The organism is Ruegeria sp. YTSC002 (assembly GCF_059609845.1).
The window spans coordinates 1-175536 of record NZ_JBXWML010000008.1 but is presented as its reverse complement, the minus strand read 5'-3'; the positions used below and the strand labels follow the sequence as shown (position 1 = coordinate 175536).

The following is a 175536-nucleotide window of genomic DNA, read 5'->3' as shown; positions in this document are numbered from 1 at the left end:
ATTGAGAGCACAAACCACAATTGATTTTGCAGGACAATTTCAAGCAAGATTCTGATTAATTAGGGTACAGTGACACCTGGATTGCTCTGTTCAATCAGTATAGCCGGAAGATTTTCTGAGCTTTGGAGCTTCAATCAGTCAACGAATTGCTTAAAGCGCCTTTAACCGACAATGGACTGATAACTTATGAGCAGAGCCACAGATCGTTGAAATACGATTTGGTTCTTGAGTGGCTCCTACTCCATTTCTCTTAGTTCATAGAATTTCCTACAGTCGTTGAAACGGCGAACAATCACATCATTGGTGAATAGCTGCCGCATCAACAGACTCAGTTTTTCATGATCGCGCCGATCGCATACATACCATCATCGCTTTTGACCAACATCAGTGTGACTTCGTCACCTGCGCTGATCTCACCCATCATCTGGGCATTCTCAAGAAGCTGCAAATCCATCGTCATCGCGGGCCACCCGATCTCGGGGATCGGATCATGGCTGACGTTAGCGGTTTCGTCGCCAATTGAGTTCACCAAAGCCTTTGCGTGGACCGCACCTTCCATCTGTTCGGAAGACATGGGCATGTTGGAATGGTCCATGCCGTGGTTCGTTTGCGCGATGCCGGATGTTGTAGACACGGCCAATAGGGCCAAAATTGCAGTCAAAGTTTTCATCAGATGCTCCTGTTTCAAGGTTGTGGGTATTATTCTGCCGGAAGCGCAGGGGGCACTTCCTGGATCGTGTGGGAGATCTCTCGGTTCACGCGATTGAGCGCGAGCCGTTTCCAAATCACGAATATTGCGGGAATGACAAAAAGCGTAAGAAGGGTCGCTGTCACCATGCCCCCAATCATCGGCGCAGCGATCCGCTGCATGATTTCAGAGCCTGTACCGGTGCCGTACATGATGGGTATCAGTGCTGCAAAGATCGTGGCTACAGTCATTACCTTCGGCCGAACCCGAAGAACGGCTCCTTCGAACACCGCGTCTTCGATATCGTCACGTGTCAGCTTTCGCTGTTCCGATTGCGCCAGCCCTCGACGTTTCTCCCAAGCAAGATTGAGGTACAACAACATGACAATCGCTGTTTCCACGGCAACTCCCGCCAGCGCGATGAAGCCCACGAGCACAGCAATTGAGATATCGAAGTTAAGATACCATAAGAACCAAACCCCACCTGCCAATGCGACCGGGAGCGCCGCAAGAATTATCCCGACCTCAATCACCCGATTGAACGCCAAGAAAAGCATGAGCGTGATAATTAGCAGGGTTGCAGGAGCAACGATCGTCAACCTGTCCTGCATTCTCTCTATGTACTCATACTGCCCTGACCAAGTCAGCGAGTAACCTGGAGGCAGGTCGACCTTTTCTGTAACCACCTCTTGTGCTTCGGCCACATAGCCGCCCAGGTCGCGCCCCGCGATGTCGATGAACACGAACCCAGTTCGTCGAGCGTTCTCTGATCGTATCATTCCCGGCCCGTCAACTATTCGAATATCGGCGAGAGCGGACAGTGGCACATGAGCACCCGACGGCGTGACGACAGGAAGATTTTCGAGCCGTTCCGGGCTGTCTCGCCATGCCTGAGGGTACCGAAGGTTTATAGGAAACCTCTCCAGCCCCTCCACAGATTCCGACACTTGCATACCGCCAATTGCGGTCTGCACTACGTCCTGAACTTCTCGAACACTCATCATGTATCGGGAGGCGGCATCTCGTTTGACGTCGATTTCGATGAAACGCCCGCCAACAGGTCGCTCTGCGTAGGCGGAAGCCGTTCCATCAATATCAGCGACCGCACGCTCTACTTCGATCCCTATATCTGTAATGACCTCCAAGTCGGTGCCGGATATTTTGACACCGACAGGAGTACGGATACCTGTCGCAAGCATATCGATGCGGTTCTTGATAGGTTGGATCCAAACATTTGTAACGCCCGGAACCTGAACGATACGATCGAGCTCATTCCGGATTTTCTCCATTGTCATGCCGGGGCGCCATTCTTCTTCCGGCTTGAGTTGGATTGTGGTCTCCACCATCGTTAGAGGTGCTGGATCGGTTGCAGTCTCCGCACGCCCAACTTTACCGTGAACAGTTTCGACTTCAGGCACGGTCGCGATCAGGCGGTTGGTCTGCTGCAGTACCTCACGGGCTTTTCCCGTCGAGATCCCGGGGTAGAAGCTCGGCATGTAGAGAAAATCACCTTCGTTCAACTCGGGCATGAATTCAGAGCCAATTCTCTGGTACGGGTACCACATGGACGTCACCAGAACGCCGGCCAACAGTGTTGTTGCCCATGGCCAGGCAATTGCCGCGTCCAGAAATGGGCGGTACACGAACACAACCAAGCGATTTAGCGGATTTTTTCGCTCCGGTAGAATACGCCCCCTTACAAAGTAACCCATCAAGACCGGAACCAGCGTTATCGAAAGGATGGCGGCTGCAGCCATGGCGTAGGTTTTGGTATAAGCGAGTGGCGAGAAGAGCCTACCTTCCTGATTTTCCAGAACGAAAACAGGCAAAAAACTAACCGTGATAATCGCCAGAGAATAAAAAAGGGCTGGTCCCACCTCAGAAGCGCACTCTTGCACAATCCGCCATCGGTTCTCTGCTGTGAGCTTTTCTTTTTCCAACCGCCTGTGCATCGCCTCGATCATCACAATCGATGCGTCGACCATCGCACCAATAGCGATGGCTATGCCGCCGAGCGACATGATGTTTGCGTTTACTCCTTGCGCCTTCATCAGAATAAATGCGGCAAAGATTCCCAGAGGGAGCGACAGAAGAATTACGAGGGATGACCGCAGATGAAGTAGAAAAGCCGCGCACACAAGAACAACGACAATGAATTCCTGCGTCAGTTTCTTCTGGAGGTTATCGATAGCACGCTCGATCACACCAGATCGGTCGTAGGTCGTTATGATTTCGACCCCCTCCGGCAGGTTTGAGCGCAACTCTTCGATGCGCGCCTCCACCGCTTTGATCGTTGCCAACGCATTCCCACCCCATCGCAGAATGACTACTCCACCAACCGCGTCTCCTTGCCCGTCGAGTTCTCCGACACCGCGCCGCATTTCCGGCCCCAGACGGATTTCAGCGACGTCTCCAAGCGTCAGAGCGGCGCCACGGTCGTTGACCATCAACGGCGCGCTTGCAAGGTCTGACAATTCGTCAATGTAGCCCGAGGACCTGACCATGAATTCGGCTTCCCCCATCTCAATGACGCTGCCGCCCGTCTCGCGGTTGGCCGCCTGAATAGCCGTCCTCAATTGTGCAAGTGTTATGTCATAGGCACGTAGTTTGTTTGGGTCGACGACGACCTGGTACTGTTTGACCATTCCGCCGATGGTGGCGACTTCTGAGACGCCTTCCACGGCTTGTAATTCGTATTTCAGAAACCAATCCTGCAGAGTCCTGAGCTGAGCCAGATCATGATTTCCGGTTCTGTCAACCAGCGCATACTGATAAATCCACCCGACCCCAGTCGCATCAGGGCCAAGTTGTGGTGACACGCCCTCAGGTAAGCTGCCGGTAATCTGGCCCAAGTATTCGAGCACACGCGACCGAGCCCAGTAGAGGTCCGTCCCGTCCTCAAAGACAACATATACAAAGCTGTCTCCAAAGAACGAGAACCCGCGAACGTCTTTTGCACCGGGTACGGCCAATAGGGCTGTCGCAAGTGGATATGTGATTTGGTTTTCGACAACTTGAGGCGCTTGCCCGGGATATGGCGTGCGAACAATTACCTGGACATCCGACAGATCCGGGATTGCATCAACCGGCGTCTCACGAATGGCCCAAATACCCGCAACTCCTATCATGAATGCGAGGGCCAAGATGACGAACCTGTTGGCGAGCGAAGAACGAATGATGGCCGTGATCACTGCGTAACACTCCCATCAAGCGCGACCTCTAACAGCGTCATCGAAAAGTCGGGATTGCGGCGAAGGATCAAAGAAACATCAATCCCTACAGGCAAGTTAGAAACCTCAATCCCCTCCGCAACCGGGAAATCCATGGTCATGCCCGGCATGCCGATCTCAGTCATCGGACCGTGTGTTACGTTCGCGGTACGCGCGTTCGGGTCGATACTGTTAATCCGGCCAGAAACCTGAAGTGGCGGTGCAATAGGCGTTGCCGCAGCCAACACCATTGTCATGCCATCTGCACGCGCGAAAGTCAGAGTCATTTCAGAACCGACTTCGAGCATGCTTGTGTCCAATGTAGGTTCTAATGGGAAATCCATGGTCATTCCGGGCATGCCAATCTCAGTCATCGGCCCGTGAGTGATGGTTGCCGTTCCCGCCTCAGCATTAACGAGGTTGATCGTGCCGGTGACTACAATCGGTGGAGCAGAAGGCGTGTCGGTTTCTTCGGGTTCAACGGAATCCGTCGGCGGCGAGCCCTCTTCGCGAATTGCCACAATCGAGAACATCCCCCCTTCTCCCTCAGCCAGATCAAACTCAATTGGCATGTCGATTGGCACGGTAGTGAGATCTACTCCTACAACAGGCAAATCCATTGTCATGGCGGCCCAACCGAGCTCGGGGATCGGTCCGTGCTCAAGCGTCAATTTGCCGTCTGAAGTGACGGCGCGCGCGATTCCGGCACCAGTTCCGGCAATACCATCGTCTGGTGCAAGCTCCATCAGGCTCAGAAGCCCATCCGCACCCCGTGCGATCACGAAAGCGACTGCGTCGCCTGCACTCAAGCTGTCGAGCGAAACACCAGACCTCACCGGAAACTGCGAAGTCATTGCGGGCCAATCGAGGCTTTCGAGAACATCGTGACGAACAGTTGCCATACGATTTTGGGCATCGAGTGAAACCAGGGTGCCTGCCCCGCGTGCTGGTTCGGTATCCGTTGGTGCCATTCGGGTGAAACCGGCGCTCAAAGCACTTTCACTGTCGATTAGAAACTGTGCGGATGCGACAACTTCCTCACCAGGTTCAAGCCCTTGCAGAACTTCTGTTCGACCCCCCTCGCCGAAACTGTCTCGAAGACCTGTAGTCACCAGTCTCGGGCGAAAAGTACCATCGCCTGTTTTTAAGATGACGCGTTCCGCCGAACCGGTACGAATTAACGCCTCTGATGGAACAGTGAGAACATTTCGGCTTTCATCCGGTATAAGGCTAACACTGCCAAACATGCCCGGCCGCAGCACGCCGTCGGTGTTATCGAAACTAAGCCTTACGGGAAGAGTTCGGGTTTGCGGATCAAGCTCAGGGTAAACATAGTCGATGTCGCCTTCGAAGGTGCGACCGGGTAGGTGCTCGAACCTTGCTATTGCGCGCATGTCCTCCGACAAACGTGCAATATCTCGTTCGAAAACATCGACGATCAACCATACTTCAGAAAGATCGGTGACCGAAAACGCAAGCGTGCCTGGCTGCAGGTACATTCCATCAGCGGCATTCAGCGCTATGACAACACCGTTTTGAGGCGCCTCAATTTGCACATTTCGAACCAACTCACCGCCCGCCTCGATCTCTGCAACCTGACGTGCGGACATACCGTGGCTGATCAACTTATTGCGCGCCGCGTCCAAAATCCGCGGGTCACCGGCTTCAACTGCGCGTACAAGATCGCCGGTCGCAGCTGCGATCAATGGTGAAAAGAGTTCAAATAAAACTTGCCCCTTCTCAACCCGATCACCGACCGCGCGAACTTTCAGTTGCTCAATCCAACCTTCAACACGCGTATGAACGTGATTGGTCAGGTGTTCGTCAAAGCCGACGAAACCCACCGTCTCGATGCGAGGTTCGATATCAGTCATGCGTGCAACCGCAGTCCGCACACCAATTGCGTTGATTTCCGCAGCGCTTAGGGTGACTTCTTCAGGGTCGCCGGTAGGTTCCTGCCCAGAATAAACCGGGATCAAATCCATACCCATCGGCGATTTTCCAGGTCCAGGCTGCCGAAAATTCGGATCCATCGGTGCTACCCAATAAAGGACCTCTGGTTCGTTCGACTGGCCCTGATCAATTGGATTCAGGTACAGTCTTTCAAGAATGACACCTCCACCCAGGCCAAACGCCAAGGCAAGTACTGATAGTGCCGCATATCTTCCACGCATAATAATCTCCCGACGGTCGCATTGAATGCTGGAACCGAAACAACATGAATGCCCGCGCTTGCGGGCCTGAGGATGTCAGGAGATTTGAGGAGGACGATCGGGAGTCAGAGGTCCCTGAGACAGATGGGTTTCCGAATCCATGTTTCGGTTTTGCTGCCCGAAAGCTGTAGCCAACACAGCAACACTCACTTGGGTAGGATATTCACCAACGCAGCAGATGCCGGAATGACATTCTCCGCTGTGATTTACGTGGCTATCAGTGTGGATTTGGCCAGTCGTCGGATGCAAACCGCTATGGTCGTGTTTGAAGTCTGATGACTTTGCAGCCATTGAAACGCCGTGAGGCTCAGAGGTGCTACTGTTTTTGACGTCACTGCTCGCGACCACAACAGTGCCGACGAAGGTCATCGCCAAGCAGACGCATGTCAGAAACGTCATTCGCAACACTGAGAAAAACTTCCACTTCATCCCGTGCAGTTAGGACGAACGTAACGAGTGTTCAAGCCAGTCGGAGGAAAAAACAGGTGAGTTGGTGCGCTGTATCGAAATGAAGCGGATTCCCGCGAATACACGTAACAAACTGCCAAAATAGGAGGCAGTTCATACGATGAGCGCATCTAAGTTTGGCCGAGGTTCTTCAGGATCGGGCAGTCGGGACGGTGGTCTCCGGCACATTCATCGATTAAATGAGACAGTGTAGCATGCATGGCCTTCAGGTCCGCGATCTTGGCATCTATTTCTTTTAGGTTCTGTTTGGCGATATCCTTCACGTCCGCGCTTGCGCGTTCTTTGTCCTCGTACAACGCCAGTAGTGAACGGCAATCCTCAATGGTAAAGCCCAATGAGCGGGCCCGCCCGATGAAGGCCAGTTTGTGCAGTTCCTTTTCGTCGAAATGTCGATACCCGTTCAGACTGCGCCTGGGTTTGATGAATCCGATATCCTCGTAATAACGGATGGTTTTGGCAGGCAGACCCGAACGTTCTGCTACATCTCCGATATTCACAGCGGTTCTCCTATTCTATTCAGCAGGCGCTGATCGCAGCGCCTGCTCTTCATTCTGCGAGATCTGTTCTCGCCCAACTTTGATCGGCTTAACCCAGCGCAACCGCAGCGCGTTGGTCAGGACAAATACACTGGACAGCGCCATGGCACCTGCAGCCAAAACCGGCGACAGCAACGGGCCGCCAAACGGATAGAGCACCCCCGCTGCAACCGGTATGAGCAGCGTGTTGTAGCTGAAAGCCCAGAACAGGTTTTGGCGGATGTTACGCATGGTGCGCTGACTAATATCGAAGGCGTTGACCACGCCTGTCAGGTCGCCTGACATCAGAACGACGTCAGCCGCCTCGATGGCGATGTCAGTGCCTGTCCCGATCGCAATTCCTACGTCAGCCGCCGCCAGAGCGGGGGCATCATTGATGCCATCACCCACAAAGGCCAGTTTTCCGCCATTTGAGCGCAGATCTTGCAACGCGGATACTTTACCCTCTGGCAGAACCTCGGCCACGACATGATCGATGCCAAGCTGCGCCGCGATGGATTTGGCTGTAGCGGTATTGTCGCCGGTAATCATCGCTACTTTCAGCCCCAGTCCGTGCAAAGCTTCAATTGCGTCTGGCGTGGTGGTCTTGATTGGGTCCGCCACGGCGATGACGGCTGCGATAACTCCGTCTACGGAGGCATAAAGTGGAGTCTTTCCGTTGATTGCGAGTTCAGCGCCCCGATCAGACAACGCGCCCATTTCAACCCCTTCGCGACTCATCAGGCGGTCGGCCCCGATCAGGATTGTATGGCCTTCGACTGAGGCGCTTACCCCGTAACCGGTGATCGACGTGAAGTCTTCTGGCTTCGAAAGCTCCAGACCACGGGTTTCAGCCGCGCGCACGATGGCCGTGGCGATCGGATGTTCGGATGTGACCTCAACGGCAGCAACAAGGCGCAGAACCTCATCCTCGGCCAATCCTTCGGCCACAATCAGGTCGGTCAGCTCCGGACGCCCTTCGGTCAAGGTCCCCGTCTTGTCCACCGCAACAACGGTGGTTTCCTGCAGCATTTGCAAGGCGTCGCCCTTTCGAAACAGGACACCCATCTCGGCCGCGCGGCCGGTGCCGACCATGATTGAGGTGGGTGTGGCCAACCCCATGGCGCAGGGGCAAGCAATGATCAGTACCGCAACCCCGGCTACCAACGCCAAGCTGAGCGCAGGATCGGGTCCGAACAACATCCAAACCAGCACAGTCATTACGGCCACAGCGATCACTACCGGCACGAACCACAGCGTGATGCGGTCAACCAAGCCTTGAATCGGAAGCTTGGCACCCTGTGCTTGTTCGACCATTTGAATGATCTGGGCCAACATAGTGTCTGCGCCGATCTTTTCAGCCCGGTACGTCAATGCGCCCGCGCCATTAACTGTTCCGCCGACCACAGTTGCGCCCTCGGTCTTTTCGGCAGGAACCGGCTCGCCGGTGATCATGCTTTCATCGACATATGACGCGCCGGTCACTACGGCACCATCCACCGCGATTTTTTCGCCCGGTCGAACGTGCACAATATCCCCTACAACGATCTGCTCGATCGGTAGCTCGACAACCGATCCGTCGCGCTCAACGCGCGCTGTTTTTGCCTGCAGACCGACCAGTTTTCGGATCGCTTCACCAGTTCGCCCCTTGGCGCGCGCCTCGAGGAACCTCCCCAGCAATATGAGAACCACGATCACCGCTGCGGCCTCGTAGTAGACGTTTGCGGTTCCGGCGGGAAGAACACCCGGCGCAAAGGTGGAAACAAGCGAGAACCCATAAGCCGCCGAAGTGCCCAGAGCCACCAGAGAATTCATGTCCGGCGCGCCTTTGAACAAGGAAGGGAATCCCTTAGTATAGAACTGCAAACCTGGCCCAAAAAGAACGATCGTGGTTAGAAGGAATTGCAGGTAATAGCTGTTCTGGATGCCGATCGTGCTCGCTATCAGGTGGTGCATGCCCGGAATAACATGCGAGCCCATTTCAAGGATAAAGACCGGCAAAGCGAGCAAGGCGGCAAAGCTTGTTCGCCGGGCCAATTGGCGAATCTCTTTGGCTTTGCGGTCTTGTGGTTCGGTCTGCGTCGCGGATCGCAGGCTCGCCGGATAGCCAGCAGATGCCGCAAGCGCCGCGATGGCTTCGGGTGTTGTGACTCCCTCAGCATAACGTACAGTTGCACTTTCGGTGGCCAGATTGACCGACGCGGACAAGACGCCATCATCTGCTTGCAATGCCCGTTCAACGCGCCCCACGCACGATGCGCAGGACATGTTCTGAATATCCAGCGTTACCTCTTCCGTCCGTGCCAGATATCCGGCGCTGTTTAACGCATCAGCAATGGCCGCTTTATCGGCTGGATCGCGGAAATCGACCTGAACGCTTTCGCTGGCGAGATTAACCGAAGCGGCATCTACCCCTGGCACATCTTTCAACGCGCGCTCAACCCGCCCTACGCAGGACGCACAGCTCATACCCTGAACTTGAAACCTTGCATGTGAAATTTCAGTCATATTGTCACCACCAATGTTCTGCTGACGGGAAACATAAGGGTTCCAGCAAGTGGAAGGTCAAGGGATGGGGCTGACTTTCTTTGCCACTAATTTTGACGATCCAATAATCACGACTTGACCTTCCTGTGCTGGAATACTTTAGCCGGGACGACGGAACACAGGAGCAAACATCCATGACGACCCTAAATATCCCGGATATGAGCTGCGGGCACTGCAAGTCAGCTATCGAAAAAGCCGTTGCCACGGTGGATTCCTCCGCACAGTTGGACTTTGACATGGAAAACCGCAGGGTACGTGTCTTAAGCACCAATTCACTTGATCATATCCTTGCAGCGCTGAAGTCCGAGGGATACGAAGCCACGATCGCATGATAAACTTAGGAGCGCACATGCTGTCGCCCCCTTGGTTCTATCTTGCGTCTCTGACTGCCACGATTAACCGGGTCATTTCATCTTCGGTGATCAGACCCGGGGCAAGCGCATCTCCAATCACAAACGAAGGAGTGCCACTGAAGCCAAGCTGTCGGGCCAATTCCATGGAAATCTGAATATGCGCGTCGACTTCCGGCGCTTCCATATCTGCGCGCAATTGATCCTCGTCCAGGCCAAGTTCCCGAACAACTTTCAGTACACTGGCCTCAGTGGCACGACCGTTCAGAGCCATAAGCGCCCAATGAAATTCTTCGTATTTTCCCTGGTTTCGTGAGGCCAGCGCAGCGCGTGCCGCGAAGTCGGAACCTTCTCCAAGTATGGGCCATTCTCGATAAACAATTCGCACATCGGAATCGCCCGCGATTACGTTCTTCACGACCGGGGCAGCGCGTTTGCAATATGGGCAGTTATAGTCGAAAAACTCGACCACGGTTACATCGCCTTCCGGGTTTCCGATTACAGGCGCATTCGGATCCTGTTCCAGCAATTCACGCTGATTTTCCAAGACGCTTCCAATTGCTTCGGCTTTTGCCTGATCCTCGCGCTGTTGAAGCAATTGAATCGCCTGCATGATGATCTCAGGGTTTTCCAAAATGGCTTCGAGAGCCAGCCGTTTTACATCGGAGTCAGACAGCTCGTCGGCGCGTGCCATAGGAATGCCAATCGACATGGCGATAGCGACTAAGCCTGCAAGTATTCGTTTCACATCAGTTTCCTTCCGTTTGTTCTGCTTCGGTGCGTTGCTCTTGCAGCTTGCGTTCCCGATCCGGCCAACTCTCCTTGATGAAGGCGAGGATGTCCCAGATATCCTGATCCGACAGAGTGTCCCCGAAGCCTGGCATGCCGCTTTTGACGTCAGCGACACCCATCTGTTTCAAAGTTTGGTCCCCGCCAAACTTTGTATAGTCGAACAACAGCTTGTCGCCGTGATGCCAGGTATGCCCGGTTCGGTCATGCGGGGGCGCCCGCAAGACGCCATCCGGATCAGGTGTTTGCCAATCCTGCTGACCCTCCAAATTTGCCCCGTGGCATGACGCGCAGTTTTCGGCGTACAAAACTGCACCACGTGCCGAATCCGCTGATGCACTGTTCTGCGCACGCCCACTCAGGCCCCAGCCAGCGACCGCGACAATGATCACTACAGCAGCCAGTGACACCCATTTCGCCGAACTCTTGTTCATCATGCCACGCTCAGCCAGGTCTTCATACCAGCGGCCTGATGCGACAGCATATGGCAATGAAACAGCCAATCCCCCGGGTTATCCGCAACGAACGCAATCTCCCGCTTTTCTATCCGGTCAACCAGGATTGTGTCCCGCAGCGGCCCTAGGTTGCCGTTTGGCAGAACTTCCTGAAAGTGCGTCCCGTGCAAGTGCATAGCGTGCGGAAAGACGGTGTCGTTCTGCATCTGAATCCGGACTATGTCGCCACGCGAAACGGCAGCAAGGGGGTTTTCAGGTAACCCGGCGACACCGTTGAATGTCCAGATCTGCCCTTCCTGAACCAATTCATTGGTGCTCATGACCTGGCCGTTAAAAGTGCCTTGACGCAGTCCGCCCATCGCCCCGCCTTCCATCACTAATGGGATTGTCAAAGCGTCAGAAACATCTTCGAGAAAGGAAACAGGGTTGGGTGGCAGGGCTTCTATTGCACCGCGGTTTGCGGATGCACCGCTTCCCGAAACCGGGATTTCAGCAATGACAAACGATTCATCGCGTTCGTGAAGAGTTATTTGAACGGCTTCGTTCGATTCCGCTGTGACATCAACAATTAAGTCTGCTCGCTGTGCAGGCCCAAAAACAAGGGTTTCAAAATCCTCTGGCTGCCTTACAGGCATGCCATCATAAGCGACCAGTTTCCCGTTTGCGCCACCTACTGAGACATACATGATCCGATCAGTTGCCACGTTGACCATTCGAAGTCGCAAACGCTGGTTTGTCAGAACTTCTGTCATGGGCGATATGTGTGCGTGAACGTAGTTTCCCATTCGGCCTGCATGCGTCCAGTCATGCATCGCGCCGAAATCATCGACGATTTGGGCGTCCTGACCCAACCTCCAGTCATCCAGCAGGATCGTAATGTCATGATCCGTGTCCGGCGGGTCCATTTCGTCGACGATGAACGCGCCGTAAAGGCCCCTGGCCACTTGTTCCGTTGACTGGTTATGAGAGTGGTACCAGAAGGTTCCTGCATCCTTCAGAGGCAAGTCATACTGAAACTCGCCGCTTGTTGGTACAGCCTCCTGTGTAAGACCCGGCACCCCATCCATGTTGTTTGGAACCCGCAGTCCATGCCAATGGATTGCCGTAGGCTGAGGCAGTGAGTTCAGGAGTGTCCGGCGAACCGTTTCGCCCTGCCGGGCACGAATTTCGGGGCCCGGAACACCGCCATCATATCCCCATATCTCGGTTTCAGGATAGCTGTCGGGGGCAACACGTGCCAATCCTGAACGCGCCTCGATTATTCGGGGGGCGGTAGCCGCCCTCCCGATAGTCGGCACTGCGATTAGTGCCGACGTGCCTGCAACGAATTGCCTGCGATTGAGCTTCATGAGGACTTCCCTCCAAAGAAAATTTGATCTCTCACTCGATTACCCCCCGTCGTGCACATCCAGCAGATAGGTCGCCATTGCCTTCCGGTCTTCGTCTGTCAGAAAGCTGGTGCCATAGTTTACGACCTCTCCCATGGCGCCGCCGAAGACATCGCCATCAGGCATGACGCCGGTGCGCAACGCGTAGGCCAAATCATCTACCGTCCAACCACGCTTTTGCAGGGTCTCAAAGTCGATGGCCGGTGCCTTGTCACCGCCCGGCAGAGAGTCACTTCCCTTGAAGTGTTCCGTGTCCGAATTTCTTGCGCCAGCCAGGTTCCTCCCGGTGTGGCAGGCCGCACAATGTGTGGCACCTTCGACCAGTAGCCGGCCCCGGTTCCACACTTCGTCATTGCCCGGCACGGGATCAGTGCGGGGTGGTTCCAGAAAAGCCGCGCGCCACAGCTTCAGGCCCCATCTCTGATTGAAGGGGAACGCCATTTCCTGTTCTTTTGACGGTTCCGCTACCGGTGGAACTGTTTGCCATGCGGCCCAGAGATCGGCGATGTCCTGATCCGTGAAATTGGCATAGAATGGATAAGGAAAGGCCGGGTAATAGGGTTGTCCGCCGGGTGATACGCCTTGACGCACCGCGCGGGCGAACTCCTCGATTGTCCAATCACCGATCCCGTGATCGGGATCTGTGGTCAGGTTCGGCGAAAAGAGCGTGCCGAACGGGGTATCCAACTCCACCCCACCGGCCAAGGCCGCGCCCCCTTTGGCAAAATCTGTGTGGCAAGCGATACAACCACTTGCCCTTGCCAGATACGCCCCGCGGTTAACGTCACCCTGAATGTCGAGAGCTTGTAAGGGCTGGCCAATCGGCCAAGCCATCACAGCAACAAGTCCCGCTGACGCCGCTACGGCGGCAGCAAGGCCCAATCGGAATATCGGTCTCATGACGCATTCCTATTCCGACCGAAATTGCGTGTGACACGCCGAGCATGTCTGGCTCAGCATCATGAACACACCATCTGCCGGCATTTCAGAAAGTTGTGCCTGGTTTGGACTGCCGCCCATCATTCCGGCACCCATCATAGAACCGCCACCCATCATGGATGCGCCGCCCATCATGCCCGAACCATGGCCCGACCCGGACATCATCAACCCGTTGTCCGCCGCAAGCACAAGGCCTTCAGAGTAGGATTCCAACTGCCTGGCTAACTCTGCAAATGAACCCCAATCCTGCCAGATCTCCGATTTGGCCTCCGAGGGTTTGCCATCAGATCCCTCTGGAAACAGCTTTGTCATGCTCTCACCAGCGTGACGCCCGATTTTCTTGGCCTCGCTTCGTACCGTTTGCGCATTGTAGGGCGTTTTCCCCTGCATCATCGGCGTAAGGATCTTCATGCTGTCCTTCATCGCGGACATACCATCCATGCGTTCTTTGACGATGCCGGTTGCGCCACCATGCGCCAGGGCGGCGGCTGCAAACAGAGAAACCAGGGCAACGCCTGTGGTCATTTTCAGAATGTTCATTGTTTTGTCCTTGTCGTCTGCTTCGACGCGCCCAGGTTGAGCGCAATTCGACTGGTCAGATCAGGACACGCGGCGGTGGTGGGTCAAACGCCGCGATACCGAGAACCCGGTATTGGGCTCGAGGGATCGAGTATCTTTGTTCAGTATCTTGGGGGCCAGGCGGTGGTGGACCCATCGAAAATAGACCAACAGCGTTGCAAATCGTTCCGCCATGACAATGTCCGGGATGACCCTGCTTGACATGCTCAACGTCCGCGGAGTCCGTTTGGTCAATCACGTGCTGAGAACCACTGCCATGTGCATGAGCAGAATCGGCCGTCACAAGCAGCCCGCCAATGGTCAGCACCATTGACAGTATGATGTAACGAATTGCACTGCCCATTCGGCTCGTCACCTTCAGAAAATCCCGTTTTCCTGCTGCAGCTCTCTGATATACGCCACGATGCCCTTCACATCCGCACGGGTCAAGCCATCGACCGGCGGCATATTGCCGAACTTCCAATGGTGTGCCCGAACTCCATTCTGGACTGCCACATAAAATGACTCGTCCGAATGGTGGCTTGGTTCATAGATTTTATGCACCAAAGGTGGTGCAAGGCCTTCCAGACCTGTTGCATTCGCGCCATGGCACGCCGAGCATTTGGCGTCGAATGCCACTTTGCCGACGGCCGCAAATTCGCTTAGCTGGTCCGGCAGAGTGACGTTTTCGATTGGGTCTCCTTGCTCCAGTGCTGACGTATCGGGCGGCGTCATCGAGTGACCTGTTGGTTGCTGATTTAAGTTGTAGACGAACGCGGCGGCGCCTGCGATCACTACTCCGCCGATCAAGAGTGTAAGTTTATCCATCTCTGTTCTTCACATGATTGTCAGTTCTTAGGTTCAACGCGCGCAAAAAAAATCGGCCTGACCAAGGTCAGATCAGTTTTACCTGAGTGCCCACAGTGGCCAGTTCGAACAATTCCGCAATCTGCTCGTTGTACAAGCCAATGCAGCCGTTGGAGGATCTTCTCCCGATCTTGCGCGTGTCGTTGGTGCCGTGGATCCGGTAGTATTGCCAGCTCAAATAAAGTGCATGTGTCCCCAGAGGATTCTCCGGACCCGGGCCCACATAATCGGGCCAAGCGGGGTTGCGCTTTTTCATTGCTGGTGTCGGTCGCCAAGACGGCCCTTCGACCTTGCGAGTAACTGTGGTGTAGCCCAGCCTTGTAAGGTCTTCCGTCAGCGGTACGCTGGTTGGATACATTCGGTAGACGCTTTCGTCTTCCGACCAATATTGCAGGACCTTGGACTGTGTATCGGACAGGATCACACCATTCTTAAGCGTATCAAAGTGGTCCTGCCATTTAGCAACGCGGAATGAGGAAACATTGCGGCGCGTCCCCTCAGTTGCCGTTGATTGGGCCCAAACGGCCGGTGCTGGAAAAAGCGTCGTCGCAGCAAACGCGGCAATCACTCCACGTCGCGTAACAACCTTTCCTTCTTTGCTCCGTTTCATGCCTGCCATCCCAAAGTTTATTCTTTTTTTCCGACTCAAATAACTCGTATGCCCGGTTCCTGCGCTGGAAGGTCAACACGCAAATGACATTTCATATGGGATGTCTCGTCTGAATTGTCGTTGCCGTTGGCGCAGGGATATTTCCTTAGAAGGCGGACCCAAATCATCAAGTCATTGTGGAAAAGCAATTTTTCTTGGACGTAACTCCAGGCTGCTTTAAGCAAAACCTGACTTTCTTGAATCAACCGAACACAAAAAAGCAACGCTAACAATTGCTTAGTTCTTGGTGAATTGATGTGATCACCCGTCGATGCGAGGGTAGCAGGCACTACAAATGACAATCACAGTGGACTAAACACCATGTCCTTCAGGAAAGCTTTCCAAGCACTGGCCGCACTTTTGTTCATCGGCGCTTGTACCGAAACAACGTCAATATCTGCAGATAGCGAGCCCGGAACGCTTTCCCAAGTTCCTGACGCCGTAGCCCAGATTGCTGCTCCGGGCCAGGACCTGAACGCAGTGAAAATCATGCCTGAGGACGGTTGCTATTGGTATCGCTATGTTGGGCCAGTTGAAACAACCTACCTACCACTTAGGACTATTGAAGGGCGCCCAATCTGTACGCGCGCCTGACAAGCGCCTGTCAGCTGGTCGCGGTCAGAAGCCGCTCGGGAGGGTAGAGATGAGCCGTGGACCCTGGCCTGACACGATCATAAAGCCCGATGATATGTGGCATCGCCATCCTTACGCAGCCAGAACTTGCGCGACCTCCGATAGATCTTGGATAAGGCGTTCCGTGAATTCGCAGGTATGTGTCGCGACCACCTTCGAACAGATAAAACGCCCTTGATCCCAATGGGTTTGTCGGCCCACCGGGCACACCATCTGCGAATTGCGCATATTCATCAGGGTCGCGCTCAATCATTTCGGCTGTAGGAGTCCAACGCGGCCATTTGGCCTTTCGCTTGATCGTGTAGACTCCGGGCTCGTAAAGATTGCCTCGGGCAATGGCTACGCCGTAACGCATTGCTGTGCCACCGTCTTCGATGAAATACAGATATCGTGCCACCGCGTCGACATGAATGTCACCCGGAGTAAGTGGTCGATTGGTTTGCACACGCTGAGGCAGGAAACGTGGGTGTAAACCCCAGGGATTGGATGTTGCGGGATCAAAATTGGCTGGAGTTACTTGCGCATCCCACTCCGACCATTGCGAGGCCGCCGCCGACGTCACTCCAAAAACCGGCTGAGAGAAAATGGCGAGCGAGGCTGCAACAAAATGTCGTCTGGTCAGCATTGATAGCGCTCCTATTGGCTGGTTGGTGTCTGGAGTTAGTACCCAGGGGATTAGACAATCCGCGACGGGGGAAGATTTGTCCATTCAATTATTCGTTCGATATCGCTTCGACCCACCCGCGAGTTTTCAAGGCTTAAAGTGACCTAGGCAGCTTCGTGTTTAACCTGAAACTTCACCAGGCGTCGGGACGACAATGCCTGCTGTTCATACCCCTAAAAACTTCCCTGTTCCGGCCGTGTCTATGCACCAAGTAAGGCCCAAGCAAATGCTGGACTGGTTTGACAGCGTCAAATTCGCTTCGCGCCAAAACAGCTTGACCTTCCATCGTGGGAAGGCGTTAGCAGAGGTCTCCAATCCAAATTTTGGAGTTGAATGTGAAAGAAAAACAGACTGCAAACGCGCCGCAGGCGTCAGTACCGGTTAGCGGCGGCAAGATAATGAAATGGGGCATGATGGTATGTTGCATTGCCATGATAACGCCGATCGCTCTCTACTTGATCGCCGGCGGGACGGTTGGTGGGCTTTCTGACTCCTTGGGTCTTTTCGCACCGTTGATCCTGTGCCTCGGAGCCCATTTCTTTATGCACAAGGCGATGGAAAAATCCTGTCATTCGAACAAATCTGAATCGGAAAGACCAAAGGCAACAGACGCCGCGGTCGGACCGAACCCAGTACACCGGCAATAATCTTCAATCATGAAGCTTTGGTGCTCAAGGTTGGCCGCCATGTCGCTGGCCGCTCTTTCGCTGGCGGCTTGCGCACCACGCCCTAAACTATGCCCGCTGCAACCGCCGCAGCCTGAATACGCCCTGCCCCAAGGTTGCCGGGTTCAATGGGAGGGCGCGGATGGCGGGGCCTATTTCATCTGCGAAGACGGGCGCGAAGGTTTCGTGAGCTGATCGTGGGGATGTGACATTCCGGCTCGTTGACCCTCCAGCGCTGGAATCTGGCAGAGACGGGTGCAAAACAACCGATGGCAACGCGCAATGGCAAGAACACTCCTAAATTTATGTATTATGATCTTGGGGTTAATCTTTGGCCAGACTTCCGCCGGGACAAGCCTTGCAGCTACATCCCAAGCGTATGAATCAGAGCCCCTGGTCGCACACATAATTACCGCGCAGGACGGGATCGCGCCTGACGTCAAGACGATCACTGCAGGACTGCATCTGAAACTGGGCGAAGATTGGAAAACCTACTGGAAGTCGCCTGGTGAGGTGGGAATTCCGCCCAAGATCACTTGGAACGGCTCGCAAAACGTCAGCGACGTACAGTTTCACTGGCCCGCGCCGATCCGTTTTCGCGCCTTCGGGATCGAGAATTTCGGGTACAAGGACGAAGTGGTCTTTCCGCTGACCGTCACACTCGAGAACCCCGGAGCGCCAGTTGACTTGAAGGCCGCTGTGACAACGCTGATCTGTTCCGATATCTGTGTGCCGGTCGAGTTTTCGCTGGACTTGTCGCTGACTCAGGGAACGGGTCGGGATCAGGACTCGGCCCGGCTTATAAATGCCTTTCTGTCGCGGGTGCCAACCACGGGAAACACAAGCGGAATGAAGTCCGACGCCGCGACCCTGGATACCGAGTCCGAGATGCTGACGCTGAATTTCACCAGCGACCTGCCCTTTGATGCGCCTGATGTCTTTCCCGACATGGGACGTGACACCGCGTTTGGTGCACCCGACATCCGGCTCGCTGGCGACAGGCGTCAGCTATGGGTGCAGTTCCCGGTCCTCGCTCTGGCACAGGACCCCCCCGCCTTGTCCGTCACGGTTACCGACACCAACCGCGTGGCCGAGTTTTCGCCCCGTACCGACGCTCCCCCTACCCCGCCACCATATGAGATCGCGGCCGCCGAAACTTCAGCCAGCGCGCTGGTCTGGATCATTTTGCTGGCGGTGGGCGGCGGGTTGATTCTGAATGTCATGCCCTGCGTACTGCCAGTGCTTTCGATCAAGCTTTCCTCGGCGGTAAAGGCTCGCGACCGCTCTGCGGCTCAGATTCGCGCCGGGTTCCTGGCTTCGGCAGCCGGAATCCTGACATTCATGTGGCTGTTGGCGGCTATCACCATTGCGGCGCGGTCGCTGGGCTATTCCGTCGGCTGGGGCATCCAGTTCCAGAATCCGCTTTTCCTTGCGGTGATGATCGTGGTGCTGGCGGTTTTTGCAACCAGCCTCGCGGGCTTGTTCGAGATCACGCTGCCGCAGTCGCTGAACACCCGGCTTGCCCATGTCGAAAAGGGCCGCGTGTCGCTGGTCGGGGATTTCCTGACCGGAGCCTTCTCAGCAGTTCTGGCGACGCCCTGCTCGGCCCCCTTCCTCGGCACGGCGGTGGCCTTTGCCCTGACCGGCCGACCGGTGGATATCGTGGCGATCTTCACCGCAATAGGGGTCGGGCTGGCCATTCCTTACCTGCTGGTTGCAGTGCACCCGAAACTTACCGCCGCTCTGCCTAAACCGGGGCGTTGGATGGTGGGATTAAAATGGGCCCTGTCGGCGGCACTGCTGACCACGATCGGCTGGTTGGTCTGGGTGATGGTCGGGGTGGCCGGAGACACTGCTGCAACTGCTACCGTGCTGGCTGCAACTGTTCTGGTCCTGTTGATCTGGAAAAGTACGATGATGCCACCCGTTTTGCGCTGGACAGCCCTGTTGCTGACGCTGACCGCAGCGTTTGCCGCACCGGTTGCGATTGCCGGCAAAGACCGGTCCAGGCTGCTTGAACCAGCCGGAGAGATCCCTTGGATTACCTTCAGCCGCCCCGAAATCGCCCGCCTTGTGTCGCGCGGCGAGGTGGTTTTCGTCGATGTCACAGCCGACTGGTGTCTGACCTGCAAGGCCAACAAAGCGCTGGTGCTGGAACGCGGCGAGGTTCTGGCAACACTGCAATCGGACAAAGCAATTCCGATGCAGGCCGACTGGACCCGCCCCGACGATGTGATCGCCCGTTTCCTTGAGGACAATGGACGGTTCGGGATCCCCTTCAACATCGTCTACGGCCCGTCGGCCCCCGAAGGCATCGCCCTGCCAGAGATCTTGACCACGAACGCCATTCTCGACGCGATGGAACAGGCCGCGCCGATTGCGGGCGGAGCCGTGGAAAGCGGATCCTGACCCCGGAGTTCACATATCCCGGACGCGGTTGCTCTGCTGCGCTAAACGCATGGTCTCGTGCTCTTCCATATCCAGTATCGCCTGAAAGAGTTCGCGTGCCTCGGGTATCTCGGCACGCCCGTGCAAATACCGATATAAGTCGATCACCTGATTGTGAAGATCGAAGACCGCTTCGCAGATCTCATCGACGCTCATCTGTGCGAACGGCCTGTCGCAGGCGCGATGTGGGTCGATCGGCTCATTGCCCAAATAGTCATATACCCAGGTGTTGAGCGCTTTGGGATCGGCTCGTTTCACGAAACCATCGACGATTTTCTCCAGAGCAGCCTCATGATCGGCGAGGTAGGTAAGCAACATCCTGGCCAGCTCCTGCTCTGACTGTGTCGAACAGTGGGCCAAACATTCGGCGAGCCAATGATGCATTTCCCGCGTCCAGACAATTAGATCAGAAAACGTTTCAACTTTCATGGTCTCAACCTCCTAAAGATCGGCATGCGATAGCCTAAACCGGAATTTTCCAGATGGCTCACTGGGCATCAGCGCGAAGTCGGCGCCGGCCCGATCCACGCCGGGCTGCGGGAATCAACCCCCCAGTTCCAGCAATGCCCGGTCGATTGCCACCTTGCGCGGATCCCCCTGCGGCAGGTCATCCGCCAGATCCCTTGCCCTGCCATAGGCGTTCCGGGCGCCGTCGGTCTCGCCCAGCACCGAATAGGCGTTGCCCAGCCGCATCCAGCCGTCCAGATCGCCTGGGTTTTCCTGCATCCGGCTCGCAAGCCGTTCGACCATCGAGCGGATGAAGGCCTGCCGGTCTTCGTCTGACATCTCCTCGGCCGCCGCCACCTGATCGGCAGTTGGGCCGGGCATGGAAGGCGCAAAAGCCGCCAGATTCACCGGAGCCCGTCCGATCGACGGGGCGATGCGGTTAAGCTGGGCCACAAAACTCTCCATCCATGGCCGGAACTCCTCTTCGGCGTCCATCCGCGTCTTCAGTAGGTCATAGGCCTTATCAGGCGATCCAGCCTGCTCCAGACCAATGGCTTTGTAGAATGTCGCTGCTGGGTTCGATGGGTCCAGTTCCAAGGCTCGTTCAAACGCCCGATCGGCCTTGGGCGTAACGACACCGTCATCGGCATAGACCAACGCCTCGCCATATTGCGACACCAGCGCTGAATTCGCATTGGGTCGGTCCAGCAACCCCTCGAACGCGTCTGCGGCATCTCCAAAGCGTCCCATACGCATATAGGTCTGAGCCAACAACACCCATCCCTCGGTTGGCCCGCCGGTTTCATCCGCCTCAAGCCGCGACTTCAGGCGCACGGCAAGGTCGGCGATTTCACGGGCTTCGGCCTGCTCCCCCTCGCGTTGGGCAAATGGCTGGCTGGGGATGTAGGGACTACCCAGTTGCCAATAAAGACCGGCTCCGAGCGCTGGAACTACCAGCGCGGCAAGTAAAATCAGCGCACGCCCGGAATGGCCCATTATCGCTTTGTCGTCCGATTGCCGGTCAATCGCCTTCAGGCGACGTTCTATCTCGGCTCTGGCGGCCTTGGCCTCTTCGGCTGAGATAATTCCTCGTTCCAGGTCCTTCTCCACTTCGCCGATCTGGTCGGAAAAGATGGCAGAGGCGCTTTCGCGTCTCGACAAGTCCGAGGTCTTGCGCCCCAGGCCGGAGAGGGCGAGCGTCAGAAACACCGCCACGGCCATGAATGAAAAGATAATCCAGATCATGCGTGCGGCTCCGTGAGTGAATGGTTTTCGGGATTCCGTTCTTCGCTCGCGCCGCGTTCCGTCTCTTGTTTTCGCGACTTCCGATATCGGCGCGCATTTTGGGTCAATACCGCTGCAGTCGCGATACCACCCAGCCCCAGGATGACGATAGGCGCAACCCACAGAATGTAAGTTGATGGCTTCCATGGCGGGTTGAACAGAACATAGTCGCCATAACGCGCAACCAGAAAGTCCATAACCTGCTGGTCCGTGTCGCCTGCCACCAGCCGTTCGCGCACAAGCAGACGAAGGTCGCGCGCCACGCCAGCGTTAGAACTGTCGATGTCTTGGTTCTGGCACACCACGCATCGCACCTGTTTCGAAATCGCCCGGGCCCGCTCTTCCAATACCGGATCTGCAAGTATCTCGTCGGGCTCAACCGCGAATGCCGGCTGCGACACCAGCATCGCCAGAGTGACCGCGGTAATTACAATGCGACGTATCATGACGCCTCTCCTCCGGCCGCCCGCGCCTGATCCAGCGCGGTGCGCATCTTTGAAATTGCCTCGTCGCCCAGCACCGGGCCGACAAAACGGAATACGACCTTGCCCGCGCCATCAATCACAAAGGTCTCCGGCACGCCGGAAATCCCCCATTCGATCCCGGCTCGGCCGTCCAGGTCGGAACCGATGCGCTCATAAGGGTTGCCCAGATCGTCGAGCCATTTCCGCGCGTCCTGCGGCTTGTCTTTGTAGTTAATGCCCATCAGGCGAATGCCCTCATCGCGTACCATACGCGTCAGCACCGCATGTTCGGCCCGGCAGGGCACGCACCAGGACGCAAACACGTTGACCACGATCGGAGCTGACCCGTCATTTTCCACCAGATCGGTACTGGACAGCCCGTGGGTATCCAGCCCTTCGACCGGCGGCAAGTCGAACTCAGGCACCGGCTGCGAGATCAAAACAGACGGGATTTCGTTTGGATCGCGATCGGGATTCAGTCCCCATAGCAGGAAGGCACCCAGGATGCCGGCAATCGTAATTGGGAACAGTGCAAATAGACGTTTCATTGCCCTACTCCGCCGCCACCGCAACGGAGCTCTGCCCAGTCCGTTTTCGTGGTGCACCGACGCGTAGACGCCGATCGGAGAGTGACAAGACACCACCAAATGCTAACAATCCTGAACCTATCCAGATCCAGACCACCAATGGCTCATACAAGATACGCAGGGTCCATTTGCTCTGTTCTGATTCCGCCGCCGGTTCCGATATTGAGGCGTAAAGGTCCCCTGCCAACGTCGTTCGAATTGCTGACTCGGTCGTACTGGTACCCGCCACGAGATAGGCCCTGCGCTCGGGTTGAAGCGTGGTGACATAAGCGCCATCGCGAAATACCGTCAGTGTGGCCGCGCGAGACAGATAGTTCGGACCGAGAAGCTGTTCCACACCGTCAAAACGCACGTCGAACCCTGCTATCTCAATCTGTGTTCCGGGCTCGGCAAAAGTCACGACCTCGGATTTCCAAGCGCTGGACCCGATAAAGCCGATCATACAGACAGCCAACCCCGCATGGGCCACGACCATGCCGTAATGAGAACGCGGTAGGCTGCGGGCCCGACGCAGGGACTCGGCCAACGGTGCCTCACCCAGCTTAATTCGGCTGGCCCACTCTGTCAGCACAGCGCCCAGCAACCAAACCGCAAGGCCGATCGACACTACCGCCAAGGCTGGGCCGCCGGTATCCAGATACCACACAAGCAACGCTACGAGCAGGCTAACCCCGGCCACCCATTTGAGCCGGGACAGAACACCGCGCAAATCCGCCCGCTTCCATGACAACAGCGGCCCAATCCCCATTACAACGACTAGAACCAGCATGATCGGCACGAAACTGGCGTTGTAATAAGGTGGTCCAACCGAAATCTTTTCACCTGTCACAGCCTCAAGCAAAAGCGGATAAAGCGTACCGAATAGAACCGTCGCCGTTGCGGTGGCCAGCAGCAGGTTGTTAATAAGCAAACCGGCCTCGCGGCTGATCGGGGCAAAAAGACCGCCGCCCTCCATCTCCGGTGCGCGTATGGCAAACAGCGTCAATGAACCACCGATCGCGACAGCCAACAGCGCCAAGATGTAAATGCCGCGTTCGGGATCGACCGAAAACGCATGGACCGATGTAAGCAAGCCTGAGCGGACAATGAATGTCCCCAACAAGGACAACGAGAAGGTCAAAACGGCCAGTAGGATCGTCCAACTTTTGAAGCTGCCGCGCTTTTCGGTCACAATGGCCGAATGGAACAGCGCTGTGCCAGCAAGCCAGGGCATAAACGAGACATTCTCGACCGGATCCCAGAACCACCAGCCGCCCCAACCCAGTTCGTAATAGGCCCACCAGCTGCCCAGAACGATACCAAGTGTCAGAAACACCCAGGCCGCCAATGTCCAGGGTCGGACCCACCGCGCCCATGCCGGATCGACCCGCCCCTCAATCAGGGCAGCCACGGCGAAAGAAAATACGATAGAGAAGCCGACGTAACCCAGGTATAGGAACGGCGGGTGCATAGCCAGGCCGACATCCTGCAACAGCGGATTTAAATCCTGACCATCCAGCGGTGCCGGAAACACCCGGTCAAACGGGTTCGAGGTGAACAGCATGAATGACAGGAACCCCGCGCTGATCCAGGCCTGCACTGCCAGAGTGCGCGCCTTGAGTTTCAGTGGGATGTTCCGAGCCAACAGAGACACACCCAGCCCGAAAATCACCAATATCAGAATCCACAACAGCAGCGACCCTTCGTGGCTACCCCAGGTCGCAGCCACCTTGAAAAGCATCGGTTTCAGCGAATGAGAATTGCTGGCCACATTTAGCACAGTGAAATCGCTGACCACGAAGGACCACATCAGAGCGGCGAAGGCGATAGCAACCAGCGCTGTCAGTAGGACCGAGGTCGCAGATGCCGATCGCATCCACATGACATTGTTCCGTGCTGCTCCAATCAAGGGAAATACGCTTTGCACCAAGGACACGGCCAGGGCAAGCGCCAGGGCGAACTGCCCGATTTCCGGTATCATTCCAATCCCTCCGGATTTCCGGTTTTGCGGCCTTGTCCGACAATCCAGCGCTGGAGGGTCAAGCGCATTATTGCCGCACCCCCTTCGGCTGATGCATGCTTGACGAGCGCAAATCTGGCCGGCGGCCTTGACCTTCCAGCGCTGGAGACCCCCACCATTTCGACTTCACCGATGGACGTACCGAACACTTTGTTTTCAGGGCAGGGACTCAGGAAACAAACGAACACGAGGGCATCATGACACGGAGCAACAGCAAGATTACGTGCGTCTGGCAACGCCTCCAGGCTGTAATACTGGCTGGGGGGCTGAGCCTTGGGTCAACTGCCATGGCCCAACCGGAAACCCGTCCGGCTGACAACGTGGCGATGAACCCGCAAGCCTCCAGCAACATGTCAGGTATGGGAAGCATGTCCAGGATGATGCGCCCCGACGCGGTGCCGCCAACGGGTGTCGTTGGCGGTATGCATCCACCCGAGGGTGTTTTGATGCCTGTGTTCTCTTACATGAACATGGAGATGGACGGAAATCGTACCGGAACGCAGTCGCTGTCTACCTCGAACGTTCTGTCGCAGTATCCGATCGCGCCGCTCAGCATGAGCATGAACATGGCGATGGTCGGCCTGATGTACGGTGTGACCGACGAGATCTCGGTGATGGCGATGCTGCCCTATACCCGCAAGACGATGAAGCACCAGACCCGCATGGGCCAGACCTTTAAGACCAGGGCACAGGGGTTTGGCGATCTGAAGATCATCGGCGGATATGATATCTACAAATCCGACGGGCAGGTGCTGGAACTATCTCTTGGCCTCAGTCTGCCGACTGGCTCGATAGACGAGACCGACACCACGCCAGCTGGGCCGGACCAGCTGCTGCCCTACCCCATGCAACTGGGTTCAGGCACCTACGACCTGCTGCCGGGCGTCACCTATACGGGCCAGAACGCGGATTGGTCTTGGGGCGCCCAGCTGGCCGCCGTGATCCGGATGGGTGAGAATGATGCCGGTTACACCTTGGGTGACGTCTATTCAGCAACAGTTTGGGGTGCACGGCGCTGGAATGACCAGTTCAGCTCCTCGTTGCGGGTGGTCGGCGACATCGTGGAAAACATTGACGGGTCGGATGCGCGCCTGAACCCAGGCATGGTGCCCACCGCTGATCCGACCCTGCGCGGCGGCCAGTTTCTGAGTATCGGAATCGGAGTGAATTACCTTGTGCCGGGGTCGGGCGTTTTGGCGGGCACGCGCCTGGGTATCGAGGGCGTGATCCCTGTGTATCAAGATCTGGATGGGCCCCAGCTTGAACGCGATTACGCAGTCTCCTTCGCGATACGCAGGGCGTTCTGACCCTTCAGCCCCAAACCGACTGTAAACGGACAATCAGCGCCGCCGCGGTGGTCAGAACGACCACTGACACCGCCATCAGTAGCAGGGCCAATGTCACAGGTCCGCCGCGCCCAGGTACGCGACGTGCCAGTTGGGCTGCAAATCCAGTACCGTGGGCGATCTGGCTCTGAACGACGGATAGGTATAGCGGCAGCGCTCCGACCAGCGTGGCGTACAGGTAAACGCCTGAGATGTTCTCGAAGTAGGCGGAGCGTACCAGCGTCGGACCGACTACCCGCAACGCCACTACGGGATCACCGCCGAAAGACCCGAACCAGTCTGCCGAAAGCGCGTAGATCAGCGCGTGCAGCGCGATGAACAGGACGGCCCGTAGCAGCAGGTCAATTAGCAGATACCGGGCCGGGATGGCCCCCCTGCCCCGCGCCCTTACCCCAACGGCGAAAAGAAAAAAGCTGAGATAATTTAAAAGGAAAACGACCGGCAACCCATTCGTCACCACCTGACGCAAAAACCGAACAAACGCGGGACCACTGTTCAGGAGGTGCGTCGCAAAGCCCGGCGTGCGCAAAACGAAGATGGCCAACAGCGGAAACAACGCAAGGCAACTGACGATCAGCGTGTTTCTGGCAAACTTCCAGAAAGGCAATTCAGTGGCAAAATATCTGTTCATTTCATTTAGTTTGCCAACGGTTCCAGCGCAATGTCGATGCCAATTGGTTTACAGACCTGCGACAGAACCTCCGATTTTATTATTCCGCAAGCCCTCTACCTACTTTACGCGCAAAATCTGTTACTTTTGCTCGTTACTTTTGTTGCGCTATCAGTTTCAAGTTACACTCGATAAGTATCCCTTATCACGTTTGATTGATTTTGCCGGGAAATGGGCGCAGAATGGGTACATTGTCGGTTTTCCTTAACCACTGGACTCGTGATGGCTTTGGTCCGTAACCCATAGACCCCTGCCCTGCTCCGGCAGCAAACCTTATTAGATGCAGCACAGTAACCTGCAATTTTGTAAACAAGTACCCGCACAAATTTAGTCCGCGTCTACACTTAAAGGACCAACTCAGCATGAGGCCAACCATGAAAACCGATAAAAACAAGCAAGAGCAGTCTACAGGTTAGGGAAAATCGACACTCATGAAGCCACCAGCCGCATATCTCCCCGCAGCCTCCCCTGCCCTCTCTGTCGCAGATCAGGACGCGCTGACGGATCTCTATATCCGCGGCACGCCCGCCAATACGCTCAGGGCCTATGAGCGCGACCTGCTCTACATCACCGCCTGGAAGGCTGCGCGGTTTGGTGTGGCGCTGGACTGGCCCAGGCGCAAAAATATTACGACGATGTGGACATCGCGGATAACCCGGCGACTGATCTATTGGGGTGAGCACATACTGACTACTTAAAGAATTCCCAGCTTGAGGGAAACTCCGGCTGCTGTGCCTATGTCTTGTTTCCTGTCGCATCCGTTAACGTGGCCAGCGCGGAAACATGTCGCGGCAGGTCGCAGCGGGAATGCAGGATATCAACAATGATCACCGCGTCCGGCTGATCCAGGTAAACTAGGAAGTGCTCTCCCGCCCGTACATATCTGAGATCAGCTGCCTCCTCTACCAATATAGAACAGCTGCGGCTGGCCGCCCTGCCCTCCGTGATGGCCAGACAGCGCGCTATCAGTTCTTGTTCATAAAGATCGGCTTGATGCCGTCCAAACTTGTCGATGGTCCATCGGGCAATTTCCACCAGGCTGGCTTCAGCACGGCGTGTCAGTCGAAAGGGTTTGGTCACGCTTTGGTTCGTGCCCTTACAAAGGCACGACGGATCGCATCCGTACCGCCGCCTTCTGCCAGATCTCCTGCCTGAGCCTGGGCTACGCCCTCCTGCAGGCCTTGCCTGAGAGACACAAGTCCCGCCTCTTCCCGCTCCAGAAGACGAAGACCAGCGCGCAACGCTTCACTGGCGTTCTGATAGCGACCGGACGCAACCAGGTCCTGCACCAGTTGATCCTGCGTTTCTGTAAGTACGACATTGCGGGTTACCATGGCTTAAGCCTCCTGATTGGCAATATATGCCAACGAAGGTACTTGTTCAACAATTGAAGTTTCCACACCCGGTAGTTTAATCAAGCCGTTCTTATTGCCGGCCTGACAGAGCAAATAAGTGCTCACCGCCGTGGCAAGGTTAACCATCGCCCCTACGCTTTCGCAAATTCCAAACACAGGGCCGACCTCCTTGCCCCGAACACCGCCCATCCGATTACCGGTGATATTCTCGAACAGCAGATGGTCACCACTCAAGGTTCGTGCCGGGACAGCCGTGACCGGATCATCCTGTTACTGGGCTGACCTCGGGTAGATGGCAGCGTTCGGTGATCGGCGGGATCTTTTTGGGGGATGTGTCGCTGAAGGAATTCAACGAGAATTACATGATTTAATTGTCGCTGCTGGTAGTTGAGACCACCCAAAAAGACAAGACTCCACGGTTGGTGCGCAAGGGCCGCGCAGCGAAGCCGTTGGTGCATTGGAGCAAAGTGGGTCAGATCGAGGACAACCCCCTGTTTCACTCGGTCTCGAAATCTGGCTGGATGCGGAAACGCCCCCTTAACCTGGACGCCATCGCCCAGATCGTCAAACACCGATTGAAGGTGACAGGACTACGAAGGATTATGCCTCATCGCATTGGCTGCGCTCGGGCTTCCTGACCCAAGCCGCGCAGGACGGCGCACCGCTCAAGACCGGTTTGCACCTATCGCACTGGCTCAGAAATGCTATGACGGCGTCGATATCGCCCAGAACCCGGCTGCGGATTTGTTGGGGTGTGATTCAACCAATCAGCTCAACTAACCCCCTAACCTTCCCTGATACCCTTCTTACAACGCACCTCGCTCATTCATGACACAGCCTTCGGCAGGACATGCTCCACTCAAAGCGGAGCATTTAGAGAAGTTTCACGCGCATGCCTGCTTGATCTGCGGAAGATCCACCTCTGATTTGAGAGCCCACAATTCTCTTCTACCGGGTTTACAACTGTAAACCACCCTGCTCTGATACAAAGCGCATGTAGTCTGCCGGTCAGCGCAGCCCACAATATAGGCGAAAATTCTTGACTTAGGGCAGTGAATCACGGCTGTTTGTCTCAAGTGGCGCGAAAATGACCACATTCTTTAATTTGAGGCAACTACATGATTCCCGTGACACCACTTACGGCAGATCGACCATCGGCACTCGCCACGGAAATTTCCGAGAGATTGAACTCGGCTATCCGAGAGCATCTTCTTGCTGCCTTTGCACCTGACAACACAAAATCACTACGCACATTCGCAGCACCAGAAGCGGCCGAACTTTTGGGCGTCTCGGGTCAATTCATGCGCAAGGTCCACTCAGAAGGTACAATTCCTGAACCAAAAGACGTGCGAAGCGGTCGACGCTACTATACTGCGCAAGAGCTTTGGGAAGCACGTGAAACGCTTGAGAAGACCTCGCGCAAACAAGGACGCTACATCCCTCGCCGGACGGAAGGAGAGAAACTTCAAGTCTGGCAGTTGATGAACTTCAAAGGCGGTAGCAGCAAAAGCACTACAACAATTCATCTGGCTCATTTTTTCGCGCTTCGCGGATACCGTGTGCTGGCCGTTGACCTAGACCCCCAAGGCTCGCTTACATCCATGTGCGGCATCAGCCCTGAAATCGAGTTCGATGGGCTAACGATATACGATGCCATTCGCTATGAAGACCCGGTTAATATGGCAGATGTCGTGCTTCCGACATATTTCCCCGGACTGTCTGTGGCACCGTCACGGCTTGTTCTTTCTGAATTTGAGACGGAATCCGCCGTCCACTCTAACCCTGACCATCCGTTTTTTACGAGAATACGGAATGCTCTGGCCCAAGTGGAAGACGATTTTGACCTTGTTCTTATTGATAGTCCACCACAACTCGGGTTCCTAACCATCGCGGGGATGGCTGCCGCCAGTTCTTTGCTCGTGCCCTTAACACCTTCTATGTTGGACGTGTCTTCGACAGCTCAATTTCTCGAACTTGCTGGTGCTTATATGGCTGTCATTGAAGACGCCGGCGCCACTCTCGAATACGACAGCTTCAAGTTCCTTATAACACGTGACGAGCCAACAGACGTTCCATCTCAACAGCTGGCTTCGTTCATGCGAGCACTGTTTCAGGACCGCGTTATGTCAGCAACGGCTCTGAAGAGCACTGCGATCAGTGACGCAACAATGCTCAAGCAGTCGATCTACGAGGTTGTGCGTTCGGAAATGACACGCGCAACCTATGACCGGGCAAAGAACTCAATGGATGCGATCGGCTCTGAGGTAGAGCAAATGATCCACCAAGCATGGGGACGTAGCTAATGGCTAGAAAATCTCTTCAAGAAATGTCGGGTATAGCGAGCACGATTGCACGTTCCGGATCTAAGACCGCAGACAGACCGGTAAGAGCCAACGCCCCTGCTCTCGGTGCGCTTCAAGGATCCCTTGCCGCAATTAGGGAAATTGACCCATCTCTCATAGACGATTGGGGACCGATTGATCGGCTTGGTGAGTTTACAGCTGTAAACCCTGATGAAGATGACGATAGCTTTGAGAGTTTGAAATCGAGCATCCAAGACGGCGGTCAACAAGTGCCCATCCTCGTTCGGAAGTCGAAAACCGAAGGTCGTTACGAGGCGATTTATGGGAGGAGAAGGCTCAAAGCATGTCGTGAGCTCAAAATCAAAGTTCGCGCCAATGTTCAAGATATCGACGATGCGTCGGCGCTCCTTGCCAAAGGCCTTGAAAACGCAGCGAGGCGCAACCTGTCCTTCTACGAAAAAGCTCGCTTTGCGGAAGCAATTCAGACCGCTGGGCATGATACAGCCACGGTGAAACGAGTTCTGAACCTGTCAGCATCAGGATTGTCCCACCTTACTAAGGTCACGCAAAACGTTCCTTTTGAGGTCGGAGAAATGATCGGCGCAGCTCCAAAGTCAGGCCGCCCGAAGTGGACTGCACTTGCTGAGCACTTCTTGGCAGGCAAGCTGACAATTGAAGACGCAACGGACTTGCTTCAAGCCGTCGAGCCATCGGTTTCCTCAGATGACCGGCTGGAAACCCTACTTAAAACGGCCGCAAAACGTGGTGCCCGACAAAAAGACGGCGTTGGTGAAACCAGCCCCATTGATGGCGTGACTATCAAGTCCGGCAGCGGGTCTCTTACATTGTCAGTTAGAAAGACAGGTTCGAACGCGGATTTTGCTGAGTGGTTGGACATAAATCTGACGAAAATCATCAAGAGATCACACGCCGAGTTTACAGCTGTAAACAACAAGCAAAATAACTGAGGACGAGCAGAAAGGAGGAAGGCAAGCAAAGAAAAACCCCCGAAACCGGAGCTTCGAGGGCTGCTGCGCTAAGCGCAATTCTTAGATTAGACACCTAGAATCTAGCAGTCCCCGAATCGCCATACAAGAAAAAACGCTCCTGAGCGAACGGGTATTTTTTGTCTGCTGACATAAACTCATGAAAACAGTGACAGCAATGGCTCCGTCAGGAGCAACCTTGTCGAGCGCGACAGGGCAGGGGATTTATACGCCCAAGAAATGGATTCTTCTTCGAGCCGTTGAAGAGGCGAGAGAGCCGCTTGGGCTGAAGTCCACTTCTCTCAACGTCCTAAGAGCAATGATTTCTTTTTTGCAAGGAGATCAGATTTCAGTCGATCAGGATGATGAGCATATCTGCTTCGCATCCAACGCCGCGATTGCCAAACGAGCCCATGTCAGCGTTCCAACTGTTGAACGTCATATCTCGACTCTGGCCAAGCTTGGGATTGTCCGACGCGTAATGAGCTCAAATGGTAAACGTTGGGCACGCCGAGACCGACAGGGCAGGGTGGTCACAGCGACCGGTCTTTCCCTGATGCCATTGTCTGAAAGGCATGCTGAGTTCCTCCAGGAAGCCCAGAAGCATGCTGACCGCGTTCTCGAATTCACGTTACTCCGCGACAAGGTATCGGCCGCTCTGGCTCGTCTGAAAGAGCTTGTAGCAGACGGTGGCTCTATCACAGATTTGATGACCTCCGTGCGCAATGCGCTGCGCCGTAAGCCGGATGCGCGTGTCCTCCGGAAACTTCTGGCTGAAATCTCTGTGGAAATCTCAGAGATAACACCGGCTCATACCGAAAAAATGAGGGCCTATGACCATAAAATTGAGGGGCACAAAGAGGACTCTTTGAATCCGATAGTTAAAAAAGAAAAACATTCTCAGGTTCAAGTTTCTCCAGATCAAATGGAGCGCAGCTTTCCACGTTTGTGCTCGGAACTTCGCTTTGCCCGGGATCAGTCGCATTGTGACCGGCTTATGGACGATATCGCCGAGTACTTACGATTTGGTCAGACCTGGTATGCTATGAAATCGACATATGGCCCAGCTCTCCGTTTCATGGTGCTCGGATATATTTTTCAACGAGCTGAGAATATAAAATCTCACCAAGCTTATTTGATCTCACTGATCTCGAAAATCGATCGGGGAGATATGCAACCAACCGCATTGTTGGCGCATAGTTCAAAAGTCCGCGGAAGTGCAGGCCATACCCATGATATCTCCTCACGCTCATGAGTTCAGAACAATAGGTGCAGTACATGCCATCGGTCTATTGTGAATTGAATGCCAATGTATTACATTGTAATACTGTACGGAAACAGGTGATTGCGATGAGTACCAGCCCATATTCAATCCGTCTCGATGAAGACCTGAGAAAGACCCTGGAACGGGAAGCTGCAATCGAAGATCGACCGCCTGCACAACTCGCCGTACGGGCAATTAGAATGATGTTAGAATCCAAAGCCGCTAAACGTGCAGCTATTGATGCTGCTGTTGAAAAAGCAGACCAAGGCAAGTTCATCACGGCAGACGAAATGAATGCCTGGATAGACAGCTGGGATACCGAGAATGAACTTTCGGCTCCGGTAGCAAGCGGGCAATCCAATAGCCAATGAAGATAGTATTTCTCGAAGATACGGCCCGGGACATTCAGTGGTTCCGTTACTACTTCACGTCAGTTTTTCCTGAAGGCAGCGAAAGGGCACGAGCTCAGCTCAAAGCCATTCAGCTTACTCTTGCAGCCAACCCTTATGCAGGTCACCCGAGTGACACACGCCGAGACATACGGGAGCTTTCAGTACCGCGAACCCCTTTCACGCTAATCTATCGCGTAATGCCCGCTCAGATAGAAATTCTGCGTCTATGGGATACCCGGCAGGGCGCGGATTACTGAAACCAGAAGCTTAAAATTGGTGGCATCAAGCGGGCAGGGTAGGGGCGGGCAAGCAACCGAACCTACTCTGCTGTTAGATCGCTAGATTCTGAACAGACGGGCGGAAACCGGAAGTTCGCTGCGGGGTCAACAAATCTCACGGAATTCTGCAAAGCGGACATTGATTGCGCATTCGTTACATCGGAGAAAAACGAAACTTGCTTAACTCCCGGCAATTAATTTCTGCGAACAAATTTTCCCACATCTGGTGTGATTTCCAACCGCATTCGCTATATAATGGAGGTCGTCGAGACAAGGTCGAAAGATTCTTCTAGATGTCCATTGTTGGAAACGATCCCAAAGGATCGATACCCATTACTACAGCAGGCAGGCTCCGAACGCTGCTTCGCTCAAAACCAGAGCCAATCATATTGATCGGTGCTGGTGCCTCTGTGACGTCCGGTGTTCCAGCGGCGGGTACTGCAGTTGAGCTAATGGTCAAATTTAAATGGTGTCTTGAAAATGATCGGTCGATAGATGACCCAACGGTGACACGGGCAAGTTACTGGCCATGGTTGCTTAAGCAACACTGGTTCGATCAGGACAAGAACCTAGCGGACCTTTACCCATCTGCGGTCAAGCACCTGCTGAACGTCTCAGAAGATCGCCGTCAGTTCTTCAGGGCGTTGATTAATCCAGCTGTTGACCCTCGTGAAGGCTATCTAAGCCTAGCCGAAATACTCCATCAACGATGGGTAACGACGGTCCTTACGACCAACTTTGATGAGTGCCTACAAAAGGCAAAGAACATGGTCGGCCGACCACACCAGATTACGTCCATTAAGACGGCTTCAGATCTGGTTATGTTCTCGTCTTCGCCGAGGGACCCTCAACTAATATACCTTCACGGGTCGGTTGATCACTATACTGACAAGAACCTCGACGAAGAAGTTCGAACGCTCGACCGTCAGATTGTCGATCGTATTCAGCCGATGCTAATGGATCATCCGATCATTGTGGTTGGATATCGTGGCAATGAACAGTCTGTAATGGATAACCTGTTTCTGAGCCAAATTTCCTCGGCGCACTCTTTTCCGCATGGGATCTACTGGTGTACTCGCTCAGCGGACGGTGCTGATGCTTTGGCTTCGAAAGTCAAAGAGTTGGCCAGCAGCCTCGGAGGCAACTTCACCACCGTTCCAATTCAAGGTTTTGATCAGCTCTTCTCGAAAGAGCTTTGGGGCCATTTGAGGGAGGAAGGTGTTCGTCCTGCAGTTCCTACATCCTCCTCTAGTACGCTCGTACCCCTAAATGACATGTCTCCATGTAACGGTGCGACCTTGGATGATTTGGACATGGTCTTCATGTTCACGAGACTAAAGGCATACAGTGAGTTCCTGAAGCAGTGGACGCCCGATTCCTATGAAGAGGGGTGGACTTTGGAAACTGCCGAAGCCTTCAATCTCATTAGATCCACACCGGATGGCGGAGAACCGACTTTGGCCGGTGTTCTGCTTTTTGGTAAGTCGGTTGAACGGCACGTTCCTTCTGCCACCATTGAATTTGTAGCCAGCGGGCCGCGAGAATGGCTAATAGATTGCTTTGGTGATGACGTCGACTTTACTAGCGACGGTGAGGACACGGCAACAATGACGTCTTCCGTTTCAGGGTCGCTTTGGGCGCAGCTGGACGCTCTATTGGACGTTTTGTCTAGGGTGAACAGTGAGTTTCGATTGAAGGAAGAGACCTCGAGGCAGGTCCGATCATACTCGCCATTGGCGATCAAAGAGATGGTGGTAAATTCGCTTGCTCACCGAGACTACAGCAAACCTGAGACAGTAAAAGTCTCTGTCACGCCAAACAGAATTGTCGCAACAAGCCCTGGGGGGTTGGTCCCAGAAGTAGCAACAAAACTTGGTGAACAATCGATCGACAGCTTCATTAAGAACGGCGGACGCAACCTAAAGGGTTACCGTAACCCAGTCATTGCCGACCTTTTCTATGGTGGTGGCGCGATGGATCATACGGGCTCAGGTCTCTCTGATCTTTGGCGCGAAACTGTTGCCAACAACGGTACTGCAAGCTTTGATACGATTTCTGACAACGAGGCTTTCCAGGTCGTCATTGAAGCGCGCCCTGAAGCAATAGACCACATTACAAAGACAGCGGTTCCAGCATCGAATGATGTTGTTAGATTTGCTTCAAACTTAGTTCCGTTTTCACATTTGCCAGAGATGATCTGGCACGCGGGCTGTACTCAGTCTGCCGCCTGGCGGGTCATCGAAAGCGCTAAAAAGGCCGATATGCCGTGCCCACCCGGGCACGTCTTTGATGGCCGCTTCTATACACTTTACGATTTGGCATCCCTCTCTGACAAAAATCTTACCCCCTTTGATCCAGGCGACATTGAGGCGATCTCGCTAGATGAACTCGTTGCCGATGAGGGCGGTCGAAACGTCTTTGTGAAACTTCTTAACAACTTCGTGGTCGGTCACATTTGCAATATTGGACTCTATTACGACCATCGACATAAGCGCGCTTACTACACTCGCACGGACGACGAAGAAGAACGAAAAATCACTTACCGTGCACGGCTTAAAAAGGCGACGCGAACCGTAGTTCGTCCGAGGCGAAAGAGCGAAGATCAGAGCATCCTTTGGTACGAGCATAAAGCGCTGGAATTCAGGCTCATGGACTTTGGCACCGATTGGGCATTGGCTCTAACATCCGGTTATGCCTTCACAAGGAACGGCTACGGACAATTCATAAATCGCGAGAAGACAAACGTTCTTTCGACCAAGCGAGCTGCGAAAGACTTCAATGCCAACGCTCACAATGATGCAACGTTTTGGATGTCTATGATTGCTGAAGGCAATAGCGAGCTGTTTGCACTAAGGCCTTCAGGTGGTGCAACGGTAGAAGACTTTGCGCCGACGATCAGCATGCATGCGCGGCTTCCTACGGCTTCTTACCAGGAGAGTGCGTTCGCATTCGGTGAAGACGATGTTGGTGAGTTTGACGATTTCCAAGAGCTGGCAGAGGAACTTGATCAATTATCATCGCTGATAGATGACGAACTGGCAGACCAAACCGAATCTGCGGAGGGTAATGCAGATGACGATTGATTTGTCTGTATCAGAGTTACCTTCCCCCATATTGGAATTTGGCGGTGCAGCTAGCGGGTCTGATCTTAAGGAAGGACTGCTCTCAGCTGGGCCTTTCGATATGCGTTTTGGAAGCGCAAGACCGGACAAAATATCGGTTGGGTTGGTCGGACCTGGCGAGCTAATTGATAGTGCCGTTGCATGGCTGGACCGGTGCGAAGATGGCATCGGTGCCCTGCGCGAAGGCAGTAAGCTTCGCCGCTCATTCGACGGGTTCTCCTCAGTCTTTCGGAAGAAAATCGTTACTTCTGATTTGATGACCATAAGGATCGGTAGCGAAGGCCGGGATCTAATAGCTGACGCGATAAGATCGGACGAGCCGCTGGTACGGTTCACTAAGGTCTTGGGGCTATATGATGATGCCCTGAAACAGCTTGCATCGCGCGAAATCAATCGCCCCGATATAGTTTTGGTCTGCATTCCTCCCGAAGTGCGAGAAAGGGCAGGAAACGTGACTAAGGAGCTCTCTGACGAAGCCAAAGCCGTCGCAAAGAGTTTTGCAAAGAGGCAAAAGTCTCGCCAACTCGACTTATTGGATTTACTCGAAACTGTTGAAGAAGGGCCTGACGATCTCATCAAAAGGGATCTACACAACGCACTTAAAGCCAAAGCTCTTAAGTATCGCTTACCGATTCAAATCGTTACACGAAAACTACTTCACGAAACGAACGAGAGCGAAGATCCTGCGACACGGGCTTGGAACTTCAGCGTGGGCTTGTACTACAAGTCTGGGGGGGTGCCATGGCGGCTCAGGCCAGAAGGTCCGCAAACGTGTTTTGTGGGGGTTACATTCCATCACGTTGAAAGGGCAAAATCTCACATCGTGCGCTCAAGTCTCGCGCATGCCTTCTCAAGCGACGGCGAAGGTTTCGCGATTAGGGGAGGCGGAGTTCCGGTCGAACCTGGACAAGCGCTGAATGTACACTTGTCCTATGAACAAGCTTTCGACTTAGGAGAACGGATTATTTCCGAGTATCGTCTTCGAACGGGTGCGGCGCCACTAAGGGTTGTCGTCCACAAGACAAGCGATTTCGACGACGACGAGCGTGAAGGCTTCCAACAAGCTCTTGCAGACATACCAATCGTTAGCCTGATTACGCTGACACCCAGTCCCTTGCGTCTATTCAGATTTGGAACTTATCCGCCGAAAGTTGGGACTGTTTTTTCAGTCAATGACACTCGCACGTTTCTGTACACAACGGGGCTGATTCCGGAGGTTGGGACCTATCCCGGACCGCATATTCCGCAGCCGGTTGAGATACGCGGTGTGACAACGGAGAACCTAGAAATTGCTGCACGAGACGCGTTGAACCTCACGCGTATGAATTGGAACACGGCAGATTTGAAAGGTAGGCATCCCATAACGATGTCATTTGCCAGACGGGTTGGAGGAATTTTGACGGAGTTTGGTGACGAGGATCCAGAGGAGACATCTTTCCGCTACTTTGTTTAGTGTGCGGAACCTTACATTGCTGAGACGCGTTTCACCTTTCGCCATGAAACATTGGTCAACAATCACTCACAGCCTTCTTTCGATCATTTTCCCACTCCTCAAATTTCGCTGCCAACTCGTCCGGAATCGGGCCTTCAGGCTCGGGAAGATCGACGAGGAATCTCCAACGTCGATCTAGACCTGCGAGAGATACCTCGTCAGTGGAACCTCTCTTCGTGAAGGCATTGAACATTTGTGCAAGTTCTGGAGAAACCGGCTTACCGTCTTCTTTGCGCTTAGCGACCCAGAGGACTACGTCGACCAATTCAAGGCCTGCGCTTTCATCGCCAGGAGAGAACGTTGGCGGGATGTCCGGCATGTTGGTCATGTCCATTTCCGGCATGCCAGGCCCCATGCTTTGCTTGTGACCTCTCAACTTTCGATAGATATCTGAAAGCTCTGCCTGCGCTTTGTTAAACTGCGTCTGACGATCAACCACGATGCTTCGGACGGTCCTCGATTGCTTGCGCGCCTGGATCGCGATGTATTGCAAGACTTGTTGGAAGCCGACCAAATTCGGCGAAATTTGCAGAGCGCTGTCCTTGTTGCCTGAGCCGTAGCTGATCTCAAACGGGTTAGCGCTCGCCCACTTCAGAGCTCCTGAGACCAGCTCTTGAGAACGGGTGTCTGGCAAACTGGGAACACGTTCAAGTAGCGTAGAACAGATTTTTTGAAGGGCTTCTGCCGCCCTTGCGGGATTGGTCTCTTGCCTAGCAGCCCACGCAGCTTTCGCGGTCTCTTCATCGAAGAGATGGGCCACCTTAAATGTGAGGACGTATCGTAAGGGAGTCCAATAGTGAGGCCATGGAACAGCTTCATTCATTCCAGCATCGAAAACCTGGTCAAAAAATGTGATGACTGCATGGTCAGGCTTTGCAACCTTATATAGTGAGAAGCGGATGTCACGCTTCAAGGCGAAACGCGCAAGATCGGTCGCTATTTCGGACAATCGAGCAACGCCCAGTTCGTTTGCATGTAATCGGTCAACGCCCAATTTTGCACGCAGTGCCTTGAGAAGCGGCTCAGCAGTAACGTCGAGGTTTGTTTTCGACGTGAGCAGCCCATAGTAGAGTACCGGTTGGGCCGCATCGAACAGGTTGTTGCCAGTATTTCCACTTTCGTCGACATAGCAGTACAATTTATTGGCGTCCTTCTGTCTTAGCCCACCTAAGCGTTATCGGTGGGTTTTTGACCACCGTAGGCATCAAGCACCATTTTGAAGTAGTCTTTGGTCTTGTAGACGTGTTCGCCAAGGCCAGGCCAGGCGAAAGGGAATGTTCCGGATGTCGACGACCACTCGATTTCTAACCATAGCATTTTTCCAATGGCTTCAGCTTCGGGTGAGTCCTTGCCCTCCGGCCAAAGGTCCATATCAAGGGATATCCAGGCTTCACCATCATCGTCGACACTGATTTCAGCGCTGAGAGCAGCAAGTCGCTCAGCAACGTTACTTGCATCATCTAATAGAGCTGCACGAAGTAAGAGCTCGGCCTTTGCCGAGTCCATATTCATTGTTAAGGCCATTCATTCCTCCAATAGTCTCAATTTGAGATAGGCATGCCAGCGACATGAAGAAAGGGGCAGCGGTGGATGTCTGCTTCGAGTGTGCGGCAACGCAGCAAAACTGGTAGGGCCGAAAGACCGGATTGGGCCGCCCACGTCGCCAGGAATACAGGTTTCTGGCTAATGTCGCGTTGGCTCCGATTTCTGCTTTTAGCCCAAACTATTTGATACCGCATTTTCATGAAGGTCGACTATAGGTGTTGCGCAGTCATATGGCTCTTTCCGCTATTTTCCTGTCGATCTTCTCGCTCCTAATGGATGCGATGCGACCATTTTCGATCCCCTATGCCCCAATCAACTGCAGATGCGCTTGACGGTAAGGGTATCTCGCCTTAAATAGTTAGTGAGTAGTTACTAACATTTTGGTACGCAATGCCTACACGTAAGCCCGCAGATGAACGCAAGACCGAGATCGTACAAGCCATGCTGCGCCTCGCGGACGAGTTGGGCCCTGATCGCCTGACCACACAGTCGGTTGCTGATGCAGTCGGGCTGACGCAGCCCGCAATCTTCCGGCACTTCGCGACCAAACAGGATTTATGGTTGGCGGTAGCTAACGAGATTTCTGAACGCCTCCGAACCGCGTGGGGTGACGCGCTTAGGACATCTGCCGATCCGGCAGAGCGGATCAAAGCGCTGATTTCGGCTCAATTGCACCAGATCGAGACTATGCCGGCCATCCCGTCTATTCTTTTCTCGCGCGAGCTACAGGTAGAAAACGACGATCTCCGGCAAGCTGTTCTTACGCTGATGACTGAATTGGTCGCATTGCTGTCCATCGAGCTGACCAACGGACAGAAAGCGGGCCTGTTCGACACAAACCTGCCGCCTGAAGACGGAGCGCTACTGTTGATCTCGCTGGTACAAGGGTTGGCGATCCGCTGGACTCTGGGGAAACGCGGTTTCGCATTGGAATCCGAAGGGCACCGATTGCTCGACGCTCAGATGCGGCTATTCCGAATAGCAAGTACAGAGGTTTCGCCATGAACCGCCGTATCATCTTCGGTGTTACCCTTGCTGTCGGCCTCGCCGTCTTTGGCTGGCTTGTCCTTACAGAGCGCCCGGTTAGTGTTTCCACAACCGCAATTGAAAAGAATGTCCCTGTTCGTGTTTATGGGCTGGGGACGGTCGAGGCCCGGATCGTCTCAGATGTCGGATTTGAAGTTGGTGCCACGCTGACAGAACTTTCGGTCGACAGTGGTGATACGATCAAAGCGGGGCAAGTCCTTGCCCGGCTTCATCCGACGGAACAACAAGCAAAAGTCGCGCGCGCCAAAGCCGGGATTGCCGCCGCAGAGGCCACTTTGGGCAAGGCTGAGGCAAATGTGATCCGCGCGCGTGCCATTCTTGCGCAACGGCAGTCGACAAATGCGCGCCAGCAGGAACTTGCCGGGCGCAATGCCGTCTCGACTCAGGCTGCAGAAGAGGCGCAGCGGGATGTCGATGTTGCAGCCGCTGATCTGGCCGTAGCAGAAAGTGATGTTGAGGTTGCCAAATCCATGCACAGTGACGCCAAGGCAGCCCTGCAATACGAGCGTGTGCTGCTTGATCATCATGTGTTGCGGGCTCCATTTGACGCGGTCGTTGTTGAGCGCCACGTGGAAGCAGGTACAGTTGTTGTCGCTGGTGAACCTATCTTTACCCTTTTGGACCCGAACACTGTTTGGGCTTTGGCCTACATTGATGAAGAGAGGGCCGGGCCCCTGCAACTCGGACAAGTTGCCGAAGTGAGGTTGCGGTCTTTGCCGCATAAGGTCTTCACAGGCAAGATCGCGCGGATCGGTATAGAAAGTGACCGGGTGAACGAAGAACGCCGGGTCTGGATTGCATGCAATCGGTGCCCGGAACAGGTTTTTCTTGGCGAACAGGCCGAAGTTTGGATCACAGTGACAGAGCTGGTCGATGCGATGTTGGTTCCCGAGATCGCAATAACCGGTTTTGACGGGCATGAAGGTCTTATATGGGTCGCGCGGGATGGGCGTGCGCATCAGGTGTCGGCAGTCTTCGGTCACCGGACCGAGGATGCGCGGGTCGAACTGGTCGGTAGTATTCCCGACGGCTCGCAGGTCATCTTGGCACCCGTTAAGGGGCTGTCTGAGGGGCGCATGGTTCGGGTCGTCGAGAGGGATGCGCCATGAACCTCGCCTACCGCGATGTGCGTCACAATCTGTTCCGCTTCATGCTGACTTGCCTCGGCCTCAGCCTTCTGATGGCGGTCGTGCTGGCAATGATTGGTATTTACAATGGGCTGGTTGCGGACGCGCTGAACATCGTCAAAGCACCGCGAGCAGATCTTTGGATTGTTGAATCTGGTACACGCGGACCGTTTGCAGAAGCCTCGAAAATTCCCGACGGCACCCGTGATGCCGTGGTGCGATTGCATGGTGTGGCCGAAGCGGGTAGCATCAGCTACCAGACCGTCGAGGCGCCCTTTCGCGGTGAAACGCTACGCCTTTACGTGATCGGATACGAGCCAGGTCATCCCGGTGGACCCGAAGTAATCTCGGCTGGGCGCGGGATCAGCCAGTCCCATTTCGAGATCGTGGCCGATGCCAAATCCGGATTGTCCGTAGGCGAAGTGATCCGACTGGGCCGCGATCCTTTCACTGTGGTCGGGTTGGTCGAGGATACGATGAATTCCGCCGGTGATCCGGCAGCGTTCATCACCCTGCGCGATGCGCAGGTGCTGCAGACGCAACTGGCCCCGCCGGCGCAACGCGTTCAGGAGGCGCGTGGCGCAGGGTTGCTCGAAAGTCAGGACAGTGTTGCAGCTGTGATCGCAAGGCTTGAGCCGAATGTTGATCCACATGCAGTGGCGCAGTCCGTGCGGCAGTGGAAACATCTTGGGGCCCTGACACAAGCCGATCAGGAGTCTATCTTGCTGATGTCTGTGGTGGACCGGGCAAAGCGGCAGATAGGTTTGTTTCTGGGCATCCTATTGTCCGTTTCAGCCGTTGTGATCGCGCTGATTATCTACACAATGACCATGGAGAAGCTAAAGCAGATCGCCACACTCAAACTGATCGGCGCCCCCGACCGCACGATCATCGGGCTGATCGTGCAGCAATCCATTGCACTTGGTGCGGTCGGCTGGAGTTTCGGTCTGATCCTTATCCTGCTTGTCAAAGACTACTTCCCCCGCCGGGTTGTGTTGGAGCCGATCAACGCCATCGCGCTGGCAGGGATCATCCTCATTGTCTGCATCGTCGCCAGCGGCCTTGGCGTTCGTGCAGCACTCAAGGTCGATCCGGCCAAGGCAATCGGAGGGTGACGTCATGCTCAGTGATCCGCGCCGCGTGATTGTAGATGTTACCAATGTCTCAAAGCACTTTGGCGAGGGCGGTGCACGTGTCGACGCACTGAAGGGTGTTGATCTGTCAGTCGAGGCGGGCGAAGTGGTGGCACTACTCGGCCCGTCTGGATCGGGTAAAACGACGCTTCTGAATGTCATTGGCTGCATCATTGCTCCGAGTACGGGGAAGGTTACGCTGGACAATGAGGTGGTTTACGACAAGCAATGGCTGCGAAACGATTTGCGTAGGCTACGGCTCGACAAGATCGGGTTTATCTTTCAGTTCCATAATCTTCTGCCATTTCTCGATGCCAAAGATAACGTTGCTCTGGTGCTGAAACTGGCTGGAAAATCGACGGTCGAGGCGCAAAGGCGCGCTGTCGAACTGCTGGACTATCTGGAGGTCGGTCACCGCAGGGATGCGATGCCCGCGCTTCTGTCCGGAGGTGAGGCGCAGCGTGTGGCCATCGCACGCGCCCTTGCCAACAGCCCGCGCATCATTCTGGCAGATGAACCAACTGCGGCGCTTGACAGCCAGAGGGCCGGGATCGTGATGGACCTGATGCGCAAGCTCGCAGCTGAGCAAGACGCCTGCATCATCGCGGTGACGCATGATGAAAAGATTTACGACCGGTTCGACAAGCTGTTCCACTTACGCGACGGTCGACTTGATGGAACGGAAGGGGCGTGACATGAAAAATGCAACTCCTGGCAACCGCGCCCTGAACATAGCGGCGAGCGTGGCAATAGTGTTCGGCGCGTTGACTGTTTTCTCAGGCGGACGGGCCTTGTTTGGTGGCGATGAAGCACGCGCCGCCGTTGGTAATGCAGTGCCCTTCGTGCTGTGGTTCAACTTTCTGGCAGGATTCGCCTATGTCGTGGCCGGCTTTGGACTGTTTCTACGGCACCGGTCAGCGGCCTGGATATCAACAGGCATTCTGGTTGCCACCGTTCTGGTTTTTCTGGCCTTCGGCGCTCATGTGCTGCAAGGCAATGCCTATGAGATGCGCACCCTCGGCGCGATGACCTTGCGCACGGGTGTCTGGTTAGCCATTTCCGTTGTGGCTTGGGTGCATATCTGGCGGGCGCCCCGATCCTGATAGGACAGCCTGCGAAATGGCGCTTCAACCTTAGGCAACGCCAAAACCGTCTGAAGCTCTTCCTTACGACATGCCACTGGGGAGTTCACCGCTTAGGACAAACGGGCATTAGCAGTGTCCCGCGTGTGTGAGTTTGGCCAGCCACAGTTTTTGCGCCTGCAGCGAACGATCGGTTTGACAGGCCGCTCCGCGGCAACCTGAAGCCACGGTCAATGTCGGCAATGGGCCGTCCTCATCGTCGTGATCTAGGCCTTCCAATGAGATGCTGCGGTTGTTCCGATGACGGCAACGAGCCCAGAGTGTCGAATTGCTGCGTGACGGCGAATGTCGGCTTCAAGGAACAATCGTTGACGATCAGTTAACTCAGAGTGTTCACTACATCCAAGGTTTGTAGGAGAGTGGGATGCAAGAAACTGAACAATCCGACAGCTTCGCTGCATTAGAGAAGCGCGAGTGGGCTAAAACAAATGTGGCGAAGTCCTATGCGCAAGTATTTGCAAAAGCGGCAGATATGGTGGTGCCAACCTTGGTAAAAGCGGTTGAAGCCCGTTCGGGTACCGAAGCGCTCGATCTGTGCTGCGGTCACGGGAATGTAACCGAAGGTCTCGTCAAAGCTGGTGCGAGTGTAACGGGACTGGATTTCTCGCCTACTATGCTGGAGATGGCCCGGTCGGCAGTTCCAGAGGCCAAGTTCGTTGAAGGAGACGCGATGGCGTTGGACTTCGAAGATGCCACTTTCGACACGGTGACAATTGGGTTTGGGATACCGCATGTCCCTGATCCGCCGAGAGTATTTGCTGAAGCTCGTCGCGTGCTTCGTCCGGGAGGGCGCCTCGCGTTTTCGGTTTGGTGTGGTCCGGAAGTGGATACGGCACTTGGATATGTCTTTGGTGCAATCGGCAAATACGGGGCCCCGGACATTGTTTTGCCGCCAGGACCCGGAGCTAATGATTATGCTGATCCGGAACACGCCTTCCCAGCGCTTCTGAAAGCAGGATTCGCCAATTTTCACCAATCTACAGTAGCTTCGGAGTGGGTGGTTGATGACGCCGGTGCACCGTATGATTTCTTCTTGGAGGGCACGGCACGCGGCGGCGCATTATTGCGCCCTCAGCCGCCAGACAAAGCGGCAGCGATTAGGAAGGCGGTTGTATCCCAAGTTTTAGAAGGCCATGGTTCAGGACCCGAATGGAAGGTGCCAATACCTGCCGTGGTGACCTCGGCGGAAACGGTTTAGAAACCGCGGGTCGATGTAGCGACCTTGTTCAAAGCTGACGTTAATTTTCTTGCAACGAGCGGCAGGAATGTCCGCGTCTCGACGGTCCGTCCTAGCCGCAGAGAAAGCGTAGTTTCGGTTCACGATAAATCGACTCGCGCGAACGGCCGGATTGGCGATTTGCGCCGCGCTGCAACATCGAGCGTACCGCAGGCGGGAGGGAATGCTGCGCCAGCGAAGCGCGAAAATCGAATGACGGTTCTGTCCCGCTGTTTATCTGTTCATGCGCGGTGCAGCGAAAGGCGGTTCATCCTAGATCTGCCGTTCGTAGATCATGCGGCGAAGGCGTCGGAAGAGCCCGAAGCGGGCCTGTCAGAATGCGTCAAGGCATCAACAAATGAATGTAGGTTGGACTATCCGAAGAGGATCTAAGAACAACATAAAGATTGCCGAATTCGCTTTGGTCGATCGTGACGTCTTCAAGCACGCCCATGTATTCCAGAATTTGTGGAATGGTTTCAGCATGGGTGACAATTAGAACTGTCTCTTTTTCATGGTCGAATTCCAATGAATCGACCAACCCTGCGACATCGCCTTTTGGCAAGGCATTGATTTCAAGGCCAAGGGCGTTGGCAATTATGCCGCCGGTTTCTTGAGTTCGCAGCGCATCCGACGTGATGATGGCATCAAGGCCAACATTCCTAAGCATCTCAGCCCAATCTGCTGCGCGCTGTCTGCCCTCCGGGGTGAGGACAGGGTCAGTTCCAGACAGCTCTTTTTCACCATGTCGGATCAGATAAACTGCTTCCTGAGCTGCGGCAGAAAAACCAGTCGCCAAATTCAGAATCAGAACGGCACAAAGAAAACGCACAAAATTGCACTCCCGACTTGTGAACAGGGTGCCATCTTTTCAGGAAGAAACTGGCAAATCAAGTTGGCGGCAGCTCTATCCCAACCTGCGGATGTTGATCCACCTTAGCAGCCACAAAACATGGCGGTACATTCAGCTGACCTTTGTGAGCCAAGTTTTCAATCGGCAGCCCGCCCATCGTCTCTCAGAACTTTGAACAAGGCCATAACATGTTCATCGCCGTAGCCGGCTTTGACTGCTTTCTCAAAAAGACCTCCAACGTGGCTTGGAAACCCAGCATCCATGCCAGCGTCAATGGCTTGCTGCTTCAACAGTTCCAAAGATGCCTGCCAAACGGACAACGTGGCCGTTCTTTGATCGTAAGTTCCATCTCGGATTGTTCCGACATGATGCTGAATGCGTGCACTATCAGGAAACATCGAAATGAACTTTTGCAGTTCAACCCCCTCTGCCTCGCAAATGTTGGAAGCGTGCAGCATTCCCATGAATTCACCGAAACGGGTCGACAACCACGCCAAGTCAAGCACGGATACCGCTGCGATGTCGTCGCCGAGATACTCTATCTTCCCGCCTTGATGGCCTAGGAGGCCTTCAACCGGGTTGTAGATAGAAGAGGGGCCCGAGATCAGGATATTACCGTCCTTCGTTCCCAAATCCTGGGGGCCACAGTGAATGGCTCCGTACAGAAAGTCAGCGTTTCTTTCAGCCAACCATTCTTGGTCTTCTCTTACCTGCTTTGGCAGGCTGGTGCTGAGTTGAATTATTGTTCGACCATCGAGTATCGGCTCGACCTGACTGTGCCCCAAAAGTGTAAGAACCGAATTGGGATCCTCTACACAGATTATTGAAACCGGACTCGCAGCAATTGCCTCTGAAATCGTTTGAGCGATGACGACATTCTTCGGTTCCAACGCCTCTGCCTTTTTGATTGTGCGGTTCCAAACCGTTATAGGAACGCCTCCTTTTTGGTAGGCTTTGGCGATAGCCATTCCCATCAGCCCAAGTCCAAGGATAGAAACTTCACTCATTGCTTGTACTCCAGGTAAGGGCGTGCCGAATGCATTGACCCTATGCACAAACCGCAAGTCTGCCAATGGCGGCAGTGTCCCGCTCCGTGCCAGTTCAAGCCCGACCAGGCGAACGGCCTCTGTAATCGGAGATCAGTCATTCACACCCGGCGCGGCGAACATGCGGCCTGAGCCCATCTTGCAGTTTTCCGCGCTGCAGCGTCAGATGTTCATGCATTTAATGAACGCAGAGTGGGCAACAAACATTGCGTCGAAGATTTTTTCTTATAACGGGCTGTTCGGGTGGCGGGAAATCAACTCTTTTGAGAGCATTGGGTGAACGTGCATTTTCAACGGTTCAAGAGCCTGGCCGTCGCATTGTCGCTGAGGAACTGGCGGGAAGCGGCAAGGCTCTGCCGTGGGTGGATATGAAGGCGTTCGCGCTCCGGGCAATCGCGGTAGCCAAGTCCGACTTAGAAGCGGTGAAGTCTATTGATAATACAGTGTTCTTTGATCGCGGCCTAATCGACGCGGCTGTTGCCCTTGCTTACTCCGGCGGCCCAACGATACAGGAAACACACGGTCCAACGCTTGTTTACGAAGAGCGGGTCTTTGTTGTCCCACCATGGCAGGAACTCTTCGCTGAAGACGCTGAACGAAGACACAGTTTCGAAGCGGCAGTTGAAGAACACCATCGAATAGAGCACGCGTTGGATGCTCTCGGCTACATGCGAACTGAGTTACCTCAGGTGTCAGTTCAAGAACGGGTAGAAATCATTCTGAAAGCATGCGGAGCACCCTAACACAGAGGTCCGCAAAGTCCCGCACAGCAGACGTTCAAGCAAGTTGTAGCGAACGACCGCATTGAGAGAAGTAGCGGCCGCAATTCGAATTCAAACTCCTAACTTGGTGGCTTCCAATTGGCTTGTCTCATTGCGTCGCCGAGGTCTTCCCCGTATTTCGGATCCGCAAATAGCTTCTCAAACAGCGCATCCACGCGACTGTCAGGCCACTCGCGTGACAGTTGTTCAGATAGAGTCTGAGCTTCAGCCTTATTCCCCAACATCTGATGTGACGCCATTAGGTAAGCAACGGTTACAGGTCCGACAGGGCCGCCTTTTTCCGTTACTCGTTCAAAGGCTGACACGGCGCCTTCATAGTCCTTCAGATGGAACTTTGCTGACCCCATCGCATTCTGAAACACATAACCCCGCTCTAGCTCGGTATTTGAGAGTGCGTCCTCGCCAATTGCTACGACTTGTTCAAATAAACCGGAATAGAGCAGGACCAGCGACACAAACTCCAACACATGTACGTCGTGCGGCGCCAAACGCTGTGCTCTTTGTGCAAATTCTATGGCCTCAGGCCAGTTTCCCTTGGCAAACTTGACCCAGGCCATTGCGGCCTGGCTCCAACCCGTTTCCGGGGCCAACTCGATGGCCCTGTTGGCCTGAGCGTCGGCGTAGTTCAACATGTCCTGAGCCAGGTCGGCGTCGGATGTTAGCACAGCAATAGTGGTAGCGACCTGTGCAGCTCCTGCATGGCCGCCGAAATAGCTGTCGTCGTTTTCAATGGCCCCCTTGAATATGGTTAGATGCCTTTGATGCGGAGACCAAAGACTTGCTGCTGGGTATCCTCAAGGCTTACGAGACCGATGGTGAAAGCGAGTTGGCCACGAAGAAGTTGGGTCAGTTTCTGGTGGCGCGGTACGGAAGCATTGGTGAGGGCAAAGAGAAACTCGGAGGCCTAGCAGCTGTCTCTCAGGCATTCCGCGATATGCAACGCGGGCTATACTCAGACTGACTCTGTAGCACCCACTGTATTTCTCAGCAAAAATCTCTGCGCCTTTTACGGGTCGTGGCCTTAGTCTGCTCCCCCTCCCGGGGTGACCACCTAGCCAATTCTAAGGTAAACACAGAGGGGGTGCTGAGAGACCTTTAGAGACTCGCACAGCGGCCTACCGGCAGTCGATGTGGGTACGCCCCCGGCACCACTAGTATTCATTATCTGTATGATTTTTATAAAAAATCCATATAGAAGGTTGATTTTGTCCACCTAAGTATCCACCCATTCGGCCACGGGTGCGCACAATTCCTCGTTCGGTTCAACAGTCGATCCCCTGCTGAGGGGGGCTTACGGCAGATGGCTACAGTGAAGCCCACAAACACACCAGTCTAGCTGACGCTGCCGTCGAAGCGCGGACCACCACAGGAAAAATTCTACGTCAGGAGCGGAAATTCGTCTCCTCAATTGCCGCTCAGTGACAATCAACACTAACGAAGAAAGAGGCCATTCGATCAAGATCTCGCACCGCAAGGTTTGGTTCAGCGAATTACGTGAACCGAGCACTTGGCGTGATGCACGACTCTGTTCGCAGTGGAACCTAGAAATATGTCCTCAAAACCAGGCTTGTGCGAGGCCAAGACGATGCAATCCGCGTCGCTCTCATTTGCGAAGTCGACAATAGCCCTGCCCGCATGCCCAGAGATAAGCCGAGTTTCCGCGCCTGGAATTTCAGAAGCTGTTTGATGCAGGTTTTCCAGGATTTCATGCCGCGTATTGGCAAGTACTTCGCTGGGAATCTGAGACCCTACATACGCCGGAATTGGCTCTTGGACGTGTATCACAGTGAATACAGCGTCCGCATCAGCCAGTTGGCGCGCGGCTTCAAACGACGCTTGTGTGTCGTATTCTTGGTCCAGAGCAACCGGGATCAGGATGTTCTTGTACATTTGACCTCCTATCTACTTCTCTGATGATTTCAATCTGGTTTAGTCGGCAGCAGGAAATCTAAACCGGCTCAGACTTTGAAGATTTCCCTGCGCTCTTTGTAGCGGCTGCAACATCATCAACTGTTTGCTCAACAGCTTCAGCCTCGGTTTCAGCGACATATGCTGCACAACGGGCCACGGTTTCGAACCATTCCTGCGCGTCAGCAACCAACCGCTCCGTCGAGTGGCGCTGCCATTCCGCCATACTCTGAAGGGCTTTAGAAGGATCGGACGGGTTCGCGGAAGACACATTGCGTGCAGCTTTTAGAGCCGTCCGGACCGCCTCATGACGCCGTTCGAACCAATGCTGTGCAAAGGCTTCGGTTTCTTCGAGCAATTTCTCTTGCGCGTCCCAAAATTGTTCGATCTGGGCACCGAAGGCCGGATTGCCAGAAATGGGCGGCTGCATTTGCTTGAAAACATCCAAAAGTGAGGTCGGGCTATTTGTGTTGGATTTCTTTGTCGGCATCGAAAATTCCTCCGCATTTTCTGAATGAGCTCTTTTGCCACCTGCGGCGCGCTTTCGCCTTAATACAGATCAATATCCCTTATTTTTAGGACCTTCGGCTAAAGATGCGACGGGACAGTCGCAATCTCTCCGACATCGGTTCCTAGCAGGCCGGGTTGGAGTTAGAGTAGTCTAGACAAGAACTTAACGCTTGGTTTTCTATGCACATTGCCGGCTTTCTGATTACCCTTGGTGTCCTTTTCCTTGCCGGATTGGCGGCCGATCAACTTGGCCGGGCCACGCATCTTCCTCGTGTTACAACCTTACTGTTCCTCGGCCTGATTGCCGGGAACGCAGGATTCGGGGTGATCCCGGTCGACGTTGCCAAGTGGTTCGATGAGATCTCCATTGTTGCCTTGACGATGGTCGCGTTTCTTCTTGGAGGATCTTTGACCCGCAAAAACCTGGTTCGGCATGGCCGAGCCATTCTGACGATTTCGATTTCAATCGTGGTTGCAACCCTTGTTATTGTGTCGGTTGGACTGACCTCAATTGGCGTACCGTTCGGGTTGGCGTTGGTGCTGGCGGCAATTGGCACGGCTACAGCTCCGGCCGCCATTGCAGACGTGATCAAACAATCTGGGGTGTCCAACAGCTTTACCGAAACATTAAAGGGCGTAGTCGCAATTGATGACGCTTGGGGTCTGATCGTTTTCAGCATCGCCTTGGTTCTGGCCGGTCATTCGGATGGTTGGGCCACCGTCACGACCACAGCGATGTGGGATTTCGGAGGGGCGATACTATTGGGTACCGCACTGGGCGTGCCATCCGCTTACCTGACAGGCCGCTTGAAACCCGGAGAACCCATGCAGGCAGAAGCAGTGGGCATAGTCTTTCTGACAGCGGGCCTCGCGCTTTGGCTGGAGGTTTCATTCTTGGTAGCAGGCATGGTTGCGGGCGCGGTTATCGGAAATCTTGCGCGCCATCACGACCGTGCTTTTCATGAGATCGAGCACATTCAGTGGCCGTTCATGATTCTGTTCTTTCTGCTGGCTGGCGCCACGTTGGACATTGAAGCCTTCGGCTTGATGGGCTGGGCTGGTGCACTTTTTCTGTTTTTGCGCGCCGTGGCCCGCCTGGTCGGAGGTTACTGCGGAGCAAGACTTGGCGGCCTGCCTCGCCGTGAGACCCGCTGGTACGGTCCCGCTTTGTTGCCACAGGCCGGTGTTGCGGTCGGAATGGCCCTTGTAGCTGGAGAGCAATTTCCGCATTGGGCCGCGTCGATCATGGCCATTACTCTGGCCAGTACTGTGGCCTTCGAGGTGCTGGGGCCGCCGTTGACTCTCATGTCGATCAGACGCACGGCGGATACCGACTAGCGGATTGGTCAGCGCCTATTCAGACTGGATCGATTCAAGAAAAGCGAGCAAATTCGCCAACGGCAGGCCAACCAACATAGGTTGCCCATTGGGCAAAGCCACCGCGATTTGCTGGTCTGTCTCGAACACCGCGCCAAAGATTGGCATTTCGCCCCCATGAGCGAGCAATTGTGAACGACCATCAATCTGTTCAGCTATGCGAACTATCGGAAACACACCGTCGTTTTCGCCCGCCAATTTGGTAAGGTCGGGTGTTCGAATAGCCAACATTTCGGCCATTGGCCCGTCTCCGGTCGCTTCGAAACCGTGACATTGCCAGCAATACGTCCGGTACAAATCACTTCCCTCACTGAGGCGGACCTCCTGCGCTAGTGCAGGCCCCGTGACTAACAGTGCCAGTAAAATCCCTCGATAAACCTGCATATTCTCCTCCTGTCCGTCGTCAGGGATTTTGGGACAGATGGCCGGCTGAGCTAAGAGAGGATCTGGCGCATCTGTTTGGTTTGATTATGCGGCGGATTTGCGGTGAAGCAAGCGCTGGGTTTCGATTGTCTTCCGTTTGATCCTTTCTCGTTGTTTCAGAATGGTGTGGCCGCGCTCGAAGTAGACATCGGCCGGGGTGAGGTTTTGCAGGCTCTCATGATTGCGCCGGTGGTTGTAGTGATCGACGAAAGCATCGATCTGCTGCCTGAGATCACCGGGCAGGTAGTAGTTTTCCAGCAAGATACGGTTCTCTCGACATGCCGACGTGCGGGAATGAGTTATTGTGGGCCAATGGTACTCGCGGAAATGGCACGACTTGAGCGCGATCGCGATGTCCAGCTGAAGTTATTGCAGGAAGGTGAGCATTTGTTAGAGCTTGGCTCGATGAGCCAGAAACCCTCTCTTATCAAATCGACTTAAACTGTCCCATTGGCGCTGACGTCAGACAGCTCCTATAGTTGACCGGGTGGACCTACGAGTTCCGTTCCCCCAGGCGATGGATGCGCAGGCGCTTCCACAACATACGCACCCAACCACTCAGGCACTGTCGCGCTCTGATCCTGCAAACTGGGCTTGGAACAACATTCCTGCTGCTGTTTCAGCTTACAGTTCAGGTCCAAAGCGGACCTTCCAGTCACATTGTACAACTACTATGCAAACCAGTTTCGAACAGAAAGCAAACCCTCACAAGGCCTTCGGGCGCCGCAGTGCAGCTAATGGCGGCTTCGTCCCGCACAGCGGCCGCCCGATCCAGGAAATTGCTGCGCTCAAGCGCCAACGGCCGCTCTGGGGAAGCTGCACTGCGGCGTCGGACCTAGATCCCAAGGTCTCCTATGGGCCGACTTCATCGAGAGGTAGCGGTACAAGGGTTTATATGCTGAACAGGCTCCGATGGCCTCAAGGAGCCCAAAGCGCCGAATGCGGCATCCAGCACCAACGTCGGCGATCGCGGAAAGCTGACTTTGCAAATTTTCAAGAAAGGCGCAAAGAAATAGCTTTCACCATTCGACGAGCATGTCGCGTTATGGCCGGGCAAACGCTTGGTGGTGCCGAAAACACAGCTTATGAAGTTGTCCCGAGAATTTTCTTCTTCGAAATCAGTGAGCTTCTAATAGAACCGTCGCCCGCGTGGGGCGCATTGAAGGGTTCGTTCGGCCGATTGTCACCAAGTGACATCAAAACCTTCCCGGATACAGATTCATCATGTTCTGCACATCCAGTTCACTCGAAAACGCATCGGGATTACTCCAGATCACGTCATTAATATAGTCGCGTTCCGTGTGAAGATCGTTGGCTGTAAGCCGCGGTGTCCGGGTTTCGGGGAAGGCTCTTTTGGTCCAACCGAACAGTCCACCAAATACGGTCCAGATGCTGGGTGACATTGTATGGGAAGCCATCTCGTGGTCCTTTCCGAGTTACTTGTGCTGTCGCAACAACAGTAACTGTTCACCCGATCTTCTGGTATCCGGCACAAAATTGTGCTGTTCTACAAAAATGAAGAACGAGTTCCGAAATTGGTCGGATATTCGTGTGTTCCTCTCTGTCTTCAGAGAAGGGTCGACGCTTGCGGCCTCTAGAAAGCTAAAGGTCTCCCAACCAACGGTCGCCCGACGCATGGATGTTCTCGAAAGAGAAACAGGCTTGACGCTTTTTGAGCGCGGTACGCACGGGTTCAAACCGACCCCAGAAGCCCATCGCCTCGTTCCCCTCGCAGAAGCAATTGAGGCTTCGGTCCTCAAATTTGTCGATTGCGCGAAAGAACTGACGTCGACACAACCCATCCGTATCACCGCTTATTCGGCAAACTTCTCTGCACGCATGATTGAAATCGTAAACGAGTTTTCCGCCGACAATCAGGATGTCGCATTCGAGTTTTTATCCAGCGTTCGGGCACTGAACCTGATGGCTGGGGAGGCCGACATTGCTTTGCGCCTTGCAAGAACCGATCCTGATCCTAACCTGATTTGCCGGAAGATCAGCACGGCCCGCTGGTCTTTGTTCGGAAGCAGAAATTACGCGGACAAATTTGGCTTACCGGGGTCAATCGATGATCTGGCCGGGCATCAGTTTGTTACCTTTCAGCGGGACGATGTACCGAATGTATTCCACGAATGGCTGACCGATCACGTGGCACCGGACCAGATTGTCATGTCTTTCACTGAACTGGAGCTCATGCATGCGGCGATCAGATCAGGGCAAGGCCTTGGAATCAGCAACGTCAAGCTGGTTGAAACAGACATGTCTTTTATCCAATGTTTCGACGAAATCCCCGAACTCGCGGTGCCGCACCTAATGCTCATTTCGCCGGAAGCCTATCGTCGGCCAGAGGTTAGAGCCTTCGTTAAGTTCTTCGCACCTCGCTATGCGGCAATTTACAGGTAATGGTTAAGTGAAATGAACAGAGGGTACGCGGACATTCCCACTCAACCACTGCATTTCCCGAGATCGCAACGGGGCAGACATTTTCCCAAGACTAAACCCGATACCAGTTTTCTACGTATCGGGCGGCTTCCTCGACTGAAAAAGCAGCCTCTACCTCTGCGACAGCACACTGTACTTCGTCCGGGCTTGCACTGAGTTCTAAGATGTTCGCATCAAGGTCATGGGCTGAACCGGCATCGGAATAAATCGTATCGACCCCAATCCCGATGGAATTTCGGTGTTGCAGCAGGTGCTCAAAAAACCGGACATAGATCGTCTCCTCGTACGGAGAATGGATGTCCACCTCAGAGATCAAACCCAATTCCGCAGCCTTTGCGCATGTCAGGCGCCAGGCCAGTTCCATTGTCGATGGAGGCGCATCTCTGGCCTCATCAGGATGTTTTGGGTTCGCAAATGTAGACCGTCGGATGGCTTCGAGATTGGCACGCAAGCTTTTTGTGGGAACAGGATAGATGAATGTTGTTTCCTCGGATGCTATGGCTGGTTCAACCTGATCCGGCTGCGCCTGGATGAACTCAGAATATCTGTTTCCAATGATGGGGACTTCACCGACAATCATGTCTGTGGGGTCGGTTTTCTCTGCTAGCCATCGCGCCAGGGCTCTCCGGCCCCACAGTCCGGCGGCCCTTCGGATCAACGGATGAGTTCCATCCGAAACATCTGGATACCTCGCGAGTATGTCTTCGGTCTGAAACGCCGCGAGCCCCGTATCCCAACGCATGATATGCACGCGACGTCTCAAGGCGACCGAAATGGATATCTGCTGACGCAACAGGAATGACTTTCCGGATGCTGGTAGTCCGGTAAAGAAAACCATGCGGCAACGACGAGCAGCGTCGGCCAAGTGTCTTCCAATCTCAGTTTCCGCAAAACTGTCGATAGAAATTGCGAATCTCCTAATTTGGTGTCGGCCACAGGCCGAAACGGCAATTGGGCTTTGCTGCCTAAAAATCGTTTCCAGTACGCGACCTTTAAAGCCAACCAGGCAATATCAGGTGCAATGCGGGTGACACGCGCACCAATGCTGCCTGATCAGTCGGTTGCGAAGCAATAAAATAGACCCGCCCCGCCAGAACGTGGCAGGTGTTCCTCCCCGCAACCGCGCGAGCCGTGCGATGAGTTCCAGGACAACATGTTTCGGGCATCGTTGAGACCTACACGGTCATGGTGCCCAACAATCGCAGACCCGTCCTCACTATTCGAAGTCCAGTTGCTGCATGTCGTGTCACCACCTGCCGTCGAGAAGTGTCCAGCGGAATCGGAGCCGGTCAGAATGTCATGTTTGTTCGGCTGACTGCCGCGCCCGTTGACAGGGTTGCCGTTTTCGTCGAGCGCGGTCTGTAGATTGATATTCACACCGTCACTGTGTAGGTCATCAACATTGTTGGCGATAAGCTCTCCATTGGCATTATACCAAGGACCCGACCCGATCCGGTCGCGCGCAGAAATGCCAGTGGTGATTGTCATCGGGTCAGTACTGCGATCAATGGACATTGAGGTGCTCAGATAGGCCGCAAAAGATTTGGAAGAACCGGCCGCAGAAGCAAGCGCATTGCAATGAGCATCGGCACCTTCGAGGCCGCCTAGATTGGCACCGTCGCCCTTGCCCACACTAGTGATGAAAAACGACATCTCGTCGCCTGCCGATTGCGCCTGCGCGGCCGTTGCGAAACAGCAGACTACGAGTGCAACTACCCCATGAGCAGTTGTTCTATTGGTGAACTTCGACATGTGTGTCTCCCTTCGTGCTGTGTAATCACAGATGCTAACCGTACGCTCTGATTGGGTCCATGGAATAGCGCTCTCGAGTTTGGGAACGAGGCAATGAAGCACGCGATACATGTGCTGATGGAATAACGGTTGGCTCAGAGGCGTAGCCGACTTTCGTCCCTACAGCGGTAGGCGACAGTGTCTGGGCATGCATTGTTCCTCGCAGATGACGGGTTTTCCGACCTTTTCAAAGCGATACCCGATTGCTTGGAAGCAAATGCGACCGCCGCGGCGGTCATTCAGCTCGATGGTCCAGGCAAACTCGGAATAATCCATTCCGTGGACCCGCACTGGCTCTCTGGACCGGGTAATCCGGTCGATTGGCAGCGGTGTTATGGACGATTTCGGAAACGAAAAGGAAACGGACAGATCAGAAACACCCTCGAAACACAGATTGACGTGGCAAAGGGAAAAACTGAAGTGCCCGTTTCCTCGCCTGATCCACTCCTCAATGTGATCGATATCGAGTTTTAGTTCACTCACCCAATCACCGTTGTCTGGGTCAGGCGAAATCAATTTTAGGGCATAAATGGAATTGTCATGGAATTCATGACTGATGTCCTGAAAGAGCCTGTGTCTTTTTTCCATCGCAATCACTCGAATTCGAATTGTTGCTGATACACTCGATTTCCGGGTTTCAGCCAGTTTAATATGTCACCATGCCAAAGGTAACGACAACAACGGAAGCTCTTGCAACCCAGATCATGGCTGTATTTGACGGCCTTGGTCCACCTGCTGATGATGAACTTCTCCACCCCGAATGTATGGATGACGTGGATATTCTTGAATTCTACGGTAGGGTCAAATGGCATGAGATGACCGATCAAATGATCGTACACGGCTACGCTGCCCCCACTGCCTTCAGCGCCAAGGCATTTCAGTATTATTTGCCTGCGTATCTGCTTTGGGCTCTGCGAAATTCGGACAGCCCGGAATATGCCAGTGAAAGCATCCTACTTGCACTCGACCCCGGCACATCGAATGAAATGATGCATGAGTTCAGGAAGTCCAAGTTCAACCAATTGACGCCTGCACAGAACGAGGCCGTGGTGAGGTTTCTGTACTATTTCAGCGACCATCCCGAACTTGGTGAGTTTGCGGAAGCCGCTTTGGTCAATTACTGGATTGAACAAGGCGTTTGGTCACCGGGTCGATGATTATTACGTATTTGATGTGGCTCTTCGCAGCGCTTTTTGTCGTAACCGGTTTGCCGTTGGCATTGACTGAGGATGAGCAATGGCAACGACTATGGGGGGGATACAGTGCGCTGTCACTTGGCTTTTTTGCTATATCGATGGCAGCGGATGGTTTGCTTAGAGGCCAGATAAGAATTCATTTTTCGATTATCCGCCGCTCCAGCCAGCCGCGTTTGTTCTTCAGCGCTATTGCATTGGTGTTCGCAGCCGGCGCCGGAGTCGTCATTGCTGCTATCTGGGCAATTTTCTTTAAGGATTATTGAGATTTACCCAACACGACGCGACTTCAGCGCCAATGGGCTAAATTAGGCTGAACGAATACGATCGTCTTGAATTCGTTGGTTTGTCAATTTTCTATGCATTCGAAATAGTCGAGCGCCAGTATGATCCATTCTTTTGAATGGGAAGTGTTGCGTGCCAAATCATTGAGTACAGAAAGCAGTCGCTCGTATCAGTAGGCGCAAGCGACCATTTGGCGGGACGTAGCTGCCGTTTGCTCTTGCTGCCTTAACGTCCGCTTCCCGTTCAGGAAGGTTTGCTGACAGAGGAACTAAATCGACCCGTCGAGAAGAAATGCTCCCCACGTGCATTTAAAGAGGTCTGCTCTTCTGCCCAAGCCTCTAGCTCGTCATTCCGACATTCGGCTACTGTGCTGCGCTCGCCACTTTGGGCTCGAACCCCGGTTTCGCTGCCAGAAGAGCGAACGGCGGCCCCTGATTTGCGAACGAACGCGCATTCAGGCAGTTGGAGTAGAAGGCCGCATCATCTATCGTCGAACGCATGTCGGACAAGGGACAACACTTGCAACGAAGGTTGGCGGCAATACTGGCCGCGGATGTCGTTGGGTATTCGGCGCTTATGCACAAAGATGAGCAAGCCACAATTCTAATGCTTGATCACCTGGAAAGCGACGTCGTCACCCCAACGATAGCCGGCCAATCAGGTCGTGTCGTGAAAAGCATGGGCGATGGTTGGTTGGTGCAATTTGACAGCGCGGCGCAAGCTGTAACCGCAGCAATGCAGCTACAAGAGCAGTTGGCTGATCACTCGTTAATAAACATGCGGATCGGTGTTCACGTGGGAGACATCACAGAAAAAGGGGATGACATCTTGGGCGACGGTGTAAACATTGCCGCACGGCTTGAGAGCATTGCGCCAACCGGTGGCATCGCAATTTCTGAACCCGTGCACTTAAACCTTGAACACACTCTGGCAGACGCTTTCAAAGCAGTTGGGAAAAAGAGGCTCAAGAACATCCAGCGCAGCCTGGATGTGTGGATTCACGATGGACTGAGCTACCCCCTGAATTTCGGACACTGACGTAAGCTACGATTTGTTGTTTGCTGATCTTCGACGAAGAGGAGATCAGAGATGTCGAAACGGAAGAACCATTCGCCCGAGTTCAAAGCGAAAGTCGCGCTTGAGGCTTTGAAGGGCGAGCGGACTGTTGCTGATCTGGCGAGCCAGTTTGGCGTTCACCCAACGATGATCCACAGCTGGAAACGGGCGCTTCTGGAAGGCGCGTCCGGCGTGTTCGAGCGTGGCGGAAAGAAGCCCCCAGAGATCGACGAGGAGCAAGTCAAAGAACTGCACGCGAAGATCGGGGAGCTGGCCGTTGCCAACGATTTTTTGTCACGAAAGCTCAAGCCGTGGATCGGCAAGTGAGGCGCAAGATGGTCGAGCCTGCCAATACCAACCTGTCGATTGGCAAACAGTGCAAGCTGTTGTCGATCTCGCGGTCATCGTTTTACTACATGCCCAAGGGTGAGACAGCGATGAATCTGATGTTGATGCGCCAGATCGATGAGCAGTTTCTGGAAACACCGTTCTTTGGCGTCCGGCAAATGACTTGGCACTTGCGAAACGAAGGCCATCTGGTGAACGAGAAGCGCATCCGACGCTTGATGCGGCTGATGGGCTTGATGCCGATCTATCAGAAACCAAACACCAGCAAAGCGGCGAAAGGGCACAAGACCTATCCCTATCTGCTGCGCGGCCTACGGGTGGAGCGCCCCAATCAGGTCTGGTGTGCCGACATCACGTATCTGCCGATGCGCAGGGGCTTTCTGTATCTGGTCGCCATCATGGACTGGCACACCCGAAAGGTGCTGGCCTGGCGCATCTCGAACACGCTGGAAGCCGACTTCTGCGTCGCGGCACTGAACGAGGCCATCGCCAGGTTTGGCCCACCGGAAATCATGAATACGGATCAGGGCAGCCAGTTCACCTCGTTTGCCTGGACCGACCGGCTACGCCGATCCGGAGTGCGTATCTCGATGGATGGCAAAGGCCGGTTCCTCGATAACATCTTCGTCGAGCGGCTCTGGCGGTCGTTGAAGTACGAATGCGTCTACCTGCACGCCTGGGAGACCGGATCAGAGGCGAAGGCGGGCGTTGGGAAATGGATCGAATTCTACAACCGCAAACGCCCACACTCCGCCCTTGGCGGCAAACCCCCAGCCGTGGTCTATTGGCTGAGAAAAGAAGAAATCCAAACCGATCAGCAGGAGCAAAAAGTAGCTTAAATTACACCGAAATCTGTCCAAACATTGGGGAGTAGCTCACTTCATCCGCAACAGCTATCGCCTAGCTGAATTGGTGGACACGGGACCGTGGCATATGAACAGTAAACACAACAGTCGCCTTCCAACGGCTTCAAAACTGTTTTGCACGACTTGCATTCATAGAACCACTGGCAAGCATCCGTTGGCATTTGCTCGGTTTCACTGTGGCCGCACTTCGGGCAAATCAGGGTGCTTTCTAGGACTACAGTTTGTTTTGTCATAGTCTCACATCTGCATGATCAGGTAATCGTTAATCCATGCCTCGTTAAACACAACGACCCAACCCACGCCGGTGATTAGAGTCGTTCCTGCAAGCCACCATTTCAACGTCGGCAAGGAACCGCGCCGATAAGATACCATCCATGATATCACGACGAGCGCCGTTGACATCGTCAGCACATAGTAACTCGCTGCGGCAACCTTCCCAAAGATTGCCAACCAACTGCCACCCAGCCCCAGTAACATCATCGTCATGGGCAAAACGCAGCAAGTCGCGACGCCAAGCGCTGATAGCGATCCCAAATAGCTGAGGCTAAGGTACTTCTGCATTCTGTTTCCCTGATGGACTACGTCGCGCGGAGTTGTAGAGACAACAACCTCTCGTTTAACTTCTGTAGCCACTACAGGATCAAGACAGGAAATCTCACATGTTTGCGATTGGGGAGGCATCCCGGCAAAGCGGTGTCGGAATTGATACTATCCGCTACTACGAACGCGAAGGGATCGTGCCGAAACCAGAAAGGGCATCGAATAATCGACGCATGTACTCCGCGCACGATGTGGGACGGCTTTGTTTTCTAAGGAAGTGCCGAGACATGGGTTTTTCGCTTGCCGATGCAAAGGTGCTTCTCAACCTATCCGAAGGTGATAGCGAGGATTGCCAATCCGTTAAGAAACTGGCCGAGCTTCATATCTCCAATGTGCGTATGAAGATAATCGAACTTAAGCGATTGGAGGCCGCCCTGAATGAACTTACGGCCAACTGTAACATCGGGAACGTTTCTTGCCCGATGCTTGCGCAGATACGGACCTACTAATGGCACTTTGAGGCTCGCAGTCGCCCTATGCCAACGCAGCATGACCCAAGATTCGGGCCGCGCAGAATCTACCGTTCGTTAGAGAAGCCAACTCGTTGATCCAGTACTGTTTCCATCAATCAATGAACATTCGGGCGTCGCCGCGGTGTTCTTGAAGCACACTGCGATTTCGGACAGTGAGCACTACCTACCGTGTCTGAGCAATCAATTTGCTGCATACGCACTCGGCAGGTTTTTATCATGAAGCCGACCTCTGATTTCCGAATCGCAGAGCAATGGTTCTGCTTATCCTTGTCCTAAATTGGGCTAGGCAGACTCAGATCTTCTGTTGCTTTCTATTGTATCAAGGCTTGTATCGTGCGTACTCGAAGTCCATATACACAAGGCTAACGTTTTTCTTTTTCGACCTGCTGTCTCCCAAATTCGGCGTTCAGTCTTTCGATTCAGACCGACCACGCCGAGTCGCCGCAATAATGCGGGCGGCAAGTATTAGGAGACTTCCACCATGGCAAATGGCACAGTAAAATGGTTCAACTCGACCAAAGGTTTTGGCTTTATCGAACCTGAAGATGGCAAGCGCGACGTGTTCGTGCATATTTCAGCACTCGAACGTTCCGGCATTAGCGAATTGAAGGACGGCCAGAAGGTTACCTTCGACGTCGAGGCTGGCCGTGACGGACGCGACAACGCCGCCAACCTGGCACTTGCATAGCCTGCTAGGGGCACCCTTCTGGGGTGCCCGTTTGCTCAGAGGGCTCCTAAGAGCCGTTGGAGAACAAGTCAGTTGCAACAGCAGGAATTGACCCGGGCGCTCGCGCAATACCGTGTGCCCGATACGAAGCGTAGCGTTTTTGAACTGACAATCACTGTCATCCCCTTTTTCGCGCTATGGGGCGCAGCGTGGTTTGCACTATCCCTTAGTATCTGGGTCGCTGTTCTACTGGCCATCCTGAACGCCGCATTTCTGGTGCGTATCTTCATCATCATGCATGATTGTGGTCACGGATCATTCTTTAGAAACCGTACCGTTTGCAATTGGACAGGCCGGGTCCTGGGTGTTCTCGCCCTCACACCTTATGACGTCTGGCGGCACAGCCATGCGATTCACCACGCCTCAACCGGCAACCTTGATCGGCGCGGGATGGGCGATATCCCTACGTTGACTGTAGAGGAATACCTGAAGCGCAAGTGGGCCAGTCGTGCCGCTTACAGGTTAATCCGGAACCCCTTCTTCCTGTTCTGTATCGTACCGGTCTACACGTTCTTTCTTCAAAATCGCTTGCCTTTTGGGTTCATGCGGTCAGGCTGGCTGTATTGGGCAAGTGCAATGGGAACAAACGCCGCGATTGCGGTGGTCCTGGCTCTGATTTTTTGGATCGGAGGCCTGGATGTACTGGTTTTTGTATTCCTTCCAACCATGATCGTCGCCGCGTCGATTGGTATTTGGCTATTCTATATTCAACACCAGTTTGAACACACGACTTGGGAGCGGGAAGAAGTGTGGAATCTTCAGAACGCCGCATTCTATGGAAGTTCTCACTATGCCCTGCCAGGCATCCTGCGGTGGTTCTCTGCCAATATCGGTGTGCACCATGTTCACCACCTTGCCAGCCGCATACCGTTTTATCGGCTAAACGAGGTATTGCGTGACCATTCCGAGTTGGAAAATTGCCAGCGTATTACTCTATATGAGAGCCTTCATTGCGCACGATTGCATCTTTGGGATGAAGAATGTCAGCGCCTGCTGACGTTTTCTCAGGCTTTGTCGAACGCCAATCCCAACAAGAGTTTAGTGTAATCTGGCGCGCACCAAAAAGGCTTCGACAGTATCACCGCCCAAGGCGCGAATGGCCTCTAGTCGGTGAAGGCCTTCAATTAGCACGAACCTCTTGTTGTCCGCGCGTATCTGGATCGGGGTCTTCTGGCCGTTCTTCAGAATATCTTCGGCCAGCGTCAGGACTTTTTGCTGATCAAGTGTTTTTGCACGCTTCACAGGTACATAGATCAGGTCGAGCGGGTATGGTTTCTTCTCCAGCATAAGCTACGTGTGCAACCTTTCTTGCATTTATTCCGGTACAGAGCTCGCTTCAAAAGCGGGGCGGGAACGCACGTCAAAGAACAGAACGAACAGCATCGCGCAGTTCCCGATGCATGATCCAAGTGGCTGGCTCATCGTCATTTTCGACGTGAGAAAATGCCAGAACTTGCGCGGCGCCATCATTCTGTGCCGATCCGGCTTCGGGAAGCTCGAGTTCCAGATATTCTGCAATCGATAGCCCGATTTTCTTGAAGACCTTGACGGACGCCTCGCGCGATTTGTAACCAGCTGCCTTGGTTAACTGACCAATGCTCAGTCCTTCCTTGCCTGCGATTGTAAGTGCTTTGAGCATGGTGACCTGCGCAGGGGTGAGCCTGATCTGACGCAATGCTTCGACATATTCTCCTTCACTGGGAATGAAGTTGCCGGAGTTCGCCTCCAAACGACGTCGAGCGCTGCGTTTCCTGTCTCGTTCTTCGAGAATTTCTTTTAAGGCTTCAATGGCCAATGACGGTGTTTCGCCAACTGCATCAGCAATCAAACCTTGCGTTTTCGCTGGTGGCTTGGGGAATGCGCGCGCAACGCTGTTACCGCTCAGAATGCCAGCCTTAATCAAGTACTTTCCAAATTCTACTTCGATCACTTCTGATACGTCGGCGTTCCGCGTCTTGCGAACACTGCGGTCCTGAAATGCTCTTTGTTCCAGACCACGCACTGACATCTTTGAGTCAGAAAGGGTCACTTGAGGGGCATTTTTACGCATCAGAGAAACACCACTACAATTACCGCTGCAACAAACACTGCTAACGCCATAGATATCTTAATCCCGTGGGACCGGCGACGCGCCTTTTCGGCTTTGATCCTTTTGCCAAGATTTTCGTCAATCGAGTTATGGTTCACGGCTTGGTCCCTCCGGATATTTCAGGCGGTATTGGTTTCCAATAACCTATTGTCGCGGCACAGTTTCGGTGCACTTATCGTTCTGTCGTGTGTACGGCCGATTGCATTCCCAACCGTCACCTCTCCGATTCAAGTGAGCATTTGAAGGGACAAGGATCGCAACGCACTTGTCCTGGTTTGCGCGAAATCCGCTCTCCGAACCCTTCGCTCCAGAATGGCGTTCTGCAACGAAGACACGGGCGTTCTTGCGGCACGTCATTGTGGGCGCGAGCCATGATCGTATCTGCGTCGTTGTCGAAGTCTTCCATCAGTTCTTAACCTCGATTTCTGTTTTGGTTTATACAGCGACTGGAAAAGAAAGTTCCGAGCCCTAAGCCTTGAGATTGAAGGAGCTGCCTGGTTCAGACTGTCCGATGGGACGGCCTGTAATCCGAGGGGTTTTAATAGGACGAACTGGCATTCCTTCGTTCTCAGCAGCTTGGACAGCGAAAGCATACCGAGAACCGCTTGCGCATCCTCGTGGTATGGCTCGTTGATCTGATGATCCGTCGTCTGCCTCAGAAATGAGCGACTCCGAGTAGAGGTGCCGAAGTTGAGTCTCAGACACACCATCCGCTTCCATAATCAATTGCACCATGGGATCGGCCAAAAGTTGGTCGAGCAAGAACTGCGACAACTGCTTTGAAGACAATTTATCCTTTGCGCGGGCTCTCTCCAAATCAGTAAGAGAAACGGTCAAGGTTCGCGCCAGACCGGGGTGAGATTTCCGTGGAAGCAGAAAGATTAGCACTGATGCTTTCCAGGCTTCTGGATCCAAATAATCTGGTGGTGCGGAAAGCTCAGTTTCTATGTCGTATTCGCCCGCCGGGAGTAATTCGTCAAAGCCAGGGAAAGTAAACGGCCTGGAAAAGACTGCGATTGTCTTGCTGATTAGTTGGTTCATTTGGGTAGTTCTCCTTTGCTGATACCGCTCGCTCGGAGATGTAAACAAGAACAAGCCACCCGCTCCCGGCAGGGTATTATCAGTTTTGAGGTTTAGGCTTTGATTTTTCGGGAACGGCGTCCTGCCCTTTCGACGTCACTTCTTTTTTTGACGCGTCCGCATCGTTTTCCTTCAGTGCGGCAGCCGCTCTGGTCGTCAGGTCTTTGAAAGACATCATTTTGATCCTTTGATTGTCCGCAACACCCACGAGCCCAGATAGGGTGTGAAAAGTGAATGCGGCTACATCCAATATAGGGATTGGGTGCCTCATTTACCACGTAAAGCCGTAGAATAAGACGGGTGGCTGAAGCAGAACCGAGGCGGCGGCAACCCTGGCGCGCTACTTTCGCTTCGAATATGGGCGATCAGTGTTCGCTGGGGTGCAGTCAACCAATGCGCCATCACCATGGAAGACTTTTGCTACATCAGGTGCAGCCATGCCGCGCGAGAGCGCGCTATAGTTCAATTTCAGCTTTACCTCGCCACCAGGGCGAAGCAGACAATTGGTGTTTTCAACAACGATATGATCACTGGTGGCTCCGACGAACGTGACGCCAGCAGGGAATATTAGACCCGCTGCATCGGTGTCCTGGAGTCCAATGCCAAGGATCGACCGAGTTTTCGAAGGACTGTCTAAAGTCACACACTGCATAGAAGGTATAGGATAATTCAATTGCAAGGAATTTGGATTTGATTTGGTCTTCGTTTCGATCACTTCCGCCCAAAGCGTGAAAACATCTGTGTAAAGCCCGTCGATCGCGTACCCCGAAACGGGATCGGTACCCAGCAGGATGGCCTCACCCAGACGCAGGTTGTTGATTTTTCCGGTCGCCCCCTTGCCAAGCGCCCATGGCAAACTGGCAGAACCGCCGCCTGACACTGTTTCCAGAGCGGGTCCACTTGCAAGTTCGGTGTCGGCGGCAAGCGACGAAAGCAATTCCATTGCTCCTGCAGAGGGTGCCACATGACCCAGACAGGCAATATTTGCGCCAATCCCCTTCAGAGAAATCCCTTCCATTCTAAGAATTTGAGACACAGTGCCCTCAAGGTGTTCAGGCAAGATGCCCTCCCGCATATCCCCCATTTCCACCATCAGGATAATATTGTGAGTAATGTTCTTCCCCAGCGCCTCGATGGCCAGGCTGGCGATAATGTCCATCTCAGTGTTGAAGCTGACATCGCAGTTATCAAGGACTTGCGCGACCTGGCTCAGCATGGGCGTTCGGATCAAGGATATGGAGCACGAGATTCCAGCATCGCGCATACGCATGATATTGCTGATCCGCGCGTCCGCCAGCCCTGTCGCGCCACCTTCAAGCATAGCATTCGCAATCTCAGGATGACCGCAAACGGCTTTTGTCACACCTGTCACCGTAATTCCGCGGGGTCTAAGGTGGTCGACCAGGAACCGTGTGTTGTACCGAATTTTGTCCAGATCAACGTCGATACGCAGCTTGCTCATTCAATCGTCGTAGCACGTACGGGTTGCAAGCGCGGAAAGGCAGATAGAACCATATTCACCAAGTTTTTTGGAGGACGGTTCAATGCGTCAGTGACCGGGAGATACAATTTGCAGTTGTAGTCTGTGATGGCCTTTGAAATCTCAACATCATTCATTCCTTCATGGTTGATCGTCATGCCAATTACCTCTGTGTTCGCAAAAGCCTCGATCAGGGTGATTTCATCGCAAGGGTCGGGCATAGTCATGTTGGGGAAATCACATCGACGTTTTCGTTTAGGCGCGTGTTGAAGAATAACTGCATGTGGCTGACTGCCTCGCAGAATGAAGGCTGATGTGCAAAAAGCCGGATGGCTTAGCGCGCCCTGGCCCTCGATCACTATTACATCGGGGTGCTCACCCTCGGATGCCGCAACAACAGCGCGCTCAAGTTCGCCACAACAAAATTGCGGCGGCACCGAATCCATCGCGACACCATACTTGGCGCCCTGCATCAAACCTGTCTGGCCGGTGCCGACCAAAACTGTTTTGATCCCATGCGCGTTAAGTGCGCCTGTCAGGATTGTCGCGGTTGTACGCTTTCCAATTGCACAATCGGTGCCGAACACCGCGATGCGGATCGCCTGGACGTCTCCAATACTGCCATCTAACAGGCGCAGGTCGGGATTGGGCCGCGGCTTGCGAATGTCGCGTATCGTGACATCGTGAATTTTGGCAAATCCGGCGAGCTCCTTGTCATCGCTAAGAAATTCATGCAGCCCACTGACGATGTTCATTCCGAGCGTTATCGCATCCACAACAACTTCGCGATCCTCAAGGGACATTCTGCCGCTGGCCGGCGCCATTCCGTAAATAAAAGTGTCGGGGATCGTAGCTTCATTAGCGACGGCGGCATCAAGATCATCGAAGATGGGAACCTGATTTGCGATATTATCAAGCACTTTGCCACTGTCACAACCGCCATACGTGCTGTCGATCACCGAAAGAACGCGATAGGCCTGTGAATGTCGAACGAGACCATTAGCCGTCTTGCCATCGATCTTTGCGAAGTTTCCTTCGCAATACACAATTGCAGTCGGTGTATCTGTCACGAGTGTCTTGCTGTGAAGCTCTGGAAAAACTGCTTGTTTAGGCGCCAGCTTTTGCGCATCGCTGGCAATGAACTGCTTGGCATCCGACGCAATGGGTACGGGTTTCATATTTGTTCCTTTTTAGAGTGTGAAACGCGCGTCCTTGGTAAGGACGGGCAATAATTGTGAAGTTTGGGAAAGTGGGCTTTCTGTCTGAATTCTCACTGGTTCAGAACACACAGCCCTTCTGATCGATGATAGTTTTTGTGGCATTGCCACCCATTGCCGGATCGGTCGATATGGGCATTTGCCGGTAGCTCGATTGCATTGCAGCGATCACCGGACGCCTCGTAGCCACGTTCGCATTTCCATCCAACTCCATGGATCGCGTCATCGTAGAAAGCATTTTCAGGCACGATGACGGCATCGCACCTTCCGTCTCGCTCAAAATATCCACGCTCGCAGGTCCAGGGGCGCCCGCTGGTTGATGCGTTCAGAAAAGCGTTTTCCGGCACTGCTATTGCAACGCACGCTTCACCATCTGTCTCGTAGCCACGGTTGCAACGCCATGCAGATCCATAAGTGCTGTTCGTCAGGTAAGCATTATCCGGCACGACAATTTTCTGGCAGCTATCGTCTACTTTTGTGTACCCCCGCAGGCATCGCCACCTCTCACCTGATGGATCGAGATATCCACCCTCAGGCACAATTACTTCAGTGCAAGAGGTGCCACCAACTTCAATGAAGCCATGCATACATGCCCACCCTGAGCCGTAGGTTCTGTTTGTGGGGTAGGCATTTCCCGGCACGACAATGGCCACGCATTCTTCGCCTTTCAACCGATAGGACAAATCGCATTCCCAACCGTCGCCATACTTTTTGGGATGCGCGTTATCAGGGATCGAATTTGTTTCGGCTGATGCGGGACTTGATGAGATAAAGGAGCCCGCCAAACTGCTGAAGACGACAACAAACAACGCAGTCATCAAGTGAGCGCAAAACCAGTGCTGTTTTTTTCGATTTGCCCTGGTGCTAACGGCGTTGTCCGAATGTTGAGTGATTGAGTTACGATCCATCCAGGTTCAGCCCCTCGATACAGGCCTGTGCCAGATCTTTGTTAGGAGTTTCAGATCCCGGTACCGTTGCCCAGCCTGCCTCCATGACGGCATCCTTCCGTTTGAAAGAAGAAGCCTCTTTGATTGTCGTTATTTTTTCGGCGCGTTGGGCGTCAGTTCTCGCCATGTCGACGCAGACCGGAACCAACGCAGCGATTACATTGTCGCGGGACATGGTGTTGGCCATCTTGTCCGCGCTACCGCCGGTCATCCATCCACCCCATGAAAATCCAACGACGCCTACGAAAACCCCGCCGATCAGAGCACCGTAGATTCCGGGTTTAAGCCATTCGGGCGTGTTCATAATCTATTCCTCCTGCGGGGAAAGCGCCGCATCGCTGTCATTGTTAGATGTGGCCAAGGTCTGGTCGTGCTTGAGCGCCAGTTCAAAATCTTCTGGGTCAATTGGGCGCACTTCCGTGCGGCCTGGCTTGCTGCCTTTGCCCCGAACTGTCAGGTAGGTTCCGGTTCTGCGATATGCTTCGAAACTCAGGCCCTGCAGTAGCTCTTCTTCGACAATTACTTCATACTCGCCTGCAGGAAGTTCATCCGGGTAGCCGCACAAAGAGAACGGATTGGAAAACGTCACCAAAGAACTGGACGATCTCGTGCTCACCTTGGTCCTCCATATAGTTGTTGGATCTTCCTCGCGCAGTCTGCCGCGGAATACGCTTGTAAGCGCCGCGGAAGTACTGGCGTTGTAAATTAGAATAGTGTGCAAATGGCAGACGCGCGCTGATCGATGTTAGTCGGCGGCCAATGACTTGAGATTCTATTGGAATCTCAAATGCATTTGGCATCCGAGGATCAGATACTGCCAGAAAATTGACTAACCTGCGTCAGTGCAACGATGTTTGGTTTCCGGCAACCTGATTTGTGTTGGCGGGATATTTGCTGGCGTGTTCTTAACGAGTAATTGAGAAGCGCAGGAAATCCAGTACCGCAATCGGACTGTATTTATCTTGCGCTTCTTTTTCAGTGAAATCCCAAATCTGCCGAAGCGAATGGCGTCTCTAACCAGGCAACTATCATCAAAACCCCGGCATCGCCCGAGGGGTGAACCTATTGCTTCAACAGTGGCCCGGCCTGATCCAGATAAGTGGGGTCAAAACCGGCCAACGTCACCAGTCCGTCATAATCATCAAATGCCACTTGCCCGGATTGAAAAGTAACCAACCCCTTCTCCCGCAGTTGCCGTAGGACACGATTAACATGCACGGCACTCAGTCCCAGTGCATCGGCAAGGTGGTATTGTGTCAGGGGGCAAGTGTATCCCGTCTTGTTTGCCATCCCGACCTGAGTCAGCCTCACACCAAGTTCCAAAAGAAAATGCGCCATGCGCTCACCCGCATCTCGCCGTCCTATGTTGACCAGGTGCTCAACCACCATCGCTTCATCTCGAGATACCGCCCAAAGAATTGCTGTCGCCAGCCGGGGCGTTTGCGCAAATGCTTCCAGGAGATCATCCACTACTACCTCGATAGCTTGGATTTCCATGATTGGTTCTATGCTGTGATCCGAGGTGTGTAGCAGGACGCTTCGCAAACCCAGAAAGTCACCGGGTATTTGGAAATCGACGATCTGACGCGACCCGTCAGTCTGGGTTTTGTAAGAACAAACCCAGCCCGAGGCCAGAACGTAGGCAGCCTGCTCTGATTGCCCTTGATGCACAAGATCACGTCCCGCTTCAAAGGTTCTGCGGCGTTTGTGCAAGCGTGCTAACACCGCAAGTTCAACCTCAGTCAGAGCGACGAAGTTTGAGAGCTTTCGGGTGAGCGGACTGTTCTTGATAGCGGGCAAATGTTCTTCCTTCATCAATGAGCCGCCCGCGAAACTATCCGACGCAAAGACTGCTTTCGATCAGTTGAGTATACTGCAATCTATGCCAGAATGATGCAATTCATCGTGGCGCTTCCTTGCTTGGACGCCTGTTACAAAAGGACGTCTACCATGACCGACCGGCAAGACCACTCAGGAATGGCCGCACTCTCAATCTGTGAAGCGCTTTTGCTTGCAATTAAGGATCGTGAGCTCCTGCCCGAACATGAGATAGTGGGCGTTCTGCGTGACGCAGCCGCTGCCCACGAAGCAGCGGTTGGCAACAAGGAAGAAAAGGATATGCACCAGGCCGCCGCTGTTCTGATAAACCAGATCATTGCTTCCGGCTATCGCGTTCGGCAGTAACGTTAATTTCTGTGTCAGAAAAACAAGATTACACTCGTCAAAAAAGCATAACAACAAATAGAAGTACTATTGGTGCCTCGTTCCCGATCAATTCAAACACGAAGCTAGAACCGAAGTTCCAATCTCTGCAATATCTCGACTTAATGAAAATTCCACGACCGCGACTTACTCCCTCTTCCCCGCCGACCTGCATGAGCCACAACGAGAATTTGATTAATGGCTGAAGGCCCGCATGGCCTGTCCTGCTGCACTGCCTGCGACAACGCAAACGTTGGCTTTGTTCGGCGTCTAAGTTGCTGATCCTATGTGCAGCGAAACTACAGTTTGATAGTATCGCATCATCATAGCTTTGAATGACCGGTCTGGCGACAACAGCTGCAACGCAGCGATGAATGCGCTGCTACAGCAAATCAATGCTGCGTCAGCAATTGCCGCAATCGCACAAGTCCGGTTTGTCCCGCAGACTGTGAGTTCGTGCACCCTGAAAATTTGCGCCTGCAGCGAACGGCCGGTTCGACGGGCCGCACCGCAGCGGCGACATGTGTCGATGAACGTCCTCTGTGGGTGGCTCCTGCATTGCAAGAGATTTTTTGCGATTTCTGCGGTCATTTTGTCAGTACTGTCGTCTGTCCGGCCTGTTTATGTTTTGGCATTGCCTCCACTGGCCTTGATGAATTCCGCGAGCGAGGTTCCAATCGGCTTATCGGCCTCGGAGGAGGGCCGCTGCCGTTCCCGGAGTGTCCTTGCTCTTGGTTGACTTAATTCCGCATCATCACTTCAACGTCTTGCATCTTATAGGCAGTCAGCGAGGCTAGAACGCAGGCTGCCGGTACTCCTGTTTCTTCGTGAGCATCGCCCAGATGGCCCGAGCCGCCTTGTTCGCCATAGCGGTTGTCGCCAGTCGGAATGGCTTGTTTGCAATGATCTTCGCCGTCCACAGATCCACTTTTTCAGGCGAACGTTTCGCCATGACCGCGCGCGATGTCATGCCCACCACTAGAAGTTTGCGAATGTAACGATCACCCTGTTTCGTGATCTTGCCCAATCGTTCTTTCCCGCCGCTGGATTTGTTGAGCGGTGTCAGTCCGAGCCAGGCCGCCAGATCGCGTCCGGTCCGGAACTGTTTTGCATCACCAATCGTTGCGACAATCGCAGAGGCCGTAATCGGGCCGATACCAGGCATACGCATCAATCTACGCGCATCTGCATTCAGAAGGGCATGTTGCTGGATCATCTTAGAATAGCCATCGATGCGTTCGTTCAGGCCGAGGAAATGATAGCACTGGATACCGAGCATGCCGTTGGCGATCTCCGGCATTTCTGGATGGTCGCCATCAAGGTGACGCTTTGCAAAAGCCGTCACCGCTTCGATCCCGATGGGCAAGATGTGCCCAAACTCGCGCAACAGGCTGCGGATCATGTTGGCCATCTGCGTGCGCTGCCGGACGGCCAGGTCACGCGTTCTGTGAATGGACAAAATGGCCTGCTGCTCTTCAGTCTTGATGTCTACGAAGCGCATGGTCGGGCGTCGAACTGCCTCGCATATTGCTTCCGCATCAACCGCGTCGTTCTTGCCTCGCTTCACATACGGTTTGACGTAACCAGCGGGCATGAGCTTCACATCATGGCCGAGCGTGCGCAGCTGACGGCCCCAATGATGCGACGATCCGCACGCTTCCATGCCGACCGTGCAAGGTGGCAGCGTCTCGAAGAACAACAGCAGCTTCGCGCGCTTGATGGCTTTGTTGAAAATCACTCGGCCGTTCTCCGAAATGCCGTGAACTTGAAAAACGTCCTTGGCCAGATCCAGGCCGACGGTCTTTACTGTCATTGGGTGGCTCCTTTCCTAGCAGTCGATGACAACTGCACTTTGGCACATTCGATGCCGGTGGAGCAGGAGCCACCCACCTCATCCGGATTGGGCCGCAAAAGATCATCGGTTCACATCTTTGGATCTATTTGTCGGCGCCCGGCTTGGATGAGATGGATGAAGATTGCTTCCGATGGCTGCGGGCATCAAGCGCACCTCCACTTGCTGGGCCGAGAAAGGGTTGAATCAACATCCGGTCGAGCCAGAGGTCGCGGCGCGTGCGAAACTGCTTGATGCCGACCACCATACCCTTGTGCCCTTTCGCAGGCTGCGCGACGTAAGTCCCCAGGAGCCGATCCCACCAGGGTAGATAAAAGCCGAAGTTCGAGTTGGTTTCGCGTGGATCAATGGAATGGTGCACTCGGTGCATGTCCGGGGTGACGATGATCCATCTGAGGAAACGATCTATCGGGCGCGGAAGATCAATGTTGGCGTGATTAAAAAGCGCGGTCGCGTTCAAGATGACCTCGAACAAGAGCACGGCGACAGCGGGGGGCCCTAAGGCTGCAACAACCGCCAGCTTGATCGCCATCGAGATGAGGATTTCTACCGGGTGGAACCGCAAGCCTGTGGTCGCGTCGAAATCAAGATCTGCGTGATGCATCCGGTGCAACCGCCAAAGCCCCGGTACTGCGTGGAACATCACGTGCTGAAGATAGATCGCAAGATCGAGAAGCAGCATTGAGACCGCGGTGGCAACCCAAACCGGTACATCTATGTTGTTGAAGAGCCCCCATCCGCGGTCTTCGGCCATCACCGCAAGACCAACTGCGAGGATCGGAAAGGTCAGCCGCAGGATCGCGGTGTCGAGCACAACGAGCGCCAGGTTGTTTGTCCATCGCACAACGCGTGGTAATTCCCGTCGTCGCCGGGGTGCTGCAACTTCCCATAGTGCCATGACCGCCAGAATGCCCAGAAAGGCAACAAGGCGGATGGTCGGCTCAGCTGCAAGAATGGTGTCAGACATGGAGCGTGTCTTTCCGGGTTGTCGGTCGCGGCGGGTCTGCCATCATTTCTTAGTGACGATTGGTCCTTTGTAAGAAATAGCAGATATTCACGTGAAATCATCTGAGGGCAGCTTTATCCAGCACCCAACTGCCTACCAACAACTGCTGCCGTTCATTGAGCAGGTTTGACAGATGATCCCTGGTCTGAGACGTTCCCAACATTCGCAAGGGAGATTCTAACAATGGACCAGCATACTTTCTGATCCCGCCGCGCGCTGACCTTGATTGGCAGAATGCGCATTGAAACGCCCCTGCGGAGGACTCTGACAATGGACATACGGCGCTAGCCCATCGTGGGCGTTCGCAGTCGAGCATCTGCGCGACTTCAGCTTCCTTTTGTCATGAGGTGCATCATGCCCTTCAAACCACCAAAAACCACCTTCGGGCGGACCCTTCCTGCTGTGGAGGATACACCGAAATCCCCTAAGCTGGTGAAAGCCAAAGCCAAGCCGCAGCGCGATCTGCGTGTGAAGACACCATCGCGTGCGTCCAAACGGATGAACATGCCCGGAAAAGCGGGCAGTCGTTAGAGACTGGTGCGGGGCGTGTCGTGTGCCCCGCACTTCTAATCAGGATGGTCCAAAGGCGCCCTATACACTCCACGCTTCGCCAAACACCGGCACGAACTGTTTTTCAGGTATAGTCATCCCTTCATGGAGCGGCATTCGACTCGCTTGGTGAAGTCGCTCGCTTTGCGACGGCATTGCTCTCAAGAATTTCGCAAGACCCGGGGCCTCGAAGGTGATCGCCACCAGACATCAGACCAGCGGTAATCGAACCCAGGTATCCAAGCGACAGAATTGTAACCGCCACACATACCCGCTTCGACCGGAAACGCAGACCGATCGGTATGGCGAGGGCTAGACCCAAACCGATCTCGAAGATCAGGAAATACTGGCCGTAATGGCGTGGATCCCAATAGGACACTGGCGAGCGGAAGATCCAATTTGTGAACGGCATCCATTGCGCGCGCGCATCTTCATGGTGCAGCAGGAAGTCAGCCCCGACATGCAAAAGCGCGGAGCTGGCAAATACCATCACAATCAAAACTACTTTGCGGGGCAACAATGTAGGTACGAGCAGACAGACGACGCTCAGGGTGATGAGGGTGAGATATGCAGGGATCGAGTTCAGCAGAATTTGAAGCGTCGTCCATGGCTGTTCCCAGTAACGATAGTGGAACACTTCGCATCCGCTGGCCCCCCGCAACCGCTCGATGACAAACATCGCCCACACATCGGTATCCGGCACTAGCGCGCCTATCAGGCCTGCCAGCGCGACTGTACGATTCCCCGGCCTGGCGAAGACAGCAGCCCCGACCAGAAGATGGGTTTGGGTGAACACTATCACCTCCACTACTTGACATCTAGGTTGTCATATTCAATTATGACACCCAAGTTGTCAATTGGAAGCTCGGAGCCTTGTATGACGGAAAGACAAGAAGAGCTTGTCGCGCTGATCAGAGAAATCCGGACCGGATTCAACCGGCTCAAATCCGTCGCTGAAATCCTGCACAGCGATCTGGAAATCAACCCGTCGATGCGGGCGGTCCTTCAGGCGCTGGTTATCAAGGCACCGCAAACGGTTCCTGAAATCGCCAAGGCAAAAGGTGTCTCGCGTCAACATGTCCAAAAGAACATGAACGCCTTGCTGGAGAAGCGTCTTATCCAAGCGCAAGATAATCCGGATCACAAGCGGTCGGGAGTCTACCTTCCAACACCCGCGGGCAAAAAGCTCTTTGCAGAGATTCAAACCCGGGAAGAAGCACCGATGGCCGAGTTGGCTGAGGCCCTGGCCACGTATGACGTCGCTGCTTCTGTTCACCTGCTGGCCCGCCTCAATGAAGCGATTGAAACCATGATGGAGAAAGGAATCTGACATGGCACAGCAATCGAAACGGCACGGGAAGACCTTCGGGATCGCCTTTTTCGCGCTGCTGGTCTGGGGCGTCGTTGCCCTTTGGTCCTGGAATATCTTTGCGGTGGAGCTTTTGGGTCTTCCTGAGATGGCGTATCGCCATGCGATTGCCATCGGCATTCTCGTCCTTTCGGCTGGCGCATTGCTGGTGTTGCCTCTGTGGATTTCTCGGGCAGGCAACTCCTAGTGTCAGTGAAGTCTAAGATCGTAGCGCAGTTCGGTCATCCATCGGGTCCGTTGGGTGCTCTGGCTGGTCGGATCATGGCGGCGCGGAAGTCGAACCGCTTTCGAAATGAAAAGACCGTCGAGATAATGGATCTTCGCCCTCACAGCCAGGTGCTTGAAATTGGTTGTGGCCCTGGCCTCGCCCTGTCGCGATGCGCCTCTCTCGTGACGTCTGGCCGGGTGGTCGGTCTTGATCATTCCGGAGTGATGATCCGTCAGGCCCGTAATCGACTGCGCAGACAGGGCGTCGCAAACCGAGTTGATTTATTAGAAGGGGGGATCGACCTGCTCACCGCTTGGCCGGAGACATTCGACCGCGTTTACTCGCTGAATGTCATCCAGTTTCAAAGCGACAAATCCGGTTTTTTTCGTGCCCTGTTTGATACTCTAGCACCGGGCGGCCTCTGTCTGACCACTTATCAACCGCGGCTTGACGCGAATGCCTCTGCGGCCGCACGCCGCATGATTTCCGGCATCGAGGACGCGCTCCATGCTGTCGGGTACGAGAACGTGAGAGAAATCAAAATCATTGACGGTGCCGTTCCGGCGACATGTGTCGTTGGCCAAAAAAATGATCCTCACCAAAGCTAACGCGGAACAAGCCAAAGAAGATTGATATCAAAGGCACGAAACGGAGTTTTGAAGGCGACTTGCGACAGACCTGGCGCAGTATAGGGAAATATCCGACCTGGCCTCCGCAATTAAACACGGATGGCTGACACAGCTGATTTGATGACGGATATCGCAGATTACACCTCGAAATCGCAACCCAGTTTTGATGCGACCATCAATCCGGTGCCTGCAATTCGACATCCATCCAGTAGTTCACCAATGCCATTTCCGCAAATTCTCCGAGATCAGGGTGATCGGCAAAATAATGCAAAACCCGTACCACTACTTCCTTTTGCTCTGGTGTTATGAGGCTGAACTTGGACTTCCTGAAATCATGTAGCATTTCCTTCGATGTACCGGGATCCAGCGCCAGAAGAATGCTTTCATTGGCATATTCCGGGCTGTCCGAATTGCGAAGCGTCCAAATCAGATAAGCGGGCAAGTAGTATTGAAATGCCTTTGCGCTGAAAGCTGTGGGGGCAGCGTATCCGTGAATGATCATCTGATCGGTCATCTCCGGCCACCTGACGCCTCCGTAAAATTCAAGAATATCCACATCATCCATGCAGTCGGGATGTAAAAGTTCATCATCGAGAGGAGGGTCAAGCCCGTCAAATGCAGCATTGATCTGGGATATGAGCGCTTTGGTCGTTTTAGAGTCCTTTGACATGGCCAAATTCTAATATGGCTTACATTCTGAAATCGAGCGCTTTGGCCGCTAGTCGAATTTGAGTGAGTGCCATGGAATCCAAACATAGGCTTTTCCGGATATCAATCATGAGTTCCACGATGCCTCTATCTACACACTTAAACTGACTTCACCCGCCCCGGACAATGATGACTGGGCTCTGTTGCAAAATTTGAAGCTGACCGAACACTCTTGGCGATTGCAACGAAACTAGGCAGTCGACTCAGCGAATTGTTTGAACGGACAGAGTCCGGGCGTAAATTGGCCTTTTTGGATCATGTGTGACACTTCGATAACCAAGCTGCCATCGGCGCCATTAACGGAAAACTCACCGCTTCCGCATGTTGGATGGGTTTCAGTCCTCTTCTCTGAGGCGCTCTGCCATCTTGGCAAATCCGCGTAGTTCGGCATGTTCGAGTGGCGTGGTTCCGTTTCGATCAGCAAGCGATCTGTCAGCACCCGCCGCCAACAATGCATCCAGAACTGCAAGATGATCCGGGCCGCCGTCACCAAGCACAACGGCTTCGATAACGGCTGTCCAGTGCAGATTGTTCACATGGTCCAAAGGCGCGCCAGCGGTTATCAGGCGTCTGACTATCTCGACATGACCGAGATGCGCGGCTGCTATAAGAGCCGTTCCTTCATAAGGGCTTGTTGTCAGGCCGGGATCGTTGCCCAACTCGATTGCGAGCGTCATCAATTCTGGATCATTTGCAACGGCCGCAATAGTGACCACGTCGTAGGCCTGACCCTCAAGCGCATTCATGTCGGCACCGGCCTCAGCGAGTGCACGCAACGCCTCGTCCTCTGAAGCAAAGGCTGCCACATGGGCTGGTGTGCGGCCTCGAGGGTCTCGCGCGTTGACGTTTTCGCCCGCCGCAACGAGCTGCCGGATCACTTCTTCGTTGCCGGTGTGAGCGGCTGCGAAGAGACCGTCGTAATTCGCGACCTCACCAACCGAAGGTGGCGTCTGCGCCGTGCCCGCGTTGGCAGCAAGACTTGTTGCGAGCGAAAATAGTAAAAGACGAAACATGGCCAATCCTCTTACCTGCATATTGGTCAGGTAAGTGTGATGATAACAGCGGACCTATTCGATGTCCTTTTCCATTCAGGATCGGAATCCTTTCCTACGAACGGATCTCGCAAAGTCATTGGACAGAAAGACTGAGTTAACCGACAATCGCGTCATGGAGCTGTCAGCGACCACACCTGTCCACCTGATCCATATGGCCCCGGACGTCAACATGGCGCGGTTCTATGGAATAGAGTTGCAGCCAACGCTGTTTGGCGAAGTGTCCGTCCTTCGTACCTGGGGGCGTATTGGCACGAACGGCCAAGCCATGATGGTGACATATGATGATGAAGCCTTGGCTAGTGAAGCGCTCCAAAAACTCGAAAAGCAAAAGCGACGTCGAGGCTACGTCCCGGTCGGTGAGTGATTTCGGGCTGCTGCTTTTGTCCCTTGGCAAATCCCGAGCCAGTTGGCTCGTGACCGGGCTCTAGGTTCCAGCCGACGTATCGGCTTCCACCCAGAACACCCCAGCATGATCTCCCTGACGCAATAGCCCCTGAACCGTCTCATGTGAGCCGGGGCAGGGGCTTTGGGCCATGGTCGCTCCATGCCGTGGTGATCTGCCCGATCGGGTTTCGATCCCTTTTGCGCTCCCGCAGGATCGAAGATCCTTTGGCTTCTATTGTTGGTCAGGCGGGATTTGGACAAGCCAAACGCCGACCGACGTCAGGGGGAAGGCGCGGCCTCCCCCCTCGGACAAGACAAATAGACAAGACCGTGTCCTCGGCTGCGCCTGCGGGCCGCACCACTCTTGTCGATTTGTCCTGTCTCGCCCCTCTCCGCGTTCGCCACGTGGCAGGTTTTAGAGACAACGCCCTTTCAGGGCTTTGCTCAAAACCAGCACCAAAGGGGGAACAGCCCCGAAGGTCGCATCACAAAGGAGAGACGGTTTTGAACCTTGAGACGCCAAAAGACATCGAGACTGACACCAGCCTTCAGGCGGCAGAGATTGCGGCCCAGAATGATCTGTTTCGGGAAGCCCTGATCGATCCGAATGCTGCCATCGAGATGCACTCCAAAGGCATTCAGGGTCAGGTTCTTGTGACGCCCGGCGTGTCGGGCGAGGGGATGGAATTCCAGGCAGCAGCTTTGAAGGCGGTGGCGTCGGATGACCAGTTTGACGAGGGCAACGACCCCTACGGCGATCACACGTTCGGAACGGTGACGGTCAGCGGACAGAAGCTGTTCTGGAAAATCGACCTTTACGACGCGGACTACACATACGGCTCCGACCGCCCGTTTGATCCCGCAGTGACCCGCCGCGTTCTGACCATCATGTGCCCCAGCGAATACTGAAACCAGCCCTGTCCAACAGGCCCAACTGGACCGAGCGTGCATATTTGGGCGTTATGAAGAACAATAGCGGAACGCCGTCCGGCTTGACGAGATCTTGATCCTTACCCAATTTGCCCTTTCGTTTGGAGGGTATTGTATTGGAACGAGAATTTCTGGCTGTCTGGAGTCTGTCTTACGCTGATCTTGAGTTTATAAACAGCTATCGGCACGCAATGCGGATTGGGTTGGCTGCCCAGTTAGCGCACTTTCGGCGCTTCGGGTATTTCCCAAAGCGACTGAAGGACCTTCCATCGGAATCATTGGATTATCTCGCTGAACAGCTTGGTGAGGATGTCGCGCATGTGTCGAACTATGACATCGGTAGTGACACGGCGCGCCGCCACCGGTTGGAGATTCTACGCTTCCTCGGCATTCGCCGCGCCAATGACCGGGATCGAGCCAAACTGCGCGAAGCACTTGCATCGCAGGTTTCGACTTTGGGGCCCTCCACGGAAGATCTCGTTCAATTCGGCTATCAATGGGCCTTGGGCCAATCAGTGTTCATTCCATCCCGGAAGATCATGGAACGCTTGGTGCGTTCCGCGCAGTATAGTTTTCAGGAAGAACTTCTGGAGCATGCATCCAGCCGGTTGTCATTGCAAACCATTGCAGCACTGGAAGCCAGCTTAGCCAACCCACGCGGCGATCATGGCTTTCAAAGCCTAAAAGACGATGTTGGCGCAGCCACGCTGGACAATGTACTCGACGCAGCTGACCGGCTGGCCTTTATTCATGCTCTTGATCTGCCGTTCGATTTGGTCAACGAGGTTGATCCCACATGGATCAGGATATTGACCCGCCGGGTTGAGGGGGAAACAGCCTCAGAGATGCGGCGGCATAGCCGGGAAAAGCGCCTGGGATTGTTGGCGATCTATCTGATGTCGCGCAGATCGCAGCTGATTGATGGTCTTGTAGACCTGCTCATCGACGTTGTTCATCGCATCGGCACACGCTCCAAACGGAAGGTGATCAGCAAAATTGCCGCTGACATCGATAAGGTTCACGGCAAGGAACGGTTACTGGTGGACATTGCGACGGCGGCGATGATGGCCCCGAACGGCAAAGTCTCGGATGTGATCTTTCCAATCGCGGGCGCGGCCAAGCTGAAAGCCATCATTGATGAACACAGGGCCAAGGGAACACTGAATGTTCGGATTCAGACTGTAATGCGGGGTTCCTATGCCAGCCACTATCGTCGAATGCTGCCGTCCTTGTTGTCTGTCTTACAATTCCGCTCGAATAATGAGACGTGGCGACCGATCCTGGATGCGTTGGTTCTGATAATCCGCCTGAATGAGGAAGGACGGCGTTACGCCCCGGCTGCGCTGGCACCCGAGGGCTCAATTCCGCGTAAATGGCAGGAAACCGTGATCGACACACGCGGGCGGCTGAATGTTATTTCTTATGAACTCTGTGTCCTGACCCAGTTGCGGGATCGTATCAGGTCAAAAGAGATCTGGGTCGAAGGGGCTGATCGTTATCGTAACCCGGACGATTATCTGCCGAAGGATTTTCCTGAGAAGCGCGACGTATACTATGCTGGCCTGAAGCTCACCCAGGATGCACGGGAATTTTCGCGATCTGTTCGGGAGCAGTTGGAGTATGAGTTACGTCAACTGAACAGCTCGCTGCCCAATAGTGACAAGGTGCGGCTGCGCTGGTCTGGTGACAACTGCATTAGCATTACACCTTTCACCCCGGCACCAGAGCCAAAAGGGTTGATCGGCCTTAAATCAGAGATTGGTCGGCGGTGGCCGATGACCGGACTGCTGGATACGCTGAAAGAGACAGCGCTGGAGACAGGCTTTCTGGGAGCATTCGAAACGTCAGCCAGCCGGGAAGCACTGCCGCGTGATATCCGGGATCAACGCCTGCTGCTTTGCCTCTACGGCCTGGGCACCAATGCCGGTTTGAAACGTGTAGCTGCTGGCACGCCTGAAATCAGCTATGATGAGTTGCTGCATATCCGACGCCGCTATGTCGATCCTGCTTCTCTTCGGGCAGCGGCGGTCAAGGTTGCAGATGCCACGTTGGCGGTGCGCAATCCGTCAGTTTGGGGCAATGCGGGAACCGCCTGCGCGGCAGATTCCACCAAGTTCGGAGCCTGGGATCGCAACCTGATGACCGAATGGCATGCCCGCTATGGCGGGCGCGGTGTCATGATCTATTGGCATGTCGAACGGCAGGCGACCTGTATTTATTCCCAGCTGAAACGCTGCTCATCATCTGAAGTGGCAGCGATGATCGAAGGGGTTCTGCGTCATTGCACCGACATGGAGATCCAGCGCCAGTATGTTGATAGCCACGGCCAAAGTGCCATCGGCTTCGCCTTCTGTCATCTTCTTGGATTCGAATTGGCCCCACGTCTGAAGGCCATCGCCCGACAAAAGCTGGCCTTACCGAATTCCGCAATGCGGGGACAACTGCCCAACCTGCTACCGATCCTGTCCGGCACTGTTGACTGGGCCGAGATCGAAAGACAGTACGATGAAATGGTCAAATACGCTTCGGCCATGCAGCATGGCACGGCCGATCCGGAAGCCATCCTGCGTCGCTTTGCACGCGCCGATGTGATGCATCCAACATACAAGGCACTCGCTGAACTGGGGCGGGCGATCAAGACTATCTTTCTGTGCAGGTATCTACGATCCGAAGATTTCCGCCGCGAGATTCATGAAGGACTGAATGTAGTGGAGAACTGGAACAGCGCCAATGGCTTCGTGTTCTTTGGCAAAGGCGGCGAGATTTCCAGCAACCGGATTGCCGATCAGGAAATCTCCGCCCATGCCTTGCATCTGCTTCAGGCATCCCTTGTCTATGTGAACACACGCATGGTGCAATCCGTGTTGTCGGAACCAGGATGGGCAACTCGCCTGTCCGAGCGGGATTACCACGGCCTCACTCCATTGATCTATTCCCACATCAATCCGTATGGTCGGTTCGATGTCGATTTGGAAAAGCGGATCGACTTTGGGGCAATGGCCGCGTGATCTGTGCGTCACAAAAGGGTACACCCGCAGGAGACAGGGTGATGTGGCACGCCAAGATGTCACAAATGAGTAGTCAACAGCATATTGTTACATTATCAGAATGGGAACCACCCTAATGTGACAGTTTGCTATGCCCAAGATTGGATATGCCCGCGTCAGCTCATCAAGCCAGGATCTTGATATCCAGAAAGCCACGCTGAGAGCAGCAGGCTGTCAGATCGTCCGATCCGAAACAGTCTCTGGTGCTTCCCGTGATGACCGTTCTGAATTGGCTACAGTGATGGAATTTCTGCGCGAAGGGGATGAGCTGGTTGTTCATCGCCTAGATCGCCTCGGTCGTTCCACGCGTGACGTGCTGAACTTGGTATATGAGTTGGACGCCAAGGGCGCATCACTTCGTGTTCTTGAACCGCACGTAACCACCGCCGGAGATATGGGTCGCATGGTCATCACCGTTCTCGGTATGGTCGCCGATATGGAGCTGAAGTTTATCCGCGACCGTCAGCGTGCTGGGATCGACACCGCCAAAGGTAAGGGTGTCTACAAGGGGCGGCGGAAATCCGTAGATGATGAGGAAATCCGGCGATTGGCGAGCGAGGGCACCGCAAAAGCCCAGATCGCGCGTGAACTAGGGATTTCAAGAATGACCGTATACCGGGCGCTTGCTGATACAGACGTCTGAACCAGCCCTTCGTGTTTCGCGCGGCGGAAGTCTTCGGATCGAAGATACCGGCCAAGGAAGATGGATTTGACGCAAGAGTTATACGATGCGGCAAACGAGATTTCGGAAGGGGTTAACTTGAGCGACAAAACCGTGTTCCTTCAGGGTGATTCAACAAACCTTTCTTTTCCCGACAACCATTTCGATGGTGCGTTTCCAGTTCACGTCGCTATGAACGTCCCGGAAAAGGCTACGGTCTATGCCGAGGCGCGACGTTTTCTCAAACCCGGCGCAAGGTTTAGAATTTATGACATTTTGCAGGGAGAAGGCGGTGAGTTTTGTATCCGGCACCTTAGGCTTCAGAACCTTCGATCAGTCATCTCGCGACACCCGAGGAAATGTCCACGCATCTATTGGCCGCTGGTTTCAAAATTCTGAGTGAAGCGGACTCAACTTTGGAAAGTCACAGCTGGCTCAAGGAAAGAGCCGAAGCACCGAAGCCTGACAAACGACTTCTGGTGACGATCCAGCTATTGTTCGGAGCCGGTCCCCGGGGAAATGACAAAGAACCAACTCCGGGGCTTCATGAATGCCGGATGCTAACCTGTTCCTTAATTTGTGAAGCCTAATCAACCGTTTCCGCATTGTCCGTTTCTCAGAAACTGAAAAACCTGCTGGTGAATATCCTGCGTGGATGGCTCCTGCATAGCCAGACATTGATCCACGTGGTCATTGCGTCCACGCTTCAATGGCGTAGTCTCTTTTCACCCGAATTGGCGTAGTTGTCCCATGATAGACAATCATCAAAGCCTGCCCCAAGAGTCCGCCGATAGAATAACAAAACCCTTCGCACGCTTCCTAGAGATCCAAGCGGCCGCGAGTGGGCTCCTGTTCCTGGCTGTTCTGCTGGCTTTGGCGCTGGCAAACTCGCCTTGGCAAGAAGGCTTCCTGGGCTTCTGGAAGACCCCTGTTGGCCTGACATTCGGTTCGTTCGATTTCACCCGCTCGCTGCGACACTGGATCAACGACGGGCTGATGACCCTCTTCTTTTTCGTGCTTTCTCTGGAGCTCAAGCGCGAGATCGTACTGGGCGAATTGCAAAACCCGCGACAGGCCGCCCTGCCGTTCGCGGGCGCTTTGGGTGGCATGGTGGTGCCGGTCGGGCTCTATCATTTGTTGATGTCCGGGCAGCCCGGGGCGCACGGCTGGGGAACCGTGATGGCAACCGATACGGCGTTCGTGATTGGATGCCTGGCGCTTTTCGGAAGGCGGATCCCGTCCACCTTGCGTCTGTTCCTTCTTTCTCTGGCCATTTTTGACGATGTCGGCGCAATTCTCGTCGTCGCCTTCGGTTACGGGGAAGCGTTGAACTGGTCGGCGCTCGGTTTGGGTCTGCTGGGAATTGGTGTCGTCGCAGGCGCCTCGCGCGTCGGGATCAGAAGTGTCCCGGTTTATTTTCTTCTCGGTGCGGCAGTCTGGCTATGCATCGATGCCTCCGGCGTTCATGCGACCATCGCAGGGGTCATTCTGGGCCTTATGACGCCGACGCGCATATGGGTAAGCGATGCCCGGCTGCATGCAATCCTTGGACGCCTACGCGCCGTTCCGGCCGGCGATCGGCAGCAGGGAGATACCGCAACCCGCCATAACCTGCGTCAAGCAAGCAGAGCGGTCACGGAGGCACTCTCGCCAGTCGAACGGCTCGAGACAATGCTGCACCCTTGGGTCGGCTTTGCAATCATGCCGATTTTCGCGCTGGCAAATGCCGGCATCACGGTTCAGGGTGCCGATTTCGAACAACCGGTCTCCTTGGCGATAATTGTCGGTCTGGTGCTAGGAAAACCGATCGGCGTCTTCGGGTTCAGCTGGCTAGCTGTCCGATCAGGCCTGGCAGTGTTAGCGCCGGGCTTGTCGGGGCCGTTAATTCTGGCCGGCTCGTTTCTAACTGGTATCGGTTTCACGATGTCGCTGTTCATAGCGGGCTTGGCCTTCGATCCGGCGACGCTGAACGCCGCTAAGCTTGGAATTCTCTCAGGATCAGCTATTGCCGCAACGGCCGGGATCCTCATGCTGCTCCTGCTGACAATTCACGCAGCGCGCACAAAAAGCGCCACAAGCACCGCAGAACAAGACCGGGTACCCTAGAATGGGAAGAATACCGGGATCACCCCGACCACGGCTGCGCCGACGATAAGATTCATCGGCACGCCGATCCTGAGGAAGTCGGAAAACCTGTAGTTCCCAGCGCCATATACCAATGTGTTGGTCTGATAGCCGACCGGAGTGGCGAAACTTGCACTTGCGCCAAACATCACAGCGACGACGAACGGCTTGGCGTCGACACCGAGTTGTTCCGCAACACCGATCGCGAGAGGTGTAACGACGACGGCTACGGCGTTGTTGGTAACCGCCTCGGTGAGCGCCGAAGACAGTATGTAGATCACAGCGAGCGTGACAATTAGGGGCAACTCTACGAGAGTCGGCACCAATGTCTCCACGATCAGGTTGACTGCTCCTGCATTCTGCATACCGCTGCCGACGATTAGCATGGAAAAGATCAGCACAAGGACGCTGGCGTCGATGGACGCCCAGGCTTCGCCGCTGTCGATGCACCGGAGCACGAGGATGGCAGCGACCGCGACAAGGGCAAGCACGCTGATCTCGGCGAACCCGGCTGCGGCGAGCGCCACAACCGCGAAAAGCGCGAACAGAGCCAGCGGCGCTTTCCCGCGGCGGAAGGCGCGCCCCCCGGCATCCGTGATCGCGGCAAGATCGCCCGCCTCGGTCATTCGGGCAAAGCCTTCAGGCGTTCCTTCCAAAAGCAGCGTATCGGCGGGGCGCAATAGCGCCGTCGACAGGTCGGGTCCAAGCACTTCCCCATGTCGGTGGGCACCAAGAACACGCATGCCGTATCGGTGCCCCATGGCAAGCTGGGCAATGCGCACTCCGCGGCTTCGGCGTGAAAGCGTCACGATAGCTTCGGCGACGATCAGCTCCGAGGTGTTTTCGGCCGCTGGCCCCTGGCGCAACCCGACTTCGATCCCTTCAAGTTTCCTGAGGGTGAGCAGTTCTGATGTCGCAACCTTGGCAATGATCCTGTCGCCCGGTTCGAGTATGTGTTCACTCAATCCCTCTCTCTTGACTCCAGAACGCGCACGGATGCCGACGATTTCAACACCTCTTCGGCTGAGGGCGGCGATTTCATGAATCGTTCGACCAATATTCGGGTAGTCCTCTCGCGGGCGTACCTCGGTCAAAAAAGTCGCTTCATCGTCGCCGCCCTGTTCCGCAATATCCTTTCGGTCCGGCAGCAGGACAGGTCCAAGCAGGAGGAGCGCCACACCGCCTGTGGCCGCGGCCACCAGACCGACCGGTGTGATCTCGAAAATTGAAAACGGTTCCAAGCCAGACGCCTGGGAAACGCCGTCCACCAGAAGGTTGGTCGACGTGCCGATCAGAGTACACGTCCCGCCCAGGACGGACATGTAGGATAGCGGAATCAACAGGCGTGTCGCAGCAAAGCCCAGGCTCTGCGCCAAACGAATGGCCACCGGTATGAGGACGATGACGACCGGAGTGTTGTTAATCAGACCCGAGGCGACTAGCGTCGCGATGAGAAACGCCGCTATACCGGCGACCGGGCGCTTGCTCCCTGCGGCGACAACCTTGTTCGCAAGTGCGTCGAGAAGCCCGGTTCGGACCAGCGCGCCGCTGATCACGAACATCGCAGCGATCGTTATGGGTGCAGGGTTCGAAAACGCTGCCAAAACTTCATTCGTGGGGACAAACCCCAAGACGACAAACAGCGCGGCGGCCCCCGCAGCGGTTACGTCCGGTTCGAAGCGCTCGGAAAGAAATGCTGCGAACAGAAGGACGACAACTGCGAGCGCAAGATAGGGTTCATAGTCGGCGATGAGATCAATCAGTCCGCCCTCCTTCATTCATACCTTTGCCGCTGACGATATGGCGGTCACAGCATCCACCTTCCTGATTAGAGCGACAACTGAGTAATCATCCCAATTGTCCCGACAATACTGGCTCAGAAAGAAACCCAACTGGCACAGACGTGGCCGTCCGTGGAACGACAAATGTCCTATTTAGGTGCCCCCAGTTTCCTATCCAACGCGCCAATTCACTGACCAGTGGCAATATTTCGCAAGGCTCAGACGGGAAGTGCCCGGGCCTCTGCAAACGATAGCAATCTGCGGCTTTTCTCATCCCAAAGGTGCAGTCGCGCGCAGCGGAAGCTTTCCCAAAGCGTAATGCGTCTGGTCTGCGCCAGGGCGTCGTGATCCTTGACTACGTCGTGCAAACGGTAAAAGGGGATGCGGCTGGCCAGATGATGCACATGGTGGACTCCGATGTTCCCGGTGATCCAGCGCAGGATGCCGGGCAGAGCGTAGTGCGAACTGCCGTGAAGGGACGCGTCCCGGATGTTCCAGTCTTCCTCGTGCCGCCAGCTGGTTTTCTCAAACTGATGCTGCATGTAGAAAAACCACATGCCGGCTATTGCGGCCAGAAGCATCGTCGGCAGGAAGACGAACAGCAGTACTTCCCACCCGCCCAGCAAGACAATCACTGTCAGAGTGAGGCCTATGGCAGCGTTTGTCGCCATCGCACTCAACCAGTAGCGCCAGCCGGACCGCATCAGATGGACGGGCAGCCGGTTGTGCAGAAAGAACGTGTAAAACGGCACCACCCCGAACAGGAAAACCGGATGGCGTAACAGGCGGTAAAGCGTACGGCCGGGCCATCCCTTCCCGCGGTACTCTCTGACTGTCAGCACCGGCAGGTCTCCGATGCCCCGCCGGTCCAGGTTTCCGCTCGTGGCGTGGTGGATCGCGTGGGTCTTGCGCCAGACGTCATAGGGCGTCAGCGTGATAACGCCGATCACGCGACCGATCCAATCGCACAGACGCCGGTCGCGGAACAGGGAACCATGTCCGCAGTCGTGCTGGATTATGAACAGCCGGAGCAGGAAGGCTGCATTCGCCAACGCGAGAGCCAGTGCCAACACGGTGCTGATCGAGAGCACCCACCAGGCAACCACCCATATTGCCACGAAAGGCACGAGCGTGACCGTCAGTTCGAAAATGCTGCGGGAGGGGATTGGCTGCCGGTACTTCATCAGGGTTCGTGTCCAGTCTGATGCGGTCAGCTGCGCCTCTTCCTGTCTCGGACCGGTTACACCGGAGGGGTATCCCGCGCCGGGTGCCCCACCCGTGACGGGCAAGGGACCTGGCTGGACCCGCGCTTGCCGCGCGGTCGAGGCAGATCCGGCTTTCAACATGTCAGTTTGGACGCTGCCGTCTTGGTGGCATGTGCCAACTGACATGTCTTGATGACCGGGCTGTTGGCCCTGTGCCTTGTACGAGTTGGACGAAAACGGCATAGGCAATGTCCAACCCGGTGCAATTGAGCATGTCATCCCGGCGGCCTCCGAACGGAGTTCCCGCCAGCAATGATCCGGTTGATCAGAGCCGCCACGGCCAGGTGCGCCTCTATCTCGTTGTCAGTGCCAGCCGCGTTCTCATGTGTCTTTGCCGCATCGCGCAGGATACCCACGATCTCGTGTTCAGGCAGGACTTTGTTATCGTTCATAGCCAGCAGCAGTGCTTCGCAGATCGAGAGGGCGGCCACTCCCGGGAAGTCCTTCTCGCTAAGCATTTTGTGGTTTCCTTCCAGGTAACGCTTAGAGTTACGCGCGACCGGGCGGCCTCGCTTTTCACCAGCATCTTCGCAGAAAAAAGGCTAAGCTGGGCTAACCGAAAGCAGTCTCCGCACGATTGCGTCTGGAGATTTTTCGGCTTGTGAGGCCCCGATGACGGATATATTAGAAAGCCCGCTTACAAAGAAGTTACAAGTCTTCCTCGCCTTGTCTGAAGATGAATTGGATGTTTTGAAGCGTCTGCATCTGCGCCGCCGGTCCTTCACGGCGGGGCGTGATCTTGTACATCAGGGGCAATCTGATCAGGCCACTTACATTCTGGCTGCCGGCTGGGTTTGTTCCTACAAGCTTCAGCCGGACGGAACCCGCCAGATTGTGGACTTCCAGATACCAGGGGACTTTCTTGGATTGCGCAGCGTGCTGTTGCGCACCTCCGACCACAGTTTCGAGCCGGTCACGGACATTCAGGCGGTGGAGGTTCTGGCGGACGACCTTCTGGATGCATTCACGAAAACCCCTCGCCTGGCGGCAGCCTTTCTTTGGGCAGCATCACGGGACGAAGCCATGGTGGTCGAGCATCTCGTTGGAGTTGGCCGACGCGCCGCGGATGCGCGCATGGCGCATTTTCTTCTGGAACTGGGGGCAAGGCTGAAGTTGGTCGGAATGGGGAGCAAGGAAGGGTACGCCTGCCCATTGACACAGTATCATCTTGCTGATGCACTCGGCCTAAGCGCTGTCCATGTGAACCGTGTTTTGCGGAAGCTTCGCGAAAGCGGTCTGCTGACCTTTCAGGACGGCTGCGTGACGTTCGACGACTATGACGGATTGGTGGCCATTTCAGGTTTCGATACGGCGTATCTGGATCAGACCGGCCCACTTTTGAAATGAAGGAGGCCGCCCTTCGCTAAACTTGGGGCGGCCTGATTTTCTTCTAAGACGAGATAAGTCAGCTAATCGCTTTTGCAGCCGCGTCGAGTTCCCTGTTCGTCTCGCCGTAGTTATTCGCCTCGTGCGCTTTCTCGGCAGCCTGATAGTGTTCCAGCGCCCGATCCTTTCTGGGACCGGCAGGCGCTTTGTCACAAGCTGCTTTGACCGAGGTCATCTTCTCGGTGACATTGGTTTGTTCAGGTGTCATTAGAATGTCCTTTCCTGGACATTCCGAGAGTAGGAGACGCTGGGCAATGCGGCTCGTTTCAAGAACCGCACGCTTCACGCGCTTCTATTTCGCTCGGAACTGAGTGCCGCCGGAGATTCGGCAGGCACGAATATATGTACTCATCTTCTCCGCTCCGCTGCACTGACGCAGGTTAGCCTGGGACACTCGAAAGTTGTACTGTCCGCTTGGGCATCGGCTGTAGTGGTCAAGTTCTGGTTCTGAATCCAGACCCCAGGGGCCGGTTCACATGTCAATAAGTTCGTTAGAGGTTTCGCCCCAAGGTGAAGATTCATCCTGCTGGAGTCAGGTGGTGGGGGTTTGCTGATGTGACAGCCGCAGCCACCGACCGTTGTCCAGAAAATATGTGGACGCGCAGAGCGCCTCATAGATTGGTGAACCCGACTTTTCAGCGAATACGCGATAGGCGAGCACGGCAATGGCTCCTTGCCGGATTTGGCTGCGGTCTTTCATTTCCACGGTTCGCCAGCCCGTGTTTTTCTTCATATGCTCCAGAATCTGTCCGCCCTGAAGGATGCCTGGCGGATAGGGAAGTATCATCACTGCATTTTTTGCAGTCACCGTGCGAGCGCTGTCCGCGCCGCTGGTCCAGTGCCGCGCCTCCAGATCCCAGAGGATTGCATTGTCATGACCGGGTAGACCGCCCTGCCTGCGATCGCCGTCCTGTGCTTTGCCCAAGGTCATTGGCCCGTTCCCGGAGTGCCAGCGAGTATTAATTGCACAATCAGAAAGAAGGTCGTCAGTACCACCCAAATCAATCCAGACAAATTTGCCGGCCGGTTTTCCACACCACCAGAAACAGCCCTTAAACGCTTGCGGCGTTTGGGAAGAAGACGGGTCAGTTCCCGCGCGACCGATCTGTAATCCTGTTTGAGTTCGGGCACGTCACGGAATTGCGACAACAGCATCTCCAGTCGCGAACCAGCGGCCTCTTCCTCCAAAGCGGCAAGCGCGGCTGCCTCTTCCCAAGGTTCGAGTTCTAGCCTTGCAAGGGCCGAAAGTACCGTAACAGCATTGCCTTTCCGGTCCTCACCAACGAAGGCTTGCAAAAACCGATCGAACTCAGGGCTGTGCGGGTAAAGAATGCCACCTGCGGGCATCACCACTTCCTCCTTTTCAGTGCTTTCGGACCTTGGGAGCGAACGTGCCGACTGATCGGGGCCTCCTCTGGCAAGATCAAAATGTTTCGGATTGTTTCGATCATACCCGCGTCGCCTGGAGTACGCGCTGATGCAGATCAGCCGGTGTCCAAACCTCTGAAGTCAAACATCAGGGCAGCTCCAGGGTTCGCCAGCGCGGCCCGGGTCCCGGCGGCGCTAACATGGGTCAGCGCGTACCGCCCGGTTCTGGGATATATGTATGATGACCGTAAAGTTCGGTTGCCACTGTGCAATCGGTATGCTGCAGCCAAGGCAGTGCGGAAGGCACGTATACATCGCGGAGACCGGAGATGGCGCTGCGTTCAATCAGATCCACCGTGACCTTCCCGCGCCCGTTTACCCTATCCGGATATTCGGACGAGCTGCCTGCCGGTGAATACGAAGTATTGGTTGAGGAAGAACTTATCGAGACGCTGAGTTTCCCGGCTTACCGCAGAACAGCGATTTTCCTGACCATAAACGGCAAGGGGCGTTCGCTGGGCCGAACAGAAATGCGGCCAATTTCCTGGACCGACCTGGAAACGGCACTTGGCCGCGGCATTCAATATGACATCTGAAGATAGCGAGGCGGCGCTTTGCCGCTGGAGGAACTACGATGAACACTCCCGAATGGCTTAAACCCGGCCTCTACGGCGCCGTCATCGGCGCGGTACTTGTCAGTGTAGCTGGATTTTCTTGGGGCGGCTGGGTAACCGGCCGAACCTCGAACGACAGGTCCGTGGCTATGGCCCGTGAACATGTTGCCACCGCATTGGTGCCAGTCTGTCTGGACATGGCCCGATCCGATCCGGAACGGGCTGCCAAGATGGCGGCGATCCGGGCAGCTTCTACCTTCCGGCAGCGAGAGGCCCTCATGGCGGCTGGCTGGGCGACGGTACCAGGCACAGAGACCCCGAACCGGGACATCGCGCAAGCCTGCCTTGCAGCCCTTGACGTAGACAAGTCACCGGAGCGTCCGGAAAACACGATCACTGAAGGATGAGCAGCGCCATGTCACCACAACTGACTGAAACAACCGATCTTGAACGGCGCGTTCTAGCCCATGAACGGGTTCTCCAGTCGCTCATTGCTTACATGTCGCACACGGAACCGCGTTTTCTTGAGCACCTGAAGAAGCGTTTTGTTGAGCCGATGGCCATGGTGCGGCACGAGCATGACCACCGGAACGCGGATGATTACGCGGAGGAGTTCATTCGCGCCGTGATGGCCCTTGGAGAAACGCAATTGCCAAAGACAGTGAGCTCCAGCGTACTCGTTAAGCCATTGCACCAACCGGAAAAGAGACAAACTTCGGCACACCCCTATTATCCCACTGCGCAAGCTGATCGTGTCTGTGTCAGAGAGAGGAATGGGATTTGGGAGGTCAAGGTGGATGGCGTGTTCCACGGAGACTACCACGACAAGGGCATTGCTCTGGCAGCCGCAGCTTTGGCGCGCTTGTCGCTTTGATGAGAGGACTTCTCCTATGAACGAGCTAGTCAGAAAGTCCATTGCGGTTTTCGCCCGGCCTTTCAGTGTGCCTGGCTTCGACGAGACGCTTCCGGCAGGAGAGTACGATATTGAAACGGAACTGTGTTCACCGCCCGACCATCTGCACCCGGAAGCCTGGAAAGCATCTGTAGCGGTGAGACTGCATTCTCGGGCATCCCACCCCGGCCTGACGAGAACCTTGGCGGTTTCACTGGCCGACCTCGATGATGCCCTGGCAAAGGACAAGCTGACCGGAAAAGATCTGGCCGAAATTTTCCTCGAAGAAATGCTGGCAGACCCGATGGTTCGGCTGGTGATGGAGGCCGACGGTGTTTCCGAGATGCAGCTTCGGCATCTCTACGCGGGCGGGCGCGCATCTCAGGCGGACAAAGAGGCACGGGATGCGGATACAGCAGGTACATCGCCACAAGAAAACTCACAAATACAGGCTGCGGAGAACGAAGGAATGCCGACACAGAGGGAATAAGACACGTGGATCCACCCCGCGGACCGCCAGAGTCTGCGCCGGGTGCCGGTTCGCACGAGCAAGGGAGAAAACGATATGCCCGAACAGAACGGCGGCCCGGAAGACCGTGGGCCATGGCAAAGCAAACAGAAGAGCAATCCTCCCGAGATTGACGATCTTCTTCGTCAAGGCCGCGACCGCCTGAGCGGATTACTCCCTGAAGGGCGGCCGCCTCTGAGAGGGGTACTGGTTGCAGGAGCGATAGTCTTGGCTGCGGTTGCAGCCTGGTCTTCTTATTACACAGTCCCGAGCGACTCGGTCGCCGTTGTCCAGCGTTTCGGCAAATACACTGCTGAGGTTCCGCCTGGCCTGCATTTCAAATTTCCGTTTGGCATCGACGTTGCCACACTGGTGCCCGTGAAACGGCAGCTGAAGCAGGAATTCGGATTCACCACGCCGGGCAGGAGTGATCCCTTCCAAAGCCCATCAGACGGCCAGCGCGAAACCGAAATGGTCACGGGAGATCTGAACGCCGCGCTTGTGGAATGGGTGGTGCAGTACCGGATCTCGGACCCCCTGAAGTTCCTGTTCGAGGTACGCGAGCCAAGCGCGACTTTGCGCTACGTCTCTGAGTCCGTGATGCGCGAGGTCGTTGGAGACCGCACGGTTGACGAGGTCATCACCATCGGCCGGCAGGAGATTGAGAGCGAGGCACTTTTTAAGATGCAGGCTCTGTCCACGAAATACGCCATGGGCATCAGTATCGACCAGGTGCAGCTGAAGAACATCAACCCGCCGGGGCCTGTTCAGGCGTCATTCAATGAGGTCAACCAGGCACAGCAGGAAAAGGAACGCCTGATCAACGAGGCGCGCCGCGAGTACAACAAAGTCATTCCGCTGGCCGAGGGCGAGAAAGATCAGCGGATTCGAGAGGCTGACGGTTATCGCCTGAAACGCATCAACGAGGCGGAAGGCGACGCTGCGCGGTTCACCGCGCTTTTGGCCGAATACGTCAAGGCACCAGAGGTCACGAGGCGGCGGATATACATAGAAACCCTCCAGGATGTTCTGCCCACAATCCTGTCAAAAATCATTGTCGAAGGATCGACTACGAGCATCCTGCCGCTTTTGAACCTGGACAGGCTTCAGGAGGACCCGTCATGAGCATCAGACTGGGCCTCATTGCAGGGATTGCGGCTGCAGTTGGCGTGATTGCCTCTGGTTCCCTCTACACAGTTGGCGAAGTCGAACAGGCCATTATCACCCAATTCGGCAAACCCGTGGGAGAACCAGTTATAACGGCCGGTTTAAAGCTGAAGTTGCCCATCGTTCAAGAAGTCAACCGGATCGACCGCCGGGTTCTTGAGTGGGATGGCAATCCGTCCGACATGCCCACTAAGGACAAGCTCTACATTTCCGTCGATCTGTTCGCCCGCTGGAAAATCACCGACCCGTTGCAATATTTCCTGCGGCTGCGCGATGAGCGCAGCGCGCAATCCCGTCTGGACGATATTCTCGGCAGCGAAACCCGCAATGCCGTCGCAAAACACGAGTTGATAGAGATTATCCGGACTACGAAAGGCCGGATCCCGCTGCGGGACACGCTTCTGACTGATGAGGAGCGCGCGCAGGACATAGGTTCTCTGGTTCCTATCCAGAAAGGCCGCGCACTTGTGGAACAAGAGATTTTCGCAGCCGCCTCAGAGAAGGTTCGTGTATTTGGGATCGAGCTTCTCGATATCCGTTTCAAGCGGATCAATTACAACGAGAGTGTGCGTCCGAAGATCTATGACCGCATGATCTCCGAGCGCCGCCAGATCGCTGAACGTTTTCTTTCCGAAGGCAATGGCGAAGCCGCGCGAATTCGCGGCAACCGGGTTCGCGATCTGAACAAGATACAATCCGAAGCGTATCGCGCCGTCGAGGAAATCCGCGGCGTGGCTGACGCCTCGGCGGCTGCGATCTACGCAAAAGCCTACAACATCGACGCCCAAGCAGCCGAATTCTATGCGTTTACCCGGACAATGCAGGCCTACAAGGACATGATTTCAGGCGGAACGACGCTGGTCCTGACAACCGATAGCGAACTTTTCAGGTTTCTGAGAGGAATGGAGGCCGGAGAGCCGTCTGGGAGTACGTCTCCTCCCCCTCCCGGCCTGACGGCTGCGGCCGAACGCTGATGAATCGGAGGACAAAGAGATGACGGAAGAACCGGTGGATTTAGACGAAACGCGAAGCGCCGAACGCCAGATTGCGACCGACACCCGTTGCCGCAAACGCGGCGTTTGGGAGCAGACGCCATCCACTCCATCCGCGTTTAATAGGTTCAAAGTTTTGGGTTTTCGGCACGTGCATCCGCCGCAAACGCAAAAGTCCAGTTTGTCCGCGTCTTATCGGTTCGCATAGGGCACAACGAATGGCAACTGGTTTACATGTTCACTATTTGTTTTTCATGACGCCCAAATATGCACGCTCGGGTCAGTTGGGCCAAAAAGAAATGGCCCGCCTCTGGTCCGTGGACGAACGAACCGTCAAGCGAGAAATTAAGCGATTGACGGATTCAAGTATACTTCTCCAGCTTAGGCCTGGGGTTAGAGGCCGCGTCGCAGCGTACCGACTCAACTACACGGAAATTTACCGTCTGAGCGAACCGGTTTGGCGAAATGTTGGTTCTGATTTTGTATCGCGCATGGAGACACAAACTCCAAAACCGACCAAAAAGGTTGTTCATGTACAATTTGGCCAAGAAAAACCAGAAGCTGTTGAACATGAGGGACAAGACCTTCAGGGTCCGTGGGGCAGGGCGCTTCGGCGCCTATCAGAGTCTGAAGCACTATTGTTTAAAAGTTGGTACTGCGATCTCAAATTTGTTGAAATGCAAGATCAGACAATCACCTTGCGCGCACCCAGCAAGTTCATCGCACAGTACATTCAATCTCACCATTTGAAACCTTTACTTGGAGCGGTCCAGCTCGAGTTCGGGCGAATTCAGAAAGTGTGTTTGCTCGGCTAACAATCCAGATTTGTAGGTCGCACGCTGTGCCGTGAGACAACCGAAATTGCTGATTTCAACCGTTGAGTTTGGCCTCGAACATCCCGATGGTTTTCAGAATGTTGTCGAACAAGGGGGGATCCCCGATGATCATTTCTTGCATCCCCACATAGTCCCGGCGCAGCGCTGCTTTCAGCTCAGGGTTCGGTAGCAATCTTAGAGATCCGGGCCTGGCATTCTCGTAGTTAGCCCAAGCCGCTTTGAAGAAGACGGACTTATGGTGTGCAACCTGATCCAGCAAGTCGATCTGTTCGATAGCGCGAGAATGGGTCTCGTGTTTGATCAACTGAGCCATGTCGTAATAATGGCGCGACATACGGTCAGCCAGAGGTTTGGTGATGTCCTGATGATAGAGCATATGCAGGATCGTGGCTTTCTCCCAGAATGTGCGTTCAACACCCAAGACCTTCACATCGACGTCGCTCGCCTCCAACAGGTCTGGAAATGCCTGATGCACATAAGGTGATATCCTGCGGGACTCGGCTGGAAGGTGAACCCCACGGGCGCCAAATTCGAACCGCACTACCGGCTGGATGTAGCCGCTGGCCGCACTTGTCTCGGATGGATAGGCGAAAAGCAAGGTTTGTGCATCATTAGGATCGACCGAGAGGGAAAAGTGCTGATCAAGCACGGCGCCAAACTTGATCTTGGTTTCTTTCAGAAGCGGTCCTGAGACTACTTTGGTGGCCGTATCCTGAAGCTCCTGCAGCAGTTGCTTTTGTTTTTTGCCTGAAAGGGCAGGGTGCTCGGGGTCACGTGTGCCGTCGAAACCGAGCTGTGCCCGGTCGAGAGACAGATCCACGTCTTCTGAGAACCGATGGATGATGTCATAGACCTTGGATAGCGATGTCCCACCCTTGAAGATCATGTGAGTGCCAAAAGAGGGCAGGGCGAATAGATGTTTCAGCGACCAGCAGACCCAGAAATCCTTCTCAACGATTGCCTTGGAAATGCCAAGCTTTGCGGCCGTTTCCTGAAACGCTTCTTCACGGTTCTTTGGAGTATCGTTGGCAAACTGGTCCAAGATCAGACCCGTGCCACGATTTGCTGCACTACCGGGTGCATCCAGGTCGGAACATATCTACTTTGTCTTGCGAGCAATGCGCGGTCCTTAACATCCAGATTGCGGGCCAGCGTGTCGACAACACGGCTATCCACCCGGTTTTTGCCAACATAGCGTAACGCCTGAAATACGGCGCCGGTTTTCTGGCCTGCACCAACTAGCGTTTTGGATGATGCATTCCGGAACTGGATGACTTGTCGACCAACTGTCTTGGTGCGGGTCGGGCCGTCGGTCATGTAAGTCGGCTTGGACGGCACTTGGGTCGACAGCCCCAACTGGTTGGCTGCCATGGCAGGGGAGGGCTGTAGAACCTGATTGTCTTTGCGTGCAATCGCTTTGGCAATGTCATCGGCTGACGGAGACAACAGCCCTAATCGGGCGCTCTTTCTCGGATAGTCATAAAGCCCACGCGTTAACCGTCGGATCATCCCTTGATCCGCCAAACGCGACAATGCCTGATCCACACTTGCGCGGGAGCCAATATCCAGAAAGTCGGTTGGCGCAAAGATTGAGCCCCGGCCTTTTCCGATGATGCGTTGTCTAATCGATGAAGTGATCATAGTTTTCTCCTTGTCAGAAAATATAATACTTTTTTCTGACTTACAAGTTAGCAGAGTATTGCCAAGTTGTTTGAGGATTCATGAAAAGTGATTTTGTTCCGCGCTCGGGCTGTCATTTCTGCGGTGTACTCATCCCAGAGTGTGAACGCATCAATCCGTGCGTGGCGGTATGAGATGGCGGTGAGTTGGTATCGGCGAGGGCGGAAGATTAAGTTGATCTGGTCATGCGCAGACAGAAACCTCTGGGCTTGCCGGTGTGATTTGAACCGCCCGAACATTTTTTCTCGCTTCCGTGTCGGCCTGTGCGACACTTCGATTGCATTGTTCAGGCCTTTGTGGGCGCGATGGTCGGCGTCCGGAGCCAACTTGTTGATCGGCTTGATGTAGCTGCGCAACTTGTCAGTTATTACGACCCTCGGTTCACCAAATTGAGCCACGAGCCTCTGAAAGAACCGCTTTGCAGCTCTTGCGTTCCGGCGAGTTTGTACGAGAATGTCGAGGACATTACCAATTGCTTCGATGGCGCGCCATAGCCAGTGTTTTCTGCCACGGATCGAAATCACAACTTCGTCCATTCGTCACTTGTCGTTTGGCCGCAGACGATCTCGCCGGATGCAGTCTCCGAAATGCTGCCCAAACCGATTGACCCATAACCGGATCGCTTCCCGGCTTACAATCACGCCCCGCGCTGCCATCAGGTCCTCAACATCCGCCGTGCTCAGTGCAAAGCGGTGGTACGCCCAGACTGCATAAGCAATGATCTCACGAGGATAGCGGAACCCTTTCAGGCGCGGCATTTTGGTCGGAATGTTCATGACCCGCGGATAGCCCGGTCAAGACGGACGAGCAACTTGGCAATACCTCAGTAAAGTTTGAGGAAAGAGTAGCTCCAGATTGTGGTTGCTGGGAAATGCTTGGCAAACACTGAATTACCAGAGGACCGGTTGGCTGGTTGATCGTTGGCGGAGGTGTGGGCCACGTACCGCACAAAATTTCGGCGGTCGCTTTGGATCTATGTCTTCAACACACATTTTTCTTTACAGACGCATGATTCTATCCGCATGATCGCTAGTAAACCAGTTTACTAAACCGATTTACCTGAATCTCAGGAGTGATCGGACATGGCGGGAACACGAATGGCCAATCTTCAGGATGTTGCAAATGCTGCTGGCGTCTCCAAGACGACGGTGTCCCGTTTCCTGAACGGCTCGCTCGATCTGCCCGAAAAAACCGCTCTGCAGATCAACACCGCCATTCGTGCGCTGAACTACAAACCAAACCCTCACGCAAGGCGGCTTAGCCTTGGGCGGACCGATACCATTGGGCTGATCGTACCGGACATTGCGACACCTTTCTTTGCCACCTTCGTCGCGGCTGTAGAGCAGGAAGCCGATGCCCACGGTAAGGCCTTGGCGCTTTATGCTACACTAAACCGCCGAGACCGGGAGCTTTCCTACATCGATCTCTTGCGGCAAGGGCATGCAGACGGGTTGATTTTTATCACGAACCATCAAGGTGATGCGGCCTTGGCCGATCGGATCAACACAGCCGGTCCCTGCATCGTGGTGGACGAGGACGTGGTAGGCACACAGGTACCCAAGCTGTTTTGCGACAACTTCGAAGGGGGCCGGCTGGCAGGGCGTCATCTGGCGCAGTCGGGTCATCGGCACGTCTTGTTCATCGGTGGCGTCGACGAGATGATTTCTGGCCAGCGCCGTTACGGCGGGTTTGCGGCCGGGATGGCCGAGGTGGGCGGCCCCGACTGCGTGATTGAACGGGCTCGGGGGACTTACACCTTCGCGGCAGGGCGTGAGGCGGCTCGCGAGTTCGTGGCCCGTCCAAACCACAGCCGCCCGACTGCGATCTTTGCAAGTTCCGACGAACTGCTCATTGGTCTGTACGAAGTTTTACAGGAGTCCGGCGTTTCAATTCCCGACGATGTCTCTGTCATCGGGTTTGACGATGTCGGCCCGTTGCACCTGTTCGCACCCGCCGTCACGGCAGTGCGCCAGCCGGTGCGGGATCTTGGAAAGCGGGCGCTGCGCCTGCTGCTCGAGACCTCTGCACCATCCGAGGGCAAAAAGCTCCCGCAAGAGGAGCTGTTGCCCGTTACCCTGGTAGAACGGGCCTCCGTCGGCCCGCCTCCCAGGTCAACTCTCCTAATGCAACCGAATTCCAACTCACGGAGGTACTGACATGACCATGAAAACAACCCGACGCGCCTTTGGCGTGGGTGCTGCCGCTTGCCTGCTTGCAACCACGGCGTTGGCCCAGGACGCCCCCACATTTGCTCTTGTGCAGATCAACCAACAGGCGCTGTTTTTCAATGAAATGAACCGTGGCGCACAGGAGGCTGCAGAGGCCGCGGGCGTGAACCTGGTGATCTTTAACGCCAACAACGATTCTGCGGCGCAGAACAGTGCGGTCGAGACCTATATTCAGGAAGGTGTTGCTGGCATGGCCGTGGTGGCCATCGACGTGAACGGCATCATGCCAGCTGTGCAACAGGCCGACGCGGCGGGCATTCCCGTGGTGGCCATTGATGCGATCCTGCCCGAGGGCGGTCCGCAGAAGGCGCAGATTGGCGTGGATAACGCCAAGGCCGGCGCTGACCTTGCCGCCTATTACAACGAAAACATGGCCGATCCGTCCAAGCTGGGCATCGTGGGCGCGCTGAACTCTTACATCCAGAATGTGCGCAAGGATGGTTTCGAAGACGCGCTGAACGGCGACACGGTGACTGTTGCGGGCACGGTTGACGGGCAGAACATCCAAGATGTGGCGCTGGGGGCTGCCGAAAACCTGATCACCGCCAACCCCGATCTAACGGCCATCTATGCGACCGGCGAACCCGCCTTGATGGGCGCGATTGCCGCTGTTTCTTCGCAGGGAAAACAAGATGACCTGTCGGTTTTTGGCTGGGATCTGACGGCGCAGGCTATTGACGCCATCGACGATGGCTATCTCAAGGCCGTGATCCAGCAGGACCCCGCCGCCATGGGGGCTGCTGCTGTCGAGGCGCTGATCGCGCTGCATGAGGGTGAGAGCGTCGAAGCCGAGATATCGGTGCCGGTAACCATCGTCACATCGGAGAACGTGGACGACTTCCGGTCGCTGTTCGAATGATGATGGCGGAGATTCATGAAGAGGGGAGGGGGGACGCACCCCCCTCTGCCACTGCCGCTCCCATTCTGGCTTTGCGTAATATCCACAAGACCTTTGGGTCCCATCAGGCGCTGCGCGGTGTCGATCTGGATATCTGTCGAGGTGAATGCCTTGGGCTGATTGGGGACAACGCTGCCGGGAAATCGACGCTGTCCAAGGTCATGTCTGGCACCTACATCCCAGACGAGGGCCAGATCCTGATGGACGGCCAGCCTGTTCGTTTCGGCAGCCCCTCCGAGGCCCGCGATCTGCACATCGAGATGGTATATCAGGATCTGTCGCTATGTGATCACGTGGATGTTGTGGGTAATCTTTTCCTTGGGCGCGAACTGAAGCGCGGCCCTTTTCTCGACCAGCCCCGGATGCTGGAAGAGGCGGAAAAGATGCTTGCCGCGCTGGAAATCCGTATTCCTCGCCTAACCGCCAAGGTCGAGAAACTGTCCGGCGGTCAGCGGCAGGCTATCGCCATCGCCCGCGCGGCCAGCTTCAGACCGAATGTGCTGATCATGGACGAGCCGACCTCGGCATTGGCCGTGGCCGAGGTTGAGGCGGTGCTTGAACTTATCAACCGGGTGAAGGCCACCGGCGCTGCCGTGGTGCTGATCACCCACCGAATGCAGGATCTGTTCCGCGTCTGCGACCGGGTCGCCGTCATGTACGAAGGCACCAAAGTCGCAGAGCGCGACATTGACAAGACGGATCTGCAGGAACTGGTCGACCTGATTGTCGGCAAAGGGGGTCACTGATGGTGGCATATACGGAACGTCAGGCCGGATCAAAGCTGGCCGATTTCGTGGGCGAACATGCGCAGGTGCTGTCCATCGCCTTGTTTTTCATGGTCTGCATGGTGTTCTTCGGGGCCATGACATCGACCTTTCTGATGCCGGGCAACCTGTTGAATGTGCTGCGACAGGCGGCGCCGATCCTTGTGGTCGCGGTGGCCATGACGCTGGTCATTACCACCGCGGGGATTGATCTGTCGGTGGGGTCGATGGTGGCTCTGATCAATGCTGCTGCTGCTATTGTCATGGCAGCCGGGCTGCCCTGGCCCATGGCCATCGTGCTGATGCTGGTGCTTGGGGCGGGGATCGGCCTGATCCAGGGCTGGTTCGTGGCCTATCAGGGCATCCCTGCTTTCATCGTGACGCTGGCGGGTCTGTCGATCCTACGCGGTGCGGCGTTGTACATGACCGAGGGCTATTCCATCCCAATCCGCGATGCCGACGGGTTTTTCTGGCTGGGACGTGGCGAGATCGCCGGTTTCCCGGTGCCGGCACTGATCGCTATCCTCGTGGCAGTACTGGGATTTGTCGTGATGCTGCGGACCCAATACGGGCGGCAGGTCATCGCTGTCGGGTCCAACATCGAGGCGGCGCGCCGCGTCGGTATGCCGGCCAAGCGGGTGCTGGCATCCGTCTACATGGTGTCCGGTCTCGCCTGTGCGGTGGCGGGTATCCTGATCGCTGCGCGCCTTGGCTCTGGCTCGTCGAATGCGGCACAGGGGTTTGAGTTGCAGGTGATCGCAGCGGTGGTGTTGGGCGGTACATCCCTTATGGGCGGTAAGGCGTCGATGCTGGGCACCGTGTTGGGCACAATGACCATTGCCGTGATCGGCAATGGATTGATCCTGATGCATATCTCGCCCTTCTTCACGCAGATCGTCACCGGGACCATCATCCTTGTCGCGATCTGGATGAACGCGCGTCTGTTCGACCGCAAATGGCGGTTCGACAAAAAAAAGGCCGTGTCATGAGCGAGCTGTCGCCCTGCCACGTCCGCTCAGGTCAGGTGATGACCGTGACCGGGCCGATCCCCTCAGCCCGGCTGGGACATACACTGATGCACGAGCATCTGCAGAACGATTGTTCCTGTTGGTGGCATCCGCCCACCGACCCCGCGCGAGAATACCTTGTCAACGCGCCGGTCAGCATCGAACTGCTGTCCGAGTTGCGGCAGGATCCGTTTGTCAACAAACACAACATCGCGCTCGACGACCTTGAGCTGGCCATCGAAGAGGTGCACCAGTTCACCGCCGTGGGGGGGCGGAGCATCGTCGATCCGACCTGTCGCGGCATCGGGCGCGACCCGACCAAGCTGCGACGCATCTCGGCCGAGACCGGGGTGCAAGTGGTCATGGGGGCGGGCTACTACCTTGCCTCATCCATGCCGGACGAGGTTGCGCGGCTATCGGTCGATGGTATCGCGGACCAGATCGTGCAAGAGGCGCTGGAAGGCGTCGACGGCACCGACGCTAAAATCGGTCTGATCGGTGAGATCGGCGTGTCGTCAGAGTTTACCGCCGACGAAGAGAAATCCTTGCGTGGTGCGGCACAGGCACAGGTCCGCACTGGCCTGCCGTTGATGGTGCATCTGCCGGGCTGGTTCCGGCTGGGGCATCGCGTGCTGGATATCGTCGAGGAAGAAGGCGCCGACCTTCGCCATACCGTGCTGTGCCACATGAACCCGTCGCACATGGACCCGGTCTATCAGGCGACCCTCGCGCAACGCGGCGCTTTCGTCGAGTTCGACATGATCGGGATGGATTACTTCTACGCCGATCAAGGTGTGCAATGCCCCTCTGATGACGAAGTCGCGCGGGCGATTATGACGCTGGTCGAGGCCGGATTCCTTGACCGCATTCTGCTCTCTCAGGATGTCTTCGTGAAAATGATGCTGACCCGCTACGGCGGCAATGGCTATGCCTTCGTAACGAAGCATTTTTTGCCTCGTCTGCTGCGCCATGACCTGCCTGCACAGGCGATGGACACGCTCATGGTGACCAATCCCCGTCGCGTCTTTGACGCGAGCGCATAACTTTCTGAAAAGGACTGAACTATGACCAAGGTTTTGCTAGTCGGCGAAAGCTGGACCACGTCTGAGACCCATTTCAAGGGCTTCGATCAATTCGGATCGGTGCATTTCCACACGGGTGCCGATCCGCTGCTGAAGGCGCTCAAGGGGTCTGAGTTCGAGGTGGACTACATGACCGCGCATGAGGCGGCAGAGGGCTTCCCCTTCGAGATGGATGGCTTGAAGGGCTACGACATTATCATCCTATCGGACATTGGCGCGAATACCTTTCTGTTGCCGCCCGATGTCTGGTTGCGGTCGAAATGCGTGCCCAACCGTCTACGCCTGTTGAAACAGTGGGTCGAAGAGGGCGGCAACCTGATCATGATGGGCGGCTATTTCTCGTTCCAGGGGATCGACGGCAAGGCGCGCTGGCGCAAGACCCCGGTCGAGGACACGTTGCCCGTCACCTGCTTTCCGTGGGACGACCGCATTGAAATCCCCGAAGGCGCGGTAGCCGAGGTGCTCGCCCCCAATCATTTTGTGATGGCGGGTATTGAAGGTGTCTGGCCGCCGATCCTCGGCGTCAACGAGGTCGAGCTGCGAGAAGGTGCAGAGGTCGTCGCGCGGATTCCCGAGGAGCAGGGTGGCCATCCATTGTTGGTGCTGGGAACGCACGGGGCCGGGCGGACCGCTGCCTGGACATCGGATATAGGGCCTCATTGGCTGTCGCCGGAGTTCTGCGAATGGGTGGGCTATGCCCGACTGTGGAAGAATGTGCTGGGCTGGCTCGTGGCGCGCTGAATGTGGGCCCCTGCGCCGGCTTGGGCCGCCCGAAACCAGCGGGCGGCCCGGTCCGTCAGGGGGGGTGGGTTTCGGGGCCAAGGATCGTGGCAAATTCCGCCTGTGTCGGAAAGGCCGCAACGGTGCCGGGCCGCGCCACCGTATGCGCTGCGGCGCGGGCTGCATCGGCCAAGGCACGTGCGTCCAAAGCCACGCCGCGCAGCGCCGCCGAGGCCAGCGCCGTTGCCATGAAGCAATCACCCGCCCCGGTGGTGTCACGCACCGTGCAGGGCACCGCAGGCACAGTGATTTGTTCCGCCGCAGTGATCAAAGCCGCCCCTGCAGCGCCCAACGTCAGCACGACCGTTCCAATCCCGAGATCCAGCAGATGATCCACACCGCCAAGAGCCTCCGCCTCGCCCTCGTTGACGAAGGCCGTGTCGACCAACGACCACAGCGGCGCAAAGTAAGGCTGCAGGGGCGAGGGGTTCATCGCCGTGTGCATGCCTATTGCGCGAGCGGCGCGCAACAGAGCGCCGGTGGTCTCGGCGCTCAGGTTGCCTTGCACCGCGAGCAGATCGTCCGCGTGTGCGCCGTCCAGCCCGGCGAGGGCCTGTTCGGGTGTAAGGGCCGAGGCCGCTTCGCGCGTGGTGATCACGGCATTTTCACCGGCTGCCGCCATCAAGATGGTCGAGGCATCGGTGCTGACGCCGGTCAGCCGGATCAGTCGAGCGTTCAGCGGTTCATGCGCCAGTCGTTCGGTGATGTCACGCCCGCGCGAATCATCGCCCAGAGCGGCGACAAACACACATTGCAGGCCGGTGCGTGCCATCGCAACGGCCTGGTTTACCCCTTTCCCTCCAAGGTCGCGCGACAGACTTTCGCCAAAAATCGACGCGCCTGGACTGGGGAAATCCTCAATCGCCAAGGTCTCGTCCAGGGCGGCATTGCCTATGACATAGGCCTTCATCACATCTTCCTTCTTTTCTGAAAGGGTACTTCATGCAGCAAATATCTGACCGGACGACCGGCGCGATCCACGACATCTTTGGCCGACACAAGGCGCTGATCGGCATGATTCATTGCCCGGCCTTTCCCGGTGCACCACGCTATCGCGGCGAGAGTCTCGACAGCATCTACGATGCTTGCATGCGCGACGCCGAGAGGCTGATTGAGGGTGGTCTGCACGGGCTGATCGTCGAGAACCACGGCGATGTGCCGTTTTCCAAGCCCGAAGACATCACCCACGAAACGGCGGCCTTTCTGTCCGTCGTGACCGATCGTGTTCGCCGTGCGGTGGGCGTGCCCATGGGCATCAACGTACTGGCCAATGCGCCGATCCCGGCGCTCGCGACCGCTGTCGCCGGGGGCGCGGATTTCATTCGGGTCAACCAGTGGGCCAATGCCTATGTCGCCAACGAAGGTTTCATGGAGGGGCGCGCCGCCGAGGCCATGCGCTACCGCAGCCTGCTGCGCGCCGAGCGGGTCAAGATTTTTGCCGACAGCCACGTTAAGCACGGCAGTCATTCCATCACCGCCGACCGGTCGATCCCTGAACTGACCCGCGATCTTGCGTTCTTTGACGCAGATTGTGTGATTGCCACGGGGCAGCGCACCGGCAACAGTGCCACGATGGAAGAGATCGACGAGATTGCGGGCGCGACACATCTGCCGTTGCTGGTGGGGTCCGGTGTGACCGAAGACAACATCGTTGCCATCCTGGACCGGACGAACGGCGTGATCGTCGCGTCCTCGTTGAAAGAGGGCGGCGTCTGGTGGAACCCTGTCGAGCCCGAGCGAGTGCGCCGCTTTGTCGCTGTGGCGCAGGAGGGGCTTGATGGCTGAGGAGCTGACAGATCGCATCCTACGCGAAAACGCCGCCGATTTCGACGCCATGGTCGGGCACCGTTTCGTGCGGGACATCGCGTCGGGGTCGCTCGCGCCCGATGTCTTCGACCGGTATTTGCTGATTGAAGGAGCCTTTGTCGACACAGCCATCGCGATCTTCGGATACGCGGTGGCAAAGGCCGAAGATCTCGACGACCGGCGGAAGCTGATCGGTACGTTGGATGCCTTAGCCAATGAGCAAATGTCCTATTTCGAGGCGGCCTTCGCCGCGCGGGGCATCACTCCAGACCCGGCGTTGCAGGCCGATCCGCGCGTGGCAGCGTTTCGGGACGGCATGTTGGAAATCGCCCGCGATGGCGATTTCACGGCCATCGTCACGGCAATGTTCGCAGCAGAGTGGATGTACTGGACGTGGTGCAGACAGGTCCGCAACGCGCCTATGGTCGACCCCATGCTGGCCGAGTGGGTCGAAATGCACGCGGCACCCAATTTCACCGCACAGGCCCATTGGCTTCGCGACCGGTTGGATAATCTGGGCGAGACAATGACCGAAGCGCAGCGAATTCATACGGTTGCAGTCTTTGGCCATGTGCAGCGGTTGGAGATCGGGTTTCACGAGGCGGCCTATGCCGAGGCTTCGATTAGCGAAGAATAAAGCGCGACTGCCTCGACCAGCCGAGGAATGCGGACATATTCGTCCGTCACATGCGGCTGGTCCACCTGTCCGGGCCCAAGGATCATGACCGGTACCCCCATCGCCGGTTGTAGCAGGGAAGCATCGGTAAAGTAGTTCACCGAAGACCGCAGGGCGTTATGGTCCGTCATGCCGATCACGGTTTGGCAGGCGTCGCGAAACCACCGCTCTGACGGATCGGTCCACACAGGCGGTAGGTCAATGATCGGCTTGATCGAGACCTCTGCACCGCATAGCGCCCGCAGTTCCGCCGTAAGCGCCTCGTGGCTGACCCCGACGACGGAGCGCAAATCGACCGTCAGTCGACAGTGATCGGGGACCGAGTTGGTGTTGATCCCGGCCGATAACGTTCCAAGGTTACAGGTCGCGCGGCCCATTTCCGCGTGCGCGTAATCCGGCTGCCAGCCGGCCAGCCGGGCCAGAGTGGGCGCCATGGCGGTAATTGCATTGCGGCCCAGATCCGGCGTCGCGCCATGGGCCGTGACGCCGTGCGAGGTAAGCTCCAGCCACAGTGCGCCCTTGTGACCGGCGACCGGCTGGTTGTCAGTGGATTCACCCACGACCATGGCCCGAGCCGGCGGCAGGGCGGTGGTTTCTGTCAACCAGCGCGCGCCGTCGCAGCCGGTTTCCTCACCACTGGTCAAGATAACGCTGGCGGGCGCCGTCGTTGCCTGTGCGGCAACGATGAATGCTGCGACGCCGCCTTTCATATCGCTGCTGCCACGCCCGTACAGGCGATCGTCGGTAATCTCACCGTCGAAGGGCGCGCAGTTCCATGCCATATGGCCAAGAGGCACCGTGTCCAGATGCCCGCTAAAGCATAGCCCGGGAGCTTCACCACGCACTGCGATGAGGCTCGACCGCTCAGGCAAGTGGTCAATCACCTGGCAGGTGAACCCTGCTGTTTCCAACGCACGGGCGCAGAAGCGCACGCAGGCGGCTTCCTGCCCAGGCGGGTTGATCGTGTCAAAGGCCAGAAGCTGCCGGGTCAGGGCGATCACCGCGTCTGATTGGGTCATCCGTGTAGCCTTCCGATTGTGTGCGTAATGTAGCTGCTTAATGCAGCTTAGACACCCAGACGGATTGGTAAAGCGGTTTACAAGTTGGTCGGGTGTATTTTCTCCCTTCCTGATAGCTATGCTGAAATGCTGGTCAGGTTAGAACTGTGTGCCATTGAGAACCTGCGCCTTCTCGTCGGCAGTCATCTTCGCGGTACTGAGCGCAACGGGGGAAAAGGGCTAACAGCCCTTTACGTTTCTTTAACGCAGGTGGAGACTATGTTTCGATATCTTCTGAACGCAATACCCCTCGAAAACACACTTTTGGAGTGCGTATGGGGCATGAGTGGATTAATGCTCGCGGATATATTTACGTAACAGGGACTTCAGGTGCTGTATGTTGAACTCGACAGTCCCACATGCCATCGAAACAAACCGGAAGCATAGCGATCAAGAAAAAAGGCGGAAAGGGCGGGAAGCGGACATTCGCTGCGCGTGCACCCTATACACATCAAAGAGGAGTAAGCTGACATCCATCGCAGCTTGGCAGGGAATGTTTAGCTGTACTCCCGCATTGCGGCACTGAACCCGAAAAACATATGCCTCGACTCTGATGCTGCTTCGGTCCAAAAACTGACTGAGCGAGAAAAAGGAACATTGACGTGATTAAACACAACGAGGGAAAAGAAATATGAAACTAGCCTCACTAGCCACGCTTGTGGCCAGCGTGCTCGCGATAGGCGCCGTGCCTGTTGCAGCACAAGACAAGAAACCAAACATCATTCTTATCGTGTCGGACGACACTGGCTTTGGCGACCTTGGCCCATATGGCGGCGGAGAAGGCCGCGGAATGCCGACACCGGCGATCGATCAGTTGGCTGAGGAAGGCATGACCTTCATGTCCTTCTATGCACAGCCAAGTTGCACGCCGGGTCGTGCTGCAATGCAGACCGGGCGCATCCCGAGCCGCAGCGGCATGACCACGGTGGCTTTCCAGGGCCAGGGTGGCGGGCTGCCCGCAGCCGAATGGACGCTGGCTTCGGTGCTGAAAACTGCTGGATATAACACCTTCTTCACCGGTAAATGGCACTTGGGCGAAGATGACTATGCGTTGCCCAATGCGCAGGGCTATGACGAGATGAAGTATGCCGGGTTGTATCATCTCAACGCCTATACCTACGCTGACCCGACCTGGTTCCCGGATATGAGCCCGGAACTGCGCGCCATGTTCGCAAAGGTCACCAAGGGCGCAATGTCCGGTAATGCGGGCGAAACACCGGTCGAGGAGTTCAAGATCAACGGCCAGTATGTCGACACACCGGACACCGCGACTGAAGAATATCCGGACGGCGTCGTCGGTATCCCCTTCTTTGACGGATACGTGGAGAAGGCGTCTCTTGACTACCTCGATAAGGCAGCAAAATCCGACGCTCCCTTCTTCATGAGCATTAATTTCATGAAGGTGCACCAACCAAACATGCCGCACCCGGATTACATCCACAAATCATTGTCCAAATCCAAGTATGCGGATTCGGTCGTGGAACTGGATTCGCGGATCGGACGTATCATGGACAAGGTGCGCGCGCTTGACATCGACGATAACACCTTTGTTTTCTACACGACCGATAACGGCGCATGGCAGGATGTCTATCCGGATGCCGGTTACACGCCGTTCCGCGGGACCAAAGGCACCGTGCGCGAAGGTGGCAACCGAGTTCCTGCCATTGCCTGGATGCCGGGCAAAGTCCTGGCCAACAAGAAGAGCCACGACCTTGTCGGTGGACTTGATCTTATGGCGACTTTCGCGACTCTTGCCGGGGTCGACCTTCCCACGAATGATCGCGCTGGCGAACCCATCATTTTCGACAGCTACGACATGTCGCCGGTCCTGTTCGGTACAGGCAAAAGCGAGCGCAACGAGTGGTTCTATTTCACCGAAAACGAACTGACACCGGGTGCGGCGCGGGTCGGGAACTACAAAGCCGTGTTTAACCTTCGTGGCGACAATGGCCAAGCGACCGGCGGTTTGGCAGTCGATACCAACCTTGGCTGGAAGGGCCCAGAAAGCTATGTTGCGACAGTGCCGCAGGTCTTTGACCTTTGGCAGGACCCCCAAGAACGCTATGACATCTTCATGAACAACTATACCGAGCGGACATGGACGTTGGTGACCATCAGTGAAGCGATCAAGAAGAAGATGCAAACATTCGTGGAGTATCCGCCGCGGCCACTTCAAAGCGCCGCCTACGCGGGTCCGGTTACGCTGTCATCCTACTTCCGCTTTCAGCATATTCGCGAACAGCTGGCGAAAGACGGTGTGAACATTCCGATGCCCACCGGAAACTAAGCGCTCGCCGCGACGCACGCAAACATGAAGTCTGGATGCGTCGCGGCACAATTTCGGCCTTGAGCGGGCTGCACCACACTGGGCCCTTTGCAAGACGCTGTCGAAAGCTCCTTGTTTGCCCCGCGGCCCGCTTCATCGCCAGACTGTTCCGAACCCTGCAAATCGACGAATTTACCGGGAAAGATCGGTGGCTTTCGAGGCCGCTATTGGTTTTCGTATGTTCGGCTGCGCGCTATAGTGCATGTGCATTAATTCCCGTATGGACCCCGAGGCATTCCATGTTTTCACGCCACATCTTTCTCTGTTTCACCGCCGTGCTGGCTCTTTTTTTCGCCGGGCCGTCCGCAGCGCAGGATCGGCAGGTCCCGAGCTATGTCGGGTCCACGGCCTGCGCCGATTGCCACATCGATGAAACGGAAGCCTGGCAAGGGTCCCATCATGCTAAAGCCTGGACTCCGACGACGTCGCAGACCGTCCTGGGAGACTTCGATGACGCAACATTCTCGTTGAACGGCATCCAGACGCGCTTTTTTCGTGAAGGTGACATGTTCGTGATCGAAACAGACGGTCCGGACGGTCGAAATACGCGTTATCCGGTTCACAGCGTCGTCGGGATTGAGCCACTCCAGCAATACCTGTTGGAGACAGAACCCGGAAAGCTTCAATCTTTTGATGTCGTCTGGGACACTGAGGCGCAACGCTGGTATCATCTATATCTTGATGACGAACTTCTTGCCAGGGACGGCATGCATTGGACAGGTCCCTACAAGAACTGGAACGCGCGTTGCGCGGAGTGCCACGCTACGGATTTTGACAAAAATTACAGCCCAGTGGATCGAAGCTATGCGAGCACTCAAGCTGAAATCGGTGTCGGCTGCGAGGCCTGTCATGGACCGGGCGAAGCGCATCTGGCGTGGGCTAAAAAACTTGAAACCTCTCAGGTTCCATGGACGGGCCTGACCGAAACAGGCTTCACAATTGATATGTCGGCGGGTGGTGAGACCTATATCCAGCAATGCGCAACATGCCATTCGCTCAGAGAGCCTTTTGATGATGGCAACCCACTTCCCGGTACCGCCTTTCATGATGCGTATCGCTTGAATGCGCTGCGGTCGGAATCGTATCATCCGGATGGTCAGATCCTTGCCGAAGTCTATGTGTACGGATCGTTCCTGCAGTCGAAAATGTATGCCAAGGGCGTGACCTGTAATGATTGTCACGAACCGCATTCGGCGCAATTGCGCGCGCAGGACAACGGGGTTTGCACGCAGTGCCACTCGAAGGCGGGAAATACCCGTTTTCCGACACTCACGATCAAGTCTTACGATCACCCTTCTCATCATTTCCACGAACCGGGAACCGAAGGTGCGCAGTGCAAGAGCTGCCATATGATCGAGCGCAATTACATGGTCGTCGATGGGCGCAGAGATCACTCTTTCCGTATCCCACGCCCTGATCTGAGCGCGGAAACCCGGTCGCCGAATGCATGTAATGATTGCCACGAGGAAGAAACGGCGGCGTGGACCGCGGCGGCTGTTGAGGACTGGTATCCTGAAAGTACACATAGAAACGCGCACTATGGTCAGGCGTTGGCTGCAGCGCGGAACAATCTTGCGGGTTCAGTAGATGATCTTGTGGCCCTCGCCGGATATGAAGAATTTCCTGCCATTGCCCGGGCCTCGGCGCTGAACATGCTGGCTCCCGTGTCGACGCCGGACATCGCTACACAGCTTGCGCCGTTGCTCCTGAATGAGGACCCATTGATCCGAGCTGCAGCGGTATCTGTGCAGCGGGGCGCGCCCGTGTCATCGAGATCGGCCCGACTTGTCCCACTCCTGTCAGATCCCATGAAATCAGTTCGAATTTCGGCCGCACGGGAATTCCTCGCAATGCCGCTCTCAAATATTCCTGAACGAACAGTCGGTGAGCTCAGCGTTGCGATGCAAGACTGGCAGTCCGCGTTAGAGGCCAAGACCGACTTTCCCGAAACTCAAATGGTCCTGGGGGGTGTTGGCCTGACAACACGCCGAATGGATATGGCCCTGCAAGCCTTTGGCGAAGCGGTTGAACTGGACCCTCAATTGGTTCAGGCTTGGATCATGATCATCCGCATTCAAAGCGCTTTTGGCGACAACCGCGCAGCACTGAAAACTGCAGATCGCGCTCTGGAAGTGAACCCAGACAGCGTTGAGCTTAACCTAATCAGAGCAGATTTGCTTTAGCGCCAGCTGTGCGCTGTGAGATGTCACAACTTGCACACAAAGCTACCCAATCGATGTCGTCAGAGTACCTCGTTTTTTATTCCCGTCAGCGTAGACTACTATTTCGAAAATCGGCTTGCGCCTAAGCAAGCTTCGCTCTGCTGAGTATGCGTTTCGTCTGCTTTTTTAAGATAGCAGTCAGTATCGTATGCTTTGTTCGCATCTGAGAAATACGTCGCGGGCCCGGCTATCAACCAGTTTACGCTAAGGTCGGATAACCCATCTTGAAAGATCGCTTTCAACAAATCGTACGGTACAGCACAATATTTTTTGGCAGAAACTTACACATGTCACATATCATAACTTTGCCACTCGTCTAAAACCAGTTTGTCCAAATTGTGTGGATTTGCCCAACAGAAATATTCAGTTGCAGCGAAGGTCCGGTTCGACGGACCGCGCCGCAGTATTTTAGACTGCCGCTGGAGGTCCGCTTTGGTGAAGATTTTTCGATGCGGGTCAGGGTGTGACGGTTGGGCTTGGTGTCCGTGTGGCCCGCGTTGGAAAATCTCCCAAGGTGGAAGCCGCGGGGAAGTTAGCTGGACTATGGGGAAAGAGCGCGGTCGGTTGTTGTGACGGCGTTTTCGGCGGACCGTTTGGCATTTTTTGCGGGGCTGGACGGGCGAGCTTCACGGCTCCGCCGCTCTGACCTGCTGACTGAGCTTGGTGGAATTGTGTTCTGCAGCAGTGCTGACAACCAATCGGCGCAATAGGCTTGGGCCGGTGCTGCCTTGTGCAGCCAGCATGGGTTGATGATCTTTTGCGGTCGTTCGGTCATGCTGCCCGCTCCGTTGGTGGCGCGCGTGACATCGGTTTTTGCCCGCGCCGAAAGATCTCGATGATGCGCATGGGGCCGCCGCAGCAGGGGCATGGTTCACGCAGGGTGAGCGGGGTGACGTTTGGTTCGTCGTCTTGGACATCTGCCGGATCTGACGGCTGGACGCAGAGCAGTGCGCGGATTCTGGTGAGGTTCGCTTTGCGGGCGGCGCTGGCTAGCAGGCCGTAGTGGCGGATGCGGTGGAAGCCGTCGGGAAGGACATGGATCAGGAACCTGCGGATGAACTCGGGTGTGTCCAGGCGCATGACCTTCTGCCGATCCCCGCGCTTGATCCTGTAATCCTTCCAGCGGAAGGCCACGGTGTCGGCATCCGCGCTGACAAGGCGGTGGTTCGAGATCGCCACCCGGTGGGTGTAGCGGCTCAGGTAGGCCAGTACCGCCTCTGGTCCGCCGAAAGGTGGCTTGGCATAGACGACCCATTCGGATTTGCGGAACGGGGCGAGCCATTTGGTGAAGGCGGCGGTGTCGGCCAAGCCTTGGTGATCACCGAAGAAGGCAAGCTTTCCCGCTTGGTGCAGGGCCAACAGCCCTTCAAGGAACAGGCGTCGGAACAACCGTGCCAAGACCCTCACATGCAGGAAGAAACCCGGCTTGCAGGCGATCCATCTTGCGCCGCCCGATGACAGACCGCCGCCGGGGACAATCATGTGGATGTGCGGGTGATGGGTGAGTGCCGATCCCCAGGTGTGCAATACGCTGGTCATGCCGACCTTTGCGCCCATGCGCTTTGGGTCGGCGGCGATGGTCATTACCGTCTCTGCTGATGCCCTGAACAGCAGGCCGTAGATGGCTCGCTTATTCCAATAGGCGATCTGTGCGATCTCGGCGGGGATCGTGAAGACCACGTGGAAATACTCGACGGGTAGCAGGTCCTGGGCGCGTGCCTCCATCCAGTCGCGCGCCGCCGATCCCTGGCACTTCGGACAGTGCCGGTTCTTGCAGGAATTGTAGGCGATGTGCTGGTGACCGCACTTGCTGCAGCCCGCCACATGCCCGCCGAGCACTTCGGTTCGGCAGGCCTCGATTGCGGACATCGCTTTGAGCTGAGAAAGACTGACATGCCCGGCATTGGCCCGCCGCCACGCGGGGCCATATCTTCGAAAAATGTCAGCGAGCTCCAGCTTGGGACGGGGCACGCCCCCGTCCCGTCACTCCAGGCTTCGCCGCAGTGTCTGATCCTGCAGATTGGCCAGCATCTCATAGGGGCTGACGGTATCCTTTATCGTCTTGGTGGCCACATGGGTGTATTGGGCGGTGGTCGTCAGCTTGGCATGGCCCAGCAGCACCTGGATGACGCGGACATCCGTATTGGCCTCCAGCAAATGTGTCGCGAAACTGTGGCGCAGCGTATGCAACGTTGCAGGTTTGGAAATGCCCGCCATGTGCTTGGCCGAGGTGAACGCCCGGTTCAACTGGCGTGACGAGATCGGGTTGATCTTGGGTTTGCCAGGGAACAACCATCCTTCGGGCCGTGCTTCTTTCCAGTACGCGCGCAGCAATCCCAACAGCCCGGGTGACAGCATGACCTTGCGATCCTTGCCGCCTTTACCCTGGTCAACGTGGATCAGCATCCGGTTGCTGTCGATGTCGCTGATCTTGAGATTGCACACCTCAGAGGCGCGCAACCCCGCACCATAGGAAATGCTGAGGGCGGCCCGGTACTTCAGACCCGGTCCGGGCGTTGCCATCAACAGATCCGAGACCTCTTGCACGCTGAACACCATCGGCAGCTTCTTGGGCTGGGTCTTGAACTGCATGAACCGCTTCATGTCTTCGCGCCCGCAAGTGATGCCAAAGAAAAACCGCAACGCCACGATGCGCGTGTTGAACGTTGACGGTGTGATGCCAATGTCCGTCATGTGCAACTGATAGGCGCGCAACTCCTCCGGAGTCGCTGTATCCGGCGAATGGCCCAGAAACGCGGCAAAATCCTTGATTGCCCGAATGTGCGACTTCTGGGCTTTATCGCCCATCCCCCGAATACGCATGTCTTCCATCATCCGCGCACGCAGCGGGCTCATCTTCTCCTCTGTCATCGGAACCTCCTGTCATCAGATTGAGAAACCTCAAGCGTCAGACAGGTTTGGCAGCTCTCAAAACGCGGCCAGATCTGGTATCACTCAAAACGCCAACCACAAGCGCCATTGCCGCGCGAGCGGCTTAGTCCAGGGGCCGTTTTGCAATAGGTCTGGGAGATCCGCGCGAGGCGCGCGGCTCGCATTGATTATTGGACAGGGCAGGGGATCGACGCGCTAAAGTGCGCTCACCCCGGCCCTGGCATTGTCCAATAGTGGGGCTGCTGTGACCGGCAGGCCGGTCCCATCATCCCGATCCGCCCGCATCCTGCGTCGGGCCGGTCAAGGGGCAAGCGCCGCGCGGTGCGCGTCGTCTCCATGTCAAAAAAACCGGTTCCTCCCACGCGCACGCGCGCGGTTCCCTCCCATTTTTTTGCCACTCCGACCCCGTGACAGTCCCGCCCCAGGCCACAGGCAGGGCTTTGCCCTTCCTGTTCTGCCAGCCGAAAGACACGGGGTCTTTCAGCTAACAGATCAGAAGGCCGCGCCCATTAGCGGATAGCGGGGAAACATCGGCAACCGCATCGCCAGGATAAGGAGACGCCACGAATGGCTGATTTTGATATTAATATCACTGCAACTTACTCCCCCGAGGACAACAAAATCCGATTGTATGCTTCGGAGCGATTGGACGCCGAAACCTTCCAACGGGTCAAAGCCGCAGGCTTCAAATGGGCACCTAAGCAAGAATTGTTCGTCGCCCCTATGTGGACTGTTGCCCGCGAAAACCTTGCGCTTGAACTGGCAGGCGAGATTGAACCCGAAGAAACCACAATGGCCGAACGGGCGCAGATCAAAGCGGATCGCCTGGACGGGATCGCACAGAAACGCGCCGAACAGGCAAACGCATTTCACCGGGCCGCTGACGAACTGTCCCGCGCATTCGAATTTGGTCAGCCTATCCTTGTCGGGCATCACTCCGAGCGCAAAGCCCGCAAGACTCAAGAGCGGATGCACAACGCAATGGACAAAGCCGTTAAGGCTCATGGCGCTATCGGTTATTGGCAATATCGCGCGGCAGGTGTTGAGCGTCATGCAAACCGGAAGAATGACCCCAAGGTGCGCGCGCGCCGGAACAAGAAACTACTGGCCGAGCTGCGCGACCTTCAGCGCCGGTTGAACGCTGCGCATAAAGCCTTGGCAATGTGGGAAAGCGCGACCACCGACAAGCAAATCAGCTTCATTCTGGGCCGCAACCCTTCGGTTCCTTATGGTCTCTATTCGGCAGTCGCAGACGGCAAAACCACACCGGCAGATGCCCGCGCACAGTGCATCGAGGCTGCAAAACGCACTATCGAGAATGACAACCTGTCCCGCTGGATCACTCACACCTTGAACCGCCTTTCATATGAACGCGAAATGCTGGGCGACGTGCCACGGTTTGAAGGTGAGATTACGCCGACCCTGTTGCAAATGTTTGTCCGCGAACACGGCGCAGACAAACCGAAGGGGAAAAAGGTCGATGACGATCTGTTTTCTGTGGAATGTGACGCCCCGTTGCCCGCTCATGTGGCCGATGGCAGCACCGTCGAGCTATCCGCCGACGAGTGGCGCGACTTGATGCAGTCTTGTGGATATGTGTCGCCCGAAAAGAAACCGGCAAAACCGCCTATTCTGAATTTCAAAGCGCAGAGCGGCAAATTTTTGGTTCGCAACCCTTGGAATAGAACAGTCGAGTTTGTTCCGCAGGTGGAAATGACCAAGGCCGAATTTGCCAAAATTGGCACCGACTACAGGGGAACGCGGCTTTCAGCTTGTGGCGCTTTCCGGGTGCGGATCGCACCGAACCCGAACCACGAAGGGCCGCGTTTCTCGGCTGGGTGGGCTGCTATCCTGATCACCGATCAAAAGCAGCATGACGCCCCCGCCGATTTTGACGAGGAAATTGCCCAATGACGCGCCCAAGCATCTACTACCGCCCAAACAAGCCCCTAACCATACCGGTTAGGGCGCGACAGGATGCGCCCAAGCTGGACGAGTTGAAAGCCCCTGAAGTCATCGCCGTTGATAAGTTCACCGAATGCCACGTTACGCCTGATCCTGTCGCTGCGCGGATGGTTGGTTATCTCGGGCCGCAAGGTGACTATCTGACATTGGAGCCAAGCGCCGGAACCGGCCAGCTCGCAAAGGCGCTGACTGCATCAGGTCACAGCACTTGCGAGTTGACCATGATCGAGCGCCACAACACGCTTGCGGCAAAGCTGCGCGCCATTGGCCCCACTATCAACCGTTGTTTTCTTGAGTATGCGGAGGAAGTCCAAGGCCGCGCGCAGTTTCCCCGCATCATCATGAACCCGCCTTTTAAGCAGGTACGCGCCCACATCGAGGCGGCTTTGTCCCTGCTAGGGCGGGGTGGGCATGACGAACCGGCAACCCTTGTTGCCCTGGTCCCTGTCACCTTCCACCACGACGAGGCCGAAGAACTCGAAACCTTGCCGTCAGACACCTTTGCGACGGCCAGCGTTCACACGAAAATCATCAGAATCCGCCGCTGAGGGAATGCCGATGTCTACAAAACCAATTGTCAGGGTCGCTTGCGATGCAATGCAGTTTTTCGAAATCGACTTGCCGGATGGAGCCGACCCGGAAACCTACGCCGATTCAGACGAAGCCCGCGCACAGTTTGCCGATTTGGTTTCGTCTGGCTTCATAGACTTTCAGCTTGTGCGCCGGTTCGACAATGACGGAAAGGAAGTTTAACAGTGTTTTGCGCGTTGCGACCGCGACGCGCAATCCTCTGAAAACCAACAATTAGGCTATTTTTTGTAGTAACAAATATTGCGCCTTGAACCTATTTAGTGTAGTAACAATATATGAAGATCGAGTATGACCCAGCGAAACGCCAGACGACCCTTGAAACTCGCGGTTTGGATATGGCGCAAGCCGGGGAAGTATTTGAGGACGCGCATATAACGGTTGAAGATGACCGCCGCGACTATGGCGAAACACGCAACATCACCATCGGGTTCTTAGGTGGTCGAATGGTTGTTGTGGCTTGGACGCCGCGCGGCGCGTCGCATCGAATTATCAGCATGAGGAAAGCCAATGAACGAGAGCAAAAAGCATACGGCCCCGTACTTGGGCGATGAAGCTGACGACGATCTGCCGGACCTGTCGCAACCCTATTGGACTGAAAAGTTAGCCAAGGCCCCGGTTTCACGCGGCAGGCCCAAAGCCGAAGTTACCAAGGTTTCTACAACCATCCGTTTGGACCCTGAAGTATTGGAGGCGTTCAAAGCCGATGGCAAAGGCTGGCAAAGCCGAATGAATGATGCACTGCGAAAGGCGGCGGGTCTGTGATGGCCCGGCTTTATCATCGGGTCTATCTGGCGGGTTACAGTGGTTGGATAATGCCCCGGCCACTTCGCCGCGTTTTTGCCCGGTCCCAAGTTCATCGGGCATGGCTCAGCGGTCACGATGGCTGCTTTATTGAGGCGGGCACGCATTACGGCCCAGCAAATCCCTATCCAGGCTAACCAGCTCAATCGGTTTTGGTGTCCCGGCGAACCGGGGCCACTTGCCCCGATTAGCCAGGACCGCGCGCTGCCCGCGCGCGGGGCCGCCATCGCGGCCGGAGCGGATCGCCTTTAACCTCTGCAGAATCCGTGCTAACTTCACTATGCCGACGGCAATCGGCAAAACGCTCTTATGAGCCAGTCGGCCCGATCGTTGCCGCGAGTCTGGGCCGACTGCCATTCCCTCAAACTTCTGATTTCTACACTCAGCCCCAGGTCGCACCCTCCATTGCGAACCTCTGTTTTTCGCGCGCCTGTCTTAGATCTGTCCCGACGAAAATAAGCGGCCAAGATACACGCCGCGCAGACCAGTAAACACCAAGCCCTTCGGGGCGCGTGCCGCGCGTGTTGACTGGTCTGCTTTCCCGGCGTGTTCGGGTGCCGCGAATTTTCAACAGGAGACAGACATGAAATACATTCGCAAAAAATCAAAACAGCTTCGCAGGCTGGCAGCTCGTCGCCTTAGAGCAGTGAGAAAACAGCTTCAGAAGATCGACTTGAGCCTCAGCATCGAGGTCAACTTGATCGTCATCAAGATCACATTCACGGCCAAACGCCGGGAGCCATAGTTCCGGGCAAATCCCGCGCCTATGGGCGCGTGACCGCGTGCTAGTCGGACGCCGGCACACCGGCCTCCGACCCGAACCAATCACGTCCTTTCTCCCTTCGGCCCGGGTAGCGGTGAATCTGTCTCGTCCCGAGCCAGCTTAACCGCGGCCAAATGGTCGCCAGGACATGCTTGTTTCGGCCCAAAGGGTAACGCCCGCTTTTGCAAGAGGTCTGGGAGATCCGCGCGAGGCGCGCGGCTCGCATTGATTATTGGACAGGGCAGGGGATCGACGCGCTAAAGCGCGCTCACCCCGGCCCTGGCATTGTCCAATAGTGGGTCTGCTGTGACCGGCAGGTCGGTCCCATCATCCCGATCCGCCCGCATCCTGCGTCGGGCCGGTCAAGGGGCAAGCGCCGCGCGGAGCGCGTCGTCTCCATGTCAAAAAAACCGGTTCCTCCCACGCGCAAGCGCGCGGTTCCCTCCCATTTTTTCGCCACTCCGACCCCGTGACAGTCCCGCCCCAGGCCACAGGCAGGGCTTCGCCCTCCTGTTCTGCCAGCCGATAGATGCGGGCCATCTATCAGCTAACAGATCAGAAGGTCGCGCCCATTAGCGGATAGCCGGGAAACATCGGCAACCGCATCGCCACGAAAGAAAGAGTTGTCATGACTGAATATCGTCTTGGATCATCGGATTTGGTTCATACGCCCGGCCTAATTGCATGGGCCATCAACGGGTATCACTTCGCAGATGATCGTCCGGTCCTGCTGAACAGCATGTGCCAGAGCTTCCCATCTGTCCCTGCCACCGCCATCGAACAGCTTTTGTCCAAGGCCGTGCCGTACACGGTCGAGGACAAAACGGTCGTTTTCAGCGTGGACGAATAGTCCGGTTCTGAAACGGCCAATGCGCAACTTGCGCACGAAAGGAGGTGAACACCATGAGCATTGAAATGATCGAACAGCGTAAGCGTGAAGCCTATGCGCTGATCAAAAAGGGAGGTCTCTCCGCCAAGATCGGCCTCGCCTTCTTGAAAACTCAAGCTGCCGCCTAAGCGGCCTCGCTCTACCCCGCAAGGGGTAGGGCACCAATAACAAAAACTTAGCCACGAAACAAGGACTTGCCCAATGAGCAAACTCGAAACATTCACCGCACCGGAAATCATCGAAACCGTTGCACTGTCCGATCTGTACCTGTCTGAAATCAACCCGCGTCAGGAAGTAGCCGACGAAGGCATTGCCCTGCTGGCAGAAAGCCTCGTCACATGCGGCCTAATCCAGAACTTGAGCGGTCTGCGCGATAAGGACGGTAAAGTCGGCATCGTCGCAGGTGGTCGCCGTTTCCGCGCCCTCAACATCGCTGTGACCGAACGCCCCGATTTGGCGCAGGTGCCGGTCAAGATCACCGATAACCCCTTTGTGGCCGAGCAATGGGCCAATGCCGAGAACACAGCCCGCGAAGAACTGGACCCGATTGACGAGGTTCGCGCCTACGGGAAAATGGCCGCGAAATCCCTTTCTGTTGGCAAGATCAGCAACGCATTCGGCGTGACCGAGGCGCATGTGCGCCGCCGCCTCGCGCTGGCCGATCTGCCTGATCCTGTCTTGGATGCCGTGAAAGCCGGTGAAATCAGCATGGGCTTTGCTCAGGCTATGACAGTGAGCCAAGACGAAGCTAAAATTCTCGAAGTGCTGGACCTGCTAAGAAAAGGCGGATGGTACAGTGAACATGACGTAAAACGCATGTTGAAAGTCGAGGCCATCAGCGGCACCAGCCGGATTGCGAAATTTGTTGGTCGGGAAGCCTATGAAGAAAAGGGTGGCACCGTAACCGCTGATCTTTTTGCACAGCAATCACAGACCTATTTCAACGACCCCGAAATTCTGAACGGGCTATTTGCCGAGAAAATGGAAGCCGAAGCCGAGGCGTTGCGCACGTCCGAAGGATGGGCATGGGCGAAGGTTACGGACGATCATTATCCGTTGCCACACGAAATGAAGTCCGAGTTTGGCGCGGAGCAGACAGAACCGTTTGATGGCGTCCTATCCGAAGAACAGGCAGAGCGCTATGACGAACTGGCCGAGCTTGAAGAAGCTGAGGCGCTGGACGACGAAGGCAAGGCCGAACTGGCAGAACTCGAAAAGGTTCTACAGCCCTCATATCTGCCCGAACAAAAGGCTCTTGCCGGGATCATGGTCTTTGTGAACAACAGCGGTCAGGTATCAGCGTTGCGCGGGCTCATACTGCCAGAGCAACAGGCCGAAGCTGTCGAAGCGGAGTTTCTGGAGCCTCTGACCGAAGCCCCTAGCGAAGCCACCGGCAACAACAGCACACAGCCAGAGAAATCACCTTTCTCTCAAAAGTTCATTGACGACATGAAGGCGATCCGGTTGGCGGCTGTTCAAACGGCCATGCTGGACAAGCCCGAATATGTTCTGAGCCTGTTTGCCTTCTATGCGACCCCGGCATCCGGTCACTATGAAAGCATTTTCGGGTTCGGCTACGGCGGTGCAGAGACAAACAAGCCCGAGATTGACGACCAGTTCAATCTTGATCCGCGCATTGGTGGTGAGCACGACGAGGAAGCCGAAAAAGCCTATAACCAGTTTCAGGAAATGGCCGGTAAGGGCAGTGTGGAAGCGTTCAAGGCGTTCCGCGATCTGGGCAAAAAGTCCCGCAACGGCGAAATCACCGCGTTTCTTGCGCGCCGGTTCACGACCCAGCGTCCCGACTTTATGGCAGAGATTGCCGAAGATGTTGGCGCAGACATCCGGTCTATTTGGACGCCATCGGCTGAAAACTGCTTCAAACGGCTCAAGGGTGTACAGTTGGATGAACTGTACAAAGACCTTCTGGATTTGCACATGGATACCGACGACTACCGCGCGTTCAGCAAGTCCAAAAAGGGCGAGAAGAACGAAGCGATGCACAAGCTGTTCAACGATCCAGAGCATCAAAAGGCTTTGCGCGTCAGCCCCGAACAGAAAGCCCGGATCGACGCTTGGGTTCCTGAGTGCTTCTAAAACAATTGGGGCAGGGCGCATTGCGCCCTGTTCCAGACGATGCGAGAATCGCCAGTAAGCCGAGTTGCAGACCGGAATTTTGAGGACTGTTAGACATGACAAATACAACCGCCGTAACAAAGGTTGAAAAAGCCGCCCGCCGCGTCTGGAAGTCCGCGCAGATGTATATTGCGTTTCATAAGGACCAGAACAAACGCCAACGCGATGAACCGAAGTTCTGGCCGCCGAAGAACGGCAGCGCGTCAATTCATGGTGCCCCTGCCGAGCAAGAGGCCATTGTTGTGGTCAAAGCCGCCGACCCTGGAGATACCCAAGATGTGCAAATCAAGCTGCATCCCAATCGGATTGTTGTGCGCCGCGATGCTGAAATCTGGTGGCAAGGGGTTGCTGTTGATGACCATTCTGTAACCGTCCGAATGGCAGACGGCACAATCATTGAGGTTCACCATGATGGTTCTGTCAAACGCCGTGCCGCCGAAGATGAAACCCATGTCGAAGCGGATGGCAGTATCTTCAAATGGACCGAACACGCTGAAACAACAATGACGGGTGACGGGATCGAGATGACCCGCCGCACTGAAGATCGGATTACCGCGATCACCTATGACGGCGTTGTCGATCGGGCGCGCAACCGCTAACCTCAACGAGCTTTTTTGTTTTCCTCTCGTGGCGAGAGACCTTGGCCCGCTTCGGCGGGTCTTTTCTTTTGCCGTTATCCTGGCTTTGAGGTTCCTTTGGTGTCCCTTGTCACCTGGGGCATTCGCCCCATGTGCCAGCGCGACTGGTCGCTTCGCTTTGACGGCCGCAATAGCGGCCAATCCCACCTACGCGGCTTATCCGTTGTCAGACTTTTGGCCCGTGAACGCCAACTCAAGCGCGTCATCTGGCAGAGGTCGTTGCAATGCCTTGGCCTCGTCAGCAGATCCTTTCAGCCATATCTCAAACTCTTCTTCAGTTCGCAGCAGCACGGGCATGGCCTTCGGATGAATCGGTGCAACTATGCTGTTAGGTTCTGTGGTTAGGAACGCCATAGCCGTAACTTGCGCACCTGAAGCCTGCAGCTCGGCATCGGCCTTCTTCCGCAGACCGTCTTTTTCCCAATCCCATCGGCGCATAACTCCGGCGAAAGCAAAAGGGGGTCGTTCTGTTTCGCCAGTCAGCCGAAACCAACTCGCCGCCTTGATCGGCTTGCCTGTCGCTCCGGGGATCTTCTCTGTCGGGTGGTATTCCGAAAACGAGGACGCTGGGACAAGGCATCGTTGGGATTGGTCCTTTATCACATTCTCCCAAGGCCAGCCGTCGAGATTCCGAACATTTGTCAGCCACGTCTCGTAATTTTTGTTTTTGAATTTGACCTTCTTCCAGCCCCACCGGGCGATGCGCAGTGATCTTTCTCCAGAGTCATCAGCAGTTACGATCACCGATTGCCCATCTGGAAAGATTGCCGGTTGCGCTGATGCATTGCCCAGCTCATCGCGCGCGGCAGGCACGTTGAACAGTTGCCGCATGGCTTCTTGCGTGGTCGTGTTCGAATACAGGTTACACATTCAGACAGGCTATGCGCGCAGTTCGCTTTGGACAAGGTTGCGCGTGTTCTTTATTTGTTCTCATTATGCCTGCTTCGAACCCACCAATACGCGCGCATCCCGGCAAGCCGTTTCGCACCATGAAGGACGCGGCTCTGTCGCACCAGGTCTTAACCCTTCGGTGCAACCTTTGCCGCCGCCGAGTGACCTATCTTGCCTCAGATCTCGTTGAGATCGTAGGCCACGACTGGCCGCTCCATATCCCCCCGTTTGCATGTCATAAGGATGGCCGGGAATACGTGCAGGTCGAGGTCTGGAACCCACGAGCTGAAGATATTGGCCGCGTTCCAGTTCGTCGCCCTGGCCGCGTCATACAAACGTGGCAAACAGTTATGCTCGGAGATTGAGCCTTGCGCTGAGAAATCCGACCTTTCGCCTCCGCCGACCGGAAAGGGCGACTTGCGCCGCCAATGCGCCCTTAGTTTTTGTTCCGCAGGTCATCCCATTTCGGGAAGGCCACCAGCTCGCGGATCTGCGCATTGCGCTTGTGTCAGATCGACTTGATTTCGCTGCGTTGCACACTGGTCATATGTCCCGAACGCATTCGCCCCAGAAGTTCTTGCCTTTCACTCGGTCTGACAGCCTCAAACCCGTTGCCAATGAAGATCCTCGCTCACGTGTTTCTTTCAAGATGAACATAAGCGGGGCAGTCGTGGTAGCCGCGCAGCCCCCGTTCCGGGCGCTCCGCTTCAACAGGTAATTTCCCCTGCGCCTTCAGCGCATTCCTCGCGGAACAAATTACCTGCTGACAACCTCTTTGTGCCCGCTTCTTCCATGTTCATCGAAACACTCAAAAGCGAGGATCAAACAATGGCAACTCAAACTCTGAAACTGAACGTCAAAGCCGGTGAAAAAGATGGCAAGAACTTCTGGAACAAATGCGGGGTTCTCTTTGTAACCACCGATGACGAGAGCGGCGAAATCAAGTCGATCACCGTCAAACACGATATGTTCCCCAGCGTTGAAATGGTGGCCTTCCCGAAACGGAATGACGACGACGATCAGAACTGAGGGAAGGGCAGGGCGGCGCAAGTCGCCCTTTCTTTTGCTCCGGCTTCAGGCCGGACCCAAAACCGCCTTTTTGGGCGATTTTGGGGTGGCGGTACACTCCGTTGTTTCACGCTGGTTGACCCAGCGTCATCACAACTATGTTTCACTTTGCAGAATAGGTTGATTAGCGACACTCACGTCTCTACTCATACGCGAGTCAACAATACTGACCACTCTACGAAGCCGCCACGGCGCTAAGGCTCCTTTGACCCCCTCAAGGTGGCCTTGATCCCTTCCCCCAACCTTGGATCGAGCTGTGGCGGCTTGCACACCGCCGTTACCTGTACAGTTAGATGCGCTACACACAACCGAAGTTATGCGTAGCGAAGAACGCAATGTGTCGCTACGCAAGTCGTTCTGTTTACTCAACAAAAAAACCAGTCGATTTAGCCCACACAATATTGTTTGGCTCACTGATTTGCCCTTCAGCTACAAACGTAACTTCAAAGCCTTCTCCATCAAATTCCAACCCGTCGCCCAGATTTGGAGTGTCTTCAAACTGGCGGGTGGCTTCAGCATTTGTCTCATCTGCTCTGGTGTATTTTACAGTGAATGTTTTGGTCATAATTTTTCTCCTATGATTTAACTATGAGCCTCTATTTATCATCGAGATTCAGCTCAAACGCCTGTTTGGGAAAAATATTGCGTGTTTTTTTTGATATGTTGGGCGATCAAAGCTAACAAATGTTTCCGGGCAAATCCCGCGCCTATGGGCGCGTGACCGCGTGCTAGTCGGACGCCGGCACACCGGCCTCCGACCCGAACCAATCACGTCCTTTCTCCCTTCGACCCGGGTAGCGGTGAATCTGTCTCGTCCCGAGCCAGCTTAACCGCGGCCAAATGGTCGCCAGGACATGCTTGTTTCGGCCCAAAGGGTAACGCCCGCTTTTGCAAGAGGTCTGGGAGATCCGCGCGAGGCGCGCGGCTCGCATTGATTATTGGACAGGGCAGGGGATCGACGCGCTAAAGCGCGCTCACCCCGGCCCTGGCATTGTCCAATAGTGGGTCTGCTGTGACCGGCAGGCCGGTCCCATCATCCCGATCCGCCCGCATCCTGCGTCGGGCCGGTCAAGGGGCAAGCGCCGCGCGGTGCGCGTCGTCTCCATGTCAAAAAAACCGGTTCCTCCCACGCGCAAGCGCGCGGTTCCCTCCCATTTTTTTGCCACTCCGACCCCGTGACAGTCCCGCCCCAGGCCACAGGCTGGGCTTTGCCCACCCTGTTCTGCCAGCTGATAGATACGCGATCTATCAGCTAACAGAACAGTGAGGTCGCGCCCATTGGCGGAAAGCTGGGAAACACCGGCAACCGCATCGCCACGAAAGAAAGGAATTAGTCTATGGGTTACAATCGTTATATGAGCGGAATGTCCTGCGGTGGTCTGGTCACAGGTGAAGCCTTGACCGATGATCAACTGCGCTCCGCCGTGCCCTCGATCTTCGCAACCGAAGCCCACGAAAGCCGGTCTGACCGCTTTGTTGTGGTGCCGACAATCGACGTTCTGACCGGACTGCGTAAAGAAGGGTTTGACCCATTCTTTGCTCAGCAGGCCAACACCCGCATTGAAGGCAAAGCCGAGTTCACCAAGCACATGCTGCGCCTGCGTCACCGGTCGATCACCAATGCCGAAGGCGAAGCCTTTGAAATCATCCTGGTCAACGCGAATGACGGAACATCGTCATACCAGATGGTGCCGGGGTTCTTTCGGTTCGTCTGCGCGAATGGCTTGATGGTCGGTGACAGCTTTAACGAGGTGAAGGTGCGCCATTCCGGTGATGCCATTCTCGAAGTGATCGAAGGTGCTTACACCGTTCTGGAAGATGCGCCCCATGTGGCCGAGCAGGTTGAAACCTTCAAAGGTATCTCTCTGGACGACGCCGAGCGCAAAGTGTTCGCAGAAGTGGTGCATGAACTGCGCTTTCCCGAGGCTCACAAAGAAGATGGAAAGCCCGCGCCGGTTCAGGCTGACGCTCTGTTGAGAACCCGCCGCAATGCCGACCGCCTGACCGATCTGTGGACCGTTGGCAATGTTCTGCAGGAGAACGTCATCAAGGGCGGGCTGCATGGTCGTGTCAAAGATGCCAATGGCCGCGCACGCCGACAGCGCACCCGTGGCGTCAAGGGCATCGACCAGAACAAAGCTCTGAACCGGGCAATCTGGTCTCTCACCGAAAAGATGGCCGAGCTGAAGGGCGTAAGCCTCGCAGCCTGAAGAACAGCGCGCGGCTCGATCCGGGCCGCGCATACCCCCTGACTCGGAGCAGAGACCATGCAAGCAAACATCATCAACACAGTCGCCCACGAGCGTTTCAACAATTTGCCGGTAGGTGACACGCTGGAAAAATATGAGTGGTTCACCATTGCGCCGGTACGTCACGACGAAAGCGAACAGGCAACCGTTCAATGTGAAGCTGGATGGGCCGAGTTCTGGACGATCTACGGCTGGCATAGAGACGGGTCCGACGAGGACGCCTGTTTTGTGGCCGATGCGGTTCATGACGAGTTTAACCCCCGTGACATTGTGCGGATCGCGCGCCAGATCGCCAACGAGACCGGCAAAGGGTTCATGGCTGGCGACATTCACTATGGATATTACCCCCGCAACGGCGAGGGTCCGATTGCCGTCACAGATTTCAAAGAGATTGCCGAGGATCTGACGCACGCAATTCACGAGGCCAACGAGGACGAGATTCCGGACGAGGATCAGCGCGTCGATGATTTTGACAATCACTCGCTGGCCGATCTGCGCGAGGCGTTTGTCGATTACTCCGACTATTCGGGTTCTGATCAACTCGACCCTTATCAGCCCGAGACCACCGCCCACTGAAACCTTGCAAAGCCGGGAGGCCGCAAAAGCGGCCCCCGCCATTTGCCCGATGGAGAGCAGAAATGCAGCAGCTTGATTTGATACCGATGGCCCCAAGCGAGAAGGGAACACCAGGCGCAAACTGGTGGGCCGGTGCCTGGGAATGCCGAAACTTCGACGGGTTTTTTCAAACCCGTGAGCAGGGCCGGGGACCGTGGAAATTCGTGATCTACGGTTTTGGCGGCGACGATGTTTCGGTCTACGGCGTCAACCCGTTTGGTGAGCTTGTCCACCAGAGCGTGCCTATCGACGGGCAGGATCGCATCACCATTCTTGGCCGCAAATATGGCCGGGACAACTGGCAGCACTAAGCCGGGCGAAGCCCGAAAACTGAAACCGAAAGGACCGTTCAATGTATGCCCATTGTTTCCGATCTGGACACATCGAACTTTCTAAGCATCCAAACATCGAGGGCGGGATTTGTATTGGCGAAGGGACAGAGGACGAGCTGACCCGCAAACTGGATGGACGCGCCCGCATGTCATGGAATGACACGTGGTTGGTCCCCGGAGTGCCGGAGGCCGAAACCGGGGATGAGGCGCTAGACGCGACCATTCGTTTCAAGACTCGGATGGATGAGCCTTTGCCAGAGGCAGGGTAGATGCACCGCCAGTTCACCTTGCCGGGTCTCGATCAACCGCGCCGAACGCGGCGCGTTTTGATGCACGCGGCTGATGTGGGTCAAGCCCCCGGTTTGATGCCCGGTTGGCGAACCGCCAAGGGCGGGCACTTCAAATGCGGTCAGTGCGGTCATGACGCCGGATGGTGTTTTGACATGACCGACACCGAAATTCGGCGGGGCATTCCGTGCCCGGTCCGCAACCACCAAAAGAAGGATTCCGATGCTTGAGAAATGTGTTCATCACACCATCGACATTGCTGTTGCCGGTGCCCTTTTGGTGGCACCCGTATCCGCGTTTTGCTGGCGCGCAGAACAGCGCTTCACTATCGTGGTGTGGAAGTCTGACCGTGCTGCCCGACTGACCGTAGCGCGAGACTGACCCCGCCCTTTCAGCGCGTCCTGTTCTTCCTGTCATCGACCATCCAGGCGAGGTCCGGATAGCCCGCGCCGCATCGGTTGTGCAGGGCCAGCCCGTCCTTTTCACGGTCGCATATTTTGGCAATGATCTTCAGCGCCGAGGGCAGCGGCGTGTCAGCACCGACCAGCTCAATGAACCGCCTTTTCGGGTACTGCCCGTACCGCCCGCAGGTCTTGCAGTTGATCCGGACCAGCTCAAACGGGAAATCCCAAGCTCTCACAATGCACAACCTCCGGTAGTGCTGTTTTCACGCGGTCTGAAAATCTTCAACCCTTCTATTCTCAGCATCTATCCCACGGGTCCGTTCAGAGCCAGCGTAAAGGCTGGCCGCTCGGTCCCCGTTCGCGCCACCCAACGCGAAGCCGCGCGACTGCCACTGTGCCAAGATCCCGACCGAGACACCCTGACCGGACGAACGACAGCCGGTCAACTCGTCGGGTCGCGCGGCTGCAGCCCAGCCGATTTGTTGGCGCTCTGACCTGACCGGCAGAGCCAATGCCAACTCGTCGGCACCCGCCGCCACAGCGTCGGGAAGTTGAGCGCGCCCAGGCGCGCGGAAAATGCAGATTGCATTTAACGTGCCGGAAAGTGACGGGCGCTGTTCGGGCAGCCCACGCTTTGCGTGATTGCCCTGCGCCAGTCCACCGGCACCCACGCCTGTTGGTTGGAAAAGGGGCGGAACCCTTTTCCCGGCGTGGACATTGCCACCAAGAGCAAAACTGTTCCGACCACGATTGGAGAAAATACAGATTTCTCAAATCGCGTCGGTTTGCTCTTGGTGAGTATGACAGGATAAGGTAGTTGTGTTACAAATTAAAAATGCAACCAGAGGTATACATTGAGCAAGCCCGCCGACACCACCGTCTTTTCCGTGCGTTTGCCTTCGGATGCACTGGAGCGTTTGGAAGCGGCTGTGACCGTGCTGGGAGCCAAGAGCCGCAATCAGATCATCCAGCGTCTGATCTATCGACTGATTGGGTATCTCGACCCTGACCCCGCTGTTGTGGATCTTTGGCAGAAGCATTTGCGGCAGGTTCAGGGTGGATACACCAACCTCAACCAACTCGCGAAATCTTCCAAACGCGGCACGGTGATCTGGACGGATGACGACCGCCGCGACGTCGAAAACCTCCATCGCGCGATCATCCAGCACCGGCAAGACCTGAAGGCGATGATCACAGCGGCCCGCCGAAACCGTGAGCCGGAATCTGCCATTCGCCGGATCTTGCGTGATGACGATTGGGATGCCGCCGCATGAACGCTGCAACCCACGATCTGACAGCAGGTGACTTCTTAGAGCTTGCGTTTCGCGAAGCTCAGAAGGGTGTCGATCGTTCCAAGCAGATCAATCAGCAGTTGCAGACCGCCAAGCGCATGAAGTTCATGGTTTCGCGGGCATCATCCATCAAGGCGCGGCTGGGTGCCGTGGTGGGAAAGCCCGAGGCGGTTGTAAAGCACGTCCGCAAAGGTGGTGTGAAAAACGCGCACGAGCTGCGCCGCCAGATCAACTATCTGACCGTCAGGGCAGAGGGCGTGTTGGACATCCGAGACAATGGCGTGACCCCGCTCGATGCGGATCAGGTCAGTGATTTGATCGAGACCTGGGCCGAGGATTTCAACGGGAAAACCAACTACGGTTACACCCGTCACATGATCGTTTCTTTTCCCGAAGGCACCTATCCGGACGCCGCTCATGAGGCCGGTTTAGAGTTCGCAGATCGGCTATTTGGCAGCGGTGATTTTGGCGATACCTGGGACTACCTGACAGTGTTCCATAACGACACTGACAACCCCCATGTCCACATCGTTGTGAACAACCGAGGCGTCGAACATGGGCAGTGGTTGGCTATGGGTATGAGCAGCGAAATGAACATCGACGTTCAGCGCTCAATCCAGGTCGAGGTTGCTGAGGAATACGGAATTGAGCTGACCGCAACGACCCGCCTCGAGCGCGGATTGCGGCAGGAAGTCGAGACCGATACGTGGAAAGTTCAGGCCGGAATGTCGGTTGTTGAAAGTACCCCGGAAGTCGAAGTTACGGCCCGCGACATGGCCGCCGATGTGATGACTCTATCCATCGCAAGAATGTCGGATCTGTTTGATGAGCGCGCCAACGCCGTCAAAGACCGGATCGAAGAGTTTGCCATCATGCTCGTTGAAGGAGAGGAACCTATGGTATCGAGAATGGAACATCTACTAGACCAAGCCCATCATTTTGATGATTACGGTGAGCCGGGAGACCCGTCTTATGTGTCCCCCGAAGTCATGAGCAACTTGCGGCGACACATCGAATTAGGCGGTTCTGAGGAAACAATCGCGCCCGAGCTGAAGGCTCAGGTTGTTGCACATATCAGCGACGTTCGGGACAACGAACAGAGCCATCCGTATCTGTCTGCCCTTGCTGATATTGTCGATGACAAGGAGTTCCAGGCGTCCGCTGATTATGCCCCGGCAGCACGCCGCTACGAGGTCTATATGCAGGACACCTTGGGCGAGGGTGCCTATGAGGACTTCCAGTCTCAGACCAAAGAATTGCTGCAATCAATCGACAAGATGGAAGGTCTTGCCCGTGAGGTTGACGACCCAAATCTGCGTGTCGCAATGGACATTCAGATTGGCGAGCTGAAGGGCGACGTTGCGGATCTGCGCACCAACGATCCTGACCTTCAAGCCTTCATCATCGAGGACCGCCGCTACTCAACGCTGATGGATACCGCCGAAATGGATACCCTCGACTATCCAGAGGCCGAACAGTGGGCGGAGATCCGCAAGGATGTCACCGACACGGCCAGCAGCTACGGCCTCGATGGTGAGGCGTTTGTTGCCCGCTTTGGCGACCACCAAAACGTCACTTTGGGCACAACAATGGGATGGCGCAGCGACGATATTTCGACCGCAGCGGCTCACTTCCAGGTTCAAGGATTGTCGGACAGCCACGACCGCGCGGAGGCCGTTGTTGACGAACTGCACCAGCTTGCTTCTTCCAGGATCATCGCAATCTCAGAAGAACTCTCAGAGGTTCACGCCCACGCAACGCACCCGCTCTTGCAAGGGCGGTGCGACGATGACGGACACAGCCTATAAGGAGTTCACCCTGTCTGCCTGATGAGCGCGCCAACGCCCCAGGCAGATCCATCACAGAGTTTTCCATCAACTCGCAAAGGAAAAACTATGGTTTCGCGTACAGACTATCTTTTGAACGAAGTCGAACACTTCGCACCCTATTCCCAATTTGATCAATCCGCCCTGCGCGAGGATCGCGTTTCTGAGCAGATCGACATCATCAAGAAAGAACAGCAGGCGATGGGCTTTGATCGTGCCGCCATCGCTTCAAAGAGCTTCGACATCGAGGACCAGGCCAGCCGCCGTGTCGACGAACATACGGCGCAAAAAGATCTGGTCGAAGAACTGAAAATCGAATTGGAGGCTGCGGAGCGGTCAGGGGAGCCGGTTGATCTGAACGATATGCAGGCTTTGGTTTCTCAGCACATGAACGATGCTCAAGAATACGACCTGTATCATCCCTACTATTCGTCCCTTGCCGATCTGTCCGGCGACAAAGGTTTTCAGGATTCCGACGACTACCAGTCGCCCGGTGATCGCTATGTTCAGTATATGCAATCCGCTCTGGGGCAGGCCGGTTTCGAGAACTACGAACAGCAGACCAAGGACATTGTGAACTCCATCGAGAACATGGAGGCACTTGCGCGAGAGGTCGAAGATCCGCATTTGCGTGCCGCAATGGACGTCCAGATCGGAGAGCTGAAGGGCGATGTTGCCGAGCTACGCCCATACGATACCGACCTGCAAGCGTACACTGTTGATGACGACAGATACACCACATCCATGAATGCGGCCGAGTTGGACAACCTGGACCCGTCCGAGGCCGAAAAATGGCTGGCATTGCGTGACGACATTGTTGCAACCGCCAACAGCTTCGGACTCGATGGAAACAAGTTCCTGGCCCGCTACAACGATCATGACAGCGTTTCAGCCGGCACAACGGCGACTTGGCGCGACGCGGACATTTCCACCGCTGCTGCCCACTTTAACCGCCAAGGCGTTCCGGACAGCTACGAGCGCGCCGAGGCCGTTGTCGGTGAGCTGCACCAGGTCTCATCCAGCAAGATTGCCGCCGTTGTTCGGGAAATTGTCCATACCCGCGAGCAGGCCATTCTCATCCATGAAGATGATGGTCACAGCCTTTGACGACGGAAGACATAATAGATGATTGTTCGCATTCTGATCTTGCTCGCCGCCGCCGCTGGAACTTGGTACGCAATCAATATGCACACAGAAAAGCGCCTCTCTACTGAGTGGCGGCTTGCGGTAGTGAAATGTGTTGTCGGGAACAGTGAGATTGCTGAATTGGAACAATGCGTGGTCCGGGTCGCCCGCCCATCGGCTGATACTTCTGGTGCAGGAGGCTAATGATGTTGGCGGCAAACCAAAACGATTGTGGAGCGCATTCAACTGTACATCTTGCGGCGATGATGGGGCACAATAACCCGCCCCCTGAAAAGGTCATAAAACCGCAACCTGACAGTGTATTCGGGCTTCGGGCTGCATGGCTCAGGTTTGCGGAACAGAGGGAAATAGTCCGTCTTGCAAAGCTGCACGGGCGGATTAAGCGAAAAGAAGAAGCTCTGAAGAGACTACGAGCCGAACGCACCACAATCATGAATCGGTGTATCCGGCGAATGCGCCGAGCTTCTGGCAAGAACTGAGTGCGATACATCGCAAATGAAAAAGCCGCCCTAGGGCGGCTTTTCTTTGTTTGGGGTGGTCAACAAATCAGGGAAGCCAGGTTGCACCGGTTTTGTCAGAAACAGCGAATAACTGCAGCTCTACTGTTCTCTGCCGTTCAGGGTCCACCTTATTGAATGCCGCTCTGAGCAGGGGCATACCGCCCTTCTCAATGATTTTCGTCACAGCTTTGTTCACAACAGACGAACCTACTAGCTTCTTTTTTTCATCCGTTTCAGCGTCCATCATCTGAGCGCCCCGGTTGATTTCTGCGATTTGAGGTTTGATTTCTTCGAGTAGCTGGTCCAGCTCGATTTGATCCATTCCTATGCCCTATCCTTAGTCGCGGCTTTGATCTTTTTGTCAGTATTGTACTGGCTGAGCGAATACACGGCCCAAATGGCCGCTGGTATCCAGCCAATCAGCGTCAGTTGCAGGAGCAGGCAGAAAAAGCCCTGAAATGGCCTTCTGATCGTGAAAAACACCACAAACGGAAGCAGTATCGCCAGTATCAATCTCATCAAAAGTCATCCTGTCATTTGTGTTATGTGGAACCGTCGCGGACTCGAACCACGAACATGACTACCCGAGTCTGATTTCCCTCGCCCGTGGGCTTATCTCTCTCAAGACACCTAATGATGGCGGGTGGGCACCACTCTACCGTTGAAATACGTTCCCACATAACGGTTCCACTTAAAGCAGAGATTTACTGAAACAGCACCCCCGTCAAGCGGAGGCACTGCTTTCAGGCCGTTTGGCTCTCATTTTCTCCATCGCGATGTCTTTCGCTGACCGGCTTTTCCGCTTTGCGACCGTGCGCTGCGCATCAAATGCCGCCTGAAGCTCCTGATCTTTTTCCGAAACCTCTCTCGCCGGGGCAGGGGCCGGTTTCGCTTCAGCCAGCGCCTTTGCCGTGTCCCTGGCTTGGTCTGCAGCCAGATCGAGGTGGGTGCCCTTGATCTTCGGACTATCGCCACCCAAGAACTGCATGAAATACGGATCTTCGAAGTATCGGATCTTGTTTGCAATCACCGGCATCTTGCCTTCGCGGATAAGCACAACCTCATTTTCAGGCAATCGGCCAACGTGTTCCGGCCGGAGCAGGCGAATGCCTTCCTCGCGTTCCGATATGCTGCCCATTTCCATTTTGCCGAGCGCCCGAGACTTCGATTTGCTCAATACGGTTTTGTCACCGATGGACCTGGACACGTGTTCGCGTACCTCTGAATCCTCAGAGGCTGCGAACATCTGCGTCCCGGCGTTTGCCAGCATCGCCCGCACACCTTCATGCCCATAAATGTCCTGCAGGCGCGACAGCGTTTGCGAAATCACGATGATCCGGCCACCGAACGATCGCATGGTGTCATACGCTTCAACGACGCGCTCAAGATGGCCGAGGCGCTGAAACTCATCGAGCAGCATCAAAACCTTGAACGGCTCATCTTCGCCCGGCTCAACGGTTTCGATGGTGTTCACCAGATCGAGGAAGAACAGGCGAATGAGCGTCCGGAACTCTTTGACCTTCTTCCCTGGTACAGAAAAGTAGATCGAGGTAGGGCGCCGACGCAGATCCTCAAAGTTGATGTCATTGCCCTGCGTGGCTCTTGCCACTGACGGGTTACGCCAGAGCTGAAGGCCGGAGTTGTTCATAACCGAAATCGTTGACCGCAAGATTTTGGATTCTTCGGCTGCAAGATTCAGAAACTCATCTGCAGCTCGCGCATATCCAACTTCTTCAGCCATTTTCTCATAGTCCTTTTGCTTGGTCGTTTTGACCAGGCGCAGGACTTCGGAAATGTATGGCCGCTTTCTTTTGATCGCCAACATCGCCATTGCGCAGAACATGCCCTCGACACCACCCATAAAGCCCTGTGCGGACGAGCTAGGCGTGTCGAACATCTGGGTTGCAACCTGAATCACTTCTTCCCATCGCCGATCCAGATTGTCGGCACGTGCTGCACGGCGCAGAGGGTTGTAGCTGTGGCTTTTGTCGGGGTTCTCGGGGTCGAACACAAACACCTCGTCGCCCATTGCTGCCCGACGCGCACCCGTGGTCTGGAAAATCTCACCCTTGATGTCCAGGACGACGCAAGAACCATTGAAACGCAGAACATTTGGGATCACAAAACCGCTGGTTTTACCCGAACCAGACGGGGCAATGAACATCGCGTGTGGCTTTTGAACGCCGGGACCGGGCTTATAGTAGATTGCGTTTTTGTCCTTTGGCTCACCAAATTTGGCAAACACGATTTCACTATCCAATTGGTCTTTGAGCTTCAGCACCGAAGCATAGCCCTCCTGGACGAGCTGAGGGGCCTTTGCAAAGGTCGCATCACCGTATTTCGTTGAGGGACCACGCAGCGCAGCCGCCACAAATGCAAAGGTCAAAACACCCACTGCGACCACCGCCACCAGACCCATGATCTGCTGCGTCTCTGCAGGCTGTGCCATGAACTTCTCTGGGATCGCCCAGATGTCCAGCCCGCGAAAGCCTCTGGTGTTGATGTATTCGAGCGCCAGCCCGATCACCAACACCGCGCAAGCCGAGGTAGCGATAAAGCCCATTGTACCGGCTATCGCTACCTTCTTGCCTTTGGGTAGATCCTGAAACTCAGCCATCGACCAGCTCGCGTTTGAAGAAGCACACGATGCCAAATTCAGCACGTGCGACACCAACCATTTCCCAACCTTCTTTGCCCAGCTTTGCGAATTTCTCGCTGGCGTCGTCGCGTTCCGAAAAAGGCACGTCTCGATACTCGAATTGCTTCATCTTTGTACTCCTTCAGATAAGTTGTTCAGCGGTCATCAGCGGCGGAAAAATCACGCCGTTGACCTTCCGTTCGTCCCCGATTTTCTTCATGTGAACGATCATGTGAATGGTCGCTCGGATGTCATCGACCACCTCTGACTTTTGGACGGTCGGAGATCCGCGCCGCACCATTTTACTCATCCGTCCAATGGCATCGACGGGCGAGTTGGCGTGCATGGTGCAGACAGATCCATCGTGGCCGGTATTCACCAGTTCCAGGAACATATTCGCGTCGTCGCCCCGGATTTCACCGCAGACGAGGCGGTCAGGTCGTAACCGCAGCGCCGATTCCAGCAGCTTTGTTGGTGATCGAGGGCCATCTTCTTCGGAACGGTCGGCAAGCAGATCGACAGCATTGGGTTGCTCGATGTCCAACTCGGCCACTTCTTCAATCGTCACGATCCGTTCGCCCGGATCGACGCGCTTCAGCATTGCATTGAGAACGGTGGTTTTGCCAGACGACGTGCCCCCCGCAATGATCACGTTCCATTTGCTAAGCATCGCAAGATCGGCCAGCTCGTCAAAGCTCATCGTGCCTGCTGCAAGGGCAGCACGGGCATTTTCGAGTGCACTGTGATCGTTGCTTTCCGCCAATGCGGCCTCTTTGCTGGCGAAGCTGAACGCGCCTAGATCGACAGTTTTCACGCGCAGGAGACGGATCGCAACGGACCCCACGCCGGTTGTTGCTGGCGGAATCACGACCTGCACCCGCGCTTTACCCTGCTGTGTCGGCACGTTGGCCGTCGCAATCGGCTTCTTTTCTCCGAATGTTACATCGCTGAAACCGGCCACGCAGCGCCCGATGTTTGCTACATCGTCTCTGTTCAGAGTGATGTCTGTCCTGGTCATGTGCGTTGTGCCCATTTCTTCGACCCAGACTGCACCATCAGGGTTTACAGAAATTTCGCTCAAGCTTTCGTCGTGCAACAGATGCGCGATCTTGCCTGTATAGTATTCCAGAAGACTATTACCGTTCCGCCCGCTCATGTTCTTGTCCTTGGTAGAGCACTTTTTGGAACACTGGAGGTTGCCTTCGCGGCCTCTCGGCTTTGCCTCGAACGCGAACGCACCTACACAAGATTCATTGATTCCAAAAAGTGCTGAATTTGCTCCAAAAAAGGCCGCTACCGCATTTGAATGTGCAGGGAGCGGCCGGAAGGGCCGCTGAGGCGGTCGGCTCATTGGCTCGCGCTCAGAAGCTATCAAACAAAACGTCGCGCTGCAGGATCGCATTGATGCGACTGCCCTGATCGACAAAGATTGTCGGAGTAATGCGCAGGTATTCATCAAGCGCCGCTGCCGTGGCGTTCTGCAGGTTAGACCCCACTTGCGTTGCCAAATCCGTGCGAACCGAGTTGTTGCTATCGCTGTCAGACACCAACGCCACCGGCGCAATGCCGATGATGGACAACAGCGCAGCAGTTCCGAACCGCTTCCCAAAGTGTGTATTCACCCTGCCGGTCGCACCAGTCCGGCCTTGACCATCCGTACCAGCCGAACCGATCTGAGCGGACAGGCCATCAGGTGTAATGACACGGCTCCAAACAATCATGATGCGCGTTTGCGCCAATGTCGTATCCGCTCGATACTCGCCATAAAGCTTCGATCCACGCGGCAGAAGCAAACGAGTGCCGTCCATCGAGTAGACGCCACGTGTGATCGTCGCCACGACGCTACCGGGCAGTTCCGAGCTGACCGCGCCACCGAACACAGCCGATAAAACCGTGCCTTGCGTTAAGGTGCGCGACGGATCGTCAATGATCGCGGCCCCGACGATGGGGGGATATTCTTCAACCAGATTGTTTTGCCATGTCGTGTTTTGGTTTTCCTGATAGCCGCGTTGTTCTTCAGGCAGGCGGGTGTCGTCTGGCTGGACTTGAACCGGCTGCGGGGCAGCAGGGAAGGGTTGGAAAATGACCGGCTGCGATCCACCATTGATCGGCTGGTAGTTTTGACCGGGTGCTTCCTGTGCCATCGCGCTTGACGCCAACGTGACCAGGGCGAGGGTGATTGCTGTTCTGTTCATCGTCAGCTCCATTAGTTTCTGCCGTATGGGTTTTCATCGAACACGATGCCGTCTGACTGGTTTTGGCGCTCGCGCATCCGCTTGAGTTCTTCAAGCCTGCGCCGCTCATCATCAGTCAGACCCGTAGTCTGTAAGTGGCTCACGCTGGCAAGCGCCCGGGCCTCTGCATCTGCGATGGCCTGGGCAAGTTCCGTCTGGAACTTCTTCTCTCGCTCATCATATCTGACCTGAAGGCGTTCGTTGGTCAGGGTCAGCGTTGCGATTTCACCGTCTTTTTCCGACAGCGAAACTTTGGCATCCGTCAGCTCATCTTGCAGATCGGAAATCCGGCCATTTTGTTGCTCGATTGTTTTCAAGGCTTTATCAAACCCAATGAATTCAACCGGCTGTGGAGTTGAGTCGGGCGTTGCCACCGCAATTTCCTCGGGCAAAGCCTCTGGTTCCGGCTCATCGGCCTCTGGTCCCCGTGCGGTCAAAAGCCCGTATCGCTCGCCACCACCTTGTTGCAAAGCGTCAACGCGGACACCCGTGTTCGTGCTTTTGTTTTCATCGCCCATGACATACCATACAAAGCCCAGGAACACCGCTCCTGCGATTGCAACGGTCATCAGCTTCTTAGGGTCGAACTTCTTCCGGACACGTTGCGACGGCTGTTCAGCCGCCGCCCGTGCCGCAATTGTCTGATCGCGGTTCATTACTTGCTGCCCCCCGGTTTAACTGTCTGTGAAGTGACGGGCCGACCGCTCACACTTGCCTGCTGAAACTCGTCGCCATCGTTTCGAACACAGATCGAAGTGTCCTCGATGCGCAGTGTCCAAAGATCGGAAAGGCCCTGCACCTGGATAATGCCGCGCTCTTTGACTGTGGTGTTCACCATCAGCTCACGTCCATCCGGCAGGACACGGAAGATACCCGGCAGCTCCGCATCTTGTGGGATCTGCATATAGGTGTGAACGCCATCGTCCCAAACGGCGGTAGGCGCAAACTCCGCTTTGCCCGAGCGCGAGTAGTTTTGGTTGACGAAGCGGCCTGTTGGTTTCGGCTCGCTACGTGCCACCGTGCCACGGCGCGTTGTGGTCCCGCCGCTGTTGTTCTTGTTATAGAACGTGACCCGGAACGGTACTCGTTTACGTTCGGCGGCGCTCTCGGCCGGAACCAGATAGAAGTTGTATGTCCCGCGATTGGTCAGCACGGTCAGGTTCGAATCCGAGTTCAGGATTTCCGGCTTGAACGCAATAACACGACCTTCCTGCAGGCGGGTGATCTGAAAACTTTCCGTGTCGCCCGCACCAATGCTGCGGACGGTTTCGCCCTGCGGAAAGTGAACATATGTAATCAGGCGTTCACCCACAGGGATGCGGTACACCTGGTTCTCGACGTAATGAAAATGCGTGATGCGGTGATCCGCGTTTTTTCCGTCTGGCGTCGGTGTGATTTCAGCGAGTAGAGGCGTAGAGAATGCCAAAACTGCTGCTGCGGTGGCGGTGAGTGTTTTGAAAGAACGCTGCATCAGATGTCTCCCATTGCGTCTACGCGGTAGTTGGTGACGACGAAGCCGAATGGATTTTCCAGAAGCTCATCCATCGATGTCACGATTTTTTCCTCAAACCCGTAAGTCACTGTGACCACGTAGCGGGCTGAGGCCGTTGCCTGGTTTGGCACGATCAGGGACTTGCGGATCTCGACCTGCACCGTCTCATCGTTGACCGGCGACACGCCCAGAATTTCGGTCTGCACCTTTGTTTTGGGCGTATAGATTTCGTCCGGATGGTTGTCGTTCGACCCATCCCACAGTTCGCGGTAAGACGTTTCGGCCAGCTCATCAGAACGACGCAGTACCGATTTCAGGCGATCGTTGTTGTCCTGGACATCATAGGTTTCCCGGTCGCGCACATAATTTGCGACTTCCCGGAAGGCCATCGCCTCAGAAGGTTCCAGTTCTTCGACCTTTTCAGTCAGCAGCACCGGCAGTTTTGTGTCCGGATCAATGGAGAATGGCACCGCGCGGATTTCCTTCAAGGGAAGGAGCAGCGCCCAGCCGATTATAGAGGCCACGCCCATTGCCATACCAGCCATGCCGAACACCTGCCATTTGAAGGCATCGCGGCGTGCGCCCAGAAAGAGTTCTTTTTCGTGATCTGTCACGTGTGACATTTGCTCTGTCCCTCGGATTAAGATGATTTTTGTTGCGGTTTTTCTCGGGCCGCCCGAATGCTCTGCCGATAACGATCAGCTGCGTAGCTCTGGCGCGCCGCTCCATCCTGATTGCGGGCTCTGTGTGCAATGTCCCGACGCGCCTGCATGGCACGCGATGCACTGTCTCGCATTCCGGTCCCGTCGCGTGCTGCGGAGGCCATCGCAGCGGCCGTTTTGCCCCCAGCAACTGTGTTGCGCCCAGCACCAGCAGCCGTGCCCAATGCACTTCTTGCGGCAGCGACGGCACCAGTTGCCACGGCAAGACCCGAGGACGCCGACACGATTGCACCCGACATTCCCCCAGCGAGCGACGGGATCTGCGTGAGCATGACAATAGCCACGATGCAGATTGCCAGAAAACGCCCGCTCGCTTCCATGTCATTAACATCAGACAAGGAACCAAGCTCCGAAGCGAAAAGCGCCTGAATAAGAGAAACGATGCCTGTAAGAACGACGATGACCATGATCAGGCCAACGGTCGTTTTCGCCCAGGCTGCGAAGATATTGGCTGTTGCCGAGCTGAGCAGCGTTGCGATGAAAACTGGCGCTAGACCCAGCAACACCGCCAGACCGCCTTTTGCAATGAGTGCCATGCCAGTGCCAAAGGCAACGATGACGGCACCAACAACCCAGAGAATAGCCCCGGTGATGCTCAGGCCCCAAGTCGCGTTTTCAATGGCCTGCTGGCCCATCAAGAAACACTGAAGCGCAATCTCATCCAACGCTTGCCATACATTAGTGGTTCCAGTGAGTGCCCCGGCAATACTGTCCGGCAAGGTTTGGACGCCTTGATAGATTGGTTGGAAAAAGGACCAGCTCGACGCCATTCCGATGATTATCGTCGCCCGAATGATCCAGCCTACATAACCACCAAACCCAATTTCTCTGATCTGAAGTACGCCGTTGATCAGCATCGCTACAAAGATCAGCGCAGCAATAGCCCAGAGGGCGGATGCGAGATCCGCCGCAAGGCTGGTGTATGCTTGCTGAGAAAAGTTGCTGATTGCTGATTCAATCGAGCTGACGAAATCCTGAATCACGGCCCACAAGCCTCCTCAATTACAGGGCGCAGCGCTTCCAAGCGTTCTTGCTGCGTTTCTTTGAGCGATTTGAGTTCGCTGGATGGCTTCGACCAGAAATCGCCTTGGTCTGCGCCCACCAACTCGATTGCAGCTTCGCGGCTGAGATTGCCGAGCGGGCATTCAGTGCTGAATGCTTCATCGGCTTTGCGCAGTCGGCATTGCTCAATGGCAAATTCATGAGCAGCTATCACTTGCTCATTCAGAATGGCATCGGTCCAGTTGCCAACGACATACTGTTGATCCGAGCCCTGACCAGCGTTAGCGAGCTGTTCAACCCCGTATTCCTTCAGGGGTTTTTTGAACGCTCGCACGCCCGAGTAACCAAGACAGGTCCGATATTCCCCAAATGTCCAATCAACATTGGGGGGAAACGGCAGTCGGGCCTCAGCACTGGCCGACGACGCTAAAAGCGTCGCCGTCAGTGTGATCAGGGCGAAAGTGGTGCGGCTTTTCATTGGGTTTCTCCTCTTGCGTAATTGCTAAGCGTCTTTAGGTCCGCTGCGTTTGCAGCCAGATCCGTGCCCGACGCCAGAGCATTAGCCGAGGTTGTGCGCAAGATTTCAATTTCAACTTGCAAGAGTTTCAGGAGAACCGCCGTATTGTAGTCGATTGCGTCCTTCAGATCATCTTGCTGGCCGATTTCACCGCGCAGCTTTTCAGCATCTTCGGCGAGCTGACCGGCCATGTCATAGCCATTCTCACCCAACGCCGATGCCATAAGGCCCGCGCCACCACGTTCAGACAGGATGCGACGAGCTGCTACTTCTGAGCCATTAAACTCTGACAAGATGCCACCGTTGAGGCCGAGGTTGATGGATCGACGTTCCATTGCCTGAGCAGCGACATCGGGCAGCCCGGAGATACCGCCCTCTGCCGCGTCCAGTGCGTAGCCGAGCGTGTCAGCAGCGGTCGCCAGCTTCAAAAAGCTACGGCTGTTGAACTCGTCCAGATCCGTCAGGCCAGTGATAGTCTTGAACGAGTTTTCGAGCAGTGCCCGTTGCTGTTCCAGTTTCTCGTACTGTTCCAGTAGTTGCTCGTACTGGCGGACCATTTCAGCGATTTCTTTGGCCGAATTGGCGGCGTCCTGTGTGATGGATGCAGAGTCCACCACCGGAACACCTTGGGCCGACACCACGACGGGCAGGGCGGCCAGAACCGAAAAAGCAATGGTTGTGCGGAATTTCTTTGAAATATTCATCAGACAAGCTCCAAGTTTTCAGGGGGGGTCATGCGCTCAAAGTCGCAGGCGCATTTGCTGCGATAGCCCGAATAGGTGCTGGTGCAGGCCGAGACAGCGGCCAGAACTACAAGGGCGATTACAAGGCGGGTTTTCATGTGATTTCCTTCCAGAAGTTGGGGTTTTTTCGCCAGTCAGGATCAGGGAACGATTTTCCGTCTGATCCGCTCAGAACACGAAGAAGCGGACCGAGCGCGCCGACATCGACATCGAGCCAAACACTCTCATCACCCTTTTTCATGAGCATTACGCGGTCGCCAAAATGCGCCCTCAGCGCGCCAACCTCTGAATCGTTCAATCCGATTGCCCGGTAATCCGCTTCATTGCCGGATCGAGAGGGGAACAAGAGCTGTGTGCTGGTGTTTTCCAGGATCGACTTGCTTGCCGCTGACGACAGGAGGTGATCGGGGATCTGCGTCATCATCATCATCATGACGTTCAGCTTCCGATACGTGGTGTAAGCGTTCTTGAGGATTTCCGCGCCGTAGGGGTTGCCTGCGATCACCCAGGCTTCATCAATCACAAAGACAGTGGGCACTTTCGCGGCACAACGGCGCTCGATCTGGCGCATGACGTAGCTGATCCATGCCAACCGGACCAACTCGTCATCCAGAACCTCAGAAATATCGAACACAAGATGCCGATCGTCAGAGGCAAAAGGATCTGTGCCACCCTCGCCAAACATCCACGACAAACGCCCGTCGCCCGCCCATTCACTCGCGCGCTTGAAGAGGTCTTTGCCATCATCAAAGGCTCTGAACCGCTCGACCAGTGAATCGAAGTTCTGCAGTTGTGGCGGCAACGTCGCGTTTGCCTGACACGCCTGTTTAATCTCGTCTTTCTGTTCGGCTGTCAGTTTATCGTCGTAACTCATCAGAGCTGTGGCCCAATTCGCCAACCAGCTTTGACCGGCCTCATCCGTTTCCGTTTGAAACGGGTTCATGCCAGTGGGTTCGCCCACCCGGACGCGGGTGTACTGTGCGCCGAGCGCCCGCATCGGAGCTTCCATTGCCCGATCTTTGTCAAAAGCGATGATCCGCGCGCCCTGTGCCACCGCCATTGTCGCCAGCAGCATCGCGATCACAGTTTTACCCGATCCGTTCGGCCCCAGAACGATTGTGTGGCCGGAGGGCAGGTTTTCAGCGTCTTTGCTGGTCTTGGGAAGGTGCAGCGAAACATCATAGCTGTCCCCGTGCGTTGTCGGGAAAGTCGCCAATGGCCCCGGCCAGGGCAGCTTTTCAGCGTCCAGCCCTTTGGGCCGCATGTGGAACGCAACCATGTCCGCAAAGTTCTGGTCCGTAATCAGTTCTTCACGGGGACGGAATGCGAAATTGCCGGGGTGCTGCGCGAAGTACACCGCACGGGCCGACATCGCTTCGCGCTTCACTGTGCCACCCGAAATCTGAATTTCACCGATGATGTGTTTTTCGGCGGTTTTCAGATCTTCTTCGTTCCCAAACACGCAGATCGACAGGTGGTGCTTGCCGAGTGACATGGTGCCGGAGGCAATACCGTCCGCCAGAATGGACAAATCCTCTTCAAGCGACTTCGCTTTGTCGCCCGCCGAGCGCATTTGTCCCGACTTGCGGCGTTCCATTTCCTGCGCCTGGGCGCGGCTGATCGGCAGGAAGGATTGCGAAATGACGACATCAACCGGCAGGTCCAGCCCGTCGAAAATGCCGGGGAACGACGCCATCGGGTAATTCTTCAGCGAATACACACGGATGGAGCGTTCCTGATCGTCGCCCGTGACCAGATTGCCGGTCTTGCCCTGAAACAGCACATCCTCTTGCGGCATGTTGAAGGCAATGGGTTCTGCAATGTTCGTGTGAATGATCGGCTGATACCGACCGTTCAACAGCATCCCATAATAGCCGAGCCAACGCCCCTCGCTGAGCTTCAGCCGACGCACACGGCTTTCGCCCAGCGTGCCCGCCAGTGTTGTGAAAACACCGTCGAGCTGTTCGATCATTTCGCGGCGTTCCTCGTCTATCGTTCCAGACGACATGCCGAACATCTGTTTTGCCCGCTCATCCTGCCGCTTTTGGAGAATGGCGCTGATGACGATCTTGCGTTCTTTCAGCTCTGCATCGACGGACGCTGAGCGCATGGCCTGCGCCACTGCACCGGCAAAGCCGGTTGGATCTGTGATGACATGACCAGTCTCAGCCGGGACGGTCAGTCGATGAACATAAAACGCCACCTCGTTGGGTGTTGTGCGCAACACACGCTCAAACCGTTCGGCCAGGAACTCGAACTCGTTTTCGTCCAGCGTGTTTGCGTTGATTCCGGTGATTTCTGCAGCGGCGATAAGGCCACCGTTGCGTGTGGAAATGACCTCATCGTCCACGACATAGCCATACGGTAACATCTGAAAAAGGCTCATTTCATCCTTGCGCCAGCTCGGCTCGATCAACGAGCGGGCAAGGGTCCACATGCCTCGGGCAGCAGGCTTAGGCATTATAGTAATCTCCCCCATGATGCTGGCGGTTTTTGGTGCGCGGAGTTTTGGAAAGGGTTACGGACAGGACGCGGAAGAAAGCCGGTTCCCATTCGTAAAAGAGGCGAAGCCCGGTGTAGAAAACAAAACCCGAAATGATTGCTGGCGCTATCCCGAACATGAAGAACGAAAGCATGGTCATCCCGAGGATCACCAGCAGATAGATCACGGGTAGGCCGCCCCATTCTGCGGGGCGGCTCAGGCCGCGAAAGACCGTATTGCGGCGCGGCATCAATCAGGCTCCGATGAATGTATCAGCGAGGCCGATAACAGCGCCGACGACGATAGCGATTACCGGGCCTTTCAACGAACCCCAGCCGAACACATAGGCGAGACAGCCCCAGATGAAGCCGACAGCGGCAAGGCTGACGCCAACGACCTTCGAGTCGGCCAGCGTTTCGTTGATGAAATCGCCAATGGCATCTTGCAGCCAGCCAGCGGAGGCGGGCGCTGCCGTGATGATGAACGCAGTGATCGCGAAAAACGCCATCTGCTGGTAGAAGTGGGTTCTTTTCATAGGTCTTTACTCACTTTGCTTAGGATGATCCGCACGTAGTTGCGGGTTTCGGTGAAGGGGGGGACGCCGCCATATTCGACGACGCGGTGAGGCCCGGCGTTGTAGGCGGCAAGCGCCAGCTTCCAGGTTCCGAACTCGCGGTACTGCGCCGCCAAATAGCGGGCACCACCGTCGAGGTTTTCGGCAGGGTTCTTTGGGTTCACGCCCAGGTCTTTCGCCGTTCCGGGCATGAGCTGTGCGAAGCCATAGGCACCCTTGGGCGACAGAGCATCAGCGCGATACCGGCTTTCCTGCCAGACCAGTGCCATGAACAACTCGGCCGGAATGTCGTGCCGTTTTGCCGCTGCATGGATTTCTTTGACGATCCGCTCTTGCGACCAGCCGCCCGAGGATCTGCGAGGCCGCGGTGCCTTGCCCGCAATCTCGATCTTTTCCTGTGGCTTGGCTTTCGGCGCTTCCGGTTTTTCGGCAAGCGTGTACTCACGCATCCGGATTGGCCGAACGACGCCATTGACGATTTCTGCCCGCGCACCGTTGAGAAACACGCTGCCATCCGGTTCATACTCGATGACCTGGGCGCTTGCGCCGGTCGCCACAAATGCCGTGGAGGCGAGCAGAAGGGGCCGCATTGCTGCGATCATTCGGATTTCTCCTTTGCTTGAGTTGGCGAGGAATTGGAGGGGTTCTGTTCGTCGCCGGTCGCGGCCACGTACTCGTCAGTCCAGGACGGCGGAATGCTGACAGCATCCACCAACCAGCCTGCGAGACTTGCGTATTCTTCACCACCAAGGGCCGAGGTCTTGCGAGCGATAGAGCGCGACAGAAACGAAGCCGCTACGCCGTGCTGCAGCAACAGCGAAATCAGAACGCACAGATCATGCAGATGGTATTCGAGGTCGCTGCCAGAGCGAAAACCACCGCTATAGAACACTTCACGGGGTTTGATTGGCGACGCTGGATCATAACCGATGGTGACAAAGGCAGTGTGCCCTTGCGGAGTTTCAACGCGGCGTGTTTCAGCCAGCCGACGATCAGGAAGAACTTTGCGCGCAGGCTTGTTCATGACAAAGCTCCCTGCGCATCAAGTTCCGCTTGTCGGATTTCCATTGCGAAATCGACGTCAAGGCGCAGCTCATCGACCACTTCAAGCGGCAAATCGATGTCCAGCCAGACACCTTCGCGGATCAGGTGAACGTGATAGGTGGCGTTTGGGTAAACGAACCAAAGGGCTTCATGCCGGTTCAGAACGTCGCGCGCGGTGTCGGCGTCGATTGTGCCTGACAGGTCGCAACCGAATTTCAGATTTGCGTAAGAGCTGGCATAGTCCGCTCGGCTGCTGCTTTGGATGAGCACAGCGGCCTTTTCCGGTGAAGCAAAGCGGAACAGCTCTTTCGGACCCAACGCCTTGTTAACGTCTGCGTGCAGCTTCAAGGCTTTGTAGAGCCGATTTGCACGGACATACCCAAGATCATTGAGGACATGGAACATTTCGAGCGCGACCCCGAAAGCCGTGGCGCGGGCATCGCTTTCCAGCCAGTATTCGCGCATTGCGCGCTTGATGGTTGGTCGTTCTCCGGCAAGATGGCGGATAACGGTGAGAATGTCCTTACAGGCTTGCTCGAAGCTCTGGGCGGCAGGCACCAAGCGCCGATCAATCTTGCTTTCGATGGTGTCGAAGGCCACTGTGATCACCTTTCCGCCTTTCAAAAAATAGGTCAGTAGTTTTTACATAATTACGATTATGAGGTTGAGGTTCCGATCATCTGAGCAGCAGGAAATTGGATGCCGGGACACAGCACTGAGCCCTTCGCGGGCTTCGTAGAAAGCCAGCATTCAGCTTGGATCAATCAGCCGGAAGGTCTGACCAAAGTGTCGGGGATGTCCTGTTCGGCGCTGTCGCTGGTCAGTGCTGCGCCGTCGCAAGCGCAGACACGTTGTTCAGGGTCGCACCCATTGACTCTGGCGCGGTGCTGTCCGATCTAAGATCGGCATCTAGGGTTACTGTTTTTACCATAGTACAGTTCTCTCTTGATGTTTGAGGAATGCCCGGATGGATTTGGGGCGTTTCTTGTCCTGTCGGTTGTTGGCGCAATCGACAGGACCGCTCACTGCTCGGTGGTTTTGTTCTGTTGTCACTAAATCGTTGTTTGATCCTTTCCTTCAGCCGCACCAGGACCGGCGTTTGCCGCCATAGTATGGGCGCGCGAGACCCTCGGAAATCAGAATGGCCCCGACCTCCTGCCCAGCGACACGCCCAACCGCTAGGAAGCGGTCATGCACGTCCAGATCTGGTTGGATGACCAGCTCTATCTGGTCCGCCGACTGGATGAGCTCTGTCAGCCTTGCTTTCGCTTTCAATCCCAGAGTTTTTTCCGCACGGCATTGCGGCCGATAGGTCTCCGGCGCATCAAACCCAACAAGCCGATATCGGTGTTCGCCATGATCGAGCGTATCGCCGTCAACGGCAGTCACTTCGGACGCGCTAAGGGTCTTTGTTTGTTTTGATGGTTCAATCCAGACCGCAACAAAGAACAAAGACGCGAGTGTAGCGCTGAGAAACAAGAGCCGTTTCATGTGCCCTGCCCCAGTAATTTGATGAGCCAGGTTCTCGAACGTGCCAGATCAGGTTTTGGATTTCGCGTCCAGAGCCTGCGCCGCTTCCAGACCCTCTGGAGTGATCGACTCGATTGTGTAGTCCGATTTGACGCAAAGAATGCGCCCGTCGCCAAATTCCTGGTGATGCTTAAAAAGCCCCGGCCAAAGATCGAACTCTCTGGGCTCAGCGCCCGCGCGAGAGATCTTCGACTTGCACAAGGCCCCGACATAGTTCGGAGAGCTATAAATGCAGTGGTACTTTGGTCGTCCAAGGGAAGCGAGTCCGATAAATTCGTAGCGGCATGTAAAGGGAACCTGATCTTCTTTCAGGCCCCGGACCATCTCGATGGTTACCACAGTGTATTGTCTCTTGTTGTCCGCCATGACGACCCCCTATGGGCCGTCTTCTACATCCAAAAGTTGTGGACTAAAACACAATCTACGTCAATATAAGAAAGTCAGCCGATTTACGATATTGGATTGTCAGAAATATATTGGCCGGATATTGCTTAAGCGATTCGCAAGCAGGAGAGACCATCTTGAAACACTCAAAATCCAGGAATAGAACTCGCGCGAAGGTCCTTGCAGTTGCACTCGCTGCACTGCCGGCCACGCAGGCCAGTGCCTATCCAATTGACTGTGCCATATTCCTTTGCCTCGCCGGAGGTTGGCCAAGTTCGGCTGATTGCGTCGCAGCCAAGGCGGAGTTCATTCGGCGCATCACGCCCTACCCGGTCGAACCTCCGCTTCAACTCTGGCGCTGTCCGATGAATACGTCACACAGCCCCTCGGACTTGGGTCCTATGGAACGGTTGGAAGCCATCAAGCGCACCAGTGCTAGCCCAGTTCCAGAACTTCCATCGGATGACACCGCTAAGCCATTACTGGTAGACGCATCGATCTCGATAGAAGAGATCCAGTCACATCACGGCCAATACGGTGACGGTTTCCAAGCCACCCCGATCAGCGTCGATCTTTCCTCTTCCGATTTCGACGTTGTGAGGTCCATCAGGGTTTGGGATGTGCGCCACTACAGCTATCGCCGTCGGTCGCGAGAGGACGACTGCGAGCGTTCGCTTGATCTGGTCGTTGGCAGCTATGACGACAACGTAAGCTTTCAATGGTCCGATCACGCCCCCGCGCCAATCCCAGCCTGGCTGCCCCTTGGCAATCGTTGTGAACCTCCCAGCTTCTTCCGCGGCGTTGGTGTTGAGTGGACCGACATTTTCGGGTTCAGCGATTACGAGCTCATCCGATACTGACATTGTTTGTCTAGTGGGTGAATGCGTTGCCCCTGCTGATGCCAATAAGCTTGCCAGCCGGATTGGCACCGAGGTCGTCTGGGCCAGAGGAACACCCTAGTCCCAAAAACAAAAAACCCCCGCAAGGCGGGGCCTCAGCGGGGATCTTCCTAAGTCACGTTTGATCACCTGATTTATAGGAAACTCCCAATTTACTGACAAGGATAAACGCATCTGTGCGAACGGTTTTTCTGTGTCTTTTCGCTGAGGTTCAACCCGCTTTGCTTCCCCGATGAGAAGTAGAACATGAGACCGTTGAACCATTCCGAATTCCATGCCCCGCAAAGACGCGATGCCAATACTGACCTTTTCCAAGGGAAGCCAAAACAATGAGCTTTCGGCAGATCGCATCCACACATCACCACGAAAACATACCTTTTCACAACGGCCTTCCCGAGGGTTGGAACCGAGACAGGTTTCGACAGCTCTGTGTGTGCTATGCGCAAATCAGGGGCGCTTCGGCCCAGTGTATTCGCACCTTTGAGATCATCATCGACATGATCTCGCCATGCGTGTTTCGAGACCCGTCTCAGGAACCCTTTTGCTACGCGCGCCAGGAAACACTGATTGCCGGGCGTGGCGTGACAGATCGGACAATCCACAATCACGAACGAGAACTGGAATTGATTGGCCTGCTCCAACGCAGGCTTGGTGCAAATGGGGCGCGCTGTAAGCGCAAGGGGCTCGGCCTCTTTCTGACCCCTGCTCTGAACCTCATTTCAGAGATGCGCGACGCAGACGAGCAAAGCAAAGCCGAGAAGAAAGAACATGACGAGCTGCGCGGGGATCGATCACGGCTGTATCGATATGTGAAACACAGCCTGGCCGTGCTTGCCTCACTCCCCTGCCCTCCTGAAGGTTTCGACGCGAAGATGGACGCGTTTCGGTCCTGGCCGCGCGCAGACAAGCTGAAATACATGTCGCTGGAGGCGCTCAAGCTACACGTTCAAGCGGCTCATGACCTTTGGAAATGGATCGAAGATCATGTCGCAAAACCCGGTGAAATTTCGGGTGAACCCGAAGCCCGTTTCGGGTCCCATATACAAGACCAAATTGAAGAAACAATTCTGTCCTGTAACGCCGATGGCGAGAGTTCAATGTCCTCGGCAAAAGCCTCGGAACCAGATTGTTCCGGCTTCGGGCCTGACGGCCCTCCGAATTGCTTAGAAAGCAATCATCCGACAGATACGGCATCACGCAAGGCCCAAAAACTACCGCGGGTGAACAATCGCATCCTTTATGAACTGGCCTCACCCGAGTTGCGCATGCATATCGATATCGCCGGTGGTGGAGATCAGAATTCCAAGCCAAGCCTCTTTGCGATTGAGACCGGTGTTTGGTCCCGACTTTCGGAGATTGGCACCAATGTCTCCGCCTGGCACGCGGCGATTGATCGGTTGACCATCATGGGAGCGATCCTGGCTGGAGTAATCACGGATGCGAGGCTGAGTGATCCGCGGTTGCCGCCCGTGGTTAATTCGGGTGGATACCTTCGCGGCATGGTGCAAGCTGAAGAACGGGGTAAATTGAACCTGATTTCCAGTTTCATGGGGCTTTTGGCGCGTAGAGCCCGAGAGGAGGAAGACGGGCTTCCGCAAGACCACTAGAGCGGGTTTTAGCTGTGTCGGATTATGCCCGCCAGCTGCTCAAATTGACGTGTCTCATCGGCAGGATATCGCTCTGTTTCCGCCTCCAGAACAGAACCGTATTCAAATCTGTGATTGGCTACGGGAATTCCCGAGTAGTTTGTTCAGCTTTAGGTTGCTAATCGGCCCCAACGGCAACGCGGAACAGAAAGACAGCTTATGAAAATCGCGGATATTGGCAATTCTGAACTGGATTTCAGGCAAACAGGCGAAGCGCGCCTCCAGGAGATTTGCTCCAGGTTTGGACTGGAAAATGCGTCCTACGCCCATATCGACAAGTATCACAACGTTGTCCACGGCTGCACCACGTTCCCGGCCGAATGGGTCAGGCATTACGTCGACAACGATCTGGTTCTGGCCGATCCCCTCATTCGCTTTGGCGCTGCAATGATTGCACCAATTGATTGGGCTGTGTTTGATGACCAGCGTGAACATGCACCGCTATTCGAGGCTGCAAGGGAATTTGGTGTGGGTCAGAACGGCCTTTCCATTCCGGCTATCAATCCGTTTGGTGAGCGTGGTGTTTTTACGGTTACGTCCAATCTGCCGCGGTCTGAGTGGGACGCCTTGGTCGCTACAATGCTCCCTGCCCTTCGCCATGAGGCACAGGTCCTGCATCTGCTTGCGCTAGATGTCATTGAAACCGTATTCAACTTTCCCTCGGATTCCCTGTCTGGCGATGAACTGGATGTGTTGAAGATGCTCGCGTCGGGTTTGATACCGTCTGTCATTGCCAGGCAGACGGGGCATTCTTCGCGAATGGTAGAGGCACTGACTGCTTCGATCACCACCAAGCTCAAAAGCCGGACGATTGAACAGGCAGTGGCGCGGGCAGTCAGTACTGGATTTCTTAAGTGGAGCGATTTCTTTGCCGACCCTGTGGCCGAACTGGTCAATATGGAAAGTCAGCGACTATGCGGTGGGATCGTCCGTTGGGGTGGCAGGTCTCACGAGTTTATCGCTTTTGAAGACGGCAGACTGGTTCGGAACGCTGATAGCTTTCAGCCGGTCCAGATCACGGATCTCGTGAGAGAGTTTAACTTGAGTGCAAACGAGGTGGTCGAGGAACTTGCGCGTAACATTGATCAAAGATTGCGGATTAGGTATCTCTGAATTCGGCTAAAACGCACTGCTTTGTCTTTGAAAAGACCGCAGGCGCAAGTTTCACGTAATTTCGCTTACGCCGCTGTGCCACCGTAGTAGAGCCCACTCTAACTCTGGTTTCTAAATCTCCTATTCTGCTGAAAACGCGTCACGTTCAAAGCTTGGCTACAGAGCCCTTAGACGCGAGGGCAGCAGATGCTGTCACCTTCGTTCGAACAGCCAAAAATTGGAGATTGAGGCCTTATCTCTGCAATGCCCTGGTATACTGGAGGATCTTGCCCAGCGTGGTTTCACAGGAGGTGCTGACCCGTTCGCCGAAACAGCGAGTCTGGCGTTGGCCGTGAAAGCTCCAGTAATAGCTTCTGACGCCGTCAACGTAGCGCTAAGGCAAATCCGCAATCGTTGTCTATTTGGAACCTGTCCCTCTATGAATAGATTTCAATTGGCGTTCCGTCTTTGACCATAGCGTAGATCTCTTCAATCTCCTGATCTGTGACAGCGACGCACCCTGCGGTCCAGTCACGCTTGTTCGTGGGATCAATTCCAGGGCGAGGGCCGCCATGGATAAAAATATCACCGCCCGGAGAACGACCCCGAGCTCGGGCAAACGCAGAATCCGCCTCGTTCGGATAAGAGATTCCGATTGAAAGATGGAAAAGGCTTTCGGGATTGCGACGGTCAATTACATAGGAGCCTTCAGGTGTTCGCCCGTCTCCTTCGAATTGCTTGTGACCTTCGGGGGCAAATCCGAGTCCAATCGGAAAAGTCCGCAAGACACGCTCACTACCATCGAGGATAAGTAGGCGCTGCCCTTTGTATAGCCGAAGCCGAGTCACAACCGGCCCATTGTAAGTACGGAACTTGTTTGCACAGCCAGACAAAAAGGCGGCTATGAAGCCAGAGAGAAACAAACGTCTTTTCATAGGAACTGCCCGGCTCATTTTGATTTTTTCAAAAGAATATCACTAAAGGCCAGTTGAACAAAGGTGTATTGGATCTCACTAGGACAGGAACCGAAAACCAAGTGATCAGTTGTGGCCACCTCGTCAGCAGTGCAATGAGTGACACTTTGATTTCGACATTTGTTATTCTTACGCAACCTTTCAGTTTTCGCCTATTCAGTATCGAGATCGCTGCTGTAGTCAGGTTTTTTGCCGCTGGAAATCTTGACGCCGATTATTAAGCGAGCCAGATCGTCTACCGAATTGGATTCTTGTTCTAAGGGTTCGTTCACTACGCTGCACCTGTATCGATTTTCAGGTACCACGTAGTTTCGCGCCGGGCCACCCACCCTCAGATAGCGTCACTGTCTAGCTGCAACTTAGGACAATCTCTGTCTATCTGAAATTAGATCTACCAAATTTCGCAAACATATTTGAGGCTCTATTTGTTTCTACTTTGCTTCATCGGCCCGCCCAACGAACCGTTCAAACACTGCAAGAGTTTCGTCACTTACATGATGCTCAATACCTTCAGCGTCATGCTCTGCCACTTCCGGTGAAACGCCCAAGGCGATCAGGAACTCCACGACAATCCGGTGACGCCTTCTACAAGCTTCCGCCAATTGACGCCCGGCATCGGTCAACTGAAGTGAGCGGTAAGGTATTTGCTCAATGAAACCCTCTCGTTTCAAACGAGTCAAATTTTTGGAAACCGTAGGTTGGGTCACGCCCAATCGCTCGGCTATTTCGACCGGGCGCGCTGCACCATTCTGATGGATCAGCTCCGCGATAAGTTCAACGTAGTCTTCAACCATTTCGCTTTGGTGAGCCTGTCGCACAGCCTCAAACCCGCTCGCCTGGGTATCAATACTACGATCTGAATTTACCGGTTTTGTTTCGGTCATCGGCTCATGATTACGTCGCTGGTCTAGTCTCCAGTGTATGCACCTGAAAGCCGAGCTTGACAATGAGCATGCCTTCATCCTTAAATTAGACAAGGCTAACTTAAATAGACAGTGCTATGAAACATCTGATAGCGTCCACACTTCTTTGCGCACTGCCAGTGATCGCGGATGCCACGGCGATTGAAGAATCTCCTTGGGCCCCGCGCGCTGCCGCGTATCGACTGACCTTGTTCATGGGAAATCTAACCCCGGTTCCCTGGGATGAAATTGAGAGGAGTTGGACTTCGCCCGCACCTGGCAGTGACATTCAGGTCGCTCCCCTATCACGCGTCTCCGACAACGAAGCGCTTGCGATCAACCAAGCTATGCAAGCCGAAGATCGGCAGGCGCTGTTCGAAGCAAGCACAACTGCCATTGCGGAGGGAATCCTGCGCCATCTGGATGTCGCAAAGACCGCGCTGGGTCAGCCTGAGGCGGCCCGCGAGGTCGCGCAAGCGGCTGCTCTGTTCCGCGCATTCGAAGATGGTATCAAGGCTGCGGACACGTCGGCGGCTCGCGACCTGGGCCGGGCATGGCTGGTTCTGAACTCCACCCTTGGCAGCGCAGGAGTACTGGGCAACGGCGCCCAAACGGTGGATGCCGACCAATTTGCAGAAGCTCAGGCCATTGTCGCTGCCTATATTCGTGCCAACTATCTGCCATCCGAGTATGCCCAACGCGACAAGTTAACACCGCTGCCTGAAACAGTTGTGCTTTCCGGCGAACAAATCACAATGCCCGCCACGCTGCCGCCAGGGTCAAACATCGGAGATCAGGCGCAGCTGCCGCGGCTGGTTCTTCAGTTTGAGGAGGCGGGTGAGGATGAAGCTAATCTACCGCTGGTGGCCTACGGTGACATGCTGTTCGACAGCCCCGAAATCTTCGGCGGCCCGGCGCGTGAGTTGGGCATCGCCTGCTCGACCTGCCACAACCGCTCCGACGTGAACCGGGATTTCTTCATTCCGGGCCTTTCATCCCATCCGGGTGGGATGGATGTGGACGGATCGTTTTTCAATCCAATGTTCAATGACCGGACCGATGATCACTTGGACACGCCTTCTATGCGTGGCATCCGCTTTACCGCACCTTATGGCCGCGACGGGCGCGAACCCAGCCTGCGCCGGTTCATCCGAAATGTGATTGTGACCGAATTCGCGGGAAAGGAACCAACGCCGTTCCAACTGGACGCGCTGGAAGCCTATGTCAAACAGTTCGACTTTCTTCCCAACCCAAAGATCGACCGGTCCGGCAAGCTGACCGATCTGGCGTCAGATGCCGCCAAGCGCGGGGAGTTGCTGTTCAACACCAAATTTGCCGGACTTGGTGACAAATCCTGCGCTTCGTGTCACACGCCTGACCGTCAGTTCCGCGATGGTCTGACCTACGACATCGGCAGCGCTGAACCACCATTCCCCGGCGGCACGGCTTCTGCGTTCGAAACCCCGACGCTGCGCAACGTCAATTTCACTGCACCTTACATGCATGACGGATCGCTGCCGACGCTGGCCAGCGTTGTTGACTGGTTCAATGATACCAAAAATTTGGGTTTGGACGAAGCACAGCGCGCAGATCTGACGGCCTACGTCGAAGCTGTTGGAGACGGTGAAGACCCCTATCAAGTATTCGAAGGTCGCAACAGCGTATTCCGCTTGTCCTGGGAAGAGCTGACGACATTCGCCAGTACGCTCGATACCCTGCTGCCGATGCAGGATGCCGAAAACATAGCGGTTCTGATCGACACGGTAGCTCCTGATCTGGCCGCGGATGCCAGTGTCATGGTCAATCAGAACGCCAAGCCCGAAATCTACGAATTCGCCGCGATCCTGCGAGCGGTTGGCGATGCCAGCGCCGAAGGAAACTGGACCGAAGCCATCCGCCAGTGGGAACTGTTCAAGTCCATGCAGGCCGAAATTGACGAGAGGATGTTCTGATGTTGTCGCGCCGCAATTTTCTGGTCGCTGCAGCCGCATCTGCAGCCATGCCCGTAATGGCTGCAACTGACCAGGGGCTGAAGCTGGCCTTCATCCCGCAGGAGAACCCCGAAAAGCTGTTGGGTGACATCAACGTCATCACCGGCTGGCTTTCAGAGCAGATGGGCGTCCCGGTCACGGGGTTTGTCACGTTCGACCACGCTGCTGCCGTTGAGGCGCTGCGCAACGGTGATGCCGATATCTCGTTCATGGGAGCGTTGCCCTTTGTGTTGGCCGAAGACCAGATCGGCGCCGTACCGCTATTGTCCGAGGTTTATCGCGGGCAACCCAGCTATTCGGGCCGGGTCTTCGTGCGGCGTGACAGCGGAATCGAAGCGCTGGCCGATCTCCGGGGACGTGACATCGCCTTTTCCGATCCGGTCTCGGAATCCGGTTACATCTATCCGCTTGATCTGTTTGTGCGCGCCGGGCTGTTCGCGGGCACGGGCGATGCCGACAGCTTTTTCGGGCAGAAATTCTTTGCTGGCGGATATCAGCAAGCGATGCAGGCCATGGCCAACGGACTGGTCGATGCGGCAGGCGCAAGCCAGTATGCCGATCTCTATCTGACCCCGGATCAGCAGGCCGAGGTCAAGGTGCTGGCGGAATCAGAACAAATTCCCAGCCACGCAATCATTGCCCGCCCTGATCTGGACGCCGGGCTGCAGGCAAAGTTCATTGAAACCATGCTGCGCCTCAACGAGAGTGAGAACCGTCATCTGTTGGCCTACCTCTATGGCCCGGATGGCTATCTTCCTGCTGATCCATCGGTTTACGAGGGCGTGCGCGAGACTGCGCGGCGGTATGGGTTTCTGAAATGAATCCTGTAGTTTCACTCAACGCGATATCGCAACACTTTGCCAGTGCAGCGGCGCTTACAGAAGTTTCACTATCAGTGCAGCCCGGTGAAAGCGTCGCGCTACTCGGTCCTTCGGGTGCGGGCAAATCAACGATGCTGGCTTTGTTGGACGGTCGTTTGCGTGGTTGGCACGGCGAAGCCCAGGTGCTTGGCAAGCCACTTTTGGCAACTGGGGTTCCATCCCGCGAGGACCGTGCCAATACCGGCTTTATCTTTCAGGAATTCGCACTGGTTGATCGGCAGAGTGTTTATCAGAATGTAATGAACGGTCGGATGGGCCGGATGAATATCTGGTCTTCGCTTTGGGGGCGGTTCCGGGAAGAGGACCACATGTGCGTGACACGGGCGCTTCAGGATACGGGGCTGTCAGACCTGGCAAGCCGCCGTGCCGATCAGTTGTCGGGTGGGCAACGGCAGCGCGTTGCGATTGCCAGATGTCTGGCACAAGAACCCGAGTTGATCCTTGCGGATGAGCCCGTCAGCAATTTGGACCCTGCTCACGCCGAACGAATTCTGAGCCTGATCACAAGCTCTGCACGTAGCCGTGGTATCGGCGTCATTTTCAGCTCGCATCAGCCGGATCTGTCGCGCCGCTTTGCCGAGCGCATCATAGGCCTGCGAGATGGCGTGGTATTGTTCGACAAACCGTCGGCTCAATTTACCAGCGGGGACATCGACGAGCTGTATCACGGCGCCAGTGTCACATCGGGGCTGCGTGTAGTCAGTTGATGGGCCGATCTGTCATTTGGGTCATGCTGGCTCTGGCGATCCTGTGGTCGCTGACCAGCGGGGATATGGGATTGGGCAAGCTGCCAGGCGCAGGGCCCCGTCTGGCAGAGTTTATGGGGCGCATGATCCCACCTGACCTGTCCGTTTGGCGCGAGGTTCTGACAGGGCTGGCGGAGACACTGAGGATCGCCATTCTGGGAACATTGTTCGCTGTAATCCTGTCCTCGGGACTGGCCCTTCTGGCCTCTGAAACTATGGTGTCACCAACAATTTGGCGCCCCGTCCGCGCCTTGCTGGCGGTTATCCGGTCGATCCCGCTGATCCTGGTCGCCATGCTAATGGTGGGCGCTGTTGGGTTGGGACCACTTCCCGGTATTCTGGCAATCACATTTCACGCGACTGGCATGTTGGCAAAGTTCTATGCGGAAGCCATCGACAACGTTGCTACCGCTCCTGTGGCGGCGCTTGAAAGCGCGGGAGCCAACAGAATTCAACAGTTGCGTTGGGCGATCTGGCCGCAGATGGCGCCTGTGATCATGCGCGATACCGTATTTCGGTTTGAACTAAATCTGCGCGAAAGCCTGATACTGGGCATTGTCGGTGCCGGTGGCATCGGGCTGTATGTGCAAACCTATGTACGGTCGTTTCAGTATGAAAAGGCTGCGACCGTGACGTTGGCAATCATTGTTCTGGTTTTATTGTCAGAGGCGCTGAATACGGCCTTGCAAAAACGGTTCAACTAAGCCGGAATCTCCCAATTCTCCAAGGAAAAGGCTCGTGTCTTTCCTTTCTTCCATCGCGGTTGAAGGTTGGATGCTTCGCTTGAAACCGGGCCGGTGTAGTCTGCTACACACCCCCTCACGCTGGTTTGTTAAGGCCTCAAGCTTGCTAGATTGAAAGTCGCCTGCGTTGAGGAAAATTCTTGGTGCCAATCTAGCGTTCAAACGGATTCACCGCTGTTTCCATGGGAATGTGTTGCCGAAACATTTGCTACCAGCCTGCCAGTGCGTAGTGCTCTGACACGTGCGTTCATCCAATGCCTCACGACGACTCGGTACATCAGTTCACGGAAAAAGCCAAAGTTCTGCCTGTGACGGACATAGAAGGAGTCAGGGGAGTCAAAGACCCCAAAATCCTGCACGATGCCGTTTCTTTGAATGTATGTGTCACGGCCTTCCCATTCGACCTGGGGATCGCTCAGGCAATCCGTCCCCACACCATACCCACACAGGCTTTCTGTTTTGGGAAATGTCTGCTGCAACACGCGTAAGAAAAGCTCATCCAGAATAAAGCCTTCCAGCTTTAGCCACGTACCCTCTGCTTCGACTTCGACCCATGAATGCACAATCTCCATCGGCGCCATCGGATAGAAAAGCTCGGGAACCACACCCCTCTGCAATTCTTTGTGGATCGTAAAGCCATGCAAACGGCATCGGATACCGCTGCCGCGAAACAGTGCCATCAGAAGAGTGCCCTTGGTATTGCATTGCCCATAGCCATTGGCGAGTACCTCTGACGCCGGGATATCGTCTGCACGGTTGTAACCAAAGGCAATCTCGTTACGCACGAAATCATAAATAGCGCCAATTCGATCCAATACAGGCAGATCGGGCCAGCTCCGTTCCGTTATGAGCCCCAAAATTGCGGGTGTTTCAAAATCAAGCAGAGGTGTGGCGGTTAGCAACGGGTCTCGGTTCAGCATTTGGTCTCTCGTCGAATCAACTCAGAAAGACTTTTAACTGCTATAGTGACTATAGCTTCAAGAGGCTAATTCCAGTTCGCAATAACGCTGCCCGGGGTTACGCGCCGATTTCTTCGTGATCAGTAAGACATTCGGAATGATCGCGCAGAACTTCGAGAACACGACAGTCCGAGGTGTTGCCGCCACTGCATTCATGCACCATGCGCTCCAGCTCGGTCCGCAACGCTTCCAGCCGCGCCATTCTTTGCTCAATCTGTTTGAGTTGCCGGCGCGCGATACTGTCGGCTTCATGACATGGGCGATCCGGATCGTCGGACAAATCAAGCAGTTCGCGTATCGCCTCAAGCGAAAACCCCAATTGGCGGGAATGACGGATGAATGCAAGGCGATCCAGTTCGGCATGGCCGTAACGCCTCTGGCCACCTTCGGTGCGCCCCGGTTCCGGCATAAGTCCGATCTGCTCGTAGTAGCGGATCGTCTGAACCTTGGTTCCGGTCTTTTTTCCGAGCGTTCCGATCGTCAGCATCTGGGTCTCCTTGCAAAGTTACAGCTTATGTAGGTTCGCGTCGACACCGCACAATAGTACCTTCCAGCCGGTGGACCTGTGACACCCAGCCGCAGGCTCAAAAACCCCTTTGAACCTCTAGCAGGTAGAGGGTGTACATGCCGTTCTGAACCAAGAATCACAGGCGGACGGCTAACTTTGAAACTGACCGTGTTTCAGAAAATCTTATGGGTAATGGCTGGTGTCGCAACGGCGGCATTTGCCTATCTGATGCTGTGGTCAGAATATAGACCTGCGCGGATTGAGGAGGGGTCTGTCCCGTTCGAAGCCAGGTTCGAACTGACAGATCACTCTGGTGTTGTCCGTACTCAGAACGACTTTGCGGGCAAATGGATGTTGGTGTTTTTTGGGTTCACCAACTGCCCGGACGTATGCCCTACAACACTGTCTGAGGTAGCAGCAGTGCAGGAAGGGCTGGGCGACCAATCAAACCAAGTGCAACCTATCTTCATTTCAATTGACCCCGAACGCGACACTCCGGCCGTCCTGGCCGAGTATGTGCCACTTTTCGATGCGGGGATCATTGGGCTTACAGGCACGCCAGAACAGATTGCGCAAACGTCCAAGACCTTTCCGATATTCTACGAACGGATCGAACAAACCCCTGCGCCGGATGGATATACGATGGGGCATACCTCTCATCTGTTTCTGTTCAACAAGGACGCTGGATTCGTCCAGTCCTGGTCCTATGGCACGCCTGCCGAAGAAATTCTTGCGGATCTGAAACAGAGACTCTGAGCACCATGTCCCGGTTTTCTAAAGATACACTTCTCGGCCTGGCCTGGGCGATTGCCTTGGTTGCTTCTCTTTCTGTTCTGTTCATTGGAGAGATCCTGGGGCAGACGCCCTGTGTGCTGTGCTGGTTCCAGCGCGCGTTCATGTTCCCATTGGCGATCGTACTGGGGCTTGGCCTGTGGTGGCAGGACCAGAACGTGGGCCGATACGGGATAGCACTGGCATTGGGGGGCGCCGTTGTCGCCTTGTGGCACATGGGCCTGTATGCTGGTCTGATCCCGGAAAAAATCCAACCATGCTCGGCAAGTGGTCCGTCCTGCACCGACGCAAATCAATCTGTTTTGGGCATCCCGATTCCGCTGATGGCGCTCGTTTCATTCGCGCTGATCGGCGTTCTGTGCGCCCTTTCACTCAAGGAGAAACAAGTATGAACAGACGTGGCATGATCTTGTCCGTTCTCGCGCTCGGTGGGGCCGGATTCGGGGCCGCCGCCTGGTACGTGAACCGAACGACTGCTTCAGGCAACACCGAGCCTGTCGCACCCGAAATCGCCGAAACACTTATCCGTTCCTACTCGCCTGTTCTCGGCCCTAAAGACGCACCGGTTACAATTGTCGAATTTTTCGATCCGGCTTGTGAAGCCTGCCGTGCCTTTCATCCGGTCGTGAAGGACATAATGGCTCAGCATGGAGACGCCGTGCGTGTTGTGATCCGGTACACCCCTTTCCATGGCGAAGGCTCAGAGGAGGCGATCCGCGTGCTTGAAGCGGCACGCATGCAGGGGGTCTTTGAACCGGTCCTGGAAGCCGTGCTGCGAGAGCAGCCCAAATGGGCCGCGCATGGTGCGCCTGAGCCTGGTCTTATTATTCGAATTGCAGCAGCGGCGGGACTGGATGCCGAGGCAGCGCAGGCACAAATGCTTGCGCCCCAGACAGTTGGTGTTCTCAATCAGGATCGCGCTGATGTCGAAGCGGCCGGTATAAGGCAAACTCCGACATTCTTCGTCAATGGCAAATCTCTGGATCCGTTTGGTGAGGCTGAATTGAGGCGCCTGGTCGCTGCAGAAGTTGCAGCACTGCAAAGCTGAGCAGTAGCGAGAGGTACTATGAGACTCACTGCAAAAAATACTCTTCTGGCAGGTGTACTGAGTGCATTCGGTCTGACGGCCATTCTCTCGGCACCGGTTCTGGCAGGGGGCAACGATGTTGTCGTTGAAGATGCCTGGTCGCGCGCTTCTATTGGCTCCAACCGACCTGGGGTCGCTTACATGACGATCCGCAACACCGGCAATGAGGCCGTCACGCTGACGTCTATCCGCACCGATCTTGCGAGGATGCCCGAGATCCATCAGACATCGACCAATGCAGAGGGCGTCAGTTCCATGGCACCCGCTGGCGAGCTGGAAATTGCGCCGGGTGGTTTCGTAGCGCTTGAGCCGGGCGGGCTCCACGCAATGCTCATGCGGCTGCAACGCCCTATGATCGAAGGCGAGCGCTTTACGCTGACTCTTATCTTTGCTGATGGCGCAGAAAAGACCGTCAACGTGCCGATATTTGGCATCGCGGCGCGAGGCCCCGAGAGCTGATGCAGCGGCGACGCGTTCTCACATTCGGGTCTGCTGGACTTGGAGCAATCGGCCTGACGCTCTTTGCCGGATGGTGGCAAGTGGATGGGCCGGGAGCGGCTCAATCCGATCGCCTTCGCCCCCTTGCGTTGTCGGACATGAACTTTCGCATGGTTGATCACGAAGGGATCACCGTCACCCCGCAATCGCTGGTCGGACGTGCAACAATGGTGTTCTTCGGCTTTACCTACTGCCCGGATGTTTGCCCGACGACTCTTTCGGATATTTCCCTCTGGCTGGATGATCTGGGCAATGACGCGGACGAGTTGAACGTCGTGTTTATAACCGTAGACTCTGAAAGGGACACGGTCGATGCCATGGCCGATTATGTCAGCTACTTTCATCCGGCTATTCGCGGTTGGGTCGGCGTTTCGGACCAAATCGCGCAAGCCGCAGACGACTTTCGCGCCAATTATGAAAAAGTTCCACTGGAAGATGGCGACTACACAATGAACCACACCGCAAGTGTTTTTCTGTTTAACCCCACAGGCGAATTTGTCAGCACCATCGACTATCATGAGCAGAGAGAGTTCGCTGTACCCAAGATCCGCCGCGCTTTGAAAAGTGGAGCGGATACAACATCATGAACGCACGGTTTCTAGCAACCTCGGCGATCGCGATCAGCAGCGTCTCGATTGCTTCGATCATGTTCATTGCCTCGAACAGGTCTGAAATGACGGCGCCTGCGCCCACGGTCTTTCAGCTGCCCAAACTTCCTGCGGAACCGCAGATCACATCGGCTCCGTTGCTGAATGTACCATCGGCAGAACTCGCTCCAAGCCCCGTTTCGTTTCGACCTGCTCAGCCGGAACCCATTCAGGCAGAGGAACCTTTGCCACCTGTTGAACCACCTTCACGAACATGGACGCGCGAGCTTGCAGTGGGTGACACACTCGACAGTATGCTGTCTGACGCGGGGATCGACGCAACCGATCGCGCCGAAATCGCACTTGCACTTGGCGCTGAATACGACTTGCGGCGCTTGCGGCCGGGTCACTCGATAACAGTCGTTGCAACGGCAGCGGATCAACTGTGGAGTGTGGAGCTCGCCGTGGAAGATGGCGTGAGAATTGAAGTGACACTTAGCGAGACGTTGTCCACGCGCGTGGTCTCACCGGAACCCGACACTGTCATTCTGGCCCGCAAAACAGAGATCGAAACTTCGATTTCAAATGCGCTGAGTAGCGCAAAGATCCCGGTTCGTTTTGCGGTGGATCTCGCTCAGATGCTGAGCGGGACAGTGGATTTTCGGAGGGACCTGACAGGTGGTGAAGCTCTCCGTCTTCTCTGGCGCGAAAAGAGCATCGATGGCGAGAGGGTGGGCCAGTCCGAGCTCATTTTTGCGGCGCTGGAAGTTGATGATCGGCTTTACGAAATAGCATGGCCAGACGACGACAACGGTCGCGCCACGATCTATGTTGATGGTGAACTTCTTCGTGTCTTTGCCCAACCCGTCGAAGGCGCGCGCCTGAGTTCAGTCTTTGGTCGGCGAAAACACCCGGTCTACGGCAATGTGCGGATGCATACAGGTGTCGATTTTGCTGCTGCACGCGGCACGCCGGTACATGCGACAGCTCCGGGCCGGGTATCCTATGTTGGTTGGCGCGGGGGGTATGGGCGTGTGGTGGAAATCGCTCATGGATCGGATACGGTCACGCGATATACGCATCTTAGCGCAACCGCCGATGGTCTGGCCAAAGGTCAGCGCGTGGAGGCTGGCGAGATGGTTGGCCGTGTCGGGTCGAGCGGCACCGCGACCGGCCCCAATCTTCATTATGAAGTATTGGTTGACGGGCGCCCAACGGACCCGCTTTCTGACGACCGACTTGCTGCCGCTGCGAACAACGAGGTTGAAAGCGAAGCAGCGCGAAAACGCTTAAGAAATGCTCGGGCACAGCTTGAGGAACAGCTGGGCAATACCGTCGCCAAAAAAAGCGAATCTAGTTCGTGAGAGTTTCTTAAAACGGCTTCAGGTGCGCGGCTATCAGTTAGCGGGTATGCGCACCTGAAGCGAACTGCACTGCAGAAGAACCAAATCAGAGGATGTAAGATGATGGCAATCGCGGGGGCCTTGGTTGGCGCCGTTTGGGGTGGGGTCCTGGCAAAGCGCCGGAATGGCAACAGCCTTGATATTCTTCAATACGCTACAGGATATGCCATCGCTTTTGGCCTGGTGGCGTTCTTTCTTTCGATCGCAGTTGTGCGCCTGATGTAACGCGCCAGTAAGCGAGGCGAAAGCCGGACACCTTGAAGTCCGGCTTCCACTCTTATGTGGTCGCAGCGCCTGTTCCGTGCGAGCCAAGGGTATTTGCCGCAGTCTGGGCGGTGTGATCTTCCGGAGCTTTCAGAAGCCGTAAGGCATTGGCCACGACCAGCAAGGACACTCCGACATCCGCGGCGATTGCACCCCACATGGATGCCAGCCCAAAACCCGTCAGAGTCACAAACAATGCTTTGGTCGCAAGTGAGAAGCCGATGTTCTGACGGATGATCGACATGGTTCGACGTGAATGGTCGATCAGCCAGGGTACTTTACCGATGTCGTCGGTCATTAGAGCAATATCTGCGGTCTCAATAGCAGCGTCGGACCCAACTGCACCCATCGCGACCGCATAATGTGCCCGAGCCATCGCAGGTGCATCGTTGACGCCATCGCCGATCATCGCAACCATCTCGTGTTGCTCTGCCAGTTCTTCGATCGCAGCGACCTTGTCTTCCGGCAGAAGCTGGGCCCGGACTTCGTCGATGCCGACTTCGGCTGCTACCGCTCTCGCGGTTTGTTCGTTGTCACCTGTCAGCATGATGATTGACTTCACGCCCTGCGCGTGAAGCCGGGCAACGATGTTCTTGGCTTCGGGGCGAATGCGGTCCCGCAGCTCAAGCAAACCGGTGACTCCGTTCTCATCCCCGACAACCACAAGTGTGCTTCCCGCGCTCTCGATCTGGTTGCTCAATTCGGCAGGAATGGACGCGCCAAAGCCCTTCTCTACAGCGAAGCGGTCAGAGCCAAGCCAGATATTTCCGCGCTCGGTGCGGCCCTCAAGACCCCGACCGGGAACGGTTCGGATATCTTCAGCCGCAGATATCGAAATGTCGGTCTGTTCTGCCCTGGTGAGAATGGCGCGGGCCAACGGGTGTGAAGATCGAACCTCAAGGCTGGCAGCGCTTGCCAACAGTTCCCGCTCGGATGCGCCGCCCAGCGGATAGACATTGGCCACTTCAGGCTCGCCCATGGTGATCGTGCCGGTCTTGTCCATGGCCAGTGCGGTAGTGCGCCCGGGGGCTTCGATATATGCACCGCCCTTAATCAGAACCCCGGCCCGGGCCGAAGCGGTCAAAGCCGCAACGATTGAAACCGGCGTGGAAATGACGAGTGCACAGGGGCAGGCGATAACCAGAAGAACAAGTGCATTGTAAAACCAAAAGCCCCACGATGCGCCAAATGCAAGCGGTGGGATCAGGGCGATGGCCACTGCAACGACCATAACGATGGGCGTATAGATCCGCGCAAATTTTGTTACCCACTGCTCAACCGGCGCACGGCGCGCATGAGCATCACCGACCATCCGGATGATCTTGGCAAGCACGGTATCGGACGCTGTTTTCGTCGCACGTATTTTGAGGGTGCCTTCACCATTGATTGTGCCGGCGTAGACCTCATCACCCAGCTCTTTGGGGATCAGTGCGCTTTCACCTGTGATTGGAGCCTGGTCAACGGCACCGGCCCCTTCGATGACTTCCCCGTCAAGTGGAATGCGATCCCCACCCCGAACGATGAAGCTGTCGCCGACAAAGACATCCGCCGCCGGGACCGTTGCCTCTGAGCCGTCAGCACGAACCAGCCGAACCGTCGGGGGGGCCAGATCAAGCAGCGCGGATACTGCGTTGCGAGCCCGTCCGACACTCCAGCTTTCCAGATAAAGAGAGAGCGAAAAGAAAAATGCTACAGTTGCCGCTTCAAAAAACTCACCCAGACCGATGGCACCAGCGACGGCAACAACCATCAAAAGGTTCATATCCGGCGAAAGGCGCTGCGCCGAAGACCAGGCCTTGGGGGCCACCAGCCAGACGCCAAACAAGATCGCGACCGCGAACAAAGTGGCCTCGGGCAAAGGCATCGGAACCTCACCATGTCCCGAAAACAGTCCAAGCGCTCCGCCCATGCCTGTTTCGAAGATGTGCCAGCCAAAGCCTGCCGCCCAAAAACCTCCGCTGAGTGTGGTGAACCGTCGCTGACGCGCAATATGCGCCGCCTGATCCAGGGCGGCATTTCCGTCATCCCAAGGTTTGGCGTTCATACCGGTGCAGGCAACCAGCAGCATGACGTCTTCGTCAGAAAGCTTGGCAGCACTTTCAAGAAGCGTCATTCGACTGTTGATGACATCAAAAGCGAGATGCTCTTCACCACCAACTTTCGGGCCGATAACCCGGTTCAGGATCACAACCTCTTCGGCGCAATCGAGGCCAGAGACCTGAAAGCTTCTACCGCCGTCAGGAATTGGACCGGCGGGGGCGATGGCGCCACACCCGCCACTACTGCATGCGTGGTGACCATGTTTGTTTTCGTGGCCATGGTCGTGGCTATGGGTATCGGATGACATGATCGGACCTCAAGAATCTCTATGGTCCTTTGTAAGTAGTTCCTACAGTAACTAGAGCTTCAATACCTTTCTGAATTTTTTAGCATCCGGGTTCCTTGCGCGTGATACCGACACTCCATTCCTTCTTGCGGGCTGGTCGCGTGGATGCAATCTAGTCGCAGAGGACGCAAAAAATTCTGGAACAGGTCAATGCAGAAACGGATCGCAATTACCATCACGTTAGTCTCGATTACTGCCGGTTGCTCAGCCCAGTTCACTGGGGCCAAAAGCAAAGCACTTGAACCAGGCAACGTGCCAGATTCAGTCGTTGCGCTGGCAGGGCCGGGGCAGGATCTGGCCACGGCACGCCTTTTGCCAGAAGACAATTGCTTCTGGTATGAGCACAGCGGACCTGTCGAGACGACATTGGTACCATTGCGCGCGACGAATGGCGCTCCGATCTGCGCCGCGCGAGACGCCTGATAAAAAAGAGGGCGACGACGTCCACCTACGCTGCCCAAAATTTATGAGCGGGCTGTGACGCTATCTTCGGCCGAGTATAAATATGCGGTCGAGCCGATTCTTACATGTGGGTAGAGATCATTGATATGGGCCATGATCATTCTAACACATCCAGAACTTGCGCGACCACCGATGCTTCTAGGCTGAGGCGTGCCGTGAATTCTGAGATATGTATCTCGATTTCCAACGTATAGATAAAGGGCTCGAGAGCCGAGAGCATTACTTGGCCCGGGTTCCATACCATCCCGAAATTCCGCGTATTCGGGGTTGCGCTCGATCATTGAAGCCGTTGGCGTCCAATGTGGCCACTCGACCTTGCGCCGGATAGCATAGGTTCCGGGCTCGTAAAGGTTCCCTCGCGCGATCGCAACGCCATAGCGCATTGCGGTCCCGCCTTCCTCGATATGGTAAAGATAGCGCGCGACCGCATCGACATGGATGTCACCAGGAACCAAACCATCATTTGCTACGACACGTCGTGGTAAAAAACGGTCATGAACGCCCCATGGATTTGAGGTCGCTGGATCGTAATCAAATGGCGTGACCTGGCTGTCCCAATAGGTCTTTTGCGACGAGGTTGGCCATGTTTTGGCGATCAATGGACTGGCCGCAGACGCGGAAAACAGCGCAGTGGTTGATTGAATGAAATAGCGCCTTGTCAGCATAGATCTCAGCCTGGTTCACAAGTTCAATGTATTTGCATCGCATTTTCACGATCAAATTCGAGTCTTAAAGCCTCTAGCAGCTAGAGCTTCAAGAGGTTTCAGGTAACGCTTAGTTTATCCAGTCGATCAGGTGCGCGGTGGCGTGAACTCTGATTTGATCGAGTTTGCTTTGGACTGGGTCAAAAAAGCAATGGAAAGAACCGAAATGCCCATTGTAGTTGCTTCATGTTTTCGGTTTCCGACGATGCAAGCCAAAGGAACAAGACGGGAATTCGGCGCGGCTTTGCAACAGCTTATCTGTCCTTGGATACAGAGCGGCAAAAACCCGCGCGCACGCTGTACTTGCCGCTTAGACCCGCTGAATCCGCGTAGTTGTCTTCTCAGCCAGGAATGTCAATCAGGAGTCATCGCCGTCAGGCTGCACGGTCACTTTGGCCTCCACGGGCACACCCTCAACCATCAGAGGGCTGTGGCTGTTGCCATTGAGAGAAACTTTTACTTCAACATCGCCATCGGGGAGCGACGGAAGGTGTAACCAATTGGCATAAAGGCGGCCCAGCTTTTCGCCGTTGATATAAACATGCGCGTGACCTTCGCCTGGAACGTCAGCCGTGGAGGCATTTTCCGGAGCAAAGCGAAAGTTCTGCGGTGTCACACGCAGATTCCAGCCCGCCATAGGATCCTTAATCATCTGGATCGCCACACTGGGGGCGTCGCTGTCGGCAGGCAGATTAGTGGCAGCGGAGTGGTCGTGCGCTGCCATCTCCATGTTGCCGCCGTGTTGGGCCGGGTCAGTATGGTCATGGCTCTCAAAGGTGCTACCGCTGCTGGCGGCAATCACAAAGCCAGCACCGCCGCCAAAGACAAGTCCGATGGCAAAGAGAGCAAGAGAACGGGACATCTTGTCATCCTCAATAAAAAAAACCCGCCGGTGTAACCAGCGGGGTAGCAATGGAGGAGCGCGATCAGACTGCAGCGCCTGCGCGCTTGCCTTCTGTCTGCCAGAAGTGGCCGGTGAAACTGCCTAAGAGTGCCCAGGCGGCCATGCCGATGCCGAAGGCCCGGGCAGCAAAAAGCGCCCCGATCTCGGTCGGAACCGGCCCAGAGAAACTCTCAGGCTCAGGGGCCCCGATAATATGCGGTACCATTAGCAGCACGGCCGCAATCAGGTAGCTTACCAGGTTACCTCCAAAGGCAATCAGCCACATGGCTACGCCGGCTGCGGCAACGGTGACCGTCCACCAGATCTGACGCACTCCCACATCTGCTGCCGCTACGCCGGGAACTTCTGGAGCCAGTGACAAGCCAGGAGCAAAGTGGAAGGCGACAAAGCCCGCAAGACCCCAAAGCAGGCCGGTGCGGCCGTTGATCTCATGCCCCTGACGTTCGGCTACTGACATCAGCGCCGCCAGGACTAGCGCATAGCCGGTGTAGGTAAGCATGGTGAAGATAATGCTGAGACCATCGCGCATCGGCTCGGCGAACATGCCGGGCAGGTCGGGATGCGCAGTTACGGGATCAGCGCCAAAATGCACCAGGTCGCCGCCCTCATAGAGCTCGGCGTGAAGTAGCACTGGCTGCACGAAATACAACTGCAGAAGGGCGGCAATCAGCCCCGCTGCTGCACCAGCGAACAAGCCGCTGGTCAGAATACGACTGAACATTGTTTTAGTGGCAGGGGAAGCCAGTTGCGTGGCGCACATCATGAGCCGCGTCATGCAGGCCAGAAGCCTGAACATGGCCAGTCACGGTAATGATCCCTAGACCCAGAACCACGGCGAATACTGCAGGCAGAAAGGATGCGCCAGCGGCGGATGCCTTGATCGTTTTTGTCGTCATTTTAATCCTCCTCGCCGTCACACCCGACGGCATATGTTGTGTCCATCCTACGGCCGGTCTCCTGACTCGCAGGTCACAGCAGACTTCCCCCTTCCCAGCGCCATTACGCCAGTGGTATTGGAAGGCCGCTCGCCGCTCACAGTCGCGGGGGCGGTCAAGGCTTCAGTGCGGTAGTTTGGTGCACCGTCCTCATTCCCGTTTCAGTCCCAGTGCGTAGGCACCTTTGGACACCGTAGAAGCCTTTATTGTTCCATAGTGCTTTGTTCCGTCAAGTACGAAAGCGACATCATAGTATTCTGCAGCGGTCAATCTTAGGTAATGGCAGGCTTGGTTTAGATTTTAGCCGTTCAGTGCAGAAGGCTAAGTCGAAAAACACAAACTGTAAGCTGAAAACTCGACACCGGAGCTTTGGTCGGCAAGTTGCATGTTGGCTATCTTTTTTGTGCCGGTATACGTGCAATCGCCTTGAAACGTAGCTTACCTAGCTTCCTGGCGTCAGCGAAGTCGCCGTCAGTACTGTCCTCATACATCCGCATGAAGATCATTATGTCCGGAAGATCGACAACCGTAACCTCACCGAAAAGATAGGCGGTCTTGCCGCTTTGTCGCACCGCCAACGTCTGTGGTCGGTGACAACCGGACATGCAATCCACTTGCTGCAACTCGGCTTGCACCCCCGATGCCTCCAGCGTTGCGGCTAATTGATCATAAAGGGTGGAATCCGCGTCGCGGCAGGTTCTGCAAAGCGTGAGGTTAGGTAGGCACATGCGTCAGGCTGATCCTTGATCGAGAACTTCCATCTGAGATTTCATATTTGCTGGTCGGTTGTTAGCTCAGTTTCAATACGTGTTTTGACTCTAAGTCTGGAAAAGAGTCCATACTCAGGCAGGAAGGACACATGAGCCCTAGCCCTCGAAAACTTTGCAAATACACCGAGTGCGAGACGGGGATTTGGCAGGGCGAAGAAGCAACCATCAGACGAAAAAATTTTTAAGTTTCTACGTGAGACTGAGCTGAAGCAGGTGGTAGGCGATGAAGTGGAAACAGCTCACGCGAAACATCTTTGTTCTTCAATAATCTGAAACAGCATTGCCTCCGGGATCGGCTCGCCATGACACGCCTATTTTCAGGTCCGCGCGCACCGCGCCTCCCAAGGCGAATTCCGAGACGCGACAGGTTCTTGTTGCGCGTAACTAGGTTCGTTCTATCGTCAATTACAGTCTAGATCCGGGACATATAGCGGGGTTCGTGCTTGATGGTTACCTTTCGGTTACCACGACCGATCATGGGACTGAATGCGTAGCGACAACCGACGACATTCAAAAGGAAGTACGCTGATGCGAAACGCCTCGGCATTAACAACTTTTCTGTCTGCGTCACTACAACCGAGGATCGCCCATGCCGCCATCGGTTCTCGCCGCAACCCGGTGTGATGGGTGTTGTGATAACGGCATATCTCCGGGTGCAGCCAGTCTTCGAACTCCTCCAATGTCATCGACGCAGTGCCGGAGCCGTCGCATTTCCCCTTATCCTTGGGGGATAATTGCGTTCTTCCCTAAAGTAGATGAACGGCCTCCATGGTCGTCCTAATCAGGCGTTCGATATCTTCGCCGTAACGCGCTCGACCCGGTGGCCTTTACTTGACGGAGATACTCCAATCTGAGCGGGTCAAATGGAAGGTTTCGCTGCGGAAACGCGCCCATTGTCTACGTGTATGGCTTGCGGAATCCCAACAGTAGGCCAATACGACACCTCCGAGATATCTGGCGCGCGGATCGAATTCGTTCACACGCAATGGTGCAAACACAAGCAGATGGACGAGTCGGACTGAGCATCGAAACTCAACTATGCGCCCAGAACAATGCAGGTCGTGACATCAATTGCGAGAGGCAACCAATGTCTACCCAATGGTTTAGCCGCTAGAAACCTGTACCCAACGATCAGGGTGAATCGGGTCCTGTATTCGTAGGAAAAGATACCTTGTTTCCTTCCACGTTTTGATCCTGTTGGTAACATTGTCCAGAACCAAATCGCCTTCACTCGAGCGATAGACTAGAACAGCATGGCCATTGCGATTGGTGTCCAAGACGGTCGCGATTAGTAGCTTCGTAGGATCCACACCGTTCTGCACAAGTTCAAACTTCTTTTGCAAAGCGAAGTCTTCGCAATCTCCTGACCCTTGCGTCGGCAGTGTCCAGTATTCCTTTGTCCCGTATTGGCTTTGATCCGAAACGGCACGGATTCTCCGATTGACGCGCGTGTTGATCGTTTTAACGATCTGATTTTCTTGTGCCACGGACAGACCAGAACTACGAGCGCTCGCGCACGCCCAAGAGTAATCTTTGCATAGTGTTTTGGCACCGGATGGCGCTTCAATCTTTCTGTCAAGACCGATCGAGGGAAGCTCAGAGGCTTGTAATGTAGCGGCAGACACAAAAAAGCTGCATATAAAACAGATCATTGGGAGATAACCCAGCAGGTTTTTCGATAACATTCTCTGAACTAACGTGGGATTTGTCATATCTGCCTTCTCCATGCTCGTTCCTCGAAGGTATCCAAACTTCCGGGGCCAATGTATTTTATTCCAAGCCTTCATGTGCCTTGAGGCATTGCAACTGCTTCTTAGCCTCTAGGGGTAAAGCGGCAAAAATTTGCAGATTCTTTGGTATTTCTTCCTTAGTTGACAGCATCAGAGCATCCACGCCATCACCAGTCCGGCATAGCTAACAGCGCGAACTAGAGGGTAAGCTGATCGCAATTCTCTCATTCAACAAAAATACAACACAGATCGGCCGTCATCGCTTAAGGTTACGAAATACTGGGACAATGAAGCCGCTCCTCCCCAAACTGAGACAGGCAGTTTCGGTTTTTCCGGGCGCTGCAATTAGTGACCGCTAATGACATCTTTGACGACAGGCTCGTTGAGCAACGCCGTTAGCAGGGGGCATGCTGCTCCTTCAGTACAGGTCTGCACAAGTTCTACCAATGCTTGCTCCAGCCGTTGGAGAGCGGCGATCTTTGACCTGACCTTGTCGAGATGTTTTGTTGCGACGTCTTCGGCGTCACGACAGGCTTGCTCCGGCGCTTTGGACAATTCGCGAAGTGCGCATGCATCCTGAATAGTGAAGCCAAGATCGCGGCAGCGTTTGATGAATCTGAGCTCGGATATTTCCCGTTCCGTGTAAGCGCGGCGCCCCGAGGCGGTTCGACCGGTTTTCTCGACTATGCCTTCCCGTTCGTAGTAGCGGATCGTCTCGACCGACAGGCCGGTCAATCTCGCCACTTCGCCAATCGCAATCATGTGATGACCTTTCCCTTGAACCTGTAGCCACTACAGGATGCATATTGTCGGTCATGATGTCGAATTTCGCAAACCGCACGAAGCAAAAATCGAGGAAGCCGAACCGGCTTCCGCTCAAGATCGTCAAAGTCGGAGAAAGCAGACTATGAGCAAGTTTGTAGGGGCGAGTTTTCTTGGATCGTTTACCGCATTTGGCGTTGCGACCTGCTGCATCTTGCCGATGGCCTTGATTTTACTTGGCTTGGGAGGGGGCTGGCTGGCCGTATTTGGCAAGATTGCCGCCGCGAGTTATTACGTGCTCGGCGGTTCGACGGCCCTGCTGTTTCTCTCTGGCATCGTCGCGTACCGCCATGGTTCACTCGACCGCCTCAAATGGTGGCTGACAGGCAGTTTTGCGTTAACGACCATCGCTTGGGTTATCGTACTCAACGAAATCCGAATAAATGATTTCCTGATAACCTTAATGTGACGCCATGAGTGAAGAACGCCCGAACCTTGTCAGCACGATCATCTGCCCGGAATGTGGACATTCAAGACCTGAAACGATGCCAACAGATGCGTGCCAGTGGTTCTACGAATGCACATCTTGCGGAAAAGTCCTGAAGCCACTTCCCGGCGATTGCTGCGTCTACTGTTCCTACGGATCGGCCCCATGCCCGCCAATTCAGGCGGGCGACAAATGCTGCGGTTGATACGGCGACCGGGATGTCGGTTTTGTCCGCAAAGCCGGTCATCAGGCTTGGCGGACGCAGGTATTTTTTCACCGTAGGCTGGAACTTGCCCGGTAGGACAAGGCAGGCGTGAAGTCACGGATCAACTGGTTTGCCGTGAAGAATGTCACGTAAACCGGGCAGAACAAGCGAGCGCCGTGTTTTTCAGGATCTTGCCAGCGCCGTCGGGACTTCATACGGCCGGGTAGCTGGCAAACACCTCTGTGGTTCCATCCTTGCGGATCAGGAAGACGTCAAAGGCTTCGCGTTCGCTTTCCGGCCCCATGCCTGGCGAGCCGAACGGCATTCCGGGAACCGACAGTCCGACAGCATCCGGGTGTTCGCCCAGCAGGCGCCGGATGTCAGCGGGCGGGACGTGTCCTTCGATCATGTAGCCCTCCGCGCGGCCCGTGTGGCATGACATCATGCCCTCTGGAATACCGTTGGCGGTTTTGTAAGCGTTCAAGGCCTCCCAGGCACTGTTTTCCACGCTTAATTCAAAGCCTTCCGCCCGCATGATTTTGATCCACGAGCCGCAGCATCCGCAATTCGGATCCTTCAGGACATGGATGAAACGGTCGGTTTTCGCGAAGGCGGGAAGCGCCGCGCTTCCCGCAAGGGCCGCGGCTCCTTGCATCACGCGGCGGCGGCTCAGGTTATTCGTCGTCATGTTCCCTCCTGTCACTGTACCCTAATTAATCAGAATTTGCGGATTCACGGCGTTCCGGGGCGTTTTTGTACCCTTAATTGCAATAT

194 protein-coding genes, 3 pseudogenes and 1 riboswitch are annotated in these 175536 nt (G+C 55.4%); of the genes and pseudogenes, 93 read left to right on the top strand and 104 right to left on the bottom strand.

Features of this window, described 5'->3' with window-relative positions:
• Window positions 1-328: 328 nt before the first annotated feature.
• The 5 genes from AC2FFD_RS16015 to AC2FFD_RS15995 all read right to left on the bottom strand — a co-directional run bounded on the left by AC2FFD_RS16015 (window position 329) and on the right by AC2FFD_RS15995 (window position 9601).
• Window positions 329-670 carry a copper-binding protein gene (locus AC2FFD_RS16015; RefSeq protein ID WP_170417920.1) on the bottom strand — a complete coding sequence of 114 codons (342 nt, stop codon included), beginning with the start codon at window positions 668-670 and terminating at the stop codon, window positions 329-331.
• A 29-nt stretch (window positions 671-699) separates the two neighbouring features.
• Entirely contained in the window at window positions 700-3879 is a 3180-nt protein-coding gene (locus AC2FFD_RS16010) for an efflux RND transporter permease subunit (protein ID WP_170417917.1), read from the bottom strand.
• Window positions 3876-6071 carry an efflux RND transporter periplasmic adaptor subunit gene (locus AC2FFD_RS16005; protein ID WP_496873540.1) on the bottom strand — a complete coding sequence of 732 codons (2196 nt, stop codon included), beginning with the start codon at window positions 6069-6071 and terminating at the stop codon, window positions 3876-3878. Before AC2FFD_RS16005 ends, AC2FFD_RS16010 begins: the two co-directional genes overlap by 4 nt.
• A gap of 617 nt (window positions 6072-6688) precedes the next feature.
• Window positions 6689-7075 carry a Cu(I)-responsive transcriptional regulator gene (gene cueR, locus AC2FFD_RS16000; RefSeq protein WP_152460772.1) on the bottom strand — a complete coding sequence of 129 codons (387 nt, stop codon included), beginning with the start codon at window positions 7073-7075 and terminating at the stop codon, window positions 6689-6691.
• Window positions 7076-7090: 15 nt separating this feature from the next.
• Entirely contained in the window at window positions 7091-9601 is a 2511-nt protein-coding gene (locus tag AC2FFD_RS15995) for a heavy metal translocating P-type ATPase (RefSeq protein WP_170417908.1), read from the bottom strand.
• A gap of 173 nt (window positions 9602-9774) precedes the next feature.
• Here AC2FFD_RS15995 and AC2FFD_RS15990 point away from each other — a divergent pair, with 173 nt between their 5' ends.
• Window positions 9775-9972 carry a heavy-metal-associated domain-containing protein gene (locus tag AC2FFD_RS15990; protein ID WP_170417905.1) on the top strand — a complete coding sequence of 66 codons (198 nt, stop codon included), beginning with the start codon at window positions 9775-9777 and terminating at the stop codon, window positions 9970-9972.
• A gap of 37 nt (window positions 9973-10009) precedes the next feature.
• On the opposite strand, the gene AC2FFD_RS15985 is transcribed toward AC2FFD_RS15990, so the two are convergent.
• The 9 genes from AC2FFD_RS15985 to AC2FFD_RS15945 all read right to left on the bottom strand — a co-directional run bounded on the left by AC2FFD_RS15985 (window position 10010) and on the right by AC2FFD_RS15945 (window position 16893).
• The gene (locus AC2FFD_RS15985; protein ID WP_414478956.1) at window positions 10010-10738 is read right to left on the bottom strand and encodes a DsbA family protein; all 729 of its coding nucleotides are present in this window, start codon (window positions 10736-10738) and stop codon (window positions 10010-10012) included.
• Between the two features lies 1 nt (window position 10739).
• Window positions 10740-11213 (bottom strand): c-type cytochrome, encoded by a 474-nt coding sequence (locus AC2FFD_RS15980; RefSeq protein WP_170418019.1) that lies wholly within the window; start codon window positions 11211-11213, stop codon window positions 10740-10742.
• Window positions 11213-12583, bottom strand: coding sequence for a multicopper oxidase family protein (locus tag AC2FFD_RS15975; RefSeq protein ID WP_170417903.1), 1371 nt, complete (start codon window positions 12581-12583; stop codon window positions 11213-11215). The genes AC2FFD_RS15980 and AC2FFD_RS15975 overlap by 1 nt, the downstream gene beginning before the upstream one ends.
• A gap of 39 nt (window positions 12584-12622) precedes the next feature.
• The gene (locus AC2FFD_RS15970; protein ID WP_170417899.1) at window positions 12623-13522 is read right to left on the bottom strand and encodes a c-type cytochrome; all 900 of its coding nucleotides are present in this window, start codon (window positions 13520-13522) and stop codon (window positions 12623-12625) included.
• 9 nt (window positions 13523-13531) lie between these two features.
• On the bottom strand, window positions 13532-14101 hold the full coding sequence (locus tag AC2FFD_RS15965) for a c-type cytochrome (protein ID WP_170417895.1): 570 nt from the start codon (window positions 14099-14101) through the stop codon (window positions 13532-13534).
• 60 nt (window positions 14102-14161) lie between these two features.
• Complete coding sequence (locus AC2FFD_RS15960) at window positions 14162-14344, bottom strand: hypothetical protein (RefSeq protein ID WP_157054267.1); 183 nt, start codon at window positions 14342-14344, stop codon at window positions 14162-14164.
• A 153-nt stretch (window positions 14345-14497) separates the two neighbouring features.
• Complete coding sequence (locus tag AC2FFD_RS15955; protein ID WP_170417891.1) at window positions 14498-14947, bottom strand: c-type cytochrome; 450 nt, start codon at window positions 14945-14947, stop codon at window positions 14498-14500.
• A 67-nt stretch (window positions 14948-15014) separates the two neighbouring features.
• Window positions 15015-15605, bottom strand: a complete 591-nt coding sequence (locus AC2FFD_RS15950; RefSeq protein WP_170417888.1) for a L,D-transpeptidase — start codon at window positions 15603-15605, stop codon at window positions 15015-15017.
• A gap of 634 nt (window positions 15606-16239) precedes the next feature.
• Window positions 16240-16893: a L,D-transpeptidase gene (locus AC2FFD_RS15945; RefSeq protein WP_050605720.1), complete on the bottom strand. Its 654-nt coding sequence runs from the start codon at window positions 16891-16893 to the stop codon at window positions 16240-16242.
• Between the two features lie 374 nt (window positions 16894-17267).
• Between AC2FFD_RS15945 and AC2FFD_RS15940 the strand changes: the two genes are divergently transcribed.
• The 3 genes from AC2FFD_RS15940 (at window position 17268) to AC2FFD_RS15930 (ending at window position 20006) form a co-directional block, all read left to right on the top strand.
• Entirely contained in the window at window positions 17268-17579 is a 312-nt protein-coding gene (locus AC2FFD_RS15940) for a DUF2933 domain-containing protein (protein WP_255612174.1), read from the top strand.
• A gap of 39 nt (window positions 17580-17618) precedes the next feature.
• Complete coding sequence (locus AC2FFD_RS15935; protein ID WP_170417885.1) at window positions 17619-17792, top strand: hypothetical protein; 174 nt, start codon at window positions 17619-17621, stop codon at window positions 17790-17792.
• A gap of 117 nt (window positions 17793-17909) precedes the next feature.
• A complete protein-coding gene (locus AC2FFD_RS15930) occupies window positions 17910-20006 on the top strand; it encodes a protein-disulfide reductase DsbD family protein (protein WP_496873539.1) in 2097 nt (698 codons plus the stop codon).
• A gap of 9 nt (window positions 20007-20015) precedes the next feature.
• On the opposite strand, the gene AC2FFD_RS15925 is transcribed toward AC2FFD_RS15930, so the two are convergent.
• The 5 genes from AC2FFD_RS15925 to AC2FFD_RS15905 form a co-directional block, all read right to left on the bottom strand.
• On the bottom strand, window positions 20016-20474 hold the full coding sequence (locus AC2FFD_RS15925; protein WP_170417881.1) for an ATPase: 459 nt from the start codon (window positions 20472-20474) through the stop codon (window positions 20016-20018).
• Between the two features lie 114 nt (window positions 20475-20588).
• On the bottom strand, window positions 20589-21737 hold the full coding sequence (gene ccmI, locus AC2FFD_RS15920) for a c-type cytochrome biogenesis protein CcmI (RefSeq protein WP_170417878.1): 1149 nt from the start codon (window positions 21735-21737) through the stop codon (window positions 20589-20591).
• Entirely contained in the window at window positions 21734-22222 is a 489-nt protein-coding gene (locus AC2FFD_RS15915) for a cytochrome c-type biogenesis protein (RefSeq protein WP_170417876.1), read from the bottom strand. Before AC2FFD_RS15915 ends, ccmI begins: the two co-directional genes overlap by 4 nt.
• Window positions 22219-22788, bottom strand: coding sequence for a DsbE family thiol:disulfide interchange protein (locus tag AC2FFD_RS15910; RefSeq protein WP_170417873.1), 570 nt, complete (start codon window positions 22786-22788; stop codon window positions 22219-22221). Before AC2FFD_RS15910 ends, AC2FFD_RS15915 begins: the two co-directional genes overlap by 4 nt.
• A gap of 4 nt (window positions 22789-22792) precedes the next feature.
• Window positions 22793-24787: a heme lyase CcmF/NrfE family subunit gene (locus AC2FFD_RS15905; RefSeq protein WP_496873538.1), complete on the bottom strand. Its 1995-nt coding sequence runs from the start codon at window positions 24785-24787 to the stop codon at window positions 22793-22795.
• Between the two features lie 236 nt (window positions 24788-25023).
• On the opposite strand from AC2FFD_RS15905, the gene AC2FFD_RS15900 reads away from it, so the two are divergent.
• Entirely contained in the window at window positions 25024-26133 is a 1110-nt protein-coding gene (locus AC2FFD_RS15900; protein WP_170417865.1) for a transporter, read from the top strand.
• A 4-nt stretch (window positions 26134-26137) separates the two neighbouring features.
• Here the strand turns inward: AC2FFD_RS15900 and AC2FFD_RS15895 are convergent, their stop codons facing one another.
• Window positions 26138-26803, bottom strand: a complete 666-nt coding sequence (locus AC2FFD_RS15895; RefSeq protein ID WP_050605729.1) for a hypothetical protein — start codon at window positions 26801-26803, stop codon at window positions 26138-26140.
• Window positions 26804-27273: 470 nt separating this feature from the next.
• On the opposite strand from AC2FFD_RS15895, the gene AC2FFD_RS15890 reads away from it, so the two are divergent.
• A complete protein-coding gene (locus AC2FFD_RS15890; protein WP_480681531.1) occupies window positions 27274-27540 on the top strand; it encodes a hypothetical protein in 267 nt (88 codons plus the stop codon).
• A 37-nt stretch (window positions 27541-27577) separates the two neighbouring features.
• Here AC2FFD_RS15890 and AC2FFD_RS15885 read toward each other — a convergent pair whose 3' ends face one another.
• Genes AC2FFD_RS15885 through AC2FFD_RS15875 form a run of 3 tightly spaced genes read right to left on the bottom strand, consistent with a single transcriptional unit; the run spans window position 27578 to window position 28431 of the window.
• Window positions 27578-27922: a type II toxin-antitoxin system RelE/ParE family toxin gene (locus AC2FFD_RS15885; RefSeq protein ID WP_170486510.1), complete on the bottom strand. Its 345-nt coding sequence runs from the start codon at window positions 27920-27922 to the stop codon at window positions 27578-27580.
• Complete coding sequence (locus tag AC2FFD_RS15880; RefSeq protein ID WP_108862330.1) at window positions 27919-28176, bottom strand: type II toxin-antitoxin system ParD family antitoxin; 258 nt, start codon at window positions 28174-28176, stop codon at window positions 27919-27921. The genes AC2FFD_RS15885 and AC2FFD_RS15880 overlap by 4 nt, the downstream gene beginning before the upstream one ends.
• Before the next feature lie 3 nt (window positions 28177-28179).
• Window positions 28180-28431: a hypothetical protein gene (locus tag AC2FFD_RS15875; RefSeq protein ID WP_496873537.1), complete on the bottom strand. Its 252-nt coding sequence runs from the start codon at window positions 28429-28431 to the stop codon at window positions 28180-28182.
• 884 nt (window positions 28432-29315) lie between these two features.
• Between AC2FFD_RS15875 and repA the strand changes: the two genes are divergently transcribed.
• From repA to AC2FFD_RS15840, 7 genes are all read left to right on the top strand, one after another.
• Window positions 29316-30500, top strand: a complete 1185-nt coding sequence (repA, locus tag AC2FFD_RS15870) for a plasmid partitioning protein RepA (RefSeq protein WP_037317392.1) — start codon at window positions 29316-29318, stop codon at window positions 30498-30500.
• Window positions 30500-31468: a plasmid partitioning protein RepB gene (repB, locus tag AC2FFD_RS15865; protein WP_496873536.1), complete on the top strand. Its 969-nt coding sequence runs from the start codon at window positions 30500-30502 to the stop codon at window positions 31466-31468. Before repA ends, repB begins: the two co-directional genes overlap by 1 nt.
• Window positions 31469-31646: 178 nt before the next feature.
• Entirely contained in the window at window positions 31647-32741 is a 1095-nt protein-coding gene (locus AC2FFD_RS15860) for a helix-turn-helix domain-containing protein (protein WP_496717078.1), read from the top strand.
• A 23-nt stretch (window positions 32742-32764) separates the two neighbouring features.
• Entirely contained in the window at window positions 32765-33121 is a 357-nt protein-coding gene (locus AC2FFD_RS15855) for a CopG family ribbon-helix-helix protein (protein WP_496873535.1), read from the top strand.
• Window positions 33118-33399, top strand: coding sequence for a type II toxin-antitoxin system RelE/ParE family toxin (locus tag AC2FFD_RS15850; protein WP_496717080.1), 282 nt, complete (start codon window positions 33118-33120; stop codon window positions 33397-33399). Before AC2FFD_RS15855 ends, AC2FFD_RS15850 begins: the two co-directional genes overlap by 4 nt.
• A gap of 314 nt (window positions 33400-33713) precedes the next feature.
• Entirely contained in the window at window positions 33714-36503 is a 2790-nt protein-coding gene (locus tag AC2FFD_RS15845) for an SIR2 family protein (protein WP_496873534.1), read from the top strand.
• Window positions 36493-37995, top strand: coding sequence for an argonaute/piwi family protein (locus AC2FFD_RS15840; protein ID WP_496873533.1), 1503 nt, complete (start codon window positions 36493-36495; stop codon window positions 37993-37995). Before AC2FFD_RS15845 ends, AC2FFD_RS15840 begins: the two co-directional genes overlap by 11 nt.
• Before the next feature lie 55 nt (window positions 37996-38050).
• On the opposite strand, the gene AC2FFD_RS15835 is transcribed toward AC2FFD_RS15840, so the two are convergent.
• Entirely contained in the window at window positions 38051-39172 is a 1122-nt protein-coding gene (locus AC2FFD_RS15835) for a DUF3800 domain-containing protein (protein WP_496873532.1), read from the bottom strand.
• Window positions 39173-39201: 29 nt separating this feature from the next.
• Window positions 39202-39558, bottom strand: coding sequence for a hypothetical protein (locus tag AC2FFD_RS15830; RefSeq protein WP_496873531.1), 357 nt, complete (start codon window positions 39556-39558; stop codon window positions 39202-39204).
• A gap of 411 nt (window positions 39559-39969) precedes the next feature.
• On the opposite strand from AC2FFD_RS15830, the gene AC2FFD_RS15825 reads away from it, so the two are divergent.
• From AC2FFD_RS15825 to AC2FFD_RS15800, 6 genes are all read left to right on the top strand, one after another.
• The gene (locus AC2FFD_RS15825; protein ID WP_496873530.1) at window positions 39970-40584 is read left to right on the top strand and encodes a TetR/AcrR family transcriptional regulator; all 615 of its coding nucleotides are present in this window, start codon (window positions 39970-39972) and stop codon (window positions 40582-40584) included.
• Complete coding sequence (locus AC2FFD_RS15820) at window positions 40581-41735, top strand: efflux RND transporter periplasmic adaptor subunit (protein WP_496873529.1); 1155 nt, start codon at window positions 40581-40583, stop codon at window positions 41733-41735. Before AC2FFD_RS15825 ends, AC2FFD_RS15820 begins: the two co-directional genes overlap by 4 nt.
• Window positions 41732-42868: an ABC transporter permease gene (locus AC2FFD_RS15815; protein ID WP_496873528.1), complete on the top strand. Its 1137-nt coding sequence runs from the start codon at window positions 41732-41734 to the stop codon at window positions 42866-42868. The genes AC2FFD_RS15820 and AC2FFD_RS15815 overlap by 4 nt, the downstream gene beginning before the upstream one ends.
• A gap of 4 nt (window positions 42869-42872) precedes the next feature.
• Window positions 42873-43580 carry an ABC transporter ATP-binding protein gene (locus tag AC2FFD_RS15810; protein ID WP_496873527.1) on the top strand — a complete coding sequence of 236 codons (708 nt, stop codon included), beginning with the start codon at window positions 42873-42875 and terminating at the stop codon, window positions 43578-43580.
• A gap of 1 nt (window position 43581) precedes the next feature.
• Window positions 43582-43989 (top strand): hypothetical protein, encoded by a 408-nt coding sequence (locus AC2FFD_RS15805; RefSeq protein ID WP_496873526.1) that lies wholly within the window; start codon window positions 43582-43584, stop codon window positions 43987-43989.
• Window positions 43990-44392: 403 nt separating this feature from the next.
• Window positions 44393-45226 carry a class I SAM-dependent methyltransferase gene (locus tag AC2FFD_RS15800; protein WP_496873525.1) on the top strand — a complete coding sequence of 278 codons (834 nt, stop codon included), beginning with the start codon at window positions 44393-44395 and terminating at the stop codon, window positions 45224-45226.
• A gap of 361 nt (window positions 45227-45587) precedes the next feature.
• Here the strand turns inward: AC2FFD_RS15800 and AC2FFD_RS15795 are convergent, their stop codons facing one another.
• A complete protein-coding gene (locus AC2FFD_RS15795; protein WP_480588790.1) occupies window positions 45588-46076 on the bottom strand; it encodes a phosphoglycerate mutase family protein in 489 nt (162 codons plus the stop codon).
• A gap of 158 nt (window positions 46077-46234) precedes the next feature.
• Window positions 46235-47104 carry an NAD(P)-dependent oxidoreductase gene (locus AC2FFD_RS15790; RefSeq protein WP_496753387.1) on the bottom strand — a complete coding sequence of 290 codons (870 nt, stop codon included), beginning with the start codon at window positions 47102-47104 and terminating at the stop codon, window positions 46235-46237.
• 245 nt (window positions 47105-47349) lie between these two features.
• Between AC2FFD_RS15790 and AC2FFD_RS15785 the strand changes: the two genes are divergently transcribed.
• The gene (locus tag AC2FFD_RS15785) at window positions 47350-47886 is read left to right on the top strand and encodes an AAA family ATPase (RefSeq protein ID WP_496873524.1); all 537 of its coding nucleotides are present in this window, start codon (window positions 47350-47352) and stop codon (window positions 47884-47886) included.
• Between the two features lie 98 nt (window positions 47887-47984).
• On the opposite strand, the gene AC2FFD_RS15780 is transcribed toward AC2FFD_RS15785, so the two are convergent.
• Window positions 47985-48557: a tetratricopeptide repeat protein gene (locus tag AC2FFD_RS15780; protein ID WP_496873523.1), complete on the bottom strand. Its 573-nt coding sequence runs from the start codon at window positions 48555-48557 to the stop codon at window positions 47985-47987.
• 134 nt (window positions 48558-48691) lie between these two features.
• Here AC2FFD_RS15780 and AC2FFD_RS15775 point away from each other — a divergent pair.
• Window positions 48692-48886: pseudogene (locus tag AC2FFD_RS15775) on the top strand (hypothetical protein); the annotation flags it as partial.
• A 521-nt stretch (window positions 48887-49407) separates the two neighbouring features.
• On the opposite strand, the gene AC2FFD_RS15770 reads toward AC2FFD_RS15775, so the two are convergent.
• Window positions 49408-49815 carry a universal stress protein gene (locus AC2FFD_RS15770; protein WP_496873522.1) on the bottom strand — a complete coding sequence of 136 codons (408 nt, stop codon included), beginning with the start codon at window positions 49813-49815 and terminating at the stop codon, window positions 49408-49410.
• Window positions 49816-49873: 58 nt separating this feature from the next.
• Window positions 49874-50323, bottom strand: a complete 450-nt coding sequence (locus tag AC2FFD_RS15765) for a phasin family protein (protein ID WP_480490442.1) — start codon at window positions 50321-50323, stop codon at window positions 49874-49876.
• Between the two features lie 200 nt (window positions 50324-50523).
• On the opposite strand from AC2FFD_RS15765, the gene AC2FFD_RS15760 reads away from it, so the two are divergent.
• Window positions 50524-51681 (top strand): cation:proton antiporter, encoded by a 1158-nt coding sequence (locus AC2FFD_RS15760; protein WP_496873521.1) that lies wholly within the window; start codon window positions 50524-50526, stop codon window positions 51679-51681.
• Window positions 51682-51696: 15 nt separating this feature from the next.
• Here the strand turns inward: AC2FFD_RS15760 and AC2FFD_RS15755 are convergent, their stop codons facing one another.
• From AC2FFD_RS15755 to AC2FFD_RS15745, 3 genes and pseudogenes are all read right to left on the bottom strand, one after another.
• Window positions 51697-52104 carry a c-type cytochrome gene (locus tag AC2FFD_RS15755; protein WP_496873520.1) on the bottom strand — a complete coding sequence of 136 codons (408 nt, stop codon included), beginning with the start codon at window positions 52102-52104 and terminating at the stop codon, window positions 51697-51699.
• A gap of 84 nt (window positions 52105-52188) precedes the next feature.
• Window positions 52189-52416: pseudogene (locus AC2FFD_RS15750) on the bottom strand (integrase core domain-containing protein); the annotation flags it as partial.
• A gap of 923 nt (window positions 52417-53339) precedes the next feature.
• Complete coding sequence (locus AC2FFD_RS15745; RefSeq protein ID WP_496873519.1) at window positions 53340-53561, bottom strand: hypothetical protein; 222 nt, start codon at window positions 53559-53561, stop codon at window positions 53340-53342.
• Between the two features lie 97 nt (window positions 53562-53658).
• Here AC2FFD_RS15745 and AC2FFD_RS15740 point away from each other — a divergent pair, with 97 nt between their 5' ends.
• Window positions 53659-54546, top strand: a complete 888-nt coding sequence (locus tag AC2FFD_RS15740) for a LysR family transcriptional regulator (protein ID WP_496873518.1) — start codon at window positions 53659-53661, stop codon at window positions 54544-54546.
• Window positions 54547-54637: 91 nt separating this feature from the next.
• Here AC2FFD_RS15740 and AC2FFD_RS15735 read toward each other — a convergent pair whose 3' ends face one another.
• The 3 genes from AC2FFD_RS15735 to AC2FFD_RS15725 all read right to left on the bottom strand — a co-directional run bounded on the left by AC2FFD_RS15735 (window position 54638) and on the right by AC2FFD_RS15725 (window position 56964).
• Window positions 54638-55450, bottom strand: a complete 813-nt coding sequence (locus AC2FFD_RS15735; RefSeq protein WP_496873517.1) for a DEAD/DEAH box helicase family protein — start codon at window positions 55448-55450, stop codon at window positions 54638-54640.
• 188 nt (window positions 55451-55638) lie between these two features.
• The gene (locus AC2FFD_RS15730) at window positions 55639-56337 is read right to left on the bottom strand and encodes a hypothetical protein (RefSeq protein WP_496873516.1); all 699 of its coding nucleotides are present in this window, start codon (window positions 56335-56337) and stop codon (window positions 55639-55641) included.
• A gap of 159 nt (window positions 56338-56496) precedes the next feature.
• Window positions 56497-56964, bottom strand: a complete 468-nt coding sequence (locus AC2FFD_RS15725; RefSeq protein WP_496873515.1) for a hypothetical protein — start codon at window positions 56962-56964, stop codon at window positions 56497-56499.
• Between the two features lie 116 nt (window positions 56965-57080).
• Here AC2FFD_RS15725 and AC2FFD_RS15720 point away from each other — a divergent pair, with 116 nt between their 5' ends.
• The 4 genes from AC2FFD_RS15720 (at window position 57081) to AC2FFD_RS15705 (ending at window position 60097) form a co-directional block, all read left to right on the top strand.
• Window positions 57081-57533, top strand: a complete 453-nt coding sequence (locus AC2FFD_RS15720; protein ID WP_496873514.1) for a DUF6714 family protein — start codon at window positions 57081-57083, stop codon at window positions 57531-57533.
• The gene (locus AC2FFD_RS15715) at window positions 57530-57835 is read left to right on the top strand and encodes a hypothetical protein (protein ID WP_496873513.1); all 306 of its coding nucleotides are present in this window, start codon (window positions 57530-57532) and stop codon (window positions 57833-57835) included. The genes AC2FFD_RS15720 and AC2FFD_RS15715 overlap by 4 nt, the downstream gene beginning before the upstream one ends.
• Before the next feature lie 517 nt (window positions 57836-58352).
• Window positions 58353-58892, top strand: coding sequence for an adenylate/guanylate cyclase domain-containing protein (locus AC2FFD_RS15710; protein ID WP_496873512.1), 540 nt, complete (start codon window positions 58353-58355; stop codon window positions 58890-58892).
• A 51-nt stretch (window positions 58893-58943) separates the two neighbouring features.
• Window positions 58944-60097, top strand: a protein-coding gene (locus AC2FFD_RS15705; RefSeq protein WP_496873511.1) for an IS3 family transposase whose coding sequence is annotated in 2 segments (ribosomal slippage) — window positions 58944-59211 and window positions 59211-60097 — 1155 coding nt in all. Because the reading frame shifts where the segments join, the coding sequence is not laid out codon by codon here.
• A gap of 41 nt (window positions 60098-60138) precedes the next feature.
• Here AC2FFD_RS15705 and AC2FFD_RS15700 read toward each other — a convergent pair.
• Together AC2FFD_RS15700 and AC2FFD_RS15695 are read right to left on the bottom strand one after the other, a co-directional pair.
• On the bottom strand, window positions 60139-60357 hold the full coding sequence (locus tag AC2FFD_RS15700; protein WP_237217120.1) for a GDCCVxC domain-containing (seleno)protein: 219 nt from the start codon (window positions 60355-60357) through the stop codon (window positions 60139-60141).
• A 4-nt stretch (window positions 60358-60361) separates the two neighbouring features.
• Window positions 60362-60685, bottom strand: coding sequence for a hypothetical protein (locus AC2FFD_RS15695; RefSeq protein WP_170447553.1), 324 nt, complete (start codon window positions 60683-60685; stop codon window positions 60362-60364).
• Window positions 60686-60783: 98 nt separating this feature from the next.
• On the opposite strand from AC2FFD_RS15695, the gene AC2FFD_RS15690 reads away from it, so the two are divergent.
• The 3 genes from AC2FFD_RS15690 to AC2FFD_RS15680 all read left to right on the top strand — a co-directional run bounded on the left by AC2FFD_RS15690 (window position 60784) and on the right by AC2FFD_RS15680 (window position 62971).
• Complete coding sequence (locus AC2FFD_RS15690) at window positions 60784-61173, top strand: MerR family transcriptional regulator (RefSeq protein WP_496873510.1); 390 nt, start codon at window positions 60784-60786, stop codon at window positions 61171-61173.
• A gap of 505 nt (window positions 61174-61678) precedes the next feature.
• The gene (locus tag AC2FFD_RS15685) at window positions 61679-61885 is read left to right on the top strand and encodes a cold-shock protein (protein ID WP_480778806.1); all 207 of its coding nucleotides are present in this window, start codon (window positions 61679-61681) and stop codon (window positions 61883-61885) included.
• A gap of 72 nt (window positions 61886-61957) precedes the next feature.
• Window positions 61958-62971 (top strand): fatty acid desaturase, encoded by a 1014-nt coding sequence (locus AC2FFD_RS15680; protein ID WP_496873509.1) that lies wholly within the window; start codon window positions 61958-61960, stop codon window positions 62969-62971.
• Here the strand turns inward: AC2FFD_RS15680 and AC2FFD_RS15675 are convergent.
• The 9 genes from AC2FFD_RS15675 to AC2FFD_RS15635 all read right to left on the bottom strand — a co-directional run bounded on the left by AC2FFD_RS15675 (window position 62963) and on the right by AC2FFD_RS15635 (window position 70552).
• On the bottom strand, window positions 62963-63211 hold the full coding sequence (locus tag AC2FFD_RS15675; protein ID WP_170452343.1) for a ParB N-terminal domain-containing protein: 249 nt from the start codon (window positions 63209-63211) through the stop codon (window positions 62963-62965). The two genes, AC2FFD_RS15680 and AC2FFD_RS15675, sit on opposite strands and share 9 nt — an antisense overlap.
• Window positions 63212-63284: 73 nt before the next feature.
• Window positions 63285-63974: a hypothetical protein gene (locus AC2FFD_RS15670; RefSeq protein ID WP_496873508.1), complete on the bottom strand. Its 690-nt coding sequence runs from the start codon at window positions 63972-63974 to the stop codon at window positions 63285-63287.
• 507 nt (window positions 63975-64481) lie between these two features.
• On the bottom strand, window positions 64482-65054 hold the full coding sequence (locus AC2FFD_RS15665; protein WP_170743321.1) for a hypothetical protein: 573 nt from the start codon (window positions 65052-65054) through the stop codon (window positions 64482-64484).
• 379 nt (window positions 65055-65433) lie between these two features.
• Window positions 65434-66555: an alanine/ornithine racemase family PLP-dependent enzyme gene (locus AC2FFD_RS15660; protein WP_496873507.1), complete on the bottom strand. Its 1122-nt coding sequence runs from the start codon at window positions 66553-66555 to the stop codon at window positions 65434-65436.
• Window positions 66552-67751, bottom strand: a complete 1200-nt coding sequence (locus AC2FFD_RS15655) for an N-acetyltransferase DgcN family protein (RefSeq protein ID WP_496812980.1) — start codon at window positions 67749-67751, stop codon at window positions 66552-66554. The genes AC2FFD_RS15660 and AC2FFD_RS15655 overlap by 4 nt, the downstream gene beginning before the upstream one ends.
• A 92-nt stretch (window positions 67752-67843) precedes the next feature.
• A complete protein-coding gene (locus AC2FFD_RS15650; RefSeq protein ID WP_480774557.1) occupies window positions 67844-68698 on the bottom strand; it encodes a hypothetical protein in 855 nt (284 codons plus the stop codon).
• Window positions 68688-69041, bottom strand: coding sequence for a hypothetical protein (locus AC2FFD_RS15645; RefSeq protein WP_496873506.1), 354 nt, complete (start codon window positions 69039-69041; stop codon window positions 68688-68690). The genes AC2FFD_RS15650 and AC2FFD_RS15645 overlap by 11 nt, the downstream gene beginning before the upstream one ends.
• 3 nt (window positions 69042-69044) lie before the next feature.
• Window positions 69045-69353, bottom strand: coding sequence for a hypothetical protein (locus tag AC2FFD_RS15640; RefSeq protein WP_480774559.1), 309 nt, complete (start codon window positions 69351-69353; stop codon window positions 69045-69047).
• 446 nt (window positions 69354-69799) lie between these two features.
• On the bottom strand, window positions 69800-70552 hold the full coding sequence (locus AC2FFD_RS15635; protein WP_496873505.1) for a Crp/Fnr family transcriptional regulator: 753 nt from the start codon (window positions 70550-70552) through the stop codon (window positions 69800-69802).
• A 135-nt stretch (window positions 70553-70687) separates the two neighbouring features.
• Between AC2FFD_RS15635 and AC2FFD_RS15630 the strand changes: the two genes are divergently transcribed.
• The gene (locus AC2FFD_RS15630) at window positions 70688-70921 is read left to right on the top strand and encodes a hypothetical protein (protein ID WP_496873504.1); all 234 of its coding nucleotides are present in this window, start codon (window positions 70688-70690) and stop codon (window positions 70919-70921) included.
• Between the two features lie 811 nt (window positions 70922-71732).
• Here AC2FFD_RS15630 and AC2FFD_RS15625 read toward each other — a convergent pair.
• The 3 genes from AC2FFD_RS15625 to AC2FFD_RS15615 all read right to left on the bottom strand — a co-directional run bounded on the left by AC2FFD_RS15625 (window position 71733) and on the right by AC2FFD_RS15615 (window position 75142).
• Window positions 71733-72752, bottom strand: coding sequence for an IS110 family RNA-guided transposase (locus tag AC2FFD_RS15625; RefSeq protein WP_496873503.1), 1020 nt, complete (start codon window positions 72750-72752; stop codon window positions 71733-71735).
• Between the two features lie 124 nt (window positions 72753-72876).
• Window positions 72877-73758, bottom strand: coding sequence for a sterol desaturase family protein (locus AC2FFD_RS15620; protein ID WP_496812678.1), 882 nt, complete (start codon window positions 73756-73758; stop codon window positions 72877-72879).
• 691 nt (window positions 73759-74449) lie between these two features.
• Entirely contained in the window at window positions 74450-75142 is a 693-nt protein-coding gene (locus tag AC2FFD_RS15615) for a hypothetical protein (protein ID WP_496873502.1), read from the bottom strand.
• Here AC2FFD_RS15615 and AC2FFD_RS15610 point away from each other — a divergent pair.
• The 3 genes from AC2FFD_RS15610 (at window position 75131) to AC2FFD_RS15600 (ending at window position 76531) form a co-directional block, all read left to right on the top strand.
• Window positions 75131-75676: a MarR family winged helix-turn-helix transcriptional regulator gene (locus AC2FFD_RS15610; protein WP_496873501.1), complete on the top strand. Its 546-nt coding sequence runs from the start codon at window positions 75131-75133 to the stop codon at window positions 75674-75676. The two genes, AC2FFD_RS15615 and AC2FFD_RS15610, sit on opposite strands and share 12 nt — an antisense overlap.
• 1 nt (window position 75677) lies before the next feature.
• Window positions 75678-75902: a hypothetical protein gene (locus tag AC2FFD_RS15605; protein ID WP_496812682.1), complete on the top strand. Its 225-nt coding sequence runs from the start codon at window positions 75678-75680 to the stop codon at window positions 75900-75902.
• A 74-nt stretch (window positions 75903-75976) separates the two neighbouring features.
• Window positions 75977-76531: a class I SAM-dependent methyltransferase gene (locus AC2FFD_RS15600; protein WP_496812683.1), complete on the top strand. Its 555-nt coding sequence runs from the start codon at window positions 75977-75979 to the stop codon at window positions 76529-76531.
• A 196-nt stretch (window positions 76532-76727) separates the two neighbouring features.
• Here AC2FFD_RS15600 and AC2FFD_RS15595 read toward each other — a convergent pair whose 3' ends face one another.
• Together AC2FFD_RS15595 and AC2FFD_RS15590 are read right to left on the bottom strand one after the other, a co-directional pair.
• Window positions 76728-77222 carry a DUF6714 family protein gene (locus AC2FFD_RS15595; RefSeq protein ID WP_496873500.1) on the bottom strand — a complete coding sequence of 165 codons (495 nt, stop codon included), beginning with the start codon at window positions 77220-77222 and terminating at the stop codon, window positions 76728-76730.
• A gap of 373 nt (window positions 77223-77595) precedes the next feature.
• Entirely contained in the window at window positions 77596-78273 is a 678-nt protein-coding gene (locus AC2FFD_RS15590; protein ID WP_496873499.1) for an ankyrin repeat domain-containing protein, read from the bottom strand.
• A 61-nt stretch (window positions 78274-78334) separates the two neighbouring features.
• On the opposite strand from AC2FFD_RS15590, the gene AC2FFD_RS15585 reads away from it, so the two are divergent.
• The 6 genes from AC2FFD_RS15585 to nhaA all read left to right on the top strand — a co-directional run bounded on the left by AC2FFD_RS15585 (window position 78335) and on the right by nhaA (window position 85443).
• A complete protein-coding gene (locus tag AC2FFD_RS15585) occupies window positions 78335-78679 on the top strand; it encodes a WGR domain-containing protein (RefSeq protein WP_496873498.1) in 345 nt (114 codons plus the stop codon).
• A 524-nt stretch (window positions 78680-79203) separates the two neighbouring features.
• Complete coding sequence (locus AC2FFD_RS15580) at window positions 79204-79608, top strand: DUF3768 domain-containing protein (protein ID WP_496873497.1); 405 nt, start codon at window positions 79204-79206, stop codon at window positions 79606-79608.
• A 137-nt stretch (window positions 79609-79745) separates the two neighbouring features.
• Entirely contained in the window at window positions 79746-82637 is a 2892-nt protein-coding gene (locus tag AC2FFD_RS15575; protein WP_496873496.1) for a Tn3 family transposase, read from the top strand.
• Window positions 82638-82767: 130 nt separating this feature from the next.
• Window positions 82768-83319 carry a recombinase family protein gene (locus AC2FFD_RS15570; RefSeq protein ID WP_260027330.1) on the top strand — a complete coding sequence of 184 codons (552 nt, stop codon included), beginning with the start codon at window positions 82768-82770 and terminating at the stop codon, window positions 83317-83319.
• Between the two features lie 66 nt (window positions 83320-83385).
• Complete coding sequence (locus AC2FFD_RS15565; RefSeq protein WP_158005275.1) at window positions 83386-83736, top strand: class I SAM-dependent methyltransferase; 351 nt, start codon at window positions 83386-83388, stop codon at window positions 83734-83736.
• 351 nt (window positions 83737-84087) lie between these two features.
• Window positions 84088-85443, top strand: coding sequence for a Na+/H+ antiporter NhaA (nhaA, locus tag AC2FFD_RS15560; RefSeq protein WP_496852955.1), 1356 nt, complete (start codon window positions 84088-84090; stop codon window positions 85441-85443).
• Here nhaA and AC2FFD_RS15555 read toward each other — a convergent pair.
• From AC2FFD_RS15555 to AC2FFD_RS15545, 3 genes are all read right to left on the bottom strand, one after another.
• Window positions 85440-87239: an SLC13 family permease gene (locus AC2FFD_RS15555; protein WP_496747795.1), complete on the bottom strand. Its 1800-nt coding sequence runs from the start codon at window positions 87237-87239 to the stop codon at window positions 85440-85442. The genes nhaA and AC2FFD_RS15555 overlap by 4 nt on opposite strands.
• Window positions 87240-87460: 221 nt before the next feature.
• The gene (locus AC2FFD_RS15550) at window positions 87461-88726 is read right to left on the bottom strand and encodes a fatty acid desaturase (RefSeq protein WP_496873495.1); all 1266 of its coding nucleotides are present in this window, start codon (window positions 88724-88726) and stop codon (window positions 87461-87463) included.
• Window positions 88723-88965, bottom strand: a complete 243-nt coding sequence (locus AC2FFD_RS15545; protein ID WP_010442275.1) for a hypothetical protein — start codon at window positions 88963-88965, stop codon at window positions 88723-88725. The genes AC2FFD_RS15550 and AC2FFD_RS15545 overlap by 4 nt, the downstream gene beginning before the upstream one ends.
• 154 nt (window positions 88966-89119) lie before the next feature.
• Between AC2FFD_RS15545 and AC2FFD_RS15540 the strand changes: the two genes are divergently transcribed.
• Window positions 89120-89854 (top strand): Crp/Fnr family transcriptional regulator, encoded by a 735-nt coding sequence (locus AC2FFD_RS15540; protein ID WP_496873494.1) that lies wholly within the window; start codon window positions 89120-89122, stop codon window positions 89852-89854.
• 58 nt (window positions 89855-89912) lie between these two features.
• Here the strand turns inward: AC2FFD_RS15540 and AC2FFD_RS15535 are convergent, their stop codons facing one another.
• The 3 genes from AC2FFD_RS15535 to AC2FFD_RS15525 form a co-directional block, all read right to left on the bottom strand.
• Window positions 89913-90101 carry a hypothetical protein gene (locus tag AC2FFD_RS15535; protein WP_496873493.1) on the bottom strand — a complete coding sequence of 63 codons (189 nt, stop codon included), beginning with the start codon at window positions 90099-90101 and terminating at the stop codon, window positions 89913-89915.
• 324 nt (window positions 90102-90425) lie between these two features.
• Window positions 90426-90824, bottom strand: coding sequence for a hypothetical protein (locus tag AC2FFD_RS15530; protein WP_496809059.1), 399 nt, complete (start codon window positions 90822-90824; stop codon window positions 90426-90428).
• Complete coding sequence (locus AC2FFD_RS15525) at window positions 90821-91240, bottom strand: hypothetical protein (RefSeq protein WP_496873492.1); 420 nt, start codon at window positions 91238-91240, stop codon at window positions 90821-90823. Before AC2FFD_RS15525 ends, AC2FFD_RS15530 begins: the two co-directional genes overlap by 4 nt.
• Window positions 91241-91590: 350 nt before the next feature.
• Between AC2FFD_RS15525 and AC2FFD_RS15520 the strand changes: the two genes are divergently transcribed.
• The 7 genes from AC2FFD_RS15520 to AC2FFD_RS15490 all read left to right on the top strand — a co-directional run bounded on the left by AC2FFD_RS15520 (window position 91591) and on the right by AC2FFD_RS15490 (window position 96249).
• Window positions 91591-91857 (top strand): hypothetical protein, encoded by a 267-nt coding sequence (locus tag AC2FFD_RS15520; protein ID WP_496873491.1) that lies wholly within the window; start codon window positions 91591-91593, stop codon window positions 91855-91857.
• Window positions 91858-91895: 38 nt separating this feature from the next.
• Window positions 91896-92282 carry a hypothetical protein gene (locus AC2FFD_RS15515; RefSeq protein ID WP_496809056.1) on the top strand — a complete coding sequence of 129 codons (387 nt, stop codon included), beginning with the start codon at window positions 91896-91898 and terminating at the stop codon, window positions 92280-92282.
• Between the two features lie 8 nt (window positions 92283-92290).
• Window positions 92291-92749, top strand: a complete 459-nt coding sequence (locus AC2FFD_RS15510) for a hypothetical protein (RefSeq protein WP_496809055.1) — start codon at window positions 92291-92293, stop codon at window positions 92747-92749.
• A 16-nt stretch (window positions 92750-92765) separates the two neighbouring features.
• On the top strand, window positions 92766-93257 hold the full coding sequence (locus AC2FFD_RS15505; RefSeq protein ID WP_496809054.1) for a hypothetical protein: 492 nt from the start codon (window positions 92766-92768) through the stop codon (window positions 93255-93257).
• Window positions 93258-93332: 75 nt separating this feature from the next.
• Window positions 93333-94400, top strand: coding sequence for an FtsH protease activity modulator HflK (gene hflK, locus AC2FFD_RS15500; RefSeq protein WP_496873490.1), 1068 nt, complete (start codon window positions 93333-93335; stop codon window positions 94398-94400).
• Window positions 94397-95416 carry a protease modulator HflC gene (gene hflC, locus AC2FFD_RS15495; protein ID WP_010442286.1) on the top strand — a complete coding sequence of 340 codons (1020 nt, stop codon included), beginning with the start codon at window positions 94397-94399 and terminating at the stop codon, window positions 95414-95416. The genes hflK and hflC overlap by 4 nt, the downstream gene beginning before the upstream one ends.
• 236 nt (window positions 95417-95652) lie before the next feature.
• A complete protein-coding gene (locus tag AC2FFD_RS15490) occupies window positions 95653-96249 on the top strand; it encodes a DnaA N-terminal domain-containing protein (RefSeq protein ID WP_496873489.1) in 597 nt (198 codons plus the stop codon).
• Between the two features lie 55 nt (window positions 96250-96304).
• Here AC2FFD_RS15490 and AC2FFD_RS15485 read toward each other — a convergent pair whose 3' ends face one another.
• The 3 genes and pseudogenes from AC2FFD_RS15485 to AC2FFD_RS15475 all read right to left on the bottom strand — a co-directional run bounded on the left by AC2FFD_RS15485 (window position 96305) and on the right by AC2FFD_RS15475 (window position 98726).
• A complete protein-coding gene (locus AC2FFD_RS15485; protein ID WP_267362918.1) occupies window positions 96305-97312 on the bottom strand; it encodes a nucleotidyl transferase AbiEii/AbiGii toxin family protein in 1008 nt (335 codons plus the stop codon).
• Between the two features lie 2 nt (window positions 97313-97314).
• A complete protein-coding gene (locus AC2FFD_RS15480; protein ID WP_267362916.1) occupies window positions 97315-97911 on the bottom strand; it encodes a DUF6088 family protein in 597 nt (198 codons plus the stop codon).
• Between the two features lie 47 nt (window positions 97912-97958).
• Window positions 97959-98726 (bottom strand): annotated as a pseudogene (locus AC2FFD_RS15475) (IS6 family transposase).
• A 306-nt stretch (window positions 98727-99032) separates the two neighbouring features.
• Here AC2FFD_RS15475 and AC2FFD_RS15470 point away from each other — a divergent pair.
• Genes AC2FFD_RS15470 through AC2FFD_RS15445 form a run of 6 tightly spaced genes read left to right on the top strand, consistent with a single transcriptional unit; the run spans window position 99033 to window position 104670 of the window.
• Window positions 99033-100106, top strand: a complete 1074-nt coding sequence (locus tag AC2FFD_RS15470) for a LacI family DNA-binding transcriptional regulator (RefSeq protein WP_475190639.1) — start codon at window positions 99033-99035, stop codon at window positions 100104-100106.
• A 1-nt stretch (window position 100107) separates the two neighbouring features.
• Window positions 100108-101037, top strand: a complete 930-nt coding sequence (locus tag AC2FFD_RS15465; protein ID WP_475190636.1) for a substrate-binding domain-containing protein — start codon at window positions 100108-100110, stop codon at window positions 101035-101037.
• Between the two features lie 2 nt (window positions 101038-101039).
• On the top strand, window positions 101040-101822 hold the full coding sequence (locus AC2FFD_RS15460) for an ATP-binding cassette domain-containing protein (RefSeq protein WP_496873488.1): 783 nt from the start codon (window positions 101040-101042) through the stop codon (window positions 101820-101822).
• Entirely contained in the window at window positions 101822-102829 is a 1008-nt protein-coding gene (locus tag AC2FFD_RS15455; RefSeq protein WP_475190630.1) for an ABC transporter permease, read from the top strand. Before AC2FFD_RS15460 ends, AC2FFD_RS15455 begins: the two co-directional genes overlap by 1 nt.
• Window positions 102826-103890: a phosphotriesterase family protein gene (locus AC2FFD_RS15450; RefSeq protein ID WP_475190628.1), complete on the top strand. Its 1065-nt coding sequence runs from the start codon at window positions 102826-102828 to the stop codon at window positions 103888-103890. The genes AC2FFD_RS15455 and AC2FFD_RS15450 overlap by 4 nt, the downstream gene beginning before the upstream one ends.
• A gap of 21 nt (window positions 103891-103911) precedes the next feature.
• A complete protein-coding gene (locus AC2FFD_RS15445; RefSeq protein ID WP_475190625.1) occupies window positions 103912-104670 on the top strand; it encodes a glutamine amidotransferase in 759 nt (252 codons plus the stop codon).
• A gap of 55 nt (window positions 104671-104725) precedes the next feature.
• On the opposite strand, the gene AC2FFD_RS15440 is transcribed toward AC2FFD_RS15445, so the two are convergent.
• Window positions 104726-105619, bottom strand: a complete 894-nt coding sequence (locus AC2FFD_RS15440) for a PfkB family carbohydrate kinase (protein ID WP_475190623.1) — start codon at window positions 105617-105619, stop codon at window positions 104726-104728.
• A gap of 32 nt (window positions 105620-105651) precedes the next feature.
• Here AC2FFD_RS15440 and AC2FFD_RS15435 point away from each other — a divergent pair, with 32 nt between their 5' ends.
• Both AC2FFD_RS15435 and AC2FFD_RS15430 read left to right on the top strand, forming a co-directional pair.
• Entirely contained in the window at window positions 105652-106494 is an 843-nt protein-coding gene (locus tag AC2FFD_RS15435) for a BtpA/SgcQ family protein (RefSeq protein WP_475190620.1), read from the top strand.
• A complete protein-coding gene (locus tag AC2FFD_RS15430) occupies window positions 106487-107152 on the top strand; it encodes a TenA family protein (RefSeq protein WP_475190617.1) in 666 nt (221 codons plus the stop codon). Before AC2FFD_RS15435 ends, AC2FFD_RS15430 begins: the two co-directional genes overlap by 8 nt.
• On the opposite strand, the gene AC2FFD_RS15425 is transcribed toward AC2FFD_RS15430, so the two are convergent.
• Complete coding sequence (locus tag AC2FFD_RS15425; protein ID WP_475190616.1) at window positions 107122-108210, bottom strand: M20 family metallopeptidase; 1089 nt, start codon at window positions 108208-108210, stop codon at window positions 107122-107124. The two genes, AC2FFD_RS15430 and AC2FFD_RS15425, sit on opposite strands and share 31 nt — an antisense overlap.
• Before the next feature lie 670 nt (window positions 108211-108880).
• On the opposite strand from AC2FFD_RS15425, the gene AC2FFD_RS15420 reads away from it, so the two are divergent.
• Window positions 108881-110536 (top strand): arylsulfatase, encoded by a 1656-nt coding sequence (locus tag AC2FFD_RS15420; RefSeq protein ID WP_496873487.1) that lies wholly within the window; start codon window positions 108881-108883, stop codon window positions 110534-110536.
• Between the two features lie 35 nt (window positions 110537-110571).
• A complete protein-coding gene (locus AC2FFD_RS15415) occupies window positions 110572-112758 on the top strand; it encodes a multiheme c-type cytochrome (protein WP_496873486.1) in 2187 nt (728 codons plus the stop codon).
• 810 nt (window positions 112759-113568) lie between these two features.
• On the opposite strand, the gene AC2FFD_RS15410 is transcribed toward AC2FFD_RS15415, so the two are convergent.
• Together AC2FFD_RS15410 and AC2FFD_RS15405 are read right to left on the bottom strand one after the other, a co-directional pair.
• On the bottom strand, window positions 113569-114768 hold the full coding sequence (locus AC2FFD_RS15410; RefSeq protein WP_496873485.1) for an IS91 family transposase: 1200 nt from the start codon (window positions 114766-114768) through the stop codon (window positions 113569-113571).
• A 12-nt stretch (window positions 114769-114780) separates the two neighbouring features.
• Window positions 114781-115668 carry a tyrosine-type recombinase/integrase gene (locus AC2FFD_RS15405; RefSeq protein ID WP_496873484.1) on the bottom strand — a complete coding sequence of 296 codons (888 nt, stop codon included), beginning with the start codon at window positions 115666-115668 and terminating at the stop codon, window positions 114781-114783.
• Window positions 115669-116256: 588 nt separating this feature from the next.
• On the opposite strand from AC2FFD_RS15405, the gene AC2FFD_RS15400 reads away from it, so the two are divergent.
• The 9 genes from AC2FFD_RS15400 (at window position 116257) to AC2FFD_RS15360 (ending at window position 123433) form a co-directional block, all read left to right on the top strand.
• A complete protein-coding gene (locus AC2FFD_RS15400; RefSeq protein ID WP_496873483.1) occupies window positions 116257-117603 on the top strand; it encodes a DUF3560 domain-containing protein in 1347 nt (448 codons plus the stop codon).
• On the top strand, window positions 117600-118202 hold the full coding sequence (locus tag AC2FFD_RS15395; RefSeq protein WP_267366217.1) for a hypothetical protein: 603 nt from the start codon (window positions 117600-117602) through the stop codon (window positions 118200-118202). The genes AC2FFD_RS15400 and AC2FFD_RS15395 overlap by 4 nt, the downstream gene beginning before the upstream one ends.
• Before the next feature lie 10 nt (window positions 118203-118212).
• The gene (locus AC2FFD_RS15390; RefSeq protein ID WP_267366216.1) at window positions 118213-118407 is read left to right on the top strand and encodes a hypothetical protein; all 195 of its coding nucleotides are present in this window, start codon (window positions 118213-118215) and stop codon (window positions 118405-118407) included.
• A gap of 113 nt (window positions 118408-118520) precedes the next feature.
• Window positions 118521-118796, top strand: a complete 276-nt coding sequence (locus tag AC2FFD_RS15385; RefSeq protein WP_170638286.1) for a BrnT family toxin — start codon at window positions 118521-118523, stop codon at window positions 118794-118796.
• Window positions 118753-119007: a BrnA antitoxin family protein gene (locus tag AC2FFD_RS15380; RefSeq protein WP_475190598.1), complete on the top strand. Its 255-nt coding sequence runs from the start codon at window positions 118753-118755 to the stop codon at window positions 119005-119007. The genes AC2FFD_RS15385 and AC2FFD_RS15380 overlap by 44 nt, the downstream gene beginning before the upstream one ends.
• A 622-nt stretch (window positions 119008-119629) precedes the next feature.
• On the top strand, window positions 119630-119791 hold the full coding sequence (locus AC2FFD_RS15375) for a hypothetical protein (RefSeq protein ID WP_267367431.1): 162 nt from the start codon (window positions 119630-119632) through the stop codon (window positions 119789-119791).
• Window positions 119792-120437: 646 nt separating this feature from the next.
• The gene (locus AC2FFD_RS15370) at window positions 120438-120659 is read left to right on the top strand and encodes a hypothetical protein (protein ID WP_267367433.1); all 222 of its coding nucleotides are present in this window, start codon (window positions 120438-120440) and stop codon (window positions 120657-120659) included.
• A gap of 240 nt (window positions 120660-120899) precedes the next feature.
• Entirely contained in the window at window positions 120900-122795 is a 1896-nt protein-coding gene (locus tag AC2FFD_RS15365; RefSeq protein ID WP_475190846.1) for a ParB/RepB/Spo0J family partition protein, read from the top strand.
• A 95-nt stretch (window positions 122796-122890) separates the two neighbouring features.
• Window positions 122891-123433, top strand: a complete 543-nt coding sequence (locus tag AC2FFD_RS15360; protein ID WP_475190843.1) for a hypothetical protein — start codon at window positions 122891-122893, stop codon at window positions 123431-123433.
• Between the two features lie 195 nt (window positions 123434-123628).
• On the opposite strand, the gene AC2FFD_RS15355 is transcribed toward AC2FFD_RS15360, so the two are convergent.
• Together AC2FFD_RS15355 and AC2FFD_RS15350 are read right to left on the bottom strand one after the other, a co-directional pair.
• Window positions 123629-124342, bottom strand: a complete 714-nt coding sequence (locus AC2FFD_RS15355; RefSeq protein WP_475190839.1) for an SOS response-associated peptidase — start codon at window positions 124340-124342, stop codon at window positions 123629-123631.
• Window positions 124343-124539: 197 nt separating this feature from the next.
• Complete coding sequence (locus AC2FFD_RS15350; protein ID WP_496873482.1) at window positions 124540-124707, bottom strand: hypothetical protein; 168 nt, start codon at window positions 124705-124707, stop codon at window positions 124540-124542.
• Between the two features lie 484 nt (window positions 124708-125191).
• Between AC2FFD_RS15350 and AC2FFD_RS15345 the strand changes: the two genes are divergently transcribed.
• Window positions 125192-125392 (top strand): hypothetical protein, encoded by a 201-nt coding sequence (locus tag AC2FFD_RS15345; RefSeq protein WP_170424883.1) that lies wholly within the window; start codon window positions 125192-125194, stop codon window positions 125390-125392.
• 400 nt (window positions 125393-125792) lie between these two features.
• On the opposite strand, the gene AC2FFD_RS15340 is transcribed toward AC2FFD_RS15345, so the two are convergent.
• Window positions 125793-125996, bottom strand: coding sequence for a hypothetical protein (locus tag AC2FFD_RS15340; protein ID WP_267367303.1), 204 nt, complete (start codon window positions 125994-125996; stop codon window positions 125793-125795).
• 772 nt (window positions 125997-126768) lie between these two features.
• Here AC2FFD_RS15340 and AC2FFD_RS15335 point away from each other — a divergent pair.
• The 5 genes from AC2FFD_RS15335 to AC2FFD_RS15315 all read left to right on the top strand — a co-directional run bounded on the left by AC2FFD_RS15335 (window position 126769) and on the right by AC2FFD_RS15315 (window position 129296).
• Complete coding sequence (locus AC2FFD_RS15335; RefSeq protein ID WP_475190835.1) at window positions 126769-127641, top strand: DUF932 domain-containing protein; 873 nt, start codon at window positions 126769-126771, stop codon at window positions 127639-127641.
• A gap of 57 nt (window positions 127642-127698) precedes the next feature.
• Window positions 127699-128256 (top strand): hypothetical protein, encoded by a 558-nt coding sequence (locus AC2FFD_RS15330; RefSeq protein WP_475190830.1) that lies wholly within the window; start codon window positions 127699-127701, stop codon window positions 128254-128256.
• 62 nt (window positions 128257-128318) lie between these two features.
• Window positions 128319-128606, top strand: coding sequence for a hypothetical protein (locus AC2FFD_RS15325; RefSeq protein ID WP_475190827.1), 288 nt, complete (start codon window positions 128319-128321; stop codon window positions 128604-128606).
• Between the two features lie 41 nt (window positions 128607-128647).
• Window positions 128648-128896, top strand: coding sequence for a hypothetical protein (locus tag AC2FFD_RS15320; protein WP_475190824.1), 249 nt, complete (start codon window positions 128648-128650; stop codon window positions 128894-128896).
• Window positions 128897-129137: 241 nt separating this feature from the next.
• Window positions 129138-129296 carry a hypothetical protein gene (locus AC2FFD_RS15315; RefSeq protein ID WP_475190822.1) on the top strand — a complete coding sequence of 53 codons (159 nt, stop codon included), beginning with the start codon at window positions 129138-129140 and terminating at the stop codon, window positions 129294-129296.
• Between the two features lie 10 nt (window positions 129297-129306).
• Here AC2FFD_RS15315 and AC2FFD_RS15310 read toward each other — a convergent pair whose 3' ends face one another.
• Window positions 129307-129555, bottom strand: coding sequence for a hypothetical protein (locus AC2FFD_RS15310; protein ID WP_475190819.1), 249 nt, complete (start codon window positions 129553-129555; stop codon window positions 129307-129309).
• Between the two features lie 27 nt (window positions 129556-129582).
• Window positions 129583-129990 carry a hypothetical protein gene (locus tag AC2FFD_RS15305; RefSeq protein ID WP_267366495.1) on the bottom strand — a complete coding sequence of 136 codons (408 nt, stop codon included), beginning with the start codon at window positions 129988-129990 and terminating at the stop codon, window positions 129583-129585.
• A gap of 183 nt (window positions 129991-130173) precedes the next feature.
• Between AC2FFD_RS15305 and AC2FFD_RS15300 the strand changes: the two genes are divergently transcribed.
• The 3 genes from AC2FFD_RS15300 to AC2FFD_RS15290 all read left to right on the top strand — a co-directional run bounded on the left by AC2FFD_RS15300 (window position 130174) and on the right by AC2FFD_RS15290 (window position 133544).
• Window positions 130174-130593 (top strand): hypothetical protein, encoded by a 420-nt coding sequence (locus AC2FFD_RS15300; RefSeq protein ID WP_267366496.1) that lies wholly within the window; start codon window positions 130174-130176, stop codon window positions 130591-130593.
• Window positions 130590-132419, top strand: a complete 1830-nt coding sequence (locus tag AC2FFD_RS15295) for a relaxase/mobilization nuclease domain-containing protein (RefSeq protein WP_267366497.1) — start codon at window positions 130590-130592, stop codon at window positions 132417-132419. Before AC2FFD_RS15300 ends, AC2FFD_RS15295 begins: the two co-directional genes overlap by 4 nt.
• A gap of 87 nt (window positions 132420-132506) precedes the next feature.
• Window positions 132507-133544: a hypothetical protein gene (locus AC2FFD_RS15290; protein WP_267366499.1), complete on the top strand. Its 1038-nt coding sequence runs from the start codon at window positions 132507-132509 to the stop codon at window positions 133542-133544.
• Window positions 133545-134129: 585 nt separating this feature from the next.
• On the opposite strand, the gene AC2FFD_RS15285 is transcribed toward AC2FFD_RS15290, so the two are convergent.
• The 21 genes from AC2FFD_RS15285 to AC2FFD_RS15185 form a co-directional block, all read right to left on the bottom strand.
• Window positions 134130-134405, bottom strand: a complete 276-nt coding sequence (locus AC2FFD_RS15285; protein WP_209251527.1) for a hypothetical protein — start codon at window positions 134403-134405, stop codon at window positions 134130-134132.
• A gap of 2 nt (window positions 134406-134407) precedes the next feature.
• The gene (locus tag AC2FFD_RS15280; RefSeq protein WP_209251525.1) at window positions 134408-134602 is read right to left on the bottom strand and encodes a YqaE/Pmp3 family membrane protein; all 195 of its coding nucleotides are present in this window, start codon (window positions 134600-134602) and stop codon (window positions 134408-134410) included.
• A gap of 205 nt (window positions 134603-134807) precedes the next feature.
• Window positions 134808-136700 carry a type IV secretory system conjugative DNA transfer family protein gene (locus tag AC2FFD_RS15275; protein WP_267366667.1) on the bottom strand — a complete coding sequence of 631 codons (1893 nt, stop codon included), beginning with the start codon at window positions 136698-136700 and terminating at the stop codon, window positions 134808-134810.
• Window positions 136693-136851, bottom strand: a complete 159-nt coding sequence (locus AC2FFD_RS15270; RefSeq protein WP_267366665.1) for a hypothetical protein — start codon at window positions 136849-136851, stop codon at window positions 136693-136695. The genes AC2FFD_RS15275 and AC2FFD_RS15270 overlap by 8 nt, the downstream gene beginning before the upstream one ends.
• A 12-nt stretch (window positions 136852-136863) precedes the next feature.
• A complete protein-coding gene (locus AC2FFD_RS15265) occupies window positions 136864-138096 on the bottom strand; it encodes an ATPase, T2SS/T4P/T4SS family (protein WP_496873481.1) in 1233 nt (410 codons plus the stop codon).
• Window positions 138083-138928 carry a TraB/TrbI/VirB10 family type IV secretion system protein gene (locus tag AC2FFD_RS15260; RefSeq protein WP_496873480.1) on the bottom strand — a complete coding sequence of 282 codons (846 nt, stop codon included), beginning with the start codon at window positions 138926-138928 and terminating at the stop codon, window positions 138083-138085. The genes AC2FFD_RS15265 and AC2FFD_RS15260 overlap by 14 nt, the downstream gene beginning before the upstream one ends.
• On the bottom strand, window positions 138928-139611 hold the full coding sequence (locus AC2FFD_RS15255) for a hypothetical protein (RefSeq protein WP_475190791.1): 684 nt from the start codon (window positions 139609-139611) through the stop codon (window positions 138928-138930). The genes AC2FFD_RS15260 and AC2FFD_RS15255 overlap by 1 nt, the downstream gene beginning before the upstream one ends.
• A complete protein-coding gene (locus AC2FFD_RS15250) occupies window positions 139611-140426 on the bottom strand; it encodes a TrbG/VirB9 family P-type conjugative transfer protein (protein ID WP_475190786.1) in 816 nt (271 codons plus the stop codon). The genes AC2FFD_RS15255 and AC2FFD_RS15250 overlap by 1 nt, the downstream gene beginning before the upstream one ends.
• Window positions 140426-141070 carry a VirB8 family type IV secretion system protein gene (locus AC2FFD_RS15245; RefSeq protein ID WP_475190782.1) on the bottom strand — a complete coding sequence of 215 codons (645 nt, stop codon included), beginning with the start codon at window positions 141068-141070 and terminating at the stop codon, window positions 140426-140428. Before AC2FFD_RS15245 ends, AC2FFD_RS15250 begins: the two co-directional genes overlap by 1 nt.
• A 17-nt stretch (window positions 141071-141087) precedes the next feature.
• On the bottom strand, window positions 141088-142152 hold the full coding sequence (locus tag AC2FFD_RS15240; protein WP_475190780.1) for a TrbL/VirB6 family protein: 1065 nt from the start codon (window positions 142150-142152) through the stop codon (window positions 141088-141090).
• On the bottom strand, window positions 142149-142649 hold the full coding sequence (locus AC2FFD_RS15235) for a hypothetical protein (protein WP_475190777.1): 501 nt from the start codon (window positions 142647-142649) through the stop codon (window positions 142149-142151). The genes AC2FFD_RS15240 and AC2FFD_RS15235 overlap by 4 nt, the downstream gene beginning before the upstream one ends.
• Window positions 142646-143392: a type IV secretion system protein gene (locus AC2FFD_RS15230; protein ID WP_475190774.1), complete on the bottom strand. Its 747-nt coding sequence runs from the start codon at window positions 143390-143392 to the stop codon at window positions 142646-142648. The genes AC2FFD_RS15235 and AC2FFD_RS15230 overlap by 4 nt, the downstream gene beginning before the upstream one ends.
• A complete protein-coding gene (locus AC2FFD_RS15225) occupies window positions 143392-143529 on the bottom strand; it encodes a hypothetical protein (RefSeq protein WP_170417970.1) in 138 nt (45 codons plus the stop codon). The genes AC2FFD_RS15230 and AC2FFD_RS15225 overlap by 1 nt, the downstream gene beginning before the upstream one ends.
• Window positions 143526-145892 (bottom strand): VirB4 family type IV secretion/conjugal transfer ATPase, encoded by a 2367-nt coding sequence (locus AC2FFD_RS15220; RefSeq protein ID WP_475190770.1) that lies wholly within the window; start codon window positions 145890-145892, stop codon window positions 143526-143528. Before AC2FFD_RS15220 ends, AC2FFD_RS15225 begins: the two co-directional genes overlap by 4 nt.
• Entirely contained in the window at window positions 145885-146163 is a 279-nt protein-coding gene (locus AC2FFD_RS15215) for a VirB3 family type IV secretion system protein (RefSeq protein ID WP_170624894.1), read from the bottom strand. The genes AC2FFD_RS15220 and AC2FFD_RS15215 overlap by 8 nt, the downstream gene beginning before the upstream one ends.
• Window positions 146164-146166: 3 nt before the next feature.
• Window positions 146167-146448 (bottom strand): HAD family hydrolase, encoded by a 282-nt coding sequence (locus AC2FFD_RS15210; protein ID WP_170574749.1) that lies wholly within the window; start codon window positions 146446-146448, stop codon window positions 146167-146169.
• Window positions 146445-147089, bottom strand: coding sequence for a lytic transglycosylase domain-containing protein (locus AC2FFD_RS15205; RefSeq protein ID WP_247748075.1), 645 nt, complete (start codon window positions 147087-147089; stop codon window positions 146445-146447). Before AC2FFD_RS15205 ends, AC2FFD_RS15210 begins: the two co-directional genes overlap by 4 nt.
• Window positions 147086-147511: a TSCPD domain-containing protein gene (locus AC2FFD_RS15200; protein WP_152460687.1), complete on the bottom strand. Its 426-nt coding sequence runs from the start codon at window positions 147509-147511 to the stop codon at window positions 147086-147088. The genes AC2FFD_RS15205 and AC2FFD_RS15200 overlap by 4 nt, the downstream gene beginning before the upstream one ends.
• Window positions 147508-148131, bottom strand: a complete 624-nt coding sequence (locus AC2FFD_RS15195) for a hypothetical protein (protein WP_209251508.1) — start codon at window positions 148129-148131, stop codon at window positions 147508-147510. The genes AC2FFD_RS15200 and AC2FFD_RS15195 overlap by 4 nt, the downstream gene beginning before the upstream one ends.
• A 477-nt stretch (window positions 148132-148608) precedes the next feature.
• A complete protein-coding gene (locus AC2FFD_RS15190; protein WP_170634636.1) occupies window positions 148609-149022 on the bottom strand; it encodes a thermonuclease family protein in 414 nt (137 codons plus the stop codon).
• Between the two features lie 48 nt (window positions 149023-149070).
• Window positions 149071-149427 (bottom strand): hypothetical protein, encoded by a 357-nt coding sequence (locus AC2FFD_RS15185; protein WP_142638830.1) that lies wholly within the window; start codon window positions 149425-149427, stop codon window positions 149071-149073.
• A 155-nt stretch (window positions 149428-149582) separates the two neighbouring features.
• On the opposite strand from AC2FFD_RS15185, the gene AC2FFD_RS15180 reads away from it, so the two are divergent.
• From AC2FFD_RS15180 to AC2FFD_RS15170, 3 genes are all read left to right on the top strand, one after another.
• Window positions 149583-150305, top strand: a complete 723-nt coding sequence (locus AC2FFD_RS15180; RefSeq protein WP_475190752.1) for a hypothetical protein — start codon at window positions 149583-149585, stop codon at window positions 150303-150305.
• Between the two features lie 368 nt (window positions 150306-150673).
• Window positions 150674-151951, top strand: a complete 1278-nt coding sequence (locus AC2FFD_RS15175) for a helix-turn-helix domain-containing protein (RefSeq protein WP_170634640.1) — start codon at window positions 150674-150676, stop codon at window positions 151949-151951.
• 198 nt (window positions 151952-152149) lie between these two features.
• A complete protein-coding gene (locus AC2FFD_RS15170; RefSeq protein WP_170634642.1) occupies window positions 152150-153103 on the top strand; it encodes a helix-turn-helix transcriptional regulator in 954 nt (317 codons plus the stop codon).
• A 416-nt stretch (window positions 153104-153519) separates the two neighbouring features.
• On the opposite strand, the gene AC2FFD_RS15165 is transcribed toward AC2FFD_RS15170, so the two are convergent.
• Entirely contained in the window at window positions 153520-154017 is a 498-nt protein-coding gene (locus tag AC2FFD_RS15165) for a L,D-transpeptidase family protein (protein WP_170634645.1), read from the bottom strand.
• Between the two features lie 470 nt (window positions 154018-154487).
• Window positions 154488-154940, bottom strand: a complete 453-nt coding sequence (gene mntR, locus AC2FFD_RS15160; protein ID WP_170634647.1) for a manganese-binding transcriptional regulator MntR — start codon at window positions 154938-154940, stop codon at window positions 154488-154490.
• A 116-nt stretch (window positions 154941-155056) separates the two neighbouring features.
• Here mntR and AC2FFD_RS15155 point away from each other — a divergent pair, with 116 nt between their 5' ends.
• Genes AC2FFD_RS15155 through phnE form a run of 4 tightly spaced genes read left to right on the top strand, consistent with a single transcriptional unit; the run spans window position 155057 to window position 159280 of the window.
• Window positions 155057-156910: a cytochrome c peroxidase gene (locus AC2FFD_RS15155; RefSeq protein WP_170634649.1), complete on the top strand. Its 1854-nt coding sequence runs from the start codon at window positions 155057-155059 to the stop codon at window positions 156908-156910.
• Window positions 156910-157770: a phosphate/phosphite/phosphonate ABC transporter substrate-binding protein gene (locus AC2FFD_RS15150; protein ID WP_170634651.1), complete on the top strand. Its 861-nt coding sequence runs from the start codon at window positions 156910-156912 to the stop codon at window positions 157768-157770. Before AC2FFD_RS15155 ends, AC2FFD_RS15150 begins: the two co-directional genes overlap by 1 nt.
• Window positions 157767-158537: a phosphonate ABC transporter ATP-binding protein gene (locus tag AC2FFD_RS15145; RefSeq protein ID WP_209251504.1), complete on the top strand. Its 771-nt coding sequence runs from the start codon at window positions 157767-157769 to the stop codon at window positions 158535-158537. Before AC2FFD_RS15150 ends, AC2FFD_RS15145 begins: the two co-directional genes overlap by 4 nt.
• A complete protein-coding gene (phnE, locus tag AC2FFD_RS15140) occupies window positions 158537-159280 on the top strand; it encodes a phosphonate ABC transporter, permease protein PhnE (RefSeq protein ID WP_209251502.1) in 744 nt (247 codons plus the stop codon). The genes AC2FFD_RS15145 and phnE overlap by 1 nt, the downstream gene beginning before the upstream one ends.
• A gap of 197 nt (window positions 159281-159477) precedes the next feature.
• Here the strand turns inward: phnE and AC2FFD_RS15135 are convergent, their stop codons facing one another.
• Both AC2FFD_RS15135 and AC2FFD_RS15130 read right to left on the bottom strand, forming a co-directional pair.
• Window positions 159478-160239 carry a transglutaminase-like domain-containing protein gene (locus AC2FFD_RS15135; RefSeq protein WP_170634657.1) on the bottom strand — a complete coding sequence of 254 codons (762 nt, stop codon included), beginning with the start codon at window positions 160237-160239 and terminating at the stop codon, window positions 159478-159480.
• Between the two features lie 97 nt (window positions 160240-160336).
• Complete coding sequence (locus tag AC2FFD_RS15130) at window positions 160337-160765, bottom strand: MerR family transcriptional regulator (protein ID WP_170634659.1); 429 nt, start codon at window positions 160763-160765, stop codon at window positions 160337-160339.
• A 213-nt stretch (window positions 160766-160978) separates the two neighbouring features.
• On the opposite strand from AC2FFD_RS15130, the gene AC2FFD_RS15125 reads away from it, so the two are divergent.
• The 7 genes from AC2FFD_RS15125 to AC2FFD_RS15095 all read left to right on the top strand — a co-directional run bounded on the left by AC2FFD_RS15125 (window position 160979) and on the right by AC2FFD_RS15095 (window position 165378).
• Window positions 160979-161542: an SCO family protein gene (locus AC2FFD_RS15125; protein WP_209251500.1), complete on the top strand. Its 564-nt coding sequence runs from the start codon at window positions 160979-160981 to the stop codon at window positions 161540-161542.
• Window positions 161543-161547: 5 nt separating this feature from the next.
• Window positions 161548-161970, top strand: coding sequence for a disulfide bond formation protein B (locus AC2FFD_RS15120; protein WP_209251498.1), 423 nt, complete (start codon window positions 161548-161550; stop codon window positions 161968-161970).
• Window positions 161967-162626, top strand: coding sequence for a DsbA family protein (locus AC2FFD_RS15115; RefSeq protein WP_209251496.1), 660 nt, complete (start codon window positions 161967-161969; stop codon window positions 162624-162626). Before AC2FFD_RS15120 ends, AC2FFD_RS15115 begins: the two co-directional genes overlap by 4 nt.
• Before the next feature lie 18 nt (window positions 162627-162644).
• Window positions 162645-163124 carry a copper chaperone PCu(A)C gene (locus AC2FFD_RS15110; protein ID WP_209251495.1) on the top strand — a complete coding sequence of 160 codons (480 nt, stop codon included), beginning with the start codon at window positions 162645-162647 and terminating at the stop codon, window positions 163122-163124.
• On the top strand, window positions 163124-163750 hold the full coding sequence (locus tag AC2FFD_RS15105; protein ID WP_209251494.1) for an SCO family protein: 627 nt from the start codon (window positions 163124-163126) through the stop codon (window positions 163748-163750). The genes AC2FFD_RS15110 and AC2FFD_RS15105 overlap by 1 nt, the downstream gene beginning before the upstream one ends.
• Entirely contained in the window at window positions 163747-165114 is a 1368-nt protein-coding gene (locus AC2FFD_RS15100; protein WP_209251493.1) for a M23 family metallopeptidase, read from the top strand. The genes AC2FFD_RS15105 and AC2FFD_RS15100 overlap by 4 nt, the downstream gene beginning before the upstream one ends.
• 99 nt (window positions 165115-165213) lie before the next feature.
• Window positions 165214-165378 (top strand): hypothetical protein, encoded by a 165-nt coding sequence (locus tag AC2FFD_RS15095; protein ID WP_170481525.1) that lies wholly within the window; start codon window positions 165214-165216, stop codon window positions 165376-165378.
• 52 nt (window positions 165379-165430) lie between these two features.
• On the opposite strand, the gene AC2FFD_RS15090 is transcribed toward AC2FFD_RS15095, so the two are convergent.
• Window positions 165431-167764, bottom strand: a complete 2334-nt coding sequence (locus AC2FFD_RS15090; RefSeq protein ID WP_209251492.1) for a heavy metal translocating P-type ATPase — start codon at window positions 167762-167764, stop codon at window positions 165431-165433.
• 189 nt (window positions 167765-167953) lie between these two features.
• Between AC2FFD_RS15090 and AC2FFD_RS15085 the strand changes: the two genes are divergently transcribed.
• A complete protein-coding gene (locus tag AC2FFD_RS15085; protein ID WP_209251491.1) occupies window positions 167954-168226 on the top strand; it encodes a hypothetical protein in 273 nt (90 codons plus the stop codon).
• A gap of 41 nt (window positions 168227-168267) precedes the next feature.
• Here AC2FFD_RS15085 and AC2FFD_RS15080 read toward each other — a convergent pair whose 3' ends face one another.
• The 7 genes from AC2FFD_RS15080 to AC2FFD_RS15050 form a co-directional block, all read right to left on the bottom strand.
• The gene (locus AC2FFD_RS15080) at window positions 168268-168930 is read right to left on the bottom strand and encodes a L,D-transpeptidase (protein ID WP_170634676.1); all 663 of its coding nucleotides are present in this window, start codon (window positions 168928-168930) and stop codon (window positions 168268-168270) included.
• 397 nt (window positions 168931-169327) lie between these two features.
• A complete protein-coding gene (locus AC2FFD_RS15075) occupies window positions 169328-169831 on the bottom strand; it encodes a hypothetical protein (protein WP_170634678.1) in 504 nt (167 codons plus the stop codon).
• Between the two features lie 64 nt (window positions 169832-169895).
• Complete coding sequence (locus tag AC2FFD_RS15070) at window positions 169896-170594, bottom strand: CbtA family protein (RefSeq protein WP_170634742.1); 699 nt, start codon at window positions 170592-170594, stop codon at window positions 169896-169898.
• 4 nt (window positions 170595-170598) lie between these two features.
• On the bottom strand, window positions 170599-170769 hold the full coding sequence (locus AC2FFD_RS15065; RefSeq protein ID WP_170481539.1) for a CbtB domain-containing protein: 171 nt from the start codon (window positions 170767-170769) through the stop codon (window positions 170599-170601).
• 34 nt (window positions 170770-170803) lie between these two features.
• Window positions 170804-171019: riboswitch (cobalamin riboswitch) on the bottom strand.
• A 181-nt stretch (window positions 171020-171200) separates the two neighbouring features.
• Window positions 171201-171536, bottom strand: coding sequence for a DUF1636 family protein (locus tag AC2FFD_RS15060; protein ID WP_170634680.1), 336 nt, complete (start codon window positions 171534-171536; stop codon window positions 171201-171203).
• A gap of 1145 nt (window positions 171537-172681) precedes the next feature.
• On the bottom strand, window positions 172682-173305 hold the full coding sequence (locus tag AC2FFD_RS15055; RefSeq protein ID WP_247748073.1) for a transglutaminase-like cysteine peptidase: 624 nt from the start codon (window positions 173303-173305) through the stop codon (window positions 172682-172684).
• Between the two features lie 348 nt (window positions 173306-173653).
• A complete protein-coding gene (locus AC2FFD_RS15050) occupies window positions 173654-174070 on the bottom strand; it encodes a MerR family transcriptional regulator (protein WP_170634682.1) in 417 nt (138 codons plus the stop codon).
• Between the two features lie 145 nt (window positions 174071-174215).
• Here AC2FFD_RS15050 and AC2FFD_RS15045 point away from each other — a divergent pair, with 145 nt between their 5' ends.
• Both AC2FFD_RS15045 and AC2FFD_RS15040 read left to right on the top strand, forming a co-directional pair.
• A complete protein-coding gene (locus AC2FFD_RS15045) occupies window positions 174216-174539 on the top strand; it encodes a hypothetical protein (protein ID WP_170634684.1) in 324 nt (107 codons plus the stop codon).
• A 4-nt stretch (window positions 174540-174543) separates the two neighbouring features.
• On the top strand, window positions 174544-174762 hold the full coding sequence (locus tag AC2FFD_RS15040) for a GDCCVxC domain-containing (seleno)protein (RefSeq protein WP_247748072.1): 219 nt from the start codon (window positions 174544-174546) through the stop codon (window positions 174760-174762).
• A gap of 211 nt (window positions 174763-174973) precedes the next feature.
• Here the strand turns inward: AC2FFD_RS15040 and AC2FFD_RS15035 are convergent, their stop codons facing one another.
• On the bottom strand, window positions 174974-175450 hold the full coding sequence (locus AC2FFD_RS15035; protein WP_170634686.1) for a DUF411 domain-containing protein: 477 nt from the start codon (window positions 175448-175450) through the stop codon (window positions 174974-174976).
• Between the last annotated feature and the right edge of the window lie 86 nt (window positions 175451-175536).

What these genes read in the sequence shown, in the direction of transcription:
- AC2FFD_RS15255 (WP_475190791.1), bottom strand. Translation starts at nt 139,611, where the DNA reads ATGAACCGCGATCAGACAATTGCGGCACGGGCGGCGGCTGAACAGCCG.
- AC2FFD_RS15780 (WP_496873523.1), bottom strand. Translation starts at nt 48,557, where the DNA reads ATGTTGAACTACGCCGACGCTCAGGCCAACAGGGCCATCGAGTTGGCC.
- ccmI (WP_170417878.1), bottom strand. Translation starts at nt 21,737, where the DNA reads ATGATCTGGATTATCTTTTCATTCATGGCCGTGGCGGTGTTTCTGACG.
- AC2FFD_RS15465 (WP_475190636.1), top strand. Translation starts at nt 100,108, where the DNA reads ATGACCATGAAAACAACCCGACGCGCCTTTGGCGTGGGTGCTGCCGCT.
- AC2FFD_RS15125 (WP_209251500.1), top strand. Translation starts at nt 160,979, where the DNA reads ATGGCTGGTGTCGCAACGGCGGCATTTGCCTATCTGATGCTGTGGTCA.
- AC2FFD_RS15110 (WP_209251495.1), top strand. Translation starts at nt 162,645, where the DNA reads ATGAGACTCACTGCAAAAAATACTCTTCTGGCAGGTGTACTGAGTGCA.
- AC2FFD_RS15960 (WP_157054267.1), bottom strand. Translation starts at nt 14,344, where the DNA reads ATGTCAAGCAGGGTCATCCCGGACATTGTCATGGCGGAACGATTTGCA.
- AC2FFD_RS15520 (WP_496873491.1), top strand. Translation starts at nt 91,591, where the DNA reads ATGGCGCTGCGTTCAATCAGATCCACCGTGACCTTCCCGCGCCCGTTT.
- AC2FFD_RS15570 (WP_260027330.1), top strand. Translation starts at nt 82,768, where the DNA reads ATGCCCAAGATTGGATATGCCCGCGTCAGCTCATCAAGCCAGGATCTT.
- AC2FFD_RS15855 (WP_496873535.1), top strand. Translation starts at nt 32,765, where the DNA reads ATGCCATCGGTCTATTGTGAATTGAATGCCAATGTATTACATTGTAAT.
- AC2FFD_RS15200 (WP_152460687.1), bottom strand. Translation starts at nt 147,511, where the DNA reads ATGAACAAGCCTGCGCGCAAAGTTCTTCCTGATCGTCGGCTGGCTGAA.
- AC2FFD_RS15805 (WP_496873526.1), top strand. Translation starts at nt 43,582, where the DNA reads ATGAAAAATGCAACTCCTGGCAACCGCGCCCTGAACATAGCGGCGAGC.
- nhaA (WP_496852955.1), top strand. Translation starts at nt 84,088, where the DNA reads ATGATAGACAATCATCAAAGCCTGCCCCAAGAGTCCGCCGATAGAATA.
- AC2FFD_RS15220 (WP_475190770.1), bottom strand. Translation starts at nt 145,892, where the DNA reads ATGCCTAAGCCTGCTGCCCGAGGCATGTGGACCCTTGCCCGCTCGTTG.
- AC2FFD_RS15355 (WP_475190839.1), bottom strand. Translation starts at nt 124,342, where the DNA reads ATGTGTAACCTGTATTCGAACACGACCACGCAAGAAGCCATGCGGCAA.
- AC2FFD_RS16005 (WP_496873540.1), bottom strand. Translation starts at nt 6,071, where the DNA reads ATGCGTGGAAGATATGCGGCACTATCAGTACTTGCCTTGGCGTTTGGC.
- AC2FFD_RS15205 (WP_247748075.1), bottom strand. Translation starts at nt 147,089, where the DNA reads ATGATCGCAGCAATGCGGCCCCTTCTGCTCGCCTCCACGGCATTTGTG.
- AC2FFD_RS15455 (WP_475190630.1), top strand. Translation starts at nt 101,822, where the DNA reads ATGGTGGCATATACGGAACGTCAGGCCGGATCAAAGCTGGCCGATTTC.
- AC2FFD_RS15105 (WP_209251494.1), top strand. Translation starts at nt 163,124, where the DNA reads ATGCAGCGGCGACGCGTTCTCACATTCGGGTCTGCTGGACTTGGAGCA.
- AC2FFD_RS15260 (WP_496873480.1), bottom strand. Translation starts at nt 138,928, where the DNA reads ATGGAGCTGACGATGAACAGAACAGCAATCACCCTCGCCCTGGTCACG.
- AC2FFD_RS15545 (WP_010442275.1), bottom strand. Translation starts at nt 88,965, where the DNA reads ATGCTTAGCGAGAAGGACTTCCCGGGAGTGGCCGCCCTCTCGATCTGC.
- AC2FFD_RS15990 (WP_170417905.1), top strand. Translation starts at nt 9,775, where the DNA reads ATGACGACCCTAAATATCCCGGATATGAGCTGCGGGCACTGCAAGTCA.
- repB (WP_496873536.1), top strand. Translation starts at nt 30,500, where the DNA reads ATGGCTAGAAAATCTCTTCAAGAAATGTCGGGTATAGCGAGCACGATT.
- AC2FFD_RS15045 (WP_170634684.1), top strand. Translation starts at nt 174,216, where the DNA reads ATGAGCAAGTTTGTAGGGGCGAGTTTTCTTGGATCGTTTACCGCATTT.
- AC2FFD_RS15810 (WP_496873527.1), top strand. Translation starts at nt 42,873, where the DNA reads ATGCTCAGTGATCCGCGCCGCGTGATTGTAGATGTTACCAATGTCTCA.
- AC2FFD_RS15085 (WP_209251491.1), top strand. Translation starts at nt 167,954, where the DNA reads ATGCAGAAACGGATCGCAATTACCATCACGTTAGTCTCGATTACTGCC.
- AC2FFD_RS15915 (WP_170417876.1), bottom strand. Translation starts at nt 22,222, where the DNA reads ATGATACGTCGCATTGTAATTACCGCGGTCACTCTGGCGATGCTGGTG.
- repA (WP_037317392.1), top strand. Translation starts at nt 29,316, where the DNA reads ATGATTCCCGTGACACCACTTACGGCAGATCGACCATCGGCACTCGCC.
- AC2FFD_RS15850 (WP_496717080.1), top strand. Translation starts at nt 33,118, where the DNA reads ATGAAGATAGTATTTCTCGAAGATACGGCCCGGGACATTCAGTGGTTC.
- AC2FFD_RS15415 (WP_496873486.1), top strand. Translation starts at nt 110,572, where the DNA reads ATGCGTCGCGGCACAATTTCGGCCTTGAGCGGGCTGCACCACACTGGG.
- AC2FFD_RS15890 (WP_480681531.1), top strand. Translation starts at nt 27,274, where the DNA reads ATGAAGCCACCAGCCGCATATCTCCCCGCAGCCTCCCCTGCCCTCTCT.
- AC2FFD_RS15035 (WP_170634686.1), bottom strand. Translation starts at nt 175,450, where the DNA reads ATGACGACGAATAACCTGAGCCGCCGCCGCGTGATGCAAGGAGCCGCG.
- AC2FFD_RS15700 (WP_237217120.1), bottom strand. Translation starts at nt 60,357, where the DNA reads ATGACAAAACAAACTGTAGTCCTAGAAAGCACCCTGATTTGCCCGAAG.
- AC2FFD_RS15845 (WP_496873534.1), top strand. Translation starts at nt 33,714, where the DNA reads ATGTCCATTGTTGGAAACGATCCCAAAGGATCGATACCCATTACTACA.
- AC2FFD_RS15480 (WP_267362916.1), bottom strand. Translation starts at nt 97,911, where the DNA reads ATGATCACTTCATCGATTAGACAACGCATCATCGGAAAAGGCCGGGGC.
- AC2FFD_RS15895 (WP_050605729.1), bottom strand. Translation starts at nt 26,803, where the DNA reads ATGAACAGATATTTTGCCACTGAATTGCCTTTCTGGAAGTTTGCCAGA.
- AC2FFD_RS15285 (WP_209251527.1), bottom strand. Translation starts at nt 134,405, where the DNA reads ATGGATCAAATCGAGCTGGACCAGCTACTCGAAGAAATCAAACCTCAA.
- AC2FFD_RS15330 (WP_475190830.1), top strand. Translation starts at nt 127,699, where the DNA reads ATGCAAGCAAACATCATCAACACAGTCGCCCACGAGCGTTTCAACAAT.
- AC2FFD_RS15370 (WP_267367433.1), top strand. Translation starts at nt 120,438, where the DNA reads ATGACTGAATATCGTCTTGGATCATCGGATTTGGTTCATACGCCCGGC.
- AC2FFD_RS15210 (WP_170574749.1), bottom strand. Translation starts at nt 146,448, where the DNA reads ATGAAAAGAACCCACTTCTACCAGCAGATGGCGTTTTTCGCGATCACT.
- AC2FFD_RS15490 (WP_496873489.1), top strand. Translation starts at nt 95,653, where the DNA reads ATGGCAACTGGTTTACATGTTCACTATTTGTTTTTCATGACGCCCAAA.
- AC2FFD_RS15880 (WP_108862330.1), bottom strand. Translation starts at nt 28,176, where the DNA reads ATGGTAACCCGCAATGTCGTACTTACAGAAACGCAGGATCAACTGGTG.
- AC2FFD_RS15740 (WP_496873518.1), top strand. Translation starts at nt 53,659, where the DNA reads ATGAAGAACGAGTTCCGAAATTGGTCGGATATTCGTGTGTTCCTCTCT.
- AC2FFD_RS15040 (WP_247748072.1), top strand. Translation starts at nt 174,544, where the DNA reads ATGAGTGAAGAACGCCCGAACCTTGTCAGCACGATCATCTGCCCGGAA.
- AC2FFD_RS15635 (WP_496873505.1), bottom strand. Translation starts at nt 70,552, where the DNA reads ATGAAGGAAGAACATTTGCCCGCTATCAAGAACAGTCCGCTCACCCGA.
- AC2FFD_RS15790 (WP_496753387.1), bottom strand. Translation starts at nt 47,104, where the DNA reads ATGAGTGAAGTTTCTATCCTTGGACTTGGGCTGATGGGAATGGCTATC.
- AC2FFD_RS15725 (WP_496873515.1), bottom strand. Translation starts at nt 56,964, where the DNA reads ATGGAAAAAAGACACAGGCTCTTTCAGGACATCAGTCATGAATTCCAT.
- AC2FFD_RS15450 (WP_475190628.1), top strand. Translation starts at nt 102,826, where the DNA reads ATGAGCGAGCTGTCGCCCTGCCACGTCCGCTCAGGTCAGGTGATGACC.
- phnE (WP_209251502.1), top strand. Translation starts at nt 158,537, where the DNA reads ATGGGCCGATCTGTCATTTGGGTCATGCTGGCTCTGGCGATCCTGTGG.
- AC2FFD_RS15910 (WP_170417873.1), bottom strand. Translation starts at nt 22,788, where the DNA reads ATGAAACGTCTATTTGCACTGTTCCCAATTACGATTGCCGGCATCCTG.
- AC2FFD_RS15530 (WP_496809059.1), bottom strand. Translation starts at nt 90,824, where the DNA reads ATGACCTTGGGCAAAGCACAGGACGGCGATCGCAGGCAGGGCGGTCTA.
- AC2FFD_RS15385 (WP_170638286.1), top strand. Translation starts at nt 118,521, where the DNA reads ATGAAGATCGAGTATGACCCAGCGAAACGCCAGACGACCCTTGAAACT.
- AC2FFD_RS15620 (WP_496812678.1), bottom strand. Translation starts at nt 73,758, where the DNA reads ATGTCTGACACCATTCTTGCAGCTGAGCCGACCATCCGCCTTGTTGCC.
- AC2FFD_RS15165 (WP_170634645.1), bottom strand. Translation starts at nt 154,017, where the DNA reads ATGAAAAGACGTTTGTTTCTCTCTGGCTTCATAGCCGCCTTTTTGTCT.
- AC2FFD_RS15675 (WP_170452343.1), bottom strand. Translation starts at nt 63,211, where the DNA reads ATGCTGGAGAAGAAACCATACCCGCTCGACCTGATCTATGTACCTGTG.
- AC2FFD_RS15120 (WP_209251498.1), top strand. Translation starts at nt 161,548, where the DNA reads ATGTCCCGGTTTTCTAAAGATACACTTCTCGGCCTGGCCTGGGCGATT.
- AC2FFD_RS15185 (WP_142638830.1), bottom strand. Translation starts at nt 149,427, where the DNA reads ATGGCGGACAACAAGAGACAATACACTGTGGTAACCATCGAGATGGTC.
- AC2FFD_RS15840 (WP_496873533.1), top strand. Translation starts at nt 36,493, where the DNA reads ATGACGATTGATTTGTCTGTATCAGAGTTACCTTCCCCCATATTGGAA.
- AC2FFD_RS15760 (WP_496873521.1), top strand. Translation starts at nt 50,524, where the DNA reads ATGCACATTGCCGGCTTTCTGATTACCCTTGGTGTCCTTTTCCTTGCC.
- AC2FFD_RS15315 (WP_475190822.1), top strand. Translation starts at nt 129,138, where the DNA reads ATGCTTGAGAAATGTGTTCATCACACCATCGACATTGCTGTTGCCGGT.
- AC2FFD_RS15080 (WP_170634676.1), bottom strand. Translation starts at nt 168,930, where the DNA reads ATGCTGACAAGGCGCTATTTCATTCAATCAACCACTGCGCTGTTTTCC.
- AC2FFD_RS15770 (WP_496873522.1), bottom strand. Translation starts at nt 49,815, where the DNA reads ATGTACAAGAACATCCTGATCCCGGTTGCTCTGGACCAAGAATACGAC.
- AC2FFD_RS15900 (WP_170417865.1), top strand. Translation starts at nt 25,024, where the DNA reads ATGACACGGAGCAACAGCAAGATTACGTGCGTCTGGCAACGCCTCCAG.
- AC2FFD_RS15145 (WP_209251504.1), top strand. Translation starts at nt 157,767, where the DNA reads ATGAATCCTGTAGTTTCACTCAACGCGATATCGCAACACTTTGCCAGT.
- AC2FFD_RS15375 (WP_267367431.1), top strand. Translation starts at nt 119,630, where the DNA reads ATGAAATACATTCGCAAAAAATCAAAACAGCTTCGCAGGCTGGCAGCT.
- AC2FFD_RS15540 (WP_496873494.1), top strand. Translation starts at nt 89,120, where the DNA reads ATGACGGATATATTAGAAAGCCCGCTTACAAAGAAGTTACAAGTCTTC.
- AC2FFD_RS15090 (WP_209251492.1), bottom strand. Translation starts at nt 167,764, where the DNA reads ATGTCATCCGATACCCATAGCCACGACCATGGCCACGAAAACAAACAT.
- AC2FFD_RS15645 (WP_496873506.1), bottom strand. Translation starts at nt 69,041, where the DNA reads ATGAACACGCCCGAATGGCTTAAACCCGGAATCTACGGTGCTCTGATC.
- AC2FFD_RS15230 (WP_475190774.1), bottom strand. Translation starts at nt 143,392, where the DNA reads ATGAATATTTCAAAGAAATTCCGCACAACCATTGCTTTTTCGGTTCTG.
- AC2FFD_RS15460 (WP_496873488.1), top strand. Translation starts at nt 101,040, where the DNA reads ATGGCGGAGATTCATGAAGAGGGGAGGGGGGACGCACCCCCCTCTGCC.
- AC2FFD_RS15470 (WP_475190639.1), top strand. Translation starts at nt 99,033, where the DNA reads ATGGCGGGAACACGAATGGCCAATCTTCAGGATGTTGCAAATGCTGCT.
- AC2FFD_RS15075 (WP_170634678.1), bottom strand. Translation starts at nt 169,831, where the DNA reads ATGTCCCGTTCTCTTGCTCTCTTTGCCATCGGACTTGTCTTTGGCGGC.
- AC2FFD_RS15420 (WP_496873487.1), top strand. Translation starts at nt 108,881, where the DNA reads ATGAAACTAGCCTCACTAGCCACGCTTGTGGCCAGCGTGCTCGCGATA.
- mntR (WP_170634647.1), bottom strand. Translation starts at nt 154,940, where the DNA reads ATGACCGAAACAAAACCGGTAAATTCAGATCGTAGTATTGATACCCAG.
- AC2FFD_RS15535 (WP_496873493.1), bottom strand. Translation starts at nt 90,101, where the DNA reads ATGACACCTGAACAAACCAATGTCACCGAGAAGATGACCTCGGTCAAA.
- AC2FFD_RS15655 (WP_496812980.1), bottom strand. Translation starts at nt 67,751, where the DNA reads ATGAAACCCGTACCCATTGCGTCGGATGCCAAGCAGTTCATTGCCAGC.
- AC2FFD_RS15820 (WP_496873529.1), top strand. Translation starts at nt 40,581, where the DNA reads ATGAACCGCCGTATCATCTTCGGTGTTACCCTTGCTGTCGGCCTCGCC.
- AC2FFD_RS15765 (WP_480490442.1), bottom strand. Translation starts at nt 50,323, where the DNA reads ATGCCGACAAAGAAATCCAACACAAATAGCCCGACCTCACTTTTGGAT.
- AC2FFD_RS15320 (WP_475190824.1), top strand. Translation starts at nt 128,648, where the DNA reads ATGTATGCCCATTGTTTCCGATCTGGACACATCGAACTTTCTAAGCAT.
- AC2FFD_RS15055 (WP_247748073.1), bottom strand. Translation starts at nt 173,305, where the DNA reads ATGGAGAAGGCAGATATGACAAATCCCACGTTAGTTCAGAGAATGTTA.
- AC2FFD_RS15235 (WP_475190777.1), bottom strand. Translation starts at nt 142,649, where the DNA reads ATGAAAAGCCGCACCACTTTCGCCCTGATCACACTGACGGCGACGCTT.
- AC2FFD_RS15685 (WP_480778806.1), top strand. Translation starts at nt 61,679, where the DNA reads ATGGCAAATGGCACAGTAAAATGGTTCAACTCGACCAAAGGTTTTGGC.
- AC2FFD_RS15340 (WP_267367303.1), bottom strand. Translation starts at nt 125,996, where the DNA reads ATGACCAAAACATTCACTGTAAAATACACCAGAGCAGATGAGACAAAT.
- AC2FFD_RS15525 (WP_496873492.1), bottom strand. Translation starts at nt 91,240, where the DNA reads ATGCCCGCAGGTGGCATTCTTTACCCGCACAGCCCTGAGTTCGATCGG.
- AC2FFD_RS15130 (WP_170634659.1), bottom strand. Translation starts at nt 160,765, where the DNA reads ATGCTGACGATCGGAACGCTCGGAAAAAAGACCGGAACCAAGGTTCAG.
- AC2FFD_RS15945 (WP_050605720.1), bottom strand. Translation starts at nt 16,893, where the DNA reads ATGCTGACCAGACGACATTTTGTTGCAGCCTCGCTCGCCATTTTCTCT.
- AC2FFD_RS15060 (WP_170634680.1), bottom strand. Translation starts at nt 171,536, where the DNA reads ATGTGCCTACCTAACCTCACGCTTTGCAGAACCTGCCGCGACGCGGAT.
- AC2FFD_RS15150 (WP_170634651.1), top strand. Translation starts at nt 156,910, where the DNA reads ATGTTGTCGCGCCGCAATTTTCTGGTCGCTGCAGCCGCATCTGCAGCC.
- AC2FFD_RS15380 (WP_475190598.1), top strand. Translation starts at nt 118,753, where the DNA reads ATGAACGAGAGCAAAAAGCATACGGCCCCGTACTTGGGCGATGAAGCT.
- AC2FFD_RS15935 (WP_170417885.1), top strand. Translation starts at nt 17,619, where the DNA reads ATGTCGCTGGCCGCTCTTTCGCTGGCGGCTTGCGCACCACGCCCTAAA.
- AC2FFD_RS15730 (WP_496873516.1), bottom strand. Translation starts at nt 56,337, where the DNA reads ATGTCGAAGTTCACCAATAGAACAACTGCTCATGGGGTAGTTGCACTC.
- AC2FFD_RS15720 (WP_496873514.1), top strand. Translation starts at nt 57,081, where the DNA reads ATGGCTGTATTTGACGGCCTTGGTCCACCTGCTGATGATGAACTTCTC.
- AC2FFD_RS15605 (WP_496812682.1), top strand. Translation starts at nt 75,678, where the DNA reads ATGGCACAGCAATCGAAACGGCACGGGAAGACCTTCGGGATCGCCTTT.
- hflC (WP_010442286.1), top strand. Translation starts at nt 94,397, where the DNA reads ATGAGCATCAGACTGGGCCTCATTGCAGGGATTGCGGCTGCAGTTGGC.
- AC2FFD_RS15345 (WP_170424883.1), top strand. Translation starts at nt 125,192, where the DNA reads ATGGCAACTCAAACTCTGAAACTGAACGTCAAAGCCGGTGAAAAAGAT.
- AC2FFD_RS15365 (WP_475190846.1), top strand. Translation starts at nt 120,900, where the DNA reads ATGAGCAAACTCGAAACATTCACCGCACCGGAAATCATCGAAACCGTT.
- AC2FFD_RS15390 (WP_267366216.1), top strand. Translation starts at nt 118,213, where the DNA reads ATGTCTACAAAACCAATTGTCAGGGTCGCTTGCGATGCAATGCAGTTT.
- AC2FFD_RS15965 (WP_170417895.1), bottom strand. Translation starts at nt 14,101, where the DNA reads ATGAACATTCTGAAAATGACCACAGGCGTTGCCCTGGTTTCTCTGTTT.
- AC2FFD_RS15295 (WP_267366497.1), top strand. Translation starts at nt 130,590, where the DNA reads ATGAACGCTGCAACCCACGATCTGACAGCAGGTGACTTCTTAGAGCTT.
- AC2FFD_RS15395 (WP_267366217.1), top strand. Translation starts at nt 117,600, where the DNA reads ATGACGCGCCCAAGCATCTACTACCGCCCAAACAAGCCCCTAACCATA.
- AC2FFD_RS15715 (WP_496873513.1), top strand. Translation starts at nt 57,530, where the DNA reads ATGATTATTACGTATTTGATGTGGCTCTTCGCAGCGCTTTTTGTCGTA.
- AC2FFD_RS15930 (WP_496873539.1), top strand. Translation starts at nt 17,910, where the DNA reads ATGATCTTGGGGTTAATCTTTGGCCAGACTTCCGCCGGGACAAGCCTT.
- AC2FFD_RS15175 (WP_170634640.1), top strand. Translation starts at nt 150,674, where the DNA reads ATGAGCTTTCGGCAGATCGCATCCACACATCACCACGAAAACATACCT.
- AC2FFD_RS15445 (WP_475190625.1), top strand. Translation starts at nt 103,912, where the DNA reads ATGACCAAGGTTTTGCTAGTCGGCGAAAGCTGGACCACGTCTGAGACC.
- AC2FFD_RS15515 (WP_496809056.1), top strand. Translation starts at nt 91,896, where the DNA reads ATGAACACTCCCGAATGGCTTAAACCCGGCCTCTACGGCGCCGTCATC.
- AC2FFD_RS15440 (WP_475190623.1), bottom strand. Translation starts at nt 105,619, where the DNA reads ATGAAGGCCTATGTCATAGGCAATGCCGCCCTGGACGAGACCTTGGCG.
- hflK (WP_496873490.1), top strand. Translation starts at nt 93,333, where the DNA reads ATGCCCGAACAGAACGGCGGCCCGGAAGACCGTGGGCCATGGCAAAGC.
- AC2FFD_RS15115 (WP_209251496.1), top strand. Translation starts at nt 161,967, where the DNA reads ATGAACAGACGTGGCATGATCTTGTCCGTTCTCGCGCTCGGTGGGGCC.
- AC2FFD_RS15690 (WP_496873510.1), top strand. Translation starts at nt 60,784, where the DNA reads ATGTTTGCGATTGGGGAGGCATCCCGGCAAAGCGGTGTCGGAATTGAT.
- AC2FFD_RS15290 (WP_267366499.1), top strand. Translation starts at nt 132,507, where the DNA reads ATGGTTTCGCGTACAGACTATCTTTTGAACGAAGTCGAACACTTCGCA.
- AC2FFD_RS15425 (WP_475190616.1), bottom strand. Translation starts at nt 108,210, where the DNA reads ATGACCCAATCAGACGCGGTGATCGCCCTGACCCGGCAGCTTCTGGCC.
- AC2FFD_RS15405 (WP_496873484.1), bottom strand. Translation starts at nt 115,668, where the DNA reads ATGACAGAGGAGAAGATGAGCCCGCTGCGTGCGCGGATGATGGAAGAC.
- AC2FFD_RS15825 (WP_496873530.1), top strand. Translation starts at nt 39,970, where the DNA reads ATGCCTACACGTAAGCCCGCAGATGAACGCAAGACCGAGATCGTACAA.
- AC2FFD_RS15170 (WP_170634642.1), top strand. Translation starts at nt 152,150, where the DNA reads ATGAAAATCGCGGATATTGGCAATTCTGAACTGGATTTCAGGCAAACA.
- AC2FFD_RS15905 (WP_496873538.1), bottom strand. Translation starts at nt 24,787, where the DNA reads ATGATACCGGAAATCGGGCAGTTCGCCCTGGCGCTTGCCCTGGCCGTG.
- AC2FFD_RS15135 (WP_170634657.1), bottom strand. Translation starts at nt 160,239, where the DNA reads ATGCTGAACCGAGACCCGTTGCTAACCGCCACACCTCTGCTTGATTTT.
- AC2FFD_RS15555 (WP_496747795.1), bottom strand. Translation starts at nt 87,239, where the DNA reads ATGAAGGAGGGCGGACTGATTGATCTCATCGCCGACTATGAACCCTAT.
- AC2FFD_RS15695 (WP_170447553.1), bottom strand. Translation starts at nt 60,685, where the DNA reads ATGCAGAAGTACCTTAGCCTCAGCTATTTGGGATCGCTATCAGCGCTT.
- AC2FFD_RS15585 (WP_496873498.1), top strand. Translation starts at nt 78,335, where the DNA reads ATGTCCTTTTCCATTCAGGATCGGAATCCTTTCCTACGAACGGATCTC.
- AC2FFD_RS15190 (WP_170634636.1), bottom strand. Translation starts at nt 149,022, where the DNA reads ATGAAACGGCTCTTGTTTCTCAGCGCTACACTCGCGTCTTTGTTCTTT.
- AC2FFD_RS15650 (WP_480774557.1), bottom strand. Translation starts at nt 68,698, where the DNA reads ATGGATCGTAACTCAATCACTCAACATTCGGACAACGCCGTTAGCACC.
- AC2FFD_RS15710 (WP_496873512.1), top strand. Translation starts at nt 58,353, where the DNA reads ATGTCGGACAAGGGACAACACTTGCAACGAAGGTTGGCGGCAATACTG.
- AC2FFD_RS15745 (WP_496873519.1), bottom strand. Translation starts at nt 53,561, where the DNA reads ATGGCTTCCCATACAATGTCACCCAGCATCTGGACCGTATTTGGTGGA.
- AC2FFD_RS15095 (WP_170481525.1), top strand. Translation starts at nt 165,214, where the DNA reads ATGATGGCAATCGCGGGGGCCTTGGTTGGCGCCGTTTGGGGTGGGGTC.
- AC2FFD_RS15630 (WP_496873504.1), top strand. Translation starts at nt 70,688, where the DNA reads ATGACCGACCGGCAAGACCACTCAGGAATGGCCGCACTCTCAATCTGT.
- AC2FFD_RS15815 (WP_496873528.1), top strand. Translation starts at nt 41,732, where the DNA reads ATGAACCTCGCCTACCGCGATGTGCGTCACAATCTGTTCCGCTTCATG.
- AC2FFD_RS15600 (WP_496812683.1), top strand. Translation starts at nt 75,977, where the DNA reads ATGGCGGCGCGGAAGTCGAACCGCTTTCGAAATGAAAAGACCGTCGAG.
- AC2FFD_RS15950 (WP_170417888.1), bottom strand. Translation starts at nt 15,605, where the DNA reads ATGGCAGGCATGAAACGGAGCAAAGAAGGAAAGGTTGTTACGCGACGT.
- AC2FFD_RS15590 (WP_496873499.1), bottom strand. Translation starts at nt 78,273, where the DNA reads ATGTTTCGTCTTTTACTATTTTCGCTCGCAACAAGTCTTGCTGCCAAC.
- AC2FFD_RS15275 (WP_267366667.1), bottom strand. Translation starts at nt 136,700, where the DNA reads ATGGCTGAGTTTCAGGATCTACCCAAAGGCAAGAAGGTAGCGATAGCC.
- AC2FFD_RS15050 (WP_170634682.1), bottom strand. Translation starts at nt 174,070, where the DNA reads ATGATTGCGATTGGCGAAGTGGCGAGATTGACCGGCCTGTCGGTCGAG.
- AC2FFD_RS15250 (WP_475190786.1), bottom strand. Translation starts at nt 140,426, where the DNA reads ATGCAGCGTTCTTTCAAAACACTCACCGCCACCGCAGCAGCAGTTTTG.
- AC2FFD_RS15830 (WP_496873531.1), bottom strand. Translation starts at nt 39,558, where the DNA reads ATGGCCTTAACAATGAATATGGACTCGGCAAAGGCCGAGCTCTTACTT.
- AC2FFD_RS15660 (WP_496873507.1), bottom strand. Translation starts at nt 66,555, where the DNA reads ATGAGCAAGCTGCGTATCGACGTTGATCTGGACAAAATTCGGTACAAC.
- AC2FFD_RS15400 (WP_496873483.1), top strand. Translation starts at nt 116,257, where the DNA reads ATGGCTGATTTTGATATTAATATCACTGCAACTTACTCCCCCGAGGAC.
- AC2FFD_RS15995 (WP_170417908.1), bottom strand. Translation starts at nt 9,601, where the DNA reads ATGACTGAAATTTCACATGCAAGGTTTCAAGTTCAGGGTATGAGCTGT.
- AC2FFD_RS16015 (WP_170417920.1), bottom strand. Translation starts at nt 670, where the DNA reads ATGAAAACTTTGACTGCAATTTTGGCCCTATTGGCCGTGTCTACAACA.
- AC2FFD_RS15550 (WP_496873495.1), bottom strand. Translation starts at nt 88,726, where the DNA reads ATGACATGCTCAATTGCACCGGGTTGGACATTGCCTATGCCGTTTTCG.
- AC2FFD_RS15665 (WP_170743321.1), bottom strand. Translation starts at nt 65,054, where the DNA reads ATGAACCAACTAATCAGCAAGACAATCGCAGTCTTTTCCAGGCCGTTT.
- AC2FFD_RS15800 (WP_496873525.1), top strand. Translation starts at nt 44,393, where the DNA reads ATGCAAGAAACTGAACAATCCGACAGCTTCGCTGCATTAGAGAAGCGC.
- AC2FFD_RS15955 (WP_170417891.1), bottom strand. Translation starts at nt 14,947, where the DNA reads ATGGATAAACTTACACTCTTGATCGGCGGAGTAGTGATCGCAGGCGCC.
- AC2FFD_RS15980 (WP_170418019.1), bottom strand. Translation starts at nt 11,213, where the DNA reads ATGAACAAGAGTTCGGCGAAATGGGTGTCACTGGCTGCTGTAGTGATC.
- AC2FFD_RS15970 (WP_170417899.1), bottom strand. Translation starts at nt 13,522, where the DNA reads ATGAGACCGATATTCCGATTGGGCCTTGCTGCCGCCGTAGCGGCGTCA.
- AC2FFD_RS15435 (WP_475190620.1), top strand. Translation starts at nt 105,652, where the DNA reads ATGCAGCAAATATCTGACCGGACGACCGGCGCGATCCACGACATCTTT.
- AC2FFD_RS15670 (WP_496873508.1), bottom strand. Translation starts at nt 63,974, where the DNA reads ATGCGTAAAAATGCCCCTCAAGTGACCCTTTCTGACTCAAAGATGTCA.
- AC2FFD_RS15325 (WP_475190827.1), top strand. Translation starts at nt 128,319, where the DNA reads ATGCAGCAGCTTGATTTGATACCGATGGCCCCAAGCGAGAAGGGAACA.
- AC2FFD_RS15430 (WP_475190617.1), top strand. Translation starts at nt 106,487, where the DNA reads ATGGCTGAGGAGCTGACAGATCGCATCCTACGCGAAAACGCCGCCGAT.
- AC2FFD_RS15505 (WP_496809054.1), top strand. Translation starts at nt 92,766, where the DNA reads ATGAACGAGCTAGTCAGAAAGTCCATTGCGGTTTTCGCCCGGCCTTTC.
- AC2FFD_RS15335 (WP_475190835.1), top strand. Translation starts at nt 126,769, where the DNA reads ATGGGTTACAATCGTTATATGAGCGGAATGTCCTGCGGTGGTCTGGTC.
- AC2FFD_RS15755 (WP_496873520.1), bottom strand. Translation starts at nt 52,104, where the DNA reads ATGCAGGTTTATCGAGGGATTTTACTGGCACTGTTAGTCACGGGGCCT.
- AC2FFD_RS15360 (WP_475190843.1), top strand. Translation starts at nt 122,891, where the DNA reads ATGACAAATACAACCGCCGTAACAAAGGTTGAAAAAGCCGCCCGCCGC.
- AC2FFD_RS15100 (WP_209251493.1), top strand. Translation starts at nt 163,747, where the DNA reads ATGAACGCACGGTTTCTAGCAACCTCGGCGATCGCGATCAGCAGCGTC.
- AC2FFD_RS15510 (WP_496809055.1), top strand. Translation starts at nt 92,291, where the DNA reads ATGTCACCACAACTGACTGAAACAACCGATCTTGAACGGCGCGTTCTA.
- AC2FFD_RS15225 (WP_170417970.1), bottom strand. Translation starts at nt 143,529, where the DNA reads ATGAAAACCCGCCTTGTAATCGCCCTTGTAGTTCTGGCCGCTGTCTCG.
- AC2FFD_RS15625 (WP_496873503.1), bottom strand. Translation starts at nt 72,752, where the DNA reads ATGACAGTAAAGACCGTCGGCCTGGATCTGGCCAAGGACGTTTTTCAA.
- AC2FFD_RS15595 (WP_496873500.1), bottom strand. Translation starts at nt 77,222, where the DNA reads ATGTCAAAGGACTCTAAAACGACCAAAGCGCTCATATCCCAGATCAAT.
- AC2FFD_RS15280 (WP_209251525.1), bottom strand. Translation starts at nt 134,602, where the DNA reads ATGAGATTGATACTGGCGATACTGCTTCCGTTTGTGGTGTTTTTCACG.
- AC2FFD_RS15925 (WP_170417881.1), bottom strand. Translation starts at nt 20,474, where the DNA reads ATGAAAGTTGAAACGTTTTCTGATCTAATTGTCTGGACGCGGGAAATG.
- AC2FFD_RS15860 (WP_496717078.1), top strand. Translation starts at nt 31,647, where the DNA reads ATGAAAACAGTGACAGCAATGGCTCCGTCAGGAGCAACCTTGTCGAGC.
- AC2FFD_RS15245 (WP_475190782.1), bottom strand. Translation starts at nt 141,070, where the DNA reads ATGTCACACGTGACAGATCACGAAAAAGAACTCTTTCTGGGCGCACGC.
- AC2FFD_RS15975 (WP_170417903.1), bottom strand. Translation starts at nt 12,583, where the DNA reads ATGAAGCTCAATCGCAGGCAATTCGTTGCAGGCACGTCGGCACTAATC.
- AC2FFD_RS15065 (WP_170481539.1), bottom strand. Translation starts at nt 170,769, where the DNA reads ATGACGACAAAAACGATCAAGGCATCCGCCGCTGGCGCATCCTTTCTG.
- AC2FFD_RS15070 (WP_170634742.1), bottom strand. Translation starts at nt 170,594, where the DNA reads ATGTTCAGTCGTATTCTGACCAGCGGCTTGTTCGCTGGTGCAGCAGCG.
- AC2FFD_RS15270 (WP_267366665.1), bottom strand. Translation starts at nt 136,851, where the DNA reads ATGAAGCAATTCGAGTATCGAGACGTGCCTTTTTCGGAACGCGACGAC.
- AC2FFD_RS15155 (WP_170634649.1), top strand. Translation starts at nt 155,057, where the DNA reads ATGAAACATCTGATAGCGTCCACACTTCTTTGCGCACTGCCAGTGATC.
- AC2FFD_RS15215 (WP_170624894.1), bottom strand. Translation starts at nt 146,163, where the DNA reads ATGCCGCGCCGCAATACGGTCTTTCGCGGCCTGAGCCGCCCCGCAGAA.